This window comes from Tautonia marina, assembly GCF_009177065.1.
In the GTDB taxonomy this organism is placed as follows: Bacteria; Planctomycetota; Planctomycetia; order Isosphaerales; family Isosphaeraceae; genus Tautonia; species Tautonia marina.
On the sequence record NZ_WEZF01000004.1, the window covers coordinates 57,672 to 288,357 of the forward strand.

181 protein-coding genes, 2 tRNA genes and 1 pseudogene (1 of these 184 running past the window's edge) are annotated in these 230,686 nt (G+C 60.3%); 86 read left to right on the plus strand and 98 right to left on the minus strand.

Going from position 1 to position 230,686, the window contains the following annotated elements:
• The 3 genes from GA615_RS06315 to GA615_RS06325 all read right to left on the minus strand — a co-directional run.
• Positions 1 to 591, minus strand: partial view of an RluA family pseudouridine synthase gene (locus GA615_RS06315; RefSeq protein WP_152050436.1) — the 5' portion only. It extends 117 nt beyond the left edge of the window; only the first 591 of its 708 coding nucleotides appear in the window; it begins with the start codon at positions 589 to 591; its stop codon lies beyond the left edge, outside the window.
• A 135-nt stretch (positions 592 to 726) separates the two neighbouring features.
• Complete coding sequence (locus GA615_RS06320; RefSeq protein ID WP_152050437.1) at positions 727 to 1,368, minus strand: hypothetical protein; 642 nt, start codon at positions 1,366 to 1,368, stop codon at positions 727 to 729.
• Between the two features lie 282 nt (positions 1,369 to 1,650).
• Positions 1,651 to 2,277, minus strand: coding sequence for a superoxide dismutase (locus GA615_RS06325; RefSeq protein WP_152050438.1), 627 nt, complete (start codon positions 2,275 to 2,277; stop codon positions 1,651 to 1,653).
• 473 nt (positions 2,278 to 2,750) lie between these two features.
• On the opposite strand from GA615_RS06325, the gene GA615_RS06335 reads away from it, so the two are divergent.
• Complete coding sequence (locus tag GA615_RS06335; protein WP_235905149.1) at positions 2,751 to 4,718, plus strand: efflux RND transporter periplasmic adaptor subunit; 1,968 nt, start codon at positions 2,751 to 2,753, stop codon at positions 4,716 to 4,718.
• On the opposite strand, the gene GA615_RS06340 is transcribed toward GA615_RS06335, so the two are convergent.
• From GA615_RS06340 to GA615_RS06350, 3 genes are all read right to left on the minus strand, one after another.
• A complete protein-coding gene (locus tag GA615_RS06340; RefSeq protein WP_152050440.1) occupies positions 4,704 to 5,978 on the minus strand; it encodes a pyridoxal phosphate-dependent aminotransferase in 1,275 nt (424 codons plus the stop codon). The genes GA615_RS06335 and GA615_RS06340 overlap by 15 nt on opposite strands.
• A gap of 174 nt (positions 5,979 to 6,152) precedes the next feature.
• Positions 6,153 to 6,896 (minus strand): hypothetical protein, encoded by a 744-nt coding sequence (locus GA615_RS06345; RefSeq protein WP_152050441.1) that lies wholly within the window; start codon positions 6,894 to 6,896, stop codon positions 6,153 to 6,155.
• Between the two features lie 393 nt (positions 6,897 to 7,289).
• Entirely contained in the window at positions 7,290 to 10,349 is a 3,060-nt protein-coding gene (locus tag GA615_RS06350) for a hypothetical protein (RefSeq protein ID WP_152050442.1), read from the minus strand.
• Between the two features lie 239 nt (positions 10,350 to 10,588).
• Between GA615_RS06350 and GA615_RS27380 the strand changes: the two genes are divergently transcribed.
• Entirely contained in the window at positions 10,589 to 10,759 is a 171-nt protein-coding gene (locus GA615_RS27380) for a hypothetical protein (protein ID WP_161602201.1), read from the plus strand.
• 27 nt (positions 10,760 to 10,786) lie between these two features.
• Here the strand turns inward: GA615_RS27380 and GA615_RS06355 are convergent, their stop codons facing one another.
• The 3 genes from GA615_RS06355 to GA615_RS06365 all read right to left on the minus strand — a co-directional run bounded on the left by GA615_RS06355 (position 10,787) and on the right by GA615_RS06365 (position 13,051).
• Complete coding sequence (locus GA615_RS06355; protein WP_152050443.1) at positions 10,787 to 11,167, minus strand: hypothetical protein; 381 nt, start codon at positions 11,165 to 11,167, stop codon at positions 10,787 to 10,789.
• Between the two features lie 127 nt (positions 11,168 to 11,294).
• Positions 11,295 to 12,422, minus strand: a complete 1,128-nt coding sequence (locus GA615_RS06360) for a hypothetical protein (RefSeq protein ID WP_152050444.1) — start codon at positions 12,420 to 12,422, stop codon at positions 11,295 to 11,297.
• A complete protein-coding gene (locus tag GA615_RS06365) occupies positions 12,422 to 13,051 on the minus strand; it encodes a CPBP family intramembrane glutamic endopeptidase (protein WP_152050445.1) in 630 nt (209 codons plus the stop codon). The genes GA615_RS06360 and GA615_RS06365 overlap by 1 nt, the downstream gene beginning before the upstream one ends.
• Before the next feature lie 216 nt (positions 13,052 to 13,267).
• Between GA615_RS06365 and GA615_RS06370 the strand changes: the two genes are divergently transcribed.
• Positions 13,268 to 14,740 (plus strand): hypothetical protein, encoded by a 1,473-nt coding sequence (locus GA615_RS06370; protein ID WP_152050446.1) that lies wholly within the window; start codon positions 13,268 to 13,270, stop codon positions 14,738 to 14,740.
• Here GA615_RS06370 and GA615_RS06375 read toward each other — a convergent pair.
• Positions 14,730 to 15,479: an RNA polymerase sigma factor gene (locus GA615_RS06375; protein WP_152050447.1), complete on the minus strand. Its 750-nt coding sequence runs from the start codon at positions 15,477 to 15,479 to the stop codon at positions 14,730 to 14,732. The two genes, GA615_RS06370 and GA615_RS06375, sit on opposite strands and share 11 nt — an antisense overlap.
• Positions 15,480 to 16,028: 549 nt before the next feature.
• On the opposite strand from GA615_RS06375, the gene GA615_RS06380 reads away from it, so the two are divergent.
• The 4 genes from GA615_RS06380 (at position 16,029) to GA615_RS06395 (ending at position 19,545) form a co-directional block, all read left to right on the plus strand.
• Positions 16,029 to 16,535 carry a hypothetical protein gene (locus GA615_RS06380; protein ID WP_152050448.1) on the plus strand — a complete coding sequence of 169 codons (507 nt, stop codon included), beginning with the start codon at positions 16,029 to 16,031 and terminating at the stop codon, positions 16,533 to 16,535.
• A 215-nt stretch (positions 16,536 to 16,750) separates the two neighbouring features.
• Positions 16,751 to 18,091 (plus strand): PhoPQ-activated pathogenicity-related family protein, encoded by a 1,341-nt coding sequence (locus GA615_RS06385; RefSeq protein ID WP_152050449.1) that lies wholly within the window; start codon positions 16,751 to 16,753, stop codon positions 18,089 to 18,091.
• Positions 18,088 to 18,747, plus strand: a complete 660-nt coding sequence (locus tag GA615_RS06390) for an MOSC domain-containing protein (protein WP_152050450.1) — start codon at positions 18,088 to 18,090, stop codon at positions 18,745 to 18,747. Before GA615_RS06385 ends, GA615_RS06390 begins: the two co-directional genes overlap by 4 nt.
• A 102-nt stretch (positions 18,748 to 18,849) precedes the next feature.
• Positions 18,850 to 19,545: a class I SAM-dependent methyltransferase gene (locus tag GA615_RS06395; protein WP_152050451.1), complete on the plus strand. Its 696-nt coding sequence runs from the start codon at positions 18,850 to 18,852 to the stop codon at positions 19,543 to 19,545.
• 16 nt (positions 19,546 to 19,561) lie between these two features.
• On the opposite strand, the gene GA615_RS06400 is transcribed toward GA615_RS06395, so the two are convergent.
• The 4 genes from GA615_RS06400 to GA615_RS06415 are packed head-to-tail and all read right to left on the minus strand — an operon-like array spanning position 19,562 to position 26,833.
• Positions 19,562 to 20,461: an NAD-dependent epimerase/dehydratase family protein gene (locus GA615_RS06400; RefSeq protein WP_152050452.1), complete on the minus strand. Its 900-nt coding sequence runs from the start codon at positions 20,459 to 20,461 to the stop codon at positions 19,562 to 19,564.
• Between the two features lie 48 nt (positions 20,462 to 20,509).
• Complete coding sequence (locus GA615_RS06405; protein ID WP_152050453.1) at positions 20,510 to 21,925, minus strand: hypothetical protein; 1,416 nt, start codon at positions 21,923 to 21,925, stop codon at positions 20,510 to 20,512.
• 22 nt (positions 21,926 to 21,947) lie between these two features.
• Positions 21,948 to 23,405, minus strand: a complete 1,458-nt coding sequence (locus GA615_RS06410; protein ID WP_152050454.1) for a DUF1501 domain-containing protein — start codon at positions 23,403 to 23,405, stop codon at positions 21,948 to 21,950.
• A gap of 53 nt (positions 23,406 to 23,458) precedes the next feature.
• Positions 23,459 to 26,833 (minus strand): PSD1 and planctomycete cytochrome C domain-containing protein, encoded by a 3,375-nt coding sequence (locus GA615_RS06415; RefSeq protein WP_152050455.1) that lies wholly within the window; start codon positions 26,831 to 26,833, stop codon positions 23,459 to 23,461.
• Positions 26,834 to 27,265: 432 nt separating this feature from the next.
• Between GA615_RS06415 and GA615_RS06420 the strand changes: the two genes are divergently transcribed.
• Together GA615_RS06420 and GA615_RS06425 are read left to right on the plus strand one after the other, a co-directional pair.
• On the plus strand, positions 27,266 to 27,943 hold the full coding sequence (locus GA615_RS06420) for a 3-keto-disaccharide hydrolase (protein ID WP_152050456.1): 678 nt from the start codon (positions 27,266 to 27,268) through the stop codon (positions 27,941 to 27,943).
• Between the two features lie 84 nt (positions 27,944 to 28,027).
• On the plus strand, positions 28,028 to 29,506 hold the full coding sequence (locus GA615_RS06425) for a hybrid sensor histidine kinase/response regulator (protein ID WP_152050457.1): 1,479 nt from the start codon (positions 28,028 to 28,030) through the stop codon (positions 29,504 to 29,506).
• A gap of 54 nt (positions 29,507 to 29,560) precedes the next feature.
• On the opposite strand, the gene GA615_RS06430 is transcribed toward GA615_RS06425, so the two are convergent.
• Positions 29,561 to 30,394: a universal stress protein gene (locus tag GA615_RS06430; protein WP_152050458.1), complete on the minus strand. Its 834-nt coding sequence runs from the start codon at positions 30,392 to 30,394 to the stop codon at positions 29,561 to 29,563.
• Between the two features lie 78 nt (positions 30,395 to 30,472).
• A complete protein-coding gene (locus GA615_RS06435) occupies positions 30,473 to 30,742 on the minus strand; it encodes a hypothetical protein (protein ID WP_152050459.1) in 270 nt (89 codons plus the stop codon).
• 849 nt (positions 30,743 to 31,591) lie between these two features.
• Between GA615_RS06435 and GA615_RS06440 the strand changes: the two genes are divergently transcribed.
• The 4 genes from GA615_RS06440 to GA615_RS06455 are packed head-to-tail and all read left to right on the plus strand — an operon-like array spanning position 31,592 to position 35,593.
• Entirely contained in the window at positions 31,592 to 32,779 is a 1,188-nt protein-coding gene (locus GA615_RS06440; RefSeq protein WP_152050460.1) for a protoglobin domain-containing protein, read from the plus strand.
• On the plus strand, positions 32,776 to 33,525 hold the full coding sequence (locus GA615_RS06445) for a response regulator (RefSeq protein ID WP_152050461.1): 750 nt from the start codon (positions 32,776 to 32,778) through the stop codon (positions 33,523 to 33,525). The genes GA615_RS06440 and GA615_RS06445 overlap by 4 nt, the downstream gene beginning before the upstream one ends.
• 8 nt (positions 33,526 to 33,533) lie before the next feature.
• Positions 33,534 to 35,009, plus strand: coding sequence for a hybrid sensor histidine kinase/response regulator (locus tag GA615_RS06450; protein ID WP_152050462.1), 1,476 nt, complete (start codon positions 33,534 to 33,536; stop codon positions 35,007 to 35,009).
• A complete protein-coding gene (locus GA615_RS06455; protein ID WP_152050463.1) occupies positions 35,006 to 35,593 on the plus strand; it encodes an ANTAR domain-containing response regulator in 588 nt (195 codons plus the stop codon). Before GA615_RS06450 ends, GA615_RS06455 begins: the two co-directional genes overlap by 4 nt.
• A gap of 27 nt (positions 35,594 to 35,620) precedes the next feature.
• On the opposite strand, the gene GA615_RS06460 is transcribed toward GA615_RS06455, so the two are convergent.
• The 12 genes from GA615_RS06460 to GA615_RS06515 all read right to left on the minus strand — a co-directional run bounded on the left by GA615_RS06460 (position 35,621) and on the right by GA615_RS06515 (position 52,058).
• The gene (locus GA615_RS06460; RefSeq protein ID WP_152050464.1) at positions 35,621 to 36,676 is read right to left on the minus strand and encodes a protein-glutamate methylesterase/protein-glutamine glutaminase; all 1,056 of its coding nucleotides are present in this window, start codon (positions 36,674 to 36,676) and stop codon (positions 35,621 to 35,623) included.
• Positions 36,677 to 36,705: 29 nt separating this feature from the next.
• On the minus strand, positions 36,706 to 37,077 hold the full coding sequence (locus tag GA615_RS06465; protein WP_152050465.1) for a response regulator: 372 nt from the start codon (positions 37,075 to 37,077) through the stop codon (positions 36,706 to 36,708).
• Between the two features lie 19 nt (positions 37,078 to 37,096).
• A complete protein-coding gene (locus GA615_RS06470) occupies positions 37,097 to 37,633 on the minus strand; it encodes a chemotaxis protein CheD (RefSeq protein WP_235905151.1) in 537 nt (178 codons plus the stop codon).
• Positions 37,630 to 38,271, minus strand: a complete 642-nt coding sequence (locus GA615_RS06475) for a chemotaxis protein CheC (RefSeq protein WP_152050466.1) — start codon at positions 38,269 to 38,271, stop codon at positions 37,630 to 37,632. The genes GA615_RS06470 and GA615_RS06475 overlap by 4 nt, the downstream gene beginning before the upstream one ends.
• Positions 38,268 to 40,709: a chemotaxis protein CheA gene (locus tag GA615_RS06480; RefSeq protein WP_152050467.1), complete on the minus strand. Its 2,442-nt coding sequence runs from the start codon at positions 40,707 to 40,709 to the stop codon at positions 38,268 to 38,270. The genes GA615_RS06475 and GA615_RS06480 overlap by 4 nt, the downstream gene beginning before the upstream one ends.
• Positions 40,710 to 40,714: 5 nt before the next feature.
• The gene (locus GA615_RS06485; RefSeq protein WP_152050468.1) at positions 40,715 to 41,551 is read right to left on the minus strand and encodes a CheR family methyltransferase; all 837 of its coding nucleotides are present in this window, start codon (positions 41,549 to 41,551) and stop codon (positions 40,715 to 40,717) included.
• Positions 41,552 to 41,636: 85 nt separating this feature from the next.
• Positions 41,637 to 43,982: a methyl-accepting chemotaxis protein gene (locus GA615_RS06490; protein ID WP_161602202.1), complete on the minus strand. Its 2,346-nt coding sequence runs from the start codon at positions 43,980 to 43,982 to the stop codon at positions 41,637 to 41,639.
• Between the two features lie 254 nt (positions 43,983 to 44,236).
• Entirely contained in the window at positions 44,237 to 44,746 is a 510-nt protein-coding gene (locus GA615_RS06495) for a chemotaxis protein CheW (protein WP_152050470.1), read from the minus strand.
• 118 nt (positions 44,747 to 44,864) lie between these two features.
• A complete protein-coding gene (locus tag GA615_RS28570) occupies positions 44,865 to 46,067 on the minus strand; it encodes a fused response regulator/phosphatase (RefSeq protein ID WP_152050471.1) in 1,203 nt (400 codons plus the stop codon).
• A gap of 361 nt (positions 46,068 to 46,428) precedes the next feature.
• On the minus strand, positions 46,429 to 47,904 hold the full coding sequence (locus tag GA615_RS06505) for a DUF1501 domain-containing protein (RefSeq protein WP_152050472.1): 1,476 nt from the start codon (positions 47,902 to 47,904) through the stop codon (positions 46,429 to 46,431).
• A gap of 56 nt (positions 47,905 to 47,960) precedes the next feature.
• Positions 47,961 to 50,453 carry a PSD1 and planctomycete cytochrome C domain-containing protein gene (locus GA615_RS06510; RefSeq protein WP_152050473.1) on the minus strand — a complete coding sequence of 831 codons (2,493 nt, stop codon included), beginning with the start codon at positions 50,451 to 50,453 and terminating at the stop codon, positions 47,961 to 47,963.
• Positions 50,454 to 50,579: 126 nt separating this feature from the next.
• Entirely contained in the window at positions 50,580 to 52,058 is a 1,479-nt protein-coding gene (locus GA615_RS06515) for an endo-1,4-beta-xylanase (protein ID WP_235905153.1), read from the minus strand.
• A 623-nt stretch (positions 52,059 to 52,681) separates the two neighbouring features.
• Between GA615_RS06515 and GA615_RS06520 the strand changes: the two genes are divergently transcribed.
• On the plus strand, positions 52,682 to 53,665 hold the full coding sequence (locus tag GA615_RS06520; RefSeq protein WP_152050475.1) for a phosphoglycerate dehydrogenase: 984 nt from the start codon (positions 52,682 to 52,684) through the stop codon (positions 53,663 to 53,665).
• A gap of 110 nt (positions 53,666 to 53,775) precedes the next feature.
• On the opposite strand, the gene GA615_RS06525 is transcribed toward GA615_RS06520, so the two are convergent.
• Together GA615_RS06525 and GA615_RS06530 are read right to left on the minus strand one after the other, a co-directional pair.
• Positions 53,776 to 54,105, minus strand: a complete 330-nt coding sequence (locus tag GA615_RS06525) for a HesB/IscA family protein (RefSeq protein WP_152050476.1) — start codon at positions 54,103 to 54,105, stop codon at positions 53,776 to 53,778.
• A gap of 103 nt (positions 54,106 to 54,208) precedes the next feature.
• The gene (locus GA615_RS06530; RefSeq protein WP_152050646.1) at positions 54,209 to 55,420 is read right to left on the minus strand and encodes a cysteine desulfurase family protein; all 1,212 of its coding nucleotides are present in this window, start codon (positions 55,418 to 55,420) and stop codon (positions 54,209 to 54,211) included.
• Positions 55,421 to 55,572: 152 nt separating this feature from the next.
• Between GA615_RS06530 and GA615_RS06535 the strand changes: the two genes are divergently transcribed.
• Positions 55,573 to 56,286 (plus strand): class I SAM-dependent methyltransferase, encoded by a 714-nt coding sequence (locus tag GA615_RS06535; RefSeq protein WP_152050477.1) that lies wholly within the window; start codon positions 55,573 to 55,575, stop codon positions 56,284 to 56,286.
• 20 nt (positions 56,287 to 56,306) lie between these two features.
• On the opposite strand, the gene GA615_RS06540 is transcribed toward GA615_RS06535, so the two are convergent.
• The 3 genes from GA615_RS06540 to GA615_RS06550 are packed head-to-tail and all read right to left on the minus strand — an operon-like array spanning position 56,307 to position 59,103.
• Entirely contained in the window at positions 56,307 to 57,509 is a 1,203-nt protein-coding gene (locus GA615_RS06540; protein WP_152050478.1) for an aminotransferase class V-fold PLP-dependent enzyme, read from the minus strand.
• Complete coding sequence (locus GA615_RS06545; protein ID WP_152050479.1) at positions 57,506 to 58,132, minus strand: cyclase family protein; 627 nt, start codon at positions 58,130 to 58,132, stop codon at positions 57,506 to 57,508. Before GA615_RS06545 ends, GA615_RS06540 begins: the two co-directional genes overlap by 4 nt.
• The gene (locus tag GA615_RS06550) at positions 58,129 to 59,103 is read right to left on the minus strand and encodes an L-lactate dehydrogenase (RefSeq protein WP_152050480.1); all 975 of its coding nucleotides are present in this window, start codon (positions 59,101 to 59,103) and stop codon (positions 58,129 to 58,131) included. The genes GA615_RS06545 and GA615_RS06550 overlap by 4 nt, the downstream gene beginning before the upstream one ends.
• A 225-nt stretch (positions 59,104 to 59,328) precedes the next feature.
• On the opposite strand from GA615_RS06550, the gene GA615_RS06555 reads away from it, so the two are divergent.
• Together GA615_RS06555 and GA615_RS06560 are read left to right on the plus strand one after the other, a co-directional pair.
• Positions 59,329 to 60,558, plus strand: a complete 1,230-nt coding sequence (locus GA615_RS06555) for an alpha/beta hydrolase (protein ID WP_152050481.1) — start codon at positions 59,329 to 59,331, stop codon at positions 60,556 to 60,558.
• 238 nt (positions 60,559 to 60,796) lie between these two features.
• Entirely contained in the window at positions 60,797 to 61,564 is a 768-nt protein-coding gene (locus tag GA615_RS06560) for a hypothetical protein (RefSeq protein WP_152050482.1), read from the plus strand.
• Between the two features lie 93 nt (positions 61,565 to 61,657).
• Here the strand turns inward: GA615_RS06560 and GA615_RS06565 are convergent, their stop codons facing one another.
• From GA615_RS06565 to GA615_RS06575, 3 genes are all read right to left on the minus strand, one after another.
• Entirely contained in the window at positions 61,658 to 62,761 is a 1,104-nt protein-coding gene (locus GA615_RS06565) for a hypothetical protein (RefSeq protein ID WP_152050483.1), read from the minus strand.
• Positions 62,762 to 63,058: 297 nt separating this feature from the next.
• Entirely contained in the window at positions 63,059 to 63,424 is a 366-nt protein-coding gene (locus GA615_RS06570; RefSeq protein ID WP_152050484.1) for a hypothetical protein, read from the minus strand.
• Positions 63,425 to 63,660: 236 nt separating this feature from the next.
• The gene (locus GA615_RS06575) at positions 63,661 to 64,515 is read right to left on the minus strand and encodes a hypothetical protein (RefSeq protein ID WP_152050485.1); all 855 of its coding nucleotides are present in this window, start codon (positions 64,513 to 64,515) and stop codon (positions 63,661 to 63,663) included.
• 340 nt (positions 64,516 to 64,855) lie between these two features.
• Here GA615_RS06575 and GA615_RS06580 point away from each other — a divergent pair, with 340 nt between their 5' ends.
• From GA615_RS06580 to hisB, 4 genes are all read left to right on the plus strand, one after another.
• Complete coding sequence (locus tag GA615_RS06580; RefSeq protein ID WP_152050486.1) at positions 64,856 to 66,355, plus strand: circularly permuted type 2 ATP-grasp protein; 1,500 nt, start codon at positions 64,856 to 64,858, stop codon at positions 66,353 to 66,355.
• A 4-nt stretch (positions 66,356 to 66,359) separates the two neighbouring features.
• Positions 66,360 to 67,319: an alpha-E domain-containing protein gene (locus GA615_RS06585; protein ID WP_152050487.1), complete on the plus strand. Its 960-nt coding sequence runs from the start codon at positions 66,360 to 66,362 to the stop codon at positions 67,317 to 67,319.
• Between the two features lie 113 nt (positions 67,320 to 67,432).
• A complete protein-coding gene (locus tag GA615_RS06590; protein WP_152050488.1) occupies positions 67,433 to 68,458 on the plus strand; it encodes a transglutaminase family protein in 1,026 nt (341 codons plus the stop codon).
• Between the two features lie 35 nt (positions 68,459 to 68,493).
• Positions 68,494 to 69,084: an imidazoleglycerol-phosphate dehydratase HisB gene (gene hisB / locus GA615_RS06595; protein WP_235905155.1), complete on the plus strand. Its 591-nt coding sequence runs from the start codon at positions 68,494 to 68,496 to the stop codon at positions 69,082 to 69,084.
• 49 nt (positions 69,085 to 69,133) lie between these two features.
• Here the strand turns inward: hisB and GA615_RS06600 are convergent, their stop codons facing one another.
• A complete protein-coding gene (locus GA615_RS06600) occupies positions 69,134 to 71,311 on the minus strand; it encodes an NfeD family protein (RefSeq protein ID WP_161602203.1) in 2,178 nt (725 codons plus the stop codon).
• Between the two features lie 540 nt (positions 71,312 to 71,851).
• Here GA615_RS06600 and GA615_RS06605 point away from each other — a divergent pair.
• The 7 genes from GA615_RS06605 (at position 71,852) to GA615_RS06635 (ending at position 82,712) form a co-directional block, all read left to right on the plus strand.
• Positions 71,852 to 73,324: a hypothetical protein gene (locus GA615_RS06605; RefSeq protein WP_201750120.1), complete on the plus strand. Its 1,473-nt coding sequence runs from the start codon at positions 71,852 to 71,854 to the stop codon at positions 73,322 to 73,324.
• A gap of 19 nt (positions 73,325 to 73,343) precedes the next feature.
• Positions 73,344 to 74,477: a mandelate racemase/muconate lactonizing enzyme family protein gene (locus GA615_RS06610; protein WP_152050491.1), complete on the plus strand. Its 1,134-nt coding sequence runs from the start codon at positions 73,344 to 73,346 to the stop codon at positions 74,475 to 74,477.
• 30 nt (positions 74,478 to 74,507) lie between these two features.
• Positions 74,508 to 75,542 carry a succinylglutamate desuccinylase/aspartoacylase domain-containing protein gene (locus GA615_RS06615; RefSeq protein WP_152050492.1) on the plus strand — a complete coding sequence of 345 codons (1,035 nt, stop codon included), beginning with the start codon at positions 74,508 to 74,510 and terminating at the stop codon, positions 75,540 to 75,542.
• A gap of 19 nt (positions 75,543 to 75,561) precedes the next feature.
• Entirely contained in the window at positions 75,562 to 76,893 is a 1,332-nt protein-coding gene (locus tag GA615_RS06620; RefSeq protein WP_152050493.1) for an MFS transporter, read from the plus strand.
• Between the two features lie 51 nt (positions 76,894 to 76,944).
• Positions 76,945 to 77,772, plus strand: coding sequence for a creatininase family protein (locus tag GA615_RS06625; protein ID WP_161602204.1), 828 nt, complete (start codon positions 76,945 to 76,947; stop codon positions 77,770 to 77,772).
• A 121-nt stretch (positions 77,773 to 77,893) separates the two neighbouring features.
• A complete protein-coding gene (locus tag GA615_RS06630) occupies positions 77,894 to 81,247 on the plus strand; it encodes a PSD1 and planctomycete cytochrome C domain-containing protein (RefSeq protein WP_152050495.1) in 3,354 nt (1,117 codons plus the stop codon).
• A gap of 34 nt (positions 81,248 to 81,281) precedes the next feature.
• Complete coding sequence (locus GA615_RS06635) at positions 81,282 to 82,712, plus strand: DUF1501 domain-containing protein (protein ID WP_235905157.1); 1,431 nt, start codon at positions 81,282 to 81,284, stop codon at positions 82,710 to 82,712.
• Positions 82,713 to 82,928: 216 nt separating this feature from the next.
• Here GA615_RS06635 and GA615_RS06640 read toward each other — a convergent pair.
• Positions 82,929 to 83,017 (minus strand) — tRNA-Ser (locus tag GA615_RS06640).
• Positions 83,018 to 83,404: 387 nt separating this feature from the next.
• Between GA615_RS06640 and GA615_RS06645 the strand changes: the two genes are divergently transcribed.
• The 5 genes from GA615_RS06645 to GA615_RS06665 all read left to right on the plus strand — a co-directional run bounded on the left by GA615_RS06645 (position 83,405) and on the right by GA615_RS06665 (position 91,703).
• Positions 83,405 to 86,839, plus strand: coding sequence for a hybrid sensor histidine kinase/response regulator (locus tag GA615_RS06645; protein ID WP_152050496.1), 3,435 nt, complete (start codon positions 83,405 to 83,407; stop codon positions 86,837 to 86,839).
• A 187-nt stretch (positions 86,840 to 87,026) separates the two neighbouring features.
• Positions 87,027 to 88,178, plus strand: a complete 1,152-nt coding sequence (locus tag GA615_RS06650) for an efflux RND transporter periplasmic adaptor subunit (protein WP_152050497.1) — start codon at positions 87,027 to 87,029, stop codon at positions 88,176 to 88,178.
• Positions 88,175 to 89,386, plus strand: coding sequence for an ABC transporter permease (locus GA615_RS06655; RefSeq protein ID WP_152050498.1), 1,212 nt, complete (start codon positions 88,175 to 88,177; stop codon positions 89,384 to 89,386). Before GA615_RS06650 ends, GA615_RS06655 begins: the two co-directional genes overlap by 4 nt.
• A gap of 2 nt (positions 89,387 to 89,388) precedes the next feature.
• Complete coding sequence (locus GA615_RS06660; RefSeq protein ID WP_152050499.1) at positions 89,389 to 90,096, plus strand: ABC transporter ATP-binding protein; 708 nt, start codon at positions 89,389 to 89,391, stop codon at positions 90,094 to 90,096.
• Between the two features lie 365 nt (positions 90,097 to 90,461).
• Positions 90,462 to 91,703 (plus strand): lactonase family protein, encoded by a 1,242-nt coding sequence (locus GA615_RS06665; RefSeq protein WP_201750121.1) that lies wholly within the window; start codon positions 90,462 to 90,464, stop codon positions 91,701 to 91,703.
• Positions 91,704 to 91,808: 105 nt separating this feature from the next.
• Here the strand turns inward: GA615_RS06665 and GA615_RS06670 are convergent, their stop codons facing one another.
• The 3 genes from GA615_RS06670 to GA615_RS06680 form a co-directional block, all read right to left on the minus strand.
• A complete protein-coding gene (locus tag GA615_RS06670; protein WP_152050501.1) occupies positions 91,809 to 92,807 on the minus strand; it encodes an aldo/keto reductase in 999 nt (332 codons plus the stop codon).
• Positions 92,808 to 92,893: 86 nt separating this feature from the next.
• Positions 92,894 to 93,418 carry an MgtC/SapB family protein gene (locus GA615_RS06675; RefSeq protein WP_152050502.1) on the minus strand — a complete coding sequence of 175 codons (525 nt, stop codon included), beginning with the start codon at positions 93,416 to 93,418 and terminating at the stop codon, positions 92,894 to 92,896.
• 93 nt (positions 93,419 to 93,511) lie between these two features.
• Positions 93,512 to 93,608: transfer RNA gene (locus tag GA615_RS06680), tRNA-Sec, on the minus strand.
• A gap of 311 nt (positions 93,609 to 93,919) precedes the next feature.
• Here GA615_RS06680 and GA615_RS06685 point away from each other — a divergent pair.
• A complete protein-coding gene (locus tag GA615_RS06685) occupies positions 93,920 to 94,840 on the plus strand; it encodes a hypothetical protein (protein WP_152050503.1) in 921 nt (306 codons plus the stop codon).
• Positions 94,841 to 94,906: 66 nt separating this feature from the next.
• Here GA615_RS06685 and GA615_RS06690 read toward each other — a convergent pair whose 3' ends face one another.
• Positions 94,907 to 95,680: a hypothetical protein gene (locus GA615_RS06690; protein ID WP_152050504.1), complete on the minus strand. Its 774-nt coding sequence runs from the start codon at positions 95,678 to 95,680 to the stop codon at positions 94,907 to 94,909.
• A 144-nt stretch (positions 95,681 to 95,824) separates the two neighbouring features.
• Between GA615_RS06690 and GA615_RS06695 the strand changes: the two genes are divergently transcribed.
• The 4 genes from GA615_RS06695 (at position 95,825) to GA615_RS06710 (ending at position 99,816) form a co-directional block, all read left to right on the plus strand.
• Complete coding sequence (locus GA615_RS06695; RefSeq protein ID WP_152050505.1) at positions 95,825 to 96,598, plus strand: 2-phosphosulfolactate phosphatase; 774 nt, start codon at positions 95,825 to 95,827, stop codon at positions 96,596 to 96,598.
• Positions 96,599 to 96,745: 147 nt separating this feature from the next.
• Positions 96,746 to 98,320, plus strand: coding sequence for a glycine--tRNA ligase (locus GA615_RS06700; RefSeq protein WP_152050506.1), 1,575 nt, complete (start codon positions 96,746 to 96,748; stop codon positions 98,318 to 98,320).
• Between the two features lie 110 nt (positions 98,321 to 98,430).
• A complete protein-coding gene (locus GA615_RS06705) occupies positions 98,431 to 99,282 on the plus strand; it encodes a sugar phosphate isomerase/epimerase family protein (RefSeq protein WP_152050507.1) in 852 nt (283 codons plus the stop codon).
• Positions 99,283 to 99,285: 3 nt separating this feature from the next.
• Complete coding sequence (locus GA615_RS06710; protein WP_235905159.1) at positions 99,286 to 99,816, plus strand: hypothetical protein; 531 nt, start codon at positions 99,286 to 99,288, stop codon at positions 99,814 to 99,816.
• A gap of 35 nt (positions 99,817 to 99,851) precedes the next feature.
• On the opposite strand, the gene GA615_RS06715 is transcribed toward GA615_RS06710, so the two are convergent.
• Positions 99,852 to 100,988: a D-TA family PLP-dependent enzyme gene (locus GA615_RS06715; protein ID WP_201750122.1), complete on the minus strand. Its 1,137-nt coding sequence runs from the start codon at positions 100,986 to 100,988 to the stop codon at positions 99,852 to 99,854.
• Between the two features lie 167 nt (positions 100,989 to 101,155).
• Between GA615_RS06715 and ilvD the strand changes: the two genes are divergently transcribed.
• The 4 genes from ilvD to GA615_RS06735 all read left to right on the plus strand — a co-directional run bounded on the left by ilvD (position 101,156) and on the right by GA615_RS06735 (position 104,431).
• Positions 101,156 to 102,859, plus strand: a complete 1,704-nt coding sequence (ilvD, locus tag GA615_RS06720; protein WP_152050508.1) for a dihydroxy-acid dehydratase — start codon at positions 101,156 to 101,158, stop codon at positions 102,857 to 102,859.
• A 407-nt stretch (positions 102,860 to 103,266) separates the two neighbouring features.
• A complete protein-coding gene (locus GA615_RS06725; protein ID WP_152050509.1) occupies positions 103,267 to 103,611 on the plus strand; it encodes a hypothetical protein in 345 nt (114 codons plus the stop codon).
• Between the two features lie 113 nt (positions 103,612 to 103,724).
• On the plus strand, positions 103,725 to 103,958 hold the full coding sequence (locus GA615_RS06730; RefSeq protein WP_235905161.1) for a Sec-independent protein translocase subunit TatA/TatB: 234 nt from the start codon (positions 103,725 to 103,727) through the stop codon (positions 103,956 to 103,958).
• A gap of 104 nt (positions 103,959 to 104,062) precedes the next feature.
• Positions 104,063 to 104,431 (plus strand): Sec-independent protein translocase subunit TatA/TatB, encoded by a 369-nt coding sequence (locus tag GA615_RS06735; RefSeq protein WP_152050510.1) that lies wholly within the window; start codon positions 104,063 to 104,065, stop codon positions 104,429 to 104,431.
• Between the two features lie 73 nt (positions 104,432 to 104,504).
• On the opposite strand, the gene GA615_RS06740 is transcribed toward GA615_RS06735, so the two are convergent.
• Positions 104,505 to 106,514, minus strand: coding sequence for a YjhG/YagF family D-xylonate dehydratase (locus GA615_RS06740; RefSeq protein ID WP_152050511.1), 2,010 nt, complete (start codon positions 106,512 to 106,514; stop codon positions 104,505 to 104,507).
• Between the two features lie 222 nt (positions 106,515 to 106,736).
• Here GA615_RS06740 and GA615_RS06745 point away from each other — a divergent pair, with 222 nt between their 5' ends.
• Together GA615_RS06745 and GA615_RS06750 are read left to right on the plus strand one after the other, a co-directional pair.
• On the plus strand, positions 106,737 to 107,018 hold the full coding sequence (locus GA615_RS06745; protein WP_235905162.1) for a GlsB/YeaQ/YmgE family stress response membrane protein: 282 nt from the start codon (positions 106,737 to 106,739) through the stop codon (positions 107,016 to 107,018).
• 147 nt (positions 107,019 to 107,165) lie between these two features.
• Entirely contained in the window at positions 107,166 to 107,507 is a 342-nt protein-coding gene (locus GA615_RS06750; RefSeq protein WP_161602205.1) for a DUF4112 domain-containing protein, read from the plus strand.
• Positions 107,508 to 107,540: 33 nt separating this feature from the next.
• Here the strand turns inward: GA615_RS06750 and GA615_RS06755 are convergent, their stop codons facing one another.
• Both GA615_RS06755 and GA615_RS06760 read right to left on the minus strand, forming a co-directional pair.
• Complete coding sequence (locus GA615_RS06755) at positions 107,541 to 108,896, minus strand: DUF1501 domain-containing protein (protein ID WP_152050513.1); 1,356 nt, start codon at positions 108,894 to 108,896, stop codon at positions 107,541 to 107,543.
• 64 nt (positions 108,897 to 108,960) lie between these two features.
• Complete coding sequence (locus tag GA615_RS06760; RefSeq protein WP_152050514.1) at positions 108,961 to 111,543, minus strand: DUF1549 and DUF1553 domain-containing protein; 2,583 nt, start codon at positions 111,541 to 111,543, stop codon at positions 108,961 to 108,963.
• Between the two features lie 278 nt (positions 111,544 to 111,821).
• Here GA615_RS06760 and GA615_RS06765 point away from each other — a divergent pair, with 278 nt between their 5' ends.
• Entirely contained in the window at positions 111,822 to 112,415 is a 594-nt protein-coding gene (locus GA615_RS06765; RefSeq protein ID WP_235905165.1) for a GbsR/MarR family transcriptional regulator, read from the plus strand.
• Positions 112,416 to 112,452: 37 nt separating this feature from the next.
• Here the strand turns inward: GA615_RS06765 and GA615_RS06770 are convergent, their stop codons facing one another.
• Both GA615_RS06770 and GA615_RS06775 read right to left on the minus strand, forming a co-directional pair.
• Entirely contained in the window at positions 112,453 to 114,108 is a 1,656-nt protein-coding gene (locus GA615_RS06770) for a hypothetical protein (RefSeq protein ID WP_152050516.1), read from the minus strand.
• Positions 114,105 to 116,531 carry an ABC transporter substrate-binding protein gene (locus tag GA615_RS06775; protein WP_161602206.1) on the minus strand — a complete coding sequence of 809 codons (2,427 nt, stop codon included), beginning with the start codon at positions 116,529 to 116,531 and terminating at the stop codon, positions 114,105 to 114,107. The genes GA615_RS06770 and GA615_RS06775 overlap by 4 nt, the downstream gene beginning before the upstream one ends.
• A gap of 267 nt (positions 116,532 to 116,798) precedes the next feature.
• On the opposite strand from GA615_RS06775, the gene GA615_RS06780 reads away from it, so the two are divergent.
• The 3 genes from GA615_RS06780 to GA615_RS06790 all read left to right on the plus strand — a co-directional run bounded on the left by GA615_RS06780 (position 116,799) and on the right by GA615_RS06790 (position 122,998).
• Positions 116,799 to 120,116 (plus strand): S41 family peptidase, encoded by a 3,318-nt coding sequence (locus GA615_RS06780; RefSeq protein WP_161602207.1) that lies wholly within the window; start codon positions 116,799 to 116,801, stop codon positions 120,114 to 120,116.
• Positions 120,117 to 120,346: 230 nt separating this feature from the next.
• On the plus strand, positions 120,347 to 121,777 hold the full coding sequence (locus GA615_RS06785) for a sulfatase family protein (RefSeq protein ID WP_152050653.1): 1,431 nt from the start codon (positions 120,347 to 120,349) through the stop codon (positions 121,775 to 121,777).
• A 75-nt stretch (positions 121,778 to 121,852) separates the two neighbouring features.
• Complete coding sequence (locus GA615_RS06790) at positions 121,853 to 122,998, plus strand: glucose-6-phosphate dehydrogenase assembly protein OpcA (protein WP_152050519.1); 1,146 nt, start codon at positions 121,853 to 121,855, stop codon at positions 122,996 to 122,998.
• A gap of 39 nt (positions 122,999 to 123,037) precedes the next feature.
• On the opposite strand, the gene GA615_RS06795 is transcribed toward GA615_RS06790, so the two are convergent.
• Positions 123,038 to 123,424 (minus strand): hypothetical protein, encoded by a 387-nt coding sequence (locus GA615_RS06795; protein ID WP_235905166.1) that lies wholly within the window; start codon positions 123,422 to 123,424, stop codon positions 123,038 to 123,040.
• Between the two features lie 304 nt (positions 123,425 to 123,728).
• On the opposite strand from GA615_RS06795, the gene GA615_RS06800 reads away from it, so the two are divergent.
• On the plus strand, positions 123,729 to 124,952 hold the full coding sequence (locus tag GA615_RS06800) for a DUF6807 domain-containing protein (protein WP_152050521.1): 1,224 nt from the start codon (positions 123,729 to 123,731) through the stop codon (positions 124,950 to 124,952).
• A 90-nt stretch (positions 124,953 to 125,042) separates the two neighbouring features.
• On the opposite strand, the gene GA615_RS06805 is transcribed toward GA615_RS06800, so the two are convergent.
• The 3 genes from GA615_RS06805 to GA615_RS06815 all read right to left on the minus strand — a co-directional run bounded on the left by GA615_RS06805 (position 125,043) and on the right by GA615_RS06815 (position 128,000).
• Positions 125,043 to 125,651 (minus strand): 5-formyltetrahydrofolate cyclo-ligase, encoded by a 609-nt coding sequence (locus GA615_RS06805; RefSeq protein WP_152050522.1) that lies wholly within the window; start codon positions 125,649 to 125,651, stop codon positions 125,043 to 125,045.
• A 281-nt stretch (positions 125,652 to 125,932) separates the two neighbouring features.
• Positions 125,933 to 126,715: a UvrB/UvrC motif-containing protein gene (locus GA615_RS06810; RefSeq protein ID WP_152050523.1), complete on the minus strand. Its 783-nt coding sequence runs from the start codon at positions 126,713 to 126,715 to the stop codon at positions 125,933 to 125,935.
• 202 nt (positions 126,716 to 126,917) lie between these two features.
• Complete coding sequence (locus GA615_RS06815; RefSeq protein WP_152050524.1) at positions 126,918 to 128,000, minus strand: DUF4912 domain-containing protein; 1,083 nt, start codon at positions 127,998 to 128,000, stop codon at positions 126,918 to 126,920.
• Between the two features lie 588 nt (positions 128,001 to 128,588).
• On the opposite strand from GA615_RS06815, the gene GA615_RS28650 reads away from it, so the two are divergent.
• The 9 genes from GA615_RS28650 to atpC all read left to right on the plus strand — a co-directional run bounded on the left by GA615_RS28650 (position 128,589) and on the right by atpC (position 136,947).
• The gene (locus GA615_RS28650; RefSeq protein ID WP_390622217.1) at positions 128,589 to 128,888 is read left to right on the plus strand and encodes an AtpZ/AtpI family protein; all 300 of its coding nucleotides are present in this window, start codon (positions 128,589 to 128,591) and stop codon (positions 128,886 to 128,888) included.
• Between the two features lie 55 nt (positions 128,889 to 128,943).
• Positions 128,944 to 129,765, plus strand: coding sequence for a F0F1 ATP synthase subunit A (gene atpB / locus GA615_RS06825; RefSeq protein WP_152050526.1), 822 nt, complete (start codon positions 128,944 to 128,946; stop codon positions 129,763 to 129,765).
• Between the two features lie 101 nt (positions 129,766 to 129,866).
• On the plus strand, positions 129,867 to 130,244 hold the full coding sequence (gene atpE / locus GA615_RS06830; protein WP_152050527.1) for an ATP synthase F0 subunit C: 378 nt from the start codon (positions 129,867 to 129,869) through the stop codon (positions 130,242 to 130,244).
• 140 nt (positions 130,245 to 130,384) lie between these two features.
• Entirely contained in the window at positions 130,385 to 131,074 is a 690-nt protein-coding gene (gene atpF / locus GA615_RS06835; RefSeq protein WP_152050528.1) for a F0F1 ATP synthase subunit B, read from the plus strand.
• On the plus strand, positions 131,074 to 131,709 hold the full coding sequence (gene atpH, locus GA615_RS06840) for an ATP synthase F1 subunit delta (protein WP_152050529.1): 636 nt from the start codon (positions 131,074 to 131,076) through the stop codon (positions 131,707 to 131,709). The genes atpF and atpH overlap by 1 nt, the downstream gene beginning before the upstream one ends.
• 97 nt (positions 131,710 to 131,806) lie before the next feature.
• A complete protein-coding gene (gene atpA / locus GA615_RS06845) occupies positions 131,807 to 133,525 on the plus strand; it encodes a F0F1 ATP synthase subunit alpha (RefSeq protein WP_152050530.1) in 1,719 nt (572 codons plus the stop codon).
• 197 nt (positions 133,526 to 133,722) lie between these two features.
• A complete protein-coding gene (gene atpG / locus GA615_RS06850; protein WP_152050531.1) occupies positions 133,723 to 134,634 on the plus strand; it encodes an ATP synthase F1 subunit gamma in 912 nt (303 codons plus the stop codon).
• A gap of 83 nt (positions 134,635 to 134,717) precedes the next feature.
• On the plus strand, positions 134,718 to 136,160 hold the full coding sequence (atpD, locus tag GA615_RS06855) for a F0F1 ATP synthase subunit beta (protein ID WP_152050532.1): 1,443 nt from the start codon (positions 134,718 to 134,720) through the stop codon (positions 136,158 to 136,160).
• A gap of 304 nt (positions 136,161 to 136,464) precedes the next feature.
• Positions 136,465 to 136,947 carry an ATP synthase F1 subunit epsilon gene (gene atpC / locus GA615_RS06860; RefSeq protein ID WP_152050533.1) on the plus strand — a complete coding sequence of 161 codons (483 nt, stop codon included), beginning with the start codon at positions 136,465 to 136,467 and terminating at the stop codon, positions 136,945 to 136,947.
• Positions 136,948 to 137,040: 93 nt separating this feature from the next.
• Here atpC and GA615_RS06865 read toward each other — a convergent pair whose 3' ends face one another.
• The 6 genes from GA615_RS06865 to GA615_RS06890 all read right to left on the minus strand — a co-directional run bounded on the left by GA615_RS06865 (position 137,041) and on the right by GA615_RS06890 (position 145,572).
• Positions 137,041 to 140,565, minus strand: a complete 3,525-nt coding sequence (locus tag GA615_RS06865; protein WP_152050534.1) for an outer membrane protein assembly factor BamB family protein — start codon at positions 140,563 to 140,565, stop codon at positions 137,041 to 137,043.
• Between the two features lie 79 nt (positions 140,566 to 140,644).
• Entirely contained in the window at positions 140,645 to 141,595 is a 951-nt protein-coding gene (locus GA615_RS06870) for a hypothetical protein (RefSeq protein WP_235905167.1), read from the minus strand.
• A gap of 21 nt (positions 141,596 to 141,616) precedes the next feature.
• Positions 141,617 to 143,038: a hypothetical protein gene (locus tag GA615_RS06875; RefSeq protein WP_152050535.1), complete on the minus strand. Its 1,422-nt coding sequence runs from the start codon at positions 143,036 to 143,038 to the stop codon at positions 141,617 to 141,619.
• 282 nt (positions 143,039 to 143,320) lie between these two features.
• Positions 143,321 to 144,154, minus strand: coding sequence for a 3-keto-disaccharide hydrolase (locus GA615_RS06880; RefSeq protein WP_152050536.1), 834 nt, complete (start codon positions 144,152 to 144,154; stop codon positions 143,321 to 143,323).
• Positions 144,155 to 144,189: 35 nt separating this feature from the next.
• Entirely contained in the window at positions 144,190 to 144,471 is a 282-nt protein-coding gene (locus tag GA615_RS06885) for a hypothetical protein (RefSeq protein WP_235905168.1), read from the minus strand.
• 174 nt (positions 144,472 to 144,645) lie between these two features.
• A complete protein-coding gene (locus tag GA615_RS06890; RefSeq protein WP_152050537.1) occupies positions 144,646 to 145,572 on the minus strand; it encodes a serine/threonine protein kinase in 927 nt (308 codons plus the stop codon).
• A 390-nt stretch (positions 145,573 to 145,962) separates the two neighbouring features.
• On the opposite strand from GA615_RS06890, the gene GA615_RS06895 reads away from it, so the two are divergent.
• From GA615_RS06895 to GA615_RS06920, 6 genes are all read left to right on the plus strand, one after another.
• Positions 145,963 to 146,730 carry an FKBP-type peptidyl-prolyl cis-trans isomerase gene (locus GA615_RS06895; RefSeq protein ID WP_152050538.1) on the plus strand — a complete coding sequence of 256 codons (768 nt, stop codon included), beginning with the start codon at positions 145,963 to 145,965 and terminating at the stop codon, positions 146,728 to 146,730.
• A 188-nt stretch (positions 146,731 to 146,918) separates the two neighbouring features.
• A complete protein-coding gene (locus tag GA615_RS06900) occupies positions 146,919 to 147,212 on the plus strand; it encodes an RNA recognition motif domain-containing protein (RefSeq protein ID WP_152050539.1) in 294 nt (97 codons plus the stop codon).
• Positions 147,213 to 147,384: 172 nt separating this feature from the next.
• Positions 147,385 to 148,200 carry an NYN domain-containing protein gene (locus tag GA615_RS06905; RefSeq protein WP_152050540.1) on the plus strand — a complete coding sequence of 272 codons (816 nt, stop codon included), beginning with the start codon at positions 147,385 to 147,387 and terminating at the stop codon, positions 148,198 to 148,200.
• A 561-nt stretch (positions 148,201 to 148,761) separates the two neighbouring features.
• On the plus strand, positions 148,762 to 149,223 hold the full coding sequence (locus GA615_RS27390; RefSeq protein WP_161602209.1) for a hypothetical protein: 462 nt from the start codon (positions 148,762 to 148,764) through the stop codon (positions 149,221 to 149,223).
• Positions 149,220 to 149,798, plus strand: coding sequence for a CDP-alcohol phosphatidyltransferase family protein (locus GA615_RS06915; RefSeq protein ID WP_152050542.1), 579 nt, complete (start codon positions 149,220 to 149,222; stop codon positions 149,796 to 149,798). Before GA615_RS27390 ends, GA615_RS06915 begins: the two co-directional genes overlap by 4 nt.
• On the plus strand, positions 149,779 to 150,564 hold the full coding sequence (locus tag GA615_RS06920) for an endonuclease/exonuclease/phosphatase family protein (RefSeq protein WP_152050543.1): 786 nt from the start codon (positions 149,779 to 149,781) through the stop codon (positions 150,562 to 150,564). Before GA615_RS06915 ends, GA615_RS06920 begins: the two co-directional genes overlap by 20 nt.
• A 15-nt stretch (positions 150,565 to 150,579) precedes the next feature.
• On the opposite strand, the gene GA615_RS06925 is transcribed toward GA615_RS06920, so the two are convergent.
• On the minus strand, positions 150,580 to 151,653 hold the full coding sequence (locus tag GA615_RS06925) for a glycosyltransferase family 9 protein (protein WP_152050544.1): 1,074 nt from the start codon (positions 151,651 to 151,653) through the stop codon (positions 150,580 to 150,582).
• A 98-nt stretch (positions 151,654 to 151,751) separates the two neighbouring features.
• Here GA615_RS06925 and GA615_RS06930 point away from each other — a divergent pair, with 98 nt between their 5' ends.
• Positions 151,752 to 152,702 carry an alpha/beta hydrolase family protein gene (locus GA615_RS06930; RefSeq protein WP_152050545.1) on the plus strand — a complete coding sequence of 317 codons (951 nt, stop codon included), beginning with the start codon at positions 151,752 to 151,754 and terminating at the stop codon, positions 152,700 to 152,702.
• Between the two features lie 98 nt (positions 152,703 to 152,800).
• Entirely contained in the window at positions 152,801 to 153,217 is a 417-nt protein-coding gene (locus GA615_RS06935; RefSeq protein WP_152050546.1) for a VOC family protein, read from the plus strand.
• 50 nt (positions 153,218 to 153,267) lie between these two features.
• Here GA615_RS06935 and GA615_RS06940 read toward each other — a convergent pair whose 3' ends face one another.
• Positions 153,268 to 153,966, minus strand: a complete 699-nt coding sequence (locus tag GA615_RS06940) for an RsmE family RNA methyltransferase (RefSeq protein ID WP_152050547.1) — start codon at positions 153,964 to 153,966, stop codon at positions 153,268 to 153,270.
• A 386-nt stretch (positions 153,967 to 154,352) separates the two neighbouring features.
• Between GA615_RS06940 and GA615_RS06945 the strand changes: the two genes are divergently transcribed.
• Genes GA615_RS06945 through GA615_RS06955 form a run of 3 tightly spaced genes read left to right on the plus strand, consistent with a single transcriptional unit; the run spans position 154,353 to position 155,781 of the window.
• The gene (locus GA615_RS06945) at positions 154,353 to 154,901 is read left to right on the plus strand and encodes a hypothetical protein (RefSeq protein ID WP_161602210.1); all 549 of its coding nucleotides are present in this window, start codon (positions 154,353 to 154,355) and stop codon (positions 154,899 to 154,901) included.
• A gap of 17 nt (positions 154,902 to 154,918) precedes the next feature.
• Complete coding sequence (locus GA615_RS06950) at positions 154,919 to 155,563, plus strand: DUF6677 family protein (protein WP_152050549.1); 645 nt, start codon at positions 154,919 to 154,921, stop codon at positions 155,561 to 155,563.
• A complete protein-coding gene (locus tag GA615_RS06955) occupies positions 155,563 to 155,781 on the plus strand; it encodes a hypothetical protein (RefSeq protein ID WP_152050550.1) in 219 nt (72 codons plus the stop codon). Before GA615_RS06950 ends, GA615_RS06955 begins: the two co-directional genes overlap by 1 nt.
• Here GA615_RS06955 and lptB read toward each other — a convergent pair whose 3' ends face one another.
• From lptB to GA615_RS06980, 5 genes are all read right to left on the minus strand, one after another.
• Positions 155,782 to 156,813 (minus strand): LPS export ABC transporter ATP-binding protein, encoded by a 1,032-nt coding sequence (gene lptB / locus GA615_RS06960; RefSeq protein WP_152050551.1) that lies wholly within the window; start codon positions 156,811 to 156,813, stop codon positions 155,782 to 155,784.
• Between the two features lie 52 nt (positions 156,814 to 156,865).
• The gene (locus GA615_RS06965) at positions 156,866 to 158,614 is read right to left on the minus strand and encodes a S26 family signal peptidase (RefSeq protein WP_152050552.1); all 1,749 of its coding nucleotides are present in this window, start codon (positions 158,612 to 158,614) and stop codon (positions 156,866 to 156,868) included.
• A 42-nt stretch (positions 158,615 to 158,656) separates the two neighbouring features.
• Entirely contained in the window at positions 158,657 to 159,955 is a 1,299-nt protein-coding gene (lepB, locus tag GA615_RS06970; RefSeq protein WP_161602211.1) for a signal peptidase I, read from the minus strand.
• A gap of 344 nt (positions 159,956 to 160,299) precedes the next feature.
• Positions 160,300 to 162,105: a translation elongation factor 4 gene (gene lepA, locus GA615_RS06975; RefSeq protein ID WP_152050656.1), complete on the minus strand. Its 1,806-nt coding sequence runs from the start codon at positions 162,103 to 162,105 to the stop codon at positions 160,300 to 160,302.
• A gap of 243 nt (positions 162,106 to 162,348) precedes the next feature.
• Positions 162,349 to 163,353, minus strand: coding sequence for an ROK family protein (locus tag GA615_RS06980; protein ID WP_152050554.1), 1,005 nt, complete (start codon positions 163,351 to 163,353; stop codon positions 162,349 to 162,351).
• A gap of 278 nt (positions 163,354 to 163,631) precedes the next feature.
• Between GA615_RS06980 and GA615_RS06985 the strand changes: the two genes are divergently transcribed.
• Both GA615_RS06985 and GA615_RS06990 read left to right on the plus strand, forming a co-directional pair.
• Positions 163,632 to 164,588: an alpha/beta hydrolase gene (locus GA615_RS06985; RefSeq protein WP_152050555.1), complete on the plus strand. Its 957-nt coding sequence runs from the start codon at positions 163,632 to 163,634 to the stop codon at positions 164,586 to 164,588.
• A gap of 3 nt (positions 164,589 to 164,591) precedes the next feature.
• Entirely contained in the window at positions 164,592 to 165,557 is a 966-nt protein-coding gene (locus tag GA615_RS06990) for a DUF1570 domain-containing protein (protein WP_152050556.1), read from the plus strand.
• 37 nt (positions 165,558 to 165,594) lie between these two features.
• On the opposite strand, the gene GA615_RS06995 is transcribed toward GA615_RS06990, so the two are convergent.
• From GA615_RS06995 to GA615_RS07010, 4 genes are all read right to left on the minus strand, one after another.
• Positions 165,595 to 167,559 (minus strand): preprotein translocase subunit SecA, encoded by a 1,965-nt coding sequence (locus GA615_RS06995; protein WP_152050557.1) that lies wholly within the window; start codon positions 167,557 to 167,559, stop codon positions 165,595 to 165,597.
• 167 nt (positions 167,560 to 167,726) lie between these two features.
• Positions 167,727 to 168,755: a cell division protein FtsQ/DivIB gene (locus tag GA615_RS07000; protein ID WP_152050558.1), complete on the minus strand. Its 1,029-nt coding sequence runs from the start codon at positions 168,753 to 168,755 to the stop codon at positions 167,727 to 167,729.
• A 63-nt stretch (positions 168,756 to 168,818) separates the two neighbouring features.
• Complete coding sequence (murB, locus tag GA615_RS07005) at positions 168,819 to 169,700, minus strand: UDP-N-acetylmuramate dehydrogenase (RefSeq protein ID WP_152050559.1); 882 nt, start codon at positions 169,698 to 169,700, stop codon at positions 168,819 to 168,821.
• A 219-nt stretch (positions 169,701 to 169,919) separates the two neighbouring features.
• Positions 169,920 to 172,571: a M14 family metallopeptidase gene (locus GA615_RS07010; RefSeq protein WP_152050560.1), complete on the minus strand. Its 2,652-nt coding sequence runs from the start codon at positions 172,569 to 172,571 to the stop codon at positions 169,920 to 169,922.
• Positions 172,572 to 173,024: 453 nt separating this feature from the next.
• Here GA615_RS07010 and GA615_RS07015 point away from each other — a divergent pair, with 453 nt between their 5' ends.
• From GA615_RS07015 to GA615_RS07050, 8 genes are all read left to right on the plus strand, one after another.
• Positions 173,025 to 174,392: an acetyl ornithine aminotransferase family protein gene (locus GA615_RS07015; protein WP_152050561.1), complete on the plus strand. Its 1,368-nt coding sequence runs from the start codon at positions 173,025 to 173,027 to the stop codon at positions 174,390 to 174,392.
• Between the two features lie 45 nt (positions 174,393 to 174,437).
• Positions 174,438 to 175,856: a hypothetical protein gene (locus GA615_RS07020; RefSeq protein ID WP_152050562.1), complete on the plus strand. Its 1,419-nt coding sequence runs from the start codon at positions 174,438 to 174,440 to the stop codon at positions 175,854 to 175,856.
• Between the two features lie 170 nt (positions 175,857 to 176,026).
• Entirely contained in the window at positions 176,027 to 177,460 is a 1,434-nt protein-coding gene (locus tag GA615_RS07025; protein ID WP_152050563.1) for a HEAT repeat domain-containing protein, read from the plus strand.
• 13 nt (positions 177,461 to 177,473) lie between these two features.
• Positions 177,474 to 178,133: a GltB/FmdC/FwdC-like GXGXG domain-containing protein gene (locus GA615_RS07030; RefSeq protein ID WP_161602212.1), complete on the plus strand. Its 660-nt coding sequence runs from the start codon at positions 177,474 to 177,476 to the stop codon at positions 178,131 to 178,133.
• Between the two features lie 561 nt (positions 178,134 to 178,694).
• Entirely contained in the window at positions 178,695 to 180,461 is a 1,767-nt protein-coding gene (gene recJ / locus GA615_RS07035) for a single-stranded-DNA-specific exonuclease RecJ (protein ID WP_152050565.1), read from the plus strand.
• The gene (locus GA615_RS07040) at positions 180,445 to 181,098 is read left to right on the plus strand and encodes a protein-L-isoaspartate(D-aspartate) O-methyltransferase (RefSeq protein ID WP_152050566.1); all 654 of its coding nucleotides are present in this window, start codon (positions 180,445 to 180,447) and stop codon (positions 181,096 to 181,098) included. The genes recJ and GA615_RS07040 overlap by 17 nt, the downstream gene beginning before the upstream one ends.
• Positions 181,099 to 181,246: 148 nt before the next feature.
• Positions 181,247 to 182,029 (plus strand): MBL fold metallo-hydrolase, encoded by a 783-nt coding sequence (locus tag GA615_RS07045; protein ID WP_152050567.1) that lies wholly within the window; start codon positions 181,247 to 181,249, stop codon positions 182,027 to 182,029.
• 316 nt (positions 182,030 to 182,345) lie between these two features.
• Positions 182,346 to 183,014 (plus strand): Spy/CpxP family protein refolding chaperone, encoded by a 669-nt coding sequence (locus tag GA615_RS07050; RefSeq protein WP_152050568.1) that lies wholly within the window; start codon positions 182,346 to 182,348, stop codon positions 183,012 to 183,014.
• A 99-nt stretch (positions 183,015 to 183,113) separates the two neighbouring features.
• Here the strand turns inward: GA615_RS07050 and GA615_RS28050 are convergent, their stop codons facing one another.
• From GA615_RS28050 to GA615_RS07065, 4 genes and pseudogenes are all read right to left on the minus strand, one after another.
• Positions 183,114 to 184,244 (minus strand): c-type cytochrome, encoded by a 1,131-nt coding sequence (locus GA615_RS28050; RefSeq protein ID WP_235905169.1) that lies wholly within the window; start codon positions 184,242 to 184,244, stop codon positions 183,114 to 183,116.
• Positions 184,245 to 185,093: 849 nt separating this feature from the next.
• Positions 185,094 to 185,873 (minus strand): annotated as a pseudogene (locus GA615_RS28655) (PA14 domain-containing protein); the annotation flags it as partial.
• A gap of 173 nt (positions 185,874 to 186,046) precedes the next feature.
• Positions 186,047 to 186,952 carry a polysaccharide biosynthesis/export family protein gene (locus GA615_RS07060; protein WP_152050570.1) on the minus strand — a complete coding sequence of 302 codons (906 nt, stop codon included), beginning with the start codon at positions 186,950 to 186,952 and terminating at the stop codon, positions 186,047 to 186,049.
• Between the two features lie 2,151 nt (positions 186,953 to 189,103).
• Positions 189,104 to 189,475, minus strand: coding sequence for a hypothetical protein (locus GA615_RS07065; protein WP_152050571.1), 372 nt, complete (start codon positions 189,473 to 189,475; stop codon positions 189,104 to 189,106).
• A 351-nt stretch (positions 189,476 to 189,826) separates the two neighbouring features.
• Between GA615_RS07065 and GA615_RS28660 the strand changes: the two genes are divergently transcribed.
• Positions 189,827 to 192,646, plus strand: coding sequence for an ATP-binding protein (locus GA615_RS28660; RefSeq protein ID WP_390622220.1), 2,820 nt, complete (start codon positions 189,827 to 189,829; stop codon positions 192,644 to 192,646).
• Between the two features lie 265 nt (positions 192,647 to 192,911).
• Here the strand turns inward: GA615_RS28660 and GA615_RS07080 are convergent, their stop codons facing one another.
• The 16 genes from GA615_RS07080 to GA615_RS07155 all read right to left on the minus strand — a co-directional run bounded on the left by GA615_RS07080 (position 192,912) and on the right by GA615_RS07155 (position 210,752).
• On the minus strand, positions 192,912 to 193,331 hold the full coding sequence (locus tag GA615_RS07080) for a cytochrome C oxidase subunit IV family protein (protein WP_152050573.1): 420 nt from the start codon (positions 193,329 to 193,331) through the stop codon (positions 192,912 to 192,914).
• The gene (locus GA615_RS07085; protein WP_235905171.1) at positions 193,328 to 194,002 is read right to left on the minus strand and encodes a cytochrome c oxidase subunit 3; all 675 of its coding nucleotides are present in this window, start codon (positions 194,000 to 194,002) and stop codon (positions 193,328 to 193,330) included. The genes GA615_RS07080 and GA615_RS07085 overlap by 4 nt, the downstream gene beginning before the upstream one ends.
• Positions 193,995 to 195,617 (minus strand): cytochrome c oxidase subunit I, encoded by a 1,623-nt coding sequence (gene ctaD / locus GA615_RS07090; protein WP_201750130.1) that lies wholly within the window; start codon positions 195,615 to 195,617, stop codon positions 193,995 to 193,997. The genes GA615_RS07085 and ctaD overlap by 8 nt, the downstream gene beginning before the upstream one ends.
• Positions 195,618 to 195,673: 56 nt before the next feature.
• The gene (coxB, locus tag GA615_RS07095; protein WP_152050575.1) at positions 195,674 to 196,732 is read right to left on the minus strand and encodes a cytochrome c oxidase subunit II; all 1,059 of its coding nucleotides are present in this window, start codon (positions 196,730 to 196,732) and stop codon (positions 195,674 to 195,676) included.
• A gap of 16 nt (positions 196,733 to 196,748) precedes the next feature.
• Positions 196,749 to 197,663: an SCO family protein gene (locus tag GA615_RS07100; protein WP_152050576.1), complete on the minus strand. Its 915-nt coding sequence runs from the start codon at positions 197,661 to 197,663 to the stop codon at positions 196,749 to 196,751.
• Positions 197,660 to 198,085 carry a hypothetical protein gene (locus GA615_RS07105; RefSeq protein ID WP_152050577.1) on the minus strand — a complete coding sequence of 142 codons (426 nt, stop codon included), beginning with the start codon at positions 198,083 to 198,085 and terminating at the stop codon, positions 197,660 to 197,662. The genes GA615_RS07100 and GA615_RS07105 overlap by 4 nt, the downstream gene beginning before the upstream one ends.
• A gap of 3 nt (positions 198,086 to 198,088) precedes the next feature.
• Positions 198,089 to 199,438, minus strand: a complete 1,350-nt coding sequence (locus tag GA615_RS07110; protein WP_152050578.1) for a hypothetical protein — start codon at positions 199,436 to 199,438, stop codon at positions 198,089 to 198,091.
• Positions 199,435 to 200,061: a c-type cytochrome gene (locus tag GA615_RS07115; protein WP_152050579.1), complete on the minus strand. Its 627-nt coding sequence runs from the start codon at positions 200,059 to 200,061 to the stop codon at positions 199,435 to 199,437. Before GA615_RS07115 ends, GA615_RS07110 begins: the two co-directional genes overlap by 4 nt.
• Entirely contained in the window at positions 200,058 to 200,600 is a 543-nt protein-coding gene (locus tag GA615_RS07120; protein ID WP_235905172.1) for a DUF3341 domain-containing protein, read from the minus strand. The genes GA615_RS07115 and GA615_RS07120 overlap by 4 nt, the downstream gene beginning before the upstream one ends.
• Positions 200,601 to 200,619: 19 nt before the next feature.
• Complete coding sequence (gene nrfD / locus GA615_RS07125; protein ID WP_152050580.1) at positions 200,620 to 202,050, minus strand: NrfD/PsrC family molybdoenzyme membrane anchor subunit; 1,431 nt, start codon at positions 202,048 to 202,050, stop codon at positions 200,620 to 200,622.
• Between the two features lie 10 nt (positions 202,051 to 202,060).
• Positions 202,061 to 205,291 carry a TAT-variant-translocated molybdopterin oxidoreductase gene (locus GA615_RS07130; RefSeq protein ID WP_152050581.1) on the minus strand — a complete coding sequence of 1,077 codons (3,231 nt, stop codon included), beginning with the start codon at positions 205,289 to 205,291 and terminating at the stop codon, positions 202,061 to 202,063.
• On the minus strand, positions 205,288 to 206,037 hold the full coding sequence (locus GA615_RS07135; RefSeq protein ID WP_152050582.1) for a cytochrome c3 family protein: 750 nt from the start codon (positions 206,035 to 206,037) through the stop codon (positions 205,288 to 205,290). Before GA615_RS07135 ends, GA615_RS07130 begins: the two co-directional genes overlap by 4 nt.
• A 543-nt stretch (positions 206,038 to 206,580) precedes the next feature.
• A complete protein-coding gene (locus tag GA615_RS07140) occupies positions 206,581 to 207,159 on the minus strand; it encodes a class I SAM-dependent methyltransferase (RefSeq protein WP_152050583.1) in 579 nt (192 codons plus the stop codon).
• A gap of 112 nt (positions 207,160 to 207,271) precedes the next feature.
• Entirely contained in the window at positions 207,272 to 208,819 is a 1,548-nt protein-coding gene (locus GA615_RS07145; protein WP_152050584.1) for a tripartite tricarboxylate transporter permease, read from the minus strand.
• A gap of 37 nt (positions 208,820 to 208,856) precedes the next feature.
• Positions 208,857 to 210,194 carry a tripartite tricarboxylate transporter substrate-binding protein gene (locus GA615_RS07150; RefSeq protein ID WP_152050585.1) on the minus strand — a complete coding sequence of 446 codons (1,338 nt, stop codon included), beginning with the start codon at positions 210,192 to 210,194 and terminating at the stop codon, positions 208,857 to 208,859.
• A gap of 189 nt (positions 210,195 to 210,383) precedes the next feature.
• Positions 210,384 to 210,752, minus strand: a complete 369-nt coding sequence (locus tag GA615_RS07155) for a DUF5658 family protein (protein WP_152050586.1) — start codon at positions 210,750 to 210,752, stop codon at positions 210,384 to 210,386.
• 234 nt (positions 210,753 to 210,986) lie between these two features.
• On the opposite strand from GA615_RS07155, the gene GA615_RS07160 reads away from it, so the two are divergent.
• The gene (locus GA615_RS07160) at positions 210,987 to 211,316 is read left to right on the plus strand and encodes a tetratricopeptide repeat protein (RefSeq protein ID WP_152050587.1); all 330 of its coding nucleotides are present in this window, start codon (positions 210,987 to 210,989) and stop codon (positions 211,314 to 211,316) included.
• A gap of 34 nt (positions 211,317 to 211,350) precedes the next feature.
• A complete protein-coding gene (locus tag GA615_RS07165; RefSeq protein WP_152050588.1) occupies positions 211,351 to 212,508 on the plus strand; it encodes an iron-containing alcohol dehydrogenase in 1,158 nt (385 codons plus the stop codon).
• A 98-nt stretch (positions 212,509 to 212,606) separates the two neighbouring features.
• On the opposite strand, the gene GA615_RS07170 is transcribed toward GA615_RS07165, so the two are convergent.
• Positions 212,607 to 213,635, minus strand: coding sequence for a DUF1559 domain-containing protein (locus GA615_RS07170; RefSeq protein WP_152050589.1), 1,029 nt, complete (start codon positions 213,633 to 213,635; stop codon positions 212,607 to 212,609).
• 346 nt (positions 213,636 to 213,981) lie between these two features.
• Between GA615_RS07170 and queC the strand changes: the two genes are divergently transcribed.
• Entirely contained in the window at positions 213,982 to 214,680 is a 699-nt protein-coding gene (gene queC, locus GA615_RS07175; RefSeq protein ID WP_152050590.1) for a 7-cyano-7-deazaguanine synthase QueC, read from the plus strand.
• An 89-nt stretch (positions 214,681 to 214,769) separates the two neighbouring features.
• Here queC and GA615_RS07180 read toward each other — a convergent pair whose 3' ends face one another.
• The gene (locus tag GA615_RS07180; RefSeq protein WP_152050591.1) at positions 214,770 to 215,588 is read right to left on the minus strand and encodes a hypothetical protein; all 819 of its coding nucleotides are present in this window, start codon (positions 215,586 to 215,588) and stop codon (positions 214,770 to 214,772) included.
• Positions 215,589 to 216,024: 436 nt separating this feature from the next.
• Complete coding sequence (locus GA615_RS07185; RefSeq protein ID WP_152050592.1) at positions 216,025 to 217,749, minus strand: DEAD/DEAH box helicase; 1,725 nt, start codon at positions 217,747 to 217,749, stop codon at positions 216,025 to 216,027.
• 284 nt (positions 217,750 to 218,033) lie between these two features.
• On the opposite strand from GA615_RS07185, the gene GA615_RS07190 reads away from it, so the two are divergent.
• Entirely contained in the window at positions 218,034 to 219,383 is a 1,350-nt protein-coding gene (locus tag GA615_RS07190) for a Gfo/Idh/MocA family protein (RefSeq protein WP_152050593.1), read from the plus strand.
• A 474-nt stretch (positions 219,384 to 219,857) separates the two neighbouring features.
• Positions 219,858 to 224,429, plus strand: coding sequence for a tetratricopeptide repeat protein (locus GA615_RS07195; RefSeq protein ID WP_152050594.1), 4,572 nt, complete (start codon positions 219,858 to 219,860; stop codon positions 224,427 to 224,429).
• 86 nt (positions 224,430 to 224,515) lie between these two features.
• Here GA615_RS07195 and bioF read toward each other — a convergent pair whose 3' ends face one another.
• The 6 genes from bioF to rpiA all read right to left on the minus strand — a co-directional run bounded on the left by bioF (position 224,516) and on the right by rpiA (position 229,742).
• On the minus strand, positions 224,516 to 225,694 hold the full coding sequence (bioF, locus tag GA615_RS07200; RefSeq protein WP_152050595.1) for an 8-amino-7-oxononanoate synthase: 1,179 nt from the start codon (positions 225,692 to 225,694) through the stop codon (positions 224,516 to 224,518).
• Positions 225,694 to 226,929 (minus strand): beta-ketoacyl-[acyl-carrier-protein] synthase family protein, encoded by a 1,236-nt coding sequence (locus tag GA615_RS07205; RefSeq protein WP_235905174.1) that lies wholly within the window; start codon positions 226,927 to 226,929, stop codon positions 225,694 to 225,696. The genes bioF and GA615_RS07205 overlap by 1 nt, the downstream gene beginning before the upstream one ends.
• Before the next feature lie 73 nt (positions 226,930 to 227,002).
• A complete protein-coding gene (bioB, locus tag GA615_RS07210) occupies positions 227,003 to 227,971 on the minus strand; it encodes a biotin synthase BioB (protein WP_152050597.1) in 969 nt (322 codons plus the stop codon).
• Between the two features lie 99 nt (positions 227,972 to 228,070).
• Positions 228,071 to 228,274, minus strand: coding sequence for a hypothetical protein (locus tag GA615_RS07215; RefSeq protein ID WP_152050598.1), 204 nt, complete (start codon positions 228,272 to 228,274; stop codon positions 228,071 to 228,073).
• Complete coding sequence (locus tag GA615_RS07220; RefSeq protein WP_152050599.1) at positions 228,271 to 228,837, minus strand: HYExAFE family protein; 567 nt, start codon at positions 228,835 to 228,837, stop codon at positions 228,271 to 228,273. Before GA615_RS07220 ends, GA615_RS07215 begins: the two co-directional genes overlap by 4 nt.
• A 230-nt stretch (positions 228,838 to 229,067) precedes the next feature.
• The gene (rpiA, locus tag GA615_RS07225; protein WP_201750124.1) at positions 229,068 to 229,742 is read right to left on the minus strand and encodes a ribose-5-phosphate isomerase RpiA; all 675 of its coding nucleotides are present in this window, start codon (positions 229,740 to 229,742) and stop codon (positions 229,068 to 229,070) included.
• 283 nt (positions 229,743 to 230,025) lie between these two features.
• Between rpiA and GA615_RS07230 the strand changes: the two genes are divergently transcribed.
• Positions 230,026 to 230,664 carry an HAD family hydrolase gene (locus tag GA615_RS07230; RefSeq protein ID WP_152050600.1) on the plus strand — a complete coding sequence of 213 codons (639 nt, stop codon included), beginning with the start codon at positions 230,026 to 230,028 and terminating at the stop codon, positions 230,662 to 230,664.
• The last annotated feature ends 22 nt before the right edge of the window (positions 230,665 to 230,686 follow it).

Here is a 230,686-nt window from a genome sequence, read left to right on the forward strand (position 1 = left end):
AATCCCGATCGGAAACGGTCGGTCTGAGCCGTAGGTGCTATCCCCAAGGATCGTGAGGCCCCGGGCCCTGGCCTGCACACGCAACTGGTGCGTCCGGCCAGTTCGGGGCCAGAGAAGGAGTCGGCAACAGCCCTCGGGGAGACTTCCCGAGCGATCGGCCCGATAGCGGGTCAAGGCGTGTCGGGCCCGAGGGGTTTCGGGATGGCAGACCTGGACGATCGGCCCGAGTCCGGTGTCTTCCTCGCAAAGCCAGTCATCCCAGAGCCCTTCCTCGGGGGTTGGATGGCCAGGAACAATGGCCCAGTAGTGCTTCTCGACGTCTCGACGGGCGAACTGCTCGTGGAGCCGTCGGGCAGCCTTGGGGGTCTTACCCCAGATCATGACCCCAGAAACCGGCCGATCGAGCCGGTGGATTGCGGCCAGGTAGACGCGATCGGGATGACTCGGGTCGAGGTAGCGTCGAAGAAGTCCTTCGAGGCTCGACCCTTCGCGGGGCCTTCCTTGCGTCAAGAGTCCTGACGGCTTGATCACCGCGAGGCAGTGGACATCTTCATAGAGGATCGTCAAACGTGGATCGAGCGGCTCGGTCATGAGAGGAGGATTGCAAAACGCCAGAGGGGTGGCCTCGCCGTCGGGCGGAAGGCATCACCCCCCGGAAGGTGGTTGCAGGCGAATCACGAACCACCCTCAAGAAGATGAGGGGGGCCGAGGAGTTGGTGGCGAAGCTCAAGGCATGTTAGGGAGATCATCCGGAATGGGCGGGGCGCTGTTCAAGCCGTCGAGGCCGGGGAACTGATCCGGGGTGGGGAGTGCCGGCGCCTCGGGAGATTCAATGGGAGGCATGCCGATCGAGGTGGCCGCTCCCGAGTTCATCCCAGGAAACGTAGTGGTCGCTCCTCCCGAAGTGTACGAGTCGGCCACGTAAGAAGGCGGCGACGACGGCGAGGCAAACGTCCCTCCGGCGTAGGCCGGGGCGGTCCCGCCCGGGACCTGCGGAACGCCGTAACCGGCCTGGGGATCGTAGGTCGGCGTTGCCGAGGTGCCATAGGAATTGCCGATCGCTCCCGTCACGCCGGAGGTCTGAGTCGTGGCGGGGTCGAACGATCGAGGAGTGCCGAGACTGGCGCCAGCATAGGGATCCATTGCTGACGGGGCGCTCGACAACGGTGAAGCACCGGAGTACGGAACGGCTTCAGGGATTGCCTGAGCGCCGTCGGTATAGTGGGCCGGGGGAGGAACGTTCAAGTTCCGATCTCGGCAACCAGAGGCGGCCATCATCAGAGCCAGACCGCTTGCGGCGATCAGGCAACGCTTCAACAAGAGCCGATCCATCGGCAGGTCCCTCCCTTCCTGAAAGGTACCGGGCATCAAGGGCCCCTTGCAATGGGCAACAGGGACCGAAGGAGTCCGGTACGACCGGGCCGGGTGGGGTCAATCGAGAGGGTGGGCTCTGGTCGAGCGTCGAGACGGGCCCGGAGGCGTGGCTCAGAAACAGATTCGCCCCGACGGGTCCGATCCGTGGGGCGCCGGGATCATACCGGATTGCGATCCGTGGTCAACCCGACTGGTTCCGGAACGAACTCACCCCTTCTTCGACATGGTCGAGGAAGGGGCGGAGTACGAAACGACGGTGGACCGTTGCTCGGAAGCTCAACCCCGAGCGGCCTTGTAGCGTTTCTCGACCTCGGCCCAGTTCACCGTGTTCCACCAGGCGCCGATGTAGTCGGGCCGACGGTTCTGATACTTCAGATAGTAGGCGTGTTCCCAGACGTCGCAGCCCAGGATGGGGATGCCGGAGCCGTCCATCAAGGGGCTGTCCTGGTTCGGCGTCGAGATCACGGCCAGTCGGCCGTGGTTGGACTTGTCCACGATGAGCCAGGCCCAGCCGGAGCCGAAGCGAGTGGCCCCGGCCTTCGAGAACGTCTCTTTGAAGGCATCGAAGCTGCCGAAGGCGTCGTTGATCGCCTGGGCGAGTTCTCCCGAGGGGGTTCCACCACCACCCGGCCCCATGATCGTCCAGAACAGAGAGTGATTGGCGTGGCCACCCCCATTGTTTCGGACGGCCGTGCGGATCGACTCGGGAAGGGCGTCGAGGTTTGCGATCAGCTCCTCGATCGGCTTGCCCTGGTGCTCAGGATGATCCTTCAAGGCAGTGTTCAGATTGGTGACATAAGCGTTGTGATGCTTGCCGTGATGGATCTCCATCGTTTGAGCATCGATGTGCGGCTCCAGCGCATTGGACGGATAGGGAAGCGGGGGCAAAGAATACTCGGCCATCACTGAATTCTCCTCAAGGTGCGAAGCACGTCGAGTTGCGAACACGCGGGCTGCCTGAATCCGATCCGACTGGAGTCGAGGCCCACGCAACCGACCCGGTGAGTGTTCAGTTTCTGTGCCGGGCCGCCTCGATCGCTCGCTAGAATACCATAGGCAAAGCGCGTGCTCAAACCATCGACATCGGGGCAATCACGATCCCTGCAATCGCAGTCATCCGGTCGATCGCAACCAGGAGAGTCCCTCGCTCGGTCACGCTGGGTGGTTTTGGAGATGGTCACACGCCGATGTTCTCCCGAAGTTCGCTCGGACGCTTGACCTTCGGTGACGTCCCGGGTATGACTCAAAGGGTGATTTTCCGTTTCTGTTCTTCTTCACGCAATCATTCAAGTCGACCTTCAGATCCCGGCATTCGTCGGAATCGTGACGTGTCCTTCCACCGATCGTCCGGTCCCGTTCTTCAGGGAGAGACCCGCATGTCGACGGTCGTTCGGCAGTCGTCCGAGGTACCCGCGCCGAGGAAGCGTTCAGACCTACGGCGTTCCAGAGCGATTCGCCTCGCCTTGGTGGCTTTGCTGCTCTGCTCGCTGGCGGGCTCGGGAGTCCTCGCCTGGTTTGCGATGGACCAGAAGCTCCCGTGGTTCGCGTCCGATGCCGAAGAGATTCAGTTCGAGAGCGTGATCGTTGATCGCGGCCCGATCCGATCTTACCTCATCGAAAGTGGAGAGCTGGAAAGCGCCAACAACACCACCATCTACTGCGAGGTCGAAGCCGTGCTCGGCACGGTTGGCGGACCGTCCGGAGGCTCCGGCTCATTCGGAGGGGGCCGTGGCGGAGGGGGAGGCGGCGGTGGTGGTGGCTCGTCCTCGGCCGGTGGATCGACCAGCCTGGGAGGTGGCGCCGGAGGTCTGGGAGGAGGCGCCGGCGGTGCTCTGGGAGGGACGGGCAGCGGGACAGGAGCGGGAGGAGCAGTCGGGGGAGCCAGCGGCGCCGGCGGCGCGGCGGGAGGAGGCGGAAGGTCTGGCGGGGGAGGCCTCGGAGGCGGGGGCGGCGGTGGCTCCGCGGTCTCGGCGCTGGCCGACCGACCCAACATCCGGAGCTTTTCGTACCGGGTTACTCCTCACATGCCCTTGCGAATGGATTCGGGCTCGTTCGGTCAATCGTCGAACCGCTCCTCGACCATGTCTTCCAACTCGTCGGATCGGGGCAATAATGATTTCGAGGAACGAGCCGGTTCCACTCGCATTATCTGGCTGATTGATGAAGGGACCCGCGTTGAACCCGGTGAACTCGTCTGCGAGCTGGATAGCGCTCCGTTTGTGGACGAGCTGGCAACCCAGCGCATTCGGCACGCTCAGGCCCTCTCCTGGGTCAAGCAAGCCGAAACGATTTTCCAGGTGGCCGAGATCGAATTGCGCGAGTATCGAGACGGAATCTATCTGCAGGATATCCGACTCGTGGATCAGTACCTGGAGAATTGCCGGACCAAGGAACAGGAGGCCCGCTCGACTTACGAGTGGTCGCAAGACCTCTTTCGGCAGGGGCTCCGTTCCGAATCGCAGCTTCTGGGCGATCGTCTGGTGTTCGAACAGTGGCAAATCGAGTACGAAAACGCCCTGGAAATGCGGCGTCGCCTGACCGAGTACACTGGTAAGCGCATTCTCAAGAGCCTGGAGGCGAAGGTGGAAGCCGTTCGCTCCGACCTGCTGAGTCAGCGGGCCGCATTCCAGGTGGAGGACGAGCGACTCAAACGACTGGAACAGGCCATCGCCAATTGTCGGCTCTATGCCCCTTCCGAAGGGGTGGTCGTTTACGCTCGCAGCACCAACACCTGGGGACGCGTCGAGGATCAGATCGCCGAAGGGGTCACCGTTCGAGAGAACCAGGCGGTGATTCAGCTTCCCGATCCCGAAAACATGCAAGTCCAGGTCAAGATCAACGAGTCGAAGTATCGGTACATTCAGGAAGGGATGACCGCGACCATTCGGATCGACGCTTTCCCTGATCGGCCCCTTCTGGGAACGATTCGAGAGATCAAGCCCATTCCGGCGCCGGCGAACTTTGTTTCTGACGTCAAGCTTTATTCGGCCACCGTCCGCATCGGCAGTGGTTTTGAAGGGATTCGCCCCGGACTCAGCGCCGAGGTGGCCTTCCATCTCGGTGATCGGACGGAGGTGACCCGAATCCCGGTCGGAGCGATTCGCTGGTTCGACGAGCAACCCTATGCGGCGGTGACGGGGCGTCGCGGCAACGTTTCCTGGAAGCGGCTTGATCTCGGTTTGCGGAACCCAAGTTATGCCGAGGTGCTCAGCGGCCTCTCAGAAGGGGATCGCATTGTGGCTGATCCGTTGCTCCTGCCTGCCCCGGTTCTCGACACCCAGCAGCCGAACGATCAACTGGCTCGGGTCGAGAATCGGGGCCTGTCTGCATCATCGGGCCGATGATGACTCGGGATACGGTTGACCGAGAACGTGCTCGGGATGAGATTCTCGATACGCACGGGCTCGGTCAACTCGGGTCAGGGCCTCAGGGAGGAACGCGAGCGCCTGATCAATCTTGTCGTCCGGCTCTGCGCAGCTGAACCGGAGGAAGCCGGCTCCGGCCGGACCGAAGCACTCTCCTCCCAGACAGGCCACGCCGAAGGCGTCGTCGGCCCCTTCGAGCAAGAACATTGCCAGACCGTGCGAGGTGAGGCCGAGCCGGTTGCAGACGGCTCGAACATCGGGGAAGACATAGAAGGTGCCCGCGGGCCGCTCGACGCTGATTCCCTCAATCGTCGCCAGCCCGTCAGAGAGGCGCTCAACCTTGCGACGGAAGCGGTCCATGTAATCGTTTCGCGTGTCGAGGTCTTCCTCCAGGGCCGCCAGAGCCCCGAGTTGCACGAAGGGAGGGCTGCAGGAGGCTGACGTGTTGATCAGCTTGCCCATTGCCTGCACGATCTCGGGGTGGGCCACCGCAAAACCAAGCCGCCAGCCGCTCATGCTGTACGACTTGCTCATGGTGTAGGCCGCGACGACATGCTCCATCATGCCGGGTCGGGCAAGCAACGACTCATGCCGCCCTTCCCAGACCATGTGGCAGTACGGCTCATCGGACAGAACCACGAGGTTGGTTCCTCGGATAAGCTCGGCGATCGCGTCGAGGTCTTCTCCCGTTGCCACGCCACCGGTCGGGTTGTGGGGGGAGTTCAAGAAGATGGCGCGGGGACGAGCATCGGACTTGAGGAACTCGGCCACCTGTTCCGGTCTCGGGCGAAACCGGTCTTCCGCGCGGAGCGGCACGAGGACCGGCCGAGCCCCGACGCGCTGAAGGTTGGGAATGTAGGTCGGAAACTGAGGCCCGAAGATCAAAACCCCATCGTCGGGTTCAAGAAGGGCCTCGGCAAAATAGGTTTCGAACGGCTTGGCTCCAGAGGCCACAATCACATGGTCGAGATCGGCCTCGATCCCGAACTCTCGACCCACGAAGCTTGCCGCGGCGCGGCGGAACTCCGGTAGTCCAAGGCTCGGGCAGTAACCGGTCCGGTCCTCCTGGATGGCCTGGATTCCGGCAGCCTTCGCGTGAGGAGTGCTCGGAAAGGGGCTGTCGCCGATCTCCAGCTCGATGACTTCCTTGCCGGCGGCCTTGAGTGATCGGGCGACGGCCAGGACGCTAAACGCGGTCTCGGTCGTCAGGTTTTGAGCCAGAGAGCTGAGGCGAGGCATGTCAGAATCTTCCGGGGGTCGGGGCGGACAGGAGAGATCGATTCGAGGGCGCCTGCCTGCGCAGGGCAGCGGCCTCGCCCGGTCGTCTTGAACCGGAGCGAGGCCGCCTGTGATTTTCGGTCGATCGAGTCAGTGAGGCAAGGCCCCTGCCCGCTCAGCGTGGCTTGCTTGCGATCACTTCGAGGCGATGGCCTGGGCCAATGGCTGAACGATCCGAGGGATCACCCGTTGCTGAACCAGCTCCTCACCGATCTGGCACTGGCGCTGGAACGAGTCAACGAAGCTGCGCTCGGGGCCAGTTCCCCAGTACTGCCGAATGGTAAAGTAAAGACTGATCTGGTCTTCGGGATACTCGCCGGTGCGAATCTGATAGGCGTTGGTCCTCGTCTCCACACTCAACCGGCACTGAAGGCGGCACGATTCCTCCAGGGCGAGAGTGATCGAGGGTTCGTAATGAATCACCCGGCCGCCAGCGATGTCGACGAGCCCCTCCGGCCCCCATCCCATGCCGAGGGCCTCGGCCACGACTTCATCGTGGTTTCCCTCGTAGGTCAGGTCGAAGCCGAACATGACGTCGAGCGCCTCGCAGTCGAGCACGCTGATCGTCAACAGGTGAGGCGCCAGGTCGAGCACCATCTCGTGCTGACGATAGGCATCCTCGGGGGTCGGTGGGTTGACGAAGCCGGAGCAAAGCCGACGCTGCTCGATCGCTACCCAGCGATAGCTCCCCCGATCCTTGTCACCTTCAAGGACCAGGTCGCCGTTGTCTCTCGTATAGAAGTTTTGAAGCTCCGGGAAGCCCTTCTTCATCTGCTCAAAGAAGTGCAGCACCGTGTCCCGAGCGGTCGGGAGCTCCATTTCCGTGTTCAGATTGACGTTGATATAGAAGTCGTCTGCGTTGGATTGCAACCGATTCATGGTCGTCTGGTCCTGCCGCGTAGGGGAGCCCGGTGGACCTCCCCGGCGGGGACGGCCGGGGATCGGGCGTGAAGTCGCCGTCCGTGCTCAAACCGAACCATTATAGCGAGTCACTCTCACCGTGTAACGAAAAGGGAGCATCCCGTTCGCGGCTCAGCCTCCTGATTGCGATCCGATTCGGCCTGGATTTCGACGTTGAGTTTTCGTAACTCAATTCAAGAGATTGGGTTGCGAGATATTCTTCGATGGACGCGTCTTGAAGGAAATTCACGCCACATTGCGCAGCCATGCATGCCTGCCTTGGTCGAATTCCTTGCAACAACGTGTCTCAACCCTCGGGGAGACGTTCCGACCGCACCCATCGATCCGCGAGGGGAGCGGCAGTCGATGGGTTCAGACACGGGTCCGTTCGGCCTCGGGGTGGCGGAGGCGAATTGGGGCAATTTCGTCGGCGGGGGCATTGGGATGAACAAAGAGTCGGAGGCGACAGGAGTTGGCCTGTGAGTCTGGGGCAAATCGAAAGAGGTCACCGCCTCGACTTGAAGGGAACTCCGCAAGGATCACACCATCGTCAGCCGAGAGGGGAACCGTGCGAGGGTGGCCGACCAGAACCAGGGGTGGAATCGGGGAGCCCGGAGGATCGGTCTGAACCGAAAGAGTCCACGATCGGCTGGCCAGGCGGGGACGACGAAGCGAGTAGGAGAGGCTGATTTCCGGCACGGGGCCGGGGACGACGGTCCGGGCGGTTGGTTCCAGACCCGGCGAGACGAGGTGCTGACCATCGACGTCGGAAACGCTGTAGACCGTGATGTGGTAGGGAGCAAGGTCTCCCGAAGGCAAGTCGATCGATGCGTATCCACTCCGGCTGTATTCCAGTTCGGAGACCCAGACGCGCAGGGCATCCGGGTCGTCGGGGCCCACGGGGGCGCTTCCCGGCTTGCAGGCGATCAGGGTCTGATTGCTTGACGGGCTCCAACGCCATCGAAGGTGGACACGTCCCGATCCCCCAATCCGAACGGCTCGCAAATCGCTTGGGTCGGGAAGGTGCGCGTAGGCGATTGGCTGGCCAACGGTGCAGGTTCCTGCCCAGGAGGTCAGCGGAACGTAATAGCAAAGGCCCGATGACGGGGGCTTCAGGTCGATTGCATGGTCAGGTCCGGCGATCGGCAAGCGATGGCCTTCCAGGGTCTCGGCGGTTGAGGTCGTCAGGCGTTGCCCTTCATGCAAGGCAGGAGGACGGTCGGTTCGGAGGATGCGGACCTGGCCACGCTCGGGAGGAACCCAGGAAACGCGAACCCCTTCTCCCTCCGGAAGCGGTTCGAGTCGAAGCGCCTCAACGGCCGCGACGGGAGGATGAGGCATCGCCGCGAGGTGGACCCCTCTGGAAAGCCTTGGCGTGCCCTCGGGAGTTCGGTACACGGCATGGATGGCGTAGTGATAAACCGTGTCATCTTTGAGGTTTCGGTCGCAGGCTCCTTCAGGGAGGGTCTCGATCGGAGTCCCGTCGTTCGGACCGGTCGGAGGGCTACCGATTTTCCGGACGACTCGGACCTCACTGGCACCGGCGGGAAGTCGCCAGGCAAGATCGACCTCACCGCTTCGAACCTCGACACGAACGTCGAGCACATCGGCCAGAATCAGGACAGGGCCAACTCCACTCGGGAGCATCGAGTCGATCCCATCCCGATAAGAGAAGACCGCGTAACCGACAATTTGACCTGGGCTCGCATTGAGGTCCCTGCAATGAGTCGCACGGGTTTCGGTGATGAGGGAGCCGTCGTCGGAGGAGTGGGGAATTCCTCGAGCCTTCCGAACCACGCGGAAGGACACGGGCCCCTGGCCGTCGGGGGGCGGCGGCGACCATCGAAGGATGACTGCGTCCTGTTCAACTTCGGCCCGAAGATCGATCGGCGGGTCAGGGGGACAGCGGAGGAGCGCCTCGGCGGCCTCCTGGAGATCGGCCGACGTTTGCAAGGCTCGTTGGAGGAGCTGTCGGGCTTGATTCGGATCGGTCCCGATCAACGAAACACCTCGAGCCGTGAGTGATCGCGCCTCGCGGAGCCCTCGGTTTACCTCCGCAAACGAGGAGCGGACGTCGGGATCGGTCGGATCGACCAGGCCGGCCCATTTCCGCAGGGCGATCTGAGCGGCAACCAGATGCCGTCGGGCCAGTTCTTGCTCGAAGGCCGACCGTGTCTGCTCGATCTGAGCGAGTCGTTCCTTGACCTTCTCGACCGCCTTCCGGGTGCCGGGATGATCGGGGGCGAATTCCTGAATTCGGTGCAGGTGAGCGAGGGCCGAGGCGTAGTCGCGAGCCTTGTGAGCGCGTTGAGCGGCTTCGAAGTGCTGAAGCATCGGCTCGCGGAGTTCCAGGCGGAAGCCGCAGGAGCATCGCGGTTCGTCGACCCAGTGATCGCGGTGGCAGATGGGGCATTCCCAACGAAGCGAATCGCCGCAGTGACGACACGCCCGGCTGTTCCGGCCGGAGTCGGAAAGCTCGGTGACTCCCCGGCACGATCGGCAACGAAGTAGCCGCATTGGACCGGACGGCGATTGATCCCCCGGCGGAGGTTGATCGGTGACGATCCCGAGCTCTCGACAATTCTTGCGAATCAAGCGGAGGGCTCGATCGGGAACGATTCCCAGACTGGCGGCCTCGTCGAGCAAGGCCGATCGGGTTCCTGGGGCCAATCGAGCTTCCCCGTCGAGGCTGAATCGAATCGCCAGGCGAAAGCGATCCTCCGACTCGCGTTCCAAGGTACGGTCGTAGCGTGCTCTGGCCTCAGGGGTACCGAGGTGCGACTGGGCATACGCGATGACTTCAAGCCAGGCGGTCATCTCGGCCGAAACTCGAGATTTCTGCCGCCAGCGTTGGCGTTCTTCATCGGCCCGATGGAGGATTTCCGACTGGGGAGCGTCGCGCTGCAAGCCGAGCGCGTCGTAGAGGTCGAGGCGTCCGAGGTGGTCCAGGGTCCGGCGGATCTGCCCTCGGGTGGCGGAGTCGATGACATCTCCGGGGGGATCGTCCGGTTCGATCGGCTCAGGAGGGGTTTCGGGTAACGGGGGGATGGGCTCCAGGAGTCGGGACAGGGCATCGCCGGGGACGCCGAGTCGTTGGGACTCGGCCTTCAAGCGGTCACGGTCGGAAACCGTGAGCCCTCCCTTGGCGGATCGAAGCCGGATGAGTCGTTGCAACTCGTCGAGCTTGCGATCAAGCTGTTGCCGCCGTTGGGCGGCAAGCTCGGCATCGTAACCCGCTCGTGTGGTCAGGTCGCCGAGCAAGGCGGCGCGGATGGCAGGAATCTGATCAAGGTAGGATTGAAACGTATGGCGATGTTTCGGATTCCTCGCGCCGGCCGACCATTTCGGCTGACAGCGCGCGAGCGCCTCCTCGATCGCGGAGCGATCGGCGTCGGGACTGATGCCGAGCATCTCATAATAGTCGGGGACCATGGGCGATCCGAAAGACGCACACGTCACGAGACCCGGCGGACGATGACGGGTCGAGGCGACAGGCCGTCAGGACCTCGGAACGGAGCGCAATGCTCCGAAGCAGGGACCGAGTCCGAAGCATTGTTGCGCCCAGGCGATTCTCTGTCCAGTCGATGGAGATTTCTGTCCGATTTCCAAAATCCTGCTCTACTGTACTTACAGAGAGGTCCCACCCACTGGGATCAAAGAGGAGTCGAACGATGGACGCTACACGATCGAGGCGCAAGCGAGACCCGGCGCGACGAGCCTGGTATGCTCGCTATCGCCAGTGGCGATTCGCCCGTCACTACGGGTTTCTCGCCACGATCAGCAAACCCGTGCCGAACGAGATGCTCGATCGGTCACAACTCGGGGGTGGCTCCGTGTCCTGAGGTCTGCCGCGAATCCCCTCGTCTCGGTCAGGTCGTCTCCAGGGCGACCCGGAGGATCTCGACGACGACGATCCCCAGGGCCGCGATGCCGAGTGCCCCCAGAACGACGCCACGAGTTGCCCGCGAACCCGGTCGATGCCGACGCTCACTGAGGCTGAGAAAAAAACCGAGCGCCGAGACGATCGCCGCGGCGAAGACTCCGAGTCCGGAAAGCACGAGCGAGAGCAGCAACTGGATGGCTGTCTCCTGTCGAAACGGCGCTCCCGGAACGCCCGGTGCGGGCTTCAACAGCACATAAAGCGCGATCGTGACAACCCAGAGCGCGAGTCCAAGCAGTGAGAGGCTTGGACCCAGGCGGCTCGACCGCTCAGGGACTCCAGGGCCGGACTGGTCAGAGGGCAGGCTCATGGGCAAGGATCACCTCGGAACGAAACGCCGATCAGGGTGAATCGGGGCAAGGGTTGTCCACAACCGCGTGCGACGGAAACAGAGCGTTGGATCACCCTCGCCATTATTCGCCCGGCTTCCTTCGAAATCATTTCGACTCGGGCGCTTCGCCGGACAGTTTGCGGTAGAACGCGCCGAGTTGCTCGACTTTCGCCCAGTCGCGTTGCAGGCCACTCCAGGCGAAGACCATGACGCCGGTCGAAGGGGATCGGGTACCGTGGTCGAGGACCTCGACAACGTCTTCCGGAGAAACCGACTCTCCCCAGTCGGAGAGCTGGACGATCGGCCAGATCACCAGGCGGGCGTCGGGGTCGCCGGAGATCCCCAGGTACTCACCCAGCCAGGCGGTTTGCCGAGAAATCCAGGCGAGATCGTCGGCGTGGCCGAATCGAGCGTGGTAGGGCATCGGGCTGAGTACGTCGAACAGTGGAGCCTGAGCCTTCAGGTCGATGGCGAGTTTGTTTCGGAGCGCGTTGGTGTAATCCGAGTCGGACCAGGGGCAATGGAAGGTGCCGAGAAGGGCGTCGGGACGGGTTTCGTCTCGGATGGATCGGAATTCCCGGACCCAGTCGGTAAAGACGTCGCATCGCCACTGGACCCAGGGTTCTGACATCGGGCCGAGGAGAATGGCCGAACGCTCGGCGGTCGGTGCTTCGGGAAGTTCGAGGCCCGTGTCACGCTGAAACTGGTCGAGGCAACGGTCGCAGAAGCAGGTGTCGGGCAAGAGTGGCGTGTCGCGCTCCCAGCTCGCGTGAGCGTGGTGGTAATCGAGCCAGATGCCGTCGATCTCGAACTCACGGAGGACCCGGCGGAACTCGACCATGCGATTCGCTCGGTAGTCGGGGTGGGTGGGACAGACCCCTTGCCAGCCCTCGGGAGGCGGGCTCGGTCGCCCATCGGGGCCGATCGGCGCCGCGTCGGGATGATCGTTGACGAACGACGCGACGTGCATGGTGTTGAACTCGGCGAAGACCCGCACCCCTTGCTCGCGCATGGCGACGATGTCCTCGGCCCGAAGACCTCCGGAGCCGACCCAGATGGCGTTGATGCCGTAATCGGCCAGCGTTTCGCCCCGATCCAGGATCTGCCGAGGGACACCGCCATAGATGCCCCGAACCGTGACCGATCGTTCCGAAGGCGGTTTCGGCTCGTCGGCTCCCAGGCACGCGAGGGCTGCGAGGCAGGGCAGAATCACTTGGGCGGTGGCGCGTTTCATCAGGGCAAATCCTCCATCAGTGTCGTTTCGGACGGGCTGATCGTATCGTCTGGCGAGGTCCGGAGGAAGTAAATCAAGGCGATCAGGTCGTAAACTCCGTGAGCAACGATCGGAACCAGCAGATTCCCGGTCATCACGAACAGGAGCCCAAGATAGGCCCCGATCAGGGTGGCGACGATCGCATACGTTGGGGTCAACGCGTGCAGCAGTCCAAAGACGATTGAGGCGATGGCCAGCGCCGGCCAGAATCCAAGCCAATCACGCAAAACCTCCTGCATCACCCCTCGAAAGAGGGTTTCCTCACCCAATCCCGCGGCCCCGGCAATGAGAGCGAGCTCCCACCACGGGCGACCTCGAAGGGGAGGGAGCAGGAACTGTTCGAGCAACCCGCGAATGCGTTTCATCGGCCGGAACGCGTCACGGTCGCAGATCAGGAGGAGCAGGATCATCGGCAGGGTCGCTGCAATCCCGATGAGAACGCCCGAGATATTCCCCTCCAGGGCGTTCCAGGGATCGATTCCGAGGGGCAATCCAATCCCGAACGCCAGGACCGCGAGCCCCAACTCGACGATGATTGCAACTCGAACGAACGGTGTCATGGCTGCCGACTGACCGAAACTTAAATTCATCGGGCGCTCCCCCGGTTTGGAACGCTCATGAAGGCGTATCTGATCGAGCCCGAACTCGGATCTCAAGTCCGGTCCGAGGAGCAATTCCGCCGAGCTCCGGGAAGGCTCCGTGGTCACGCGCCACGACTGCCTCCGAGTCGTTGATTGACCCTCATCGTCGGTGCCGACAGACTGTCACCATGCCCTCCCCTGCCCTTCGACCGAGATGTCAACCGTATGCGATTTGCCCTGAAGGATTCGTGGCTCGGCCTGAGAAACTCAACCACACGTCTGCCGTTTCGATACGGCAAGGCGACCTTGAGTCGATGTCCGCAAGCTGTTTTGGAGGTTTCGATCGAGGTCAACGGCCGGTTGCATCGCGGTTGGTCGGGAGATTGTCTCCCACCGGCCTGGTTCGACAAGACCCCGGGACGATCCTATCGCAGGCAAGTGTCAGACATGATCGGCGTGATCGGCCTGGCTCGATCCGCCTTTGCCCAGGCCGCATCGCGTCCAATCACCTTTTTTCAGAGCTGGCGGGAGGCGGATGCCCTCTGCCGAGCCGAGGCAAGGGAGCGGGGATTCCCCGCGCTGCTCGCCGGATTCGGCGTCAGTCTGGTCGAACGAGCGATCATGGATGCCCTGGCTCGCGCGGCGAACCTGAGTTTCGCGAACGCGATTCGAAGTGACCTGTTCGCGATCGAACCGGGGCGTTTGTTTTCGAGCCTGGAGGGATTCCGACCGGCCGACTGGCTCCCGAAGTCCCCTCGTCATGAGGTCTTCGTAAGACACACAATAGGGATTGGTGATCCCTTAAGCGTTCGGGACATCATGCCGGGAGAGGAGGTCAACGATGGCCTGCCACAGGCCCTCGAAACGTACGTTGAGCGGAGCGGAATCCGCTTCGTGAAGGTCAAGCTGTCCGCGGATTGCGGTGGAGATCTCGACCGCCTTCGAGCGATTGCTGAGGTGCTCGAGCGGCACCGCGGCTCCGATTACCGCCTGACACTCGATGGCAATGAACTGTTCCAGGAGGTCGGCCCCCTTCAAACCTTCGTTGAAGCCCTTCGCTCCGACCCTCGCCTTCGAACCCTGAGCGAGAACGTCCTTGCGCTTGAGCAACCCCTTGATCGAGCAGTCGCGCTGGAGGCCGATCAAGAGGGAGGGATCCAAGCGCTTTCCTCGTGGCGACCCGTCATCATCGACGAATCGGACGCGACGACCGAGGCGTTTCGGCAGGCCCTGGCCCTTGGCTACCGAGGGGTGACCAGCAAGAATTGCAAGGGACCGACCAAGGCGATCCTCAACGCGGGGCTCATCTGGTTGAGGAACGATCTCGGGCGAAGGTCGGAGGTCATGATGACCGGCGAAGATCTTTGCTCGGTCGGCGTGATTCCGGTCCAGGCTGATCTTTGCCTTGCCGCATCGCTAGGGCTGTCGCACGTCGAACGCAATGGGCACCACTATCACCCTGGGCTTTCGTATTTGCCCGAGGCGGATCGTCTGGCGGCCCTCAACGCTCATCCCGACCTCTACGCGAGGCAAGGGGCCATCATCGGCCCGATCGTCCGCGAGGGCCGATTCCTCATCGACTCGCTTCAGTGCGTCGGGTTTGGGTTTGCCGTGGTGCCGGATCGGTCCGCGTTCGAACCGGTGGACTCCTGGCGGTTCGAGTCTCTTGGGCTTGCCGATGAGCCGATCAGCGGATGATTCCACGTCGTTCAAGCGTGGGTCGGCAATATTCGAGCAAGGCAAGGTCGGCCAGTTCTTCGAGAATCGCCTCGCGGGTGGGTTCCTGGAGCGAGGTTCGCACGCCATCGAGGAGGGCCATGACGAAGTGGTCGCGGGCCTTGGAAATCGCCTCACGTACCCAGCCGGCCTGAACCGGTTTCCCCAGGATCGCCGAGAGCATCGAGGCCAGCTCCGGAGATTTCATCTTGGGATGCCGCACTCGATGTTGAAGTACCGTATGCAAGGGCTGTCCGGTTCGCTCCTGATGGCGAGCCAACGCGGCCCACGCCTGAGCCATCAGCTCTCGCTTCCAGCTTTCGGCGAACTGCTGATCGAAGTCTGAAGGGCCACCATCTGGGGCAACCGGCTCGGGAACATTCGATCCGTCAATCGATACGGGCGTCCGTTGCCGCTTCCGGTAATGGTCGATCATGAGATTCCGGAGCGCTCGCTTGAGAAAGTCTCGAAAGCGGCCTCGACTGGGATCGGCCCGGTGAAGATCGCCTCGAAGAAACCGCAGGGCGAACTCCTGGTCCAGCTCCGAGGCCAGCTCCGGATCGCGTAATGCCCCGAGCAAGTAGCGGTGGACCGCCCCGGCGTAGCGCACCATCAGTTTCGTCTGGGCGGCCGAGATCTCCTCGGGAGGCCCGTGATGAGCCTGAAAGACCAGATCCCATTCGGTCGAGATCCGGCTGAGATGGGCCTGCTCGTCTCTCATTGACAGGACCTCCCACTCCCGGGACTCGCTGACAGCCCTGATACGCAATCAATCGGATCAGACACCAGACGAGTCTACGGGAATTTTCAGGAATCGGGAAAGAGCCCAAACTGCCGAAATTCTCAACCTCGACAGGTGGTTTCGCCTTCTCTCGGCTGCCTCACCTCACGATTCAGCACCGTCCCGAAAAATTCCGAGAAAGGTTCTGACACTTTCAGGGGGGCACCGTATAGGAAGGTGACGCAAGTCGGCACCGGAGGTTGGCTCCGGAGGTCGCCGGGCCATCGATCGCCAGGATGGTCCCGTTTAGGACCGGGTCTGCCACGTCTCACGCCCCTGACCGTGTCAGGGCAGCGATGGGGGAACGTCCGTACCTTGGCGAGTCGTCTCGGAACGATGAAGGGATGGAGGACAATGGAGACGGTCTCCTTGATCCTTGGGGACGATCACCCTTTGATCCAACTCGGCTTTCGGGGAACGCTCCGGCTCCCAGGGAAAATTGAGGTTCAGATTCTTGGAAGCTCCAGACATCCCCGGATTCGTCGGCGTTTGCCGGCGCGCAAACGTCGTGCCTTACTCTTGATTGCGAAAGGCTGCGAACCTGCCGAACTGGGCAAGCGCCTGGGGCTTTGTCTGGAGCATGCCGAGGCACTCTCCGAGGAACTGACCCTGAAATTCGGCCTGGATCGGATCGGTCGTCAGGTGCTGTCGGCCGTGCGATCCGGTTCTCTTTGCTTGCGAGGAGGTTCCATCTCCTCGGTGCGTTGCCTGCATCCAGGGTATCAACCGTTTCCACACATTGCGGAACAGGGGAACCGAATCATGGCGGATCAGGAGTTGGTTCGGACGCTCTTTCCGGATGCCTTGGCCCGCTGTCAGGCCAGTGGCGAGTGGATGATCCTTCCCGACCCCGAGGATCAACACCGGCTCGGATACGGCCCTTCGGAATCGGAAGCCTGGAGCTGCGCCGCGATTCGACTTTGTCAGGATGAGTGGTTTCGCCCGATCCTTTCGCAACTGATGGCCATGCAAACCGGGCGTCGGGGTGACGCCTGAACCTCGACCTTTCGCCTGCCAAGGGCAGCCCAACTTCCGACGACCGCGTGGTGAGCGGACTCGAAAAGGTTGCATCATGGTGTGCTCGAACGCATGATGCATGGTGTCCTTTCGAGACAGGATCGAGTTCTCAAGGGCAGATTTCGACGAGATCGGACGGTACTCTTTGATTGCTGGCGATCCGCCCACACCTCACCTCCAGGGAGATTCGCTCCATGCGTCGTTTGTTGCTTGTGCCGGCCATGATTGTGCTGATGACGCCCGCAATTCATGCAGATCTGCCTTCGTACATCGAGGCGCCCGATCCGAGTTACTCCTGGGAACAGACCAAGAACGATACCACGGCCCTGGGGACCGTCCATCATTTGACGCTCACCTCGCAGACCTGGCGAGAGATCCCCTGGACCCACCAGTTTCGCATTTATGAGCCGGCGGTGGTTGAACATGAAGATATGATGGTTCTGTTCATCACAGGTGGAAGTAGCCGGTCGGAGCATCGTCCCACCGATGACCTGCTGGCCTTCACCCTGGCCCGCGCGGCCGGTTGCCGGGTGGCCGTGTTGCCGCAAGTGCCCAATCAGCCGCTGCTGGGAGATCGTTTCGAAGACGATCTGATCGCCGAGACGTTCGTCAACTTCCTTCAGTCGGGCGAGCAGGATTGGCCCCTTTTGCAACCGATGGTCAAGAGCGCCGTTAAGGCAATGGATGCCGCTCAGGAGCATGCCGAGCAGCGCGGGCGGCCCGTCGAACGGTTCGTCGTGACGGGGGCCTCGAAGCGAGGCTGGACGACCTGGCTTACTGGAGCAATGGACGACCGAGTGGTCGGGATCGCTCCGATGGTGATTCCGACCCTGAACATGAAAGAGAATACGAAGAACCAGCTGACCCTCTGGGGGAAGTACAGCGAGCAGATTGACGACTATACCCGTCGTGGCTTGACCAGCTCGTTTGAAACCGAAGACGGCGCGAAGCTCTGGGAGATGGTCGATCCGTATTTCTATCTCGACCGGATCTCCATTCCCGTCGTTCAGATCAATGGCACCAACGACCGCTACTGGACCCACGACTCGATGCGATTTTACTGGGACAAGATTCAAGGTCCCTCGTACGTCGTGAACCTCCCGAACGCCGGCCATGGACTGGATGAACACCGGGACTATGCCGTCAATGCGGTCGGAGCTCTGGTCCGCCACATTGCGACCGACACCGAGGCCCCTGAGTTCCAGTGGAAGGCGGTCGATGAGAACGGCTCGACCCAGTTCATTCTGACCTCAGCGTCGGAGGTTCGTCCCAAGTCGGTCTCAGTCTGGGTTGCTGAATCCGACGACCGCGACCTTCGAGATGATGCCTACACCAAGAAATCGGTTGATTCGAAGCGTGAGGACGGTGTCTCGTCCTGGACCTATTCGCTGGATCGTCCCGAGTCGGGGTCGCTGGCGGCGTTCTTCGACTTGACGTACGAGGTCGATGGCCTGACCTATCACGTCTCCACGCCGATTCACGAATTCCGATCCGATCCGAACGAGGATACCTCCACGGGCGAGTCGGACGAATGAGCCGGGTGTGTTCCGTCAACGTGGGCCGTCCTCGCCTGTTGCAACGGCGGGGACGGACCATCTCGACCGCCATCATCAAACGCCCTGTCGAAGGCAGGGTGGCCGTTCGTCGGGAAAACCTCGACGGGGATCAACAGGCCGATCTCTCCGTTCATGGGGGACCTGACAAGGCGGTCTATGCCTACCCGGTTGAGCATTACGACGCCTGGCAACGTGAACTGCCCGATGTCGAGCTATCGTGGGGAGCGTTCGGAGAAAATCTGACCTGCTCCGGTGGATGGCGAGAGGACGAGGTCCGCATCGGCGACCGCTTTCGCATCGGTGATGCCGAATTCGAGGTTTCGCAGCCAAGGCTTCCTTGCGGGAAGCTCAACCTGCGATTTGATCGCACCGACATGGTCAAGCGGATGCTCGCTAACGGTTGGTTCGGCTTCTACTTCCGGGTCGTCCAGGAAGGAAGCGTCGCTGTGGGGGATGCGGTGGATCGGATCGCCCGATCGCCGTACAACTTCACGGTCGCCGAGGCCGCACGGCTTGAAGCGATCGACAGAGATGACCCGGAGCTGCTCCGACGCGCGATCGAGGTCGAAGCTTTGCCTGCTTCGTGGCTTCTAACGTTCCGGCAACGCTTGCGGAACCTGGAGTCGCAGGACTGATCGCGAGTCGCCTTGCCCTCGCCGTCGGCTTACGGTACCGTCCGAAACCTCAAACAGGATCATCCCCTTCTCCGATTTGCGTCGCCACAAGGGAGCGGAGCGATGCCCTCGACAGTCATGGACGACGAATTCGCCACGATTCCCTGGTTCCACCGCATCGACCTTGGGAACGGTGTCACGACCCCTGGGGTCGACGATACCGTGACAAAACTCGATCAAGTCCACTTCCCTAAGGACCTGACTGGAAAGTCGGTTCTCGACGTCGGGGCCTGGGATGGCTTCTTCTCCTTCGAGGCCGAGCGCCGAGGAGCCAGCCGGGTGGTTGCCCTCGACGGCGGGGTCTGGAATGCTCCTCAGATCGGCCGACGGGGGTTCGATTACGCCCGCCGGGCGCTGAGTTCGAGTGTCGAAGACGTGACCATGGAAGTCCTCGAGATGACCCCCGATCAGCCGGGGATCTTCGATGTTGTGCTGTTCCTCGGGGTGCTCTACCATCTGCCGAATCCGCTCGCGGGCCTCTGTCAGGTTGCCGCGTGCACCCGAGAACAGATCATTCTCGAAACGCATGTCGACCTGCTCGACATCTCACGACCTGCGATTGCGTACTACGGCTCGGATGAATGCGCGAATGACCCGACGAACTGGTGCGGGCCGAATCAGGCCGCGCTCGAAGGAATGCTCCGAACTGCTGGGTTCAGCCGCATTAAGGCGTTTCCCGCCGTCACGGACGTCCATTACTCGGTCAACGGCGCGAAACGAGGAACGTTCGGTCGCATGGTCGTTCACGCCTGGAAGTGACGGAGAGGCAGGCGCATCACCGGAAACTGGCAACCAGAGCCCTGACGTAGTCCTCCAGTTGCGGGCGACCTCCGAAGGTCATTCCGAGCGACCGGAGTTTTCCGGTTTCAATTTGATGCTTGGGCCGGGTGGCTTCACCGATCACTCGGCCTGGGGCCCCCGCTTCCCGGGCAAGGGTGGCCACATCGTGCTCTGAAACGTAAAGGTCATAGCAATTGAAGCTCTGTCCGGTCACCTGATCCGCAGGTGCATCAAGCAGCAACGCGACGGCGCGGGCCACGTCGATCGCATGCACTTCCTTGCCTCCGCGTCGCACTGTGACATCTCGGCCTTCCACCAGTTCCCGAATCAGGCTGTACCATTTGCTTTGCTCGATCGGGCGGGCAAGGCCGTAGATGCCGGTCGGTCGCAAGCTGCAAATCGGCAGACCGCGTTTGCTGAAGCTCTGCACAAAGGCCTCCAACGCGGCTTTGTGAGCCCCGTAGTGGCTTCCCGGCCAGAGCGGGTGCGTTTCATCCAGCGGACGTTCGTCCAGGATTGTCTCGTAGACCGCACAGGTTGAAACGAAAACGAATCGAGCGACGCCGGCCTGCTCCGCGGCCTGGAACAGCCGAAGCGAACCCATCAGATTTGCCTCGGCAAAGCTGAGCAGGTCACCTTCGGCGCCGATGAAGCCTGCTCCAGGACGATCCAGCGCGGTGTGCACCACCGCGTCGCATCCCCGAAGCAACGCCGTCTCACTCTCGGGGTCGCGAAGCGATCCGGGAACCCACTCGATCGATGAGGAAAGGTTATTGAAGCCGCCTCGATCGCTCTGCATCCGATACCAGCAGCGGCAGGTGTGGCCCCGCTCGGCCAGGATCGAGACGATGGAGCGACCCAGAAATCCCGTTGCACCGGTCACGGCAATTTGCATTGTACGCCTCTCCTGGGTGACCGATCGGTTGGAAAAAACCGCGACCGGTCAGGATGCACGATCCAGCAATGCCACCCAGATTCCATCACCTGGAGAATCAAGGGAAACAGAAGGGCCCGCCTTAACCTTTTCCTTTGACGATGGCTGCCACTTCCCCAAGTTGACATCGAGCCAACGGATCTCGAACAAGCCCTCCTCGCCAGAGAGGTCGAGATTGACCGACCCGCCATCGGTGAACAGTACGGCGTACTGCTTCCCGGGAATGTGGGTCAGATAGGCTTCATTCTCAACTCGATGGGAGAGCAACCGACTGTCACGATCGGGGATGGCGCTGGTGACATCGAACGCTTCGGTGAGCATCCGAGCCGCTCGCAGATGCTCGACCGCGCGATCATTCAAGCCCTGGCCGGAATCGGGGCGGTGGAATCGGGTCGAGGCCAGGCCACCGATGAGATTCCGCCAGAACCGTTCGATGCCGTCGCGGTCATTCCCGAATCGCCCAGTATCGGCCCCGTAAACCTTCACGCAATTAATCGGTCTGGGCTGATCCGCGAGGCGTTGCCGAAAGGCTTGCATGTTGTCCCAGTGGGCCTGACCACGCTGATGATTGTTTTGCGAGATATCAACAAACGTGTATCGTTCAGGATGGTCGATCGTGTGACGATGCATTGGGTGAGAGAGGTTCCAGGGGTCCCACATCTCGGTGGTGTGCACCGTCACTCCCTTCTTGCTGGCCGCGTTTCGGATGTAATCGGCCCAGTAAGCACCCCATTCGGGACGCCCGCTCGTTTCGTTATCCATACAATACAAAACGTTTGGATAGTCAAGGCTGATCGAGAGCATTCGATCCACCTGGGCCTGTTGATAACGCAGAACCTGTGCGTTGTCGTCGAGTTTTGGAACGCTGAAGAAAAAGCGATTATCGTTCTGCCCCGGATGATTCGGGTACTGCGTCTGAAGGCCGGATTCCTCGACCGAGTAAGTTCGGTTGTTCGCGGGGTTGTAGGGATTCACCAGCCAGGGTTCGCGGGCAAAATCAAAGCGATCCCAGACCTCGATCTGAACAATGATGTCGCGTTCGAGGGCCAACCGAAGCAAGGTCTCGAAGTGGTTCCAGTACTGTTCGTTCGGGTGATCGAGGTCGTAACGACCGTCATCTCCCTGAGCGAACGGCCAGAGATTTCCCTCGTCTCGACTGGACATGGTGTTGCGGATGTAGTTGCCTCCCGCGTTCACCAAGCGGTCAAGCTGCTCGCGAAGCTCGGCCTCATTCCACTGGAACAGATTGTCGTCATCGCTCCCTCCCAGCAGGACGACGGTTTCCCCTCGAAATTGCCAGAAGGAAGGATGGGAGACACTCGGCCGAATGGACTCGGTGTCGCTGGCCAGGGCATTTCCAAACACCATCAGGATGGCCGCGTACGCACACATCTGCATCCGCCCGTGATGGACCATCGTCCTCATGATCGGCTCCGAGTCGTGAAGGTCAGGCGATGATGTCGTGCACGATCCGACCATGAACATCGGTCAGGCGGAAGTCTCGACCGGCGTAACGGTAAGTGAACTGTTCGTGGTCGAAGCCGAGCAACGCGAGCATTGTCGCATGAAGGTCATGAATATGAACGGGATTTTCAACCGCCTTGAACCCGAACTCATCGGTCGCGCCGTGAACGTACCCCCCCTTGACCCCGCCACCGGCCAGCCACATGGTGAACCCATAGTGATTGTGGTCGCGGCCATTCATCTTGCCGGCGTTGGCTCCGGGGGTGGGCAACTCGACGGTTGGGGTCCGGCCAAACTCTCCTCCCCAGATCACCAGGGTTTCGTCAAGCATCCCCCGTTCCTTGAGGTCTTTGAGCAAGGCGGCGATGGGCCGGTCGCACTGACCAGCGAGACGGCGGTGGCCTTGCTCGATGTCGTCGTGATTGTCCCAGGGCTGTCCGTTGCCGTGGTACACCTGCAGATAACGAACCCCTCGCTCAAGCAACCGCCGCGCGATGAGCAACTGTCTGCCGTGAACCCCTTCACCATAACGCTGTCGGACATGCTCCGGCTCTTGCGAGACATCAAACGCATCGGCTGCCTCCGATTGCATCCGGAAAGCCAGCTCGAACGACTGGATGCGAGCCTCCAGCTCGGAGTCACGCTGTCGGCGTTCGAGATGCTGCTGATTCAGCTTTGACAGCAGGTCAAGTTGAGCCCGCTGCGCAGGAGTCGCGAGCCGATCATTCTTGATATATTCGATCAGTTTATCGAGACTCGTGTGATTCGAATCAATATGCGTTCCTTGATAAATTCCGGGCAGAAACGCCGATTTCCAGTTCGAGGACTCGGCAATCGGATACCCACCCGGACAAAGGACCACAAAACCGGGCAAATTTTGATTCTCGGTCCCCAGACCGTAGAGTACCCAGGAACCGACGCTCGGACGCGGCAAGCGCGCGTCTCCGCAATTCATGAGCATCAAGGATGGCTCATGATTCGGCACGTCCGCCTGCATCGATCGAATGACACAAATATCATCGATACACTCGGCGACATTCGAGAACAGCTCGCTCACCTCGATCCCGCTCTCGCCATGTTTCTTGAACTTGAACGGCGATCCAAGAGCTGCTCCGGTTCGGCGCTCGGTTCGAAGATTTTCGGTCGGCAGTTCTTTCCCGGCATATCGGGAGAGCATCGGCTTGGGGTCAAACGTATCAACCTGAGAAGGACCACCATTCATGAACAGATGAATCACTCGTTTGGCGCGAGGAGCCATCGGCGGAGACTTCGGCGCAAGCGATGATCGAACGGAGTCATCGGCACTTGCCGGGCGTGTAAACACTCCCGAGTCGGTCATCAGGCTGCCAAGGGCCAACGCTCCGAACCCCATGCCGGACCGGCAGAGAAGTTCACGACGAGTCACAGGAAGGTTCGCCAGGTTCGGTCGATCGTGCGGCATCGGTCCGTGCTCCCTTCAGGGCCGTGGGAATACGGCCCGTTCTATCGCTTCAATTAATCGATGTACAAAAACTCGTTTGTCATAAGCAATGCCTGGGCATACTGTTCCTCTGGTGTCGGAGGAGCAATGGCGGGGCCGTGGAAGTCCGACCGAGAATCCCAGGTGGCTTGCGATCCGTCCGAGGTTTCGAGCGTGACCACGGGCGACCATTCAAACGAATCATGATTCGTGGTTTCCAGGCAATCGACGACGAAGTCGACAACCTCACCGGCGTGCACCTCGAACGAAGGGACAACGGTTCGGGATCGGCCGTCATGTGCCACCCATTCCCCGAGTAAACCCGACGACTCGGAGACAATCCGACCCCGCACACCATCCCCGTTGGAGTTGCGATGAACCAGTCGGCCTTCGATTCGGACGATTCCCGTCTCTGGTGCGGTCCAGCGACGAATGGCTGCCTGATCGGGACCATTGCCGACGTGGCCACCTTCGGCCTTCAGGTTCAGGTAGCCACCCTCGGGATGCGGGAACTCTGCTCCGAATTGCCAGGCGTTTCCCGTCCAGTGAGGGAGGTCCTGATACTGAATCACACGCTGAGAATCCTCATCGAAGCGTCCAAAACCGTAGCTCCATTGCGATTGGAGCGGTTCGGCCATCGTGCCTGGGTTGTTCAGGAATCGCTCGCCGAGTTCCAGTTCAGAAGGTTCAGGGAGCCGCCCATACAGCAATTGATACATCCGTCGAATGCGATCGGTAGACTCGTCCGAGGCGGCCTCGTCTCGGCATCGGTCGGCGAGCGCCCGAGCCTGCTTGGCCATGAACGGGCTGTTCATCAGGAACAGAGCCTGCTGCGGCACAATCGTCTGGGGCCGATTGGGGTTCGAAACCTCCGTGCTGGCGAAGTCGAACGTCCGATAAACCCCATCGAGGAAGGTGCGGTCAATCATCGAATAGAGCGTGCGCCGGGTGCCGTCCGGGACGGACGGGGACGGGCTTGGCCGACCACCGAAGCGAGCATCCAGCCTCCCGGAGACGGCGAGCATGGCGTCTCGCATCGGTTCCAGTTCCAGCCGTTTCCGATTCTGCCGCCATAGCAGGCGATTCTCAGGATCGATCGCGGTGGCCTCGGGACGATCGAGACTTACCTGACGGTAGGATCGAGAGTTGAGAATCAACCGGTGCATCTCCTTGATCGACCATCCGCGTTTCACAAACTGAGAGGCCAGGAAGTCGAGTAATTCTGGATGCGTCGGCACGTCGCTCCGAGTTCCGAAATCGCTCGGAGTTCCGACGATCGGCTGGCCAAAGTGGTGCATCCAGATACGGTTCACCATGACCCGAGCCGTCAGGGGGTTGCTCGGATCGGCGATCTTTTGCGCCAGTTCCAGACGACCACTTCCCTGGCTGAACGGCCGGCGATCGTCACCTTCGAGCAACTGGAGGAATTGCCTGGGAACCTCAGGGCCGCGGTTTCCCGGGTTCCCTCGGACGAAAATGACGGGCTCGCGGGGTTTCTCGGTGTCCACCATCACCATGGCCCGGGGAGGGGCTCCGGGATGGTTGACCTGAAGTTCCTCGGCTTTTCGTTCGAGGTTCCGCTGCTCATTCCGCTCATCCCGTTCGAGCAGGCGCTGGGCTTCGTCGATCGAGGCGACGGCCAGTGCACCCGACTCCGGCAGGAACAGGGCATCAAGAGCGGATCGGCCGGGCTGATCCGTCTCTCCTTCGGATCGGTCAGAAAACGCCTGGGCATAACGCTCGATCACCTCGGCAAACGTGGCCGGTGGTGCCGGTTGTACGAGTGCGGCCTTGATGATCGGATTAACTTCAAGCGCTGTGTTTGAGCTCAATGACTCAAGCATTTGCGCGGCGTTATCTGCGAACGATTCGGGTGGCAAGGTGGCCAATGCGTGCCAGGGGGCGAGGATCGGGTCGGTGCTCGGGTCGGACTGTTCTACCATCGTTGTCCACTTGTCGAGAAAGGCACCAAGTCGTCGAGGGGGAAGTTCTCGCGCTCGGGCTTCTCGGTCGATGGCATTGTCGTCTCGTCTCCGCCCCGCCGAGCCGAGCTCACCGGTCGACTGGATCACATGGGTCGCCTCCAAATACGATCGGCTTCGCCGTTGGAAATCCGAGTTGATCTCATCCCGTTTGGAACGAAGAAACGTCTCGATCGCAGCCTCACGCTCACGGAGTTGCCTGAGAAAATCGTCTCGCTCAGGACCCTTCGAATCGACCAATTCCGTGATGAGCGGTAAGGTGTCGGGCTCGGTCGAGCTGTTCAAGACACCATAGAGCGAATAGTAGTCGGCAGTAGGGATCGGATCATACTTGTGATCGTGACATCGTGCGCAGGAGACGGTCAGCCCCATCAATCCCCGGCTAATGACGTCGATGCGATCATCGATCATGTCGTGCGTATTGTTCAGAAAGCGCTGACCGACCGTGAGATATCCCATTGCGGCGAGGGCCGGATCACCGGGAGGGAGATCGAGCTGATCGGCGGCGAGTTGTTCGAGGATGAAACGATCGAAGGGCTTATCCTCGTTGAACGATCGAACCACGTAATCGCGATAGGTGTAGGCATAAGGATATCGCCGTTCTTCCGTGAACACATACCCTTTTGTGTCTGCGTAGCGGGCGACGTCGAGCCAATGTCGTCCCCACCGCTCGCCGTAGTGGGGATTGGCAAGCAGTCGATCAACGACGTCGGCAAACGCTTCATCGTCGGACCTCGGGTCCTGAAGAAATGCTTCGACCTCATCGGGGGTCGGAGGTAGGCCGATCAGGTCGAAGGTGACGCGCCGGAGCAAGGTTCGCCGATCGGCCGAAGGCGAGGGAGTGATCCCCTCGTCATCGAGGCGTTTTCGGAGAAATGCATCGACCGGTGTGGCAATCCACGAAGGGTCGGAGACCTCTGGCGGGGCAGGATCGGTCCTTGCCTGAAACGCCCAGTGGGTCGTCGAGGCGTCGGCGACGACTTCAGGGGTGGGAATGGTGGCGTCGTCGGGCCAGGGCATTCCCATCTGGACCCATCGCTCAAACGCGCCGATCACCTCGTCGGCAAGTTTCTGGTCGGGGGGCATCTTCAGTTCGGAGTCGTGCCGCAGGACGTCCAGTAAGGGACTCACCGCGGGGTCGTCGAGATAAACAGCTGGCCCTTCGATCAACCCACCCTCAAGGATTGCCGATCGCGAATCGAGGCGGAGCCCCGATGTCTGTTTTCGCGCTCCGTGGCAAGACAGACACTGCTCGGCCAACACCGGACGGATCCGTTCCTCAAAGAAGCTCAGGGCTTCCGGCGGCCAATCCGTGGTACGATCCTCCTGGGCACAGGAGACTTGGGGTGAGACGACCGCCAGAACGGCCGAGAGCCAGACCCCTGCGGTCGTCACGATCCAGGTTCGGAATGGTCCGGTCGCCAGCATTGAGGCTAATGCTCCAGAAAACTGAAGAAACGGAAGGAATGGGGCTCTCGGCCCCTTGAGAGATCCAGGATGCTCTCCCAGACCGGCAAGCAACGTCGGCCTCAGGCAGCCAATGATCCCAAAAAACTTAACAAATTATTGAACATGCTCCCCCCTGAGATCAAGGGAATGTCTCCAGACGGTGAATGCCTGCCAATCACTCGGTGGGTCCATGCCGGTTGGTGGGAGCGGCTTGAAGCACCGTTCGGTGTCCGCGATTTCGCCAGCACTTCTTCCGAGAGAGCCTCCCCGACTGGTGATCCTCCGGTGGGCCCTTGTACGTTCACCGATTGTCCGCTAAATCGTTCGATGACGTGAGGCGTTTCTTGCGGTTTCGCACCGGCGAGAGTTCGTCCTACAATCCCTCGATTCTTTTCGAACCACGAGAGACAGATGACCAAATTTTGCTCAACCCTGACTGTCCTGACCACAGCGCTGATCCTCAGTGGCGGAACTCTTGCTTCCGCAGGTGTTTCCGAGGATCAAGAAGGATTTCACGATCTTTTTAATGGAAAAGACCTGACCGGTTGGTTTGGTGCAACCGACGGTTATGCGGTTGAGGACGGTATCCTGTACTGCATTCAGGGAAGCGGCGGAAAGCTCTACACCGAAGAGGAATACGACGATTTTGTGTTCCGATTTGAATTCAAATTGACTCCCGGCTCGAACAATGGCATCGGCTTGCGGGCATCGACGGAAGGCGATCCGGCCTTCTCCGCGATGGAAATTCAAATCCTTGACAATACGGCTGAGAAATATTCCAATCTCGCCCCATACCAGTATCATGGATCAATCTATGGTGTCGTTCCGGCCAAGCGAGGATTTCTCCGCCCGGTCGGCGAATGGAACGAGCAGGAAATTTCCTGTATCGGCAATCGGATTCGTATTGTGCTGAACGGAGAGACCATTGTTGACGCTGATATTGCGGAAGCTTCGAAGGATGGAACGCTTGATAAGCGAGAGCATCCGGGGTTGAAGCGTCGATCAGGTTATCTCGCATTGCTCGGTCATGGTGACCGAGTCGATTTTCGAAATCTCAAAATTAAGCGGGTTGATGTCACAAACCCCTGAGTCGCAGAGTATCCCCAGGGTTCCCGCCTGTATTTGTTGGAATTGCCGGGCGGGTGCGGCTCAGGAACTCCGGAGAACCCGGTTATGGCCCCGCCGCACAACCCCGGAGGACCCGGCAGGGAGCGCCTTGCTCCTGCCGGGTGGATGGTGAGACTCCTGGGGTGGTGTGCCCCGGTGCTGGGAGCCTCGCTCGTTCTGACTCTCGGTTCTCTTTGGATACTGACACCGACCGAGGCGTGGATCCTTTCCAGAACAGAACGGATCGTCGTCATCGGTGGCCTTATGGTCGTGGTCGTCGGGTTGATGATCTGCCTGCAGGTGCGGGTGTACCGGTCAGCTCGTCGGCTCCAGGCGACCGAGCAATCGCTCCGATTCCTTTCCGATGCCCTGCTCCAGGCCCATCGGGAGATGGAACACTATCGCGAGTCGGAGCAGGCCCTTCGAGATGCCGACCGATCCAAGGATGAATTTCTGGCAACGCTCTGCCATGAGTTGCGCAACCCGCTCGCTGCCATTGATCACGCCGGCGAATTATTGATCGATCTGGATGATGACCAGGAACAGCGTGAGTGGGCAGTCCGGATCATCCGAAATCAGACCCGACAACTTGCCCTGCTGATCGATGATTTGCTCGACCTTTCACGGATTGCCAAGGGAACTCTGACCTTAAACCTCCGTCCTGCGTCGCTCGCCCACCTCGTTCGATCGGCGGTCGATGCGGCTCGATCATTTCTGGAAGATGCCCACCAGAGGGTGGTTTTTCAGATCAGTGATGAGCCGATGTGGGTCGAAGTCGATCCGTCTCGAATTCAGCAGGTATTGATTAACTTGCTCTCGAATGCCTGCCGTTATTCCGATCCAGGAAAGTCGATCACGATTTCCGTTCAAGCCAGTAAAACTGAGGTTGTCTTCTCGGTCAAGGATCAAGGCATCGGAATCGACCCCGCGTTGATGCCCCGGATTTTCGGCATGTTCATCCGGGGAGACGCGGCCCGCGATCGCTCCCCCTCGGGGCTCGGGATCGGGCTTCGATTGGTCAAGCTCATCGTCGAGCGCCACGGGGGCACGATTCTCGCTCGGAGTGACGGAATCGGTCACGGCAGCGAATTTGAAATCCGATTGCCGAAGATTGCGTCCCCCCCTCATCTCTCGACCGCCTCGAATCCTGAGCTTTCTGCGACCTTGCCTCGGTTACTCCTCGTCGACGATAACCGGCCCATGGTCGAAGCCCTGCGTTTGCTCTTGCAACGCGAGGGTCATGAGGTTCGAATCGCTCGAACCGGCCGAGACGCGATCGAAGCGGTGGCGATCGAACGTCCGGATGTCATCCTCCTCGACCTCGAATTACCGGATACCGACGGAATTGAACTCGCTCAGGCAATTCGGTCGAACGACCACTCCAGCTGTCCCCCCATCATTGCCCTGACCGGATCAGGACGACCCGTCGATCTCGAAGGCTTGCAGCAGGCAGGAATCCGGGTTTTGATCCAGAAACCTGTGCGGATTGATGAACTCCGCGAAACGCTCGCGCGTATTTCACGCGAAGGGGCCGGAACCCTCTAGCCAACAAGGCTGAAAAGGGCTCCGTAAGACGATTGAGCCGCTCAGAGCCTTCGCTCAGTGCGAGAGAAATACTGCGGCCTTGCTGTCTTTCAGTACAGATCGAGTGGTCGAACCAAGGAAAAATTCCCGGAGTGTCGACTTTCCGTAAGCCCCCATCACCAGCAGATCGGCTTCGGTCTTCCCGAGATGCTCCAGAATGACCTCGGCGGGACCGTGGTCAGACGCCAACGTGATGGGTGTCGCCTTCAACCCATGGAAACTGAGATACTCGATGGCACGATCCGCTTTCCGAGCGGCTTCGACCTTGTCCGGACCGACTGTCAAGACCCGGATCGTCTGGCCTTCCCCAAGTCCTGTGCCCCGGAAGGCTTGCAACGCTCGTGCCGCTTGCACACTGCCGTCGTAAGCGATCAGGACCGACTTGCGCTCCTCGTCGAGGCGTTCGGGGGCGGCCACCACCGGCCTCGGGTTCTCGGTCAGCACCCGCCGAAGGGTATCGTCGGCAGCGTCTTGCCAGCCAAACCGAAAGTGAGTCCGCTGGCCCATGATAATCAGATCATAACGCTGTGCTTCGATCACAATGCGCTCGTGGGGAGTGCCGATGTCTTCCAGAGGCTTGAACGACACGTCTGCCTCGACACAGCGCAAGGCGGCACGCTCCAGGGTCCGCTCGACCTCTCGACGAACGTCCTCGGTGAGTCGTTCGTTGATTTGTCGGAAGTAAACCTCGCCCAGCCAGGTTTCTTCAGCACCGTGAATCCCAGGTTCATCAATCACACCAAGGCCCACGAGCAAAGCATTGAACCGCTTGGCCCATCGAAGTCCGAGTTCCAGCGCGGCGTCACCGTGCTCGCTGCCGTCCAGTCCAACCAGCAAACTCTTAAGCATCGTGCAAACTCCGAAAGAGTTCGGGAACACTGGTCCCCGCATTGCGGTGGAACGTCTGGCTCAGACGAGCCAATACGTTCAGGCAGGAGCATCTTCATTCTGATCGATTTCGCGAAGGAAGGCCCGGAGATCAGCCATCGCTTCCTCAATGGATTGCCGATGACTGGGATCACCCGCGCTGTCCAGATTCTTCTCGAAGAGATTCAGAAGTTGACGAGCCGCCATCGCCGGAGTTTCCCCCGGCGACCAGTTTTCCGGAAAATCGCGATGGTAGATGCAGATGTGAGCGCCCCCGTGTGCTTCACAGGGACCCTCCGAAACGATGACTCGACTCTGAATGCTCATCATGGGAGGAGTCTCCCATTCGATCGCCTTGAAACTTGTGGCCGGAGTGGTCCGCTTGGTTTCACGACGAAGACGCGATGGAGAAGAGAGGGGGTACAACGACGGTCGAGTTCTGGCGTTCGGCACTTACCCTCGGCTGACGGATAAAAAAACCCCGAGCCTGTGCATCACGACCATGACACAGGACGGGGGCTGACTCAGCCGGGAACACACGACCCGCCATGAGTCGAATGCTCCATTTCATTAAATACCTTGCCAGGGTACGAAGTCAAACAAAATCAACCACGATCGTGCTCTCTGGTTTCACCGTCCTCGGAAGGGGGATCTGCCTTCTGGGTTGCACAGACCTGAACCATCGATTGGGATCAGCGGCGCGATGCCGCCGGATGTCACGGCGTAATCGCGTCATTTTCACGGTTTCGCTTGGGAGGGAACGTTGCCGAGCGGTTGTTCAACGTCCTCGAAGACGGCCGGAATTGGTGCCCTCGCAACGTCACCGATTGTCGAGATTCGGTGGTCCTGACGTCGAGATCATCGGGTGGATTGAATCTCCCCAAACGGGATGGACAGAGATATGACCGGACAAGGTTTCCCCCGATTTCAATGATTCGAAAATGCAATTGTCCCTGCAACTGCTCTCTCAATCCCATCCCATGCCGTCGGCCCCGATCGGGGATTTCCTTCCCCAACCGAGTGTGGGGGCTTGCCAGCCGGAGAGAGCAGGCTCTAGCATGGGTTCTCAGGCTAATCGGTCGGATCGGACGTGATTCGGCCTGACCTTTCGAATGTGACGGCGACGCAAGCGTTGGGTTCCGTCTTGATCGACTGAACGACGGGGGCGGAGCGCCTCGAATGGGAGACACGGATCGGATCCTTGCTCGGTACCGCGAAGTGAAGCGGTATCTTGATTGGGACGAGCGACACGATTACGAACGGCTGGTCGGACTCTTCCCGGTCATTACTCCGCATTTCCCCGGGTTGATAGAGGATTTCTACGAAGAAATTCAGCGCCATCCTGGTGCCTCTGCGGTCATCACAGGGGGAGAGGAACAGGTTTCTCGATTGAAGGCCACGCTCCATCAGTGGCTGATCGGTTTGTTCCAAACCCCTCCCGATGAGGATTATGCTCAGCGGTGCTGGCGGATCGGTCGTCGGCATGCCGAGATCGGGTTGGACCCGCTTTATGTCATTGCCGCCATGGCCCGGCTGCGCTCAGCCATGTGTCGGGTCTTGCGATCGTCCTGGACCGGAGAGTTCGAGCAACTGGCCGAATCGCTTCGATCCCTCTATCGACGCCTCGACCTCGACCTCGCCTTGATTCAGGATGCCTACCAGGCCGAGAGTGAAGATCGGCTTCAGCGGGCCGAACGCATGGCCACTCTTGGTCAGGTTGCCGGTGGCCTGGCGCACGAGTTGCGCAACCCGTTGAACGTGGTCAAGACGTCGGTCTACTACCTCAAGAATGCTCGATCGGCCTCGGCCGAAAAGGTCGCCGAGCATCTGCAACGGATTGGCCGGGGTGTTGATCGTGCCGATGCGGTCATCACCGCTCTCTCAAGCTTTGCCCGGCTTCCAACTCCAGAGGCTCGGCCCACCCCTTTGCTTGAGATGGTCCGTGACTCTCTGGAGACCAATCCGCCGGATCCCGCGATCGAGGTTCAGCTTGAGATTGAGCCTTCGCTGACGGTCGCGGTCGATCCAGCACAATTGCAAATCGTCCTCGGCAATTTGCTACGCAACGCGAACGAGGCGATGGATCAAGCGGGGACGCTAACCGTCCGAGCCCGGACCCTGGAGAACGGCCGGATCGAACTCGATGTCGAGGACACCGGAATCGGCATGGCTCCGGAACTGCGCGATCGGGTCACGGAGCCGCTCTTTTCCACGAAGGCCCGAGGGCTCGGGCTGGGCCTGGCCATCTCTCGGGAAATCCTCACCAAGAACGGTGGCACCCTTCGAATCAGTAGCGAACCAGGGGTTGGGAGCATCTTTACCCTGGTGCTTAACCCGTCTTCGGAGACCGGAGATCGAGATCGATGAACGATCCGGCACCTGCCATTTTGCTTGTTGACGACGATATTGACGCATGCCGCAATGTCTCGGACATCTTGAAGGATCTGGGCTATCAGGTCGACATCGCTCACGAAGGCCAGTCTGCCCTCGAATTGGCGAGCCGGCGACCCTACGACGTCGCCGTTCTCGACTTCAAGATGCCGGGCATGGACGGCGTGACCCTCTATCGCCATCTGCGGGCCCGGCACCCCGGCGTCGTTGCTTTGCTGCTTACCGCCTATGCCAGCGAAGACACGGCAACGGCGGCCCGGTCGGCCGGGACGTGGAAAGTCCTGCGCAAGCCGGTTGATATTCCGGCCCTGCTTGGCTTGATCGACGAGGCGGTCGGCCAACCCCTTGTGCTGGTCGTTGACGACGACCTCGACCTTTGTGAAAACCTCTGGGACCTCCTCCGATCACGCGACATTCGCGTCTGCACCGCTCACGATTCGGCTCAGGCTGTCGAGCGACTCCGAGAGGCCCGATACCAGGCCGTGCTGATCGACATGAAATTGCCCGGTTCCGACGGTTGCTCGGTCTTCCGAACCGTTCGAACAGTCGATCCTCGCGCCCGAACGGTGTTGATTACCGGCTTTCGCCCCGAAACCGAGCCCTTGATCGAGGTCGCTCTGGCCGAGGGGGCTGACGCGGTCTGTTACAAGCCGTTCGACTCCCCTGCCCTGATTGACTTGCTCGAACGCCTGGTTGGACCGACTCCCTCTCAATCAAGGTGATTGCCGCGATGGATACGGCCTCCGCCCGGCGTCTCGGATCGAGGCGCGTCCTGGTCATTGAGGACGACGCCGATGCTCTGGCCAACATCTGCGATATCCTCGAACTCGACGATTTCGCGGTCGATGCCGCGTCATCGGCTCATGAGGCGCTCGATCGTCCGGCCCAGCGCTGGGCCTCCTACGAGGCCATCATCCTCGACCGTCGCTTGCCCGATGCCGACTTCGACTCCCTGATGCCCCGGCTCCGTGCCCTTGCCCCCGATGCCGAGCTGATCATCGTCACCGGCATGGCCGATCTTCGGGGCGCCATCGATGCCCTTCGCGGCGGAGCCACCGACTACATCCTCAAGCCGCTCGATCCCGATGCCCTGCGGGCGAGTCTCGCCCGCGCCCTCGATCGCCGCAATCTCCGGCTTGCCAAGCGACGCAGTGAGGACGCCTTCCGCACCCTGGTCGAGTCGGCCGAAGCCGTCATCGTCATCACCCGCCTCGACCGTTCGATCGTCTATTTCAGCTCCTTCGCCGAACGCCTGACCGGCTATCGGGCCGAGGAGTTGATCGGTCAGAACTTCCGCGACCGCCTTGTGCACGAACACGACCGTGCCCTTTCGGACGACGCGGTGCTTCGCCTCGGGGTTGGCGAGTCGATTCGAGGCCTAGAATATCGTCTCCGATCCCGAGACGGGTCCTCCCGCTGTCTTCTCTGGAACGCCCGGCGACTCGATGATTATGAGGGCGAAGCCGCCATTCTGGCCGTCGGTCACGACATCACCGACCTGAAGCAAGCGCAGCAGCGTGCCCTGCAATCCGAGCGGCTCGCGGCGATCGGTCAGATGGTTACAGGACTGGCTCACGAGAGCCGCAATGCTCTGCAGCGTGGGCAGTCGTGCCTCGAAATGCTCGCCTTGAAGGTCGTCGATCGCCCCGAAGCGCTCGACTTGATCCGACGGACCCAGCAGGCGCAGGACCACCTGCATCATCTCTTTGAGGATGTACGGAGTTACGCCGCTCCCATTCGCCTGGAGTCCGGCCGGTTCGATCTGACGACCGTCTGGCGGGAAGCCTGGTCGTATCTCGAACCCTCGGTTCGAGAACACTCGGCGATTCTCGATGAATGGATCGACGCCCCGGAGACCCGTTGCTGGCTCGATCCCTTCCGTCTGGTTCAGGTGTTCCGCAACATCTTCGAGAACGCACTGGCCGCCGGGACCGATCCTGTCGAGGTTCGGATTCAATGTGTTTCAACGCTCCTTGACGGGAGTGATGCGTTGCGCGTCTCAATCCGCGATAATGGACCAGGCTTGACGGCCGAACAGGCAGATCGCATCTTCGAGCCGTTTTACACCACCAAGGCCCGAGGAACGGGCCTGGGCATGGCCATCTGCCGTCGGATCGTCGAAGCCCACGGGGGAAGAATCGCCGTTGGTCCCCCCGGAGTTCCCGGCGCTGAGATCCTTCTGACCCTCCCCCGTGAACCGTCATGACTCGACCCCTACGCATCGCCGTCGCGGATGACGAACCCGATATGCGGGACTACTACCGCACGATTCTCCCCGTCCTTGGGCACGAGGTGGTCGCTGCTTGCGCGGATGGCGAGGAACTCGTTGAGCGCTGCCGGGCCCTGCAACCCGATCTGGTCATCGCCGACATCAAAATGCCCGGAACCGACGGGATCGAAGCCTCGTCTCGGATCGAACGCGAACGACCCGTGCCGATCATCCTCGTCTCCGCCTTTCACGACGCCGAACTCATCGACCGGGCCGAGACCGATCACGTCCTGGCTTACCTCGTCAAACCGATCAAGCAGGCCGACCTGGAGCCGGCCATCGCCATCGCTCTGCGAAGGTTTGAGCAGTTTCAGGCCCTTCGCAAGGAGGCTGCCGATCTCCGTCAGGCGCTCGAAGACCGGAAGATCATCGAACGCGCCAAGGGAATCCTGATGAAGCGATCGAACCTGGACGAAGGAGCTGCGTTCCGTCGCCTCCAAAAATTGGCTAGTGAAAAAAATCTCAAATTGATCGAGCTTTCGAAGATGATTCTCACTGCCGAAGAAGCCCTGGGAGGCTGAAGCCCTTTCGCACCCCGTTCCTGTCCCTCAGAGCGCAAGGACGCGAAGCAATCCGGGAAGCTCGTCCAGGGCGAACTGCGATCGGATCGCACCGGCCTCAAAGGCCGCCTTGTTCATCCCGTAAATTACCGAGGTAGCCTCATCCTGGCCGAGCGTCGCGCCGCCGGCCTCGAGAATCTTTTGACAGCCGTCGACCCCATCGCGCCCCATTCCGGTCATCAGAACCCCGACCGCCTCGGACCCAAACACCTCGGCCGCCGACCGAAACAGCACGTCGATCGACGGCCGGTGCCCACTCACTGCGGGTCCGTCTGACAGTGCGATGCGAACGAACGGAGGCCGGCCCACCAGCGACATTTGCCGTCCTCCGGGTGCCACCAGGATCAGATCCGACTCGACCCGATCTCCCTCCTTCGCTTCCCGAACCGCGATCCGACACCGCCGGTCCAATCGATCGGCAAAGACCTTGGTAAAGGTCGGAGGCATGTGCTGAACGACCAGAATGGGGGGCAGCGGCGGCTCCAGTTCGGAAAAGACCCGAGTCAGGGTTTGCGGCCCCCCCGTAGAAATCCCTAGCACCACGCATCGCGTCGCCGCTCGGCCCCCAGAAGGCGTCCGGGGTTCCCGAGGACCGGTCGTTGCCACCCGCGGCTGCGCAGGACGCGATCGTCGCACTCGGCTCCCCGCGGCGGTCAACAACTTGGCGACCAGCACATCCCGTGCTCCACGAAGTTGTGAGAAATGCTTGCGATCGGGCTTCGGCAAGAAGTCCACCGCGCCGAGTTCCAGCGCGGACAGCGTAATGTCGGCCCCCTCCTGGGTCCAACTACTGACCATGACCACCGGAACCTCTTGTTGCTCAAGCAACCTCGGCAAGACCTCCAGGCCAGAGAGCCCCGGCATCTCAACATCGAGCGTCACGACATCAGGACGCAATTGCGCTGCCAGGGCGAGCGCTTCCTCGCCGTCTCGGGCCGCACCGACGACCTCAAGCTCAGAGCTCGATCGGACCATCTCGGAAAGCATCTTGCGCATGAGTGCCGAGTCATCGACGATCAGGACTCGAACAGGCCGATGAGGCATCGGAATTCATCCTCCCGGTCAATTCCGGGTCAGACGTTAGGGGTGCTGCCAAGCTTTGTCAGCATGCCAAGCATCTGTTCACGTTGAAATGGTTTGACGATGAAGTCCATTGCGCCGGCATTGATGGATGCGGCCAGCGTCTCCTTCTGGTCAAGCGCGGTGACGATAATCACCCGTGCCTGCGGATCTTCGGCTCGAATCTGTTTCAACGCTTCGAGCCCGCCCATGATCGGCATGACCAGGTCCATGGTCACAAGATCGGGTCGGAGCGATCGGTAGCACTCAACAGCCTCCTGGCCGTCACCGGCCTCGGCCACGACCTGCCAGCCAGCGGTCTCGGCGACACCCCGGATCAGCTTCCGCATGATCAAGGCATCATCCACAATCAGGAGTCGCTTCATCGGTGGGTCCCCGGTCGCATCAGACTGGTCGCTCGATTCGGGCCACACCGGCCGAGAGGTCGTAACTGGGTCCACCGGGAATACGAACCCGGACCACCCCCGAGGCCGTGTCGAGCGTCACGTTTCTGCCGGTCGATCCTCCGGCATCCTGCGCCAATATCGGAATCTTCAGGGTACGAAGCAGGCGTTCGGCGGCCTCAAGATTTTGCCGACCGATGTCGGCATTCGGCGCCGATCGAAACATGGCGGCTCCTCCGACCAGCATTGCCGAAAACGTCGATCGGCCGAGAAGCGAATGGCCCTGAAGTCGTGCCAGGTCCCCGAGCAAGGCGGGGACCGCCGTATCGACATATTTTCCGAGCCCGTCCTCACGCCCTCGGGAATCAGGAAGAACAATGTGCGCCATTCCACCAATCCGGGCCGCTCGGTCGTGCAGGATGATTGCCACGCAAGAGCCGAGCAAGGTTCGCAGGCTCGTCGGCGAGCGGGCGACAGCCCATTGGCCAATCATCACACTAACGATCGGAGAAGGTTCGGGAACGGGTGATCGGCTCACGACAGGCTCTCCGGCTGGTCTGACTCGGAGTCGTCGATGCCAAGCGTTTCGAGCCCTCCAGTTGCCGGAACGATGACCATCGCCCAGTCATTGGTAATGCCATCTACCGAAAAGTGAATCTCGACCATCACGATCCGATCATTCCGACTCGCCTGATCCATCAGGGCGAATTCGATCAGGCTCCCGGCGAATTCGAAGCGGAACTCAGGTGGCCCAGGAACCATCAGCCCACCCGGATCAAGCGACTCGGCCATCGCGTTGACGAATGCACAAACAACGATGTTGCTGGTTTCCTGCGCGGCCGACTGCTCCATCTCTCCCCATTCCGTCGCGGAGCCCTCCGGCCGACCAATCAGGGCGTCGATCATGGGCATCGCCGATCGGTCATCGAAGATCATCAAGACCGTTCCCGGGAGCGGGCCGGACAGGGGAATCGCGCAGGCCGGAACCACCGAGTCAGCCGGGCCGAGTGCCTCGGTCGCCTCGGAAATCTCCGCAAAACGGACCCGACTGACCACAAGCGACGCGGGCCGACCGAGCCACTTCGAAAGCGACTGCGAGGCCGCCTCAGCCCCCTTCCGAATCGCCTGCTCGATCCTTGGGGAAATCTGTTCCGATGAATCGTCCCCCGTCATCATGGATCTCGCCTCGATGTCGCGATAAGTTCATGCTCAGCCTTCGAGAAGGTGTGCAAGGGTCGGGTTCCCAGTTCGATCAGGGCATCGACGTCAAGAATGAGCGCGACGCGACCATTTCCCAGGATACTGGCCCCTGAGAGACCTCGCACGGACTTGTAGTTCTTCTCGATGGATTTCAAAACGATTTCCTGAATGCCGATCAGCTCATCAACCATCAGCCCAATCGTCGTCAACGTGCTTTGCACGACCACCACCGGACGACGCGTCGAACGCTCCTGAGGCGCCGATCCGGCGGTTCGACTCGGATGGACCCCTCCTCCCCACTGAAACACATCGTCAAGTGAGAGAAGCGAAATCACTCGGCCTCGAACCTCGATGGCTCTACTCCCCTGAACGTCGAGAATCTGATCCGGGCTGATCTCGACGATTTCCCGAATTTCTCCCAGCGGCAAGGCATACGTTTCTTCGTAAATGCGGACCAGTAAGCTTGGCATGATCGCGAGTGTGAGCGGGAGCCGGATGGTGAAGGTTGTCCCCTGGCCAGGTTCGGTTCGGACAAAAACGGTGCCGTTGAGCTGTTCGATCCGGTGCTTCACCACGTCCATTCCGACGCCTCGACCGGAGATGTCGGAAACCGCATCAGCCGTGCTCAGGCCGGCATGAAAGATATACGGGATCACCTCGGGGGGCGAAAGCCGGGCGGCTTCAGCCTCGGGCAACAGACCGTGGGCGGCGATTTTCCGGCGAAGGCGGACAACATCCAGTCCTTTGCCGTCATCCGCCACAGTAATGACCACGCGATTCCCCCGGTGAGCCGCGGCGAGGGTCACGGTTCCGGTTCTGGGTTTGCCCAACGACGCGCGCACCTCTGGGGCTTCCAGGCCATGATCGACCGCGTTACGGACCATGTGAATCAGCGGATCACTCAACTCATCGATCATCCGCTTGTCCAGCTCGGTCGCTTCCCCCTGGATCTGAAGCAGAACGTCTTTGCCCGAACCCACGCTGACATCGCGCACCACGCGCCGGAAGCGTTCAAACAAGGGACCTATCGGCACCATCCGAGTGTCCAGGACTCCCTTCTGGATTCGGTCGCAAACTCGTCCGAGCTGATCGATCGCTTCGGCCATCTCGGACAGATGGTCCCGACCGATCCGGAGCCGATCCAGGTTCGCTCGCAACTCACGGATGTTTTCGGTGAGTCGCCGAAATTGGGATCGCCATCGTTCCCGGATTCCTTGACTTCGTTCCGACGAGTCAAGCACGGCCTCGAACCCCTCAATCAGACAATCGAGTCGATCCTGACTGTCGGCCGCCAGCAATCGAACATCCGAATCACGAAACAATGCCTCCAGCTCTTGGGTCAAATCGGCGAACCGAGCGCGACTAATCACCAGCTCTCCCGCAAGATTCATGAGATGATCAAGTCGGTCGACGTCGACCCGTAGCGTCTCGGCAATTTTTGCTTTTGTCGGGGTTTTCGGCAGAACCATCTCCGTTGGTCCGGCGGATTCAGATCGCACCGGTCGGAATTCTGTCACCTCGAAATTCGTCTCCGGTGTCAGAACCTCAGGGGCGGACGTATCCGAAACTTCCGAGAGGCTAACCTCGTCCAAGGACTCTTCAGCATCCCCAAACTGGATGGCAGCGACTCCATCGACCTCGGCCAGTGATCGAAGCTCTTCACGATCCGCGTCAGCTTCAACCCATGCGGTGAAGGTGGGTCTCGACTCGACCTCGTCCAGTCGATCGGCGGGTGGATCACTTCCCAGGACCCGAACACGAGAAGAAAGTCGATTGAGAATCAACCGCGCTTTCATGTCTCGCCATTGCAGGTTCGGATCAAACACGACCGTCACCGCAAGACCTTCGGGCTGTCCTTGCTCGACAATCGTTGGGCCGGAAACCGATTCTGGGGTTTCGACCTCCGAAACAACTTCGTGAGATTCGACCTCGACATCCTCCATCGGAAGCTCGATGGCGTCCGGCGCATTGATCGATGGAGAAATATCTTCAGGAATGGATTCGTTGGCGCTCTTGGTTGGCGCTTCGTCCGCCCCCAGATACGACACGACCGCGTCGATCATGTCACTGAGGTCGCTCCCTTTCCCTTCGGATCGAAGATCCCGATGATAATCACGCAGTCGATCAAGGCTTTGGAAGCTGAGTTGAAGCGCATCAAAATCGAGCGATCGTTTGCCGCTTCGGAGCTGATCGAACAGGGTTTCCAGATGATGGGCCAGTCGATTGACCTGATCAAACCCCATCACACTCGCCGAACCCTTCAGACTGTGAACCAGTCGAAAGGTTTCCTGAAGCGCGGCCGCGTCGGTTTGGTCGTTCTCAAGACGGAGCAGGGTGTCGTTGAGCGTGCCGATTTGCTCATCAGTCTCGTCAAGATAGAACGGCAAGAGCTCTGATACGTCGAAACCCGACATGAGTGTCATCCCCCGTCCGGTCTGCGGTAGAGCCAACTCTCGACACGTTCCAGCCGATTGAGCATTCCGTAAATTCCCTCCGTCGGTCCGACCACAAGATACCCGCCCGGTTCGAGGGCATTGACCATGTGTCGGACGACTCGCGCTTTTGACTCGGCATCAAAATAGATCAGCACATTTTTCAAAAAGATGCAATCAAATGGCCCTTCTCGGATCGGGTGCAAGAGGTTGTGCGTGCGAAACGTGGCACGACCTTTCAGTTCCTCACTCAGTTTCCATCGGTTGGTACCAGAATCAAAGGTGAACCACCGTTTCCGCTCCGCCTGGGTCACCGAGCGAAGCGATCGATCCCCATAACTCGCCTCTCGCGCCGATCGGAGTGCGGCCTCGCTGATGTCCGTTCCCAGTGCCCGAAGCTCCCAGGTTGGAGGAGGCTGATGGACCTCGGCCAGACGGATCAGGGCCGAGTAAAGCTCTTCGCCTCCACTGCACGCGGCCGACCAAATCGCCATGCTTTTGGGGTGTTTCTTCACTCGGCTTCGTTCGATCAGTTCCTTTGCAAATCGATCGGCCAGCCATTGGAAGTGGTGCGGATCACGAAAAAAATAGGTTTCTCGGGTGGTGATCGCATCTACGAATCGACCAATTTCCAGGCGATCGCCACCTGCGGCCAAGCGAGCATAGTAGGCTTCGAAGGTTCCGTCGCCAGTCGCCTGGACCCGTCGTTTCAGGCGGTTGGAGAGCATCACACGCTTGGTTTCAGGAATGCGAATCCCCGTGGTCCGGTAAATCATGGCTCGGAACTGATCAAAAAGATCATCGGGGAGCAAATCCTGTTGCATTGTCTCTCGCCTCACACCGACGCCTGCGAACTCCAGAACCCCCGGAATGGATTCACGGAGGTTCCGGTTCGAAGGAGTCGTCGCATCAGACCTTGAAGCCCGAAACCGCCTGACGCAAGGCCTGGGCCTGGGCTCCAAGCTCCTCAGCACTGGCCGATAGCTCCTCGGCACTCGATGCGTTCGTTTCGGTGATGCCCGAGACGTCCTGAATCGCCTTGGTCACCTCCGAAGCGGATTCGGACTGCTCATGCGTGGCTCGGGCGATCTTACCGATTCGTTCGGTCGTTTCTTCGACTCCCTTCACGATCGTTGCGAGGGAAGACCCGGCTTTCTCGGACAGGCGAGCACCATCCGCCACGCGACGTGTCGATTCCTTGATCAAGGACGTAATCTCTTTCGCCGCAGCGCTGGAGCGTTCCGCGAGTTTGCGGACCTCGTCGGCGACCACCGCGAAACCCAAACCATGCTCCCCGGCCCTTGCGGCCTCGATGGCGGCATTGAGCGCGAGCAGGTTTGTCTGACTGGCGATCTCCCCGATGACCTGGGTAATGTCACTGACCTGTTCACTCGACTTGGTAATCAAGCCCATGGCCTCGATGGCCTGCTCGACCGCCTCCCCTCCTTGCCGGGCCAGTCCCCAGGTTTCTTCGGCCTGTGTGCGAGCAGCCTCGGCATTTTGATTGATCTCGGTAATCGCCCGGCCGAGTTGCTCGATCGAGGCCGACATCTCCTCGACCGTCGCGGCCTGACTCTGAGACGATTCACTCAGATAGGTCGCACTCTCGGCGATCACCTGAGAGCCTTCTGCAAACTGGCCGGTCGATTCGGCAATTTGACTAATGATCTCTTTCAGATCCCTGATCATGTTGGCCATCGCGGCGCCAAGACGCCCCAGATCGTCTTCGCCCTGAACCGGAACCTCCACCGTCAGATTCCCTGCCGCCGCGGCCGAAGCCACGTTCATCAGCGAAGTGACCTTTTCTTCCAGATCGCGTTTTTCTGCCTCAGCCCGGAATTGTCGATCGACCCGATCAAGGGCCGAGGAGACCAGCCTGCCGACACTCCGCATCACTTCGAGTCGATTTTCGGATGGATCAATTGTTTCTCTCGTGAGAAAATCCATGGCGCCGAGAAACGAGCCGTTCAGCTGAATCGGGATGGCCAGGGCCGACGAAACCTCGCACCGGCGCGCCACGCCGGCTCGGGGACATCCCGAGAGTTCTGACAATTCGGGGACGAACACAAGGTCGTGCTGCTGCCAGCAACGACCACTCAGGCCCTGTCCTTCGACGTAGCGAGAGGCTTTCGTCGCCCGCTTGAACTCGTCTGGCATTTCTCCTGATTCATACGCGAATACGAGCGATCGCTCCTCAGTGTCCAGTTTCCAGAACGAACCGTAAAGCCATCCGAACGCTTCTCGGACGGTTTCCAGTGCGATCCTGATCACTTCCTCCGGCGTATTTGCCTTGCCTAACCGCATCAACAGGAAGTTCACCGCGTTCGAGTCGGCCAGCATCTCCGTTTCTCGAACCGCTTGGAGATGCTTCCCCGTGACAATTTCCCAGGTCAGCATGGGACCAAGGTACTCACCCGTCTCGTCAACGATCGCAGATGCAACCAGATCGATCAGTTCCGATCCAAGGTGCATCGTGCCGTGATACGGCAGGTTCGCAGGGTCCGAGAGCAAGGTGCGCTGATGCTCAGGATTCTTATGGAACACGTCGAGCGATTGGCCAATCATCTTCTCAACCGGCACGCTAAACGACGCTTGAAGACGGGTCAGGGTTTCGATGGACTTCGGGTTCAAATAGCGAATTCGGAGATCGCTATCCGCAAACATCATGTTCAGCGGTGCGTTGGCAACCATCTGGGCCAAGCGGTTCATCTCGCGCGACTGGTTCAGGTGGCTGATCTTGTTCGAGGCCGTCTGAGCGATGGCCGTGAGTGCATCCATCCGAAGTTCGGTGATCTCGATCGGACGGGTCGAGCCGAACTCGAGCACGGAGATCACCTCGCCGCTGCTTCGGATCGGCAGCGCGATCATTCCCCTGAGTCCAGCCTCTTTCGCGATCCGATCCTTCATCGACGGATGGTCTGCAAGCAAGTCCTCAATCGACACCGACTCGCCGCGCTGCCAGGCAATTCCCGAAACCCCTTCGTTGGCACGAATCACTCGTTCCTGAGCCAATCGGCGCAAGAGAACATTGCCTGTTCCCGAATCGAGTCCGAATACGAGCGTGTTGGTCGAGGGATCCGGTCTCCGAGCGCACGCGATCTCCCAGCCATAGGTCGCCTGGATCGCCGAAAGCACTTCGCGCAGAATGTCGTTGGTCGAGTTCGCTCGGACAAGACCTGCGAAAGCCTCAATCATGGCTCTCGTATCGGCCTTCGATTCTTCGAGCCGATCGAACGCATCTTCTGCCAAGGCCATCGGCTCCAACTCGGAGGTGGGGCGAGCCGTTCGGTTTCGGGTTCGAGAGCTTGATGATCGCTTCGAGGAACGACTCGACGGTGCCTCCTCCGCCGTCGGAGAAGGGACGTCCATCGGTTCGGGATCGCGCTGATCGTGACTCATGAATCGTGCTCAGGAGGGGTCGCTGGGAAGAAGAACCTGGCCTCCTGCCCCGTTCTTTGGATCCGTCACCAATCAAATGCGATCGGAGATTCGGGGGCAGTCCCCGAATCTCAAGTTCCGTCCGATTCGAGATCGAGATGACCGAGCAGGCGGTCAACATCGAGCGCGATGACGAGATGATCGCCATCTCGGAACAGCCCCGAGATGGCGGAAGAGGCCACCGACGCGATCCCTGGCGGGGGGGGCTGAAGCTGGTCCTCACCGACCCGCATGACCTGAGAGACGGAATCGACGATCAATCCAACCGTTCGCGATTGAACATTGACGACCACCACGCGGGTCTGCTCGTCGAACGGCTTCGGGGGCACGCCAAATTTGGTCCGGAGATTGATCACCGGCAGAACGGTCCCACGCAGATTCATCAGCCCTTCGACATCCGCCGGGGTCTGCGGCAGCCGCGTGATCGCCGGCATCAGGATAATTTCTTGCACCCGGCGAATTGCAACCGCGTAGTCGGAACGGTCGAGCCGGAATCCCACAAACTGCAGAAGTGTCCCTTCAGTGCGAGGAGCCGCCGGTGTGGGAGTTGACGCCTGGGGTGGATTCGAAGCAGAGGACATGGTCGCAAATGCCCATCAATCCGAGGAGTCAACCGAATCCGGACAACCCGATCGCCACGAGATGCCGCGACCGAGACTCTCTTCAGTTTACCTTATGAAACTCCCAAAGGACGGCGGATCAGGAGGCATCCCCCCGCGGACCGGGCATGAGGCGGATCTGGACAATCGAGAAATCGTCCTCGAACCCCGGTTTGCCCGACAGAGAACCAAGGTACTCAATCAGCGCGTCCATCGCAGAGCCCTCGGCCCTTGACTGCTGGCCCAGATAGGAAACGAACTCGCTAAACGGCCACATCGTTTGATCCGTTCGCTGGACCTCAAAAACTCCATCACTGTAAACGAACACCGTCGCCGGCCCCTGGAGTGCATACTCCTTCGTCTCAAATTCGAGTCCGTCGAACGCTCCCACCATCGGTCCGGTTGCCTCAAGCATGATCGTTTCTCCCGAAGCGTCCGAAACCAGGAGCGCGGGGGGATGACCGCCTCCGGTGTAGCGGATGACTCCGGTCGGCAGATGGTACACACCGTACCAGGCCGTGAAATACTTGTCCGCCTGGCGAGACATCTCGAACCGCTCGTTCAGGGCAGTCAGAACCTGCCCGGGGTCCTTAAAATCGGTGCCGGGAAGCGACTGCGACCGAATGGCGTTCAACACTGAAACGGAAAGCAGCGCCGCTCCGACCCCATGACCCACCACATCAATCAAATAAACGGCGAAGTGATCGTCATCAAGCTGGTGATATCCGAAGGTGTCTCCCCCTAGTTGTGCCGAGGGAATAAACCGCCAGTCTGCTTGAATGGCCCCCTGATCGATCGGGGCTGGGAGCAAGGACTGGACGTACCGGGCCGCCTCGGCCACGTCATGTGCGAGTGCTTCCTGGCTGGCAACCAGCGCCCGATAGGCTTCATCGCGTTGAAGTTGGTTGATGTAGCCCTTTGAGTGGTGTCGGATCCGAGCAAGCAGTTCGAGCCGATCCGGGAGCTTGACGATATAGTCGTTCGCACCAAAGGCAAAGGCATCCGCCTTGGTCTGCGGTTCTTCCCGGGTTGAAAGCACGATCACTGGAACGTCCCGGGTTGCCTCGCGACTCCGGTAGAGTTTCACGAGATCAAGCCCGTCCACGTCGGGCAAAACGAGGTCCTGAAGGATTACGGTCGGTTGAAATGCCTCGGCCGTCTCCATCGCCTGCGACGGATCCTTGCAATACTGAAACTCAATGTCCTGCTCGTTGGCGAGCATCCGCTTCACGGCTTCACCAATCAAGGGTTGATCATCGATCAGGAGAACCTTGACCTTGTGTTCGCTCAGGCCGGTGGCCATCAAAGGGGCCTCGCTGCAGACGTGACCGATCGGACGAGAAAGACGACGTGAATCTCACACCGAAGAAACGATCCTAGCCTGTTCCGGCGATTGAGAACAGCAGGCACTCAACCAATTGCAGACGATCGGACAGGCCGAGGCTGGGACAGAAACTCACCGGGACACAGCCTCTTGAGGAAGCCATTCTGAGTTCGGAACACGACGACGATCAGGTCGCGAGGACCGAGCCAGGTCTTCTCACGTCAGATTGACGGGTCAGACAACGGGGACCGATCCTCGCCATCAACAGGCCAGGCTCCGGCTTCCGACGACGCGATCGGGCCATAGAGGACTGATTGTCGTCAGACGTGGATTTCAAGAATTAGATGATTTGTCGAATCGGATCGGCCCCTTCCACTCCCACGAGTGTCTGATCAAGTCCGCCATAGAAGAAGTTCAGGCGGTCGGGATCCAGTCCGAGCTGAGTCAAGATTGTCGCATGCAAATGCTTCACATGAAAACGATCGCTCACTGCAGCGGCGCCAAGGTCGTCGGTCTCTCCGACCGAGGTCCCTCCTTTCACTCCGCCGCCGGCCATCCACATGGTAAAGCCGTAGGAATTGTGATCTCGACCGGTGCCCTTCTCGTATTCGGCCGTTGGCTGGCGGCCGAACTCGCCTCCCCAGACGATCAAGGTTTCATCGAGGAGTCCCCGACGCTTGAGGTCGGTGAGCAGGCCGGCGATCGGCTTGTCGGTGCGTCCGCAATGGAAGTTGTGATTGGCCTCGATGTCGGTATGGGCATCCCAGTTATCGTCGTTGTGAGCCCCTCCCGCATAAATTTGAACAAAACGTACACCACGTTCGACCAGCCGACGCGCCAGGAGGCAACGGCGGCCGAAATTCTCGGTCTTTGGGTCGTCGATCCCATAAAGCCGCTGCGTTTCTTCCGTCTCTCCCTGAATCTCAGTCGCCTCGGGAGCGGCCATCTGCATCTTGTACGCCAGCTCAAAACTGGAGATCCGGGCGGCCAGGTCCGACTGATCCGACCGGGCAGCGAGATGATCCGAGTTGTACTCGTTCAAGGTGTCGATCAGGCGCCGCTGAACGGCGTCGGTCATGCCGTCGGGCCGACTGAGATCGACGATCGGATCGCCCTGTGATCGTAGGATCGTTCCTTGATACGTCGAGGGCATGTAGCCGCTCGACCAGTTTTTTGCCCCCGAGATCGGACCTCCCACCGGGTCGAGCATGACTACGAACCCAGGAAGATTCTCGTTCTCGGAGCCGAGACCATACGTCACCCAGCTTCCCAGGCACGGACTGCCGCTCAAGATTTTCCCGGAGTTCATCTGGAGCATCGCCGAGCCATGCAACGGGCTATCGGCCGTCATCGACTTGATGAACGCCAAGTCGTCCACGCATCCGGCGAGGTGCGGAAACAGGTCGCTGACCCACTGGCCCGACTCGCCGTACCGTTGAAAGTTCCACTTCGGCCCGACAATGCGCCCTTCATTCCGAGAACCGGCCCTTCCCTTCGTCTTGACGGCAATCGTCTTGCCATCGAGCCGGAACAGATCAGGCTTGTAATCGAAGGTGTCAATATGACTCGGTCCACCATACATGAACAGGAAAATGACAGACTTGGCCTTCGGAGTGAAGTGCGGGGTCTTGGGCGCCATCGGGTTGACGTACGAGCCGGTCGATCCGGCGTCCGCCTGAGCCGACTTCGAGAAGAATCCGTCCCGAGACAGGAGATCCACCAACCCCAACGAGGTGAAGCCAAGACCCGTTTGCCAGACGAACTCACGGCGAGTTCGTCCGCAGAAGGAACCCCTCGATCGATTCGGGTTGCTCATCACACACGTCTCCATGGACTCGGGGGGCTTACGGGTCGCCTTCGTTCCGAGAATCATCAATCGATATAAAGAAATTCGTTTAAGTTCAGTGCCAGCAGACAGAACAGGTGGAAGGCCTGATCATCCTCGACACCATGCTCGTCCTGGAATTCCTCGACCAGAGCGATCCCTCGGTTGATTTCCTCGGCCGAAGGGGTCCGCGAGGTGACCAGGTGAAGGACTCGGCGGATTCGCCCGGGCAGATCGCCGCCGATCTCCGAACGAACCCGGGCACTGAGCGCACTGGCCTGCTCGTGCAGCAACGGGCCGTTCAAGGTGCTCAATGCCTGGGTCGGCTGGGTCGTCGCAAAGCGAACCGGGCAGGAAAAATCGGTATCGGCCGCGTCGAAGCTGGCGAGAATCGGAGTTACGAGTGACCGTTTCACGTAGATGTAAACACTTCTTCGAGCTTGCTCTGCTTCCGACGACTGCCCCCATCCTGCTCCCGGGCGCGACTGACCCGCCAGATACGCTTTCTGAATTTCCGGGTAAAAACTCGGACCGCCCATCTTTGGGTTCAGAGTGCCCGTCACGGCGAGCATGGCGTCCCGGAATTCTTCCGCCGAAAGGCGTCTCAGGTTGAAGCGCCAGAACAGGTCGTTTTCCGGATCGATCGCCAGCGCCTTGGGGTTCCCCTGCGACGACATCCGGTACGTACTCGACATCACAATCTGTTTGTGCAACGGCTTGAATCGCCAGTCATTCTCCATGAATTCGGCGGCCAGCCAATCGAGCAACGCGGGATGGGTCGGCACACTGCCCTGAAAGCCGAAGTCGTTGGGGGAGCGGACAATTCCTCGGCTGAAGTGGTAATGCCAGACCCGGTTCACCGCGACCCGAGCGGTCAACGGGTTGTTCGGACTCGCGATCCACTCGGCCAGCACCCGTCGACGACCCGACGAGGTCGCCCCGGCCGAAGGCGCTGGCAGGGTCGGATCCGCAGTCCCCAGCACCTCCGGGAACCCTGGTGTCACCGCCTCGCCCGGAGCGTGAGCACTGCCTCGGATCAGGACCGCGGTTTCCGGCGCCTGGGGGCCGTCTTCGCGGGCGCTCAGAGCCATCGGCAACGGCGGCACCGGTGGAATGGCCTTCCACTGGCCGATCAGGGCACGGTACAGGTCCAATTCCTCGGCCGACAGCTCCTGCTCGGCCATGCCGTCGAGGACATGCCGACGCTCCTCAAACGTGCCGTTCCGAAGATTCGACCGTCTCGGTTCCGGAACCGTCGCCAGCAGTTTCGATTCGATCGGAGACAGATTCTCCTGGATCGCGGCTTCGCGTCGTGAGCGCTCGGCGATCGCGTGTTCGTGCGCTTCGCGCTCTTCGTCCGAGGCGATCTCCGTAAGAATGTGATCTTCGCGATACGAATAAGGTTTCAGGTTGTGGAAGAAGGCGAGGAATCGGTAATAGTCGCGCTGAGGGATCGGATCGATCTTGTGATCGTGGCATCGGGCGCAGTTGATCGTCAGCCCGAGCATCGCCTGCGAGGTCGTGCTGAGGATATCGTCCAGCTCGTCAAATCGTGCCTGAGGTGGGTCGGTCGGCTCATCATCCCAGGCACCCAGACGATAAAATCCGGTGGCGATGATCGACTCGGCCGAGACGTCATCGAGTTCGTCTCCGGCCAGTTGTTCAAGAAGGAATCGATTGTACGGCTTGTCGTCATTCAGAGACTTGATCACATAATCGCGATAACGCCATGCATTCGGCTTGTTGTTGTCGCGCTCGAAGCTGTTGGATTCCGCGTACCGCACGACATCGAGCCAGTGTCGCCCCCACCGTTCGCCGTAGTGCGGAGAATCGAGCAGGCGATCCACGAGCGCTTCGTACGCGTCGGGTGACTCGTCGGCCAGAAACGCTTCGACCTCTTCCGGTGTCGGCGGTAAGCCGGTCAGATCGTACGAGAGTCGTCGGATGAGGGTCGCCTTCGAGGCTTCCGGTGCGGGAGAGAGCCCCGCGTCCTCGAGCTTGCGCAGGACAAACGCATCAATCGGATCGCGAACCCACTCAGCGTCCCGAACGTCCGGCACCTCCGGCCGCTGGATGGCTTGAAAGGACCAGAAGCGTCGATCCTCGTCCGAAATCAAACCTTCCGGATCATCCCCGCCTGAAGGGGTGGGCGTGTCGGGATCATCCCCGCTGTATTGAGCTCCTTGATTGACCCATTCGGTGAGGATGGCGATGGAGTCGGGGTCAAGCTTGCCGGTCGGGGGCATTTCCAGGCCGGCGTAAGTGATCGCTTCGATGAGCAGGCTCTCACCGGGCAAATCCAGATCGACCGCCGGACCGAGATCTCCCCCTTTGAGCAATCCGGCACGCGAGGTCAGATCAAGCCCTCCTCGCGTCTTCCCGTCTGCTCCGTGGCATCGCAGGCAGTGCTGCTCAAGAATCGGACGAACCGACGTCTCGAAGACTTGGGAACGGTCACGATCGACAGCCTCGTTCTGGCCTCGACTCAAACCGGGGACCACGAAGAGGCTCAGCAAGACGAGCCGGCCGAGACGCATCATCAGGCAAGGTCCTCGGGAGAAGAAGCCGTGACGTTCAACCGTTGATCAAACCCTTGTTGATCGTACCGAAGACGGACCGATCGGGTCAACCAAACGAAGTTCTGATCGATCGGTCACTCGACCCCCTCACAGGAGATACGACGCTCGAAACTCCTGAAGCCACGCCATCAAGGGTTTGGCCTGCCCTTCCGCATCGAAGAGGCCGGCGTGAGGGAAGACGTGCGGAGCGGCATCGGTGGCGTGGGTCCAGATCACGGATCGAACGTACGGCTTGGCAACCGCCAGGGCGATCCACCGGGCGGCCATGTCGCGCTGAGAGTCCGGAGTGGGGGCGCCCGGCCACTGCCGGCGCTCGACTTTCAGTTCACCGGAGGACTGAGGGTCTTTACCTCGGGTCGAAGGGAGGGCGATGGTGACATGAAGCGGCTGATTGAGCAGGGCGAACAGGTCGAGCATCCGCGAAAACTCGAAAAGATCACGCATGTGACTCCCCGGCGCGCTGAAGCCGGGAGCAACCTCCAGCCCGACGCCCGCCAGACCGATCTCAGCCCTCGACAGTGAATCGGCCACATGTAAGGGGCCGATTCGGAAGGGGCTGGAGCCGAGCCACTCGGCCCAGGGCTGGTCGAAGTCCACGATCAAGGGGGTCACGGGATCGACCTGATGAGCGACCTGAACGCATCGGGCGGCCAGGCGGATTTGCTCCTCCTCGGACATGCCGAGCACGTCTCCCGAGGCGGGACGCGCGACCAGATGCCAGTGACCAAGCTTCCCCTTGTAGCGCGTGACCGCCTGGCGAACGAGATCAATCGCCATCGAGCTGATCGCCTCGACGTCTCCGGCCCAGAGCCATAGCCAGTCGGGGAAGGACGACGGTCGAAACTCCAGAATCGGCCCGGCCATCGGCATCAAATTCTGGGATTGACACCATTCAATTTGAGCATCGAGTGCTTCCCAGCGATACCGGCCTTCGGTCGGGGCCAGCTCCGCCCAGGAACAGCGCAGGCGAGCCGCGTTGATCACGCCGACGAGCGATTCCGCCCAGGGGCTTCCGACCGGATCGGCGTTCAGGCCACACCCGAGCAGCGTCGGCAGTTTCGCGGCATGTTCCAGGCGTTTTCGGATGACCTGAGTCGTGTAGGTCGCGGTCAGCTGCTCGCCGGCCCGGAAGGAGGCAGCCAGGCTTGCCCGAGCAAACGAGGCGGCCCGTGCCGGGTCATCGCAAGTCACTGCTCTGGAGAAGGCTCGGATGGCTTCAGCCAGCGGGGCCGACACTTCGTTCGGCAGGTGCAGCCCCATGTGCCGCCAATCAGCGGCCTGTCCGCGCACGTCGAACAGTTTCCCTCGGGCCAGTTCCACGGTGAGATCAAAGGGTCGGGATCGTTCCGCCAGGGTGGCCGTGCTGACGAACGGCATCCCGAACCCCTCGACCGGGAACGGCACATGAAGACGGCCACTGTCCGGGGCATCTCGCTGAGTCACCAGCAAACCGGGCCGCAGGTCGATCGAGACCGGCTCTGGGGTGCGATCGAGCCCGGTGAAATACCCTCGCCGCAGTTCGGGCAGTCGCTCGGACAGATCAGGAGGCGTTAATCGAAACTTCATGACGCCCATCGTCCACGAGTCCTACCCGAGAAGTCCATCAAAGGGTCACCCAAGGCGAACATGAGTGCGTTGAGGCCTTGGTGTCGTTCCACCAACTTTGTCACAGAATTCGCCGGTCTGCCTTGTGACTGCAAGTGGAGGAACGGAATTCCGATCATCCCCCGCCATCTCGGCGAAGCTCGAACGCCCTGGGGTGGTGTCGAGGATTCTCGGTAGTGTCGGCCTCGATCCGAACGGGGCAGACCGGTTCGCCATCGATCGACCTCAAGCAGTTCGGCTCGCGCGGGGTCGAGCATGAACCAAGACCTCGAATGCGTCGGCAAGTTCCTCGATCAGGAAACGACCAACGTCGGGAGCCGGTCGGCTGATCAAGTCGCGTTCTGGCACGATTGAGTCGCTCCGGTCCTGAGGATCGGGCGTTGGATCGACCGACTCTAAGATGCCTTGCCCTCAGCATGATCCTACCACTCTTGCCTTGTCGATGCCCAGAAACTCAGGGCAAAACTCGGGCCACGAGTCGGGCACCGACCGTCCGAAGCGGTTATCATGCGGATCGGTACGAGGATCTGAACCGAAACGTGGTCGGAATTCTCCGGATCGATTCTCCAACGGACGCTCGAATCATGCCGCTCGCCCTGATTGGTGCCAGCCCCATTCGCCACCAGCCCGGCCCCTTCCGCAACCTGCTCCACAACGGGGGGTTTCAGACCCTGGACCCGGAGGGTGATGATGTCCTGACCGAATCCCAGTTATTTGCCAGCTTGCCGGATTGCGAGGCGATCGTCGCTGGAGGAGAGCGAATCTCGGCGACCCTGATTGAGGCGTCCCCCAAACTCCGCGTGATTGCTCGAACCGGGGTGGGTTACGACGCGGTGGACGTGGCAGCGGCTTCGGCCCGAAAGATCGTCGTGACCATCACGCCGGGAACTAATCATGAGAGCGTTGCCGAGCAGGCGTTTGCCTTGCTCCTCGGCGTTGCTCGACGTGTGGCCATCAACGACCGGATCATCCGATCAGGAGGGTGGGACCGGACGATTGTTCGTCCCTTGCGGAACACGACCCTCGGACTCGTCGGACTCGGAAGGATCGGCCGGGCGATGGTTCCTCGGGCCAGGGCGTTCGGGATGCGGGTGCTGGCGTATGACGAGGTGATCGACTCCGCTTTTGAGGCGGAGCAGGGAGTCGAGCGACGCTCCTTTGAGGCACTCCTGGCCGAGTCGGACGTGGTCAGTCTTCACGTCCCTCTGAACGACGCGACCCGAAATCTGATCGACGAACGTCGAATCGCACTGATGAAGCCGGGGGCGATCCTGATCAACACAAGCCGGGGAGGCCTGGTCGATGAGGAGGCCCTGTATCAGGCCCTCACGTCCGGACACCTGGCGGGGGCCGGTCTGGACGTGTACCGCATCGAGCCGACCTCGGCCGATCATCCACTCATTGCCCTGCCGAACGTCGTCTCCAGCCCTCATATCGCCGGGGTGGACGAACGATCGATGGCAGACATGGCCGAGCTGGCGGCGCGATGTATCGTCGATCTGCACGAGGGCCGATGGCCGGGCCACTGCGTGGTCAACCCCGAAGTCGGCCCCGACTGGACCTGGTAAGCGATCGCCCGCTCGATGGCCCGGAGGAGAGCCTCGCCGGCCCTTCATTCCAAGGGCCGGCGAGCGGCATCGAGCGATCCGCTCTCACCAATTCCCAGGGCCAGCCAAGGTCAGACCTGGAACGAGCTTCCGCAGCCGCAGCTCTTGGTCACGTTCGGGTTGTTGAAGGCAAACCCGCGACGGCCGAGGTCGTCGATGAAATCGATGATGGTCCCGTCGAGATACGGGTCGAACTTCTTTTCGATGGCCAGACGAACGCCGTGGAACTCGGCCACGCGATCGCGCTCGCTGGTCTCGGAGTCAAAGTTCAGGCTGTAGGAGAAGCCGCTGCAACCGCCACCCTGCACCCCCACGCGCAGGACCAGTTCCTGACCGTTGCCTTGTTCTTCAATGATCCGCTTGACCTCGCTGGCGGCCTTTTCGGTGAGCGTGACACTCATCGGGTTCGTGCTCCTGACTCTTGGAAGACGGAGGGAGGAACGGCGAACGTACTTCGCCGGTGGGTGCGATCAACGTTAGACATTCTACGCAGTTGTCGGCCAATCACAAGTCGGCCCGCGCAAGATCCGGGTGATTGACCTGGCTGTTGCAAGTCGATTGACGCAGTCGGGTCACGGTTTCCGCGACGATTGTCGAGGCAAGCTCAACCTCCTCACACGTGGTGAACCGGCCGAGCCCGAAGCGAAGGCTGGCCCGACCAAGCCGCTCGTCTCGACCCATTGCCCGAAGGACGTGGCTCGGTTCGGGTTCGGACGAGGAACAGGCCGCTCCCGAGCTGACGGCGAGGGTTCGAAGGTTCATCATCAGGGCCTCACCTTCCACTCCTTCGAAGCTGAGGTTCAGGTTGTTCGGCAAGCGTTCCGTGGGATGGCCGTTGAGCACGACCCCCTGATTGTGAAGCAAGGTCCGGATGGACTGGTCCAATCGGTCACGAAGCGATCGCATCCGATCGGCATCGGCCGGGCCTTCCTCCCGGGCCAGTTCGGCCGCCCGACCGAGCCCGACGATCAAGGGAACCGGCAAGGTGCCGCTCCTCAATCCGCGCTCGTGCCCACCGCCATCGACCAGAGACGCCAGCCGAGCCCGTCGGCCCTGGCGACGGACAAAGAGGGCGCCGATCCCCTTTGGACCGTGAAACTTATGCGCGGTCAGGCTCAGCAAGTCGATGGCATCGGCCTGCACATCGATCGGGATCTTGCCGACCGTCTGGGCCGCGTCGGTATGAAACACGATGCCACGATCCTGACAGAGACGCCCGATCGCCCCGATCGGGTTGAGGGTGCCGACCTCATTATTCGCGGCCATCACCGAGACGAGGACCGTGCGATCAGTCAGGGCCTGCTCGACGGCCTCAACTGAGATCCGCCCGTGAGGGTCTGAGGGAACGATCGTCAGGTGCCAGCCCGATTCCCGAGCCAGGCGGCGGAGGGGATCGAGGACGGCGCGGTGCTCGACACTCGAACAGACGAGGTGATCCCCCCCCTGCCCTGGCCCTCGGGCGGCGAGGGCGGTTCCTTTGAGGGCGAGGTTATTGGCCTCGGTCGCGCCGGAGGTGAACACGATCTCGGACGGCTCGGCCCCGATCAACGCGGCGACCTGTTCGCGGGCGCGATCCACCGCGTCGCTTGCCTCCCACCCGAATCGGTGAGACACGCTGGAGGCGTTGCCATACTGCTCGGTGAAATACGGGAGCATCGCCTCGACGACGCGGGGGTCGGTGCGGGTGGTGGCGTGGTTGTCGAGGTAGATGGGCATCGCGGTCACGGCGAGAAGCTCCCGATCGAGGGGAGATCGGTCGGAGGTTCGGGGAAAATCCACCTTGTCGAAAAATGGCGTCTCGATCAAGCTACGTCGGCCCCCCCTCGGGAAGGAACCCGCACGAGACGGTCATCGAAGGACGCGACCCAATGGGCTACGACAAGCAGCAAGCCACGGAAGAGTTCGTCCGCTGGAGTGAGTCGTACGACCGCTGCATCCTCCAGTGGTTGCTTTTTGGCCCCTCGCACCGGGCCTTGATTCGAAGAATCTGGGAGCGGTTCGGCGACCGGCCGATCCGGGTCCTCGATGCTGGGTGTGGGACCGGCCAGTTCGGTGAGAAGATTCTCGAGGCCCTGCCGAATGCCCAGGTTTTCGGCATGGACCTCGTCGCCGAGATGCTCCAGGGCGGAGCGAGACGCTGGGCCTCGCACCAGGACGCCTTGATGCCAGTCCAGGGGGACAGCGAGCACCTGCCCTTCGCCAGCGGAAGCTTCGACGTGGTGACCTGCGCCAACAGCTTCCACCACTATCCCGACCAGCAGCGGGCCGTAACCGAGATGCACCGCGTCCTCAAGCCGGGGGGCCGGTTGATGCTGGTTGACGGCTATCGAGATGCCCCCTGGGGCTGGTTCATCTACGACGTCTGCGTGGAGACGGTCGAGGGGAACGTGCATCACTGCTCTCGGGCCCGGATGCGCGACCTCTTTGCCAACGCCGGATTCGTCGAGACAGAACAGACGGTCCATCGAGGCCCCGCCCCGTTCCTGTTGACGGAAGGGCTGGCGCGATCGGCCACAACCCTCGGCCGGCCGCACTTCGCCGTGGCCCCCGCACAGGTTCGCCAGTCGAGCGGAACGCGATGATCGCATGATATGTTGGCCCCTCAGGTCACGGCGCCGGTGGTGGTGGAGAACGGCCGCCAGGCGCCGGAGTCGAGGATCTCGGCAATGGCATCGAGGGCCAGGTCCAGCTCATCATCCCGCGAGTAGAAGTGAGGGGAGAGGCGGATCCCGGCTCCGGGCCGATAGTCGCAGAGGATCTCCCGGGCCTTCAGGGCTCGGGAGACGGCCAGGCCCTCCGGCACGTCGAGGGCCACGGTCCCCGCGCGTCGGCCTGGATCGCGGGGGGTCGTCGATCGGAAGCCGCGGGCGTCGGCCAGCCGGAGCAAGCGGTCGGTCTGGCGGATCGACTTGGAGCGGATCGCCTCGATGCCGGCCTCCTGGATGATCTCCAGGCCCGGCCTTGCGGCGTAGAGGGCGGGGATGCTTGGGGTGCCGTTGAGGAACCGCCAGGCGTCGGCCCGGCGCTCGAGCGTCGGTTCGAACGCAAACGGACGAACGTGCGACATCCAGCCGGTCAGGCGAGGGGTGAGGTCCTCCCGGATCTCGGGACGGACCCAGAGGAACGCAGTCCCCGGACCCCCGCAGAGCCACTTGAGGCAGCCTCCGAGATAGACATCGACCCCGAGCTCTCGGACATCGACCGGGATCGATCCGACCGACTGGTAGCCGTCGATGATCGTGATCGCGCCGACCTGCCTGGCCCGATCGGCGATGCTGGCCACGTCGTGGATGTACGAGCTCTTGAACAGGACGTGTGAGAGGTTGACGAAGGCGGTCCGCTCGTCGATGGCCTCGATGACGCGGGTGGTGTCGATGGTGATGCCGTCGTCGGTCGGGATGTCGATGACCTCGGCCCCGAGGCTCCGCTGCTCCTCGATCAGGTAGCGGATAGAGGGGAAGTGCATGGCGTCGGTGACGATCCGCGGGCGGAAGCCCCGGAAGTCGAAGCAGCTAAAGATGACGGCGTGAGTCAGCGTGACGCTCGGCTGGAAGACTACCTCACCCGGCCCGGCTCCGATCAGGGGGGCGACCAGATCGCCGGTCGAGGCGGCCAGGTCCCACCAGGTTTCCTCCCAGGCTCGGACCCCTCGGGAGGCCCAGGTGGCGTAGTACTCGTGGAGGCACTCATCCACAGCGCTGGGCACGGCGCCGAGGGAGTTGCTGATGAGGTAGGTCGTCGTCCCCAGGATCGGGAAGCGGTCGCGGAAGCTCAGGAGTGAGTCGGTCGGGCTAGCGGGGCTCATGAGGGAAGGGTCCTCAGGATGGCTCGGACGGGGCTGGCGTCGAACCCGACGAGTCGAAGCGGCAGGGCGATCAGCTCATATCGGCCTTCGGGCACGTCGGCAAGGACCAGCCCTTCGAGGATCGTCATGCCAAGGTCGAGGAACCGGTGATGGGCGGGGAGATCCTTCGACGAGAAGGGATCGACGCTCGGGGTATCGAGTCCGACGAGCCGGACGCCTAGATCGTGTAGCCAGGCGACGAGGTCGGGGTCGAGGGCGTTGAAGTCTTCGCGGAACAGCTCGGGGTCGGGGAACGAGTCGGTGGCGATGAGGAGGCGGGGGGCGTCGATCGTGGTCCCTCGAAGGTGATCGACGCGGACCAACGCTCCCGGCTCAACCGCCACGCGGATGACCTGACAGGTGCCGATGAATCGGTCGATCGGCCAGGAATCGACTCCGGCCGAGCCCCGGCCGTAGTGGTTCGGGCCGTCCACGTGGGAGCCGAGGTGAACGGTCGCGTGCAGGGTCGAGAGGGTGAGGTTGTCCCCCCGGTTGAGGTCAAGCAGCACCTCCCGGCGGGGCGGGGTGTCGCCTGGCCAGACCTTGAGACGGTCGGAGATGGGAGGGGAGAGGTCGAAGATCATGCGAAGAAGCCTCCGATCCCTCGGACCTCGTCGAGGCTCTTGCGGAGGGTCTGGACCGAGTGGACGAAGGCGTCTCGCTCGGCAGGGGTCAGCGGGAGGTCGATGACGTGCTCGGCCCCTCCTCGGCCGACGACGCTGGGCAGGCTGCTCGACATCGGGCCGGAAAGCCCTTCGAGGTTGGTCAGAGGGGAGCAGACGGTCAGGACGGTCTTCTGATCGCGGAGGATCGCCTCGACGATGCCGACCAGGGCCAGGCCGATGGCGTAGTAGGTGGCCTGCTTACGCTGGATGATCTCGTAGGCGGCGGTGCGGGTCTGCTCGGCGATCCGATCGCGGTCGGCCAGGTCCTTGGAGCGGCCTTGAGCCCCGACGAAGGTTTCGAGGCCGACGCCGCCGATCGACGCGAGGCTCCAGACGGGAACCTGGGTGTCGCCGTGCTCGCCGATGATGTAGGCGTGGACGCTCCGGGGGTTGACGCGGAAGTGCTCGCCCAGCAGGAAGCGGAAGCGGGCCGTGTCAAGCACGGTGCCGGAGCCGAGCACCCGGCCTTGCGGCAATCCGGCTTTCTCAGCGGCGATCTGGGTCAGAACGTCCACGGGGTTGGTGGCGATCAACTGGATGGCGCTGGGAGAGGCGGCGACGATCTTCGGCACGATGTCCTCAATGACGGCGGCGTTCTTGGCCAGCAGGTCGAGCCGGGTTTCACCGGGGCGCTGGTTGCGGCCGGCGGTGATGACAACGACCTCGGCATCGGCCAGGTCGTCGTAGGTTCCGGCCCGAACGCGCATGGGAGAGACGAAGGGGAGGCCGTGGTTCAGGTCCATTGCCTCCCCCTCGGCCCGGCGGTGGTCGAGGTCGATCATGACCAGCTCGGAGGCTACCCGGCGCTGCATGAGGGCGTAGGCAAAGGAGCTGCCGACCATGCCCGTGCCAACCAGGCCGACCTTGCCGCCGCGTGCTTCACCGATCATTTGTCGGCCTCCTCAACCAGAACGTGTCGTGCGTGGATCAAGGGTCTTCGACTAGCGTATCGGATCGACCAGGCTTCGGCGACCGATCGGGGCGGGGTTGGTTCGGATCGGCTCAAGCTCGGGTGGGCAACCGAGCCGAAGGATGGTAGAGACGGACCCACGGCCGGAGTGCGCCCAGAGCAATCCGGCCTCCCCCCAAATGGATGGAGCGTGGAGATCCGACCGATGGACCGGCGACAGGCGATCAAAGCAGCGGGCCTCTTGATGGCACAGGCGTCGATCGGGGCTTCGGTGGCGAAGGGCCAGGACTTCGGGGCCCTGCTCGAAGACTTCGGCAAGGAGCTGCTCCGTCAGCAATTGAGCCCCGAGAACATCCAGCGGACACTCAAGCCTCACCTGACAGGAGAGACGTTCCCGATCCGGACGGTTGACGGCTGGACGCTGGTTGCTCATCGCTTCCGGCCGAGTACCGGGGTCAGGCCGGGCACGATGCCGGTCATCCTCTGCCACGGCCTGAGCTACAACGCCCAGTTCTGGGACATCAGCCCCGAGGTCAGCTTCCCCCAGTACCTGGCCGAACGAGGATGGGACGTCTGGGTGGTAAACCTGCGAGGGTCGGGCCTCAGCTCGAAGTGGGTGGCGAAGATCGACGCCGCGCCGACGATGGTGGTGGGCGGCCTGATCCGAAGGGCCACCAACAACCGGATGGCCCCGACCGGCTACGCAACGCTCGACCCGAAGTTCGCCCGGTGGAACCTGGACGACCACATCAACTACGACCTCCCGGCCCTGGTGCATCTGGTCCGATCGCACACGAGGGCGCCCGAGGTGGCCTGGGTCGGCCACTCGATGGGAGGGATCATCGGCCTTTGCCATCTGGCCCGGTATCAGAACCCGGGGATCGGCCGCCTGGTCACGGTCGGGAGCCAGGTGACGATGCCGAACGGGCAGCTCGCGACCCAGTTCCTCATGGAGTTGATGACGCTCCGTCAGGGGCAGATCGCCGGGGAGATCCTGCCCGAAGAGTTGATCATCGACTCGAAGACGAGCATCGACAACATGTTCTTCAATAACAGCCATGTGGACCCCAGGGTGTATCGGGCCTTGACGCACGACGGGATCGACGTGCCCTCGATCGGACTCTTGCAGCAATACCTCACGTTGGCGGCCCGGAAAGAACTGCTCGACGCAGGGAAGACCTTCAGCTACGCCGCCATGCTGCCGAACGTCCAGGCGCCGATCCTGGTCGCCTGCGGGGCGGCCGATCAACTGGCCCCTCCAACCGTGCAGCAGACGATTTATGAGCGGGTCGGGTCGACCGATAAGACCTTGATGTACTTCGGTCGCGCCCAGGGCTTCGCCGCCGATTCAGGGCACTCCGACGCCCTTGTCGGGCGGACGAGCCGGCAGCAGGTTTACCCGACCATCGAGCAATGGCTCCTCGGGGCCCGATAGCCACACGCCTTGGGGGTCGCCATGCGGAAGGAGCCCCCCTTTGCTCCGTCCGGGTGTGGTCTGGGTGTTGAGTGCGTGTTCATCCCGATCGTCAATCGGATGGAGACCCGAGTTCGCGCTTGGAGTCCGAGCCTGCCTGGCCGGACTGACGATCGAGGACCCGGGTCCCCATTCCAAACCGATTGGCGGATCGTGTCGCTCCGTCGGCACGTCAAGAGAGGGATGAGGGTCGATCTCAATGAGTCATCGTCTGGTCGTCCGAGGGTTGGTGGGGCTGGTGGTTGTCTGGGGGGGGCTCGCGGTCGGGAACACGGCGAGGGCCGGCCTGATCGTTAATCTCGACTTCAGCAAGGGGGATAACCTTTCGACCATCGCCGCACAGGGGCTGACGTTTCTGGCCTCGCCGAACGTGCAGGAGTCGCAATTCGCTCAGGTCGTCGATGGCAAGCTGATTCTGAACACCATGGGTTTTCCCTCCGATATCTATGCCGGGTATCAGCTTGCTCCCGCCTACGCCGCCGATCGAGACACCACGCTAGAGGTCGTCACCCGGGTGACGAACAGCACGAGCGCTTTCGGGCTCTATCTCGGGTTTGGGGGTGAGGAGGAGTACGCAGTGCTCTTCGCCAATCCTAACTCCTGGCACATGTACCAGATCGCAAGCGGGTCGGTCTCGGGTGAGGTCAAGTACACCCTTTCGACATCGGCCAACTCGAACAGTTATGTCCTGAAGATCGATGATGTTGTTGTCAACACAGGGACCCTTCCGGGTGGGGCCGCGAACAATGCTGCGCTCTATTTCGGGGACGGCACCCCGACCGGCGGGAACATGAGGGCAGAGATCACCTCGATTCGGTACTCCTCGGTCATTCCAGGGGGCGATGCCGTGGCGGTGCCCGAACCCTCGAATCTGGTGATGGCACTGACGGGCACGCTTTGCATGTCGGTCGGCTACCTGCATCGAATCCGAAGCCGTCGCCAGGCGCGCAGGAGCCTTGCGTCCTAAGACGTTTGGACTCAGTCGAGGCGAGACGATTCTCGATCCGTCCCCGAGAGAGGGGGCGGGCGACCCGGCTGGAGGTCGGAGTGTCGGGGACGGTCAAGAACGGCGTCGGGCAGTGGCGGCTTGAGCCCGTCGCGCCCGGCGGTTCGAAGGGGGTAACGGGGTGCGAAGCACCGATCGGAGGGAGCCGGCGGGCGAGGGAGCGCGGCTGGGCATGGGTTCGTTTCGCGCCGGGGAGCTTGAAGCAGTCGGGGCCGTCGAGCAAGCCGAGGCGTTGGGATCCGAGGGATTTGACGTGGGATAGACATCGGGCCGACATCGCGTGACCGAACGGTCGGGTCGAGGGCCGGGAGAGTGAGACTCGACCTCGGGAGTCGGGGCGGTCGTGGAGCGGTTGCCGAGGGACTGGAGTCGGCGCAACTCATTGATTGAACGAGTGATCTGGCGTCGAGCGTCGGCAGCATAGCGTTCGAGGAGGCGGATCGGGGCGGGGTCGGTGGCGTGCAGGCCGGCCTCGGCATCGAGGCGATGACGGGCGTCTCGGGCATCAAGGTAGGCGTCGAGGCGATCTCGGAGGGCGAGGACGGCCTGGGAGACGAGATCGAGGCCGGGAGAGGCGGTCTTGTCTTCGGGATCGAGATCCCAGGGCCCGGTGCCGTCTCGGGCGAAGGGGGAAACGCCAAGCAGGTCGAGGGCGAGGTTCCAGGTGTCTCGGGTCCAGCCCTCGTGGCGGTGGAGGGAGTCGGCCACCTCGTCCCAGCGCTCGAGAAGCCACAGGACACCATGCCTGGATTGAAGCAAGAGGAGCTGGATGCGGTCGGGGTGGCTGGCGAGGCGGTAGCCGAGCGAGGCGGCCTCGGCGGCGCGGTCGTCGTCCCAGGATTCGGAAGCGGTCGTGGCGAGTTCGGCGCGGGCGGCGACGATGCGGGCCTCGCACGCATCGAGGCGGACGGATTCGGCCACGAGGCGATCGAAGTGCCACCGTTGCGCGGGTCCGTCTGGCCGGTAGTCGGGGGACCAGAGTTGCTGACGCTCGGCGATGGTCGCTGCCATGTTTTCGGGCGGGCAGGTGCCGACGCGGGAGAGTCCGTGCGTCTGGGCGTTGCGACGCGAGGCGGCCTTGCCCGCCTCGGTCTTCGGGCCGGTGGAGCGGAGCGCGTTGAGGCGATTGGCGAGGATTTGTGACAGTGTGGCGGCCATGAGGGAGGTCCTGAAGGGTGCTGATTCAAAAGGGTGCCAAGAGAACGCGACTGCGGAGCGGACGCGCGCGTCTTCCCTGGTATGATCGAGAAATTCAGGACCTTTAATTGCGGAAATCCGGGAGAACATGGGGAGTCGGGCGCGGAAGGCCCCTGATACGCCGTGGAAGCATGAACGAGGGAGATCTGAGGCAGGCAGGTTGGAGGGATTCGGGTTCGAGATGGTTGGGAGGCTCGTACGCAGACGGGGCGACTCACGCGTCGGAGTCGCCCCGAGATGTTGCCGAAGATCAGAAGCTCAGAGCGACTGGAACCGCGCACTGGGGACGTAGAGAACTCCAGGCTCCAGCGGAGGAATCACAACCCGCTTCCCCATGACGATTGGGTGCATATCCCAGGCCCGCCAGACATAAACTTTCCGAGGGCCGGGGAGCAGTTCAAACACCGAGACCGAATCATAAGGTCCGATCCGATGGTCTTCGAAGATCGAAGGGTTGAAGTCGTGAGTCACTCTCACCCGGATCTCGAAGGGGAGTTCGTTTTGGATTCGGACGGTTGCCACGGGTTCGCTCGACGCGGCGGTCTGCGACTCGGTCATCGCGAGGAATCCGGCGACGAGGAAACTGAACAACGCGAGCCAGGCGATTGGGTGGTGGCGGAACATGGAACCATCCCCCCATCCCCCCTCTCCATTGAGGGGGAAAACAAGAAAGGCCCCACCCTCGCGCAAGATCGCAAGGAGGGGCCTTCGTGGCAAGAACAGGCTTCCCCGTCAAGAGAAAGCCATCATAGGACCATAATCCCGACCCTCAGTAGGTGTCAAGGAAAAATCGGCACGTCTGGATGTTTTTCGGGGAGAGGATCGCGCTCTGTGCGTCAGTTGCGCAGAGCTGGTCGAAATCATCCCTTCCGAGCGGATTGTCGATCGGGATGAGCGGCGGAATCGCGGAACATGTAGGCCTTGGGGATGCTCGACGCCGGGGGAGGGGCGGATCGATCGGTCAGGAAGCGGCCGAGGATGAAGTGTCGGACGGCGCGGTAGGGACGGCGAACGAGGCTATGGAGGATCAGGAGCGGCCCTTTGCGACGGGCGGAGGAGAGTTCGGCCTCGGTGAAATCCTCGGGGCGCTGGCGGCGGTGGAGCTTGCGGAGGTGGTAGCGATCGACGCGCTGAAGGTACGAGAGGATTGGGCGGCCGAGCCAGCGGGGGAACAGTTCGAGGGCGATTTGCAGGTCGATGATCGCCGGAGAACCGTCGGGGAGAACCAGGACGTTCTCGGGCTTCGAGAGGTCGTTGTGCGAGATGCCGCGCTGGTGGATGGCGTCGAGAATCTGAAAGAGGCGAGGGAAGTAGTCGGCATCGACCCGGCGGCGCTGGCCGCGAAAGTATTCGCGGAGGTTCACGCCGTCGAGGTATTCGCGGACCAGGCCGTTGCGGCCAAAGTCCTCAAGCAAGGTGGGAACCCCGTCAATCCCGGAGAGGCGGCGCAGGTAATGGCGTTCGCGGTGGGCGAGATACCGGCCGAGCAAGGTTAATGGGGGAAGCCACCACGGGTCGGTGTGGTAGATCTTCAGGAGGAGATGGGCCGGGGCCGGGGAGTTCGGATCGACGCGGCGGTAGATTCCGGTCGCGGCGTAGAAATCGAACTTGAGCGTCTTTTCGAGCGCGTAGTCTTCGGAGCCGAGGAGCGTGGCCGTCGCGGGCAGCGCGTGACCGCGGAGAGATCGGTAGCGGACCCAGTCGGCGTCTGGCATGAGTTTGGGCCTCTTCCTGGGCTCGGAAAACGTCCTTTGTATTGGGGAGAATATCGTACGCCTGGCAAAAAAGGTCCAGAGAAACTGCGCCGAGAAATCTTGACGGCAAGGGAGTTGGGGGACCGCGGGACGAGAGGAGCCTGGGGGCTCTTGAGTGACTGGAGTCCAGGGCGGGCAGGCTCGGCCATTCGCGAGCCGTTTCCGACCATCGGGCAGGTTGAGTGGGGCCGATCCAGACGGGGTTCTCCGCGAAGCGGGACGAACGGGTCGGATTGACGCTCGGGAGGTGGGCTGTTAGGGTCTGAGCACCTCTCTCAGCCCCAGGGGGCGACGATCGCCCATGAATCGCAGAGTGTTCGACGCAGGACCGTTTGATCAGTACGAGCGGCACGGCTTCGACGAGATGTTCGCCGAAGACGGGCAGCCTCGACCGCATTACGCTGCGCTCTATAACCGCCTGGCGACGCTCAGTGCCGAGGATATGGAGTCGCGGCACCACATGGCTGACCTGGTCATGAGGCGCCAGGGGATCACCTTCACGGTCTACGGCCGGGGTGAAGGGCTGGAGCAGATCATCCCGTTCGACCCGATTCCTCGGCTGATTTCGAGCGAGGAATGGGAGACGATCGAGCGAGGGCTGGAACAGCGAGTCCGGGCGCTGAATGCCTTTGTGCACGACGTGTATCACGACCGCCTGATCCTGAAAGATCGAGTGGTGCCGGCCGAGCTGGTGGTGGGGGCGTCGGGGTATCAGCGCGAGTGCGTTGGGCTCAGAGTTCCGCGAGACATTTATATTCATATCAGCGGGATCGACCTGATCCGGGATGAGCACGGCCGGTTTCTGGTGCTGGAAGACAATGCGAGGACCCCTTCGGGGGTGAGCTATGTCTTGAACAACCGGCATGTGATGAAACAGGTCTTCCCGTTTTTGTTTCAGCAATACAATGTGCGGCCGATCGACGACTACCCAGCGAACCTGCTGGCGACCCTGCGGGCGATTGACCCGAGTGGCCGAGACGATCCGACCGTCGCCGTGATGACGCCGGGGGTGTACAACTCGGCCTACTTCGAGCACAGCTTCCTGGCCCGGCAGATGGGGGTGGAACTGGTCGAGGGGCGCGACCTGTTCTTTGATGGCGGTTACGTGTACATGCGAACGACCCGAGGGCCGAGGCGGGTGGACGTGCTCTACCGTCGCGTCGATGATCGGTCACTCGACCCCCTGGCGTTTGATCGGACAAGCGTGCTGGGAGTGCCGGGGCTCTATGGTGCCTTGCGGGCGGGGAACCTGGGCCTGGCCAATGCGCTTGGGACCGGGGTGTGCGATGACAAGGCGATTTACCCGTTTGTGCCCGAGTTCGTGCGGTACTACCTGCGGGAAGAACCGATTCTGGCAAACGTTGAGACGTTTCGCCTGACCGAGCCGTCACATCGGCAGCATGTTCTCTCGAATCTGGAAAAGCTGGTGGTCAAGGCGGTGGACGGGTCGGGGGGTTACGGCATGCTGATTGGGCCTGCCTCGACGAAAGCCCAGCGCGAGGAGTTTGCCCGGAAGATCGAGGCTGATCCGAGGCGATTCATCGCGCAGCCGACGATCAGCCTGAGCCAGCATCCGACCTTCGTCGATGGACGGCTGGCAGGGCGGCACATCGACCTGCGGCCCTTTGTGCTGTTCGGCGATCAGGTTCGGGTCTTGCCCGGTGGCCTGACGCGGGTGGCCTTGCCGAAAGGGAGCCTGGTGGTGAACAGTTCGCAAGGGGGAGGGACCAAGGACACGTGGGTCTTGCGGGGGGATCCTCCGGAGAAGATCGAGGGACCTGGCGAGCTTCAAGGGGACTGATGCCATGCTCAGCCGGGTTGCCGAAAATCTGTACTGGATCAGCCGATACCTGGAGCGGGTCGAGAGTGTCGCCCGCCTGCTCGACGACAGCTTCCAACTGGAGCTGGACGCCGCCGGGTTGCATGCGGCGGCCTCGGGAGAGCGGCCGGTCGAGAGCGTGCTGTCGATTCTTGGCTGTAAGGAAGCCTTTCACAAGGCGCACCCGAACGGAGGGCGGAGCGAGGTCCTGAAGTTCCTGACCTTTGAGCGTGATCACGCCGATTCGATGCTGTCGATGATCGGCCGGGCTCGTGAGAATGCGAGGGGGACTCAGGAAACCCTCAGCGCGGAGGTCTGGGGTCAGATCAATCGGCTGTATCTCTATCTCTGCGGTCGGCAGGCTCGCAGACGATACCGGACGAGCCCCTCACGGTTTTTCGAGGGGATCAAGCGGTCGTGCATTCTCTATACGGGGCTGGTGGAATCGACCTTGCCGAGGTCGGAGGTGTATCACTTCCTTCAGTTCGGCCGCTACCTGGAACGGGTGATGCAGTTGAGCCGGATCCTGGGGGTAAAGGTCCAGGCACTTCGGCAGGTGGAACCCCTCGCGGCGGGGTCGTTGCGGGTCGTATACTCAACGAGTCTGTTGCAAAGTTGCTCGGCCTACGACGCTTATATCAGGCAGGCGCATGAGCAGATCGACCCGTTGGGGGCCGTCGGCTATTTGATGCTGGACCCGGATTTTCCGAGGTCGATGCGGTTCGGCGTGGATCGGGCATGCGTTGCGCTCCGGGCGATTTCCGGAGGAGATGAGCACGGCTTCGCGACCGAGGCGGAACGCTTGCTCGGCCGACTGGGAAGCGACTTGCGGTTCCTGGACCTGGACGAGGTGATCCATCGGGGACTGGAGCAGTTTCTGACCGAGGTGTTGTCGACCTGTCATCGGGTGGCTCACGAGGTTCATCAGACCTATTTTCTGGCCTGAGCCGATGGGCTCGGGTGGTCTGGTGAGGCAAGGGCCGGCGCCGTTCGGTTCCAAGGGTCCACGGTTTCGGATGGTTTGAAGTTCGTTGGGTACTCGGCCGGAGGTGGCTGGCGATGTTGCTGCGGATCAATCACGAGACGCGCCTGACCTACTCCGAGCCGGTGTCGGAGACGATTTTCGAGGTGCGGATGGCGCCGCAGTCGGACGAGGATCAGACGGTGCTCGGCTACCGGCTACGGATCAGTCCGAGAGGCCCGGTGACGACCTTCCGGGATGGATTCGGCAACCGGGTGGATCTGTTCAACCTGACGGCGCCGTATCGGGAGCTGGTCCTGCACGCGACCAGCTACGTGAGGACGCACCGGAGGCTGGGCGTTGCCGGGCTGGCGGGGGTGCCCTGGCTGGGGCGAGGTCCGTTGCCTCCCGAGGCGATGGAGTACCTCTTGCCGAGCCGACAGGTGGCCCACACGCCGGAGGTCGATGCCTTCGTGCGAGGCTTGCCTGAACCGCAAGGGACGTTGGCGGACGTGACCCGGATGGTGATGGAAGCCGTCGATCGTCGGATGGCCTATCAGCAAAAGGCGACAACGGCCCTGACGAGCGTGGAGGAAGCTCTACTGCTGGGTCGCGGGGTTTGCCAGGATTTCGCCCACCTTTATATTGCCGCATGTCGGGGGCTGGGTTTGCCTGCGCGTTATGTCAGCGGATATGTGCATCAGACGGGAGAGATGGCGACCCATGCCTGGTGTCAGGTCTGGGCGGGAGAGCCGTCGGGCTGGGTGGATGTGGACCCGACGCACGGCGTCTATCCGGAAGATGATCATGTGGTGACGGCGATCGGCCGTGACTATGCCGATGTGCCACCGAACCGGGGGATCTTCCGAGGACAGGCCGAGGAGTCGATCCATGTGATGGTGACGGTGGAGCCGGTCCAACGGATTCCGCCCCAGTGGCAAGAGTGGGGCACCCCCCTGCCCTTGAACGACGGGGCGAACGTGGCGACTTCGGGGGAAGGTTCGGCTCGATCGGCGCCTCGACGAGGCAAAACGCTCGGGCTCGGACATCGGCCCGATATGCCGCCGGGGCTCCGTCAGCAGCAAGGTCAGCAGCAACAGCAGTCGCAGTCACTCGAAGCGTGATTGAACCGAACGAAGCGAAGTGAGGAGCAGCCATCGTGCCGAGCCGACGTGCCGAGATCACCCGAACGACCAAGGAAACCGACATTCGCCTGGGCCTGGATCTGGATGGAACAGGGCAGGCGACGATCGAGACGGAGATCGGCTTTCTCGACCACATGCTCGACGGGTTTGCCCGGCACGGGGTGTGTGACCTGTCGGTTCAGTGCAAGGGGGATCTTCACGTCGACGATCACCATTCGACCGAGGACGTGGGGATCTGTCTGGGCATGGCCATCGACCAGGCACTCGGCAATCGGGCGGGAATTCGCCGTTATGGTCATGCCATCCTGCCGATGGATGAGGCGCTGGTGCTTTGTGCGATCGACCTGGGAGGCCGGCCGTTTTTCGCCTGGGAGGCGACCATGCCGACTCCGAAGGTCGGGACGTTCGACACGGAGTTGGTGCCGGAGTTCTGGCGATCGGTGGCGACTCTGGGACGGATGAATCTGCACGTGAAGGTGCTCGCGGGATCGAATACCCATCACGTGATTGAGGCGATTTTCAAGGGACTCGCCCGGGCGCTGCGCGATGCGTGGGAACCCGACCCGAGATGCGGGGGAGTCCCCTCGACGAAGGGAAGTCTCTGATTCGCAGGCAGACTTGGCCGGGAGCGTGTTCGGCGCCGCCCGGCCTGGCTCAGGAGAGTTGCTTGACGATGATCCGGGAGCCTTGAACGTCGACGACCTGAATCAGGCTGTCCTGCTCGATGAAGTTGCGCTCGGCGGTGACCTCGGCGATGATCTCGCCGAAGCGGGCGCGTCCGCTGGGGCGAAGGACCGTCGTGGTGCGGCCGGTTTCCCCGAGCAGGTAGGCGAAGGGAGATTCGGGTTCGAAGATGTCCTTCTCGACTTCGGTCGAGGAGAAGCTGAACGGGTCGGACTTGAGGATGAGCTTGTCGAAGAGCGGCAGTGACGGGAAGAAACGTCCCAGCAGCACCGCACCGACCACGACGGCCGCGATGGAGAGCATCAGCAAGATCAAGGTCCGGCTGAGCTGGCGATACTGGTAGTCTTCGGTCGGGATGATGAAGCTGTGGCTGGCCATGACCACGCTGAACAGGATGAGGAAGACGCCACTCATCCCGAAGACGCCGAACCCGGGGAAGACGAACAGTTCGAGGGCCAGGCAGAGAAGCCCGACCATGAACAGGATGATCTCCAGACCGTCGGCGGTTCCTCCGAGGTATCGACTCCAGAAGAAAAGCAAGAACGCGAGAGAGGCGGTGATCGCCGGAAGGCCGATACCGGGGAGCTTCATCTCGACGACGAGCATGAAGAAACCGACAAAGAGCAAGAGGCCGCTCATGAACGGCGTGTTGAGCACGCCGACCAGAGAATCGACCCATGAGGGCCCCCTGAGCCGAACGAGATCTTCTCCCAGGCCATAGAGGGCCGAGAATTCCTCGTCGCTGGCCAGAACCGTGCGGGCGAGTTCAAATTTCTGGGCATTCGCGGCGGTAATGGTCAACAGCTCGTCGCCGAGGACCAGGGTGCCTTGCTCGATGTAACGGTCGGGATCGGCTTGAATCGTCTCGCGATCGACCAGGGTGACGGCGGCGGTCTGGGTGTCGATGGCCTCGATCACCTCAACATCGGGTCGAACCAGCGCGCGGGCGACGGCCGTCGGATAGCCTTTCTGGTCGGCAAGGGCCGCGAGGCGATCGGCCAGGACCTCGCGATCACGGTCATCGAGGGGCTCGACCTTGCCACCGCCGGTCACCGTGGCGTCGATCTTGCCGAGCTTACCGTCGTCGTGAAAAACGATCTCGTCGCAGGCGAGGGCGAGGAGGGACCCGACACCGAGGGCTCGATCGCGCACATAGGCAACGGTTTTGATGGTTTCGAGCCGGAGAATGCGTTGAGCAAGGTCATCGGCGGGTTGGATCTGACCGCCCGGCGTGTCGAGCTGGATAATGAGCAGGTTTGCTCCGGATTTTTCCGCGCGGGCAATCTGTCGGCTGATGAAGGCTTCCTGAACGGAGTCGATGGGCCGGGCCACCTGAATCCAGACGGGTTTGAGCTGATCAGCACCGAGGGCGGTCGAATCGGTCACACGATCGAGGTCGTAAATTCGGGCCACCTGACCTCGATCGGTGGCGAAGCTTCGAACAAGGCCCTCGCTTCGGGCGGCTTCGGCGGCGAGTTGACCGCGAGCGCCCGCTTGCCAGACGGGCTCGGTGGATAGCACGGCGTTTTCGGTTTCGAACTGGGGGAGCCGAGAGCGAAGGACGTAATCGGTGCGGCCGTCGGCCGTGCGCACCCGGAGCAGTTCGTTGGAGGGGTCGAGCATGCCGACAATCAGGTCGGCAGGGCGGCCCTTGGTGTTTGCGAGGGCTTCGGCAAAACCGAACAGGCCCGGGTTGACCTCCTCGCCTGCGGGGGTAATGGGCCCGAGGGAGGCAGACGGGCCAAGGACGATCTCGTCGCAGGCCAGAGCGATGAACAGCGCGTAACCCGAGAGGGGCTCGGGAACGTAGGCCACCGTCTTCTCGGCGCGTGAGAGCTTCAGGGAGATGAAGTCGGCCACCTGAATACAGATGCCGTAATCACTGGTGCCGGGACGAATCTCGAAGACGAGGATCGGTTCCTCGCCGCGAGTGGAGGACGCGCGGACCACGGTCTCGACGGCGCTCTTGAGGCGATCGGCTCGAGCGGTGTCGATCGGTTGTTCGACGAGAAAGAAATGCCCCGGCGTCTCGTCTCCCTCGACCGCCTGGCCCGATGCGGCCGACGCCAAAGCCAGGACACCAGCGACCATTGCGATCGGCAGGGTCATTGCGGAAGACCACGACCGACCAGGCGAGACAACTCTCATTGACGCCGGACTCCCCCGATGCTCAGGCTCCATCGACTCATCCGGGCAAACCGACCCTGCCCGGGGTGAAGGTCAAGAAGTGCAGGGCGGCGATCGAGTCGAGCGAGCGATTCACGGGTCACTCGCCCAGGCAAAGACGATCCATCATGACGACGCCTTTGGGAAATTCCAGGGCGTCGTGATGGAGGTGATTATAGGCCGTCCGTCGAGAGGGAGTCAAACCTGCAAGCGGTTCGCCGGAGATGACGGAAGACCTGGAGTCCTCCGTTCCGGAAGTGCAAGCAAAGGGAATCGTCCGTTCAGGCGAACCAGACGGTGGGATCGGGAAGCGATGCTCAGGCCGTCAACGCTCGGATTCAAGACTCGCTCGGGGGTGAGGGCTTTCGAGGCGAGAACGGGCATCGTATTCTGACCCGCGATCACGACACGAATCGTCAAGAGAAGCAGCGAGGCACCACCGGGATGGGCGTCGCGGGGAACCGTTCGACGATCGGTGGGCCTTTCCGAGACCCTCCACCGTCCTTTTCGGAGGTTTGTGCGATGAATCGACGCCGATGGCTCCAGGTCTCCGCGGTAATGGCTGGTGCGCCGCTGGTCGGTTCGCTCCGTGCGGCTGCGGATCAAGAGGAGCCGCAAGACGGAGTCCTGGAGATTGGTTCGCGTCGAGAGCTGTTCGTGGATCGATTTCTGGTCGATCGGCTGGAGGGAGGGGCGGCCCTTTCACTGGCTCGGCCCCGAGACGAAGGGATCGTCCTGGCCTTCGATCGCCCCTGGGAAGGTGCCTTCTGCGGTTACGCGACCGTTTTGCAGGATCAAGGGCTGTTCCGGCTTTATTATCGGGGGTTGCCCCGCGCGGGCCGAGATGGCAGCGCTGATGAGGTGACCTGCTACGCGGAATCGACCGACGGCCGCCACTGGGACCGTCCGGAGCTGGGATTGTTCGAATTCGACGGAAGCCGAGCGAACAATCTGGTGCTGGCCAATCAGGCCCCCTTCTCGCACAACTTCTGTCCGATGATCGATCCGCGAACCGAGGTGCCGGCCGAGGCGCGCTACAAGGCTCTGGCCGGGACCGGCAGAACCGGCCTGTGGGCCTTCACCTCGGCCGATGGCCTGAGATGGCAGCGAATCGGCGAGGGGCCGGTGATTACCGAGGGGGCATTTGATTCGCAGAATGTTCCGTGCTGGTCGGAGCATGAGGGACGTTATCTGTGCTATTTCCGGGTCTTCAAGGATGGCTTCCGGAGGGTCGCCCGCACCACCTCGGAAGATTTCCTGCACTGGACCGAGCCGGAGTTGATGACCTACGACGACGACCGGCCAATTGAACATCTTTACACAAACCAAACCAGCCCGTACTTCCGAGCCCCGCAGCTGAACGTGGGGATCGCGGCGCGGTTTATGCCGGGTCGCCGGGTCATCTCGGCGGAACAGGCCGAGGAGATCGGAGTCGACCCCGGTTACTTCAACGATTGCTCGGATGCTGTGTTGCTGACGACTCGGGGAGGCTCGGTGTACGACCGAACCTTCATGGAAGGATTCCTGGTGCCGGGCATCGGCCCGGAAAACTGGGTGTCACGGACCAACTATCCGGCCTTGAATGTGGTTCAGACCGGTGCTCATGAGATGTCGTTCTACGCCAATCAGAACTACGGGCAACCGACGGCTCACCTGAGGCGCTATTCGCTGCGGATCGATGGATTTGCAGGCATCCGGGCGGGCTACGATGGCGGCGAGATGATTACGAAACCACTGAGCATTGACGGCCGAACATTGCTCTTGAACTTCGAGACGTCGGCTGCCGGAGGAATTCGGGTCGAGGTTCAGGATGCTGAAGGAACCCCCCTGCCCGGCTTTGCACTTGAGGACGCGGTTGAGACGATCGGGAATGAGATCGAACGCGCCGTGTTCTGGAAAGGCGGCTCCGATGTGTCGTCGCTGGCCGGTCGGCCGATCCGACTGCGATTCGTACTGAAAGATGCCGGTTTGTATGCCATGCGATTCCAGGCATGAGCATGAGGAGGAGACGAACGTGACGATTGTTGAGCTGGAGGTCTGCCCGCTGATCGGGGCGACCGTCGACGGAGGCTGGCCGCAAGGGCATGAGCCTCAAGAAAATTTGCACACGCTGGTGATTCTTCGGACCGAGGACGGTCGAGAAGGACTGGGAAGCTGTTTCACCTCGGGAGCGTTGGTGTCGGGGGCGGTCGAGTTGCTCTGGCCGATGCTGAAAGGCCAGTCGGCCGCGGAGCCGGAACGGGTGTCGGAGACGCTCCGGCAGTCGAGCTTCTGGCAAGGGCGGGGAGGATCGGTCGAACACGCAATCAGTGGCATCGATCTCGCCTTATGGGATTTGATGGGGAAGATTTGCGGTCAGCCGGTGTCTCGATTGCTGGGAGGCGATTACCGCAGGTCGATCAAGCCCTATGGTTCCATCCTTTTTGACGAACCGGAAGCGTTGCGGAAGACCCTGGCCGGGGTGGTGGAACGAGGATTTCGTGCCATCAAGCTGGGCTGGAGACCGTTCGGCCGTCGGGATCGTGCCTTCGACGAACTGCTCGTCAAGACGGCCCGGAAGGAGGTGGGGGACGAGGTCGAGTTGATGGTCGATGCGGGGGGAAGCGAGCAGTTCTGGCCGCATGGGGTGAACTGGGCCCGGAACACGGCGGAAATGCTGGCGGATTACGACATCGTTTGGTTTGAGGAACCGCTGCCGCCGGATGACATCGAAGGGTATGCGGAACTGACTCGGGTTTCGCCGGTGCCGATCGCCGGGGGAGAAGTCCTGACAAGGCGGCAATCGTTCATTCCCTGGATCGAACGGAGAGCGGTCGATATTGTTCAGCCCGACTGCACGAAGAACGGAGGGCTGACCGAGTCGCGTCGGATTGCCTGGCTGGCGAGCGAGCATAACGTGCAGGTCGTGCCGCATGGGTGGAACACTGCGGTCGGTCTGGCTGCGGACCTGCAATTCTCGGCGGCGATTCCGGTGGCGCGGTATGTCGAGTATCTGACGCCGTGTGCGTATCTTGATGCGATCACGGTGGAGCCGTTCCGCATCGATGACCGCGGCCACCTGGAAATTCCGACGGCGCCAGGGTTGGGAATTGAACTGGACCCTGACGCGTTGAAACGGTTCTCACCGAATCGAAAAGTGTTTCGATAAAAAACCCTGGACGCTGGAGAGGGCCTGCGCATGAGTTCCCGAGCGGTGGTATTGCCCGAGGCGCTCGACCTGGAATCGCCGGGTCGGCGCGATTACTGGGTGGCCTTGGAACACGATACGATGTGGGGGGTGCAGTTGATCCCCTTGACCGTGTTCGTCGGCCCGAGCGCTGAACCCGGCCGGGGGCTGGTTGCGTTCGGATCAACGCACGGGAACGAGTACGAGGGCCCCTCGGCGATCAAGGGGTTACTTCAGGAAATCGAAGCTGACCGGGTGCAAGGGAGGATCATCCTGATTCCGGTCTTGAATCCCGAGGCGTTTCGAACCGGAACGCGGGATAGTGTCGGGGCCGATGGGGTGAACCTGAACCGAGCCTTCGTGGAGAAGGCAGGGCTGGGCGCGCCGCTCGGTGGGATCACGCATCGGATTGCTCGGTTTGTTCGAGAGCAGATCTGGCCTCATGTGCATGTGGTGCTTGATTTGCATTCCGGAGGCCAGCAGATTCGCTTCGATCCGTGTGCAAGTTTCCACCCGATTGACGATCCTGAGCAGGCGAAGGCCACGGCCGAGACGGCTCGATGGTTCGGAACCCCCTTGATCATGGTGTATCAGAATCGAACGCCGGGATTGTTGACGAGCGAGGCGGAGCGGCTCGGGAAGATCACGGTGGGTACGGAACTGGGATGGGGAGAGGCGGTGCTGTCGAAAGGGGTCCGCTACGGTCGGCAGGGCGTGCTGGCGGCGGCGGTTCACCACGGGCAGCTTGCGGGAACCATCGAACCGATTGATCATCATGCGTCGGGCACGCAGAAATGCGCGGCAATCGTCGATTTCGAATGTTATGTGCCGGCGCCGTTTGCGGGTCATTATGAGGAAGTGTTGCGCTGTGGAACTCGCGTGAAGCGAGGGGAACTGGTTGGGCGTCTTCATGACTTTGCCCGAATCGACGAGCCTGGCTGGCCGGTGACGGCGCCGGTCGAGGGGATCGTGGTGGGCCAGGCGTGGGGGGCTCGGGTGCGGCAGGGGCAGTTTATTTGCTGCGTGGGCCTTGAGCAGCCCTGGTGACGCGAAGGGGGAACGGTCCATGAGCATTGATGATCGGATGCGTCCCACCAACGTCCGCTGGGGCGTGTTCGCGATGGCGTGCGGGATGTCGTTTCTTCTCTACTTGCATCGGTATACGTGGAATCTGATTGGCCCGGAGTTGCAAGAGTCGTATGGGTTTTCGAACACCCAAGCGGGGTTTCTCTTTTCGCTGTTCTACTACACCTACGCGGCGGGCCAGATTCCCAGCGGTGTGATTGTGGATCGGTTCGGGCCGCATCGGTTCCTGGTGGCGAGTGTGGTCGGCTGGTCGATCTCGCTGGCGGCGCTGGGGCAGACCGGGTGGCTCTGGCTGCTGGGGGGTTGGCGGTTGCTTTTCGGAGCAACGCAGGCGGGATGCTATCCGGCGTTGACGAAGGTGACTCGGAGCTGGTTCCCGGCGGCCCGGCGCACGGTGTTGCAAGGGTGGATCGCCACCACGTTCGGTCGAGGAGGAGGGGCACTCTCCCCGATCTTGCTCGGCACGGTGCTGATGGGCTGGTGGGGCCTCTCCTGGCAATCGGCGCTCCTGGTGCTGGGGATGGTCGGGATCTTATACGCGGTGATTTTCGCGGTCTTCTTCCGCAATTCGCCGGAGGAGCATTCAGGGGTCAACGAGGCCGAACGGGAATTGATCGAGGCGGGACCACGAGGCCGAGGGGCGACGGCTCGGGTGGTGCTGCCGCCGGCTCGGGCATTCAAAAGTCGAAGCATGCGATTCTTTGTGCTTCAGCAATTTCTGGATGCGGGGTCGGACGTGGTCTTCGTGGCCTTGATCGGCACCTACTTTCTCCGCGCGAGAGGGTTTGACATTGCCCAGACGGGATGGCTGGCCAGCTTACCGCTCTGGGGCGGAGCCCTGGGAGGAATCGCGGGCGGTTGGCTCAACGATCGCTTGATTGCTCAGACCGGAAATCGCCGATGGGCACGCAGCGGGGTGGGCTTCTCAGGGAAGCTGATTGGCTGCGTGATGCTGGCGTTGGTGGTTGGCCAATCCAGCGGCGTGGCGGCGGCCTGGGTCTTGATGGTCGCCAAATTTTTTAGTGACTGGAGTCAGCCAACGGTCTGGGGGACCTGTACCGACCTTGGGGGACGTTTCAGCGCCACCGTGTTTAGCATCATCAACACCGCGGGCACGCTGGGAGGGGTGGTGATGCCGATCGTCTTCGGCCTGGTGCTCGACGCCTTTACCACCGAGGTTGCCGGGCCGTCGGGAAGCACCACCACGACCGATTGGGGCCCTTTGTTTGTGGTGCTGGCGGCCATGTACCTCGGCAGCGGTGTTTGCTGGCTGCTGATCGATTGCACCCGGACGCTCGATCCGGATGAATGAGCTTCCATTCGTAATCCCGAAGACCCATCAACCAAGACGGAGATGATGACCATGTCTCGATCGGCGACCGAATATCGATACAACCGACTGACCTGGCCGGAAATCAACGAGGCGATTGCGCAGGAGAAGCTGATCATCCTGCCCACCGGATCGACCGAGCAGCACGGTCACCATTTACCTCTGGACGTGGATGTCTTTCTGTGCGAATCCGTTTGCCTTGAAGTGGCAAGACGGGCCGCGGACCGGGTGCTGGTGTTGCCACCGATCTCTTATGGATTGAACCTGCACCACATTGACTTTCCGGGGACGATCCATATCGAACCGGACGTGTTTATCAATTTTTGCCTCAATATCACCAAGAGTGTTGCCTACCACGGATTCAAGAAAATCCTGATTGTGAATGGGCACGGTTCGAACGCGCCGTTGATTGATTTGATTGCGCGGAAGACGGTGCTGGAGACGGAGTCGCTTTGCTTCTCGACGACGTACTTTTGGTTCCTGATGGAAGCGTTCGAGAAGATCCGGGAATCGAAGGTGGTGGCTCATGCGGATGAATTTGAGACATCGCTTTATTTGCATCTGGCGGGAGATCGGGTGCAAATGGACAAGGCGGTTGAGGACAACGATCGGATGGGCAAGTACGTCAGTAGCGACAGCACGATGAACTATTTCGTACGGTTCAACGACTACTGGGGCCGGTGGACGAAGACCGGAGTGCACGGCGACCCGACCAAGGCAACGGCCGAGAAGGGGAAAATCATTTTCGAGGCGGCGGTAGAGGGTTTGCTCGGGCTGGTGGATGAGTTGCGTGAGTGGCCGATCGAGAAGCGGGCAGACATGCATACACAACCGGTGCAATCACAGATTCGATGGACCTGAGCGTCACTCGATACGATCCAGGTGTGTCGGGGCCAGAAGATTCTGGTAGAATCCATATTGATGGGTTCTGGACGGCGTCGGCGTTTCCTGGCCACCGTGTTGTTGATCGGAAGAACTCACGATGCATTTTCGAAGTTGCATTCCGTACGTCTGCCTGGTCATTCTTGGATGTCAGCAGGCGTACGGCGTTACGGACGATCAGGCAGCGAACGATTTTTTCGAGTCAGAAATCCGCCCGCTCCTGGTTGAGCAGTGCCTTTCGTGTCATGGAGACGAAAAGCCCAAGGGAGGCCTGGCATTTACGAGTCGGCAAGCGATTCTCGAAGGGGGGCACTCGGGACCTGCCGCTGAGCCGGGACAACCCGACGCAAGTTTTCTGATCGAGGTCGTGGGGTATGATTCGGAGCCGAGGATGCCTCCGAAGGGGAAGCTCTCTGACGGCGAGATCGAAGCGCTCACTCGGTGGATCGAATTGGGGATTCCCTGGCCGGACGATTCGGAGCCGGGGCCGTCTCCTGCGGAGTCGGTCGACTCGATTGAAACGGCGGTGGCGGCGCACTGGGCGTTTCAACCGGTTCGATCGGTCACTCCTCCCACGATTCGGAATCCGGAGCGAGCGCGGACGCCAATCGATCAATTCATCCTCGATCGGCTCGATGCGGAAGGGCTGGCACTCGCCCCCGAAGCGGATCGGCGAACGTTGATTCGGCGTCTCTCGGTCCATTTGACGGGCCTTCCACCGACACCGGCTGAGGTCGATGCGTTTGTTCGGGACGATTCACCCGACGCTTATGATCGCCTCGTCGATCGTTTGCTCGACTCGCCGCGATTCGGCGAGCACTGGGCCAGGAAGTGGCTGGATGTTGCCCGGTATTCCGACACCAAAGGGTATGTGTATGCCCGAGAAGAGTCGTCGTGGGTTCATGCCCGCTCGTATCGGGATTGGGTGATTCGAGCGCTGAATGAGGATTTGCCCTACGATCGGTTTCTGTTGCTGCAGGTGGCCGCCGATCAGGTGGCGGACGACCCGAGTGATCTGGCGGCGATGGGATTTTTGACCCTGGGCAGGCGATTTCTCGGTGTCAAACACGACATCATCGACGATCGGATCGACGTGGTCACGCGCGGGATGCTTGGAATGACCGTCGCGTGTGCTCGATGTCATGATCATAAATATGATCCGATTCCGACCGCCGATTACTACGGTCTTTATGGGGTTTTCCGGAACTCGGCAGAGCTATTGGTCCCGGCGTTCGAGGCGACGGAACGCGGGGGTGCGAGCGCATCCTTCGAGCAGGAATTGCAAGCCCGACGAGCCGCGCTTCAAGAGCGGCTGGCCAGCGAGCGGGCAGCAGCGGCCGATCGTGTTCGGGAACGGCTGACGGAATATCTGCTCGCCCAGTTCTCTCCTGGAAAGTATCCGGATGAAGCTTTCAGCCAGATTCTCACACCCAATGATCTGATTCCTGCGTCGGTCCATCGATGGCAGGAAACACTGGATCGGGCAGAGAGAACGGGAGATCCCATCTTTCGAGCCTGGCACGAATTCACCCGGTTGCCCGAAACGGAGTTCAGCGATCGGGCGGAAGAAATCAGCAAGGCCCTCGCCGGGGAGTGGGCCGATGAGGTCAATCCGTTGGTGGCGATCGCCTTTCAGGACCCACCGACGGATCGGGAGGACGTGGCAGCACACTACGGGGCACTGTTCGAGGAGGTGATGACGGCCTGGAAGGAACAACTGGCAGAGGCAGAAGCCCTCGGCTCGGCGCGACCGGAGGGGCTGGAGGACCCGAATGCGGAGGCCATTCGTCGGGTCCTATTTGGTCCGGACTCTCCCTGCGAGGTTCCCGATGAAGCCCTGGTGAATATTGAATTTTTCTTCCCGACGCAAACGACCTCGGAGCTCTGGAAGTTGCAGGGGGAGGTCGATCGGTGGCTGATTCAATCGGCAGAGGCCCCGCCTTACGCCACGATCCTGGTCGATCGGGAAGCCACCATTGAGCCGAGGGTGTTTCGGAGAGGGAACTCGGCAAGCCCGGGAGAGGTGGTGCCGCGACGGTTTTTGCAGGCGATTGCAGGGACCGACGCCGAACCGTTCCAGGACGGGAGCGGACGCCTGGAACTGGCGCAAGCAATTGTCGATCCAACGAACCCTCTGACGGCTCGGGTCGCGGTCAACCGGGTCTGGATGGGCTATTTCGGAGAGGGGCTCGTGCGATCTCCGGGAGACTTTGGCACTCGGGCAGAGCCGCCGAGTCATCCCGAGTTGCTGGACTGGCTCGCGTCGCGGTTCATGGCCGAGGGCTGGAGTGTGAAGGACCTCCATCGGCAGATCGTACGATCGGCAACGTATCGGCAATCGGCTCGAGGACCGAGCGATCCGGCGATCGTGGCTCGGGCCGAGCAGGTTGATCCGGAGAACCGGCTGCTCTGGAGGATGCCGGTACATCGCCTAACCTTCGAGGAGTTGCGCGATGGCTTGCTGAGTGTGTCGGGATCGCTCGAGGAACGGCTCGGAGGCGCCGCGGAACCCATGTTTTCGGCTCCGTTCTCGACCCGAAGAACCGTTTACGGGAAAGTGGATCGAGAAAACCTGCCGAGTATTCTTCGTGTTTTTGATTTTGCAAATCCAGATTTGCTCATTCCACAACGATCGGAGACGACGGTCCCCCAGCAGGCACTGTTCTTCCTGAACCATCCCTTTCTGCTGGAACGTGCCAGGGAACTGGCGAGTCGGCCTGAGGTGCTCGGGGTGGATGAGGGAGCGGAGCGGGTTCGCCGACTTTACCACCGGGTCTATCAGCGTGAGCCGACCACGGCGCAGATTGAAGCGTCGCTGGCGCTGGTGCGAGCGGCGAAGGAGGAGCCGGCCGATCGAGGTTCGCAAACCTCCCGGGACTGGCAGTACGGGTATGGTCGTCTGGACGAGGATTCGGGCCGGGTGGTGGATTTCCAGCCGCTACCGTTTTTCTCCGGAACCGCGTGGCAAGGAGGATCGTCGTGGCCGGACGGGAGCCTGGGATGGCTTCAGTTGACGGCCGAAGGGGGGCATCCGGGAAACGACCGATCGCACGCCGTCGTCCGGCGCTGGGTGGCACCGAAGGAGACCACGATTCGGATTCAATCGACCTTGATTCATGAGGTCGCCCGAGGCGACGGAATTCGAGGGTTCGTGAGTGCAAGCCATGCTGGTCTGATTGCCAAGGCCGAGGTGCATGATGACCAGGCGCACCTCAACGTGGAGGCGCTGCCGGTAAAGGCCGGTGACACGATTGACTTCGTGGTGGATTTGCGGGAGACCCTCAACAGCAATCAGTTTCTCTGGGCTCCCGTGCTGACCGACGTGAATTCTCAGGACGCGTTGACTTGGGACGCGAAGGTTGACTTTTCGGGGAACGGGATCGAACGACTCGGTCCCTGGGAACAACTGGCTCAGGTGTTGTTGATGGCGAATGAATTTACGTTTGTGGATTGAGCAAGTTCAACCGCGAAGACCGGGAGCGAGTCCGATGAATCGTCCGGAGCATGAACGACCCTCGATGGGGCGACGCGAGTTTCTTTCTCGATCGGGGCTGGGACTGGGAGCACTCGGCGCCTTGGGGGTGCTGGCGGATTCCGGCTCCCTGTTCGCGGCTCCGAACGACGCGGAGGCGGGAAGTCTGGCCCCCAGGGTGCCACATTACCCGGGCAAGGCGAAGCGGGTCATCCACTTCTTCCTCAATGGAGGACCTTCGCATGTGGATACCTTTGATCCGAAACCGAGCCTGGCAACGTATGCGGGGAAAACGCTTCCCGAAACCTTGCTGACGGAGCGGAAGACGGGCGCGGCGTTCCCCTCGCCATTTCGGTTTCGCCGATACGGAGAGAGCGGGATCGAGGTGAGCGAGCTGTTCGCCGAGACGGCGAAGCATATCGACGACATTGCCGTAATTCGATCGATGTATGCTCAGGTGCCGAACCATGAGCCGTCGCTGATGTTGATGAATTGCGGCGATTCGGTCCAATCCCGGCCGAGTGTCGGGTCATGGGTGCTTTATGGTCTGGGGACGGAAAACCAAAACCTGCCGGGATTCCTCGCGCTTTGCCCGGGAGGGTACCCGATCAAGGGGGTCGAAAACTGGCAGGCCGGATTCTTACCGGGCGGGTACCAGGGGACCTACATCGACTCGAAGCACCAGACCATTGATCGATTGATTGAAAACATTGAACACCCGCACGTTGCGACTGAGGCCCAGCGCCGGCAACTGGACTTGCTGGGAGTGCTGAACGAAGAACATCAGCAGACGTTCAGTGACAGTCGGCTCGATGCTCGGATCCAGTCGTTCGAGCTGGCGTTCCGCATGCAGATGGAGGCAGCCGAGGCGTTTGACCTTTCCAGCGAGCCGACGAACATTCGGGCCTTGTACGGAGACGGAGTACACGGCCGGCAAACACTGATCGCTCGTCGATTGATTGAGCGAGGTGTGCGCTATGTGCAGCTCTGGCACGGAGCGGGACAACCGTGGGATAACCATGATCAGATTGAGGCCAATCACCGCCGTCTCGCGGCCGAAATCGATCGACCAATCGCAGCGTTGCTGACCGATCTGAAAGCGCGGGGTCTTCTGGACGAGACCCTGGTGCTGTGGGGAGGAGAGTTCGGCCGGACCCCCACCGTGGAACTGACCGCGGATGGGAAATCGATGCAAGGGCGGGACCACAACCACTACGGGTTCAGTGTCTGGATGGCGGGTGGAGGGATCAAAGGAGGAACAACCTTTGGTTCGACCGACGAGTTTGGGTTTCGCGCCGAGCGCGATCCGGTGAGCGTGCATGACCTGCACGCCACGATGCTGCATCTGCTCGGGTTCGATCACGAGCGATTAACGTATCGGTACGCCGGTCGAGATTTCCGTCTGACGGACGTTCACGGCAGAGTACTTCAGGAGATCGTTGCCTGAACGGAGTGGTTCGGGACAGGCGGTGTCAGGCGGTTCGCCTGTCGGGTTGAATTGGAGGCAGTGGATGCGAAGTGAGGAGCATCAGCGCACCGGTCCTCGCCAATCGTGCATCCTGGCACACGTCTCCTGCCAAGTTGGAATCAATCATCTGATGACATGAAAACGCCCCACGAACTCGCCGGATGAGGAGTTCGTGGGGCAGAAGTCGATCAGAAGCGGAGAGGGTGGGATTCGAACCCACGGTACGGTTTGACCCGTACACGGCATTTCCAGTGCCGCACCTTCGGCCACTCGGTCACCTCTCCGTGTTCTAACTGGTTTGGACTAGGTTACTTGTGATGGATGGATTTGTAAAGAGATTCTGCCAGCGATTCGACAAAAATCGAGTGCATTGAGGCGGTTGAACTCCAAGATCGGCTGATTTTACGACACGGAGGCGATCGGGAGCAAGGGGAGAGGAATCAAAGCGATGACGTGCTGGGGTCCGGAGCGTGTTCGATGAGGAACGCTTCCTGGTTTTGAAACCGAAGGTTTTCCGGAATCAACGACGGGGGGGGTGAGTGGGTCGGGGAACCCTGCCTCGCTTTTCGATCAAGTCCGTGTATCCTGAAAGTGACCACGTTCTTGATGACGAGCCGACGTCATGGTCGGTCGTTGTGAGTTGGCTGGTCTGCGGTTGAGAGAGCGTTTCCATGTTCCGTCAGCCACGTTCGCAAGCCTGGGGCTATGGGATCGCCATCGTGGCTGTCCTGGTAGCTTCGATTGTGCGCCTGGCGATGGAATCATTCGCTGGGCCGCATGATGCGTTTGGGACCTTTTTGCTGGCGGTGGCCGTGGTGTCGTGGTTCAGAGGGGTTGGTCCCGCGCTTCTGACCTTCCTTCTGGGAGGGTTGATCGGGCTCGGCGTCTATTTCCAGCCGATTCAGTCACCGGGAATGAGTCGGGCTGCCGACTGGATCGCGTTGGCAAGTTACGCGGTGGTTGGAGGCTTACTGGTCGGCTTCGGCCATCGGAAGCGGAACGCTTCTCGGCATCGTTCGCCCTCGCGGATCGAGCTGGGTGGGGAGCGGGGCGATCGGCAGGGTTTTGATCAGGACGCGCGGCTGAGCGAGCAGCGATTCCGACGACTGGCCGATACGATGCCTCAGATCCTCTGGGCCGCGGGACCTGATGGGGTGGTCGAGTCGTTCAACGGACGTTGGTATGAATACACGGGCATGGCAACCGAAGACGCGTTATCCCGGGAGGGATGGCTCTCGGCGGTTCACCCAGAGGACCAGCCTCGGATTCGGTCGTTGAGAGACCAGGCGTTCGGGAAGGGAGACCTGTTGGAGGCCGAGGTTCGGCTGCGCCGGAACGATGCCACATATCGATGGCACCTGATTCGTTCCGTGCCGGTGCGAGACGACTCGGGTCGTCTGCTGCAACGATTCGGCACGGCCACCGACATCGACGATCGGAAACGAACCGAGGAGCGGTTGCGAGGTAGCGAGGAGCGGCTCCGGCTGGCGCTTCAGGCGGCTCGCATGGGGACCTGGTACTGGGAGATTCAGAATGACCGAATTGATTGGTCTGACAATCTGGTGGAGGTCCTCGGGGTGTCTCGGGGCACCTTCAACGCCTCGGTGGAGGGATTCCGGCAACTCATTCACCCTGAGGACCGGGATCGTGTTGAAAACGCTGTGTCTCGGGCCTTGAGCGAGCGATCAGGGGATGAGATCGAGTTTCGGGTGTGTCGCCCCGATGGTTCGGTCGTCTGGCTCCTTGGCAAGGGTAAGGTCGAATCGGACGCGGACAATCACCCGGTCCGAATGCTCGGGCTCGTGATGGACATCACGGCACGGAAGCAGGCAGACCGAGAGCGTTCGGGCCTCCTCACACGGCTCACAACGCTGGTGGACAACACGCCGCTGGGGGTGATCGAGTGGGACGCTCAGTTCGTCGTGACGCGATGGTCGGGTCAGGCGGAAAAGCTCTTTGGATGGAGTGCGGCAGAAGTTATCGGCAAGCGAATCGACGAATTTCCGTTGTTATTCGAGGACGGAGAGCGGGTTGAGTCGATCCTGGGGCAGTTGCTCGACCCGTCCAACAGGTTTGTCGTTGCTCAGAACCGGAACAGGAGCCGGTCGGGCGAGGAACTCTCGTGTGAGTGGTACAACTCGGTTCTGCATGACGAGTCGGGACGGATGGTGGCCGTGCTTTCGCTCGTGCTCGACGTGACCGAGCGGTGCCGGATCGAGGAGCGTTTGCGATCGGAGCGGGAGCGGGTTCAACTGGTTGCCGACGCAGTTCCTGCCTTGATGTCGTACATCGATGCAAATGCGTGCTATGTCATGAACAACCGCTCGTATGAGACATGGTTTGCACTTCGGCGCGAAACTGTTGTTGGCAAACATATGAGCGAGGTGCTGGGAGAGTCTGCCTGGAAGACGCTGCGGCCGCATGTCGAAATGGCACTGGCGGGGAATGTGGTGAGCTACGAGTCGGAGGTTCCGTATCGGGACGGCGGAACCCGCTGGATCAGCGCGACGTATACCCCTGACCTGGGGGAGGGAGGGTTGGTCCGTGGGTTCGTCGCTCACGTGACGGACATCACCGAACGCCATCTTCGGGAAGAGCAGTTGCGTGAGAGTGAAGCTCGATTTCGGCAACTGGCCGAGGCCATGCCTCAGATTGTCTGGGTGGCCGACCAGGCGGGGCAGATTCGTTACCTGAGCCGCCACTGGTCAGAGTACACGGGGATGCCGACCGAGAAGGGAATGGGTGATCAATGGGTCGAATGCGTTCACCGAGACGATCGGCCGGGAATGTTGAGTCGGTGGGAAGAAGCCATTCGAGAGGGGACGCCCTATCGGACCGAATACCGCTTGCGGGACAAGAATGGTATCGACCGATGGCACCTGGTTCGGGGTGTTCCTGTCAGGGACGACGCGGGACGGGTGGTTCGTTGGTACGGCAGTATCACGGACATTGACGAGCCGAAGCGGTTGGCCGAGGCGCTTCAGGATGCCGACCGTCGTAAAGATGAATTTCTGGCGACCCTGGCTCACGAGCTTCGGAACCCCCTCGCCCCGATCCGCCACGCGGTTGCCTTGCTCAGAAAGCAGGGACCTCCCGATCCGGAGTTGCAAGCATACCGCGATGTCATTGACCGTCAGATCGGAAACATGGCCCGCTTGCTCGATGATCTGCTCGATGTCTCCCGGATTACAAGCAACAAGCTGGAACTGCGTTGCGAGACGATCGATCTGGCCTCGATCGTTCAGATGGCCGTCGAAACGAGCCGACCGTTGATTGAAGCCGGGGGGCACGAGTTGGTTGTGGACCTGCCGTCCGAGTCGATCATGCTCGACGCCGACCCGACTCGGCTGTCGCAGATCTTTTCGAACCTGCTGAACAACGCCGCGAAGTACTCGGATGAGGCGGGACGGATTACGCTCTCCGTCCATCAGCATGAGGGACAGGTCGATGTGTCGGTCCGTGATACAGGGATCGGGATCGATGCGGAGCACCTGAGCCGGATCTTCGAGATTTTCTCCCAGGTTGAGCCGGCCCTGCACCGCTCGCAGGGTGGTCTGGGGATTGGACTGGCTCTGGTGCGGGGCCTGGTGCAATTGCACGGCGGGACGGTCGAGGCTCGGAGCGACGGTCCAGGAGCGGGGAGCGAGTTCATCGTTCATCTTCCCCTTGCCCGCCCCGGTGCCAGGACAACACCCACCGAGCGAACCGAGGAGCCGGCGACCTTCGCCATCACTCGGTTGCTTCTTGTGGATGATCATCTGGATTCAGCACAGACGCTTGGAAAGTTGCTGGCCCTTTCAGGATTGGAGGTGCAGGTCGTCCACGATGGAAGGTCCGCGCTTTCGGTGATCGAGCCGTTCCAACCCGAAGTGGTCGTCCTCGATATCGGATTGCCGGACATGGATGGCTACGAGGTGGCTCGTCAGATTCGGAAGCAGCCGGGTGGAGCCTCTCGGACGTTGATTGCGCTGACGGGTTGGGGCCAGGCGTCGGACCGGTTGCGATCACGCGAAGCAGGATTCGACACGCACCTTGTGAAACCAGTTGATCCGGATGAATTGCTCGATTTCCTTCGCACATTGAATCCGAAACCAATCCCCGCGTGAGGATCGTCAACCGCTCGGATTGCCTGATACGCGCGCAGCCTCATCGACGACGAAGCGTCTTGAGCTGAACACCCTGGGGAACAATCGTTCGGTGGATGAGTCGGGAAGCGCGGGTGGACGTTGGTCAGGGAAATCTCGGTGGCCTGCGCATCCCAAGTCTGCGTGACTAAGGAAGTTGTGGTGGACGATGATCAGACGCAGTATCAAACAGGGAGCGTGGCTCGTCCTGGTTCTGTCAGGACTTGTGACGGTCGTCTACTGGGTGCAGTTTTCGCCGGTTACGGTGATCACGGCTTCGGTTGAGCGCGGCCCGATCGTCGCGGAGGTGATGGGGACCGGCACGCTGGAGTCTCGGGTCCGTGCGACGATTAGTCCAAAAACCTCGGGGCGGATTCAGACGATTCCGGTGGACCAGGGTGATCGCGTTTCGGCGGGTGAAACGCTGGTGACGCTGGATGATGAGGAACTCCGGCAGCAAGTTGCCATTGCCCGTGCAAACCTTGAAGCGGCCGAGGCGAAAGTCGAACGGCTCAGGGCCGACAAGGGGCGAGCAGCAAGTGTGTTGGCGCAGGCCAAACGGCATTTCACCCGGGTCCAGGACCTGTATGCTCGCAGTGTGGCCGCGTCGGAGGAGGTTGAGAAGGCGACCGAGAGCCTTCAGATTGCGGAGGCCGGACTCTCGAGCGCGGAGTCGGCGATCGTCGAGGCCCAGAAGGAACTAATCGCCGCGGAGGAGACCCTCAATTATCAACTGACGCTGCTCGACGATGCCACCGTGAAGGCACCCTTCGACGGCCTGGTGGTCGATCGGCAGCGTGATCCGGGAGACGTTGTCGTGCCGGGGAGTCCGGTACTGTCGCTCATCGACACGAGCGAGCTTTGGATCAGTGCCTGGGTTGATGAAACGGCCATGGCCCGGTTGCGTCCGGGACAGCCGGCTCGGGTGGTGTTCCGATCAGAGCCGGAGAGGTCGGCGCCGGGGCGGGTGGCTCGCCTGGGACGCGAAGCGGACCGGGAGACCCGGGAGTTCGTGGTCGATGTCCATGCGCTCGAATTGCCGGAGAACTGGGCCGTCGGGCAGCGAGCAGAGGTTTACATCGAGACGGATCGGAAGGACTCGTCTCTGCGAATTCCCGCACGTTTCGTCGTCTGGAGCGCGGACACGCCCGGCGTCTTTGTGGAGGAGGACGGCCGAAGCATCTGGCATCCCATCGAGATCGGGTTGCGTGAGCAAGACGTCATCGAAGTGGTCGAAGGTCTTGCCGCGACGCAAACGATCCTGGTTCCGGTGGCCCCCAACACGACCTTGACAGATGGCCGGAGAATCACGGTGCCATGAACCTTGCCTCGAAAGACATCCGGCATAACTTCGGGAGATTTACACTGACGACCCTGGGCATCGGCATGCTTTTGATGGTCGTCATGGGAATGGGAGGCATTTATCGGGGGATCGTTGAGGACGCGGTCTTGCTGGTCGAACGGATCGACACCGATCTCTGGATCGTTCAGCGAGGGACCCGGGGGCCGTTTGCCGAGATCTCTCGGGTGCCCGCCAACCTGATCTACCGAGCCGAGGCGGTGCCGGGTGTCGAGGAGGCCCGTGAGTTCGTTTATCACACAATTCAGCGGGAGCATGAAGGCAAGCCCCTTCGCCTGGCGGTCCTTGGTCTGAGTTGGCCGACCGACCGGGGAGAGTGGGTGCCGCTGATCGCCGGGAGAACACTGGCACAGAATCACTATGAAATGATCGCCGATGTGAGCCTCGGGTTGCGGCTCGGACAGCGCATCACCTTGGGGAAGGAACGCTACACGGTGGTTGGGCTGACCAAGGGAATGCTCAGCTCAAGTGGCGACGGAATCGCGTTCGTCACGGTTGCCGATGCCCAGGCAATTCAGTTCGAAACGACCGGCGAGGCGACCCGTCTGGAGCGTGCGTCTCGTCAGGCCAGAGGAGAGCGAGCAGAGCTCGGGACGCTCCAGCCATCGCTGATCGAACAGGCTTCGAAACCCGCTGCCGAGCTGGCGGCGATTGCCCCCCCTGCCCTCAGCGCGGTGATGATTCGAGTGGCTCCTGGATCGAGGGCCGAGGAGGTGGCTTCGCTCGTTTCCGGATGGGCCGATGTCTCGGTCCATAGCAAACAATCGCAGCGAGAACTGTTGTTGAAGGGATCGGTTGAGAAGGTCCGGAGACAGATCGGCCTGTTCCGCGTCTTGCTGACCTTGATCGCAGGCGTAATCATGGCCTTGATTCTTTACACATTAACGCTTGATAAGTTGCACTCCATCGCGTTGCTGAAGCTCATCGGTGCGCCGAACCGGGTCATCCTGGCGTTGATTCTGCAACAGGCGCTTGCGCTGGGGTTACTCGGGTTTGGACTTGCGTATTTGCTGGGGCGGTGGGTGTTTCCGGCATTCCCCCGGCGCGTCATTTTGACGCAGCAGGATTTGCTTCAGCTCGCTCTGATTGTCGTGGTCATCTCCGTGGTGTCGAGTGTGCTGGGCATCGGGAAGGCATTGCGAGTTTCTCCCAACGAGGCGCTGAGCTGACGATGCACGATTCCCCCGCCATCGAGACGCAGGAGTTGCGGAAAGTCTACGGCAGCGGCAATACGGAGGTCGTCGCCATGAAGGATGTGTCGATGACCGTCCGGCGCGGCGAGGTGGTCGCGCTGCTGGGTCCGAGCGGATCGGGCAAGTCAACGTTTCTGACGGCCGTGGGGTTGATCAATCCACCGACCTCCGGACGGGTCTTGATTGGTGGCCAGCTCGTTCTGGAAGGCCCTCGGGCACAGACGGATCTTCGAGTGTTTCGTCGCACGCACATCGGCTTCGTCTTCCAGAAGTCGAACCTGATTCCGTTTCTGACCGCGCGAGAGAACGTGCAGATTGCCTTGGAACTGAACGATTGGAGTCCCAGGCGGGCACGATCGCGAGCAATGACGCTGCTCGACGAGCTGGGGGTGGGGGATCGTGCAACCAATTTGCCGTCGATGCTCTCTGGCGGGCAGCAACAACGGGTGGCCGTGGCTCGAGCGCTGGCCAACGGGCCAAGCATTCTTCTGGCCGATGAACCAACCGCCGCCCTCGACAGTCACCGAGGCCGACAGGTCATGGAACTGTTCACCCAGGTGGCCCAGGAGCATGGAACCGGAGTCATTGTGGTGACTCACGACCATCGTTCGCTGGATCTTTTTGAGACGACCTACGAAATGGAAGACGGGGTCATCCGGACGGCAACGCAGGCCGGTCATGGGTGATCTACAGGAGGAGCGATCAAGCGTCGGGCGAGGCGGCGGAATTGTGGACGGGCGAGGGTCCGCGGAAGGAGCAGGTTTGTCGAGTGAGGCACAACGGCTCCGAGGAGGCATCGAGGACGACGCGCTGTCTGGACACGCTCCAGACAGGGCGTTACGCTCCGATGAATTGCAGCTGCGGGGAACGCCGGTGTTCCAGCGGTCGAGAGGCTCTCGCCGTGTGATCGGGGGTGCCCTGCAGGCGGCGTGGCGAGCGCCTGAGCCCACGATGGCCAGGCCGCTCATCAAGGGCGTCGCGTCTCTGACTTTTGAGAAAGCATGAACGCACCATGATGTCACACGACAGCTCCCGGCGATCGTTCCTCCGAATGTCTTGCGCAGCGGTGGGAAGCACCACGTTGCTCGCCCGATCGTCGGAGGCGATCGCAAATGATGAGGGAGGAGAACTGCTGGCGTACGTCGGTACGTTCAGTTCGCCGCTCCGAGATGTCTTGCCGACGCAAGTGGACTTGCCTCCTGGCAACGGACGAGGGATTCACCTCTTTCGCGTGAATCGTCAGACGGGAGCGATGGAACCTGCCGGTCTGTTCGAGATGGGAACAAGCCCGAGCCACCTGGCCGTCAATGCCGATGGAACGCGGTTGTACTCCGCGAACGAGACGGATCGGATCGACGAGGAAAACCAGGGGACCGTCAGCGCCTTTGCCATCAATCCGACGAACGGCCAGTTGACCCTGCTCAATACAGTGCCGTCCGGTGGTGCGGGGCCGACCTATGTGAGTCTTCACCCCTCGGGTCGGTTTCTGCTGGTTGCGAACTATTTCGGCGGGTCGGTGGCCGTGCTGCCGATCCTGCCTGATGGTCGGCTCGGGGTGGCCACGGACATCAAGGTGGATGAAGGCGAGATCGGGCCGACGAGGGCCACCCATGCTCCTCCGGGCAGCTTCGCCATCAGTGGTCATGATCGAACCCACGCGCATATGATCGAGTCAGATCCTTCGGGACGATTTGTCCTGCACGTGGATCTGGGCTTGGATCAGATCTTCATCTGGGAGTTCGATGATCAATCGGGCGTCTTGAACCCGAGCGAGTCGAGCGAGGTTTCGCTCCCTCCGGGGGACGGTCCCCGCCATTTCCACTTCCATCCCAATGGGCGTTGGTTTTACTCGATCCAGGAAGAGGGGTCGACGATCGTCCTGTTCGACTACGATTCCGAAACGGGGAGCTTGAGCCCGAGACAGACGATTTCCAGCCTGCCACCGGGGTTTGCGGGAAGTAATTTCTGTTCCGAGATTCTGGTGTCGCAGGATGGCAGGTTTGTGTATGGGGGGAACCGGCTGCATGACAGCATCGGCATTTTCAAAATTGGCCCTGATGGCACGTTGACGATGGTCGGGAACGAATGGACGCGGGGGAACTATCCTCGGAGCTTCACGTTCGATCCGACCGGCTCGTTCCTGTTCTGTTGTAACCAAAGGGCCGACCACGTGACGGTGTTCCGCGTAGATCGGGACGGTGGTGGTCTGGAGTTTACGGGGCATTACACGCCGGTGGGCAACCCCTCGTGCGTCGTCTTCCTCGACCTGGCGACGGTGAAGGCGGAGTCTTGAACGGACGCGGGCACACGCTCCGACACCTCGGAGCGTGTTGCACGAGCCGATCGGTCGAACGGATCGGGGACCGCGGGACGCAGCGGTTCCTGATGCCGTTGGAGGTTATCGTCCGGCCCAGTAGGCGACCTCAGGCGTATAGCGGTTGCCGGCGGCGACGCCGGGCGGGAAAGACGCGTTGAGGCGATCGAGTTCGTCGGGCGTCAGAACCACGTCGACCGCCTGAAGGTTCGCGTCGAGGTGAGTTCGGCGCTTCATGCCGGGGATCGGGATGACCTGATCGCCCTGGGCGAGGACCCAGGCCAGCGCGATCTGGGCGGGCTTGACCCCGTGCGCCTGGCCGATCTCCTCCAGAGGTTGGAGCAAGGCCAGGTTGCGGGCGAGGTTCTCGTCGGTAAAGCGAGGGTTGGCTGCCCGCCAGTCGCCGTCGGTGATGGCGTTGCGACTGGTGAGGGCTCCCGTGAGGAACCCGCGACCGAGGGGGCTGAAGGGAACAAACGCGATACCAAGCTCGCGGCAGGCCGGCATGACGTCGGCTTCGGGTTCTCGGGTCCAGAGGGAGTACTCCGACTGGAGCGCGGCGATGGGGTGGACCGCATGGGCACGACGGAGCGTGGCCTCGGAAACCTCGGAAAGACCGAGCGCGCGGACCTTCCCCTGAGTGATAAGTTCGGCCATCGCTCCGACCGACTCTTCCACGGGAACGTCGGGATCGATCCGGTGGAGGTAGTAGAGGTCGATCACGTCGGTCTTGAGCCGGGCCAGGCTGGCGTCGCAGGCGGTTCGAATGCGATCGGGGCGGCCATCGACACCGACGGTTTCGGTGCCGTCGGGGCCGGGTCGTTTGACCCATCCGGTCTTGGTCGCGAGGACGAACTCGGAGCGTCGAGCGGACAGAACCTGACCAACGAGCGACTCGTTATGACCGTTCTCACCGTACGAGTCGGCCGTGTCGATCAGGGTGATGCCGCGGTCGAGGGCCAGGAGCAAGGTGGCCTCCGATTCGGCCTCGTCTGCCGGACCATACGAGCCCGACATTCCCCAGCATCCCAGACCGAGCGCCGAAACGCTCAGGCCGCTTGTTCCCAGGTGACGATGGTGCATGAATCTTGTTCCCCGATCGAAGTTCGAGACGGTTACGACCTGTCTCGGTTCAGAAATCGAACTCAAACGACCTGCCGAAAGGTCGTTCAAAGCTGGGCCTGATCGCGGAGGCGTCGGCGAACGCGGAGCTTGACTGCGAGTTCAAGTCTTCGTCCCAGGCGTGACAAAATCGCGAAGGTCAGCAAGGCGATGAGCAAGGCTGACGCCGGGCGTCCCAGACCGACGGCCATGCCAAGCGATGCCGTGAGCCAGATTCCGGCCGCAGTGGTCAATCCTCGGGCCTGCGACGGCTCTGTGGTTCGGAAAATGACCCCCGCGCCGAGAAAGCCAACACCGGTCAAAAGCCCCTGAATGACACGGCTCAGGTCCCCCTCCTGAATGCCGATTTGTTCGGAGATGAGGACGAACGCGGCCGAACCGACCGCCACGAGCATGAAGGTTCTCAACCCCGCCGGTCGGGAATGGACGGTGCGTTCCATCCCGATCACGCCACCGAGAACGGCGGCAAGGCAAAGTCGAAAGATCGCTCGAACAAGGCCGGGAACGTCGCCAAACTCAGAGAGGTCGGGGCCGAGGGCCTCGTGAAGCAGTTGCCAGAACCCGTCGTTCATACTCGACCTGGGGAGAGAAATGGCTCACACCCGCCGACACGGAAACGCGCAAGTGGACGGGAGCTTGATCTGAGCGACGGTGAGCAAAGGCAACGGGAGCGTATGGGAATCGAACCCACCGACGACCTGTCTCCAGGCCGCCCATCTGGTTTTGAAGACCAGGGCCGGCACCAGCCGTGCGTCCGCTCCCCGAAGGATGGAGCTTTACCATACCGCATTGCCGAGGAGGCCGCGAGGGGGAGACGACCTGGTTTGTGAGGGACACCGCGGGCGAAGAGCATCGAACCGAGCAACGCGCGGAGGAAGTGCTCGCTGAATGACAAGCGATCCGGGACGAATGACGATTACGACCGTCGTTGCTTGCGAGCGACCGGCGGGGGCTTCACCGAAAGCCTGACCGCCGTTACGATGCTCCCGGCGAATCACGCCGGGGACTCGCCGACGACCTCACCTTGACACCGGAACGGCCCTTTTTTGTTTTCCGATCAGGAGTTGCACGCGATGGCCTCGGACCCGACCGCAAAAGATCAAAGGCAGCCTTCCCAGGCGATTGAATCCGTCAAGATCTTCTCGTATCCGAAGGTCATTTTCCTCTGGCCCACGATGGTGTTTGCGCTGATCTGTGGGACCGGAATGCTCATCGTCGGTGATTTGGATCCGAATCCGGTACCGACGGCGGCTCCCGAAGTGGCAGAGGAGTTGGAGGCGACCAAGGTGGCCGAACCCGTTGAGACAGCCGATGCTGTCGAGGGAGCCGATGCCGTTGAAGGGGCTGAGGCCGTCGAGGTGGCCGATGCCGATGCGGTGGCGGGAGACGTCGAGGTCGCGGAGGCGGAAGTGTCTCCGGGGGCTCGCCGGTTCTCCAGCTGGCAGAACATCTTCGGCGCGGTCTTCCTGATCGTCTTCGCGGTCAACATGATGGTGATGTCGCTCGACTTCCCGAGGTTCACGCTTATTGCGGTGATCCTGTTTGGTCTGACGATGACCTTCTTGTTGCTCTATCTGGCGTCGCAGGGCGTGGACTTCCTGTCTCCCTTGACGGCCCTTTCGAGGCACCTTTACTTCACGGCCAATGCGGGCTTCTTCTTTGCGATCGCGCTGATTCAAGGGGTGATGTACGCGATCATTTGGGCAACGCGGTATCTCGACTACTGGGAGATTCGCCCGAACGAGGTGCTGCACCACCACGGCCCATTGAGCGACCTCGAACGATTCCCGACGATCCAGTTGAAGTTCTCGAAGGAAATCCCGGATATTCTGGAGTTCTTGCTCGGTCTGGGAGCCGGCCGCCTGGTCCTGAACTTTTCGACGAACGACCGGGTGGTGACCCTCGACCACGTGCTGTTTATCAACTCGAAGGAAGATCAACTGAAGCGGCTGATGAGCCAGCTTCAGGTGCGCATTCCCGGCCAGGACATGTGAATTCGAAGGTCGAACCGACCTGGGATGAACACGCCTGATTGCCCCATTCCGATCGGAACGGGGCGATCAGGCCGCCTCGCGTTGCGGAGCCTGATCGGCGAGTAGCTCGTCTCGGACGGGGCCGAGCAAGGCGGCTTCAAGATCGGCAAGACGTCGGGCGATCTCGGCACCGTCCAGAATGCGGTGGTCGTAGATGAGCTTGACAGTGACTCGGCCGCTCGGGTCGATCGGGCCATAGGTCAAGGTCGTGGTCAAGGGGCTGATCGGGTGATACGATTCCGCCCCGAGGCTTCCGTAGCTGGAGAGACCGAAGGTGCCGAGCCGCTTTGCGCGCTTCGGTCCTGAGACGTGGAGCGTCGACCACCAGAGGAAGCGTCGGATCGGGGCGGGATAGCTACTGATTCGGAGCATCTGGCGGAAAAAGCCAACCTTTTCGATCGGCCAGGTTCGGTACTCGTCGAGCGCTTTTTGAAGCTCGGCGATCGGTTGCCGTTCGGGGGCTCGAAAGAGACCGACGACGATGACGGGTTCTCTGTCGTGCTCCCGTTCCATGGCCAGCGAGGCGATTGAAAACGGGTGTTCGTACAACCTGAGATGCGGGACGCTGAGCAAGGCCCGTCGCAAAGGTGGGTGAGCGTCGCAGACGATCCCAAACCCCTTGAGAAAGAGGACCGCCCACGACGGTCGGAGCGGGTGGGCACGCCTGGCGTCGGCCAGGGGGCCGAGATTCATTGTCCGGCCGACCGGCACCGAGGGGACCTTTGACGCGTAGTGCATCATGTCCAGGATGAACCGGCGGGGGCCGGAAAGCGGCAGCGATCGTCCCTTGGGCTCGGGCATCCGTGCACCTGCGCGTCGGGAGAATGGGGAGCGGGGAGCGGCCAAAACCTTACGACGATCGGGAGTCTTCGGGAAGAGGAATCCGATCGCAGCCCCCGGCCGTCAAGTGATGAAACACGACGCCAACGAGAGGGAACGGAAGGGATGGGTTCGAACGCAACAGTCCAGGTGCATCTCCTGCCAAGCTTGATTCTCAAAGGGGCGCTGGCGGGGGGGGTGGCAGTGGTGGTCGACGTCTTGCGAGCGACCTCGGTGATGGTCCGGGCTCTGGCATCGGGATCTGACGCGATCATCCCTTGCCTGGAGATCGAGGAGGCCAGAGAGGTGGCTCGGGCCTTGCCCAGCGGTTCGGCCGTGCTGGCGGGAGAGCGTCAAGGGGTGGCGATCGATGGGTTCGACTTCGGCAACTCGCCGGGAGATTTCACTCCGGAGGTCTGCCGAGGGAAGACGGTTGTGATGACCACAACCAACGGGACGAGGGCGATTCTGGCGAGCCTGGAGGCCGATCGGGTCTTGATCGGAGCGTTTGCCAACCTGAGGGCGATCCGGGAGGAGCTGCGCAATGAGGCTCGAACGGTCCACATCGTCTGTTCGGGGACGGATGGCTTGGTCAGTTTTGAAGATACGCTGCTGGCTGGAGCCATTGCCAGTCATCTGGATCGGGTCGAGGGATTGTCGTTGGGAAACGACTCCGCCAGGATTTCGAGCCGAGCCTGGCTGAGCGTGACCTTTGGCAACGAGAATCTCGACGAGGTGCTTCGCACCGGCCGAGGAGGGCTGCGGGTGTCGGAACTCGGGCTGGGACGGGACATCGTCGAGGCCGGTGCGGTGGATACGATCGGCATCGTTCCGGAATTGCGGCGCGATCCGCTTCGAATTGTGAGGGCGGGGGTCACCAGAGAGGGCGGCATCGGTTAGAATCGTGACTCGATTCACAGAAGACCGAATGCGACGGGAGTTCCCGTCCTCTCGATCAACGAGTCGATCCCGTAAGCCTGAATCCGAATGACCCCCTTTGAGAGCGGGGCGGCCCATGCCAAGGTCTGCCCCAGGAGACGCGACCCGATGGACATGGAGAAGATCGTTTCCCTTTGTAAGCGTCGCGGGTTTATCTTCCCGTCGAGCGAGATTTACGGGGGTATCAACGGCTTCTGGGATTACGGCCCGCTGGGTGTCGAACTGAAGCGGAACATCAAAGACGCCTGGTGGCGCGACTGCGTTTCGGGACGGGATGACATGGTCGGGCTTGACTGCTCGATCATCATGAACCCGAAGGTCTGGGAGGCGTCCGGACACGTCGGCGGGTTCGTGGACCCGATGGTTGATTGCCGACAATCGAAGGAACGCTATCGGGCCGACCAGCTTTACGTCTTCGGTTTGGCCCGCGAGATGCCCGACCCGCACTCGGCCCAACATGCATACGAAGGAGCAACCGGCCGGATGTTCCCGGATTGGGTCGAGGTCTGTGTTTCGGGAGTGGGCGCGTCGCCGCTCGACGCCTGGGACGCGGTGCGGCCGAAGGCGGCGAAGCTCTTGAAGACGAAACCGGCGAATCTGGGAGAGCCGCCCGCCGCGACAACGGTCCTTTATCTTCATCTGGCACCCGAACAGCGCGACCGGGTCCTGGGACCCGCGGCCGACGAGGCGGGCACGCTGACCGCCCCTCGGCAGTTCAACCTGATGTTCAAGACGAGCGTCGGGGCGCTGGAAGATGCGTCGAGCATTGCCTATCTGCGACCGGAGACGGCGCAGGGCATCTTCGCCAACTTCAAAAATGTGGTAGACACCAGCCGGGTGAAGCTGCCGTTCGGGATCGCCCAGATCGGCAAGAGCTTCCGGAACGAAATCACGCCCAGGAACTTCACCTTCCGATCCCGGGAATTCGAGCAGATGGAGATCGAGTTCTTCTGCCGTCCCGAGGAGTCGGAGGAGTGGTATGCTTACTGGAGGAACGAACGCTTCAACTGGTACGTGAAGCACGGCTTGCGGAGCGACCGCCTTCGACTTCGGGATCACGACCTAGACGAACTGGCCTTTTACTCGAAGGCAACCGCCGACATCGAGTACGAGTTCCCGTTTGGCGTCAGCGAGCTGGAAGGGATCGCACATCGAAGCGATTACGACCTGAAGCAGCACCAGCAGTTCAGCGGAAAAGACCTGACCTACTTCGACGAAGAAACCAAGCAACGCTTCCTGCCGCACGTGATCGAGCCGTCGGCCGGTGCGGATCGAGGGACGCTGGCGTTCCTCTGCGAGGCGTATACCGAGGACGAGGTGGGCGGAGAATCACGCACCGTCTTGAAATTCCATCCAAGGTTTGCGCCGATCAAGGCGGCGATTTTCCCACTCGTGAAGAAGGACGGGATGCCGGAGAAGGCCGAAGCGATCTACCGGGATCTGAAGCGTCGGCAAAATGTCTTCTATGATGAGAAGGGGGCCATTGGTCGTCGTTATCGTCGCCAGGACGAGGCGGGAACCCCCTACTGCATTACCGTGGATGGTCAGACCCTGACCGATGGCACCGTGACGATTCGAGACCGCGATTCCCTGGTGCAGAAGCGCGTGGCCTCGGACGGGTTATCTCGATTGGTGGAAGACCTGCTCGACGGCTCGACCGACATCAACGCGATCGGTTCCTGATCTTCCTGGATCGAGCGGCCAAGATCGACGTGGTCGCTCGGTCCCATTGACCGGTTGAACGACGCAATTTAAGGCTCAATTCCATCTTTCGTGACGAGACAGGTATTCGCATGGAGCCGTGCATCAATCAGGCCACGACGCTCGGCACGCCGTTTGAGGCGGATCTCCCGGCGTACAGTCGGGTTGGCTGGCAAGCGATTGAACTTTGGATGACCAAGCTGGAGGAGTTCCTCCGGACGCACTCGATCGCCGAGGCGCGATCGATGCTGGAAGGGGAAGGACTTCGTCCCGTGGCGGCGTCGTTTCAAGGGGGGTTGATGCTCTCTCAAGGGGCCGAGCGCGCCACGCACTGGGATCACTTTCGCCGAAGGCTCGATCTGCTGGCCGACTTGAACGTGCCGATCCTGGTGGTGGTTCCTGACTTCGTCTCGGTCCCCGGTCCGGATGATCTGGCTCGATCGGCGGCCTCGATCCATGAGGCGGCCGAACTGGCCGCGACCAAAGGCGTGAGGCTGGCGCTCGAATTTCAGAAGACCGCCCGGTTCTGTGCGAGCCTCGATACGACGATCGCCCTGATTGCCCAGAGCGGTGCGCCGAATGTCGGGGTCTGCTTCGATGCGTTTCACTACTACACCGGGCCGAGCAAGTTCGAGGACCTCGGGTACTTGACGGCCGAGAACCTGGCCCTGGTGCAACTGAGCGACCTGAGCGGAGTCCCCCGAGAGCTGGCCAGTGATTCGGATCGCATCTTTCCGGGAGATGGTGACCTGCCGCTTGGTCCGATCCTGGACCATTTCGGGAGGATCGGGTATCAGGGGCCGGTGTCCCTCGAAGTGCTGAACCCGATGTTCTGGGAGATGCCGGCCGATCGGGTCGTGGGCATTGCGTTGCAGGCGATGGAGCGGACCCTGGGAGACTGGTTGACGCTTCCCGAATCCGAGGCAACGGAGGAGGAGGGCTGAACCGTGTCGATCGTCATGGTCAACCGATCCCCGGTGGCGATTTACCGGGAGGAACAGTGGTTTCACGGCTGGATTTACGCGGTCCTGCTGGGCGTGGCTGGGCTCGCGCTCGGCGCGGTGCTCTGGTCCTGCGATCCAAACAGCCTGATTGACGCCTTACGGATGCACCGGGCGTTCCCGCTGGCCATTGCGGTCGGGCTCAGCGTGCCGCCGATGCTTGTGGTCGGGTTACTCCGGATGACCACGGAAGTGCATCCGACGGAGCTTCGGATCTGGTTCGGTCTGGTGCCAACGTACCGGCACGTCGTGTCATTGACCGAGATCCGGGGGGTAGAGCCGGTTCAGTATCGCCCCCTGGCCGATTGTGGCGGCTGGGGGTTCCTCCGGAGCCGCAACGGCGATCGGGTCTTCACCGCTCGGGGAGACCAGGGGGTTCGGATCACCTTGCACGACGGTTCGACGCTGCTCATAGGGAGCCAGCGGCCCGAGGAACTGGCGAGGACGCTCGATCAGGCGGTGCGAGACCTGTCCTGATCCGGGACGACCGCCCCCGCCTGTTCAGTTGCCGGTTAGATCGTCAGGGTCCGGTCCCTTGCGATCACCGGCCAACGATCAATCACCTTGCCGTCCTGGATGGCAAACGCTTCCCGATGGAGCGCGCAGGTCGGGCAGATGTGGACGGGAATTGCGAGCACAGGGGTTCCAGGCGGGAAGTCGGCGGCGGCCGGCGTCTCGACCATGAGGTGCTCCTCGTTCTGGCGGCCGAGCTTGGCGTCGGGAATTCCGAGCACAGCGACGCGATCGCCGATCGGATCAGAGGCAACGGCCTTCGTGCCGATGTCGAGGCAGAGGAGCCCCGGTTTCGGTCGGCTTGCCACGCGGCCGAGGAGCAAGGCGGCCGGGGTAAAGGGAAGGTCGGGAAACTTAGCTCCGTAGCCGACATCGTGCAGGACGATGGTGCCGGGAGAGCATTCCAGGTTCGGCAGATCCAGGCCAGCGTAGATCGGAAACGGTGGCGTCCCGCCCATGACGATCCGGGGGACAGGGAGCCCCTGGCTTTCGAGTCGATCGCGCATGGCGGTGACCTCCTTGACGATGCTCATGACGAGCGATCGGCGCTGGTCGAGGTCGGGATCGGAGGAATGGCCGTCGTACGCATGCAGGCCGTCGGGTTCGAGCCCTGGCAGCCGGGCAATCTCGGCGTAAAGAGCATCGGCCTCGGGGCCGGGGATGATCCCTGTCCGGTTCATGCCGACGTTCAGATCGATCAATGTCGGAAGCGATCGTCCGACTCGGGAAACGGCATCGGACAGCGCCTGAGCAGGCCCGGGTTCGTCAACGACGGTGCGGAAGGTGGTGTTGGGATAGGTCGTCAGGAGCCGAATCATGCGCTCGACGTTCGGGCCGACCGGCTGATAAGCCAGCAGAACGTCGGGCGCTCCGGCCTGGCCGAGCATCTCGGCTTCGGCGATCGTCGCGCACTTGTGCTTGGTGATCCCTTCCTCAAGGGCCATGCGAACAATCGCCGGCATCTTGTGTGTCTTGACGTGCGGACGAAGCCGGGCCGGGTCGCCGACCAATTCGAGCATCTTCCGGAGGTTTTCGCGCACGATGTCCACAAAGATGACGAGCGAAGGACTGGGAATCTGAGAGAGGTCGTCGATGTGATAACGCTCGGCGGCCTGTTCGGGAGCAAGCATGGGCATGGTCGGATGGCCTTCAGAGAGTGGAATCGGCCTACCTGGAACGGCGTCGATCTGGCTTGGGCCGCTGGCATTCTGGCCGCGGATTCGAGACAATATCAGCTTTTCCGCGATCGGGCACAACCCACCGCATTCTGCCCACCACAACGCAACGCGAGGCACCGCCCCTCATGGCATTCGACACCCGCCACCGCAGCCGAATTCTTCTCGATGGTCCGAGCCGAGCCGCTGCTCGGTCGTATCTGAAGGCGATTGGCTTTACCGATGACGATCTGCACAAGCCGATCATCGGCATCGCCAACACCTGGACCGAGACGATGAACTGCAACTACCACCTCCGCACCCTGGCGGAGGACGTAAAGCGAGGCATCCGCGAAGCTGGAGCCACGCCGATGGAGTTCAACACCGTTGCCATCAGCGACGGGATCACCATGGGCACCGAGGGGATGAAAACCAGCCTCGTCAGCCGCGAGGTGATTGCCGACTCGATCGAACTGATGGGCCGCGGCCACTACTTCGATGCCGTGATCTGCCTGGCCGCCTGCGACAAGACGATGCCGGGCAGCGCGATGGGATTGCTCCGGCTCGACGTGCCGGGCCTGGTGCTTTATGGGGGCTCAATCGCCCCTGGGCACTACCACGGCAAGGACGTGACGGTGCAGGACGTCTTCGAGGCAATCGGAGCCCACTCCCGGGGACGCATCACCGACGAGGACTTGCACGAACTGGAAGGCGTGGCCTGCCCCGGAGCCGGCGCCTGCGGTGGTCAGTTCACGGCCAACACGATGGCCCTGGCCTTTGAATTCCTTGGGATTTCTCCGATCGGCACCGCCAGCCCTCCGGCGACCGACCCGAGGAAAAAAGAAGTCGCGTACAAGGCCGGGAAGCTGGTTGTTGAGCAGCTGACGAAAGGCCTGAAGCCCAAAGACCTGTTGACCCGCCTGGCCTTCGAGAACGCCATCGCCGGCGTGGCCGCAACGGGAGGATCCACCAACGCCGTGTTGCACCTGTTGGCGATCGCCCGGGAAGTCGGGGTGCCGTTGACCATCGACGACTTCGATACCGTGAGCACTCGGACGCCGACCCTGGCCGACCTGAAGCCCGGCGGCCGGTTCGTCGCCGCTGATCTCGACCGCGCCGGTGGTGTTCCCTTGGTGGCCAAGCGATTGATTGAGGCCGGGAAGCTCGATGGGTCGCAACTGACACCAAGCGGCCGAACGATCGCGGAGGAATCGGCGGTGGCGGTCGAGGAACCGGGGCAAGAGGTGGTCCGATCGCTCGATCACCCCTTGAAGCCGACCGGCGGACTGGTGATCTTGAAGGGAAACCTCGCGCCGGAGGGTTGCGTTATCAAGGTGGCCGGCTCGGAGCGGAATTTTCATCAAGGACCGGCCCGCGTGTTCGACTCGGAAGAGCAGGCGATGGCCGCGGTCCTCGCCGATCAGATCCAGCCGAACGACGTGGTGGTGATCCGCTACGAAGGTCCGGCGGGTGGTCCCGGCATGCGGGAGATGCTCGGCGTGACGGCGGCGATTGTGGGAGCCGGCCTCGGTGAAACCGTTGCCTTGATGACCGACGGCCGCTTCAGTGGCGCGACCCGAGGCCTGATGGCCGGACACGTGGCCCCGGAAGCGGCCCGAGGCGGACCGATTGCCGCGGTTCGGGACGGCGACGTGATCACCCTGGACATCGCCAACCGACGGCTCGACGTTGCGCTCTCGGACGACGAGCTGAAGTCCAGGCTTTCGCAATGGACCGCCCCGAAACCGAAGTACGACACCGGAGTGATGGCCAAGTACGCAGCCCTCGTTTCCTCAGCCTCCGAAGGAGCCGTGACTCGAGTTCCTGGGCCGAACCCGGCCCAGAAGATCTGAGTGCCTTGCCAGGTGACTTCCGTTTCGAGAGCCTCGGGGATCATCCTTGCGAGTGGTTCCCGAGTGCTCCGGAAGAAGGGGACTGCCCCGAAGTTCGGCAAGAATCTGTTTGACACGCCGAACCACCCGGATAGGATAGAAACAGCTCGAACCCGCCTCGCGTCGTCCCTGTCGAGACGCACTGGCCTCGGTCGGCGCCGAACTGTCGGGCCCTCCGCATCGAGGTTCGTTATTCCCGCCCGTGCTCTGGACGACCGTACATCAAACGCATGTGACTGGCGATCGTGCGTCGCGATCCCCTCGGCGGGCCCTAGTCCCGGCGATCGTGGAACGACCGGAAGTGATCGCCGTGTGTGATCGCGTTCCGTCGCTGCGATCTCCCCGGACAATTCCGGCGAGGTGTCGCCGTGTTCTGGAAGCTTGTGTTGACGATCGCCATCGTCTTGCTCGTCGTCGGTCGGACCTCGGTCCTACGCAATCCGATCGTTCGGCTGGTCCTTCCTCGATCGTGGCAGACGGCCCTCTCGCTCTTGCCGTCGTCCGCACCGCCGCCCAGGCGCGAGCCACCTTCGCGTCGGGAGGCGACTCCAACGACCGAAACCCCGACCGGTTCGCAACCGCGTCGATGGCTCGACGGGAAGATCCGGTTGATCCTGTTCGTGCTTTTCCTTCTCGGAATCGCCGCATGGATGGCAACCCGTGCCATGATCATGATGGAAACAGACGCGGGGGCAACCTTGCCTCCGCCGTGATCCCTTGATCGGCTCCGACCGCTTGCCCGGTTCCCCCAAACGACTTCGACCCCCGACACCCCTGACCAGATTCCCTCGGTCCCACGACCCGACCCACTCCGGAGGCTCCCCCGATGTTTCAGGATCTGTTCACCGTCGCCGTGCTTCACATGTTTGGCCCCTGGGAAATGGCGGCGATCGCCATGGTCTCGCTCCTGATCTTCGGCAACCGTCTGCCCGGCGTGATGCGATCGCTCGGCAAGAGTGTGACCGAGTTCAAGAAGGGGATGAACAGTATCGAGGAAGAGATCGAAGAAGGCGCAACCGCTGATGCCAAAAAGCCCGAGGCCGCGGCCAAGGACGTCTGATTGACGGGACCGAGCGACGGGACGATCGCGCGACTCGATTGACGATCGTCCCTCGTGTTCCCAAGGGCAAGCCCGCATTGACTTCGTTGTGTGGAGTGCTTCCGATGCTCTATGCCTTTCTGCCCGGGGTTGGCCCGCAGGAGATGGTCGTCATCGCGATCCTCGGTGTCTTGCTGTTCGGCAAGCGATTGCCGGAAGTGGGAAAGTCGCTGGGCAAAGGAATCGCCGAGTTCCGCCGAGGATTCAGCGGCGTCGAGAACGAACTTCGGTCGATCGGCCGGCAGGCAAGCTCGACCTCGCCGATGCCGTCACGATCGTACAGCAACCCAACCTCAAGCGCTGCTCCGGCCGTGACGAATGACCTGGCCCCCGATCCGACCGTCCCCAAATTTGAGCCCCCGACGGCCGCCCCCTCCCCTGCCCCTCGAGGTCAGACGGCCTCGGCCTACGATCCGCAACCTTACCACGACTGATCCCTGGTCATCGGGGGCCGTGTGGATGAGCGGCCCCGTTGACTCCCGCGTTCCCTTGACCTGGGATGTCAGTTCATCGAGTGGTGACGTTGAGGTGATCGCCGACTCCTCGAGTCCCGATGGCCGCGAGAATGGCCTCGGGATCGTAGACGCATCCCCCCCAGGTTCCTCCGCTCAGAGACTGGAGCGCGGCCCAGAGATGGGTATCGTCGGGCAGATCGGGGTCGGGAGAGAGGTCGGGGTGCGGTGAGCGTTCGACGAGAAGTTCCTCGCCGCGCTCAGGCCCGAATTCCTCGGAGCCGACGCCAACCAGATCGACCCGGCCGACGAGTCGCACGCGGTCGACCTCGATCCGGATGAGATCGCCATCGCGGACTCGTCCAATGGGACCGCCGGCCAGGGCCTCTGGTCCCACGTGGCCGAGACAGGCCCCGGTTGAGACACCGGAGAAGCGGGCATCGGTGATGACGGCCACATGCTTGCCGAAGGGGAGATGTTTCAGGGCGGAGGTGATCTGATAGGTTTCCTCCATGCCGGCTCCCATCGGGCCGCGCCCCATGAGAACGATGATGTCTCCGGGAGCGATGGGAGCCTGCCCCCCCTGCCCCTTGATGGCGGCGACGGCGTCACGTTCTCGGGTGAAGACGCGGGCCGGACCAACCTTGCGGTAAACGCCGTCGGCATCGACGACGCTGGGGTCGATGGCCGTGCTTTTGACCACCGAACCAAGTGGCGCGAGGTTCCCGATCGGGAAGGTGACCGTGCTGGTCAAGCCTCGGGAGCGGGCTCGATCGGGATTCATGATGACATCATCGGGATCGACCCCGTCGAGTTGCTGCAAGGTCTCACGGAGTCGGCTCCGACGGTCGGAGGTTTGCCACCAGTCGAGAACCTGACCGAGTGATCTTCCGGAGACGGTGGGGACCGAGTCGTCGAGCAACCCCAGGTCGCGGAGGTGCAACATCACCTCGGGCACTCCTCCCGCGAGGAAGACGCGGACGGTCGGGTGGTCGTCCGGGCCGTTCGGTAGGACGTTGACGAGCCGAGGCACCCGACGGTTGACGTCCTGCCAGTCGTCGACCGTGGGCCGTCGTAATCCGGCCGCAAAGGCAATGGCCGGAATGTGCAGCAAGAGGTTCGTCGAACCGCCGAAGGCAGCATGGACAACCATTGCGTTGCGGACGGCGGCATCGGTGAGGATGTCGGCCAACGGGATGTTCCGGTTGGCCATCGACGCAACGGCTCGGGCGGATCGGCGGGCCATGTCCTGCCAGATCGGTTGTCCGGAGGGGGCAAGCGCGGCGTGAGGGACGGTCATGCCCAGGGCCTCGGCGACCACCTGAGTCGTGGCGGCCGTGCCGAGGAACTGGCAGCCGCCGCCGGGAGTGGCACAGGCTCGACAACCGAGATCAGCAGCCTCGGCGAGGCTTAGCTCGCCGTGGACATATCGAACGCCGATCGTCTGGATCTTGCCGGCGTCTTCACCCCGGGAAGGCGGGAGGGTTACGCCACCGGGAACGAAGACACAGGGGAGTTGCTTGGACCCGGCCAGGGCCATGAGCATGGCAGGAGCTCCCTTATCGCAGGTCGCCACGCCGATGACCCCTCGACGGCGAGGGAGGGATCGGATGAGGCGCCGCATGACGATGGCGGCATCGTTGCGATAGGGAAGGCTGTCCATCATCCCGGTCGTCCCCTGCGATCGGCCGTCGCAGGGGTCGGTCACGGCTCCGGCGAAGGGCAAGGCGCCGAGGGCTCGCAGCTCCTCGGCGGCGGCTCGAACGAGCAGGCCGATCTCCCAATGTCCCGTGTGGTAGCCAAGGGCGATCGGCCGGCCCTGGTCATCGCGCAGTCCGCCCTGAGTGCTGAGGATAAGGAACGGGTCATCCGCGGCGGTTGACGGTTCCCAGCCCATCCCTGTGTTCTGAGAGAGTCCGAACAAATCACCCGAGGGCCAGGAACGAAGCATCTCGTCCGTCAGGGGAAGCGTGCCGGCAGGCCCCTCGGCATGAGTCTGGACCTCGAGGCACTCGGAGGGTGCGTCAACAATCTCAGAGAAGTCGAATGTTCTGGTCCGATCCATGATCTTCGGAGCCTCGGGCAAGAGACGGCCAGTTAACGGGCACTCGGTGGGCAGTCGGCGATGACGATTTTCCCCTATCATAGCGGTGTCGGTGGCGAACCGCACCCCTTTGGCATGCAATATGCTCTAACTTGCGTTGTATCGCTCGCAAGACACTTTCTTCGAGAGGCAACGCTGCCTCGAAGGTTGTCATCAGCGAAGCATCACGAGATGAGGTGAGTCATGGGAACGATTGGAGCGGTTCTTGGCTGGATACTCTTCGGGCTTGTCGTGGGATTCCTGGCGCGTTTGCTCCATCCGGGCAAAGACGAGATGGGGCTCCCGGCAACGGTCCTCCTGGGCGTTGCCGGCTCGCTGCTGGGCGGAGGGTTCTGGTATCTGTTACGAGGGGGAGGAGAGGCATTCAGTCCGGGGGGGTTCTTCTCGGCCCTGATTTTTGCCATTGTCTTGCTGGCGGTCGGGGTGTTTGCGAATGACTCGCGATCGAGGAACGTCCGGGGATAATCGGCCGATCGAAACCGGCATGTGACCTGCCAGGGGTCGGTTCAGGGGCGTTGTTTGTTCCACCTTGAGGCTGAAATGGTGACCACGAAACCGACCCGAGTTCAGGCGGAACGGATCCCTCCCGAAGGCGCTTCGGATGAGCTCTTTTTGGACCGACTTGCCTGGTTCATGGATGCGAATTTCCGAATTCCTGGAACCAAGATCCGATTTGGTGCTGACCAGCTCGTCGGTTTGATTCCGGGAGTCGGTGACCTGACCGGAGGAGCGGTTCAGGCAGCGTTAATTTTGATGGCGATCTACTACTACAAACTGCCCAAATCCGTGATCGTCCGGATGGTCTTGAACTCGGTGCTGGATACCACCGTGGGAGCCGTCCCCGTGGTCGGCGATCTGTTCGACGTGGCCTTCAAGGCCAACATGCGCAACGTGAAGTTGCTCCGAGAAGCATCAGCGAAAACCCGAGGCGCGGCCGAATCGCGAGTGCGATAAGTCGATCGCGCCTCGGACATGACCTGCATCCGGTCAGAGCAGTTCCTGGATGGCTTGACCGTTGTCAACGAGGCGAATCGGCTGGCCGTCCGGGGTCTGAAACCGGTGTTCCGGATTGATCCCGAGCGCGGTGAACAGGGTCGCGGCCAGGTCGCTTGGGGTGATGGGGCGGTCGATTGGCTGATCGCCGCGAGCATCAGTGGCTCCGAGCACGAGGCCGGCAGGCATTCCGCCTCCCGCAAGCAGGATGCTGTTGGCTCGGCCGTGGTGGTCGCGACCGGCGGCGTCGTTGATCTTCGGGGTGCGGCCGAACTCTCCCATCATCAAGACGAGTGTTTCGTCGAGCAGACCACGATCGTCGAGGTCGGCGATGAGGGCCGAGACGCCGCGATCGATGGGAGGGGCAAGGGTGTCTCGGAGCATCGGGAAATTGTTCAGGTGCGTATCCCAACCCACTGGCCCCGCGCCTTGATCGTTGACGGTGACGAATGAGACACCGGCCTCGACTAGTCGTCGAGCAAGGAGGAGCGACTGGCCGAGCTGGGTCCGGCCATATCGGTCGCGGAGATCGGAAGGTTCCGCGTCGATCTGAAACGCCTCCTGCGCGGCGCCGGAGGTCAGTAGTTCGAACGCCTGATCGGAGAAGGAGTCTCGGCTGGTCGTGAGCGGGGTGTCGATCACGGCCTCGGCAGCGAACTGGTCGAGCGTGGCGACCATCGAGCGACGGCGTCGCAGCCGATCGAGCGTGAGCCGATCGGGAGGCGTGAGGTCTCGAACCCGGAAACCCTCCTGGTTCGGATCTCCTCCGACGGCGAACGGATCGTAGGCGGGGGTGAGATAGCCGCTTGAGGCAAAGAGCGGGGCGGAAGGAATGGCGGTGTGAGGAGGGAGGGTGCTGGTCTCGAAGCCTCGGACCTTGGCGACAACACTGCCCACGCTTGGGTAGATCAGGGCCGGGCTGGGGCGATAGCCGGTCAGGAGATGGTGCGTGGCGCGGTCGTGCTCGGCCTCGGGAGAGGTGATGCTTCGGATGAGGGTCGAGCGGTCGAGGACGCTCGCCAGCTCGGGGAAGATCTCGCTGATCCGGACTCCGGGAACAGCCGTCTCGATCGGCTTGAATTCGCCCCGGAACTCACTCGGAGCCTCAGGTTTGGGGTCGAACGTGTCGATGTGGCTCGGGCCGCCGGAAAGCCAAATCAAGATGCAGGACTTGGCCCGAGGCGTGCCGCCGAGGGTCGGTTGCGTTTCGTAGGAACTCTGGCGAGCGGCAAGGGAGCGGAGGCGAAAAACGTCGTCGAGCGCCAGGCCGAAGGCGCCGAGTACTCCGGCCCGGAGAACTGCTCGGCGGGACGGTCCGGGGCACGAGCGGGACGGCGGGTTCGATCTCATGGCGAGGTCCCTTGGTCTGTGATGCACTGGCCAACCGGGGCGATCGGAGAACGAGTCGCCAGGCTCAGTGATTGAACGCGAATTCTCGAGAGTTGAGCAAGGCCCAAAATAGGTCTTCGGAGGCCTCTCGGAGGGAATCCGACTCGTCCATCAAGGCGGACCAGTGTTCGGATTCCTCGTCCGATGGTTTGCGGCAGAGGGTGCGAAGGTAGAGGTTCTCGACAATCTCGGCGCGACTCGGTTCGAGTTCGAGGAGGCCGGAGAGGTAGCCGTCGAATCGGCTGATGCGGTCGTCGATCGCGTTGCCACCGACGAGCAAGAGGGCCTGTCGAAGGCTGAGGGTCGGCGTCGCCACGGTCGAACACCCGGCCACGCGGGGGCATCGGCCGAAGGTGTCGAGGAGAACGCTGGGGATCGCCGGGTCACTGACCTGAACGGCTTTACTCGATCGAAGCGTTCCCTGACTGCCTCGGCCCAGATTAAAGAGAAGTTCGGTATCGGTGGCTTGAGCCAGGGCGTCGGCCATCTGGTGCGCGGTCAGGGGACGCGGGGTCTGGTGAGAAAACAGCCGGGTGTCCCCCTCGTTCCCCGGGATGGGGCGGGACGACAGGCCGTAGGCTTCTGACGAGGCGATGGTGCGGATGAGGTGACGGAGGTCGAAGCCGTGTGAGATGAAGTCGTCGGCCAGAGCGTCGAGCAGTTCGGGATGAACCGGGGGATTGGAGTCGCTCAGGTCATCACTGGGCTCGGCCAGGCCCCGACCGAAGAATTGCGCCCAGGCCCAGTTGGCGGCGGTCCGCGCGAAGTAAGGGTTGTCCGGCGCGGTGATCCAGTCAGCCAGGACGGTTCGAGGGTCGATGTCGGCGGCAAGTTGGACCACCTCGCCGCCCGGAAGGGTCGGAACGGCCGGTTCTCCGGTGCGAAGGTGGAGGACGACTCCCTCGGGATTCACCCCAACGGTTGCGGGAGCCATCATGCCGTCGGCATTGGGGACCGCGCGGCCGACCTTGGCAAAGAAGGCGGCGAGGCCGTAGTAATCGTCCTGAGTCCAGCGGTCGAACGGGTGGTCGTGGCACTGGGCGCAGCGGAAGCGAAGCCCGAGGAAACGCTGGGCGGTCAGCTCGGCCTGCTCGCGGGCGTCCTCACCTTCGAGGGCGTAATTGACCGGGCCGCCGTCGAGGTCGTTCGGATTGCCGAGGGAGGTGAGCAAGGTCTGGACGATCTCATTCCAGGGAGTGTTGGAGGCGAGTTGTTCCTTCACCCAGTCGTTGTAGCGATAGACGCCATTGCCGAAGCGGGCCTGACTGATCTGGAGCAGGTCGCCGAGCTTCAAATGCCAGAAATCGACGAACAACGGGTCGTTCATCAAGCGATCGACAAGCGCGATCCGACGGTCGGGATCGGGGTCGTCGAGGAATGCTCGGATCTGATCGGGACGGGGTTGCTGGCCAGTCAGATCGAGCGAGACACGACGAAGAAACGAGGCGTCATCGGCCGGAGGACTGGGAGGGACGTTGAGCGATTCAAGCCTTGCGAACAGATGGTCGTCGATCAGGTTTCGGCGGGGGAGCGAAGCGAAATCAAACGTGAGATCCGGATTCATCCGGGTCCCCACTCGGGTGGCAATCACGGACGTTTGATAGCGAACGATCAGGTCCGTCTCAGCGCGTCGGAGCAAGGTGACACGGCCGTTGTCATCGACCGAAGCGGTCGCATCATCCCGGACCTCGAAGCGGGACAGTCGGGTCACGTCACGTTCCAGTCCATCGGCAAATTTTGCAACAACCCGAATCTGATGTGATCCGGGCTCGGCCAGCCGAAGGTCGTTCGGGAACACCTCGACGGAAACCAGAGGACCGTGTTCCTCGCCCCGATGAAGCGGAGCGCCGGCATCGATCCATTCGAGGAGCGTCTGGTTGGCCTCGGATGTTGAAGGAAGCGCTGGTCCTCCTCCGTGCGGAATTCGCCCGAGCCCTTTGAGGAGCACGAGACTCGATTCGGGGTGGGTCAGCGAGAGACGACGGCCGCCCGCGTCACGAGTCAACGCCTGGTAGTCGGCATCCGGATCGTATCCGAACAGCGAGAGGTGAAACCCGTTCTGCCCCCCAGCCTTACCGTGACAACTTCCGGAATTGCAGCCGAATCGGGTGAAGATCGGGACGATGTCGGTGGCAAAATTCCAGGATCGCTCGGGCGATCGCTCGACGACGACCTCAGCCGAGACGGAAGCTCCATCCTGGAATACGGCCGTCACCGTCTCGTTGCCAGATTCTTGGGGAACGAGATACCCGGATTGCTCGAAACGGACTCCGTCTTCGGTTGATGTTTCCCAACCGACTACTTCCTGAGTCACGTCGCAACGCGAGCCATCCGGATTGATCTGTGAAACGATGAATTGCAAACCCGTCGCATCAGGAGGAAGGATGGCCGACGAGGGCTCGATGGCCAAGGTCGGGCCGGGGGAACTGTGGGGTGACGCTTCGGCCGGAACCCGTTCGGCAGGAGGCTCCTGCTGCTTCGAGGCGACCGTCCGATCAGCGTGCGGATCTCGGTCGGCAACAACGGCAGGTTGATCTCCTCCACACCCCGCCGTGAAGACCGCCACGACGAGCATCAACAAGCACTGGCGAAACACGCGATGATGCATTCGTCAGGTCTCCGATCCCGAATCACGATTCGTCCCGGACGCGACACACTTCTGAAAAGAGCGAACGCTCAGAGATTCGTTCTCTCGATCCTAATCTTGTCGTCGATTCGACGAAAGGGAAATCTGACAAGCGTCCGAGGAGGTCAGGAATTCCTGCTACTGGGAAGAGAAAAGGGTGTGAAACAAGGGCGATCGAAGCTGATCACGGTTGACGAGCGTGACCGACAGGGTAAGATCGAACAGATATTTCAGTTCAGACCGAAATGGATGAACCTCTCGTGGAACTGACACCGGCAGCATTGAAGTTTGTGTTGCACTGGGGAGAGATGGGCCAGGCGTGGGGAATCAACCGCACGATGGCTCAGGTGCATGCCTTGTTGTTTATTTCGCCTGAAGCGCTGGACGCAGCCGCGATCAGTACATTGCTTGGGGTGAGTCGATCGAACGTCTCGACGAGCCTGCGGGAACTGATCACCTGGGGAGTGGTGCGCCGGGTTCATGTCATCGGGTGCCGGTGTGATCGGTTCGAAGCATTGAAGGATGTCTTTGAGACATTCCGGGTGATCATGGCGGAGCGCAAGCGTCGGGAGATGGATCCGACGATTGCGCTGCTGGAACACTGTGTGGAGGAAGCAAAGGACGCAGGGCCAGATGAGGCGTACACACGCGAACAGCTTGAAAAAATGCTCGAGTTCACGCGGATGGTGACGATGTTTTACAGTCACATCGACCGCTTGCCGAGCTCTGCCCTGCAAGCCCTGTTCAAAGGGGGGGCAACGCTTTCTCGGCTCTTTGGGCCTGGCCGGCCGGCAGCGGATGCGGGAACGGGTCGGGAGACCGTTTCGGCTGGGTCATCGTCACACGTGAAGTGATCCCGTCGGTCAGCAACATGAAGTGTTGGGCTTGACCTCAGAATGGCACCAGTCCTCCGCCACCGGAAGGAGCCCTGGGCTGAGGTGTAGCAGGCTTTGGTTGCGCTGGATTCGCGGAAGGTTTCGACGCAGGAGTGTTTGATTTCGGGGAGTCCGGCGATCGCACCGGGGAGCCCTCGGTTGATCGGACCAGGGGACTCGGGGAACCGAGGGATGAGGACGTTCCGTCTGGATCTTGAGCACGTTGATAGGCATCAAGATAGGCCTGGTATGCCTCATCATCGAGATAGCGTTCGATGAGGGCCCGGGTTTCGGCCAGTTCGGCCTGGGCCGTTCGGGTCAGGATGGGGACCCCGAGTTCCGCTTGAGCGAGTTGGGCATCCTCGGCGAGGCGGGCGAGACGTTCTTCGAACTCACTTCGAGCAGGGAACTGGTCGTACTCCTCGAGGAGTTGCTTGACCTCGTCCCATGCTTGCCCTGACGCTCGGGCATCGAGCCGAGCCTCAAGCACTCCTCGGCGGGCGATCAGGTCGACAATTTCATCCTGGAGAGCTTTGAGGCGAAATTCGAGGGACACGGCCTCGGGCCGAGGCTCGACGGGCACCTCTCGCTCTTCGGGCGATTCTCCGGGAAGGACAGGAAATTCTCGGAGAGGCTCGATCCCTGCGGCGAGCAGGCGAAGCATCACAAGCTTGTCGGAAAACCTTGGTGGCAGGGTGATGCGTCCTTCTCGGTCGGTCGTGCCGACCTCTGAAGCGACCCGATCGCGCAGGCCTCGGGCGGTTAGCACATAGCCGGCGGCGGGGAGCTGCTGCTCTCCTTCTCCGGATACGAAGCGAAAGCGGGTCGGGACATCAGCAGGATTCAATCCCAGCGCAACAAGTCGGTAGCGTCCGGCCACTTGCTTGGGCAATGGTTGCCGGAGTCCACTGACGATCTCGCATCGAGCGATCGACCCTTCAATTTCGTCCACATGAAGGTAGGTAAAGGGAATGGAGCGGATTTCGCGAATGGTGGATTCCGGACCGAGGAAGATCCAGTACGGGCGGAAAACCAGGCCTGGTTCGACCAGGCGACCCAGACGATCGGGGGTGGGGAGGGCGGCCCCTTGAACTCGAAGCTCGGCTCCTGGGTCGGATCGAACAATCTCGGCGACGGGGGAAAAGACGCGCCGGGAGAGCTCAAACAGGGCGCGAGCGGCATCTTTCGGGTAGGGAGCGGGCTGTCGATAAAGGGGGCCAAGCTGGCGGGCCGTGGCGTCGTATTCCCGACCAAGGAGCGTGAATCCCCCCCCTGTTGGCGCCGACTCGACACGAAGAAACCAGCCTTTCTCCGCCCCTTTGACACCAGGTGCGACCAGTGCGGGTTCAAGCTGCTGGGGTGACCGACCGCGTAACGGGCCTTCGTCTGGCTGGATCTCGATCTGCCAGGGAGCTCCGACGAAGCGATGCGTGAGGGTCAGCCACTGATCGATGAGAGCCTCTGCGGAGGCCTGGCCCATTCGCGCGTTGGAATCGATTGAGAACCAGACTCGGATCGTATACGGGCGAAGCTCGATCGGAGTCGCTGGCGCGTCGTCGACTGGCGGAGCCTCCTCCTGAGCCTGACTGTCACTCGTGACCAGACTCAGGCAAAGGCCAATCCCAATGAGTAGAAGCGGCCACGATCGTCTCTGGGGGAAGCTCCGAATCATGGGAGGTCTCGGGAAAACCAAGGTTCGATCGTCCACGACTCGATTCCTTCATACAACTCGTCGACTTCGTGCGACGGGCCGGTCAGTCGGGTTCGCCAGGCGAACTGCTCTTTCAGTTGCCAGAGAGGTAAAATCGGGAGTTCGTCGCGGGTTTCGCGGTCGATAAGAAGGAGCTGCTCCCGAGCGGAAGGGAGGTCCTGCACCTGTTCCAACCGGAGTAACAGTTGCAACATCCGAGCGCTTGCCAGGGCTCCGAGGCCGTCCGCTTGTGGCGGGGCGGAGTAACCCGGGCAAAGAACCGGGCCGATCTCCAGCATCGGGTTGCTGATCGAGGCAACCCGATATGCCAGGTCGAACCGAGCCCCCTGACGCAACTCGGTTTCCAGATCCGATTGAGGTCGCTCCACTGGGTTGAGAACGACCCCGGCATCTGCAAAGGCATCGACCAGTTTGGACACAACCGCGCGAGCAGACGGGATCGACGGATACGCCAAGGTGAGTTCAATTGCGTCGATCCCCATCTCTTGCTTGGCGGCTCGGACAAGCATCTTGGCGAGGAGTGGGTCGTGGGTGAGAGGAGACACTTCGGGATCATCGGTTGCGGAACCAGCGGGAAATGGCCCGTCACTGGGGATCGAGGTCTCATCCAGAGGCGCTCGAAGGATGCGTTCCTGGAGCAATTCCTCTCGATTGATCGCGAAGCTGAGGCCACGCCGAAGCGACCGGTTGCGGAGCAAGGGGTTGCGGCCGTCGAGGGCGATCCAATGCATTCGGGGAGCACGGTAGCGACCGATCTGAATCTCGGGGTCGTTCTCGAGCTCACGGACCCGATCATGGGGAACCGATTCGAGCAACGTGACCTCACCTCGACGCAGGGCGGCCACAGGGTCCGTCGGCGGCTCGTACCGTCGCTCATTGATTCGAGCCAGGGATGGGGTTCCCTCCTCCAATCGATCGGCACGATCAATGCGTGCGGTCGATCGAGTCAACGGGCCAAGTGTGAATAAGCCACTGCCGATGGGCCTGGGTCCAGAGGGGGTCCAGACGAGGCCGTCTCGTCCCGCATGCGCGGGTCCCGCGGGGAGGAGAAGCCAGGCCGCGGGATCGAGGGGAGTCCGTTTCAGGGTGACTTCCAGCGTTGTGTCGTCGATGGGCCTGACACGGGTGAGCAGATCGGCCCATCGGGCATCGTAGCCGAGCGTGCTGGGGAGCGCGCGATCGGTCAGGGTCCTGGCCACGTCAATGGCGTTGATGGATCGAGAACCGTCGTTCCAGGTGATCCCTTTCTTGATCCGCAGTTCGAGACGACGGCCGATCTCACCGATCGTCAACTCGGCCGCAAGCTGGTCGGGCAGTTCGCCTCGAGTCGCTTGCTCGGACGATTCTGCGAGAATCGGGCGGTAAAGCAGGCTCATGACTCGGGTATCGGCCGGGCATTCGAGGAACGGGCCCGGACGGCGAGGAACGTCGAGGACCGCGACATCAAGAACGGGAAACTGAAGGAACGCTTCCTGATAGCGTGCCGCGATCGCCTCGTCATTGGGCCAGACGCGGAGTGCATCGGCAAGTCGTTCGACACGATCTGGCCCTTCAAGACGATCAGCCTCCTCGGCCAGGCGTTGCGCCAGGGAGATAAATCGCTGCTCCATGCGAGCGACTTCGGGGGCCTCAGGTGTCAGGTTGCGAAGCTCGGTCAGAACACGACGGCCAAGGGCATACGCCCCCTGTTCGATCGCCGATTCGATGCGTCCAGCGTAGCCTTTGGCGAGCAGGGGTTTGAGATTTGGGGTTTCTGGGGCTCGATCATGCAGTTGGCCGAGGAGCCGAAGCCCATCATCCACCTGCCCGCGATCAAGCGCATGCTGGCCTTCGAGGAAGATGATTCGATCTGCCGTCTCTCGAAGCCCCCGCCAGTTTGGATCACGAGATCGAACCGCCAGGACCAGCTCAAAGGCACGGTCGAAGTCGTTTGATTGCGCGCGGCGGAGGGCTTCGGCCAGGAGAATGTCGTCGAAATAATCGGCCGACTGAATCGATGTGATCTTGACGTAGTAATCTCTGGGTTCGTCTTCCTGAGTGCGGATCACAATGGCGTTGTCACTCGGATCCCGATTGAGCTCAGGAGCCTTGCTGACGAGTAGCCCCCCCACTCGTTCAAAACGGGGAGATTCCTTCGACTCCGCCGCGCGGAGTTCTTCCTTGTCGGGGAGCGGTCGCGGACTGACCGGATCCACAAAGAGAATGGTGCCGTCGATCAAGGTCAGCCGGTCGAAGGGAGGGTCGCGGAGGAGGTCGCGATTCGCTGGAATCGAGACGTCAGGAAGTTGCTTTGCCCTTAACTCGGCCCCGAGACCAGCCAGGACAATACCACCGAAGGTGACCAGCAAACACATGGTCTGGGGGGCATGCCGAAAGCATCGCATGAGGGGCCGATCCATCACAGGAAACGCGGGACAACGTCAAGGAGGCCAAAGCCTTCCTGAGATTATCCTATCGCCTGAAGGTGCATGAGGAAACTGTGGGAAGGAAAGTGGCTGAGGGGAGAAAACCGCAGGTTGAACTGCGTGACCCAGATCAAGTCGCGTCGTAGAATCGTCCCAACCTCACCAGGCCGATTCCGCCCGCAAGGGAAACGGATTGGCTTTCCCCTGCCGCCCCTTGGGGTCATCTTCATGCGCGGGAATTGCACCATGATCCGATTCAGGCCCCTCTGTATTGGTCTGCTTGCCCTGATGGTCGTCTCGGCAGGCGACTCGACAGCCACCGCGGAGACGAAGCTTCTTCGCTTCCCCGACCTGCATGACTCGACCGTGGTGTTTACCTATGCCGGAGACCTCTGGACGGCGCCGATCGAGGGGGGAATCGCTCGTCGCTTGACGACGCATCCGGGTCTGGAACTGTTTCCAAAGTTCTCGCCCGACGGATCGCAGATCGCCTTTACCGGTCAATACGACGGCGACGAGCAAGTCTACGTCATTCCCAGTAATGGCGGTGTTCCCAGGCGTCTGACGCATTATCCCGCGAGGGGTCCCCTGCCCCCACGTTGGGGATATGATAACCAGGTTTACGGGTGGACACCGGATGGGACGTCGGTCCTCTTTCGGTCAATGCGGGACGGATGGGATCTCACCGATACAAGGCTCTACACCGTCTCGCCTGAGGGCGGCTTTCCCAGGGCCCTGCCGATGCCGGTTTCCGGAGGTGGTGATCTGTCTCCGGAGGGGGACCAAATCATCTATTCGCCCTTGACCCGAGACTTTCGATCGTGGAAGCGCTACGAAGGGGGATGGGCTCAGAATCTCTACATCTTTGATCTGGAAAGCGCAGACCTGTCCCCCGTTTCACACTCAAACAGGACCGAACGTGACCCAATGTGGATCGGCGACGCGATCTACTTCAGTTCCGATCGATCGGGGACACTCAACCTTTACCAATTTGATCCCGAAACCGAGGAAACCGTTGCTCTGACCAAGGAGACGACCTGGGATGTCCGCTGGCCGAGCAAGGCAGACGACGGACGCATCATCTTTGAGAAGGCCGGCGAACTTTACGTCCTGAACGTCGATTCGGGAGAGGTGGAGAAGGTTTCGATTACCGTGCCGGACGATGCCCTGCCCCGCCGGCCGCAACGGGTGGATGCTTCGGATGTGCTAGAAGACTTCGAACTGAGTCCGAAGGGAGAGCGGGCCCTGTTTGTTGGTCGGGGAGACGTGTTCAACGCCCCGATCGAGCACGGACCAACCCGGAACTTGACCCGATCTCCGGGAGCGCACGACCGCGCGGCTCGATGGTCGCCGGATGGAACATCCGTCCTGTATGTCTCCGACGAGACAGGGGAAGAGGAACTCTACCTCGTGCCTCAGGAGGGAATCGGCGATCCGAAGGCACTCACCAGCGACAGCAAGTCGAGGAAGATCAACCCCCTCTGGTCTCCCGATGGTGAGCGCGTCGCGTTCGCTGACCAGACAGGTTCGATTTTTGTCGTTGAGGTGGAGAGCAAGGAGGTGGTCGAGGTGGCGCACGAGCCGTCGGGCCGATCGCTCGATTATGCGTGGTCACCCGATGGTCAGTGGCTCGCTTTCAGCCTGAGTGAGCCGAGTGATTACCGGGTCCTCCACCTCTGGAAGGTTGGGGACGAGGAGCCCAGGCCGATCACCAATCCGATGTTCAATGCCTACAACCCCGCCTGGGATCCCGCAGGAAACTTTCTCTACTTCCTGAGCGATCGCGATTACGCCCCGCAGATCTCAACGATCGAATGGAATTACGCCCTCGATCGTGAGGTGGGACTCTTTGCAATGGCCTTACGGAAGGATGTCGAGCATCCGTTCCCTCCCAAAATCGATGAGGTGACAATCGACGAGGAGGTCGGCGGAGACCAAACCGACGAGGATGACGATGAGTCGGGAACCGATCGGGAGAAGGACGAGGACGAGGAGGCTTCGCCAACGGAGATCATCGTCGAGATGGACGGTCTCTCGTCGCGCGTCAGCCGTGTGCCGGTTCCGGCCGACAACTACTCACGCTTGACCGCGAACGAGGGGCATTTGCTTTACATTCGTTCTGGACCGTTTTACTACGGACGGGATTCGGCGGTCAAGCCAACACTTGTGGTCTTTTCGATTGAAGACCGAGAGGCGACAAACCTCATTGAGGATGTCAGTGGTTACGTCCTCTCCCATGATGGGAAGAAGGTTCTGGCGCGGAACGGAGGAAGCTTCACGCTGCTCGATGCGGCACCTGAAGGAAAAGAGTCCGGGAAGTCTGTTTCCACCGAAGGAATTCGAGTCGATCGTGTACCGGAGGAGGAATGGCCGCAAATCTTTATTGAGGTCTGGCGCCGATTCCGAGATTATTTTTATGTCGAAAACATGCATGGTTACGACTGGGAGGCGATCCGAGATCAATATCGCCCGCTGCTCGACCATGTTGGGCACCGATCGGATCTGAACTATGTGATCAGTGAGATGATCGCCGAGTTGAATGTCGGGCACGCATACATCACGGGAGGGGATTATGACGTTCCGGAGCGGCCCCGTGTGGGATTGCTCGGCTGTCGATTCGAGCTGGATGATGAGGCGGCACGCTATCGGATCTCTCGCATTTTCGCAGGTCAAAACGAGGAGGAGACATACCGGTCTCCCTTGACCGAGGTCGGGGTCGATGTGAGTGAGGGGGATTTTGTTCTGTCGATCGACGGAGTTGAGCTCACGACCGATCGGAACCCATTCGAACTGCTACGAGATAAAGCCTCAGACCCTGTGACGCTGGAAATCAACGACGAGCCGAATCATGACGGTTCCCGGTTCGTGACCGTGCAGCCGAGGTCAAGTGAGACAGACCTGATCTATCTGGCCTGGGTCGAAGGGAACCGCCGCAAGGTGGCGGAAGCTTCCGAGGATCGTCTGGGATATCTTCATATTCCCAATATGGGAGCGGAAGGCCTTCGAGAGTTTATTAAGACCTTCTATCCACAGATTCGCAAGCAGGGGCTTGTCGTGGATGTTCGCAACAATGGAGGCGGAAACGTGTCGCAGATGCTCATTGAACGGCTCAACCGGAGCTTGCTCGGCACGCGATTCAGCCGCAACAACGATCGGGTTGGGACCTATCCCAATCAGGTGTTTTACGGCCACCTGGCCTGTGTGATCAACGCGAACAGCGCCTCGGATGGTGATATTTTCCCGGCACGATTCAAACAGGCCGGGCTTGGTCCCTTGATCGGCAAACGAACCTGGGGCGGCGTGGTCGGCATCACGGATCACGGGCCGCTGATCGACGGTGGAGGAGTCAATGTACCGGAATTCGGGACGAACGGTGTTGATGGATCGTACATCATCGAAGGCTATGGTGTTGATCCCGACATCGAGGTGGCGAACGATCCCGCTTCGGTGATCCAGGGGAAGGATCCTCAGCTTGAGCGGGCAATCGCCGAGATCTTGAAGGCGATTGACGAAGACCCCCGAACCCTTCCCGATCGACCGGACGACCCGGTGAAGGTTGACTGATCTCAGCGATCAGGACAAATTCAACGATCTCGAACGATTGATCAAAACTGATGTGTCGGGGAGTCGGTGAGCGATTCTCACCACTTCCGGCTGTCCAGTGAGGTTTCGAATCGCCTTTCCTGGTCGAGAAGCTCGCCTGACACTTTTCGTGACAGGCCTCGAATCGCGTTCGGAAGATCGTCCGATGTCCCTTTCTGGCCCGGAGCCGCTCCATGCGAACGCTCATCATCATGCTCGGTTGTGTTCTGGGAGCCTCTGGGCCATTACGAGCGGACGATCGCCCGAATGTGCTCTGGATCATTGCTGAGGACATGTCCCCTCACTTCGGTTGCTACGGTGAATCGACGATCGAAACACCGAATGTCGACCGCCTGGCCGCAGAGGGAGTTCGGTTTGCCAATGCGTTTGTCACGGCACCGGTCTGTTCCGCTTCACGGTCGGCGTTGATCACCGGAATGTATCAAACGACGATCGGTGCCCATCACCATCGCAGTGGTCGGGGATCGGAGCGGATCGAATTACCGAAGGGTGTGGAATTGATTCCCGAACGTTTTCGGCAGGCGGGTTATTTCACCAGCAACGGTACAATCGACGGTCGAACGGGAAAGACAGACTACAACTTTGATTTCGATCCGAATTTGTACGATGGGGCTGATTGGTCTGGAAGGAAGGACGGGCAACCCTTCTTCGCCCAGATCCAACTGAGTGGTGGCAAGCTCCGGGAGGGGGCCAACTGGGCCGAGCGCGTCGAGCCGGAGCTGGGTTCCCTCACCGAACCGGAGTCCGTCTCCCTGCCACCGTATTACCCTCGTGACCCGGTGCTTCTGGAAGACTGGGCCCGATACCTTGATGCGGTCCGCTACACAGACTTGCAGGTGGGTCAGATTGTTGATCGGCTGGAGGAGGAAGGCCTTCTTGCCTCTACCTATGTGTTTTTCATCACTGACCACGGGATCAGCCATGCGCGAGGCAAGCAGTTCCTGTACGAGGAAGGGATCAAGATTCCGTTCATCGTGCGTGGACCAGGACTTCCTCAAGGAACGGTTCGCGATGACCTGATTGTCCACATTGACATGTCGGTCACTTCAATTGATCTGGCTGGAATCGAGGTTCCCTCTGGCATGCAAGGGCGGTCTTTGTTCGCGGAAGATCATGAGCCTCGACGATTGATCATCTCGGCGAGGGATCGTTGCGATGAGACGGTTGATGGAATTCGATGTCTCAGAACCGATCGTTATAAATGGATTCTGAACCGTTATCCAGAGCGGCCCTATCTCCAGCCCAATGCATACAAGGATAATAAAGCAATCTTGCAAACGCTCCGACGATTGCACCAAGAGGGGGCGTTGAACGAAGCTCAGAGCCTCCACTTCGCAACGAAACGTCCCCAGTACGAATTGTACGATCTTTGTTCGGACCCGTGGGAGCTTTCGAATCTTGCGATAACCCCCGAACATCGCGACCACCTTGATCTTCGGAACGAACTGCACGAATGGATGATGATGACCGGCGATCTCGGGGTAGAGCCTGAACCCAGTGCAATGTACGACAGTGACATGGCACAGTACTTGGAAAACGTGAGGCGAAACAACCCTCAGCGTGCAGCCGAAATCGAATCCAACATTTCCCTTATGAAGCGTTGGGAACGTGAGAGAAACTGAACGGCATAATGCTGGATCTCCCACTCTGAGCGGTCTTCTGTCTGCCCAATTCGAGTCGTCATTGAGAGTGCGATCATGTCGTCCAGTACGGTCGAAGCGTTTTATGAAGGACAGGGCATTCCGGTCGAGCTGACCGAGGTTGAGCAAGCGCTCGATCAACTCTGGGGCCCTGCCGCCGAGAAGGCGGGGGGACCGGAACTCGAATCCCCGGCGGTCACCCGAGTGGTGCTGGCGAATGTTGTCATCGTGCACTTCGGATCGAATCGACCCGAGATGGAGGCGACCATCGAGGCGATTACGACCCAGTATCCCTCTCGGATGATTGTTCTGAGGCATGATCCCGGAGCGGGTCGAAAGCTTCTCACGGAGGTTTCTGCACAGTGCCATTTACCGGCGCCCGGACGGCCGCAGGTTTGCAGTGAGCAGATCATTCTCCGGACCAATGTCGAGGGGCGAGACTTGTTGCCCGGCGCAGTTCGGTCGCTGGTGGAGTCCGACCTGCACTCGGTCCTCTGGTGGTGCGATGACCCTCGGGAGGCTCCTGATCTTTTTGAGCAACTCTCCGGAGAAGCGACTCGGATCATCCTCGACCTTCCCGATCCGGAAACCGATCCCGCCAGTCTGGCTGCCGCAATTGAGCCTGGCGGCCGGCAATCGGCCCGGGATCTCGTATGGTTTGGACTGACGGCCTGGCGAAGTCTGATCGCGGATCAATTCGATTCACCCGCAACGGGGAATCTCGCGCGGATCGCCTCCGTCCGGGTCAGGTCGATTGGCAAGGAGACGAATCGACCGCACCGAGCCGCTGCCTGGTTGATCGCCTGGCTGGCCGGGCAACTGGGCTGGAAGCCCGAGGGAAGCCCCAGATTCAAGGGGAAGGGCCGAGTTGAGGCCGCCTTTCGTGGTCCGGAGGACTCAGTCGACGTGATCATCGAGTCAGAGCCTGGCGAAAGCATTTCTCGTGCCCAGATCGCGGAGGTCGAGATCAGACTCCGTCCAGAGGCTCAGACGGCGACCACACTCAGAATTCAATGTGATGGTCAGGGGACGTGTGAGATTTGCGTGATCGACGCAGCCGGCCAGGGATGTGCCTTTCCGAGACTGGTCAAGGTTCCCGTTCCCGAGACGACCCATTCCGTTTCGGCTGCATTGCTCACCGATCGTTCTGATCCGCCCTACCATCGCGCCCTGCCGATCACGCTCTGGTTGTTGGGATGCTGAACGAAGGAGATCGAGCAGCCGCAGGCATTCCTTTTGGGATTACTCTAGTTCAAGCGGAGGAAGGAATCGTCCCAACACGCTCGAGAGTCCGTCCGCCAGGGTGATTGCCTCGGGGAAAAGGTCTTGCGGCGAGGGTCCGATGGCGAAGGCAAAGGCTTCCTGTTCCAGATTGACGCGGAAGAGGCCCATCGGGACGATCCGCGATCGAGCTTGGCTCGGCAACGCGAGGGCCAGGAACTGCTCGTCCTCAGGGCTGATCAGGTCGGTTGTGATGATGACGGTGGTCAAGCCAATCACAAAGCCCGGGCCTCCGGAGGGCCACGGGGGATATCGGCCATGAACGGCTCGGGAAACCCGGAGGATGAGCTCGCGATGAGAGGCCGCGCTGGCCGTCACATCCTTCGGCTGGTGAATGATTGCGACCACTCCGAGACCTCGGCCAACAACAGGAATCCAGTGGAGTCGGACGCTGCGCACCTCGTACCGAAGAACGTCGAGGGGCGGATCCCGAAATTCTTCCCCATCCTCACTCGAACACTCGAGCGGTTGAAGGAGACGGAAACAGTGATCAAAAAACTCCTCGTAAGTCATTCGAGAAGGCCCTGCTCCCCCCTGGCGATCCGAACCTGAGTGGCCGTAGGATAGCCGCTCGGTCCTGTTCAGGCCACGAGCCAGCCCTGAACTCCGAGCCTCTGTCTCGATTCTTCGATGCCACTCCGGGAGGACTGCAATGATTGAACGACTCACGAAGGCCGCCCTCTTGCTTGTTGCGTTCACGGGTCCAACCGCAATGGCTGCGGACATCACGGTAACCTTGACCGGGCAAGGTGTTGAGCTCACGAATTCGCCCGTTTTTTTGACACTCAAGGATGCGGACCTCGAACCGGGTGTCTACACGCTGAAGCCGCTGAAAGGTGATGGAGCTTCCATTGAGGCCCAGGTGGTTCGAGATGGGGAATCGCTGGCACTGGCGATGGTGATTCCCGCGCTCGGAGCCCGAGAGACGGCTCACTACACGCTGGAACCTTCGACAGACGCGACGGAAGGGGTTTCGATCACGAGCGAGGGGCGTGATCTCCGCGTTGAAATCGATGGTGATCTTTTTACCATCTATCGCGCCGAGGACGGTCCCAAGCCGTATTTCTTTCCGGTCATCGGTCCCACGGGGGCTCCCATGACGAGGGCTTACCCGATGGAGGACGTGGAGGGGGAGGATCGTGACCACCCGCACCAGCGATCGTTTTGGTTCACGCACGGAAATGTTGATGGAGTCGACTTCTGGGCTTCCGACCCGCTGAACCGACCCAACCCGAAGTTTGGGAGAATCACGGAATCCGATCGGCTGGGGATCATTGACGGTCCGGTCGTGGGGGTCATTGAGACGGCGAACGCCTGGAATTCCCCGGAAGGTCAGGTGCTTTGCACCGACCATCGGGTTTGGCGCACCTATGATCTCGACGGGGTGCGTGTGATTGATTTCGACGTGACCATCTCCGCCGGAAAGTCTTCTGTGACGTTCGAGGATACGAAGGAAGGAACCTTCGGACTCCGGTTGGCATCATCCATGAACGTCAATAAGAAAACAGGGGGGCGAATTGTCAACGCCGAGGGGATTGTTGATACCGAAGCGTGGGGCAAGGCCTCGCCGTGGGTCGATTATACGGGGCCGATTGGAAACGAAACCCTCGGTGTTGCCATTCTGAATCACCCCAGCAGCTTCCGTTATCCGACAACCTGGCACGTCCGCGATTATGGACTCTTTGCGGCCAATCCGTTCGGCTACAAGGACTTCAACTACGCGGACTCGGGAACTCACACAATCGCTCCGGGAGAATCAATCGAGCTCCGCTATCGGGTGATCCTCCACGAAGGAGACACCGATCAGGCAAAGATCGCTCGTGAATTCGAGGCCTACGCGAATCCTCCTGAGGTGCAGCTCAGCGAAGCGAAGTGATTCGGGCCGCCCCCCCTGAGGAACGGGCGATTCCAGCTTGATCTTCGAAGTTGCGGCATCAGGATCAGGCTGGAGATGTCCCGACTTCGGCTACAGGACCGGTAGCTGAGGTGACAGCCAGGAGCGCTGGCACCCAACCACACCATGGACGGGTTGATCGTGTGGTTCGGTGGGTAACTCGTCGACCCATTGAGGATCAAGCACCAATGCAAGACGAGGCGCGTTCGGATTAAGCAAGGGAAGTAGGCGATCGTAATAACCGGCACCCCGGCCGAGCCGAGAGCCCTGAGCATCGAACGCGATTCCGGGGATCAAGGCCCAGTCGATCTGCTCAGGCCCGATTTCTAAAGCGCCCGGCTTCGGTTCGGGAATCCCGAACGGCCCGGGTACCAAATCTCGATCAAAGTGCTTAACCTGGAACAGACGAAGTCGTCGTTCCTGGCGATCCACTCGAGGACAGACCACGATCTTTCCCCGTTCGAGGGCAAGTTCAATCATGCCTCGGGTCGGGACCTCCTCGGGCAGGTGAGCGACGAAGAGCAGGATGACCGTTGCGCGATCAAAACCGGGAAGCGTCGAGAATCGCTCCAGGAGTACCTGCTCCTGCCGCAGGCGATCGGCAGGGTCCAACGACAGGATGCGGTCGACGACCAGGCGGCGCAGCCGAGTCTTGGCAGCGCGGAGAGGATCGGTCGACACGGCACATCACCTTTCGCGAAAAATCCAAGAGCCCGTGCTTGCTTCCCCAAGGAGAGAGACAAAGAACGGGCTCGATGGAGACCTCCACCCTAATGCCGTCCAGGGCGGTTTTGAGAACCCGCAGTTCAGGTGGGACGCTCAGATCCGCTGGCCAAGCCGAGGGATCGTACGGGCCCCTACGGGTTTTAGCGTTGGTTCTCCAATAAGCGACACCCTTCGCGAACATGGCAGAGGGCCTGGCGAACCAGACATCAAAAATGTAACACGGCCAGGCCTAGTCATCAAGAGGCGGGACTGCGATCCGAGGGGTTCATGGAACTTGCGATTCGAAGTCGACGGATCTGATCTCGGATGCGTGCCGCTTCCTCGTAATCTTCCCGGGCGACGGCGTGATGGAGTTGATCGTCGAGACGTTCGACAGGGTCAGCGCGTCTCTCTCGGTCGATGTCTCGACGGAGCTTGCGGAGGAGGATTAATTCCTGAGAGCTGTTGATCTGTTCCTGCTGATCGTACTCTCGGAAAAACCCTTTAATGGCACCAATCGCCTGATCGAGAACGTCGATCGCGGTGCGATGATCACTTCGATCGAGCGCCTGATGAGCAAGCGCACGGGCCCGCATCATGGTGACGTAGGGACGATACTGATCGAACGCGAGCTTGTCGCGATCTCGAATCGCATGCAACTTGACGAAGTCGAAGAGTCGAAGATTGCGTGCAGTGTCTCGCGAAACGAGGTCGTACCGTCCGAGGTGAAAGAGCGCGACGTACCGGTGATAGAACTGGATGGCCTCCCGCATCAGCGCTTCGCAGTCGGCAGGTTCAAGGACGTAAGTGCCTGAGTGCACCTCGTTGTTCTGAGCCCGGGCCTCGTGGTAGTCCAGCAGGGAATCGGCACCGAAGGGTTTATTCCCATCAGGCCTGCCCTCTAGTTCCATCTGAAGCAAGCCAAGATCAAGTCGCATCTGAAGCTTGTCTCGGCCGTCGAGACCGGCCACGATGCGGACCTGAAAGTCGTCGGGGTCGTGATCCCAGCCGGCAAGAATGGGGCGGATGTCTTTACTCACGTTCGAAACCTCTCGTCGGTCCCTCAGACGATTCGGACTCGATCTGATGAAGCCGAATCAAGCAGCAAACCTTTAAAGAGAAGTCTATGCCAGTCTACGTGTTTCGACCAAGAAAAAGACGCCGCGACTCCTCGAGGAAACAGGCGAGGAGTCGCGGCGTCGAAAACGAATCGTGTCAAAAACGCAATGCGCGAAACGAGTCTCAGAGCTCGTTCCCGTCGTGGATCATCGGTTCGAGTTCCTTCGTATTTCGCTCAACCGCCAGGACGATCGTTCGCTCCTCGACACCGTCTGGGCTGGACGAGACTGCCGGGATGATCTGTCGGCTGTCAGGAAGGCTGAAGCGAACACTGAAGGAGCCGTCGGGCCGAAGTTTGACCGGTTCCCCCTGAAGCGTGACTTTTGCATTCGGCTCAGTCGTGCCGTAAACGATCAGCTCGGCATCAATCTCGAAGTGGAAATTTCGATTACCGTTTGAAGCCTGGAGCGCTCCAGTTCCAAGACTGGAGAAATTCAAGGGGTTCATCGGGCGTCGAAGACGTTCCTCGAAGATCTCGAGGAGGTCTCGTGAGGCAGAACCACCATGAAGCGATTGCTTGAAAATGGTCTGGTACTGGGAATCGACGCTGGCCCAGTGCTCATCGAGCAAATCGTTGCAGCCCACGCGAGGGGTAGTGACCACATTGGAACGGGCCAGGACGAAAAACCTTCCCTGACGAGAGAGGTATCCAATATCAACCCGATAGGATCGAGGAGGCTCGCAAACGTCGATGTACCAATTGTTCACGCCTCCATGAATCGGGATGTCTCGAACGACACGTTCGGCATTCGCGGTGGTATCTTCGCTGGTGACATCCATGAGCCGAAGGATCGGCCGAGCGCGATGCCACTCTTGCCCCATGGCAGCCTGAGCACGACCAAGTGTGGTTCGGCTCAATTCCCAATAGGTGTGTAACCAATACGGATCGCGTACCGAAGTAATAATGCGATCCTTGACGCAACCGTGGTCAAGGGTCCTGGGCGGACTAGCTTGAGCCGAGGCAGGTTCAGGTTCCTGCAATTCGGCCCGAGACCGACGTGAGCGAACGTCACGGGACTTGACGTCGTTCGAATCATTTTTTTTGATGCCGGAGGAGCGACCAGGCAATGACGGGGGAGCGATTGCGGTACTGAGTGCTCGGACGAGCTGGTCTTTTCGCATCGCATGCCAACCGGGAATACCCCGGTCTTTCGCCATCCGGGCCAGCTCCTTCTTGTTGCAGTCCTTGAGCGTCTCGACAGTCATCTCTGGCCACTCCGAGTCCGAGCCGCAGGCGGGGGCCTTCGCGGCCCGTCGTGGTCATCGCGGACATCCTCCGTGAGTGGGCCGATCCGGAGAAATCCATGTCTCCCGGACTGCGAACTGATGGAAGCGGCCGGGGCGTTCACTTCAAAGAATTGTCCGAAGGAATTGCCAGGTACGCACGAGCAGAACCCACTAGAAAACACCGAAGGCGGCCCTCTGATCACCTGTCAGGGTAATCAAATCGCCGCCTTTACGTAAAGTAGTCGGGTCGTGAGTAAGCGTGTGCCCATCGGCAAGCCCTTAAACGGCTTTGAAGGGGACGCGGACAAAGCTTCCAGCTAAAGGTTAGATACCATTGATAACCACTTCTTGTCAATCAAAAAATAATACGCAGGGTGTCCATCATCGGACAGTTGCGACGAGTTGGCACAGTCACCGACGTTCCATCGCAGCGACGAGTGGGGATTTGTGAAAAATTTCTCAAAGTGGGTGCCTGGGGAGTTGACAGCACAGGTCTGGCCAATGTATCAAATGACTCCAACAGGGATCACTGGAAGCATTCGTGACCCGTCTCTTCGATTCGGCGTGATGATCCAGTGGATCCTTGCGAGCGAGTCACTTGCCCCTGCAAGCTGGGGCCGAGGAGAAAGGCGATTGTCTTCCCCATCATCCCCGAGTCCCGTGTCGGCTGGGCTGATCTGGGCCTATCGGATCTCGACGTTGGGTCTGGAGTTCTCCCTGCCCGCCCTGGCAGGTTTTGCACTCGATCGACGTTGGGGGACCGCACCGACGGCGACCCTCGTGGGAGCATGTCTCGGATTCTTTCTCGGCATGCTTCACATGATTCGGCTCGCCTCCACAACCCGATCCAACGAATCGCGTGAGTGACCTCGGTTTCGAACGAGACTCCCCCGGCGAAACTCTCGAACCTCAACGATCATCTATGGCCGACGAACACGCACACGAACATAGTCCGCTTGACCATGTCATCGATCATCCGACGCTCGAAATCCCGTTCTTTGGCGAACTGGATTTACCCGAGGTGTTCGGGATTCAGGTGACACGCTTCATGGTCATGGAAACGATCGCCGCCTTGGTCATGTTGGCGGTCTTCATTCCGCTTGCGCGTCATGCTGCCCGACAGCAAGTGACTCGTGGCCGGTTTTTGAACATCTTCGAGTCAATTCTCGTTTTCATTCGGGACAAGATGGCCAGACCCGCGATTGGTCACCATCATGCTGACCAATTCCTGCCCTATCTCTGGACGGTTTTTTTCTTCGTGCTGATTTGCAACCTGCTGGGAATGATTCCTGGTGGGGCGTCTGCCACGGGGAATATCAACGTCACAGCGACTCTTGCTCTGATGACACTCGGCGCCGTGATCGTGGCCGGAGTCAAGGAGATGGGGCCGGTCGGCTTTCTGAAGAATCTTGTGCCACACATGGACGTCCCTTGGATCATGAAGCCGATCCTCTGGCCCTTGATGTTTGTCATTGAGGTTGCCGGACTCTTCATTCGGCACGTGGTCCTCTCAGTGCGGCTCTTTGCGAATATGCTCGCTGGCCATATTGTGCTGGCGGTCATCCTTGGCTTCACCCTGACGGTGTCGCAGGCGGCCCTCTACATCAAGGGGCCGGTGATTGCCGCCAGTGTTGGCGGCGTGGTGTTGTTGAGCCTGCTCGAACTGTTCGTGGCGTTTTTGCAGGCTTACATTTTCACCTTCTTGTCGGCGTTGTTTATCGGTGCGGCTGTCCACTCGCATTGAGTTCGCGGCGGACGGGCAATCCAGCGGCGGGTGTCCGCTGGGTTTGATTCCCTCGCCCCATCGATCCCTTGCCCCACAACCCCTGAGGAGTGTTCCCCCCCATGTCCTTCGCGAAGATCGCCGCCCCGATTCTGGTCTTCTCCGCCGCCCTCCTGGTTCCGGCCATCGCCTCGTTCGCTCAGGACGAGACCGTTGCCGTCGCTTTTCAGGCGGAATCGGCAGAAGACGCGGCTCGGATTGCGAGTGCTGCCTCGTCCAAAGGAGCGTTCGCGGATTCCCGGGCATTGGGTGCCGGTCTGGTGATTATCGGTGCCGGTTTCGGAATCGGTATGCTGACTCGCTCGGCAGTCGAGAGTATGGCTCGTCAACCCGAAACTGCCGGCAATGTTCAGACTGCGATGATTATCTCGGCTGCACTTATTGAAGGTGTCTCCTTCTTCGCCTTGATCATCATCGGCTTCATTCTGTCAGCGTACTGAGTTGAGCCAAGAGTTGTCCGGGACTCCTGGATCTCACCGGGGGTTCTCGGACAACTCCCCAACGGAATTCCTGTTCGCTTTTTCAATCCTTCGCACTCCCTGATCGCCGCGAACCGACTCGATCGCGAGGCCCCCCTGCGATGCTCCGGCGCAAGCTCTCGGCCTTTGGGCCACTGATGACTTTCCTGCTGACCCTGACCACGATTTGGATCGTCGGCGGAACTTCGGCCTTTGCCGAACCGTTGATCGACGATGCCGTTCAGGCCGTCGCGGGTCAAGAACACGACTCACACGCAACCAGTGAAGGTGAGATTGATATTCTCGCCGCAGAGCCTTCTCTGGCGATTTACACTGTCACTGTCTTTTTCCTGCTTCTGTTGTTGCTCTATCGATTCGCCTGGGGACCAATCTCCAAAGCGCTGGAAGCCCGGGAGCAATCGCTGGAATCTGCCTTCCGTGAGGCAGAAAATGCGAGAGCCGAAGCGGCTGCCTTGCTGGAACAACATCGGAAGCAGATGGAACAGGTCCAGGATCAGGTTAGACAGATCATGGATGAGGCCAACCGTAAGGCCGAAACGGCCTATCAAGAACGGCTTGGTCAGGCTCGCGCAGACGCCGAGGCGACTGTTGAGCGAGCGACTCGAGAAATTTCGGCCGCCAAGGAGCAGGCGGTCGCAGACCTCTACGAACGATCGGCCGATCTTGCAGTGGCAGTCGCCGGCCAGGTCCTGCGTCGGGAAATCGCCGGTGAGGAACACCGCCGATTGATCGAAGTGGCCTCTCAGGAACTTCAAGCGGTTGGTCCGAACGGTCGAGGAGGACTGAGCTGATGAGCAGCACAGAACCTTCCGTCGATGTCAGTGGGACCGTCTTCGATGAAGGTGCTGAAGAGATTTCCCACACCTACGCCACCGCTCTGCTGAACGTGACTGAATCGAGCAACGAGGTTGAGACGATTCTCGACGAGCTCGATGAGTTCGTGACGGACATCTTCGAGCATCAACCCGTTTTCGCCGGCTTGCTTTCCGAAGGAATTTCGGATCAGCATCGCCGTGATCAGCTGCTGGTTTCGACGTTCGAGGGACGAGCCCATCCGACGCTTTTGAGGTTTCTCAGAGTCTTGAACCGTCGAGATCGTCTCGGCCTTGTTCCGCTGATCGCCCGAACCGCTCGGGCAATGTGGCATCGCCAAAACAATCGTATCCCTGTGACGATTCGTTCCGCCGTTCCTCTCGATGTTGACCAGCGTGCCTTGCTTCAGGAGCGCCTGGTGTCTCTCGCCGGAGGAGCGACCCCCATGATCACCGAGGAGGTTCAACCAGAACTTCTCGGTGGCCTTGTAGTTCAGATCGGGGACCAACTCTACGATGCCTCGGTCCGGAACCAATTGCGACGAATGCACGAAGTCTTGCTCCGCAGTCGGGCCGGAGAACTTCGCAGTCGCTTGGATCTCGTGGTCGATTGACCATGCCCCGAACTCTTCTTGAATACTGCCGTCGGTAACGCTGCCAGATGCCGTGACCGGCCGCCTTGAGCGATCCCCCCCCATCGAAGGTCGACCCATGAAATTCCGATCCGACGAGATCACCTCACTTATTCAACGAGAGATTCAGGAGTTCCGGGCCGATGTCGACCGGGTCGAAGTCGGCCGGGTGCTGGAAGTCGGTGACGGCATTGCCCGGATTCACGGCCTCTCCGGCATCATGGCTGGTGAGGTCGTTGCCTTCGAGAATGGTATTCGTGGAATGGCCTTGAACCTTGAGGAATCCTCGGTGGGTGTGATCATCCTCGGGGATTTCAAACAGATTCGAGAAGGCCAGACCGCCACGGCAACGGGTGAATTGCTGAGTGTTCCCGTTGGTGACGGAATGATCGGTCGCGTGGTCAATCCCCTCGGCGAACCCATCGACGATGGCGGACCGATTCTGAGCGACATGCGACGGATGGTATTCTCCTCTGCTCCAGGCATTGCGGATCGTCAGCCTGTCGACGAGCCCTTGCAGACTGGCATCAAGGCGATCGACTCGATGATTCCGATCGGTCGCGGCCAGCGAGAGCTGATCATCGGCGATCGAAAAACCGGCAAGACTGCCGTGGCCATCGACACCATTTTGAACCAGAAGGGCCAAGGCGTCATCTGCGTTTATGTGGCGATTGCTCAGAAAGAATCGACCACTGCTCAACTCGTCGATATCCTCCGGCGTGAAGGGGCGATGGATTACACCATCGTCGTTGCCGCAGGAGCGAGTGATCCGGCCCCCCTGGCCCACATTGCTCCTTATGCCGGTTGCGCCATGGCCGAGTACTTCATGTACGAGAAGGGGATGGCGACCCTCTGCGTCTACGATGACTTGTCGAAGCAAGCGGTTGCCTATCGCGAGCTGTCGCTCCTGTTACGACGGCCGCCGGGTCGCGAGGCCTATCCGGGCGACGTCTTTTACATCCATTCCAGCCTTCTCGAACGCTCGGCCAAGCTGGCCGAGAAGTACGTTATTGTTCCGGAGAGCGCTCCGACCGAGAATTCGGACGATCCCGTGGCCGAGTCCTGGGGCGTGAATGGAAAGGTCTACGTCGGTGTGCCTGGCAAGGAAGAAGCAGCACACGACCTGAAAGCCAACTACGCAACCGGACATAAGATCGCAAAGACTGCGAAGTCCGGGGGATCGCTCACGGCCCTGCCGTTGATCGAAACCCTCGAAGGTGAGGTGTCGGCGTACATTCCCACCAACGTGATTTCGATCACGGATGGTCAAATTTATCTCCAACCCGACCTGTTCTTCGCTGGAGTTCGTCCCGCGGTCGATGTCGGGATCTCGGTGTCTCGGGTGGGCGGCAAGGCGCAGGTGCCGGCCATGAAGAAGGTGGCCGGTGGTCTCCGCCTTGACCTGGCCGCGTTCCGAGAACTGGAGGCGTTTGCTCAGATCGGCACCGAGCTTGACAAGGCAACCCAACAGCAACTCGACCGTGGTTATCGCATGGTTGAGTTGCTCAAGCAGCCGCAGTATCAGCCGATGAACGTTGCTGATCAGGTGATGAGCATCTTTGCGGGGTCGGAAGGCTTCCTGGACACCCTGCCTGTCTCTCAGGTCCAGCAGTTTGAGCAGGAATTCTTGCGGTTCATGGCGACCGAGAAGAAAGACATTCGGGATCGCCTTGTTCAGGAGAAAAAGCTCACCGAAGAGATCGTCACGGGACTCCGGGCGGCCCTGGAGGAATTTCGAACTCGCTACGCGATGGCTCACCCGTCGCACGCACGAAGTGCTGCTGTCGCGTCTGCCTGATTGGCTCCTGCCGAACGGTCCCTTCGATTGGGCAGTCGATTGATTCCGGGGGTTCTGGGTACTCGTGAACAACGGGTCCTCAGACCCTATTGGAATCAAGACGTCTTGGAACCCTCGGTCTCTGTTGAATTGGCCTTCTCCGCCGTTGATCCGATAACTTCGGGTCCGGCCCATCCTTTGAAGAGACGTTTCTGATCATGGCCAAGGCCCGAGCGATCATCAAACGCCGCAAGTCGGTCCAGAACATCAAGAAGATTACGCGGACGATGGAGTTGATCGCCACGGCCCGCTTTCGAAAAGCTCTGGACCGCGCGACCGAGGCCGAATCGTATACTCGCAAGATTGCAGAAATTGTGAGCGATCTGAGCGAGACCTCAACCACTCAGGTCAGTCATCCGTTATTAGAGCAGCGCGATCCGGTTCGTCGGGTCGGCATGCTCGTGCTGACCAGCAATCGGGGACTTGCCGGCAGCTATAATGGGAACGTTCTTCGACTGGCCACTCGAAACTACGAGGAGTTTCAGGAGACCGGTACCACTCCATTACTCGAAGTATCGGGAAAGCGAGGCATCGGCTTTCTCCGGTTTCGCCGCATTGCGGTCGATACGACCTACACACAATTTGAGGACCGCCCTCAGTTCGACGAGGTTGAGGTTCTCGCAAACCGTTATCTGGGAATGTTTCTCCGTGGCGAGATCGACCGATTCGAGGTCGTTTATACAAGGTTTGTCTCGGCGTCTCGTCAGACACCCGTCAGCGAAACCTTGCTTCCGATGACGGTTGATCGTGCAAGAGAAGATGTCAGTCGACATCCCAGGAAAGGGGCGAATGGTGCCCTCGGTCGAGCACGGACTCCTTACGAGTTCCTGCCGGAACCGGAAAGCATTCTTGAAGAGATCGTTCCGGCGTCCTTCAAGGTTCGACTCTTCAAATGCTTCCTCGATGCCGCCGTCAGTGAACAAATCATGCGCATGATCGCCATGCGGGGCGCCACCGAAAATGCTGACGAAATGGTCAAAACACTGACCCGACAGTATAACCGTGCCCGGCAGTCACAGATTACTCGAGAGTTGTCTGAAATCATCGGTGGTGCCGCAGCGCTTGGTTGATCAGGTTGCGACTCTACCCATCGACCACGCCGGATACACGATCGAACATCCCCCCACGCTTTTGAATCCAAGGGTATCTCCCCATGGCCACCGCCACCGCTACCGGACGGATCACCCAGGTCATTGGCTCGACCTTCGATGCCGAGTTTGATGAGGGGCATCTTCCTGAGATTTACTCTGCCCTCAAGGTGGAGACTGAGGTCAAGGGCGTCTCGGTGAACTTGACCGGCGAGGTTCAGCAACACCTCGGCGGCAACCGTGTCCGTTGTGTCGCCCTGGGAAGTACAGACGGGTTGGTCCGGGGCATGGATGTGATCGATACCGGAGCTCCCGTCAGCGTTCCGGTCGGGACTGAAACTCTTGGACGCGTCTTCAATCTGCTCGGTGAACCGATCGATGGACGAGGGCCGGTCCCCGCTCAGGAACATTGGCCGATTCACCGCCCCGCTCCGTCGTTCGATCAACTGTCTCCGAAGACCGAAGTCTTCGAAACCGGCATCAAGGTGATCGACCTGCTCACCCCGTTTGTTCGTGGTGGTAAGATCGGACTCTTCGGTGGTGCGGGACTGGGCAAGACGGTCATTCTCCAGGAACTAATTGCCCGAATTGCGAAGGTCCACAGCGGATACGCCGTCTTCGCTGGAGTGGGTGAGCGAACCCGCGAAGGCAATGACCTTTGGCTCGAAATGCAGGAGACGAAGACCGGTACCGGCGCCGATGCCAAATCGGTCATCGACAGTACGGTCATGTTCTTCGGGCAGATGAACGAGCCTCCTGGTGCTCGTCTTCGTGTCGCGCTGTCAGCCTTGACCAATGCCGAATGGTTCCGAGATGCGACCGGGGCAGAGACTCTTCTGTTCGTCGACAATATCTTCCGATTCAGCCAGGCTGGTTCCGAAGTCTCGGCGTTGCTTGGCCGAATGCCCTCCAATGTGGGATATCAGCCCACTCTCGCCACGGAAATGGGAGCCTTGCAAGAACGGATTACCTCAACTACGAAAGGTGCCATTACCTCGGTTCAGGCGGTTTACGTACCAGCCGACGACCTGACCGACCCGGCACCTGCAACGACCTTCGGCTTCCTGGATGCCTTCATCGTGCTCGCCCGGTCAATCTCTGAAAAGGGGATTTATCCGGCCGTCGATCCGCTTGGCTCGACCAGCCGGATTCTTGACCCACAGTTTATCGGTGTTGAGCACTACGAGGTCTCACGGCGGGTCCAGTCGATTCTCCAGCGGTACCGTGAACTTCGAGATATCATCGCAATTCTTGGTATCGATGAACTATCCGAAGAAGATAAGGTCATTGTTCATCGTGCTCGCCGAATCGAACGATTTCTCTCGCAACCGTTCTTCGTTGCGGAGGTCTTCACCGGCAAGGCCGGCAAGTACACTCCGCTGGCCGACACGATTCGAAGCTTCAAGGAACTGTGTGACGGCAAGTGGGACCACTTGCCCGAAAGTGCCTTCCTTTACGTGGGCGCGATCGAGGAGGCCGAAGAGCAAGCGAATCGAATGGCTCGCTAAGCAGTCTCCTCGTCAGAATCGTCTGTCCGATCGGCAACGTGGGTAAGTTCTGGACGGCCCAACGACATTGGACAGACGATCGTGATGAGCGGCCAACCGCGACTCTCGCCCGAAAGCCTTGCCCCAATCGGATCGGGGAGTGGTACCTTGTCGACTCGGAGCGAGTCCCAGTCTCCTGGTACCCACACTGACCTGAGCCCCGATCGATTCGCCGCTCGGCACACGGACCACCGTTGATTTTGATTCGTTGACCCACGCTCCGAGCCTTATTGCAGCGAGCCTGACCCGGGAGACTTGAGCGGCCATGTCCACGACTGCGGCCCTAATCGAACCCCAGGAACCGTTTGATGTCCCTCCGGGCAATCCAGTGAAAAAGGAACATCACGGTGTTCGCTGTCTGGTGGTGACTCCAGAGGCAACCGTTCTTGAAGATGTTGCCGAATTTGTGGCACTTCCTCTTTTCGACGGAGAACTCGGTGTATTGCCGGGTCGCACTCCGCTGATTGGACGACTCGGTTACGGAGCGCTGCGGCTCCGGACTGGAACCTCAGAACGGCGATACTTCGTGGATGGTGGTTTCGCTCAGGTCCGTGATGATGTCGTAACCATCCTCACCTCTCGGGCCATGCCGGTTGAGAAAATCGACCGGAATCTCGCCCAGCAAGAGCTTGAATCAGCAAAGGCTCGGAAAGTGACCTCCCCTCTGGATCTTACAGACAAGGCCCGTGCCGAAGATCGCGCCAGGGCCCTGCTCCGGCTTGCCGGCAAGTCAGGGGCAGGGAATTAACTTCATCGACCGATGGAATGATCGGTTGTGCATTATCAGAGGTCGTCCTCAACTCTTGAGGACGACTTTTTTTGCGAAGGATGATCTGACAACTCAATCAGCTGCCGGGTCAATCGTTGAAGTTCGCAGCAGTCGGAGGGTTCCCGGAGAGGCTGGGAGGACCATTGTTCCTTCAACCGGGTTGGGCCCGCCTGCGGGTAAGGGGCTCAGCTCGAACCGATCCGACGGAGAGCCGTCGGAGAGAACTCGTCGGTGCAATGTGCCGCCAAGTGTGCAAAGCCAGACATCGTCACCTTCGATCATGGGTGGTCCCGACAGGCTGTCTCCTTCCAGATCGATCGTCCACAGACGCTCTCCACCAAGACCGAACGCTATTACCTTGCCTGAGGCATCCGCGACGAGGACCGTACCGGAATCCAGGTCGGTATATGGCCCCAGCGCAACCGGTGCGTCGAGTTCCCAGGCTCCTGCCGGACTGAGGTCTCGGGAAGCGAGGGCCCGAATCCAACCGTCGGCCGTGGCCAGAATGATCGTATCTCCTGTGGAGCCCGGGGGAGCGATCAGTGGTTGCCCAAGTGCGACCTCCGTATCGATTACCAGGCGGGGGCGGTCTCCCTCATCCTTGTAGACGCGACGCACCCCCCCGTTCCGATCAGCAAGCACGATTGCGTTGCCATTGATCGGCACTGGATCAAGCCAAGCACTTGGTCCATCGCCCGTGAAGGTCGGTAAGAGTGGATCGGCCTTGGGGCCACCGGTCGTGGGATCGATCAGATAAACCCGACCATCCACACCGGGTACAAGCAAGTCATCCTCCCAGGTCAATGGTCGAGCGCTTAACGGAGATGGGAGTGTAATTCGGGTGAGATTCGCTCCATCCTCCTCTCGCACAAACAGGTGGTCCGTGTCGGGCGATGGGATGACCAGAGTGGCCAACCCGGCATCCATGCGTCGAAGCTGACCCACGGGAAGGCGGCGGTCACCGGGCCTGGGAATCGGCTCGACAACGAAGCCCCCAGCCTGAAGGTCGTCAACGGGAAGCACCAATCGACTCCCATCACCGGAAAGCGAGGCAAGTCCTCGACGATCAGGCATCGGCTCGGGAGGAGCCGGCCAGGGAGAACCCAGAATCGTTCTCCAGGAAACCGCGCCATTTCGAGGATCGACGGACCAGAGCGTGGCTCCTCGGCCTCGATCCGGTGCCTGGGTCAGAACCATCCGGTTGTCGAGAATCTGAGGAGGAGCGAGCGCAGCCCCGGCCTGTGAGAGGGTCCAGGCCGTCGACAGGGTTGCAGTCTTCGTGTCGAGCTCGTACCGGGCGGTTCGGGCCGAAGCGACCCAAAGTTCTCGGTCGGTGCGAGCATAGGTGAACGTTGGTCCGAGCCTCGATCCTTCAGGCTCGACCCGAGTAATCAGTCGAAGGGGGTCTTCCTGTTCATAGGGACCGATGGCATAAGCATCGATACTACCTCGATCACTCACGGCCCAGAGAACCTGGCCGGAGGATGCCGGAGTATCCCAGGTCCACCCGATGTGATCGACGCGCTGGCGGAGTCGAAGACGCGTTCCTTCAGACTCGATCTGGAAGAGGGACCAACGGCCGGACTCGGGACGACGATTTTCCGAAACGAGCAGATAGTTTCCGAATCGAGCCGGGGGACACGCGGCCGAACCGGGCTCGTGACCTACATACTCGACGGCAACACACTCGACGGGATCTCGTCGGATCACGAAGGCCACGGCCGCATGTCCAAGAACATAATAATGTCGTCCCAGATCATCCGCGACGGGGGTCTTGGCGAGCTTTCGGCCCAGGTCGATGGATGCTTGCCGGTCACCGCTGACCAGGTTGATCAGGATCAGTCGCCCACCAGCCGTCGGCTGAGCAAGCTGATTTCCAAGGATCAAGGGGGGGGCGATCACCGCTTCACCGATCTCTTGCCTCCAGACGAGCTGACCATTCTTGCCCGACAGACGCATCAGATCGCCAAATCGGGGATCAAACACCAGAACATCACCGTCGGCTCCTGGAATCGAAAGCGGCGGAAACGGACAATCAAGCCCAACAGGGACATGCCAGATGGGAGCACCATTGGCGGCATCGAGCGCGTAGGCGAATCCATCGGCCAGTGCAAAGACAAGCGAGGGGCTTTCCCCTGCCGGCTCCATAGAGGAGCGAAGGACAAGGGAGGTCGGAGGGCCGAGAGGGTCTGGCCGGGGCTCCGTCGAGGCTCGAACCCGGGTGAGATCGACCGAGGTGTTGGAGCGAATCAGCTCGTTGGCGGATCGGAGTCGGGTAATCACTTCGGGATCGTCGGCTTGATCGGCGTACTGCGTCACCAGCGTGTCGCGGGCCGAGTAAGTCGCGTCCGGGTCACCAGCCTCAAGAGCGGCGTCCATCGCGGTCAATGCGGTTTTCCGAGCCTGAGCTTTCTGGACGGAAGCGCGTGCCTCCTCCAGTCTGGTGGGAACTTTGGCACGTTCCCGAGCCAGCATGGCCGCGGAACCTCCAATGCGATCGTGCAATGTGACGGAGTGTTCGGCGAGGTCAAGAGCCTGAGCGTCGGCCAGCCTCTGGGCTCGATCAACCAGCCCGTTGGTCACTTCCAGCACCGCCTCGGCGAGGTCCGCCTTGGAGTCGGGATAGGCGGGTTCCTGGCGGAGATTCTCGTACATCGATTCCGCAGCATCGAGGGCATTGGCCCAGGCGGGATTACTTCCCGTGGTGAACTGACGGACCTCGGACAGAGCGCTCAAGACCCGTGCCTCGGAGACGAGCGAGTGGCGCGGATAATTATCGACGTAGAGGTCGAAACGTTCGATCGCATTGCGATATTCGGCGTTTTCAAGGCTCTCTTTGGCCTTGGCGAAGGCGCGATCCGCAGCCATCTCTCGAATGATTCCGAACAATCCGAATCCGAGCGACACCAAGATTGCCAAGGTCAGGACCAGGATGATGACCACCGGCGAAGAAAGGACGCGCTCCTCTCCCGGTGCTTGATCCTTGCCAAACACAACTGACTGAACCCAGCGAACCGGTATCATCAGTGGGTTGGCCAACCCGCCCTTCGCTCCGTTCTGAGGACCAGCCGATGAAACCTCCTGCTTTGAGGTCTTTGTCGGAGTAGATCGATCAGGTCGAGACGATCTCCGGTTTCGAATCGAGGGGGAAGGTTCGAGGATCTCCTCGACGTCGTCGAGCGCGGAGTCGAGCGAAGGAGGTTCAACCTCTCCCGCCATCGGCCCCATCTGCCCGGCCCAGCCGCCAGCCAAGGGGGCTCCAGGCCGGGCTTGAACTCGGGTCTTTTCGAACTGAGCCGGACCATCGTCCGGAGTGATTAAAAAGATTCGAGCCTTGCCGATTCGGAGTTCACTTCCCTGACGAAAGCTGGAAGAGACGACCTTCTTTCCGTCCACTTCGAGCGTTCTGGCTTCCGGAGTTGCCTCGACCTTGTATCGGTCGGTCTTCCAACGAAGCCGACCGTGAAACGGCATGGCCTCAACGTCTTCGATCACGATATCGCACTTCGGGTCGGAACCGATAAGAACCTGATGATTTGGGGAAATCGTCAGATATTCAACACGACCCTTGCCGTCGTGAATCTCCAGCGTTGCCATGCGAGGCGTCCGAGGGGTTGAAGTCAGGAGAAGGATGAGCGCCCACACTGAATGATCGACCGGAATGATGTGACCGCATTTAGTTCAGAGGTTGCTGATCAATCACTTCGAAGGCGAATCGGTTGCCGGTCGGGATCACCGTGAACTTGGTCGTCCGAATTTCCAGCGGTTGCAGACCTTTATATTGTTGTTCGAGGCGAGAGAGGATCTGCTCGACCTGCGCAGGGAAGAACTGGAAGATCACTCCACGCTGTCCCACATCAATTCCCGCTTTCCCCAACAGTTCAATGTCCGACTGGCGCCGTCCCCCGCCTTGCCAGAGGAAGTACAGGCGATCGTCGTTGCCTCGGTTCGCGATTCGCACATCCGGCCGAGCCTTGGTAAAGTTCGATACGTAATGCATCTGGTTGTCGAGTACGGTTGCCATCTCGACACCGAAAAAGTCAAGCAAGCGGGCGTATTCATCCAGGGTCTGGCCGGGATTATAAATGATACTCCAACGCTGCTCGCGCGGGACGCCACCATCTCCCGCCCCAAGGCCATATGCAGCAGCACCGGAGCCGAGTTTCGAGGCTCGGATTCCAGTCGCGAGTGCGCCTCCCTCTGGCATCTCCTCGGCCAGGTCGGCGAATTCCTGATTGGCCAGTTCATCGACCATTGCGGACGGAACCTGTTCGAGTGAAGGTTCCTCGAAGTCCGCGGGAGAGAGTTCGGCGTTCGAGGCAAAGGCCGCGACATCGGCATCAGGCACATCGATTTGTTCGGTGGAATTTTCTTCGCCGTCGCGCCGTCCACCTCCCCCACCGTAGACCTCAATGATCTCAATCTGGGCCGGAACGCTGCGGGCATAGGAACGATTTGTGAGATAAATCAGTGCAAGCCAGCCGACGATGATCACGGCGCTGATGATGACAGCCATCAGCAGGGAGGTCACGCGGTCATAATCCGTTTCCCCCTGGATCTGAGGCGGGAGGAGTCGGGATGTATCAACCGACTCGGTGGCAGTGGTGGGCGATTGATGCACCGTCATGGTGGCGAGCCCCTCGCGGAGTCAGTTACGACCGGAAGAGATGGCGGGATCGACCTGAATGGCGGGTCGGACCGAATCATACCAACGCTGCCATTCGGCCGCTGCGGCTCGTTTTTGCTCGGCATCGGCCTCGGGAGGAAGTCCGTTACGATCGAGACTTCGACTCAGTAACCGAAGGCCATAGTCGGCGGTCGCGGCAACCTCGTCGTTGCGATCTTCGAGCGCCCCAATGAGATCGGGAACGACGTCGAGGTCACCAGTGCGGGCCAGTGCCCAGGCGGCTGTCAATCGCTGAGAGGGAATCCCCTCGACCAGCAAGACACGAAATCGGTCCTTGTACGGCTTGAGGGCAAGCGGACCACTGGTGAAGTAGCGGTTGATTAACCCGGCAAGGGCTGATTCTCCCTCGTCGGCCCGAGGATCTTCAAGGACCGAGAGCATTTCCTCAATCGCTCCGTTCATCGGTCGAACAACGACCCGACCTTGCGCCACGGTCAAATTCTCAAGGTTTTCGGGAAGGCCCCGGCCCCCGAGCAAGGTCCCGGAACCAAGACGCTCGACCTGGATCCGTTCGAGCGTCTTCTCAGTCGCCCGCGTCAGAAACAGAATCGCCCAGGACGTGTTGGGAACGGTTTCGAACATTGCGTTCCAGCTTCCGTCCCCCGCCTGGTTCGCCGTAATGTACTGAGACCCCACCCGGAACCACTCGACGGACCCGAATTGAGTGAGATTTCCCAATCCTCCAACACGTTCACAGCCATAAAGACCGTAATAGGTTGAGAGTCCAAAAAGATTGGATTGACCGGGACGATAGTTGCGAGCGAGCCAGGCAATTCCCTGACCGATCGCTTGATCGAGCTGTGCTTCAGAAAGACCAACTCGATAATCGGCCTGATCGGTTTCAGGTACGAGCGGGATCAGCAAGGGACTGGTTGTCCGTTCCCTGCGCTTCCGATACGGGGCAAGCTGCATCTTGCAGATCAGTAGGCTGCCCGTTCCTGCGGCTGTCATCGAGACGGTCGGCTGGCTCGGAGCGTCGGGATGGTAATTCCAACCGCCACCACGCTGAACCGACATGTACCATCGGGCCGCGCGTTCCCAAACGCTCGGAGGAATTCGGACCCCGGCGTTCTCTGCTTCCCAGAGCCCAAGGATGGCGTATTGAGAGATCGAGCAATCGCCAGTATCACCCGCCCTTCCATCGTAGTCCCAGGCACCGTTGCTCTTTTGCTTGGAGATCAGATAGGAGGCCGCAGACTGAATCAAGGGGCGGTAGACGGCAGGATCGAGGTTGACCAGCATCATGCAGGCGATGCCGGTTTCGTAGATGTCAGCGCCTCCAGAGCGGGCCGGTCGGTAGCCCTCGGTCGTTGAGGCGCTTAGGGCATTCTGGATGGTCTCGACGAGCGCGGGATCACTCGCTGGAACACCGGCTTTCAACATTGCCAAGGCTGCTAGAGCTGATTCCCCGGGCGTGACCGATGGCCCGCGAGATTTCAGATAGGCAATTCCACGGGAGACGGGAGCGTCTTGAGCCGTCACGGCATGCGAGGGCATCCAGGCCGCAAAAACGACCGTGAGTGACCCCAAAACGCTTCGAACTAAACCAAGCATGATACTCCGGAGCAGAAGATCGAGGGACCATCAAGTTGAATCGCTGACGGATGCGAGAATTCTTCGGGAGTCACCGGCCGAAGAAAAGGCCGGTGACTCGATCCGGTTGCGTCAATCCTTGAGAATCGGGCGAACCTCGAAGCGTCGGCAATGCAACTCAGCCCCTTCGGACTGGAGGAGAATCTTCCCTCGCGTCAAACTCGCCTTGGTGCCGACGTTGACGACATAGCCATTCACGATGTTGGTGATGGTCTCGCCATCGCAAATCACCTCCATCGTGTTCCATTCACCCACCGGACTTTCGACGTCTCGGGGACCTCGAACGTTGATGACATCCTTCCACTCAGGGTCGCGTCCCCACCAATTGTAGCGACCTGAATTCCGGGTTACGGGACTTCCGTTGACGGGGTCGTAGTAGAGTTGGTTGCCCTCACCTTCCCGGACAACGCAGGTGAGACTCGGTCGTTCGGCACCGCCAACCATGATGAAATCGCCGCATCCCCCTTCGATGATCTGGCACTCGATCGACTCCATCCAGCCGGAACCGGCAGCGCCATCCTTGCCAACACAGTGCAGGAGAAGCCCGGAATCACGCGACCTGTCAACCCGAGGCGGGAACGTCTTTGGCCCCCATCGCCACTCGATAACCAGGTGGTAATTTTCGTACTCGTCGTCGGTGATGATGCCCCCGAACTCCTCGCCGGAGATGCGGATCATTCCATCATTCACCGTGAAGACCTTCTTGGGGTCGTCGTACCCGCTGTCCTTCAGATAGGTGTAGAAACCGGAAAGGTCTCGACCGTTAAACTGGAAGATGGGATCCCCCGAGCGAATCTCGGGGCGATCGAGCGCGAACTCGGGAATATCCTCACGGTCTTGAGCCGAGGGAAGGGAGATCAGGGCCGTGGACATCACGGCCAGGCCAAGAAATGTCGAGGAGATCATCGGGATGCTCGATCGGGTTTGAAGGAGGGTGAAGCTCAGGATCGCTGGTGATGAACCTCGGCACCGAGCGATCGGCAGAGCGATTCGATGCGGTCCATGGGCACGGAATCAGGACGCGGAATGGAGAGAATCATCCCCTGACGCCCCTCGATCTGATCGGGAGGAGTCACCGCGAGCCGATCCGAAGGAATGCCTAGACCGACCAGGCGTTGAATCGCCAGGTTTCCCTGGGACGAATTTCGGAAGAAGGCGACAATGCGAGGGGATGGGTCCGCCTCAAGAACTTTGCCAGGTCGGACCTTCGGAGGCTCGATCATCACCACGTCTTCCAACCGGACCAATTTGCCGAGAGATTCGGAGATTGAGATCCTGGCTGGAAGCTCAATCCGTGTCTCGAAAGTCTGCCAGGCTCGACCATGCGACGCAAGTGACTGGCGGTTGCCCAATACCCCGTCAACGATGGCATCGCATGTTCGAATGCTCGAGGTGCGTCATTCTTCGTCTTTCGGGGCAATCTCCAGTGCCCTGAGATCGTTGGCCACTTGTGCCATGCTGGGATAGCGATCCTCCTTTCGTCGAGCCAGGCACCGATCGACCACTGCGCAGAGATCGTCCGGGAGATTGGGAGCCACGTCGGCCAGGCGAAGGGGATCGGCATTCATCCGGGCTCGGATCATGGCCATCTGGTCGCCAGCCATCTCGTAAGGCAGTCGGTTCGTAAAGAGTTCGAATGCCATGACGCCAAACGAAAAAATGTCAATTCGACGGTCGGTCGCCTCGCGTCGAATTAATTCGGGGGCCATATACTGGAGCGTGCCGGTACGATTGCCTGGGCGATGGAAGTGCGGTTCATCGGGCACAGCGAGACCGAAATCGATGATTTTGACCACATTCTCGCGGTTGACCAGGACGTTCTTTGGACCGAAGTCGTGATGGATAAATCCTGCCTGATGAACCGCCTCCAGACCTTCCGCCGTCTGGATCAACAGGCCGACCTTGTTACTCAGGTCCCGAGCGCCGATCTTCCGAATTTCCGAGAGGCTCACACCCTCGACGAATTCCATCGAGAGCCAGTGCTCTTTCTTGGTCGACAAACCATAGTCGAAGGTCAAAACGACATTTTTATGTCGGATTTTCGAACCGATCAGCCCTTCGGGTGGGCGTCCTTCTCGGGAGGCTCGGGACAAGGCTTCGGCAGTCTTTTCACTGTTCTGCACTTTTAAGCAGACGGACCGCTGTTGTTCGTTGTCCATGGCCTTGGAAACATGGGACATGCTCCCCTGACTGGTTTCGGCAAGGATCGTGAATCGGCGAGCCAGGTTCACCCGCTTCATCTTCGGTATCGGGGCGGGCTTGACCTTCCCGGCAAGTTCGGGGGCTTTTTTCGATTCCTTTGATCCGAATAGCTTTCCGAACATCGTGCCGTCGTCTCCCGGAAGCGGGTCGGCCAGTCGCAGAGGCCGATCGGGTTGAGCTTCGCTCGAAGGACCCAAAGGTGATCGTATCGAGGCCCAAGGGACCGGGGAACAGGTTCCCCAGAGAAATACGATCGACGCAAGAGCCTGAATAAGACCTCTCCAAGCCAGATTTATTCTACGAGATTCGGAGGAGTCTGGTGACGCAGGAGGACTCAAAGTGCGATTGAGCAGAACGATCGAAACCCTCGAACCGAGAGGCTCCGGGTGATCTTGGGTTATCGGCGAGGGGTTCCCTCCGTTAGAATGAAGAGACGGCGAAGCTCAGTCATCGCCACACTCTTCGTTCGGTCCCACCCCAACCTCTTCCTTTCGTTTGACTAAGGAGGCCTGATGAGCGACCTGATGGTCATCGCGCTCGGCGCACTGATCGCAGTTGGTTCGACAAACTCCGCCGCGCAAGACCAGCCGGCGCAGCAACCGGCCGCCCAACCCGCCCCTGCCAATGCAGACCTCTCGGATCTGAACTCCAAGGCGAGCTACGGCTTCGGTCTGAATATCGGACGGACATTGAAGATGCAGTCCGAGCAATTCCAGCTCAACGCCAGGCTGGTGGCTCGAGGCATCGCCGATGGCTTGAACGATGCTCAACCCCTGCTGACCGACGAGCAACTGGCTCAGGTCATGGAAGAATTCGAACAGCAGTTACTCGCCCGGCAGGCAGAAGCTGAAAAGGCGATGCTCGAACAGAACAAGGAAAAGGCGGCGGAAAACAAGACCGCCGGCGACGCTTATCGAGCGGAATTCGCCAAGAAGGAAGGGGTCAAGTCAACCAATTCCGGGTTGCTCGTCGAGGAACTCAAGGCGGGAGAGGGTGCTTCCCCGACGCTCTCCGACACGGTCACGATTCATTACAAGGGAAGTCTCCTCGACGGGTCTGTGTTTGACTCGACGGAGGGGAAAGGGCCGATGACGTTCCCGGTCGCGGAGTTCATCGAGGGTTGGAAGCAAGCCCTTCAATTGATGAGCGTGGGTGACAAGTGGCGCGTCGTCATCCCTCCCGAGTTGGCCTACGGTGAATTCGGGACTCCTGGAGGCCCGATTCCTCCCAACTCAACCCTAATCTTCGAGATTGAGCTGCTGGGTATTTCGGGTGAATAACCGCGTTTGAACAGCCAGTGAAGATCGCCGGGTTCACCGTTTATCGACTGAGTAACGATCCAGCAGCGATCACGTTGTTCTGGATTTTCCCCCCAGGTTGATCAGGTAATCCCGGGTCATCGCCCGGGGTTGCTCTTTCCGAAGTCCGTTTCTCTCGAAACCTTGCTGCGAAAGGAAATCCTTCGAAAATGAGGATCTACGTCGGAAATTTGAATTATTCGGTGACTTCCGAAGAACTGCGTACCATGTTCGAACCGTTCGGCACCGTCGAGTGGGCTGAGGTCCAGACGAAGATGCGTACCGGCCGCTCCCGTGGCTTCGGTCTGGTCGATATGCCCGATGATGACCAGGCCCGATCGGCCATCGCTGCCCTGGATGGAAAGGAAATTGACGGTCGGGCCCTCTCGGTTAACGAATCTCGGCCTCGGCGCTCCGTGCGTGATCTCTATGCCGGAGGCTGGTCTGCTTCCGCCCGCCGCTGAGTCGCCTGAACCGTCCCTCCACGGTCCGGCTCAATCTGCCGGACCGCTGGTGGGACCGCGAACGGTGAATTGCCTTGGTACGCTCCAGGTCGTATGCTTGAAATCATCGCACCGGATGGGTCCGGTTTGATCACTACCTATTGGCCGACTTGATACCTGCCCCTTGCGCGTCATGAACGCATCGAATGAAGGCCGTACTCTGGCCGTCTTTATCGACCTGGAAAACCTCGCGTTGGGGTTTGAGAACCAGAAGAAGCCTCGATTCGACATCCACAAGGTGCTCGAACGGCTGGTCGAAAAGGGCAAGATAATTGTCAAAAAGGCCTATTGCGACTGGAGTCGCTACCAGGCGTATACGGCACCGTTTCACGAAGCTGCCATCGAGTTAATTGAGATTCCCCGTCGGAGCCAGACCGGGAAAAACTCGGCCGATATTCGCCTCGTTGTCGACGCGATGGATTTGGCCTGGAGCAAATCTCACATTGACACGTTTGTGATTGTCTCGGGAGATTCGGACTTCTCTCCTTTGGTTTCGAAACTCAAGGAAAATGACAAGCATGTCATCGGGCTCGGAATGAAGGGCTCGACCTCGGAATTGCTCCGGGATAACTGCGACGAGTTCATCTACTACGAAGATCTCGAACGGATCGAGAAGGACGAACGGGAGGCAGTCGAACAACTGGACTCGTCCATTCCCGAGAAGAAACGGGAAGTCTTCGCCCTCCTGATCGAAGCCTGCAATGCTCTGACCCGGGAGAACACTGAGGTTCTTTACGCCTCATTGATCAAGGAAACCATGCGTCGGAAAAAGCCTTCGTTTGACGAGGGATATTACGGCTATCGATCGTTCACGCACCTGCTGGAAGACGCCGACAACGCCGCAATTGTCGATATCGAGCGAAGTCCCAAAAGCGGTACTTACGTGGTGACTCGATACGGCGACCGCAAAGCGATTCTGAATGGGCGTGCGCGTCCTTCGAAACGGTAATCCGTCTGGCGTTCGACTCCTCGGAGTCACGGAGATCGAAGGTCGAAGGCACGACGATTGCTTGGTTGACTGATGGTCTGTGAAATCGTTTCCGCGTTCCGGGTGGGCATCCTCGATCATCGACCGTCCAGTGAAGAATGAGATCGGTGAGAACGAAACCTCGATGGAATCGTTCTCGCGAACTCAACTGACAGAGTGTTCTCGCGGCTTCCGTGCCGAACCCCTTGCAACTCACCAACTCCGGGGCCGATCTGATGTCGCCCTGGGAACCCCGGGTTCTTCCTCTGAAAATCCATGATCATCTCGCCCGAACGTTCGTTGCGAATCCTGGTCATTCCACGAGCGGGCCGTCGACCGATCTTTTATTTTGAACCTTCGATCGAAGACTCGACCTCGCACAACTCGGGAATGAACGGGCGATCAAGCGAACCGACCGGATTTGGGGCCTGGGCCGGTCGATCGGTCGAGCGTGTTCGACACCTGGAACATCATGTCCCGGCGTGGCTTCAATCACCAATCGCCTGGCTCAAATCGAAGCTCCCGGCGGATGAGCGACTCCTGATGTCACTCAGGCATGCCGACGGGATTGTCTTTGTTCACCCCACCAAGCTTTCGTTCAAGGACCTGCAAACCTCCTGGACCGGCTATCTGGAAAGCCGGTTTCAGCGGCGGATGATCTGGTTCGTCCTGTATCTTCTGATCCTCGTTCCTTCGATCATGCTGGCCATGATTCCCGGCCCGAATGTCATCGGTTACTGGGTGAGCTACCGACTCGTGGCTCACGGTATTGTGTTATATAGCCTCATCCGGGCTTCCAAGAATCGAATCCCCCTGGCCTCAGAAGAGTCCGAGATTCTGGATGGACCGATTTTCACCGATCGCGAGGAAGCCGAACGGGTTCAGTCGAAGTTCCATCTCTTCGGACTGAAGAAGACGATTCGCCGAGCCCGAGTCTGGCAACGGCTTCGTCGACGTCGCAAGCCTCGTCAGACTGCATCAATTCCGAGTGAGGAGTTCAGGTGAGCCGACCCTCTGTCACTGCAAGCCTGCTCCTGCCCAACGTGCTGACCTTTTTCCGCTTTGGTCTCGCGGTTGTGTTCCCACTGGTTTCCCCGTCCTGGCGCCCTTTGATCCTGATTCTCGCCGCCTTGAGCGACGCGTTCGATGGGATGTTTAGCCGACTGTTCCACACGGCCAGCACCTTCGGACAAATTCTCGACCCGATTGCTGACAAGGTGTTCGTGGGAGTCGTCTTGATCACGCTCCTTGTGGAGCAAACAGTGTCTCTTCCTGCCTTGCTCCTTGTCGCGGCGCGTGACCTGGCCGTGGCATTCGGAGTAGTCGTGGCGGTCATCCGGATCGGCTCGGACGCGATCCGTCGAATGCCTCCTCACGTTCTGGGGAAAGCGACCACGGCGTTTCAGTTCGCGTTTCTGCTGTGGGTGGTGTACGATCAATCGGTTCCGTTTCCCCTGCTGCTGATCACGGGAGTGATCAGCATTGCCGCGGGAATCGACTATCTCAGGAACCCCCACTGGAAAAGGCCCGAGAGCGCGGCGCACCGCGCCGCTCCTGACGATGAGACTGCTGACCTATAACATCCACAAGGGGATCGGGGGGCGTGACCGCCGCTACGACCTTGACCGGATCGTTGCGGTGATCGCCCAGGAACAACCCGACCTGATTTGCTTGCAAGAGGTCGCAGAAGGCATCCCCAGAGCCGGTGGGGAAGATCAGAAGGCCTTACTCGCGGCTTCGTTCCAAGGATACAGATCGATCTACCAGACGAACCACCGATTCCGGATCGGTTCGTACGGCAATCTCGTGCTCTCCCGATGGCCCATCCGTCGTGCGCACGATGTGTGTTTACGCTACTTGAATCGCAAGAAACGTGGGGCACAGTTGGCCGTGGTGGACTCGCCTCACGGTCCGCTTCATCTGGTGAACTGGCATCTTGGTCTGCACGAGAGTACAAGGCAGTGGCAGGCAAGCTATCTTCTTGAGCACCATTGCTTTCGGGAGTCAGCCCACTTACCAACCATGATCGTGGGAGACTTTAACGACTGGCGGAACACCCTCGCCAACGGCCCTTTCGCCCGACACGGCATGCGGCAAATTACTGAACCGCTTCATCGATTCCGCTCGTTTCCGGCGTATCTGGCGATGAGCGCACTCGACAAGGTGTTTTGCTGCTCACAGGTGGACGTAACTCATGCCGAGGTCGTCCGTTCTCCGCTTGCGAGGAGAGCGTCGGACCATCTTCCATTGGTCATGGATTTCCGGGTCCGGCATCGAACCGATGCAGGAATGGGGACCTTTCGGTTGCATTCGCAGAATCTCCACTCCGATTCGAAGCCAGCCTGATCGAATTGATTTCGGTCAGGCGACATCGCGATATCCCTCTTTGAGCGTTCGCGCCACCAGGTGCCAGACGCGATCGGGGGAAAGTTCGGTCATGCATTCCAGTCGATCGCATCGTCTCACACAACTCGCTGCACACCAGACCCCCGAGCGAACGACCTGAGCCCCGGGCCCGTAAGGCCCCGTCTTGGCCGGATCGGTACAGGTGAAGATTGCGATCACCCGGGCCCCGGAGGCAACCGCCAGATGGAGTGGCCCGGTATCGTTCGATAGGACTAGGTCCGCACTTGCCATTACTGCGGCCAGTTCCATGAGTGAGGTGTGCCCGGTGAGATCGCGGATGGGCAGGCCGATCGGGTCAAGTTCCCTTCGAATTGCCGCGGCGAGTGGTCGGTCTTCGGCGGCACCGACGACCACCACACCCGCTCCGAACCGCGCCACGGCTCTCCGAGCGACCTCAGCGAAGTGCGCGGGGGGCCATCGCTTGGTGATCCAACGAGCACCCGGGTTGAGCACCAACAATGGACGTGGCAAACCGGCCAGCCTCGTCTCCGCCCACTGGCGATCGCCGTCTCTGATTGCCAGCTCGAAGCGCGGCGAAGAGCGGTCAGCCCCAAACGCAATCGCGAGATCGAGGAGCCGATCAACCGCATGGGTGGCGTGGGAAGACACCTGGTGCGTGTAAAAGACCGAGGCACCTTCGCGAGCATCCGCTCGCCCAACTCGGATGGGAGCGGCGGTCGCAAATGTCATCAGACCAGACCGAAAGAGCCCTTGAAGATCAATCGCCAGATCGAAGCCTCGACGGCGGAGATCGACGAAAAACCGCGAGGTGAGCGCCAGCCCCCGAGGGCCAAGCCCGGCACGATTCCGATCGAACGGGATCACCTCATCGAGCGCCGGATGCCCCTCAACAAGTCCTAACAGTCCTCGGTTGATGACCCATGAGAATCGGGCTGATGGCCATCGATCTCGGAGTGTTGCCAGTACCGGAAGCGCATGGATGACATCACCCAGGGCACTCGGTTTGATCAGACAAACGCGACGAGGAGACAGGGTTCTCAGTTCGTCAGTGAACGGGGTGGCTGACATGATCCGACTCTCCCTCCCCCTGGACCTTCGGGGCCGCTATGCTAGCGAGGTGAGCGATCCTCGCCTATGCGAATCGAAGCCGCCCGGAGACTCGTTCCATGATTCCAACACTCACCCTCGCGGTTGCGCTCAGTGCCTTCCAGCATGGCGAGGTGAGGGTCATGCCAGGTCCCGAGGAAGCGTCGGTTCCTGAACGTTTCCGCTTGGTGGAATCGACCTTTGGATTCGTCCTGCAACCTCTTCGGACGACACCACGATATTCGGTGTCAAAGTTGACCTTCCCCTCGCCAATCACAAGCCCTGACCCCCAGAACAACACCGTTCACGCCGAGTACTTCCAGCCGGCTCAACCGGGAAAACGACCTGCGGTCATCGTCTTGCACATTCTGGGAGCGGACTTTGCACTCTCGCGTTATCTCGCCGCGAGGCTCGCCGACGAAGGCGTAGCGGCCCTGTTCGTGAAGCTTCCGTACTACGGGGAACGCCGTCCGGCGAACCTAGATGCCCGCTTTCTTTCATCGGACATCGAGCGGTCGGTAATTGCGATGCGTCAAGGAGTTTGCGACGTGCGGAGAGCGGCCCAGTGGCTTGCCTCTCGATCCGAGGTCGATGGATCACGGATCGGGGTGACGGGCATCAGTCTGGGGGGAATCGTGTCCTCGCTTGCGGCCGGAGTCGATCCTCAGATTGGTCGAGCCGCCATTCTTCTGGGAGGAGGGGGATTGGCCGAAATCCTCTGGGACATGCCCGAGGCCGAGGCTCGAGATTCCCGGAAGGCCTGGATCGCCTCCGGTCGAACCAGGAAAGAGCTGGCTGAGTTGACGCGCCCCTTCGATCCGCTGACCTATGCGAGGGGACTTCAGGGGAAGCGAGTGCTGATGATCGCCGGCCGATCGGATGAGATCATTCCCCCCTCGGCAACAACCAAGCTTTGGGAAGCGGCGGGCCGGCCTCCCATCCAGTGGCTCGATTGCGGGCATTATTCGGCCGCGGGTTATCTGCTTCCCGTGTTCCGGACGGTGATTGCGTTCTTCAACGATGAATTCTGAATCGGATCACCGCCGAGCCGAGATTCCATTGATTCGATTGCAATTGGCGTGTATCGTTCGGCCGATCATCCGATCGATACCGGCTGCGGGGGACGGGCATGGCTGCCAGGGTGACGAGTGTTTTTCTTTATGTGAATGACATGATCCGGTCCCGGGACTTTTACCACGAGGTGGTGGGAGCGACGGTCGTCCAGGAGTTGGCCGAATACGACGGGGGACCTATCGCCCTGGTCGTACTTCGTCTGCACGACTTCACGATCATGCTCCATCCCCAGGACGCCCACGATCAGGAGTTTCGTGATCAGCGCGTCGGGCTGGGCATTCATCTCCAGCTCAGGGTCGATGAGGTTGACGCCTTCTACCAGCATTGCATCGAGCAGGGTGCCATGCTGAGTCTCTCTGGAGAACCAGTGGATCAGGCCTGGGGTTGGCGAGAATTCGCCCTTCGAGATCCGGACGGATATGTTTGGTCCATCTATCAGGATCTGTCGGGAGGCCAGTGGACCACTGCCTGAGCTGGCCCCATCACCGGCATCGTTGCCACGGTCGGACGAGATACCGATCGTTACGAGAGGTTCAGCGCAAGGAGCGCGGCACTCGCTGCCAGACCGGCGGTTTCGATTCTCAAGATGTTCGGTCCCAGGTTAATGGTCTTCCAGCCGAGCTCTTGCCCTTGCTCAACCTCTTCATCAGAGAACCCACCTTCGGGCCCAATGGCAAGGATGACCGTGGCGATCGTTCCACAACGGCCAATGGCTTCGCCTCCGGGATGAGCAATCAATCGAACGCCCTCGGTGTACGTCGCGAGGAGGTCTGGCCAGGAGAGCATTGGCTCGATGTGTAACAGACGGTCCCGACCGCTCTGCTTACAGGCTTCGATCACAAGGCGACGGAGTCGATCGAGCTTTGTCGTCCGAGGATCGACGACGGATCGCTGGGTTCGCAGCGGGATCACTCGGTGAACCCCGAGCTCGGTTGCCTTTTCGATGAGCCAGTCAAACCGATCCCCTTTGGGAACCGCCGTGGCGAGCGCGATTTGGGCAGATGGTTCGGGTCGAGGAGCGATCCGGCACTGGATCAGGATCTCAACCCGATGCCGATCCGACCGATCCACGCGACCACGAACCACGTCACCGAGGCCATTAAACAGTTCGACCCCTTCTCCTGGAGCAACCCGCCGAACGCGAGTCAGGTGGTGAGCCTCCGGGCCAGTCACCTCGACGCGATCGTCGTCGAAGGGCTCGGGATGATAAACGCGTTCCATCGGAGATCGATCCGCCGGAAGAATTCGTGCAAGACAATCGATCATCCTAACCGATTCCAAAGGACTGATCGAGGTGCTTGACACCGTCGCTTGAGGTGTCTGTCCCGGTTCGCAGAGAGAAGGAACGTGTTCCCATGATCTGGTTACGACACTGGGACCTGCGATTTGATCCATTTCGGCCCGGAGCCGTTCCCTTCATCGCACTCCCCGGGCATGAGGAAGCGGTTGCCAGGCTCGTCCATCTGGTTGAGAGCGGCGATCGGCGAGGAGAGGTGCGTGGTGTCCCCGAGCTGGGGAAATCAGTTGTCCTTCACGAAGCCCTTCGGCGACTCCGAGGACCGGGCCGACGTCTCTGTTCGGTCCGGCGTCCGATCGATGAAGGTGCAATGATCCGAGGCCTTGTGATGGGGTTTGGCCGGCGGTTGGCACCTGGAATCCAAGAGGCCGAAGGACTTGGCCATTTGCTGGAGAGTCTTCGTCTCGACCGCGCACAGGGAGTGCGAGTCATCCTGGCGATTGACGGAGACGACCTGATGACCTGGGAGTCCGATGGAAAAGCTCTCGATCGGATTGAGGCAGTGGGGCAGCAGGGCGGCGGGGCGGTGACCGTTTTGATCTCTGGGAGAGCCGATCCGGAGGGTCATTCAGGATGGCCGCTTCGCCTTCGCCTTGACCGGCTGACTCGACGCATGACGGACACCTATTTGATCGAGAAACTGAAAGCCGCCGGTCGTTTCTCCCCTGTGTTCTCGGATCGGGCCATCTTACGACTGCATGCCGTGTCCGAGGGCTTGCCTGGGGTCATCGATCGCCTGGCCGGCTTGGCGCTCAGGGCTGGTGCGCTGGACCATCGTTCCTTGATTCCAGCTGAACTTGTCTCGGGAATCGCCCAGGAATCCGTTGGGATCGTGGAACCGATCACCGCCCCGAACTAGCAAAAGAGCTCCGGTCCATGCTAGATTGGACCTTCTGCGTCGATGGCCCTTTGCCCATTCCAAGCGACCCAACGCTGCTGATGGAACACCCGACGACCGCCCCCGATGTTCCGTTGAAGAATCGCTCCCTTGCAGCGCTACTTGCGTTGACCTGGCCGGGAATGGGCCATGTCTATCAAGGGCGTAAGGCGAAGGGCCTGCTCTATTTTCTCTGTATATTCGGGCTTTATGCGGTCGGTTTTGCCCTGGGCGAAGGGGCAAACGTGTACTGGACGTGGGTCAACCCGCTTCGCAACCCGGAGCATTTCCGACTCTACTATCTTGGCCAGTTTTGGGTCGGATTACCTGCGTGGCCAGCCCTGATCCAGGCAACCTTGATTCACCAGGGATTCCAACCACTGTTCAACGGCTTCATGGCCGCTCCGATGCTGGACCCGACCATGGACAACGGGGTCCGAGAAGTCATGCAGGAAGTCGTGCGTCGTGTCTTCTCCCTTCATCAGAAGTATGGTGGTCTGAAAGAGATCGGCGACATCTACACCACGATTGCCGGCCTGCTCAATGTCCTGGCGATCTACGATGCGTTCGAGGGGCCCGCAGTCCGACAAGAAGCGACCTCGACCGCCGATGTTTCCTCAACTTCCGAGGCGGAGTCGGCCTGATGTGGGTTCCATTGCCTGAGTTTACGTTCCTGCTGGGACTGATAAACGCCTACTGGTTTGCTCCTCCCTTGATCCTGGTCATCAGCCTGGTTTACGCAGCGTCCCGGCATGAAGCATGGCCTTTGATCTTCCGCCATGCCACTCGGCTCTTTCTGATGATCGCCGGAATCCTGGCGCTCGTGACTGTGATTCTGCTGGTGATCAACACTCAGGTCTGATCAGCGGGACGACGATCCGGGATTGTAGAAATCGTCATCCTCCTCGTCCGGCTCGTGACCGAACGAGGGGTCGAGAATGACAGGTCCAAAGGCGTCGAGCAGTGGGTCGAGGTGAACGTGAGGGATGGACGGAGCTTCCACTCGAGGTTTCGGAGCCTCGGGTGGCTGAGGGGCGACTTCCGCGACTCCTCCCGAGGGAGGAAGCACGGGCTTCGGCTTCGGTGGAGTTGAGGGGGACGTGACCGGGGTCTGTGCCACCGGCTTTGTCGAGGCGTGATGCGGCGATCGATCCTCAAGGAGGTGACCGACATCGGCGCGTTCGCCAAGGTAATAGCGACGAACGTCTGGGTTTTCGAGGAACTCGACACGGTTCCCCTCAGCCACCACCCGACCTTGATAAATCAGGTAGTTCCGATCGGTCACTTCGAGCGTCTCCCGGAACTCGTGATCGGTCAGCAAGATGCCGATGTTGAACTGCTCGGCCAGCTCGCGGATGGAGCCTTGAATTTCCTTCACGGTCTTCGGGTCGATTCCCGCGAAGGGTTCGTCGAGCATGATCAAGCTGGGTTCAGTGATCAAGCACCGCGCGATTTCCAGTCGGCGTTTCTCGCCGCCGGAGATGAACTGAGCCTTGGTGGATCGAATGTGATCGAGTCCGAACTGGTCAAGCAGCTGATCACGTCGGCGCTTGCGTTCCTTGCGCCCCAGGTCGGAACGGGTTTCCAGAATCGCCATCAAGTTGTTTTCGACCGATAACTGGCGAAACACACTGGTTTCTTGAGGAAGATAGCCAAGCCCGGCGCGAGCGCGGCGATACATGGGGAGATGGGTGATCTCGTGGCCACCGAAGGTAATCGAACCTCCATCCGTCGAGATCAGGCCAATCGTCATCCGGAAGCTGGTCGTTTTCCCTGCGCCATTGGGGCCGAGAAGGCCCACCACTTGGCCCTGTTCGACTTCGAAGTCAACACCGCAAACGACCTGACGCTTGCCGTACCACTTTTGCAGGTCGCGGACTTCCAGCAAGGCCATGGGGCCGATCCTCCTTGATCGGTGCCGGGAACTGCTGAGAGCGAGCTTCCAGCTACCGAATCCAATGCATTCGTTCAAAATAAGGACGGAACGGAATGCGGAAGTCTCTTGAGACGCGAATGTCGGGGCCGAACGGTCGTCCGTGAGGCCAGTAGACGAAAAACGCCTTCCCCACGATCAATTCTTCGGGCACCTCATGCGAGGCACGGTCGAGTGTGGACCAGGGGCCGATGTCCCAGCGTTGGGCGTTGTCGTCGTAATAGACACCTTCTGCCTCAAGCCGAGACCAGGCGCGACTGTCCTTACTCCGAGGACTGTTATCCCCCATCATCATGTACCGGCCAGGACGGATCGCAAAGGTTCGCGGAGCGTCAAGCCGAGCAAGTTCGGGGAATTGAGCCGGATCGGACATCGCGAGTTGGAGCCATCGAAACTCATTCTGCCCCCGGAGCATGCCAAAGCCTTCAAGGTCCGAGGAATTCGGCTCCAACGTATAGTAGATGTCTCGGTGAAGGACAAGCCCGCTTACCCGAACGTCGGCCGATTCGGCACCGATCCCTGCCGGTGCCAGATCGGCTGGGGTCGGTACGAGAGGTTCGGATCGGTCAACCGCATAGACGACCCCCTCTCCAAACGGCGTTCGGCCGTTGACCCAAAGGGTTAATCGGTCGTCAATGTTGGCAAAAGTCAGTCGGTAGCGACCAGTGGTATCAATCCCGCAAGATTCTGGCGTCCCGAGGACCGTGTCATCACGGGTCAAGGTCGCCAGTCCCTCGGCCAAATCAATGGTGCAGCGATTCGAAACCCCTGCCTCGATCAGTTCGATGATCAATTGCCCACGAAGCGATTCAACCTCCAGCTCAAACTCAAGGGAAAGGTCGCTGACCCAGTGAGTTTCGATCACTGGCGCCCCAACTTCTCTGCGGACCTGATTCGAATTGTAGGAGGAAAAATCTTCGATCAGTGACGGAGTCGGAGGTCGTTCAGGAGTTTGCCCCCGGAGGATCGCTCTCCACTGATCCTGATCGGGGATCAGATGACGATAGCGGAGCCAGGAAACCCGAGAACCACTCGAATTATCCGACACGAAGGTACCAGGCTCCTCGGTCGGTTCGGACCAGGTTCCAGATTCCAGGGGAGCCCAACGCTGCCACTCTGGAAGTGACTCCAGGGCAATCGGCCGGTATCGGTCATCATAGACGGGCAGTTGCATCGCCCGAAGATGCCGCAACGGTTTGCGAAGGATTTGAAACGGCTCATCGCTCTCAAGCGGTCGGGCAAACAGGTTCCCGCCGTGAATCATCAACTCTTCGCCAGGCAGCCCGACGAGCCGTTTAATGTAGTTTTGCTCAGGTGCTTCGGGGTAATGGAAAACGACCACATCCCAGCGGGAAGGTCGTTCCGCCATGGGAAGAAACGAGAGTTTGTAGGGAAACTTCATCACCAGGATCCGGTCGCCGTTAAAGCTCGGGAGATCGTCGACCTGAGTCCTAAGTCGACAGTTCGAGCATGTACCGAATGCAACCGGTCGGCCGGTTCGAGGTTCATCAGCCGCATTGACGGTGAAGGTCACGCCACACTGGGGACAATCGACCTCTTTATGCCGCCCCATCAGCGTGGGAGCCATTGATCCGGTTGGAATGACGAAGGCCTCGGCCGCGAATCCTCGGATCAAGAGAGCGAGCATGAACGCAACAACGATGGACTCGATCGTTTCTCGATGCGATTCCGCCGGACGGGCCGCCTCGGAGCGTGAGGAGGAGTCAGGATTCACCTTGCGGCGGGCGGCGGTCCGGGTCATGGGGCTCCCCTGCGATGGTTCAAGGACTGGAAGCGGATTGGGCTAACGAATGTATCGGATTTCACGAGGGTCCGGAAGCCAGTACGGCTCACGACCGAAGACGCGGATCGGGACTCCCTGGCTGGGCAAATGGACAAGGAACGGCTTTCCAAGCAGCATTGAACCGGGGACCACGGGACTGTCTGACCAGAATCGCGAGTCATTGGAAACCGGGCTGTTGTCACCGAGCACAAAATATTCGTCGGTTCCGAGTCGATACGGCTCCCCAACCCCGAACGGACGGGCAGGACTCTGGGACAGGCCATCGGTGTAATACACGTCTCGATAGATCTTCAGGTGGAGCACCGTCACACCTGTTCCGAGAACCCCAAGAGCGACGGGAGGGTCGTCAATCCGAGACGTAAACGGCCGGGATGGCGAGGGGGCCAGATCAAGGGGTTCAAAAAGGGGCTCGCCGTTGAGTACAACCATCAAGCGATGATCAAAGAACGAGGCTTCCAGCGTATGAGGGCCTCTTTGATCCGCCCAGGCCGAGGCGACCCCGGCCGCCCGGTCCTCGGTCCGGAATTCCTTTCCCAGGAAGGAAACCTGAGGAGGTTGACTCCCATCAAGCGGAATCGTCAGAGTCAGAGGATCAGAACCGGCCTGGAATCGAATGCCCAGGGCTTCGGTTTCGGGAGTCAGATCGAGCCGAGCCTCAAGAGCAAGATCCTGTACCCGCCGACCAGACCCCAGTCGAGCCCCATTGTACGCAATAAAATCACGAACCGGACCATAATTGGATCGATCAGGATCCACATGCCTGTACTCGAGCCAATCGAGACTCCCGGGGCTTCCTGACTGGGATGCCTGGTGTCGGAAACCGGTCCCGTCGGAGGACCAGCCGGAAGGTCCTTCCGATTCGTTCCGGTATTGCCATCGAGGAAACCATTCAGGACCTGGTGGACGGTAACGACTGTCGTGAACCAGAAGCCGAACGGCCTGTTGTTCCCGGAAATCTTTTCTGGCGATCTGATCGTCGACGTAGATGTCTCCGTTGCGAATCTCGATCGCCTCGCCAGGCAAACCAACCACCCGTTTGACATAGGCCTGCTCCGGTTCCGAAGGGTTCAGGAACACGACCACTTCCCAGCGTTTGGGAGGTCTCCAACGAAAAAAGTTTTTCTGGACGAGTAATCGATCGCCGGTTCGTTCGACCGCAGGGGCCTCTTCGAGATCAGCTCCACAGTTCGGACAAAGCGGACGTCCGGCGTGGCCGTCTTCGTCAACCCCCAGCGCAAAGACAAACTCGCACGACGTACAGGACACGTCGCGATGCACACCCAGGAGCGTCGGTGCCATCGAGCCGGTCGGAACGATGTAGGCTTCCGCGGCAAAAGTCCGAACCAGAAGCATCCCAATAAAAAGAATCGGAATCGACTCAATCAGCGGTCGAGACGCTGAAGGAATCGATTCCGGCCCGTCGTCTTCCACTCGGTGAGAGGCTGTTTTGGATTCGGAAGTCGACGCCATCACCCTGAGTTGAGTGACTGGAAGCCGATCGGGTGTCTCGATCTGATTCATTCGACGCCCCGAATCGTGTCAAGGCCCATCCAGAAGGCGTTTGCCTGATCAGGACTCCCCGAATCTGGCTGATTGCCGTGCAGCGGGTGATCCGGGGGAGCGGTTCAGAGCAAAGCGAGTGCTCAGGATTCACCAGCTTCGAGAACGGACAGGAACGCTTCCTGAGAGATCTCGACGTTACCGACCTGCTTCATCCGCTTCTTGCCTTCCTTCTGCTTTTCGAGCAGTTTCCGCTTCCGGGTGATGTCGCCACCATAGCACTTGGCGGTTACGTTTTTCCGAAGGGCGGAAATGGTTTCTCGGGCGATTACCTTCGAGCCGATCGCCGCCTGGATGGCGACCTCGAACTGATGACGATCGATCTCGGACTTAAGCTTCTTCACAAGCTTCCGGCCGCGACGATCCGCGAAGTCCCGGTGGACCACCACCGAGAGGGCGTCCACTCGATCCCCGGCGACCAACACGTCGAGTCGAACCAGATTGTTCGGTCGGTAACCGATCAACTCGTAGTCCATTGTGCCGAAGCCTCGGGTGGCGGACTTGAGTTTATCGTAGAGATCGTAAATCATTTCTGCCAGTGGCAGCTCATAAGTCACGATGACGCGAGTCGGCGTGATGTAGTCGGTCTTGATGTAATTCCCGCGTCGTTCCTCGCAGAGTGCCATGATGGCACCAATGTTGTCGGACGGCACGAGGAAGTTGACTCGGGCGTACGGTTCGCGGAATTCTTCGATGTTGCCCGGCTCGGGAATGCGCGTCGGATTCGAGACGTAAAGGGTCTCCCCCTTCGTGGTCAAGATCTCGTAGGTGACGTTGGGAGCAGTCTGGACGAGTGCCAGGTCACTTTCGCGTTCGAGGCGCTGCTGAACGATCTCCATGTGCAGCATGCCCAGAAATCCACATCGGAACCCAAATCCCAGAGCATCGGAGGTCTCGGGTTCAAACGTGAAACTGGAGTCGTTGAGGGCAAGCTTTTGGAGGGCAGTACGAAGGTCCTCGAACTGATTATGAGTGGCTGGGAAAAGGCCGCAGTAGACGACCTGGCTCGGCTCCTGGTAGCCAGGAAGCGCCTGGCTGGCAGGGCGGTGAGCATCGGTAATCGTGTCACCGATTCGGACATCGGCGAGCTGCTTGATGTTGGCCACGACGAAGCCGACCTGCCCGACTCCCAGCTCCTGACAGGGAACCTCCCGAGGACGGAACTGCCCCAGGCCGATGACTTCGTACTCCCGCTCCATCGCCATGAGCCGGATTTTCTGCCCAACCCGGATGGTTCCGTCGATGACCCGAACGTAAACAACCACTCCCTGGTAATCATCGTACTTTGAGTCAAAGATCAGCGCTCGAAGCGCCCCATCGACCTGACCCGAGGGAGGCGGAATGCGATCAATAAGTGCTCGAAAGAGTTCGGGAACACCGATCCCGGTCTTCCCACTGACGGAAAGAATCTCATCAGGATCGAGGCCGAGGGTATTGAACACCTCTTCCTTAATCTCGTCGGGCCGCGCAGCCTGCATGTCGATCTTGTTCAACGCCGGCACCAGGGCCAGATCGCCTGCAATCGCGAGGTATGCATTGGCGACAGTTTGGGCTTGCACTCCCTGAGTGGCATCGACGAGCAGGATGGCTCCCTCGCACGCGGCGAGGCTCCGTGAGACCTCGTAGTGGAAGTCCACGTGACCAGGAGTGTCAATGAGGTTCAGCTCGTATCGCTGACCATCCTGATCGTAGTGCAGACTGACGGCGCGAGCCTTGATGGTAATCCCTCGTTCACGTTCGAGGTCCATGTCATCAAGCAATTGCTCGCGAAATTCGCGTTGAGAGATCGCGCCCGACTGGAGCAATAGCTGATCAGCCAGCGTGCTCTTGCCGTGGTCGATGTGAGCGACGATTGAGAAATTGCGAATAAACCTGGGATCGAAGGCCATGGGCAGTCCAGGCTGGAGGCCAAGGACCAGCCGATCGGGAGGATCGGGCCGGCGGGGCGAGCGGATCGAGGCGTGAAACGAAGGTTCGTCGGTTCCCGAGTCGGGAGTCATCCACGTCCATCGGGATCAAACGTACTGTCATCATAGCAACGAAAGGCGCTTCGGGCGAGTCGATCCCGATGCTTGCGAGGGGGCGTTCCAGTTTTCTGGGCCCCCGATACTTCGTCTGTCGTGTGAAATCGCTCAGTCGTCAGAGAGCTTCCCTGGACCGAAGGCCATCCGAGCACACCCGGCAGCGCCAATGTACCCTGCCTCCTCACCAAGGGTTGCGTAGTCGATCAAGGTCTTGGAGGCCGGCAAGGGGAACGCCATCCGTTTGACCCCCTCCCGGATCAACTCCATGAACTCGGGTCCTGCATTCGACATGCCACCAGCGAACAGGATCATATCGGGGTTGATCGTGTGCATCATGCAAACCGCACCCACTGCAAGGTAATGGGCGGTTTCCCTCATCAACAAGCCAGCGAGTGAGTCGCCCGCGAGTGAGGCCTCGTTGATTGATCGGGCCGAAAGGCGTCCTTCCGCAAGGTGTTTTCGCAGCGCTGTGGGTTCGTCCGTCAGTTCCAGGGCTTCCAGGGCTCGTTTCACCAGAGCCGTTGCCGAAGCGTACGCTTCCAGATGCCCATAGCCCCCACACCCGCACTGGCGGCCATTCTCCATTTGGATGACAATGTGCCCGCACTCGCCACCGTGGCTGTGGCTGCCCTCGATGATGCGTCCTCGTTCAACGATGCCTCCCCCGACTCCCGTCCCAAGCGTGAACAGGACGAGGCTCGTAACTCCTTTGCCGGCTCCCGCCCAGTACTCACCGTAAGCGGCGGCATTGGCATCGTTCTGAAGGACGGTCGGCTTGCCGAGACGGGCAGCGAGGAGGTCTCGAATTGGTAAATTTTGCCATCCCGGGAGATTCGGCGGGTCGAGGAGCATGCCGGCAGGAATGTCCATGGTTCCCGGGGAACCGAGGCCAACGCCCACAATCTCATCCCAGCTTAACCCGCTCGCCTCGACTGCCTGCCGGCCAGCCTCTGCAAGGGTGGCAATTCCAGCCTCCGGTCCACGATCGGCATGAGTTTTGATACTGATGGAGGAACGAGGTTGGCCGTCGTCATCGACGACTCCGCTCTTTACGTTCGTCCCTCCCAGGTCAATCCCCAGATAGAAGGGCGGGCGGCCTACCGATGCACTCATGCCGTTCCTCGGGCGACGTTGCGAACACTTTCGAAAGGGTTCGGAGGGGAGAATGATGGTGGAACAGTCACTGTAACGGCCCCTCCAGAAACGGTCAATCAACGGTCGTCGTCCCACCCTTGACGGTCTCGGGGACCTGGCCATCCCCAGTTCAGGTGTCTGGTCCAGTTCGAGGGCTCCCCTGAGTGATTGCGAGGCCAAGCGTGCCCCGTTAGCGTAACATCGAGGAGTTGGCGACCGATTCTGTTTGCCTCCTCGCTCCACTTCGAGTTGCATCTATGAGACGCCGAAAAATCGTGAGCTGGGGCCTGTTGGCCCTGGTGTCGTTAACAGTGAGCCTGGCCGCGGCGCAACAGCGGTTTCTCGACCGCCCGTTGCCCGATCGGGTCAATGTTCGCTACGGTTCTCATCATCGGCATCGGCTTGACTTCTGGTCCGCCGGGACCGATCAACCGTCCCCCTTGCTGGTTTACATCCACGGAGGCGGCTTTCAGGGCGGAGACAAACGAGGGATTCCGGTCGATCTCCTCCAGGAGTGCCTGCAATCTGGAATCTCGGTTGCTTCGATCAACTACCGACTTTCACAACACGCATCCTTTCCCGCTCCTATGCTGGATGGCGCACGCGCCGTTCAGTTTCTCCGATTCAAGGCGAAGGATTGGAACATCGACCCGGAACGAATCGCGGCCTCGGGCGGGTCGGCGGGTGCGGGAGTCGCGCTCTGGGTGGGATTTCAGGACGATTTGAAGAATCCTGAAAGTGAGGACCCGGTCGATCACCAGTCGAGTCGACTCAGTTGCGTGGCGGTCTTTGGTGCCCAGACGACCTACGACCCTCGGGTCATCGCAACGATCGTGGGTGGCCGGGCTCACGAACACCCCGCGTTGACACCGTTTTTTGGATTGACGAAGGAACACCTCGAAACCGAAGAAGCATACCGTCGCTATCAGGAGGCTTCGCCGGATACATACGTGACCGCCGATGACCCACCAGTTTATTTGGTTTACAATGAGCCGAAGGGCTCGCTTCCCCCCGATGCTCCTCCGGGCAAAGGGATTCACCATCCGAATTTCGGGACGTATTTGGCGTCAAAGCTTCACGCAAATGGGATCGAGTGCTTGACGGACCATGTCGATGACCTTGCTAGTCGAGGAAAGACACCCCATCACCGGATGGTTGAGTTCTGTTGTCGACACTTCGGGATCGAGGTGACAGGAGAGGATTCGGAGAATTGAATCATGCCATCACTCTGCCTGGGGCCCCAAATCACTCGCCGATGGTGGTTTAGGTCTACTGCGACGATTGCTCTGGTTGGCTCGGTGCGCTCCTGGGCAGGTGAACTTCCCCTGGCCGAACCTGATTCAGCTCGTCTCGAACTCCTCCGTCAACAAGGGGCCGAAGCGGGGCTCCCGGAATTCCGGCAACATGAGGGGAAACGGTATGTTGCGCTTGGTACGGCTCCGAACGATTTCATGCAGGGGGCGTTGACGCTCTGCGAAGGTTTGGCAGACGATTTCCTGGACCATTTCCGTGCCAGGGAATTTCAGGTCGAAGCGCCGCCCGCCCGCATGACCATCGTGGCCCTGTCGCATCATGACGAATTCAGCCGTTTTCTTCGAACCGATCTCCCGGCCGACGTGACCGGGATCTATGAGATCGGATCCAATTATCTGGCACTCTACGATGGTCGGAGCGGGAGCCCAGCCGGAGCCCAGGCAGAACGGGCGAATTCGATCACCTTATTTCATGAAGCCACCCATCAACTCACGTTCAACACGGGTCTGCTCGACCGCAACGCCGACATCCCCCTGGCCTTCCTGGAAGGGTTGGCCATGTACGGCGAGGTTCGACGCCCCCGTGGCAGGGCCAAAATCGGGGCGGTCAATCGGGAGCGACTCGGAGTCCTGGTCAGAGCGCTCCAACAGGGAAAGGCTCTTTTGCCAATCGCCGACCTGATTCGTACTGACGCTCCGTTCACCGAGGCATCGACGGTGCAACTTGCGTACGCACAGTCATGGTTAATGATCTATTCCTTGATGCGTAATCCGCAGGCTGCCGAGCGCTTGCGAACCTATCTGAACGCGTTCGACTCGGCTCAGCCTGTCCGACCTCGCGTGGAGCTGGCTCGAGATTGCCTCGGTGAACTGGATCAACTCGACCAATACTTCCGTGGCGTGCTCGTTCGGCTCAGCCGGGGGCTTTGAACCCAGACCGGAATTCAATGACGTACCGCAGCGTTGATCAACCGAGAACCGGATTCAAGCCCATGTTCTCCCTCATCTCAGCTCGATGCTTCTCATAGTGCATCAAGAGGCGACGATCCTTGCGATGCTGACGTTCCTTTTTAGCCTGTGCGCGGACAAACAGGCGTCGGAAACCGTTACTGGTCAGTTCTCCCCTGTTGGCATAACGGGCTCGTAACCGCTTGGCCGGTTTTTCACCGAAGGCCTCGATCAATTCATCTTCGAGTGACAGGAAGAACTGAACATGCCCGGGATCCCCTTGTCGAGCAGATCGACCCGCAAGCTGACGGTCGATCCGGAACGATTCGTGACGCTCGGTCCCGAGAACATGGAGCCCTCCGAGTTGTGCGACTCCCTCGCCGAGTTTGATGTCGGTCCCTCGTCCGGCCATGTTCGTGGCCACCGTCACCCGACCAGGCTGACCCGCCTGAGCCACAATCTGGGCCTCAATGGCGTGGTTCTTGGCATTCAGAATTTGGTGCTCGATCCTCGCCTCATTGAGCAAAGCGCTTAACTTCTCAGACTTCTCAATGGAACGCGTTCCGACCAGGACCGGAACCTTCTTCTTGTTCAGACGGATGATTTCCTCGGCAACCGCCCGGAACTTCTCGTTTTCGGTGGAGAAGACACGGTCGTTGACCCAGGTGCGGCGACTCGGCTTGTTGGTCGGAACGGGAAAGACGTGAACCTTGTAAGTTCGTCGTAACTCCGAGGCATCACTCCGGGCGGTGCCGGTCATCCCCGAGAGCTTGGAATAACGCTTGAAAAACTCCTGAACCGTCACTCGAGCCGCGGTAATGGTTTCCAGGGTAATTTCAAGTCGTTCCTTGGCCTGTATCGCCTGATGCAAACCATCCTGCCACTGGCGACCCGGCATGAGACGGCCGGTAAACTCGTCGACGATCACAACGTCGGGCTGTCCCTTTTCATTGGGCGCAACAACATAGTCCTTGTCTCGGATGTAGGCGATCTGCGCCCGCAAGGCCCGTTCGACATATTCGTAGAGTTGATCGACCGTCAGCATTGAGAACGCGGAGTGCCCGGCTTTGGCCTGAACCTTCCGTCGTCCCGAGGCGTTTAGCTCGGCCTTGCGTTCCACGGGATCGTATTTAAAATCCTTGATTCGGACCAACGTGGCAGCGATCTCGTCGGCACCGAAATAGGCCGAGGCTTCCTCCTGTGTCGGCTGGTTGTTCGCCCCGATGATGAGGGGCGTTCGAGCTTCATCAATGAGAATGCTGTCGGCCTCGTCAATAATGGCGTAATGATGGGCTCGCTGGACGGGGCGAGAGGCTTCGGCAGTCGTTGCTCCCGTGACAAACGCCTGCATGAACGTCTTGCGGTGATTGTCGCCGTGCTGAAACTTTTTGAGCTGATCGCGGAGAAAATCGAAGCCAAACTCCTTGCCGGTCCCGTAGGTGATGTCACACCCGTATGCGGCTCGACGAATGGAGTCGTCCTGTCCTGTCTGAATGCAACCGACGGTCAATCCGAGCTTGTGAAAGATCGGCGCGTTCCATTCGGCGTCACGATGGGCGAGGTAGTCGTTCACGGTGACGACATGGACCCCTTTCCCACCCAACGCATTGAGATAGGCGGGAAGGGTGCAGACGAGCGTCTTTCCTTCGCCGGTCTCCATCTCCGCGATCGATCGATGATGAATCGCAATTCCACCCATCAATTGCACGTCATAATGACGCATGCCCACCGTGCGCTTGGCTGCCTCTCGAACCAGCGCGAAGGCTTCAACCAGGAGTTTGTTGACCGGGTCTCCCTGGCGGGCCCGCTGCCGGAGCGCAAAACTGCGGGCAACGATCTGCTCGTCCGATTCGTTCTCCAGCTTCGGCTCCAGGGCATTGATCTGTTCGACCAAGACCGCGAACCGACCATACCGGGCCGGATAGGTCGGCCCAGCGATCCCCTTCGCGCGGTTCAGCCAGTTGGGTCCCAGTCGATTCGACATCGCCCCGATCTCCCCAATGCTCCCGGTGTTCTGCGCTCACGCCGATCCGACCATTTCCCATCGATGAGGGCGATGGAACATGACGGACGCTGCCTGTAAGAACAAGACACCGAGTCCGAGGATCTTCCCGCGGCGATCACAGGAACCATTCTCGAACCGTCTCCGAATTAGATCGGGGGAAGCCAGACAGGACCTCTGGTCGTGAAGCCGAGCGCCCCGGGATCGAGTGGGCGATCGATCCCTCCGCTGGTAATCCAGTTGCGCAGCATGTCCCACTTTTCGATCGCGGACGGCTCGCTTGACCCCTCGGAACCGGGAGCGGAGTCCCAGACGACCCAGAGGACCTGACCATCGGGCAATTTGTGATTGATGTAGAGCTTCCGGGGATCCCCCTGGTAGGGGTGGATCCGCCGGAACGGAATCATCTGCCCTGATCTCGTCTCGGGCCAGCCATCCTCGGCGGATCGATCGAGAAGAAACCGGGCCAGCCGGGCGGCCGCCTCGGCGGCTGGGTCGGATCGCAAGACGCTCTCAGACGAGTCAGACCGCGGCCACGGTTGACCGATCGTAACGTCCTGAGGCACCTTTAACCCGCTCAACATGACCAACTCGCTCGCAAAGGAGCGTCCAAGATCGGAGTTGACCGGAAGTCGATCGAGGATGAGTCCAGTGCTGTCAACAACAAGGTAATCACGGCGAGACGGATTGGTCGCTGCGGCTGACGGGTCGAGTGGAGCGATCGCCACAGGTTGTCGGTAATCCAGAGAAACGATGACCCGATTGGGATACGAGCGTTCAATCCCTCGGACACGTTCCACCCAAAAGACATTCTTGAAGGCTCGTTCCACCGCCCCAAGGTCCAGATCCAGAACGGACCCCGGGTCAAATCCTTGAAGCGGTTCGGCCACGGCTGAAAGAACCCCACGCTCTCCCACTCGAAGCCACGAGGGTGGAGCTGGATCGAGCGCGATTTGAGCGACGGACCAATCGTACTCGGGACGATCATGCACCCAGGCACGAACCCGACCCGGCAACCCGCTCACAACCAACAAACTGAGTCCGAGCACCACCACGGCGACCAACGCCGCATGCGTTCCACGGGGGCCAAGCAATCCGACCATCAGCGAGAGCCAGGGCGCTCGGTGCGCTGAGGGAGGGCTTTGTTCGTCGGCATCCGTTGCCAGGCGAAGCATCATCCAATCCTCGGACCAGGAACCGGGCCCGATCCTGATTCGGGCCGCTTCCTTGGCTGGATCGGCTTACCAGATTTGGATCTGGAGGTCGAGTTCATAGCCGAACTGGCGCAGGACCTCCTCACGCGTGAAGTCGATCAACTCCAACACGTCGGAGACGGTTGCGCCTGGTTCCGCGATGATGTAATTGGCATGGCGATCGGAAATCTCGGCCCCGCCGACGCGATGGCCGGAGAGCCCAGCCTGATCAATCAGGGTGCCGGCCGAAATCTCGGGGGTCGGGTTCTTGAAGATGCACGCCGCGGACTGATGTCCGTACGGCTGGTTTTCTTTTTTGACGATCCAGACGCTTCGCATTCGACGGACGACGGCTTCGGGATCGTCAGGCTCAAGCTCAAGTTCGGCGGTAAGGATGACGCAATCATCAAGGTTGGAGCGGCGATAGGAGAAGATCAGGTCGTCTTGCTGCCGAGTCCGGATCTGCCCGTCGGCTTCCAGAACCGTGGCTCGTCGGACAAACTGTCCAATCGCCCCTTGCCTCCCGCCACTGTTGCCCCGAATGGCGCCACCAATCGTTCCGGGAATCCCGGTGAGCGTCTCCAGGCCGGCCAGCCCAGCCCGAGCCGTCTGTGAGATCAGAGCGGTCATGGGAACAGCCGAGCCGGCGATCAGACGATTGCCAAGGATTTGCACATCGGAAAACGAAGGGCTCTCAAGGTGGATGACCAGTCCTCGAACCCCTTCGTCCCGAACGAGGACGTTCGATCCTCCGGCAAGCACCCGCCAGGGGAGATTCGCCCCAGCGCACGCTCGAACCAGGAATGCGACTTCCTCAGCCGAAGTGGGGCGCGCAAAGTAGTCTGCCGGGCCACCCAGGCGGAACCAGGTCAGTGGGGCCAGGGGTTCGTTGGTCCTGACCACTCCAGGAAACTCGTCGAACGGCTGCATCGTCGGTCGACACCTCGGCCGAAAGCGGGCCGACGCTCTCCAAATCGCTGGAAACGACTGTTCCAGCTCGTGGCGAACGCCTTCCCTGGCGATAATTGAGGTATCCTAGCCCCGAACCAACCGAACAGTCAAGATGGAGGGGCGAGGATTTCGCCCCTTCGGAACGGAATCCTCGACTTGCTCTGCGACCTTCGCTCGATCCCAACACCCGTGGAGCGTTCAATTGCTCCCATTGATGGGGGAGCCGGGACCGAGCAACGCGTTGAAGAAGGGGCGAAAGGAACCGTGCGGTTGCCCCCGGTGCTGCGCCGGAAATCCGAAAAGGACGACTCGTCCCTTCCCAACCGGCCAATCGATCAGAGCAGCCTTACCTTCGAGAGACTCGGAACCGAGGAGCCAGCCACTTTCCAGCAGATCGGTCGATGCATATCGACACATGATCGACGAGGACGTCGTCGCTCCATCGAGCAACTCAAACCCCTTTGAATTCGAGAAATAGATGGAGCCTCGAGAAGGCATCCCGGCAGTCAGATACGAACCGACCGCATTCGGGTCGTACTCGACTGCAAGGATCGAACCCGGGCAATAAAATTCGTTCGAGGAAATGTCGGCGAGTGCGTTTTTGATCGGAAGATCAAGGACCTCGATCGCGAACGCGGTGGAATCGTCCAGGCAGACCAGTCGGCCTCCGGATTCGACAAACTGGCGAAGCGACTTGACCCCTTCAGCCTCCAGACCTCCGACATACGCCGGTTCGGTTTGTTCGGGTCGAAACCCTTCCATCAAGATGCGGCGGCCGACAGATGGAATGATCAGCACGTCGAACCGGTCCTCCAACTCGCCGATGGAGAGATCTGCATTGTGAACCGTGAGATATGGAATCCCGAATCGCTCCAGGACAAGCCGAGTCCATCCCTCGTCCATGCTCGGAACCCAGGGCTGGTAGAGTGCAATTCTCGGAAGCGTCAGCCTGAGCCGGGGGATCTCCGACCGGTCATCCGGCTCGTTTGTTCGGGGATCGGCAACGTGCCAAGGATCAGTCACGGCGACGGCAACCGAGGAGCGCTGAGGAAGGACTGTTTCAAGGACTTGCCGAGCTTCGGCGGTCGCAGGGATCCGGAGGGTATGGGCCGGAAATTCCCGATCGCCGATCTCGAACGGCTCGGCAATCCGTTCGAGAGTCTGGCCGTTCGCCAACAGGGCGAACGCGACCGCAAGGTCATCGTTGGCCCGGTTGAGGAGGTAGAACGCATTTGCGGTCTGAGAGTCTCCGTCAATCCGCCCTCCCGTCGTCTTCACCTGAGCAACTGCCTCGGTCGAGGCCTCGAACGGCTCCGCGATCGTGGCGACCTTGACCCCCATCTGCAGTGGGAGGGTCCAGCCCGCAACGTCGTAAGGACGCTCAGGACGTCCGTCGGGACCAACGCGATCGGGATACTCCTGCCGTTCCATCATGTCTTTCAGGTGCGCCCGGTACGGTTGAGAGGCGAAGAAAATCCAGGAGTCGGCGGGATACGGAACTCCTCCAGCCTCGAAGGCCTCGGTCGCTCGATGGACTCGAATGCCGGTGGCATGGAGAATTTCGACCATGGTCGCGGCCGTTCCCGGATCGTGCTGGTCGGCAGGAACCACCCAGGCAAAGGGTGGTCGCTCGGCTCCGGCTCGAATCTGGTCGAGCGCGATGGCCCGGTAGTTCGATTGGAACCAGTCTCCATAGCGAGCGGCCAGGGTCAGGAGAGCGCGGGCAGCGATCAGCTCGTACTCGACGATGTCGGCGATCCGCCACCATCCACCGGGCCAGGGATCGACAAAGGTCACCCTTGGCTCATGGTCCGGGAAGCCTCGGCTGCCCCCTCTCAGATCGGATTTGCTCTGAAAGATTGGTGACGCAAGCTTCACACTGGCCGCCTCGGTGAGGATGCCGACCATGTTATGGCGTTGGGGAACGGTTCGATTTCCTCCGTTCCACCAGTTGTCATACATTGAGTGAGTCGCGACCCCCTTTTTTCCTTCCTTTGCGAGGTCGGCAGCCATGTGAGCGCCAATCAGAAAGATCCCCTGGCTGATTCGGGGGTCGAGATTCGGGTTCACCGGATCGAAAAATGGCGGAACGAACAGCCGAGGCCCGGTCGATCCCATCTGATGAACGTCCCAGGTGATCGTCGGGAACCATTCCTCGTAGAGGAAGCGGGTCAAGACTCGTGTCTCGTCCAGGTTGAGCATGAACCAGTCGCGGTTGGTGTCGTGCCCGGCATACGGGTGATAGAGCCAGGGCATGCCGGAACCTTCCCAGGGGGTTCCTTTGGATCGCTCGTACCAGTCGTGAACGAGATCCACTCCATCCGGGTTCACCGAGGGAATGATCAGGATAATCGTTTCATCGAGAATCGCTCGGGTTGCGGCATCCTCACCAGTGGCCAGCTCATGCAAGAGGGAGCAGGCCATGAGGGTTGACGCGGTTTCCGAGGAGTGAATCGAACAGGTGATCAGGACGGTTGTCTTGCTCTGGGCGACCAATTCGGCAGCCTCCTCGTCCGACAGGTTCGGATCGGGGAGCGCAAGCTCGCGCTGGCTCGCCTTGTACCGATCGAGATCGGCGATCGTTTCCTCCGACGAGACCACGGCAGCCAGAAACGGTCGGCCCAGGGTCGATCGGCCAATCTCGACAACCTCAACTCGATCCGAGGCCGTGTCAACCTGGTGGAAGTAATCCACCACATCCGTCCAGGGGGCGAGTCGAAAATCGGCTCCGGGCTCGAATCCGAGCACCTGAGTCGGCTCCGGGACCGTTCGTTCCTGAGCCTCGATCGACGACCAGGCACCCATCGTCGCGAGTCCGATCACCACCGTCGCCAAACCGTTCCACCTCATGTGGGCTTCCTCTCTCGTTCAATCATGGTCTGAGCACTCAGAAGCGCATCCACATGATCGGGCTTCCTCGGGGGCATTGCAACGGCTCGACCCAGGGGCAGAATTCATAAGAACCAATGGCTTTCGACACGATTGTCTTGGATCGGCTCTCAGGGCGGCACTCGCTAAAATGAAGATGCTCTTTTTTAAACAATTTCTAAATAATTTTAATTTTTGGATTTTGAGTCATTTATTGTGGTTTCCCCGGGAATTTGACCTGCCATACCTCCCGGTCGTATGATTTTCATGTGTGGTGCGATCACATCGAATAGGTTTCTCCTTGAACGAGCCTAACGGCTTCTTGAGTGCCGAATCTCCCTGACTCGGCATGGTGATTGAAGGCTTGGGGTCTGAGTTCGGTCTTACCCGTTCTGACCACATCATTCACGAGATGCACCGCAGGAGCGCCTCACCATGTCTTCCGAGGTCTCTCTCTCACGCAGTGACCCCAGGATTGTCACCGACCAGTTACCTGGACCGCGTGCAGCTGCCTGGATCGCGAGGGATGAGCTGGTGACCTCTCCCTCGTATACCCGGATGTACCCGCTGGTCGTCCGAAGGGCTCGAGGGGTGATGATCGAGGATCTGGACGGAAATCGCTTCCTCGACTTTACCGCAGGCATTGCCGTGACGAATGCGGGCCACTGTCATCCGCGGGTGGTAAAGGCGATCCGCGATCAAGCGCGGCATTTGATCCATATGTCGGGCACCGATTTTTTTTATCGCCCCCAGATTCGACTGGCGGAGACGCTCGCTCGCCTCGTCCCCGGTCCCGGTCCAAAACGTGTCTTTTTTGCTAACAGTGGGGCCGAGGCCATCGAAGCGGCCTTGAAACTGTCCCGATACCACACCGGTCGGCCTCGCGTCATTGCGTTTCGGGGAGCCTTTCACGGGAGAACCTACGGCGCGATGAGTCTCACCGCGTCCAAGTCAATTCAGCGAAGGGGTTTCTCCCCCCTCGTTCCCGAAATTCATCATGCCTGTTACGGCGATCTTGGCAGTCTTCGATCCTTGTTTCGCACCACCTGCCCTCCGGAGGAAACAGCCGCGATTTTTGTCGAGCCGATTCAGGGTGAGGGGGGATACATTGTTCCTCCGGACGACTTTCTCGCCGGGCTGCGGTCACTCTGCGATGAACACGGGATTTTGCTCGTGCTCGATGAGATCCAATCAGGTATGGGACGGACGGGGCGAATGCTCGCGTCCGAACACTGGGGAGTCCGAGGCGATATTGTTTGTCTGGCCAAGGGGCTTGCAAACGGCTTGCCGCTGGGGGCCATCGTGGCTTCGGAGGCAATCATGGATTGGGTCCCTGGAAGTCACGCAAGCACGTTCGGGGGAAATCCAATCGCCTGTTCAGCAGCCCTGGCCACGCTTCAGTTGATCGAACATCGCTATGCTCAGAATGCTCAGAAGCGGGGAGAGGAACTGGCGGCCGGGCTGAGAGAGTTGGCCAAGTTCCACCCCTGTGTTGTCGATGTTCGAGGCAAAGGCTTGATGATTGGCATGGAAATCGGCTCTCCCTTAGGTCCCAATCCTGAGTTCCGCGATCGCATCATTCTGGAAGCCTTCCATCGTGGCTTGTTACTCTTACCGTGCGGACCAAGCACGATTCGATTCTGTCCGCCACTGTGTTTGACCGCCAGGCATGTCGAGATCGGACTCGAATTGCTTCGTTCTGCCATGTCAGCGTTATGCGGTGACTGTCCGTGCTCTCCTCGACGACCCGATGTCGCTCACGTTTCCGTCGGCCAGCATCTGCCCTCTGATGAGGCTTCCTGATCCGTCCGACCTACCCTTGATCCGTCAGATCTCCGAGTCCTTCTCATGTCGACCTCGTCGCAATTGTCCACGTCCCGAACCTTCGACTGGCAACGCTGGCCAGAAACCGAGCAATTTCTTGGTAAGGCCGTGTGCTCGGCACTGGGAGGCAACTCGTTTGCTTCGGAGTTGGATCGGCGGATGGCAGCCGAGACGAGTACTCGAATCACGGACTGGATCGATCATCTGGTGCTGAACGAACAGCCTGGGCTGGTCGAGGAACTCGGGCGATTGGGATACGAGCGTACTCCCGAACCTTACGGAGTGAATGCTCCGACCTTTCGTCACTCGGGAGGCCAGTTTCCCGCGCTTGCAGTCTGCCCATCGCCTGCGGGAGGACCTCAGGTTGCCTCACTGGTGCTGAAGGTCGAGTCAATCGCCTCGTTCAGTCAGGCGAATCAACTGGGGCTGAAAATCATCGGTTATCCCATCGGGCCGTACCGATTCGCCAAGATCGACGTGATGGGAGCCGAGACATCCTTGATCGTGGTGGAGCGTCGGGGGTATCTGGGCTTCGAACCCTTTCCAAGCTCCTGGGCACGCGCCGGACGGATGGCACCTCATTCGACCCGCGATGCTCTGGCAGCCCGAGAACTCTGGCAGTCTCGACAACGACACTTCTCGGATGATGCTGAAGGGTTCGACGTGACCGACGAGGTGCTTGGGCAAGTTCTTGAGCGGGCGGGTTCGGTTGATCTTACGTGTCACCTCGTGTTCGAGGTCGAACGCGATTACTGGGAATCTCGGAACACAGCGGCCAGAGTCCAGAAGCGTCGGCAGGAGCGGCTCGGACTCGGCTGGGCCAATCACGACCACCACACCTTTCGGTGCTCCCGACAATTCTTTCCCAGGGCCATCAGCATTTTCGAACGACTGGGTTTTTCCCTCCGAGAATCGTTCCACGCTGGCAAGGACGCCGGATGGGGAGCACAGGTTCTGGAACATCCCACGTCCGGAATCGTCATTTTCGCGGACCTCGACCTCGCTCCCGAGGAGGCCGACGAGGACTTCGCCCACAAGGCCCTGCCCGCCCTTCCCCGGCCCAACACCGTGGGCCTTTGGGTTGGATTGCACGGTGAGTCGCTGCTGGACGCTGGAATGCATCATCTGGAAGCTCAATTCGATTTCGATGCGCTCCGAACTGCCTTGCAAAACGAAGCCGGCATCGAAACGATGAAACCCTTCAGCGATTTTCCCTTCCTTCGCCAGGCCTTCACGCAGGGGGAGCGTTGGACAGTGCAACCCCATCGTGTCAACCGCTTGCGAGAACTCGGTTGGATCGATGACGAGCAACATGCCCGGTTCCTCTCTGAAGGAGCCATTGGCAGCCACCTTGAAAACCTGCAACGACGCGAAGGGTTCAAGGGGTTTAATCAGCAAGCCGTCAGTGCGATCATTGCGGAGACGGACCCTCGACGGCACTGAGTGTTCCGAGCCTCTTGCCTGACTCCACGGTCGGCTCGTGTTAGAATCCCTCTGGGAACCTCTGCAGGCTCCCGGGCGTCGAAGGCGTGAGGCCTTCCCGGCCACCGATCTCACCGGCCCGTCCTGCCAGGAACGGTCTGAATCCACGTCTCCATCAAGGTTTGTGAATCATGATCGATGCGATCGCACCGGCTTGGGCGCGGAACCTCAGCCAAGGGCTCGCGTTGCTTCTGGTCGTGGGAGGACTCGGGTTGCTCCCGCCGTTGTCGGCCAGGGCGCAGCAAGAGGACGACCAGACCAATGGCGAAGCCAATCAGGAAGCGCCGGCCGACGGCGAGTTGACTCCCGAAAAGCAAGATGAGCAAGAGGTTCTTGCGGATTCGATTTTCGTTGATCCCGTCGCCGCGTCGATCATGCGGGGCCGGTATGATCAGTTGCATTCGAGCGTCCTCGTTCCTCCGAATACCGACCGGACCATCATCCAGATGGCTCAGGGAGCTTCCAGACTCGACGCGGGCTTGATCGATCGCTTCATCAAGTACGCAGCGCGTCAGTTGACCGATCACGACAACATCGACGCGGTCGCGTCTGGCGGTCAACAAAGCCGCATCCAGTCCATCCAGGATGCGGGAAAGTACCTCATGCTTCCCTATAGCGAGATTCCGAAGAATCAGCAGGATCGACGGTTCTATCAGGAGTTCAACGCTCGACTTCTCGGGGTCGCTCCCGACTTGCTCAAGAATCATCTCTATGCCCGCGTTCAGGTCATGCAAGCCCTGAGCCGCATGGGTGATCCGGCGGCGGTGAACCTCTTGATCGCACAACTTCGGGATCCCGAACAGCCCCTGATTGTCAAGCAACTGGCTGCGGAGGGAATCCGTCGCGTGGCCGTGGAAGCTGGTGATTCGCTCTCCACCGCCGACCGGGAAACCGCGGCGAATGCCCTGGTCGAATTTCTTCGTGATAACCCTGATGCCTACTGGTTGTCCCATGCTCGAGCCCTTCAGGCCCTCGGGACCCTTCGTCGGATCTCCGGCGTCGAGAACCGCGACCAGGCAGTCTTCGCGAACGAATTGCTCGCAGTCCTAAGTTCAGAAGACCGACGTCCGGAGAGTCGAGCCTGGGCAGCCTGGGCGCTCGGTATGCTGGAAGTGCCGCCGAACTACCCCCAGCTGAATTTCTCTCTGGCGGCCTATCAGATTGGCTCTCTTGCGGTTGAGATCGGCCAAAGAATCGTTGACTTGAGCGACCCCCGGGAACTCGAGGCTTACAATCCGGAACGCGTGAAGTACCTGACGGCTCTGATCGTCGCACCGGTCTTCTCGTCGCTCGATGGAGCCCCTGAACTTCGCGGATCGGGATTACGCAACACCCGAGGGCTTGGTCCTCATCAACAATACGTCGTTCGAGTCCACCAATTGATCCGCCAGCTTGCGGTCTCCTCCGTGGAACTTACAAACGCCCGAGGAGCGCAGATCATTGCGGCTCGCGATCGCGTAATTGGCAGACTCAACGAACTACGTACGTTCTTGAACGAGAATCGGCCCGAAGATGGGACCTTCATCGCGGGAGGTCAGGAATTCGCACTTCAGGACGCTTCTTGACCGTGAGCGGACGATGAACCAGCCGCCCTCGGCGTTCGAAATTCCCGTGGCGCTGGTCCGAGACTACCAGCAGATTAACCGGGAATTGATCCTGGCCCTCGATTCCGGTCATCGGGTCATCCGCCTGACCGAGGTCGAGGGCCAGCGTTTGCTCGCATCCGGACTTCGAGGCTCCTGGTCCGCTGTGATCGAGGTGCTTGGAAATGCCGGTCCCGAGCTGGCTGCCGAACTTGATGCTCCCGGAGTCACCATCCTCTGCCGTGGGTCTGTCGCCGATGGTGCCGGTCGCGGCCTTCGCTCGGGTCGCCTGGCAATTGCGGAGCGATCGGGTGATGCCCTTGGTGCAGGGATGGCAGGCGGCTCGATCGTTGTCCGGGGCACAACGGGGCATCGCGCCGGTCTGCGGCAGCGTGGAGGCTCGCTTGTCCTCCTGGGCCCTGCGGGTCGCTTGCTGGCCGATCGTCAATCCGGTGGCTTACTCTTCGCCGAGAAAGAACTCATCACCGCGGCCACAGGTCGAGGTCGCTCCCAAGGGCGATTGGTCCCCCTGCCCCATCCTGACTCAGAGTTCGATCAGCTTCCCCGAAAGGATGCGAACGCACTGGCGAGCGTCCTGCAAGGACTTCCCCAGCCATTTGATTCAAGTCTTCAACCCGATCCCTCGGTGGATTGACCGGCGTTGCACTGCGGTCGAGATCGGTTGCTCGGAATGAACTCGAGCGTTTCTGCTTCCAAGACGAGAGCCAGGAGAACTCCTTGAAGCCTGATCGAGCCAAGTCCCGAAGATGGGTATGTGGCTGGTTTCTGGCCATTCCCCTTGTCGCTACCGGATGTGCCGAGGAGTGGGGTCCGGATTGGATTCCTGGGGCCGAGGTCTCGGGACGGATTCATCGCTCGGGTCAACCCTTAACCCAAGGATGGCTGGAATTCCTGCCGGTTGATGGAACGATCGGTCAGTTGCGATCGGTTCCGATCAACCCGGACGGGACGTTTCTGACGAATGGGGTAGCACCCGGCTCTGTCGCGATTCGAGTCGTGGGTGCCGACCTTTCTGGTTCCGAATACTCCCTGTTTAGCCAGATCTACGTGATTCGTCGAGAAGTTCGAGACGCCCAGGCAAATAAGCTCGACATTGATCTGGAGCAGGAGCGACAGCGAGTGGCTTCAGAACTCTCAGGCTGACAGAACCGACCGACGCGGTGCGCACATCATCAGGGGAAGGGAGACGCGTTCGATGTCACACCGTTGGCATCTTCGACCAAGTGACCCGGCTCAGGTGAACTGGTTCGCCAAGGAAACCCGCGTCCCTCCACTGGTCGCCCAAATTCTCCTGAACCGAAAAATCAACGATCCCGAGAAGGCCAGAGACTACCTGGAAGTCCGGCGGAAGAAACTGCACGACCCCGAGTTGCTGCCCGGTGTGGTCGACGCTGCCGAGCGGATCGTCCGGGCCATCGAACAGAATCGAAAGATCGTGATCTACGGAGATTACGATGTTGACGGGGTTTGTGGTACGAGCATTCTCTGGTCCTGCCTCCGTCTGGCTGGTGCCAGAGACGTTGAGTACTACATCCCGAGACGGGTCGAGGAGGGATACGGCCTCAACGGTGAGGCCCTGAACCGAATTGCCTCCGAACTTGCGGGGCAGGTCGTCGTAACCGTCGATTGTGGGATCACCTCGGTCAGGGAAGCGAAGCTCGCTCGCTCTCTGGGAATCGAACTGATCGTCACCGATCACCACACAATCGGTCCCGACCTTCCTGAGGCGGATGTACTGGTTCATCCCCGCTTACCGGGCGGCGGGTATCCCTTCGGAGAACTTTGCGGCGCGGGTGTCGCGTTTAAACTGGCCTGGCAGGTTTGTAAAAGCTTCGGTGACGGCAAGAGGGCCTCTCCCCATCTCCGAGACTTCCTGCTCGGAGCGTTCGGTCTCGTTGCGCTGGCCACCGTGGCAGACATGGTTCCGCTCGAAGACGAAAATCGGATCTTCGTCCGATATGGCCTGGACACGATTCAGGCTGACCCCTCACTTGGGCTGACTGCCTTGATGCGGGTCGCCAACTGTTTTGGAAAGAAAAAATTAACCACCGGGAGTGTCGGCTTTGGCCTGGCCCCTCGAATCAACGCGGCCGGCAGACTTGAATGCGCCATGATGGCCGTGGACATGCTAACGACCTCTGACCCGACCCGAGCCGAGACGCTGGCTCAGGAACTCGACGCTTGCAACCGAAGACGCCAGGAGATCGAACACACGATCGTCTCCGAAGCTCGACAAATGGTCGATGCGCTCGGAGGCCTCGGAGATCGAGGAGCGGTTGTGCTCGGACATCCCAAGTGGCATCCCGGAGTCATCGGCATTGTCGCGGGCCGGCTTGCCGAGTTGTACCACCGCCCGAGTATCGTCATGGCGCTGCGAGACGACCTTTGCCAGGGATCGGGACGATCCATTCCAGGCTTCGATCTCTACGACGCAATCCGATCCTGTTCCGACGGTCTCCTCGGTTTTGGAGGGCACCGCGCTGCCGCCGGTTTGCGGATGAAACCTTCCGATTTCCCATCGTTCGCCGAGCGGTTCGACTTGCATTGTCGAGGCGCCTTGACCGAGGAACAGAAACACCGCCGCCTCGACATCGACGCTGAGGTTCGCCTGGCCGACCTGAGCCTCAAGATTGTGGAGTGGATCGAGGCTCTGGAACCCTACGGTATTGGCAACCCTCGTCCGATCCTCTCCACGACCGGAGTCCGGATCATGGGACAACCGCGAATCGTGGGAGAACGCAAGAACCACGTCCAGCTGCGTCTTTCCCAGAACGGCACGACCGTCAAGGCGATCGCTTGGAATATGGCCGAACGGCTCGGCTCACTGGCAGCCGGTACCGAATGCGCAGTGGCGTTTCTTCCATCGATCAACGAATGGAATGGGCGTCGAGAGGTTCAACTGGAAATCCGCGACGTTCAGGTCGGCACTGGCGGAGAACAGACTCATGCCCGATCAGCCTGATCCGCGAGCACTCGAGTTGGTCAACCATCTCCGGCAACGGGGCATCTCTGATGCGAACGTCCTCGATGCCCTGTTGAGCATCCCTCGTGATCGATTTGTCCCGGAATCGATCCAATCGAATGCCTGGGACGATCGCGCATTGCCGATCGGCTGCGATCAGACCATCAGTCAGCCGTTCATGGTTGCGTTGATGACTCAGGAGCTTGCTCTGACGGGTTCCGAAAAAGTTCTCGAAATTGGGACCGGTAGTGGATATCAAACCGCCGTACTCGCGAAACTCTCACGTGAGGTGTTCACCGTCGAGCGGCACAAGGCCCTTTCCGAAGCGGCTCGCAAGCTGCTCGAAGGTCAGCTTCAGCTCTCGAATCTGCGATTTCGGGTCGGAGACGGTACGATCGGATGGCCGGAGGAAGCTCCGTTCGACCGAATTCTCGTGACAGCGGCAGCCCCCGAGCTCCCCGAGACGCTGTTGAATCAACTGGCCGAAGGGGGACGGATTGTGGTCCCGATCGGATCGGAATCCCAGCAACAGCTTCATGTTGTCGACCGCAGGAACGGTGAACCCGTTCACTTCCATTCCGTCTCCTGCCGGTTCGTCCCCCTCGTCGGTGAGCACGGTTGGAAGGTTCGAGACTGATCGTGGCTCGCCAGCGGCACGAATCACGCACGAGCACGCAACTGCTCGAGCTGTCTATAATACGGTTCCTGGAACTCATCGTGTGGCCCCATCTCAGTGATCGTTGCCCAGTCGAAATGAGTTCTTGAAGTTCAAGGGCGCTTCTCCCATGGTCGAGCGACGTTTTGTCTTTCCCGGTGTGATTGAGCTCAATGTACAGGCTCGCAGGCGACTGGGGGTCAACATTTATCTCATTGACGGTGGTAATGAGTACATCCTGATCGACGTAGGGTTTCTTGATGAACTGGGAGACGTTCTGGAATTGATTCGACAGATGAACTACAGCCTGTCGGCCTGCAAAATGATCGTTGCGACCCATGCGGACGCGGATCACACGCAAGGGCTTGCCCGCGCTCGAGAACTCATGAAGTGTCCGGTTGTCGCTCACCCGAAATCTGTGGCCCCGCTCGAATCGGGCGACGAGGTTACGACCTACGCCCGAATCGATGCGCAAAACATTCATATTCCGATGCCTCCCTGCAAGGTGGATCGAACGATTGACGAGGGAGACATCCTTGAGGTTGGTGACAAACGCCTGGAAGTCTGGAGTACACCGGGTCATACCGCCGGACAACTGGCGTTTCGGATGGGGGAGTTGCTGTTCTCGGGTGACAATATCTTCCGAGACGGCAGTGTCGGTGTGATTGATGCGCACCACGGATCAAACCTCCCGGATTTCGTGAAAAGCCTTCGGAGAATTCGGGAGGCCGATGTGGAGTTCCTCCTCCCATCACACGGTCCGATCTTCCGGAAGGACATCACCCTGATTGACGCGACCATTGCCCGGTTGGAAACGTATATGCACCTGGCAGACTTCGGCACCTGCGCCGTCGATTGGCCATTGCTCGACGAGTGGGAGGAGGAACTCGCCTCGGGCAAGCTCCCTGTCTGATCCGCTCCGCTCGCTCCTCGGGAAGTTGGAATCCCCGACATCCGGCACGGCCCACGATACTTTCGTTGACGCTGGGTGTTTGATAGGAAGGCTGGAACACTGGCGATCGCTCGCCATGTTTCCTGGGATTTCCCCGGGAACGAGCGAATTCACCTCGCCAACACCAGCCCGCCCCGGGGAGAATCGCTCGATGCAACGATCTCAAAAGCTCACACTCGCACTCGGCCTTTTCGTCATCCTGTCTTCCCCGACATTGGCTCAGCGGCCAGGAGGTCCCGGTCAGGGTGGCCCGGGTCGCCCAGGTGGGATGAGAGGCATGCAGGGGGGATTGGTTCAGATTCTCTCGATGCCGCCCGTCATTGACGAACTGGGGCTTTCCGAGGAGCAGACGGAAAAGATTCGAGGTATCGCTGATCAATTGCGTAACGACATGATGAGCCGGATGCGCGAAGCCCGGGCTGAATTCGGCGACCTCGGTCCGGACGCCCGTCGTGAACGCTTCGAAGAGATGACCCGAACACTGGACGAATCCGCCCAGGAAAAGCTCAAGGATGTGCTGAAACCCGATCAGATGACCCGCCTCCATCAGGTCCAGGTCCAGTTGCAAGGCGTCCAGGCGTTTGCCAACCCAAGAGTCAAGGAATCACTGAACCTGGATGAAGAGCAGCAGTCAAAACTTTCCGAGCTGATCGAATCCTACCGCGCGGAGAGTCAAACACTGATGGAGAACGCAAGGGAGGCCGAGCAGCGTGGCGAGATCATGCGACAAATGATGGAACTCCGACGCGAAACGCTCGACAACGCAATGTCGCTTCTCTCTGACGATCAGAAGGCTTCCTGGAAGGAACTGGCCGGCGAGCCCTTCCAGATGGGTCCCAGAGCGGGCGGTCGAGGTGGTTTTGGGCCGGGTGGACGCCAGGGTCCTGGTGGCCGACCTGGCCCCGGGGGTCGCCCTGGTGCAGGCGGTCCTCCAAACGATCGTTGAGGTGACTACGACCTTCAGGACGTGTACGTGGTCACGTTCGGTCAAGCATCATGAATCGTCGGGAGTCCTCGCCTTCACGCGAGTCTCCCGACGATTTCTTTACTCCTTGGACCGCACCACGACCCGAAGCGATCCAACCCAGGTGCCATCACCCTCCTCTTGCGGTTCGACCAGGATCGAATGGGGAAGCATGGGATCGTCACCAACCCTGAGCCCAGTTCCGGAATGCTCGATGCGCACCTCAATCAACCCCTCTCGATCAGTCACGAGGCGATCTTCCTCCAACGACCAGGACTCTCCCGCAACGGCGAGGATGAAGGGGGTCATCTCGTCGGGGACGTTCTCCACTTCAACCCTGCGCCGCCAACCGTCTTGTGTGGGATCGATCACTTCGGTCACTTGCAGACCCGGTCGCTCTGCAAAATGAAGTTCGTATCGCAAACGCACTCCGTTCCCCTCGAAGGTCATTTCCTCAAAGGAACCGAACCGATCGCGCCTCAACTCGGGAAGCAGAACGCGCCCGTCGGCCTGCCGCAACAGGACGGGAGGCAACTCATCCTGAGCCACCCAGAGGCGTCGCCCTTCCGGGTGCCACTCCCAGAGGCGCCCTTCCTTGGTTCGAGAGAGGAATCCTTCATCCCACCACTGAATCCAGCTTAACCGATCAGTGTCGAACAGGACCGATCGATCCCCCTTGAGCCCGATTGCCAGGCCCCGTGGATAATAGGCTCGGGGGGTTTCCTCGGGAACGATCATGTCCCTGACAACCTGGGCTCGATCTCCCTGTCGAACAAGAAACTGTCGGGTTGCTGTTGACGCGGACTCGACGAGTCGCGGGTCGCCAAGCGCTTCCCAAACCGCTCCGAGCTGCTCATGAACGGTCCCCTCCACGCCGGGCGCGGGCAGAAGGAACTGAGGCATCGCCGTCCCCGGAATGATGCGCTGGGGATCACTGAGCCAGCGATCGAAATAGGTTTTCGACATCCTACGGTGGGCCAATGCCAGATCCGGCCCAAGCGTTTCCGCCTCCCCTCCCGGCGGAACCTTTCCATCGAGAACGTGACAGGACAAACACCCGAACCCCTGGCGACCGAGCAAGGAAATTCCCACATCGGTTCCCAGGGTGATCGGGTTTGGCTCAGCAGGCTGATCCAGAACGACTCGATCAAATTCTCTGAGATAGTCACCAATCGCCTCGGCCTCTCCAGGTTCGAAGGCAAAGCGAGGCATACGAACCGAAAGCCACGGCCGAGCCGTCGGAGCATCTCCTCGAATGGCGAGCTCAAGAGATTCCGGTCGCAGCTTCGCACCCACCTGTGAGAGATCGGGCGGGGTCAAGGTCCCTTTCAAGGCGTTGAGTTCTCGGTCTTCGGCAAGGAAACGCGCGAGTTGTTCTCCGATCCCCTCGCCTCCCTTCCCATCGCGGGAATGGCAGCCAAAACACTGATGCCGCCGCAAGGCATCCTGAGCTCGGGTCCAGGAGGACACCGGAGCCGAACCGAGAGAGCTTCCTGCGAGGAAGGTTTTGATTGCGAACCGTTGATCCTCTGCAAAACCGAACCGAGGCACACCGAACGGCGGATCGTTGGAAAGACAACCTTTCTGGAGATTGGCCTGATGATCGAGCGGGACTGCCGATTTCACGGCCATCACTCCAGGAATGTCGTGACAGGACCGGCAACCGACCGTCTCGATGAGAGCCCTGCCCCGTTGCGGATCTCCAACGGGCAGCGGCCTCTCGTCTTCCGCAGGTTGATCGGTCGATCCTGTGGTGAGGTACGCCGCGAGATGCGCGGCGGCATCGGTCGAGAGTCCCAGTTCCGGCCGATGTCGTCCCGGTTGTGACCGGGCGGGACCAGCCAGAAGCATCGCCACGGAATCGAGCGTCCTCTTGGTTCCCAACCCCTCCAGATCGGGAGTGAGTTGAATTCGATCCGGGCGATCTTCCGACCCCCGAGTATGGCATCCGAGGCAACCTGCCGACCGGAACACGAGTTGCCCTCGATCCGCATCCGCCACATTCATTGCCATCCGAGCTTCTCGATCCGGAACGGTGAGGTCCTCTGCCATTGAGCGAAGTGCGGCCACAACGTCCGCAGCCTGTTGCACATCAAGGCCGAACCCAGGCATTGGTGTTCCGCGTCGTCGAGTCTGGGGATGGATCAACCAATCGTTGAGCCAGTTTGACTGGATGGATCGAACTTCCTTCAGCGCAGGCCCCAGGTTCGGATGAGGCGACACTCCTGGGATCGCATGACAGTTCGCGCACCCGATTTGATCCGCCAGTCTCCGACCGATCTCAAACGCATCCTCATCCGGAGTTCGAACCGCCTCGTGGAATAACTGCGAGGGAGGAAGGTGTTCGAAAAACCCAAAGCTTGGCCCTTGCCAGTCGATGATGATCCGGCGATCCGATCCCTGATGCTCGGAGCGTAACCGAATCGGAACCAGTCCAGGACGCAGGGCCAGGGGTTCGGAGAGCAACCGAGTTCCCCCATCGGATTCGATGGTTTGATCCCCAATCTCAAGCCACACAGGGCCATCACTGTCGATGCGAAATCGATAGTCCCCTGACTCTCGAATCAAGAGCCAGCCTGACCAGGACGTGCTGAACCCTTCACTCGGGAGCCGAAGGTCGGGGACCGTCTCTCCCCATCGGTCCACCAGAGTGGATGCTCGACGGGTCAATCGAGGCTGTTCATCCCGGATGGGGAACCATTCCACGACCAACCCGGGAATCAGATCGTCCGGTTCGGGTTCATCGTCATCGGCCTGTGCATTGAAGCCGCTCGTGGACAAACATAGGGAAAACCCGAGGAATCCGAAGAGAGCTCGAACGAAGCGATCAGGCAGGTACATTGGTTTTCCGGGAGCATTGCAAGAAGGGCAGAACGCAAAAGAATCGATTGGATCGAGTCTAGTCCCGCCCCGCTCGGCCCCGCAAGTCAACGACGCAAATGAAGACCGGGCCGCGAGACCTTAATTGCCTCACGACCCGGTCCATGCTGTCCGAGAATGATCAACCCGACAGCTTAGCGAACCCCAAGGGCCGGATTGGCGGGATTCGGGAGAATCCCACTCGTGGTCTGCTGTCCCTGGAGCGGAATGTTCAGGAATCTCAAGCTCTGAGATGCGAAGGAGTAAATCTGGATACCATTGACCACCGTAAAGAACGGTTCGGCAATCCGATTCAGGAACACGCTGGTCCGAACAATCGGGTCACGATAGACGACAATTCGATCGCCCGGCATTAATTGATAATTCGTTGTGGTGTCGCCTGCGTTCACAATCGCCGCGAGGTTCACCGGCAACACCTGGGCACAACACGCTCCCGGAGGAGCTGGTCTCACCAGGCGAATGTTTTGAGTCGCAGCGGTGGGGAGCAATCCCCCCGCGTAGTTGATGGCATCGAGCACGGTTTCGTTGCCGGTCAACACTAAGCGGCCCGGCTGAATCACATCTCCCTGAATATAATAAACTTTGCTATTATACGAGGAGATGTCGACAAAAATACGATTTGACTCTTTTGGAGGGATCCGTTCGTATTCGAGCGTGTCGGGATTCAGCTCAATCAACCCGAGGGCTTCGTCCGTCAGAAATTGCCTGAGGTGAATGATGACCTTTTCTTTGACCTCAGACACGGTCAAGCCGGCCACGTAAATTTCGCCGTAGAAATCGAGCGAAACCTTTCCGTCAGGCCGAACGAGACGTTCACCTGTGATCGGTCGGCCAGGTAATGCTTCGAGCACCTCGATTCGGATCAAATCCGGCGGCTCAACCACATATTCTGGCATCGAGGTTTTTTCAAGTTCCCTTGGAAGATTGCTCTGGGCAATCTTTTCCTCGGGCGTCCTGACCGTCTGACATCCGCAGGCGATCAGGGCGAGCAGCGGCACGACCCAGGGCAGCCGCCATCGAGCCGTCCGTGTGCGATCCATGCGAGACTCCTGCCCGTCGAACCGGGTCCGGCCGTCGGTGGGTCGACTCCGCCCCCCGCCGACTCCTTTGGGGAACGACCACAAGCACATTGCTCGGGGGCGACCACCCTCTCTCCTGATCTCCGGAGCTTTCCCCTTGACACAGGGCCAGGGGCAAACTCCACTCACACTATCCATCGGCAAGAATGCCCCGAGGCTCAACTCTGATCTTCCCGCCGACCCGATTCCCGCATCCGACGGCCGAAAAAATGCCGGTATCGATTCGAGTGCGCCGAAGCGGGCGAAGCCTTTGAGCGCTCGATCACGTTCGATCTCCCGAAATACTGAGACGCAGTCGTTCCCCCCGGCCGAGATTGATGATAGGGGGACTGAGTCTGTTGCATTTCTTGCTCAACCATGCGCTTCTCGCCGCTCTCCTGCTGAGCCATCCGAAGCCGAGCCGCAAGGGCAAACAGGGAAACGCTCCGATTTCCCGCCCTTCCAGCCCAGGTGTGACTCGCATAGTAAGGGTCCGTGAAACGACTGTGAGGAACAGGAGTCCGACTAAACTCCTGAGCGTTTCCCCAATGAACTCCCAGCCCCAACCCCAGAACGGTCAAAAAGATTCTGATTAGCATCCGGCGCACCATGACTTCATTTCCTCCCTGACCTCGAGTCCCGCTCGTTCTGCTTCCATCGATCCGGAACCGCCCCAGTCATCACAATCCTTCAGATCCGAAGGATTTTTTTAGCTTGACCAACCCAGGACCGCACTGCCTCTCGGCCATTCCAGAATGGAGGCCACTCCCCTACCCCATCCATGAAGGACAAAGACGCCGAAGAGCCCTCGAGACGAAAGACTGCCCAGCCCCCCCTGGTTGCCAATAAAACCCGTTTCCCCCCATTTACTGAAGGTTGTTCCAGGAATTGCCCGATCGATGTGGTGAGAGGCTGGGGAGCCGGACTCAGGGAGGTCACGGAGTGTCCCGAAGCCGAGTCATCATTCAGCGAGGCGAAGGCGATGCGATTCAGGAGGAGAACCCGAGGATGGGGCTGGGGAGCCTTGCTCGCAGTTGTCTTGGCTCCCACGGTCGCTCAAGCCCAATTGTTCCCGAACCTACCCACCCAGAAGCGGGCTCGGGTCGATTGTGCTGAGGAGCTTCCTGTTTACGGAATGTATCGAAATAAGTACTACGGATATTACCCGACGTGCTGGCGTCAGTTCCCTCCCGGATGGGGTTGCCCGAGCACAGAGTCGCCAGATTGGCAAGCAGAATTGGCCCGTCAGCCACTTGATATTCCAGAAGATGATTTCCCTGGCCTTGATGGCCTCGGCCCCGATCCATTTGACGCCTCTGGCACGGATGATCTATTGCCGGAACTTCCTCGCCAGCGGTCACCCTTTGAACTCGATCAACCGGGCCAAGGGGAAGCGCCGGATGGGGCTCCTCGTCGGTCCGCGTCTCCTTTTGAGGGGGATCCGTTCGAAGCTCCCAATCGAGATCGCCCCGATGCGGCCTCGCCGCCCAGGTCCCCTTTCGATCTCCCGGGTGCTTCCTCGACCACCCCGGACACGGCTCCAGCATTGATGAATCCTCCCGTCACCACGGAGAATTCCACGGTCTCAGATTCGATCACGTCCCTTCCTCAACTCCCCAACCTTTCCGAACTGGCCGTGTTGCCAGATTCTCGACCCAGACCGATTCGGCTCCCGTCCGAGTCTGCCTCGGCTCCGCTGATCAACGCATCAAATGTGGCCGGGATTCCAGGGGACATGGTCGGACCGAACAGTGGTGCCACGGCTTCCTTAATCTCCCGCCCTGTCGGAACGATCTCGGTCGAACCTCTCACTCCTGCCTATAGCGTTCCTGGTGATACCAGTCTCGACTCCCGAGGAATGCCGATGGGCCAGGGCTTGAGTGGTTCCGATGTCCCGGTCGACATCGAATATGCCGAACCGCGACCGCGTCGGCGTCTCTTTTCCGGCCTCTTCGGGCGTGGTCGCTGATCGGCATTCCAAAACCTGAGCGTCTCTGCTTGGTCGATAATCGAACCACCCTCGTGACAAAGTGTTGCACGAGGGTGGTTTTCTTGGATGAACTCTCTTCTCTCTCCCAGCGATCGCATCGACCACGAACAAGCGCCTCAGGGAGCAACTCCTAAATCGACGATCTAGATTATGATGAATTCAAGAAAATCGTGATTTTCTCCTCGACTCAAGTGATCGCCCAGAGATTCCTGAGTCATGATCATCAGCAGCACGTATCCGAAATTGAAGTCATCGGAGCGATCGCTTGCGTTCGAACTCATGGATATCAAGGTGTGACTGATCCTCGACTCCATCGTCGAAAAATCGAAGCCTTCAGGATGGTCGGCGAAGGAGGCTTGATCGAACTTCCCCGGATCATCAACTTTCGCTTCCAAACTCAGCAAGCAGGAAATTCGCTGTGTTTTGCCCAGTTGGCTGAAACGTCCCAATCTCTCACGTTCACCTGGAGAACGACCGAGGGCGGTTTCATGGACCTGGGAGAGTCCTTCGACCAATCGTGTTCATGCCAATGGAGAACGGAGTGGCGAGGCCTCTCTTGCAAACGCACTCCGAAAGGATTTCTTGAAATCGAGGCTACCATCCCCGTTGTCGGGCCGCTATAGTCATGGGCATCGCATAGATCGACACCTTCGTGAGACGGCTACCCATCCTCAACCACGTGAGTCTCACCTTCGGCAATGCGGCCTTGCATGGCTCCCTGAGTCGCGGGGTGTGCTCCCACAGGGGCCGGAGCACGTTACCACACAGAGGGTGAGCCCACTCCCATAACAGTGCCCTTCCCTTGGAAGGTGACGTTCGGGCGTAGTCGTGATGAGCAGGGAGGGTTCGCGTTGAATGCTGCGGGAGTGATCGCTCGAAACCCGATTCTCGACGCATTAAGCGACGCGATCATCGTGATCGATCAGAACGAGCGGATCGTTCTGGCAAACCGGATCGCTGAGGAAACCTCCGGACGCCCTCAGGGATCGCTGACGGGGATGCTTCTGAGCGATCTTCTCAGCCGCTCGGATGAGCGCCAGGATCACCGATCCCTTCAGTCTTCGGAGAGGAACCAGTCCCCGAGATTCCAGGGAACGCTCTCTCGTCCTGATGGGTCGAGGGTACAAATCGACTGTCTCTTCGGCTCGACGTTTCGAGAGGCCGATGAAGACCTCACCGTTGTAACCCTCCGCCCTTCGGTCAAAGGGTCTCAGGGACAGGGACGCTCTGCCCTTCTTGATTACCTAAGGATGACCACCCGCCTCACCGATCGGCTCGGCTCTCGACCGAGTCTTGAACTCGTCCTCGGAACTGCCATCGAAACCTTGATTCAAGATTTTGGTGCGGCGATCGCACGTGTTTGGCTGGTGGATCCGGTCTCACAGCAATACCGCCTCGCCGCGTCGGGAGTCGCCGGTCAATCCATCACCATTGACGCTGAGTCTGCTAGCGATGAGGGTGAGCTTCCTCCTGAAGTCGTCGAGGTGGCACGCAGCGGGATGCATTTCCTCGTCGAAAACCTCCAGTCCGATCATCGCTTCGATCGCGAATGGATCACTCGCCATCGACTCGGATCACTGATCGCCCTCCCACTGAGTGTTGCGGGAGAACGGCACGGGATTCTATCCGCCGCGATGCGATCGGAACCGAGTGACGAATGCCTCGATGCGTTGCTCGGTTTTGCATCGATTATCTCTGCTTCTCTCAATGATGTTCAACTGCTCTATGGTGAACTTTCTGCACGCGTCGATGCTGAAGCTGAGCATCGGAGGTTTCAATCCATTGTCGATTTGATCCCGATCGGGGTGGTCCTCGTGACCGGCCCCAATCCCCGAGTAACCTTGATCAACCCCGCATGTCGAGAGATGCTCGGCCGAGACCATCTCGCCCCGATGTCCCTGCAGCAGTTTTCCAGGCTCTTCCCAGTTCGGGCACTCGACGGCTCACCCATTGCAGAATTCAATCGCCCCCTCTGGCGATCCTTTTTCCGCGCCGAGGAAGTCAGAGAGACGATCCGTTACGTTCGGCCTGACGGGGTAGAGCGAATTTTTGAGGTCATTGCCCATCCATTTCCCACCGTTGATGGAGGTGCAATCGCAACTTACCACGACATCACCGAACGAAGTGAGTTGCAATCCGATCTTTCAATGCGGGCCGCTCAGCTCAAAGCCCTGCTGGATCACTTACCCGTGGGGGTCGCCTACTTCGATCTCGATTGTCAGTGTCGTGCTTGCAATGGTCCCGCCTGGCGAATTCTTGGCCGTTCACGGTCTCAGATTATTGGCGCAACGGCCGCAGAACTATTCGCGGATTCTCCGGACTTATTGTCGGCAGTGCGACGTTGTGTGGCCGATTTGGAGCCCCATGTTCAAATCAATGCCCCCTGGACGGAAGCGACCGGCGGCGATTCGATTCGTTATCTCGAATGGCGCTTCGAGCCCCTCTTGACCTCGAACCGAGAGCCGATCGGGGCCCTTGCCCTGATCGGGGATGTCACGGCCCGAAAGCGGACTGCCGACGCAATGCAGAAGGCCAAGGACGATGCCGAACGATCTGCCCGGAATAAGTCTCGCTTCCTGTCGGCCATCAGCCACGATCTGAGAACGCCAGTCAATGCGCTCAACTTGCTCGCCGAAACCATCGGTCGGCGTCTCGGGGAACTTCCCCGGGACGATGAGTTGACCCGGCTCTCCAGCTACCTGAAACGGGCCTCTGGGAACCTTGCCGAACTGGTGAGCGACCTGCTCGATTTGACTTGTTTTGATTCCGGAGTTATCAATCAACATCAAGTCGAGTTTCCGATTGAGGACTGGCTTGATTCCACCCTCGGACCTATGCGTCTGGCCGCCCAGGAGAAGAAACTCACGTTCACCTGGGAATTCGAAGGGACACATCACTGGATTCGCGCAGACCGTGTCAAGCTGGGTAGGGTCCTCTCAAACCTTGTCGGAAACGCGATCAAATTTACGGAATCGGGTTTTATCCGGGTGAGAATTACCTTACCGACTGATGGTCGCCTCCAATTCTGCGTCGAGGACTCGGGGCCCGGTATCCCAGCGACTCAACTTGGGCAAATCTTTGACGAGTTCGCCCAGCTCCGTAATCCCGAACGAGATCGCACGAAGGGAACCGGGCTAGGACTGGCAATCTGCCGACGCCTTGTGGAAGCCGTCGGTGGCCGAATGGAGGTCTCAAGTACCTCCGGAACAGGTAGTTGCTTCATCGCGGTTTTTCCGGTCACCCCCTTGCCGTGCCCTCCTGGAACGTACTCCTCCTCCATCCAGCATTCGTCCGAAGGGACGACTCTGGGTGACCGACCTCGCGTCCTTCTTGTTGAAGACGACGAGACAACGCGCCTACCAATGAGCCATCTGCTCGAACTCTCCGGCTTTGATGTCCAAACCGCCTGCGATGGACCAGAGGCCCTTGAATGGCTTGCTCAAGAACGTCCCACCTTGGTCCTTCTCGATCTGATGATGCCACGAATGGACGGCATCGAGGTACTCCGCCGGATTCGAGGTGATAATCAGCTCGCCGATTTGCCTGTTCTTATTCTTTCTGGGGATGTCCTTGATGAACGAATCCAGCAACTAAGATCGCTCGGCGTGAGTGGCACCCTCTCCAAGCCAATCGACTTCGACCGACTCCTTACCGTACTTGAGGAACTCCTGATCCAATCGGCTTGAACCTCCTCTTCAAGCGAATGAAACGCGTAGCTTACGACCCTATCGTCAAACACGAAATGTCGGACCGGGACTGATCTGGAATCGACCTTTCAATCGGCACTTCATCCATACTCAACACGATCGAATGAACGATTCATTCCGCTTCTTCGATGAGAAAACCTCGAGCATGAACGGTCAAATAAAAAACCGACCGAGTCAAACTCGGTCGGTCAGGACTGCTAACGCAGGTAAGCGTTGATTCAACAGACGAAACTTAACGGGCGAATTAGTGTGAAGCTCCCGTGTGATGAGCTCCTGACTCATCGTGTGCAATATTCATCAGCGCGGTATCTGGATCAGGGAGCCCACCGAAATACGCCGAAGCCGCCTCACGAGACTCACCTTGATGGAGAATCGGAGAAATCCAACCCCGACTCAGAAAATCCGAGAGAGAGAAAGCGATGAGAATCAACAGCCAGAACGTTCCCGAACCGGCAAACAGCCAGGTCAAACGACTGCTGAACCTGAGATGCATGAAATAGAGCATGATCAGGACAGCTTTGATCGTCGCGATGGTTAAGGCGATCGGAATTTCGAAAACTCCGAGCTCAAAGACCAGGGCAACCACGACCGTCAGAACCATCAAGGCCATCAGGATCGCGAAGATGACAAAATTGGTTCGGAGTGAGATAACGTGCTGGCTCATCGGTTAATCAAGTAGAGGATTGGATAAAGGAAAACCCAGACGATGTCAACGAAGTGCCAGTAAAGGCCGAGCATCTCGATCTGGGTAGCACCGCCGCCAGTAAACCATCGTCGTTGCACAAGGACCGCCATGATGGCGATGATCACGATCCCAATAACCATGTGTAACGCATGGATACCCGTGAGCGTGAAGTAGAACGACCAGAAGAGAATCTGTCGTCCTGGATAGCGGTCCTGATTGAAATTGATACCCGGAACCAGTTCGAGGTGGTAATCATGGATCCACTCATACGCCTTGACTCCGAGAAAGACCGAGCCAAGAACGATTGTGGCAACCAGAAACAGCACTGTGTTCCGATGTTGCCGGAGCTGAGATGCTCGAACAGCCAATGCCATGGCCAAGCTGGAAACGAGCAATACCGCAGTATTGTACGCCCCAAGGATGGGGTCGAGATGCTCACTCGCGGCCTTCATCGCAGGTCCGTAGAGGGTCTGGACCACCGCAAAGGCGCCCAGGACCCCCCCGAAAAACAGAACCTCAGTCGAGAGAAACGCCCACATACCGAGGCTGGAACTCTCGTGCTGCTGTTGCAGATCCTCGAAGTGGTGGTACAGGTACGTATCGTCCTGACCGTAGGTATTGTCGTGGGCGGTCGCCGATGGGCTAGACAATGCCTTGCTCCTGCACTTCGCGTTGCTGGTCAGCGAATTCCTGCAACTCGTAGTCGTAGGGACCGCTGGTCACGATCTTGGTATCAAGGAAATTGTGGGTAGGGGGAGGACTCGAGGTCTCCCATTCAAGTCCGGATGCCGCCCAGGGATTAGGGCCTGCGATCTTACCGACCTTCAGGGAGATCAGCAAATAGATCAGAGGCATCATGTATCCAACGGCGAGAACGGAGGCACCAGCCGTCGACATAACATTCAAGACCTGATATTCCTCCGGGTACTCGTAATATCGACGAGGCATCCCGATATATCCCAGGAGGAACTGCGGGAAAAATGTTAGGTTGAAGCCAATAAAAACGGTCAAGGCTGAAAGTGCGCCCCAGAATTCCGAGTACATCCGGCCAGTGATCTTGGGCCACCAGAAGTGAAGGCCCCCGAGGTAGGCCATCACCATCCCACCGACCATGATGTAATGGAAGTGAGCGACGACGAAATACGTGTCGTGGACATGAACATCGGTCGCCATCGTCGAAAGGACCAAACCGGTCAGCCCTCCGATCGTGAACAAACCGATGAACCCAAGAGCGTAGAGCATCGGGGTCTTGAACGAAACCGACCCTTTATACAAGGTCGCTGTCCAGTTGAAGACCTTGATGCCCGAAGGCACGGCCACGAGGAAGCTCAAAACCGAGAAGATCATGCCTGCGTACATCGACTGACTGGAGACAAACATATGATGTCCCCAGACCAGAAAGCCGAGAACCGCGATCGCAAGTAAGGCACCCGCCATGAAGGAATAGCCGAAAATCTTCTTGCGAGCGAATGCGGTAACAATCTCACTGATCACGCCGAAGCTCGGCAAGATCATAATGTAAACCGCAGGATGGCTGTAAAACCAGAAGAGGTGCTGGAACAGAAGCGGATCACCACCGTAGGCCGGATCAAAGATTCCAACCTTGAACAGTCGCTCAACGGCGACCAGGATAATCGTGATCGCGAGAACCGGTGTTCCAAGGACAATGATCAGGCTGGTTGCGTAATGCGCCCAGATAAATAACGGCAAACGCAACCAAGTCATCCCGGGAGCCCTCATCGTGTGGACTGTCACGATAAAGTTGAGGGCTGTCAGGATGGAAGAGAACCCAACGATGAAGATCCCGAGCGCAGCGGCAATGACTTGAGTGTTCGAAAACATGGTCGAGTAGGGCGTGTAGAACGTCCAACCGGTATCCACCCCACCTGCAACAAGAGCATAGAGGGTGAAGAGCCCGCCGATCATGTAAATATACCAGCTCATGAGGTTGAGCCGGGGGAACGCCAGGTCTCGGGCACCAATCATCAAGGGAAGCAGAAAATTTCCAAGGACCGCCGGAACACCAGGGATCAAGAAGAAAAACACCATGAACACGCCATGGATCGTGAACGACCGGTTGTAGTCGTCCGGCGAACCGAAGACGTCGCCGCGCGGCGTCATCAATTCAAGTCGCAGGAGCGTAGCGGCCGCTCCACCGAGTAAGAAGAAAACCGTGATCGAAATCATGTAGAGCAAACCGATCCGCTTATGATCGGTCGTCAGGAGCCAACTTTTGACAGTATAGTCAGCTCCCAGATAGCCCATGTTCGAGTCCGACTCTTCGATCACTCTGGGATCATCGGAACGCGGTGCCGTGCTCATCAGTCCGTACCTCCGTTCGCCGCAGCCCCACCCATGAAGTCGGTAATGTTGGACGAGGCTCCTTCACCTTCAGACATCCCACGATCCGTGAGAGTCCGGTTCGGACGACCTCGACCAATCGATTTAATGTAGGAAACCAGTTTCAAAAGGTCTTCCTCTGGAATCTGGCCTGCAAACGAGGGCATCAGGGGTTCATACCCGGAGACTACCTCCTCCATGGGGCGCAGGATCGAGTCGCGAACGTATCGCTCATCCGCGACGATAATCCTCGAGCCACTCTGTGGATCTTTCGGGTCGTTTAGCAGAGGAACAGGCCCTCCAAAAACTCCCTCCAGAGGAGGAGCTTTCACGGTCGAATTGGCCCCGTGGCAACCACTGCAGTGGTACTGGCGGAACAACGCCTCACCTTCCGCGGCCAATCCGTTTGTCTCACTACTCCCTTCAAGCCAGGCCTCGTAATCGGCGGGCTCCATCACCGTGACCCAGCCACCCATGCGAGAATGCTCAGTTCCGCAATATTCCGTGCAAAACAACCGAAAACGTCCGACTTTCGTGGGATGAAACCACATCGACGTGTAACGACCGGGGAGCACGTCCTGCTTAGCTCGGAAATCCGGGATGTAATAGCTGTGAATCACATCCTCAGAGGTCATGATCAGCCGAACCGGCTTTCCAGCCGGCACGTGCAACGCATTGATCTCGCTGCTTCCTTCAGGGTGCTGAGCCTTCCACATCCACTGCTTGCCAGTGACGTAGATTTCGATCGAGTCACCAGGAGGACTGACCAGCTCGAAGTAAATGACGGCCCCCCAAATGAAGAGGCCGATTCCGATCAATGTCGGGACCGTAATGTAAATCGCTTCGGCCAGTGGGCTCGAATCGCGAATGTTGGATCGGTCTGCTTTCGAACCACGCCGATATTTGACGGCGAAGAAAAGGACGAAAAAGCAAAACGCGAAGGTAAACGCCGCGCTAACGATCATGAGCCCAATGTAAAGGGCATCGACCTTCGGCGCGAACGTTGAGGCTGAGTCGGGGAAGAGTGGGAATTCCCACATAGTTCCATGTTCTCGCTTAACGGTCCGAGTGGGCGTTCGATGTTTGGATCGTCGATGCGGAGGAAACCGATGTCCTCCGCCGGTCCCTGACAAACATGGCAATCATGAACGAACCAAGGCTGAGCACAGTCACCATGCCCAGAAGTCGGACAACGTTCATGATCGCAAAACTGTACGACCCGCTCTCCGGGTCGTAAACATAGCAAAGCAGTAATGCTTGCTCAACGACACCGCCAATCGTCCCCTCCGAAGCATCGGTCAAAGCCAGTCTGAGATCTCGAGCAGGATAGCTGATCCCGTAGACGTAACGAGAGATCCGACCCTCCGGGGTCAGAAACACCAGCCCGGCAGCATGAGCGTAAAGCTTGGACTGAGGATTGTAGGTGTACGAGAAACCAGCAGAGTCCGCGAGGGAATCGATCGTCTCCTGATCCTGGGTCGTCAGAAAATGCCAACCACTTCTCGCCTCATCCCCAGAAAAATGATACGCCCTCATCACCGCCGATTCCTTTGCGAGCGCTGACTCGGAAGAATCTGCGGGATTAATGCTCACGCTGATCACGTCGAAGGCCTGACCGACGGTGTAATCGTTCAGAACATTGAGACTGCGAACCAGACCGTCGAGGACCTGATTGCACAGCAAGGGACAATCGAAATAAACAAGGTTCAGAATCACAGGCCGGTCACCCATCAGATCTCCGAGCCGAACGGTTTCGCCCAGCTCATTCTGAAAGACGAGGTCGAGGGGAACCTGAGAACCCGGTTTCTGCTCGAATTTGACTCTGGAAAGAATCCCTGGCTGAGGTGTCAGTTCAGGTTGTTCCGTTCGCGTCGGCGAGGGTTGAGCCAGCGATGATGAAGTCGTGAGCAACCCCATCACCATGATCAACACCGAGAAGCACGATCGTAACGAACGGAGGAAGAAATTCATTCCGACGTTCCTCCTGGATCCGATGACCGCGTGGGCAGACCCTGCTCTGCAATTATGGAGAGGGCGCGATCAATCGGTATATGAGCGACCCCTGAATCGCGATCAACCCATCCATAAGAGTCCAGTCGCTCGTTGACCTCTCGACGCATAATCTCCATGTCTCGGCTCGGTTTCTCCTGAAGCCGAGGTCCTGGGTAGAGGTCGTCATCTTCCAGGGCGAAGAGGGCGGACCGCTTCTGATCAAGACGTTCTTGGGCCTGATTGAAACGCTCCGTCAGAAACGCGATTGCGATAAACACAATCACAACCACCACGGTCAACCCCACCGTGAACATGGCGATCGGGCCAACATGGATTCGGTCTTCCTGATATCCTCGAGCGTGAGGGTTGAGTGACTCATCATGATGAATCTGGTCAGCCATTGGTCAGGCCCCCTCCGAATGCGAAGCATGTGCGGCATCGTGATGTCGAAGCTCGACCAAACCTGGATCATGGTTGGCAAGCAAGGGCCGCGAGTTCAAGAAGTACACGAACGAAGCCAGCCAGAGACCACCGAGCCCAAGAATTGCCGCGAGGTCAAGGAGATGCGGCACCGGGCTCTGGTATCCGAGCGATGGCCCAAGAAGCCAGTACAGATCCACAAGATGAATCACAAAGATGAAGGACGCGATGGCTCGCAAACGCGTCGCCTTCTCTTTGTTTGAGCGGAAGAGCAGCACGAAAAACGGAAGGAAGAAGTGAAAGATCGCCAGGAAGCCAACAACGTACTGCCAGCCGTGCTGTGAACGTTGGAGGTACCACGGGATTTCCTCGCTGAGATCGCCACTCCAGACAATCAGAAACTGGCTGTATGAAGTGTATGCCCAAAGCATCACGAAGGCGAGCATCAGGTTTCCAAGATCCCTGAGTCGTTTCGGCTGGACAATGTCACCGAGAGCTCCTCGATCCGCCAGCAATGTCGTGACGATGTTAAGCAAGGCGAATGTTTGAAGTCCCATCCCGACGATCAACATCGCTCCGTAAATGGTCGAGTACCAATCGGGATCGAGCGACATCCCCCAGTCAAACATGGCAAAGGTGCCCGTCAAGAAGGCTAGGATCAGTCCTGGGGCCCCAAGAAGCGCCATTCTTCGGGTCGGGATGGAGGGATTCGAGACTCGATCCTGTTCGTTTGACCAACGAACCAACAAGAACGCAAGCCCCCCCCAGATCGCAAAGTATCCAGCCGACCTTGCGAAGTAAAAGGGGCGCTGAAACCAGATCTCTTTATGATTGAAGTGCGAAGTATGCCCGTGCTCTTCGTACTCTCCGTGCTCCTCCGAGACTGCCGCATGCTGAGAATCAGAGTGAGCATCTGGGTGCTCACCCTCAGCAGCATGATCATCCGCAGAAGAATGACTCGTCCCGTGCTCTGCTCCCGCCCAGGGATAGATCTGGTTGATTCCGAACGCGAGGGGCAAGAACAAGGGAGTCATCAATAGGAAGGTCGACGCTCCAGCTTCTAGAGGACGCCGAAGGATGAGGCCCCAGGTTCCCCCCGCAAGGTGATTGAGAAGGAGAAGACTAAGACAGGCAAAGGGCAACCCGAACCAAAAAATGTATGCGATCAGATATGATCGAAGGACCTGTTGGACGTCGAAGAAAGCGCCCACAATGCAGAGTAAGAGCCCAACAATTCCTACGATTCCGGCGATACGAAAGATCTGTTCCAAGCGACTGGCCAGGGGATCGCCGTTCCCACTGCCATCGCCACTCTTCCCGAAGAAACTCGTCACTGGGCCGCCTCCTGGGACTGCTCAACCCGCTGCCGGTCGGCCTCGTCAAGGCTGTCAATCGGAGCATTCTGACTGAGTTGAAGGGCCTTAATATACGCAACCACTGCCCAGCGGTCTTGAGGCTTGATGCGGTGTGCGTAGGAATACATCGCCCCGTAACCTCGGCTGATCACGTCGAACAGATGACCAACCGGGATCTCTCGCAGGCGTTGTTCGTGCAGGCTCGGGGGCTTTGGCATTCCTCGTTGAACGATCATTCCCTGTCCGTCACCCACGCCGCCATGACAGGGTGAACAGAAGACAGTGAACTGGTCACGACCTCGTTCGAGAACGCCTTCGTCAACCGGGAACGGAAAGGTCGTGGCGAGTTGACCATCTTCCTGACCGTAATAGAGATGTTCATCCGATCGAGCCCAACCACGAGCAACAGTGCCTGCGACAAGGGGACGGGCTGAGAAACCGTCTGGGAAAAAGGCGCTGGGCTCGTAGGTATCATACCGAGGCTGATCGTACATCTCGGAACGGCAGCCGATGAAACCGAGTGTTCCGAGTACCAGAACCCTCAGGACTGCGCCTTTACGGTGACACGAGAAGCGATTCGACGATCGAGAAGTTGTGTTCATGGTCGCACCTCCGAGAGCGATTCGGGACTGAACCCCTCGAGGAACGACCGCGTCTCCTGCTCATGGAACTGGTCGTCGTCCCACCGAATGAACAGGAAGAATCGATCGTGCGAGGCACGGACGAATTTTTCCACGCTGAAGACCGGGTGGTAAGGCATCGGAAGACCGTTCAGGAACAGCATGCCAAAAACTGCCGCGAAGGCAGCGGCCAGAATCGTGCATTCGAAGGTCACCGGGATGAACGCCGGCCAGCTATTGAGCGGTTTGCCCCCGATATTCAGGGGGTAATCGATTACAGAGGCGAAATACTGCATGGTAAATCCGCCGAGACCACCAAGCAGGCCTGCCGTGAAGACGATGGCAGGGATTCGGTTTTTTCGGAATCCGATCGCCTCGGCAAGACCTTCGACCGGGAACGGCGAATGGGCCTCCATCCGCCGATACCCTGCTTCGCGCGCCTTGGTCGCAGCACTGACCAGTTCGGTCGGTGATTTGAACTCAGCGATGTACCCGTAGAGATCTGGGTGCGTCACGTCCATCGTTCAGTTCCACTCCCGATCAGGCGTGCGACGAGTCGCCCTTGCCGTGTCCGTCGTTGCCAAGACTCTTGCGATGATCCACCTCGTATGCCAGTTCCTGCATCTCGCTGATCGCAATCGCAGGCAGGACCCGGATGAAGAGGAACAGGAGGCAGAAGAAAACGCCGATCGTTCCGAGGTAGAGCGACCAATCCCAGAACGTTGGGGTGTACTGCTGCCAGTTTGCGGGAACGAAATCCTGGCTCAGGCTCGTCACGACGATGATGAAACGCTCGAGCCACATGCCGACGTTCACGACAATCGAGATCAGCCAGAGTACGATCACGTTGCGTCGGGCGAAGCGAAACCAGAGCAGTTGCGGAATCACGATGTTGCAGGCGATCAGGCCCCAGTAAAACAGCCAGTAAGGCCCAAAGGGCCGACCTGGCCCGAGCATCATGAAGAACTCGTATTCGTTCTCGCCGTACCAGGCAATGAAGTCCTCCATCAAATAGCCGTAGGCAACGATCAAGCCTGTCGCCAACATGACCTTGGCCATGTTCTCAAGGTGACGATCGGTGATGAAGTCCTTCAGGTCGTAAACGGCTCGAAGGGGAATCGCCAACGTCAGCACCATGGCGAAACCCGAAAAGATCGCACCCGCAACGAAATAAGGCGGGAAGACCGTTGTGTGCCAGCCAGGGACCACGCTCACGGCGAAGTCGTAGGACACGATCGTATGCACCGAGACGACCAGGGGAGTGGCCAGACCTGCGAGGAGCAAATACGACGTTTGATACCGTGCCCAGTGGCGGGCAGAGCCTCGCCAGCCCATCGACATCGCCCCATAAATCACCTGGGCAAACTTGTTCTTCGCACGATCTCGAAGGTTCGCCAGGTCGGGAAGTAAGCCGACATACCAGAACAGCAGCGAAACCGTGGCGTAGGTCGACACCGCAAAGACGTCGAAGACCAGAGGACTTCGAAACTGCGGCCAAAGGGCCATGGTGTTCGGATAAGGCATCAGCCAGTAGAACACCCACGGCCGGCCAAGGTGGAGGATCGGGAACATGCCGGCGCAGGCCACCGCGAAAAGCGTCATGGCTTCCGCGAAGCGATTGATCGATGTTCTCCACTCTTGCCGCAGCAGAAGCAAGATCGCCGAGATCAATGTGCCGGCGTGACCGATACCGATCCACCAGACGAAGTTGACAATTGCGAAGCCCCACATCACCGGGACATTGAGGCCCCAGATGCCCGTGCCCTTCAAAAAGAGTACGGTTACGGACATCAAAAACAGCATCACGAACGCGAAGGAGATCGCAAGGCCGAGTACCCAGCTCTTGCGAATCCGGTCGAGAAGGACAACTGCGGTGAGTTTGTCCGAGACCGTCGCGTACGTGTGCCCGGGGCCAATGATCGGCAGTTCTTCCACGCCGGACCGCCCCGTCAGATCGTTCTCACTTGCCATCGACTCCGCCTCACGCCGTCGCGATCTCGGGATTCGGGTTGGTCACGCGAGCCAGGTACGTCGTGCGAGGCCGGGTATTGAGATCCTCGGCCAGCATTCCGTAGTTGCGCGGCGACTTCTTGAGCCGGGTCACCTGCGCTGATTCATCATTCAGGTCACCGAAGACCAGAGCCTGAGTCGGACAGGCAGCCTGACAGGCGGTGACAATCTCACCATCCCGCACGCGTCGCCCTTCGATTTCCGACTGTATCTTGCCTTCGTAGATCCGCTGGACACAGTAAGTGCACTTCTCCATGATGCCCCGAGAACGCACCGAGACGTCGGTGTTGTGCAGGAGGACCAGGGGAGAAAAGCCCGAGCCGAGTTCCGACTCCTTGAGTTGGATTTCGGGATAGTTCAAGAAGTTAAACTTTCGAACCTTGTACGGGCAGTTGTTACTGCAATACCGCGTGCCGACGCAGCGGTTGTAGACCATGTTGTTCAGACCTTCGTGGTCATGGACGGTTGCCCCCACAGGACAAACCGGCTCGCACGGGGCCTTTTCACAGTGCATGCAGAATCGTGGCTGGAACGCAATCTTCGGATTCTCGAGGGCTGGCTCCTGACCGGCGGGGGTTTCGACCGCGAAGTAGCGATCCACCTCCATCCAGTGCATGACCCGACCGCGAATCACCTCTCGCTTGCCCACAACGGGAATGTTGTTCTCTGACTGGCAGGCGACCACGCAGGCAGCACAGCCAACGCAACGGTTCAGGTCGACGGTCATTCCCCAGGCGTACCCTGGATGACCATTCCAGCCCTCTCCCCGATCTGCAGAGTAATCGTACTCAGGATAAAGCGATTCCGTCGTCTCACCAAACCGAGCAGAGAAGTGCTGATTTAGGTGAGCGAAATCGGGTTGAGACTGATACTGATCCAGAGTGGCTTCACGGTAGAGGTCTCGACCGTCAATTGAGCCTTGCAATTGAGTCGAGGCCAGTTCGTACGTCTGCTCCGACCGGTTGATCGAAACCCCAGGGATGATCCAGGACGATGCAGTGGAACGGATTGCGTAAGCGTTGAACCCGGTCCCGTTGCCGACCCGACCGGCACGCGTTCGTCCGTATCCGAGGTGCAGGGTCACCGCCCCTTCGGCATGGCCAGGCATCACAAAGATCGGTACGTCGAGCGTCAATGTTCCGACGGTCAGGCCAACCACATCCCCCGACTGCAACCCCGCAAGCGGACTCGTTGACGCCTCATCCACCATCGACGCTGGAACCATCAAGGCGTTGTCCCAGGTCAACTTGGTGATGGGTTTGGGACATTCTTGAAGCCAGGCGTTGTTGGCGTATCGTCCGTCAAAGATCGTCGGATCGGGCGCCAGGACCAGTTCGAGCGAACCTTCCGTCGGTTCGAAGTCCTCGACGGTGGCCAGTGAAGCACCCTCCGCGATTGACACCTCGACGGGCTTGAAGTCCGTGCCTGCGATGAAGCCGTCGTGAAGGCATTGCCTCCAGCGTTGGGAGAAACCGTTCGACTCGGAACCCTCGGTCTCCGAGTCTCCCGCAAGCTCGTTCCGCCAGTACGCTTCGAGCAAGGCACGCCCATCGGGATTCCGATCCCCTCGGAGTGCCGCGACGACCTCCAGACTCGATCGTCCTCCGAAAAGTGGGGCGATCAACGGTTGAACCAGGGTCGCCGTTCCATCGAAGGCACGCCCGTCTCCCCAGGCTTCCAGGAAATGGGCCTGCGGCACATGCCACTGACACAACTCGCCGGTCTCATCAAGCGCGAGCCCGAGATGCACTCGAAGCGTGTTTTCTGCGTCAATCAGGGCATCTCGGAAATTCAGATCCGAGGGAGCATCATATACCGGGTTGACCTCGAGCATGACCAGCAGATCAACCTTGCCGGCATTGAGGTCGTCCACCAGTTCCCGGAGGGCTTCCCCCTGATTGATCGATTCACTGACGGGTTCGATCCACTCGATCGTCTTGCCGAAGTTCCCGAGCGTTTCGTTGATGGCGTGCGCCAAGGCATGAACGACGGGCGGTTGAGCGTCTCCCACCAGCACCAACGATGCCCCAGGATGCTCACCAAGATCGCGAGCCAGCGGGCCAATCCATCGAGTGGCTTCTTCCGGAAGCGACCCCGAAGGCTCAGGAAGTCCTGGAATCCCCAGTTCCCTGGCCAGCATCAAGGCAAAGTCCTTGATCCGACTCGCGGCCAGCGGCAGGCGATGATCGGCATTCGACCCCGTCAGAGTCAGGTTGCATTCAACGGCATAATGACGGCTCATCCCATCGGGATGATCCGGATTCCGACGATCGGCGTAACCGCGAGCATTCACGAGGTGCCCGGGACCATACGCCAGGAAATCCGCGTCGAGGGTCACGAGTCGGTCGGCACGATCGACATGAAAAATCGCATGTCGGTCTGCCCCGAACGCCCGAATCGCCCCGTCTCGAGCGTGATCGCGATTCACCGGCTCGTACTGAATCCACTGAGCGTTCGGGAACTCTTCGAGCAGTCCTTGAATCTGGGCTCGAAGGGTGGGAGAGGTCACCGTTCGGGTCAGAATCCTCAGCCCTTCTCCTGCCCCCTTTACCTTGAGTTGCTCGTACTGCTCCAACATCCCAACCTGGAAGTCTTCCCAGGTTTTCGGTCTGCCATTGCGAAGCACTTCCTGAGAGCGATCCGGATCGTAGAGCGACAGCAATTCCGCCTGACAGAAGAGGTCCGTCGATCCCACCGTAGCATTGATCGGCTGGGCGTCGGGATCGGCCGTCTTAAGAACCTGATCCACAACCTCTTTCGTGAGGGACGAAGGCGACGCCGGGTGAAGCCCGTTGCCCTCGATCTTGATCGGGCGACCTTCCTGGCTCTCAACCAGCAAGCCGATGCAATCTCCGGCAAGGCTCATCGAGGTGGCGAAGTAGAGCGGCTTGCCCGGAACCAACTCCTCGGGAGCCTTCACGTAAGGGACAATCTTTTCCTGCGGCTGAAACGCGCACCCGCTCACCCCCGCAAGGGCAAGCGAGGCAGCCATCAGCTTGAGAAATTGACGACGGCTCTCGGGATCATCCCAGGAATCAGCCTGCTCGGGAAACTCCCGCTGCATGTAGCTGAGGAACTCATCCGTCTCGGTCAGCTCCTCCAGGCCACGCCAGTACCGCGGCCCGGTCGCGCCATCGAGCCGGGAGCGAAGACGAGCCAGATTCAAGGGCGTCCGCTTCGGAGCGTGATGGGACTCTCTCATCGGTGGCAAACCGCGCAATTGGTCAAGGGAGTGTTATGGCCGAGAGTGGGAACCTCGTACATCGCAGCGAGAAGCTGCCCGAGTTCCTCCTGAGAGACGTAGTCGTCTGACGCCAGAAGCTCGAAGGTTTCCGAATCGGCCTCACGCTGAACGAACGCCTTGACAGCCTCTTGGTCTTGATCGACCGACCATTCAAGGTTATAGATTTCTTCTCGCGGACGCAGGTGCTTCTCAGGGTTTCGGTGGCACTCAAGGCACCAACCCATGCTCATTGACTCTTCCTTCCAGGCCAGTGGCATTTGGTCGACACGGCCGTGGCAAGAATAGCAACCGACTCCCTTGTTCACGTGAATCGCGTGATTGAAGTAGGTGTAGTCGGGAACATCGTGGATTCGGTTCCACTCCAGAGGTCGATCCAACGCCAGGCTTTCCCGAACCGGGGCCAGCATCGGACTGTCAGTCCAGATCTGGGAATGGCAACTCATGCACGTGTACGTCGGGGGCAACCCGGCGAATGAGGATTCTTCCACCGAAGTATGGCAGTAACGGCAATCAATCCCCAAACCTCGCACGTGATGTTCGTGAGAGAAGGGAACCGGCTGCGATTTGACCACGTGGACATCGGTCTGATACGGCGACCGGATCACCATGTGGGTAACAAGAAGCACCCCCAAGGCAACAAACGCCCCGCCGAAGATGCTCGCTCGGGCGAGCGTATTGGCGCTCGGGTGAAAAATCTGAGGCATTGCTCTCCTCGACTCGCCGACCAGGGCAAGACCACTCGGGCGACCGTCCGCCGGAGTCCCGCCAGCCAGGACGTCCGTCAATCGTGACCTCAAGGTGTCCGGGGGGGCACACCTGAAAGTCAAACCACCGCTCGTGATTTATTTCACGAAGTTTCCGAAAAAACAAGGATTGCGTCCGAACCAACCGTCATGTGGCTCGCCGACACAAGGGCACCCAACACGACGAACCGGGTTCGAAAACAACCCGCGAGAAACCTGAAGGCGGGCGGCTGAAATCTCGGCATCAGTTCAAGGATGACCGTTGTGTTGAACCAACACCGTTTCCAATAGACTAACCAAGGAGAAGTTCCAGGACAAGACACCGGTCCTCCATTCGAAACGAGAATTGGGGCCGATTGCCACAACTTATTGTGGGAATAGGTTTTAGAAATTTCTCGCTCATCGTTTGACTCTCCATGACGGCGGAGCAATCAAAGAGAAACACAAGAATTCTGAGGCCAAAACTCCTCAAATCGAGGAGGGCCATAAATGCATTTGGGCTTCCTATTCAGGAGACAGTGCGAGTAGCCAGGGAGATGGCTGGTGAGTCCAAGGCAGATCACAGCGCAGCAGTTTCATGGGGGGGGTTCTGGAACTGCTGGCCCAGTCAAGAATCTGTCTCGATTCTTCTCGCCCGAGGGGATGGCCGGGGTACACGACCACGCTCACAAGGCCACCGGGTATCACCTGGGTTACGGCTGCCTCAAGTGCGCAAAGGGTTGATTCTGGTCGCGTTGCGATGGAATGATCGCCTCCGGGGAGATAACCGAGGTTGAACATCATTACCTTCGGTCGAGCCAGGGGATCTCTTGCGGAAAGGAGCGTCTTGAGGTCTTCGTGCCTGGCTTGCGCAAGGATGACCCGATTCGACAAATTCGCCTCGATCAGCCGACGCCTCGTTGTGGTCAGAGCAACCATCTGGAGATCGAGCCCAAGAACTCGTCCTGTCGAGCCGACCTGCTGCGCGAGCCAGAGGGTGTCGTGCCCCTTCCCGACCGTTGCATCGATGGCGAAGTCCCCTTCCGAGAGCGTCCGAGCGACCAGAAGTTGGGCCAGTTCCACAATGCGGGGCAGACCAATCACTCGGACAACTCCACAGCGAATCACTGACCTGAAATCGGCAAAATGACCTGCGGAGTTCACGAGTTGCCGGCTCGCGCCTCGAAAATCATGCGACCAGCGTGGGGTCACTCCTTCATCTGAGGCGGTTCTGCCTGGAATCCCCTGCGAGCCAACGACCGGGACGGATCAATGCCACGATCAGAAGGAGGATCCAAAGTCCGACGAGAACTCTTGCCGGCCAGCGATCGACGAAGGCGATCGCCGACCCATCGGCAGCCGTCAACACCTGGATGAGCCGCTCCTCCAGTGGACCTCCGAGAATGATGCCGAGGACCACCGGACCGAGTGGGATGGCTCTCCGTTCCAGAACGAATCCGAACAGCCCAAAGACAAGCATGACCCCGATGTCGAAGGTGCTCCCGTTGATCGCAAACGATCCGAGCACACAAAACAAGAGGATAACTGGCATCAAAATCCGTTTCGGCACCCGAAGCACCAATCCCCCCGCCTTGATCGCTGCAAGTCCCACCGGCAACAGAATCAGGTTGGCGAGGATGAAGATCAGGTACAGTCCATACACCAGGGTCGCCTGTTTCTCGAAGATCTCCGGACCAGGCGTGAGATCCTTCATCATCAGCACGCCAATGACAATCGCCGTGACCGAGTCTCCGGGAATCCCCAGCACCAGGGCTGGAATCCAGGCTCCTGCCAGGGCTGAGGAGTTGGCCGTCGTCGCGGTTCCGAGCCGATCGAGTGCGCCTTCATCATCGGATTCAGCATGCGGAAGATCCGACTGGCGACCAATCCCGAGAGAAACCCAGCTTGCAATGTCAGCCCCGGCTCCGGGCAACATTCCGATCAGCGCGCCAATCGACCCGGACCGGAGACTCGAAAAGGGCCGCCGGACCAACCGTCGAATCGCTCCCGGCACTTCCTTCAACGGGTGTCCCGGTGAAGGTGTTGCTCCCCCCGGGATCTGATTCGACGCTCGATCGGATTCCGGGATCATCGTCAGCAGATTCTTGAATACCTCCGACACGCCGAACAGGCCGATCATCGCCGGAATAAAGCCGATCCCTTGATAAAGTTCCGGATTCCCGAACGTAAACCGCGACTGGGCATGCACGGCGCTCAGTCCCACGGTTGAGACGAGCAACCCGAGCAGGACCGCGGACGCTCCCTTGATCGGTGCACCTTGGGACACCACCACGGCACAGGTGAGCCCGAGGACATAAAGCCAGAAGTGCTCGGCCGGGCTGAACAAGGTTCCTACCTGGGCCAGTTGGCTTCCCAGCAAAATCAGCACGACCGCACCGAAGAGACCTCCCGCCACACTGAAGATCAGCGCTGTGACCAATGCCGCATCGGCCCGGCCCCGGGAGGCGAGGCCGCTCCCGAGGTCCGCGTATGCCGCCGATGCCGGCGTCCCCGGAATCCGAAGCAAGATCGTCGGAATATCTCCGGCAAAGATCGCACAGGCGACCATGGTGACGATCGCCGCCAGCGCAGGAAGCGGAGGCAACCAGTACGTCAAGGGAACCAGCAAGGCCATGGCCATCGTAGCGGTCAACCCCGGCACCGCTCCGACGAACACGCCGTAAAGAGCCGAGGCAAGAATTGCCGTCCAGACCACGGGGTCGAGCAGGACCTGAGAGGCAGCGTCCACGATCGCGGGATCCATCAATCCGAAGTCCCCTCTCCGGCAACGGTCGCCGGCTTCACCAACCCAGCCACCCCCAGGGAAGCGGAACCCGCAGGACAACCGCGAACACCTGATAGGTCATCGGAGCGCATACCAACGCGACCGCCAAAGCCACGGGCCACTTTACCCGCAGGAAGCACAACATCCCCAGGAGCAGGACCATTGCCGTCAGGACGTAACCGACCCGATCCGCCAGGAGCACGTACCCCAGCACAAACGCCAATGCGACTCCCATCCGAACCAAGCCGTCCCGATCGATCCGAGGCGCCTCGACCGATCGCCTGAGCCCTCCTCGAACTGCGAGGATCAGCAGTACCAGGGCGAGCAAGCCCAACAGAATCCCCGGAAAGATCATCGGTCCGTACCGCGTGGATCGAACAGACTGGAACGCGTCTCCCGTCAGAATCACTCCCATCTGACGGTCGAACTCGTCCATGATGGCGCGAAACGCTTCGGGGGGAGCGGGAGAGACGTTGAATCCGGTGTTCTCCATGAACTCGAGATACGATTCGCTTTGGATCACCTTTGCCACAGCCGATTCGAGCAATTCGGCACGATCCTCTGGCACTCCCAGCGGTAATGCAAGGCCTCGCCACCCACCCATGGTCCAGTCGGAGCCTTCCTCCCGAAAGGTTGGCACGTCGAGGAATCCCTGCACGCGATCGGCCGACATGACACCGAGACACCGAATCCGGCCCGACTCGAGCAACGCCGAGGCCTCTGGAAGGCTGCAACAGACCATCTCGACCCCGCCCGACATCAGTGCATCAAGTGATGGTCCTGCGCCATTGATCGGGATCCAGAGAATATCGCCAGCATCGAGCCCTTCATCGTTCAGCCAGCCGGCCAGGCTCACATGCCAGATCCCCCCCTGCGCCGTGCCCGAGGCCCGCAACGCCCGAGGCTCCGCCGCCACCGCGTCCTTCAATTCCGCCAGTGTCTGCCACGGGGCATCGTCTCGAACAAACAGCGCCGCATCGTCCCGATTGAGCAGCATGAGCGGTCGGAAATCGTCAGGAGTGATGTTCGTCAACCCCCGCCAGTGAAGCATGTTCAACTCGACGGTCACCATTGTCAGGGTGTAACCATCGGCCGGGGCGAGCGCTCCCCGAGTATGGCCCGTCACTCCCGATCCCCCGGTCGCGTTCACCACGTTGACCGGCACGCCGAGCTCTTGCTCAAGCAAGGCAGCAACCGTCCGCGAAACGGTATCGGTGCCTCCCCCCGCCGACCAGGGACAGATGAGCATCATCGGCCGGTCAGGATAGCGTTCCCCTTCGGAACACCCGACAAGGACGAGGAGTCCCAGGAGCAGGAAGGGCAGCCGTGATCGAAGATCCATGAAGCGAATCATCTTTGCTCGCTGGAGAGGTTCGCTGGACCGGCAACCCGGCCACAAAGGGGTGGCGATTCCCGAGGAACACACCTGACGTTGTGAGCCGCGGGGAATTCGACCATCGCATCCATCCGCGTCGAAAGCCTTCTGAAGTGAGGACCGCTCCACTCCCGGATCAATCTCCTCCTCGAACGCCGGAGCTTGTTCTCAGAAGGGATGTCGAAGATTGAGGATCACACTATAAATCACCACGGCCGCCGCCGCGATGATTCCGATACGGAGCACGAGCCTCCCCCGGCCCTCCTTGGCGTATTCGACTCCCTCCGCAATCACAACCACCGCCGCGATGAGGAGAAACTTGTACGCTACCAACCCCTTGATGTTGAACCGATGGAAGACCCAGGCAGCCAGCGGATTCGACTCGATAAATCGAGGCCCCCGAGCAAGTAACGCCCACGTCAAAAACACGTCGAGCACGCTGAGAATGATCAGCCAGGCAATCTCCGACTCCAAAAGAAGATGCCGGGTATGCCAGGAAGTCTGCCTGGTGCGACGGCGACGATCCTGCTCACTCATCGAGTTATCCGAGTCCGTTCCGACGATCAATCAGGATGACACGTCGGGGCAGTCCAAGCACGCCGCTCCCCCAACGGTCGCGAGCCAGAGGATGACGCTTCACCCGGTCCATTGCAAGCGCCTCTCCAAGTTCCTCCTGATTGACAGGACACCTGATCGGTCCTTAGCGTGAATGGGCTTCCCACTCAGAACCCTCGCGACCAATTGTCAGATGCCTTTCCTGGGAAACCTCTCATGTCCGACTCCCCAAAGTCTGCCCGCCGGCTTGCCCTCGAAGAAAGTCTCGCCGCCGATCCCACCGACACCTTTCTCCGTTATGGCCTTGCCATGCAATGTCTCCGAGAGGGAGACCTTGACGAGGGCCGAAGCAGGCTGGAGGCCCTCATCGCCGATCACCCGGATGACCAGGTCGCGTCCTACCAGCAGCTCGGACAATCCTACATGGATGAAGGCGATCCAGAACGGGCCCGCTCGTACTTCGTCTCAGGAATCGCGAAGGCTCAGGCGCTCGGCGACCTGAAAGCCGCGGGGGAAATGCAAGGGTTCCTCGAACTGCTCGGCTGAGCGTCCATATCCTACCGTGCCGGGCGGTGCCGTGATGGTGTCCACATTCACGTTTCCCCTTCGCATCCGCTTTGGTGACGGTGCGATCGCTGAACTCCCCGCCGAGCTTTCCACCCTTCGGGTTCGTCGTCCCCTCGTGGTGACGGATCCGGGAATTGTTGCCTGCGGCCTTCTCGATCGGGTACTGGACGGACTCGCTCGAACGTTTCCCGGTCGTTCGAGCGTCGCCGTGTTCGCGGACGTTCGGCCCAATCCCCTCGAGTCGGATGTCCTGAATGCATTGGAAACGTATCGGGAAAACGACTGCGATGGACTGATCGGCCTCGGCGGCGGCAGCCCGATCGATGCCGCCAAGGCAACTCGACTGCTGGTGGCGTATCCGGGCCCACTGGCCGACTTCGATGACCTGGAAGACAGCTCCGCGCGGATTCCCGGCGATCTGCCGCCCATGATCGCAATTCCCACGACGTCCGGAACCGGGTCGGAGGCGAGCTGTGCAGCGATCCTTCAGCTCACCCAGTCCGGCCGAAAAACCGCCATCCGTAGTCCTTCTCTGTTACCAAGCGTCGCGCTCTGCGACCCTGAACTGCCCCTGAGTCTCCCGCCGATCCTCACCGCGGGGATCGGTATGAACGCCCTGACTCGTTGTGTTGAGAGCTATCTTTCAACCACATACGATCCGATCTGCGACGGGATCGCGCTCGAAGGGCTTCGACAGGTGGCCAGAGGACTGGAGCCGAGTGTCCAGGACGGGGCAAGTCACGATGCGCGGCGAGCCCTGATGATGGGCTCACTACTCGGAGGAATTAGCAGTCGCAAGGGCCTGGGCATGCTTCACTCTCTCTCCCTCGCCCTGAACTCGGAAGGTTGCGCGCACCACGGCACGCTGAGCGCCATTCTCCTCCCGCACGCCCTGCGGTTCAATTTCGAGACGGCTCATGCTCGCCTGACCCACTTGGCCTCTCAGCTCGGACTGGGCCGAAGTGGAGACGGCCCCGGCCACTTGATCACCCTGTCCGAGATCTTGCTGGCTCGACTTCCGCTGCCTCGAAGGCTCGGTCAGGTCGAAGGACTCGATCGAGAGCGGATCGCGGAATACGCTCACCTTGCCCTGCTCGATCAGAGCCACCGAACCAATCCCCGATCGTGCGATGAGTCCTCGCTGATCCACCTTCTCGAGGCCGCATGGTGAATCGAGCCGGTCTCCTCCCGGAACGACGACGGCCCGTCGCCCCCCCCTGCAAAGGGGGGTCAACGGGCCGTCAGCGGGATGAGCGACGACACGATGGGTCAGAACTGATCGGCGCTAATCACCTCTCCCCCTCGAATCGAGTTCAAACCGATCCAGACAAGGTGGTTGATCGACTCCTTGACGAACCGAACCGAACCGTCGCCAAGCACCACATTGATTCCACCGGCATGCCGGCTCCGGGCTGCGGCGAAGGCCTGGCTGTCACCCGCATTCCCGGTGCAAGGCAAGCGATCCTCTGGCACGCAAAAGATGGGCTGGTTCAGAAAATCGCCACCTTGGACCAGATCGAGGTAGTCTCGAAACTGGTTCGGGGCAAAGCGGGTCATGAACGACCCTCCACCGGGCACACTCGACCACATCACCCCTCGTACGTCGAAGCGATCACCCTGGAGGACTTCCGCGATGAACACCGTGTTACTGGTTCCATCCCGGACGTCGGCCAATTTTGTCGTCCGATGACCAAAAGCCGACTGAAGATACTGCTGAGCCCCAATGGCCTCTTGTCGCCAGTTGGTATTGCCCCAGCTCACCGCGTAGTTCCCTTTCGTAAACACGGGGCCGCTGAGCAACCCTCCCTGGTACTGCGGTGTAATCTGAAATTGACGTTCCTCGTCACTCGGGCACTGGAAGATTGAAATCTTCGTCCCGGTCACGGTGCTGTTCGCAAAGAACCCGAGGGCAGGCGCCAGCGGACCGCCCACTCCCCAGGCGGTCGGCACGCCTTCCGCACCGAGTTCGAAATTGAAAGCGTTATAAAGTGCCTGCTGCTCGAACTGAGGCAGCATCAGGATGAACCACGTCGTGTTCGGCGTCCCGGAGAAGATGGTCGGAAATGACGGTCCCGGAGGACCGGCTCGCCAGATCCGCCCGGGTGCCAGCGTGTTATGGATATCATGGTAATTATGCAGCGCCAGACCGAGCTGCTTCAGGTTGTTCGTGCACTGGGCGCGTCGCGCCGCTTCCCGAGCACTCTGCACCGCCGGCAGCAACAGGGCGATCAAGACCCCGATAATGGCAATGACGACAAGCAACTCAATCAGCGTAAAGCCGCCGCGAGATCGTCGCATGGACGCGACCTCCTCATCGAGTACGGTTTGCGAACAACCGAACGAAGAAATGGAGAACCCCTGAGAGACAGGCAAGGCCATCAGGTCAGAACAGACTGATGGCTCCAATCACAATCCTAGTCGACCCTGAACCTGAAAGCGAGCACGATTCCATGAATTCCACAGGCACAGCATGGAACCTTCTGGCCCTCAGGTTCATCCCTCCGGTAGAGAAACTGACCAGTCCGAGAGTGCAGAGTCAAGCACTCTTGGGATGATGAGGTTAAGAATCATCAAGTCTTCTCAAACCAGCAACAAATCGACCACCCCTCGTTCATCTCCAGGCCCTTCTGGCAGGAAGACCCTCATGAGAAATGGTGGCTCCAGGGCAGTTGTTCTCCTCAGCGGTGGCCTCGATTCCTCCACCGTTCTGGCGGAATGTCTCGCCGAGGGCTTTACTCCCTACGCGTTAACGGTGCTTTACGGCCAGCGTCATCACATTGAGCAAGAGGCCGCGCGACGTGTTGCTCAGGCCTTTGGTGTCGCCCGCCACATCGAAGTCACGCTCGACCTGCGTCCCTTCGGTGGCAGTGCGCTGACGGACCAGATTGAGGTCCCCAAAGATCGACCCCATGACGAGATCGCTGAGGGGATTCCGATCACCTACGTACCTGCCAGAAATACTGTTTTCCTGTCCCTTGCCCTCGCCTGGGCCGAGACGATCGAAGCCTTTGACATCTTCATCGGTGTCAACTGCGTCGACTATTCCGGATATCCGGACTGCCGTCCCGAATTCTTAACCGCCTTTGAATCCCTCGCCCAGCTTGCGACCAGGGCGGGGGTCGAACATCGAGGGCGCTTTCGGATCCATGCTCCGCTGATCACCATGTCCAAGACGGAGATTGTCCGACGAGGTCTGGAACTCGGGGTCGACTACAGCATGACTCACAGTTGCTACGATCCCGACGAGCACGGTCGAGCCTGTGGCCGATGCGACTCCTGTCGGCTTCGGCTCGACGCCTTCGAGCAGCTTGGCCTGACCGATCCTGCTCCCTACCAGTCTTGAGCTTTCCCAGAAATGCGTGAAGGCCCTGCACCACGCCTAATGCGGTGAGGGCCTTCAAAAGTTATGGCCGATTGGCCCCGAATCCGAGCTTAATCGTAAACCCAGGTAAATCCTGGAGCGATCAGGCGGAACTGACGTTCCCGGACATCAAACTCATCTCCGGGTGTCGAAAAGTCGATCCGAAGCGTTTTGTACTTCACGTCGGAATTTTCCGCATCCGAATCGTCCCCGTATTGGAGGCCGTCAGAAAGCCCCCGAACGAAGATGGAGAGCGAGTCCGATCGAGCGATGTCGTCATCCAGAATCCAGAAGGCGACCCCGTGCACGGCGTCGTCAACTTCCTCCTTGGTACTCGGAGGAATCATGCCAGTGACCGAAACCGCCCCCAATAACGGTGCCCCGACGATCGGCGGGCGAGTGTGCTCACGAGCCCGAACCACCTCGACCGCCTGAGGCAGCACGACATCGGGATATCGTTTTCCCTCATCCGTCTCCAGGAAGAACTGGGGAACGAACATCCGAGGCTTGCCGGATCGGTTGATCACTCGGTAATACAGATAAAGCGCCGTCCGACGCCCCATGCCTGGAACGTCGATCGTCCGGGTTCGCAGCGGCTTGAACGAGAAGTCGAGAACCCAGATCCCTTCGCGGAGTCCTGTGTCCGCTGTGGCCATTCCAGTCTTCGATCCCGAGAGCATTTCCCCGGCCTGGAATTCGCCACTGACCTGTCCCAGGGTCAGCGTGCCGCGCAATCCCTGATCATCGTCAGCGAGGATTGTTCCCGTCGCCCCACTCTCCTGCCCCGTCACTTCCTCTCCGATGGAGAAATTGGCGTTTTGATCTCGGTACTCGATCTGAGGGGCCTTGTCCCGAGGCAAGGGAGTGGCGTCGATGATCGTTTCGTTCACCCGAGCGACACGAGGAACCTCGACCGTTGGTAGGGTTTGCGACAGGGAAAATTCAGGAATTGTCGGTGGCCCATCGTCCTGAGCGTTTGCCCGAGTACTGCCAAACGGGAACCCAAGGGCGAGTCCGCACGCGAATAACCAGGGAACGTGACTTCGCACAGAAGGGACCTCCCGCATCGAGGGATCGGGTGGAAAGGAATCGGAATTCAGGAAGAGAATCAGAGGTAGGCCAATCGACGTGAGTCTCTTAATTCTAACAACAGAATTACACTTACGTCAAGCTGACCACTGCGACCTCGTCTCGGCTCCTCCTCCACCCTGCCAGCGGTTCCGCCATTCGGGCCTGTAACGACGACTCAGTTCGAACCTGATGACGTGGTTCTGCAAGGCGTCCTGACTGGGGTCAAAGGCAAGGCGAAGGCGAGCGATTTCCCGATCAATCTGCCCGTCGAACCGTCACTCGACGTCCCTTGATGGTGCTCGATCGGAGCGCTGCGACGACCTCTCCGGCGACCTCCTCGGGAACTTCGACAAACGAAAAGCGGTCGGCAATTTCGATCGCGCCGATCATCCGACCACTGATCCCGGCCTCGTTGGCAATCGCTCCCACCAGGTCCCCGGGACGGACCCCGGACTCCCGACCCGCACCAATATAAAGCCGCGCCACTCCCGAGCCGAAACCTGCGGAGGTGGCTTCAGATCGACGCGGCTTTCGAGTGCCGGACGGCCCCTCTTTCGTCTTGCGCCTTGGTTCCCGGGTGGGACGACGATCCCGAGAGGGACGATCGGATCGGGGAGCGACCACCGGGATTTCCTGATCATCTTCCTCGTCGTTCCCCAGCGCGTTATGGGCCAACTTCAGCGCGGCAAGGGTCACGGTCAGGATGTCGAACTCTCCGGTTAACGACTCAAGTACGACTCGGAATCGGTCCAGCTCTCCCTCAATCAGCGTTTCCCGAACGGCAGCTACGGTCAAATCGAGTCGTTTGGAACGCACGTCGGCAACGGTTGGGACCTGTGCCAGTTCGATCTTCCGCTTGGTCGCGCGTTCAAAATTCTGGAGTAGGCGATGCTCTCTCGGCTCGGCAAGGGTGATTGCCACCCCTTCTCGACCGGCTCGACCCACTCGACCAATCCGGTGAACGTACGATTCCGCCTCGGTCGGGGGATCGTAGTTCACCACATGAGAGAGATGCTCGATATCGAGGCCCCGAGCAGCAACATCCGTGGCAATCAGCAGATCGGCGTTTCCAGACCGGAATTTTTTCATCACCCGGTCACGCTGCTCTTGCGACATTCCACCGTGCAGCGGCTCAGCCCGGTATCCTCGGGCGTTGAGCATTTCCGCCAGTTGATCGACCTCATCGCGTCTCCGGCAGAAGACGATCGCCGAGGTCGGATTCTCCAGGTCGAGCACTCGTCCCAGCGCAGCGATCTTGTACGCCCTGGGCACAAGGTACGCCAGTTGTCTGACCTTCGGGATCGCTCCCGCAGGAAGCTTCTCCTTGGCAATGGTGATCTGAACCGGATCCTTCAGATGCCGACGGGCGATCGCGGCAATCCGAGGAGGCATGGTCGCCGAAAAGAGGACGGTCTGACGATCCTCAGGGGTCTCTCCCAGAATCGACTCGATGTCATCGGCGAAGCCCATATCGAGCATTTCGTCCGCTTCATCGAGGATCACCGTCACCACGCCTTGGAGTGGCATCGTCCCCCGCTTGATGTGATCGAGCGCGCGTCCTGGAGTCGCCACGACAACATCGACTCCTCGTTGCAACGCTCGAAGCTGTGGCCCATAAGCCTGACCACCGTAAATCGGCAACACTTCGATTCCGAGCTTTTTGCCATAACGATGCACGGCCTGAGCCACCTGCATCGCCAGTTCTCGGGTCGGAACAAGAATCAGGGCCGATGGCTTCCCACGATTCGCTTCTGCTACGCTCAGGCGTTGCAGCAACGGCAGCGCGAATGCTGCCGTCTTTCCGGTCCCGGTTGCGGCCTGGCCGACCAGATTCCGTCCCTCGATCAGTGGCGGGATGGTTTCCCGCTGGATCGGCGTAGGTTCCTCGTAGCCAAGTTCGGCGAGCGTCTCCGCGAGGCGGGCGTCGAGGCCAAGCGCGTCGAATCCAGGGCCCGCGTCGTTGGAGATCGGAGTGGACATCCCAAACGTTTCCTTTTGAAGTTGCGCGTGTCGAACCTGAGTGAATCGTCAGATGGCGGTTCGACGATCAAAACGGACCAGTCTACCAAAAAACCCAGAATCGGTGTGGGGATGGAGCACAAGAATTTCCGTGGTCCAGGAGGGCCAGGTTCAACCGGCCATCGAGCGACCCGTGCATCGGAAGGACTCTGTCGCAATCCGGGACCTGGGCCGCTAGAGTCAGATCGTCCGCCTTCCAAGCAGCGCTTTGCGATGCGATCCGAATTCAAGCCCGAGGCACGTCAATGAAACGTCGACGGTTCTTCCAGGCAACAGCTGCCGGGCTCGCGCTCTCAACGGCTCCTGGATTCGCGGAAGCCGCCGCCGCCATGCAAGGCAAGCGCGTCGGTCTGATCGGCACAGGCTGGTACGGCAAGGTCGATCTCTTTCGATTGCTCCAGGTGGCTCCGGTCGAGGTGGCGGCACTCTGTGATGTCGATGCAAAGATGCTTGCCGAGGCCGCCGAGATGACGGCCAAGCGGCAGCCATCTGGCAAGGTTCCCCGGACCTACGCCGATTATCGCGAGATGCTCGATGAGAACGACCTCGACATTGTCCTGATCGCCACCCCCGACCACTGGCACGCCCTGCCGATGATCGCCGCGGTCGAGCGCGGGGCCGACGTCTACGTGCAAAAACCGATCAGCGTTGACGTGGCTGAAGGGAAGGCCATGCTCGACGCCGCCCGCAAGCACGGCCGAGTCGTTCAGGTCGGCACGCAGCGACGGAGTACCCCCCACCTGATCGAAGCCCGCGATCGGATCGTCCGCGAGGGCCTGCTCGGGACGATTGGCCACGTCGAGGTCTACTGTTATTACCATATGCGCAATCGAAGCCAGGCGGCCGACACCGCGCCTCCCGAGCATCTTGACTGGGAGATGTGGACCGGTCCTGCCCCCATGCGACCGTTCAACCCGATCGCCCACCCGCGAGGTTGGCGCGCCTTTACCGAGTACGGCAACGGCATCATGGGCGACATGTGCATTCACATGCTCGATGCCGTCCGCTGGATGCTCGACCTGGGCTGGCCGAAGCGCATCGCCTCGACCGGCGGAATCTTCATCGATCCTGCGAGCCGAGCCAACATTCCCGACACCCAGACCGCGACCTTTGAGTTCGACGAGTTCCCGGTCGTCTGGCAGCACCGCTCCTGGGGCCACCCGGTTGATCCTGATTACCCCTGGGGAGCCACCATCTACGGCGACAAAGGGACGCTGAAGCTCAGCGTTCATCGCTACGACTTCACTCCCCTCGGGAACGGGCAGCCGATTCACGGCGATGTCCTCTACGAGCTGGACGAGTACCCCGAGGATCGAACCGAAAAGGATCTCGAGCAGCACGTTGCTCCTGCCGTTCGTCGTCACATGCTCGACTTTCTGTCCGCCATCGAATCGAGGGGCAAGCCCGTGGCCGACATCGAGCAAGGCCACATCTCCTCGGCCTCGTGCATCCTGGCAAATCTGGCAATGGACCTCGGCCGAACCTTGACCTGGGATGCCGAACTCGGCCAGGTGGTCGGTGATGACGAAGCGAATCGCCGTCTCGCCCGTCCCTATCGCGAGCCCTGGACTCATCCCGGGAAGCACCTCCTCTGAGAACGCGACGGGCGGTTTGTCTGAGGTGCCCCCGGCGTTCCCTCGGCAACGCCGGGGGATTCTTTCGTTTTTCTGTCGGCTCCTTGGCGGCCGTTACGATTGTTCGTGGGGATCGAGCAACGCGGCTTGATCGCACCAGGAAAAATTTCGGGATCGCACTGGTACGACGTGCGGGCGATCTGTTATAGAGATGCCGTGCCATGGCCTTTGCCGGACCTTCAGGATGAGCGTCACGACGAGGCAAATTTCCGCTCCCCACCAGGGCACTCACCTCCGAGCGAACCGAGCCATGGACGGCACCCTTGTGACAGACTGATGCGTCACCCTTGAGGATGGAACCCAGCGTGCTCGCCGCGTTGCGAGCCCGACCGCATCTCACCATTGCCAACCCATCTTCTGCCGAGCGGAAGGGTTGTGAACGGATTCGAGCGCGCGATCCCTCGCGACGCTGCATCTTGCACGGAGGAGAAACCGATGTCCGTCCGCTGGAAACCCCTGATCGTTCTCTCAGGGCTCTTCGTGACCGTGGCCCTCGGAGGGCTCGTTGCCTTCGTTCTCGTCTCCGGTCAGTCGAACGTTGAAGACGTTCTCACACAGGCCCGCTCGGCTCGTGAGGCCGGCAAGTTCGAAGAAGCGGAGATCTACTACCTCCAGGCAAATCAGATCGAATCGCGGAATTCCGAGGTCCACGCCGAGATCGCCGATTTCTACGGCGACTGGATCGCCCAGGCCGACGCCTCCAAGCGATTTCATTACCAGGGGTTACGGCTCCGGCATCTGCTTGAAGCCACCAAGTTCGATAAGGCAGCGCTCGAGCCCCGCCAGGCTCTCCTGACCGAAAGCCTGAAGGGAGACAACACCCCCGAACAGATCCACTGGGCCCGCCAGGTCATCCCGCTCGCTCCGAACGATCCCGATGCCCTGTACGTGCTGGCCATCGAAGCGCTTGATGAGGCTCCCGCGAACATCAAGGAAGCCGATCGTCTGCTCAAAGTGCTCCAGCAGGTCGCCCCCAGTCGCGATCGAACATCCTGGATCGAGGCCCGGATTGCCCAGTATTCCAAGAACACCACCGACCTTAAACGCATCCTGAAGACCGCCCTTGAGCGAGAGCCCGATGCGTCCGCCGATGAAATCGATCAGCTGAGCCGCCTCCGACTCCTCGTCGTGAACCTCGAAACCGCGGGCGATCCCGAACAACACGCCACCGCCCTCGACCGGATCCTTTCGCAGAACGAACGCATTCTTTCCCAGGACGGAATCCAGGGAACCCGGATCGTTGAGCTTCAGCGTCTCGCCCGCCGTGTCCGCGATCAGCTTCTCGAACTCGACAGCACCTCCGCAGATCAGCGTTGGGAACCTCTGGCCGAGGTCATTGATCGCGGCTTCCAGACGGCCTTGAAATCGGACGATTTCGTGGGCGTCTGGATCCACCAGGCGTATGCCGAACACCTCAACCTTCGAGGCCATCGCGTTGCCTGTCTTGAGGTCATTCAAAATGCTCTGACCCCCGAAGTGGTCAAAGACGCTTCCCTGCAAGACGAAGTCATGAGGCTTCGTGAAACCGCGATCAAGGCCGCTCTGTCCGACCCCAGCGACGCGGATCGCTTCGACAAGGCACAACCGCACATCGAAGCGTTGATCGCCGGAACCCGTCCCGAGTACCAGGGCCTCGGACACCTGTTCCAGGGGGCCATCGATCTCGAACGCTCCGGATTGACCGGCCCTCGATCGGGCTCGGCCGAAACGGATTCCACCCGACCGCTCGCCGACGCCCGGAACCACCTTCGCGACGCAACGCTCAAGCTTCCCGAGGTCGGTCTGGCCAAGGCCCTCTACGGCATTGCCCTCTTGATGTCCGGCGAGACAGCGCTCGGTCGCCAGCACCTGCTCGAAGCGCAGCGCATGGGACCTCTCGAAGCACGCTATCAGATTTGGGCCGCCTGGAGCCTGCTCGAAGCCGGCTACCCGGAGGAATCCGAACGGATCGTCAATCGGGTCGTCGAACTCGCCGACCGCGACCCGAGCATCAGCTCGCTCTCCGGAACGATCCAGTTGCTCCAGGGAGAGATCGCCCGGAGCCGGAAGTCGCCCAAGGATCTTGAGGTCGCCCGAGCCGCCTACGCGGGGTCAATCGTTGATGGCGATGAAGTTCCCCCTGCCGTCTCTCTCCGCCTTGCCGAACTCACCATCGCCCTCGACGGTCCCGAAGCCGGCCTCGCCCAACTCGACGACATGCGGCGACATGGAGGCAGCACCCCTGCCCTGGAAGCCCTGGCGGTCTCCACTCTGGTCGAGCTTGACCGAATCGATGACGCCATCACAACCCTCAAAGCCGCTCGCGAGGCCGCTCCCGACGACGCTCAGCTTGCCGTCCTTCACGCCGCCATCGCCTTGAAGCAAGATCAGCCCAACGAGGCAGACGCGCTGCTTGCCGACTTCCTGGCCGATCATCCTGACGATCTGACCGTGGCCCAGACCCGTGCTCGGATCCTCTCCGGTGTCCTCGATCGGGCCGACGAGGCTCGAACGGTCCTGACCGAGATCGGAGAACGAACAGGAGTCACCGCCCCCTTCGTTCAGCTTGCGATGATCGACCTGGCCCAGGGAGATCTTGCCGCCGCGTCGAAGACCGTTGAGATCATCCGCAATCGCTGGCCCGAGGCCTCGGCCGGTGACCTGCTCGATGCTCAGATCGCCCTCTTCGAGCGAGACTTCAACGCCGCATCCAAGCACCTTCAGGCCGCCATCGAGAAAGACCCGAGCAACAAGGTCGCCCTCTTCTGGAAAGCTCAGCTCGACAGCCGAGGCGGCGCTCCCTCCCGGGCCGCCGAGGACTTCGAGAAGCTCGTCCGCGACGGGACGATGAAGGAGCTCGGCAACGGACTCTCACTGGCCACCGCCGCCGAATGGTCGTTGGCCGCGATGGCGATGGAGAACAAGGATTTCGACAAGGCCATCGCTCGCCTTGAATCCATCGTCCAGGGTGACAACGCCGGGTCGATGGAACGGGCCGCTCGCTGGCAGATCATCGCCGCCCGATCCGAAAAGGGACAGTGGCAAGATGCCCGGAAGGAGCTGATCGCACTTCTCAATGAACCGGAATCGACCATCGACGAACGTGTCCAGGCTGCCGACTTCTTCCGCCGCAACGGCGAATCGGAAGTGGCCGAAAAGCTTGTCGACCAGGTCCTCGATCGCAAGCCGGGCCATGCCGGAGCCGTGATCATCAAGTCCTACCTGCTCAGTGAGCAGGGCAAGACGCCCGAAGCCATCGATCGCCTCCGCGCCGCCATCGAGCACGAGGAACAACCCCCGGCCGTCTACCTCATGCTCGCCGCCTTCGCAGGCGAAACCCAGACCTCCGACAACGCCTTCGCGACAATTCGTACCTCGCTGGAACAGGGTCTTGAGGCTCACCCTCAATCGATCGATCTCCTCCGATCGGTCTATGAGGTGATCCGCCGCACCGATGGCATCGATTCCGCCCTGCAGTTCGTCGAGAACCGTGTCAGCCTCGACACCGACGACGACCGCATCCAGCGCCTTCTGGTCGATCTCTACACCCGTGAGGGCCGGCTCGACGACGCAGAAACCCTCATCGAAACGATCATCGAGCGCCAGCCGAAGAACCCCCGCCTCGCCGCCGGCCTGGTGACCATTGTCAGCACCAAGGCCAGTCAGGCCGCTCGGCAGAATCGTCCAGCGGAAGAACAGGAGCTCAACACTCGTGTCTTGAAGCTTCTTGAGACCTTCCGGACCCAATTCCCCGATGACCTCCGCTTCCCTCAGGCTGAGTGCGAGCTGGCCATTCGTCAGGCCGACTACACCAAGGCCGAGGCGGTGGCCCGAGAAATCGAGGAACTCAACCCGGAATCACCCATCGGACCCCTGCTCCGGGCTCAGGTCTATCGCGATCAAGGACTCGACGAGCGAGCCATCCAGGCCTATCGCGATGCTCTTGAGAACAACCCCCTTCGCGACGACATTCGCATGGTCCTTGCTCAGCTTTTGCTCGAACTCGGCCGAACCGATGAAACGCTTGCCGAGGCGTCTCGCATTCTCGACCGCTCTCCGGGAAGGGCCGACGCAGTGCTTCTTCAGGCCTCTGCGCTTGCCTCGCAAACCGGCACCGCAGACCAGATCGAGCGGCGGCAAAGCGAGGCCGTTGCGTTGCTCGAACAGGCCATCGAGCAGAATCCGACCTTCACCAAGGCCTATCTGGAGGTCGCCCGCATCAACTACCTTCGCGGTCGAGTCGATGAGTCAATCGCGATCTTGAAGGCTGCCCGGGAAACGCTTCCCAACGACGAGCAACTCCTCTCGGGTCTGATTCGATATCTCGTCGAACCTCCTGCCGACGGCTCCGCGTCGGGCGAGGCAAACCTGGCCGAAGCGCTCCGGATTGCCGACGAGATCGGCCTGGAGAAGGCAACTGGCACTCTCTCGCTCGCGGTGGCCCTCGGTTTCCACCGTGGCGGGCGATCCGACCTGGCCAGGCCCTGGGCCGAACGGGCCGTCTCGCTGATTGACGAACCGCTGGTTCATCTGACCTACGGCGACATCCTCCTCTCGTTCGCCGAGTCTCAGCAGGATGCCGACTCGACCCGAAGCCTCTTCGAAGACGCCGTGGCCATGTACGACAAGGTGCTGTCCCACGATTCGAAGTCAATCGAGGCCGTGAACAATAAGGCGTGGATCTTGCACCGCCATCTTGGCAAGGATCAGGAAGCCCTCGACCTGATCGAAGGGTTGCTCACCCGCGTCGAGCAGCGCACCCTTCCGGGCGAGTTCTTCGATACGCTCGGCTCAATTCAACAGGCCGTCGGTCGCAACAAGGATGCAGAACAGTCTTACACCGAGGGCTTGAAGAAGTCTCCTGATCTGGCGGTCCTGAACTTCCATCTCGGTCGCCTGATCGCGGCCGACCCCGAACGTTCGGCACGAGCCAATCAGTATCTCACCCGAGCCTGGGATGCCCGCGCTCAGCTTTCGAGCGAAGATGTCTCCGAGCTGGAAACCCTGCTCAATCGCGTTGGCCACTGACGCAAACCTCAGCGTACGATCGCTGGAATGTTCCTTGCCCCCGCGTCCTCGCATTCGCTCGAGGCCGCGGGGGCAATTTTTTTCACTCAGTCTGCCGGGAGACAAACAGATTCCATTTCCTCGATCAGCCTGTCCAGTTGCTCTTCGTCGTGACTCGCGGCCAGGCTGATGCGTAACCGGGCTGTTCCTCTGGCGACGGTCGGCGGTCGAATCGCTCCCACGAGAAAGCCCGAGGCCAGCAACCGGGACGCCGCGTTCAAAGTCCGATCCACGTCTCCCAGAATGACCGGAACGATCGGCCCCTCCGACTCTGGCACCTTCAGGCCGACCGATCGCAACCCATCTCTCAATCTCCGGCCCAGTTGATGAACCCGCTCACGTCTCCAGGGTTCCTCCCGAATGATCCGGAGCGCCTCCCGAGCAGCCCCCGCCGCGGCGGGGGGCGTTGCCGTGGAATACAGCAACGTAGGGGCGTGATTGTTCAAATGATCGATCAGCCGCCGACTCCCCGCGACAAACCCACCGACCGATCCCAAGGCTTTCGATAAGGTGCCTACCCGGATCGCAACACGATCAGCCACGCCGAGGGCCGCACTTGCCCCTCGACCCTCCGGGCCGAAGACGCCGGTCCCGTGCGCCTCGTCGACCAGCAACATGGAACCAGACCGCTCGGCGATCTCGACCAGTTCCGAGAGCGGGGCCAGATCCCCGTCCATGCTGAACACCCCGTCCGTCGCAATCAGCGTCCGACGGTATCGTCCCTGATCTCGACCGATCAGATGAGCCAGTCGCTCGTGATCCCCGTGCGGGAAGATCCGCACACTCGCGCCCGAGAGACGAGCCCCCTGGATCAGGCACGAGTGATTGAGCCGATCTCCATAAACGACATCCCCCGATCCGACCAGAGCCGCAATCGTTCCCAGGTTGGCAGCGTAGCCGGTTGGGAACAGTGCCACGGCCTCCGTTCGTTCAAATGCGGCCAGATCCTCGGCCAGTCGTTGATGAGGTTCTCGCCAGCCGCACACCAGCGGAGAGGCCCCCGATCCCCAACCATACCGACGGGCCGACTCCATTCCCGCGGCGATGACACGAGGATCACTCGCCAGGCCGAGATAATCGTTCGAGCTGAGATCGACCAGCCTCTGGCCGTCCCGCTCAAGCCATCCCGGAGTGGCCGTCCCATAAGGCACGATCGACCGATGCAACCCCATTCGATTGCGATGGTCGGCGACCTCGTCAAGCCAGGCCAGCGGGTCGAAGCTCATCAAAGTGTCCTTTGGCTCCACACGGGCTCAGGAGTCATGCGACTCGAACCGTCCGGGCGCCTCAAGACCACCACCGCCAAATGCCCGCCGAACCCGAGCGAGAGTTTGAGCGCAGTCCGGATCTCCCGGAATCGACCACGAGTTGGAGTACCGTCAAGGTCGCATTGCGGGTCGGGATCGGTCAAATTCAAGGTCGGCGGCACAAACTGATCGCGGATCGACAGACAGGTAATCGCCAGCTCGGCGGCCCCTGCCCCTCCCAGCAAATGACCGATTTGCGCCTTGTTGGCGGAGCAGGAAACATGATCGGCGTGACTCCCCAGCGCGCGTCGAATCGCCTGGCATTCGAGCGGATCATTCACTCGGGTTGCTGTCCCGTGGACGTTGATGCAATCGACCTCGCCGGGCTCCACTCCCGACCGCTGAAGCGCCTCGACGATCAGGGCCGCAAGCCGCGTCGGGTCGGGGTCGAGGTTGGTGAGATGAACGGCGTCGGACCCCAGAGCTCCCCCGGCCACCTCCGCATAGGGCAAGACTCCGCGCGCACGAGCATGATCCTCCCGCTCGAGGAGAAGCACTGCCCCCCCCTCCCCGACCAGAAACCCACTGCGAGCGCGATCCCAGGGACGAACCGCAAGCCCCGGGTCGTTCTCGACCCGGGCCATCGCCCCCATCCGATCGAAGGCTCCCAGCACCAGCGGCTCCAGCGATCGATCGACCGCGCCGGCGAGGGCGAGATCACAGGCTCCTTGACGGATCAACTCGGCAGCCCGCAGCACCGCAACCACTCCCGTCGCGCACGCCGCGATTGGCGCAAGCCGAGGCCCTTGCAGCTCAAAGGCTCGCCCAATCGCTCGTGCCCCCGCGTCGGGCCAGGCATCGGTCCAGTCGCCAATCGAACCGACCAGATCTCCCAATCCTGAGCGATGCCAACGAACAAGCCGATTGAGATCCCCTTTGCTCAGACCCACCACCGTGGCGGCTCGGGTCCGATCACCTTGGAAGGTCCCGTCCTGAAGCAGCTCGGCGTCGTCGAGAGCCGCCCGAGCCTCTTGCACTCCGGGCCCTTCGTCATCAGGACTCGCGTCGAGGATTGGATACCCGGCCCAGATCCGACCCGGTCCCGCCTTCAGGGGCAACACCGTCGCTGCCGACAATCCCGACCGAAGTCCTTGCCACGATGACTGGGTGGTGGGACCGAGCCCCGATCGAAGCCCGATCCCCGAAATCACCACGCGGGGCGATCTCCTCCTCGACGACTCTGCCATGAATCGGCCACCGAATCGGCCGGCCCCCGTACTTTGGGGCTCAGCGCGGGTCGGCCTCCATCGCCTTGAGGCCGAGTTGATCAAACAACACGCGATCGGCGTCAACGTCCGGGTTCGGCGTCGTCAGCAACTTCTCTCCCGCAAAGATGGAGTTGGCTCCGGCCAGGAAGCAAAGGGCCTGCTCCGCCGGACTCATCGACAACCGCCCCGCCGACAGTCGGACCCGGGCCGTCGGCATCAGGATGCGAGCCGTTGCGATCGCCCGAACCATCGACCAGACATCGAGCTTCGCCTGATCCGCTAGTGGCGTTCCTTCCACCGGCACCAGCGCGTTGATGGGAACCGATTCGGGAGGCTCCGGTAGGTTTGCCAGCGTATGCAACAGGCTGATCCGATCCTCCTCCGACTCTCCCAGACCCAGAATCCCACCGCAGCAGACCGAGACTCCCGCGTCTCGGACGTGCTGAAGCGTCTGGAGTCGATCGGCATAGGTCCGGGTCGTGACAATCTGGTCGTAATACTCCTCGGAGGTGTCGAGATTATGGTTGTAAGCGTCGAGCCCCGCCTCTTTCAAGCGCTGGGCCTGTTCGGCGTTGAGCATGCCGAGCGTGACACAGACCTCCATGCCACCAAGCCCCTTGATCCGGCGAATCATCTCCAGAACGCGCTCGAACCGAGGTCCGTCCTTCACTTCCCGCCAGGCGGCCCCCATGCAGAATCGGGTTGATCCGTCGGCCTTGGCGGCTTCGGCCGCGGCCACCACCGCGTCCACATCCATCAAGGGCTCAGATTTCACCGGAGCTTCGTAGTGGGCCGACTGAGAGCAATAGCCGCAATCCTCCGGGCAGCCGCCCGTCTTGATCGAGAGCAAGCGGCAGACCTGAACCTCCCCGACGTTTTGGTGACGCCGATGCACGTCCGAAGCGCGAAGGATCAATTCGAGCAACGGCGCGCGGTAGATCGAGGAAACCTCGTCGATCGAGTAGCGAGGGGTCGAGGCAGTCAGCATGATTGAGTTCTTCGGCGGGTCAGGCGGAGGACGAGTCAGCCACCTTTTCAGCGTCTCAGGTGGCTCGAACACTCACGAGTCAGAATGAATAACCGGGGATCAGCGGCGGGCCGACAGACTGACGACAAACATGATGGCCAGACATCCCGCCCCGGCGGCCAGATACCCAAAGAGCGGTTTCCCCTCGCTCTCCTCGCCGGCCACGGGAACGCCAGGGTCCTGGGCGGTCGCAGCGCCAGGAGCAACCAGGCCGAGGACCATCGCCAGCATCAGTCCTCGGGCAACTCGGGTGAACAGGCTCATCGAGACGTTTCCTTCGAGGTCGAGGCCGAGCCCGAGCGTAAACCCACGGGCGTCATCGGCAACCAATCATCGAGCGGTCGGACACGTTTTCGGAAGGCCAGACGAGCCATTGCCACCGCTTTCCAGGCCGGGCCTCGAGAACGCAGGTGCGTCAGGTAATCATCCAGCCCCACCGCCCAGAACCGATAAATCCGTCCCCGAAAGGGGAATCCCCCCTCTCCTGGCGGAAGTCCGAACGCCGGAGGCCGCTCGGCATACACGAACGCCAGCACCGACTGAAACGACGGGCCGAACAGCGCCTGCCAGCGTACCAGGCCATCGAGATCATCGGTCGTGACCCAGTTCTCCCAACGGCGGCGGCCCGAAGCATTTTTACCGCGTTTGCCTTTGACTTCCACCACAAGGTTCGGACCGAGACTCGGATAAAGCAAGAAATCCGGAGATTTCAAGCCCCCCTCCGGAGCCAACGATCGCTTGGCCTCATCAATCGCCACACAGGGAACCCGTCGAGCGCGAATGTACGCCTCGAAGGCCGCCTCGTAGTGATTGGAACGATCGGCCATCGTCGTTTCACATCCTGGTCAAAGTTCCTTCCGGTCGATCGCAGGCCTTGCGGAGCGAACGGTCTTGCAGTAGATCGTGCGGCCCCGGCCCAACATCTTATCCGGCCTCGACGATTCTCGCGAGAGCTCGACGACCTCGATCGACGATTCGTCCAGAGGCCAGGACCTACCCAAGCGGCTCCCAAACCTTCGAGAGCGCCCGTTCAACGATCTCCGGTGAACGCCGATCGTCACGCGTCGCGTTGCCGAAGCTCCACAGAACCATCGTCCCGCCCGATCAGCACTCGCCCGGTCATTCCCAGGAAGAAGCCCGTCTCGACGACCCCCGGAATGGCCCGGATGAGGGTGTTCAACTCCCTCGGCTCCGCATCGAGCGAGGAGAGATCCACGTCGAGCGTGTAATTTCCGTTGTCGGTCGGGATCGGTTGCCCTTCTTGAGAGCGCAGTTCCGCCTGAAATCCCAACCGGGCCAGCTTTCGCTGAACGAGCGGCAATCCAAACGGGACCACTTCTACCGGAAGCTGCCGACAATAGCCCTGCCCCAGACGGTTGGTCAACTTCTCCTGACCGACCAGAATGATCAGGGTCCGGGACGAGGCCGCCACGATCTTCTCGCGAAGCAAGGCCCCCCCCAGTCCCTTGATCAGGTCGAGCTGGGGATCGACCGCGTCTGCCCCATCGAACGTCGCGTCAATCTCCTCCACATCACTCAGCCCGAGCAACGGGACGCCTACCTCTCGGGCAAGGGCTTCGGTCGCCCGGGACGTGGCGATCCCTCGCACGTCGAGGCCCTCGCGGACCTGCTGACCAAGCCTTCGCACAAACTCGGAAGCTGCCTGTCCGGTGCCAAGGCCAATCACCGTCCCATCGACGACCAGTTCAAGCGCCTTCTCCGCAATACTCACAACTGCGTTCCCTTGTCTGTTTCGCGGTCAATCGGCAGAGAACTGCCGAATCACCTCGCACGGATGCCCCGTTCATACGATGACAGATGCCGATCTTTCTGGCAAGCAATCCGACACCTGGCTGTTCGAGATTCCAGAGCCCCCCGTCCGATCCCTCGCCGGGCCATCCCCGATCGTTCATCAATTTCGACAATCTGCGGAACACCCGCCGGAATTGATACAATCGCTCACCCTCAATCCCCAATCCCTTTCAGACCGCGCCCCTGAGCACCAAGACCGCACGATGAACGCTCCCGCCATCATCTTTGACTTCGGCAATGTGGTTGGATATTTCGATTACGGCCGAGCCTGCGAGGCAATCGCCCAGCCTCGGGGACTGTATGGACCGGCCCTCCTTCAGGCCGCTCGTGAGGCCGGACTCAATGAACTCGTGGCCCAGTTCGAGATTGGACAGCTCAGCGCCAAGGCCTTCGCGGAATCCTGTTGCGCCTTGCTCGAACCGAGCGATGTCACCCCCGAGGAATTGATCGCCGCCTGGTCCGACATCTTCTGGCCCAACGATTCCCTCGTCCCCTTGATCCACCGCCTGCACAACGCCGGTCACCGGTTAATCCTTGGCTCCAATACCAACGAGCTACACGCCTCTCGCTTCCGCCGACAGTTCGCCGAAACGCTCTCCCGGTTCGATCACCTGATCCTCTCCTTCGAGGTCGGCCACCTGAAACCATCGTCCGGGTTCTACCGGGCCTGTGTCGAAGCGGCCGCGACCGATCCGGCCGATTGTCTCTTCATTGACGACCTGCCGGAAAATGTCGAGGGAGCCCGACAGGTCGGCCTGCAAGGCCTTTGCTACCGCGATACCCCAACCCTGGTAGCGGACCTCGTGCGCCTCGGGGTCGACTCGGCCGCCCCCTCGACCTGATTGGCGTTGCTCGTAATCCATC

Bases quoted from the DNA above. Each gene is read 5' to 3' on its own strand.
- GA615_RS07130 (WP_152050581.1), bottom strand. From the start codon at position 205,291: ATGAGAGAGTCCCATCACGCTCCGAAGCGGACGCCCTTGAATCTGGCT.
- atpE (WP_152050527.1), top strand. From the start codon at position 129,867: ATGTCCTTCGCGAAGATCGCCGCCCCGATTCTGGTCTTCTCCGCCGCC.
- GA615_RS06345 (WP_152050441.1), bottom strand. From the start codon at position 6,896: ATGAATCGGTTGCAATCCAACGCAGACGACTTCTATATCAACGTCAAT.
- GA615_RS07155 (WP_152050586.1), bottom strand. From the start codon at position 210,752: ATGAGTGAGCAGGATCGTCGCCGTCGCACCAGGCAGACTTCCTGGCAT.
- nrfD (WP_152050580.1), bottom strand. From the start codon at position 202,050: ATGGCAAGTGAGAACGATCTGACGGGGCGGTCCGGCGTGGAAGAACTG.
- GA615_RS06415 (WP_152050455.1), bottom strand. From the start codon at position 26,833: ATGCTGGCGACCGGACCATTCCGAACCTGGATCGTGACGACCGCAGGG.
- coxB (WP_152050575.1), bottom strand. From the start codon at position 196,732: ATGTGGGAATTCCCACTCTTCCCCGACTCAGCCTCAACGTTCGCGCCG.
- GA615_RS06450 (WP_152050462.1), top strand. From the start codon at position 33,534: ATGGATACGGCCTCCGCCCGGCGTCTCGGATCGAGGCGCGTCCTGGTC.
- GA615_RS06560 (WP_152050482.1), top strand. From the start codon at position 60,797: ATGAGTCATCGTCTGGTCGTCCGAGGGTTGGTGGGGCTGGTGGTTGTC.
- GA615_RS07135 (WP_152050582.1), bottom strand. From the start codon at position 206,037: ATGCCTCAGATTTTTCACCCGAGCGCCAATACGCTCGCCCGAGCGAGC.
- GA615_RS07045 (WP_152050567.1), top strand. From the start codon at position 181,247: ATGGTCGAGCGACGTTTTGTCTTTCCCGGTGTGATTGAGCTCAATGTA.
- GA615_RS07170 (WP_152050589.1), bottom strand. From the start codon at position 213,635: ATGCGACGATCTCGCGGCGGCTTTACGCTGATTGAGTTGCTTGTCGTC.
- atpG (WP_152050531.1), top strand. From the start codon at position 133,723: ATGGCCAAGGCCCGAGCGATCATCAAACGCCGCAAGTCGGTCCAGAAC.
- GA615_RS07060 (WP_152050570.1), bottom strand. From the start codon at position 186,952: ATGGATCGCACACGGACGGCTCGATGGCGGCTGCCCTGGGTCGTGCCG.
- GA615_RS06430 (WP_152050458.1), bottom strand. From the start codon at position 30,394: ATGCTTAAGAGTTTGCTGGTTGGACTGGACGGCAGCGAGCACGGTGAC.
- GA615_RS06630 (WP_152050495.1), top strand. From the start codon at position 77,894: ATGCATTTTCGAAGTTGCATTCCGTACGTCTGCCTGGTCATTCTTGGA.
- GA615_RS06985 (WP_152050555.1), top strand. From the start codon at position 163,632: ATGAGACGCCGAAAAATCGTGAGCTGGGGCCTGTTGGCCCTGGTGTCG.
- GA615_RS06575 (WP_152050485.1), bottom strand. From the start codon at position 64,515: ATGCCAGACGCCGACTGGGTCCGCTACCGATCTCTCCGCGGTCACGCG.
- GA615_RS07185 (WP_152050592.1), bottom strand. From the start codon at position 217,749: ATGTCCACTCCGATCTCCAACGACGCGGGCCCTGGATTCGACGCGCTT.
- GA615_RS06570 (WP_152050484.1), bottom strand. From the start codon at position 63,424: ATGTTCCGCCACCACCCAATCGCCTGGCTCGCGTTGTTCAGTTTCCTC.
- GA615_RS06990 (WP_152050556.1), top strand. From the start codon at position 164,592: ATGCCATCACTCTGCCTGGGGCCCCAAATCACTCGCCGATGGTGGTTT.
- GA615_RS06700 (WP_152050506.1), top strand. From the start codon at position 96,746: ATGGACATGGAGAAGATCGTTTCCCTTTGTAAGCGTCGCGGGTTTATC.
- GA615_RS06325 (WP_152050438.1), bottom strand. From the start codon at position 2,277: ATGGCCGAGTATTCTTTGCCCCCGCTTCCCTATCCGTCCAATGCGCTG.
- atpD (WP_152050532.1), top strand. From the start codon at position 134,718: ATGGCCACCGCCACCGCTACCGGACGGATCACCCAGGTCATTGGCTCG.
- GA615_RS06410 (WP_152050454.1), bottom strand. From the start codon at position 23,405: ATGCCGCACGATCGACCGAACCTGGCGAACCTTCCTGTGACTCGTCGT.
- GA615_RS07100 (WP_152050576.1), bottom strand. From the start codon at position 197,663: ATGAATTTCTTCCTCCGTTCGTTACGATCGTGCTTCTCGGTGTTGATC.
- GA615_RS06435 (WP_152050459.1), bottom strand. From the start codon at position 30,742: ATGATGAGCATTCAGAGTCGAGTCATCGTTTCGGAGGGTCCCTGTGAA.
- GA615_RS06655 (WP_152050498.1), top strand. From the start codon at position 88,175: ATGAACCTTGCCTCGAAAGACATCCGGCATAACTTCGGGAGATTTACA.
- GA615_RS06660 (WP_152050499.1), top strand. From the start codon at position 89,389: ATGCACGATTCCCCCGCCATCGAGACGCAGGAGTTGCGGAAAGTCTAC.
- GA615_RS06600 (WP_161602203.1), bottom strand. From the start codon at position 71,311: ATGAGAGTTGTCTCGCCTGGTCGGTCGTGGTCTTCCGCAATGACCCTG.
- bioB (WP_152050597.1), bottom strand. From the start codon at position 227,971: ATGCTGACTGCCTCGACCCCTCGCTACTCGATCGACGAGGTTTCCTCG.
- GA615_RS06355 (WP_152050443.1), bottom strand. From the start codon at position 11,167: ATGAGCCTGCCCTCTGACCAGTCCGGCCCTGGAGTCCCTGAGCGGTCG.
- GA615_RS07020 (WP_152050562.1), top strand. From the start codon at position 174,438: ATGTCGACCTCGTCGCAATTGTCCACGTCCCGAACCTTCGACTGGCAA.
- GA615_RS06390 (WP_152050450.1), top strand. From the start codon at position 18,088: ATGAGCCGGGTGTGTTCCGTCAACGTGGGCCGTCCTCGCCTGTTGCAA.
- GA615_RS06930 (WP_152050545.1), top strand. From the start codon at position 151,752: ATGATTCCAACACTCACCCTCGCGGTTGCGCTCAGTGCCTTCCAGCAT.
- GA615_RS06335 (WP_235905149.1), top strand. From the start codon at position 2,751: ATGTCGACGGTCGTTCGGCAGTCGTCCGAGGTACCCGCGCCGAGGAAG.
- GA615_RS06895 (WP_152050538.1), top strand. From the start codon at position 145,963: ATGAGCGACCTGATGGTCATCGCGCTCGGCGCACTGATCGCAGTTGGT.
- GA615_RS06620 (WP_152050493.1), top strand. From the start codon at position 75,562: ATGAGCATTGATGATCGGATGCGTCCCACCAACGTCCGCTGGGGCGTG.
- GA615_RS06705 (WP_152050507.1), top strand. From the start codon at position 98,431: ATGGAGCCGTGCATCAATCAGGCCACGACGCTCGGCACGCCGTTTGAG.
- GA615_RS06800 (WP_152050521.1), top strand. From the start codon at position 123,729: ATGATTGAACGACTCACGAAGGCCGCCCTCTTGCTTGTTGCGTTCACG.
- GA615_RS06745 (WP_235905162.1), top strand. From the start codon at position 106,737: ATGGGAACGATTGGAGCGGTTCTTGGCTGGATACTCTTCGGGCTTGTC.
- GA615_RS06370 (WP_152050446.1), top strand. From the start codon at position 13,268: ATGCGATTTGCCCTGAAGGATTCGTGGCTCGGCCTGAGAAACTCAACC.
- GA615_RS06940 (WP_152050547.1), bottom strand. From the start codon at position 153,966: ATGGAACGCGTTTATCATCCCGAGCCCTTCGACGACGATCGCGTCGAG.
- GA615_RS06775 (WP_161602206.1), bottom strand. From the start codon at position 116,531: ATGCGATGCTTTCGGCATGCCCCCCAGACCATGTGTTTGCTGGTCACC.
- GA615_RS07105 (WP_152050577.1), bottom strand. From the start codon at position 198,085: ATGGCTGACCAGATTCATCATGATGAGTCACTCAACCCTCACGCTCGA.
- GA615_RS06395 (WP_152050451.1), top strand. From the start codon at position 18,850: ATGCCCTCGACAGTCATGGACGACGAATTCGCCACGATTCCCTGGTTC.
- GA615_RS28050 (WP_235905169.1), bottom strand. From the start codon at position 184,244: ATGCCTCGCTTTGCCTTCGAACCTGGAGAGGCCGAGGCGATTGGTGAC.
- GA615_RS07145 (WP_152050584.1), bottom strand. From the start codon at position 208,819: ATGGATCCCGCGATCGTGGACGCTGCCTCTCAGGTCCTGCTCGACCCC.
- GA615_RS06875 (WP_152050535.1), bottom strand. From the start codon at position 143,038: ATGTTGAAAGCCGGTGTTCCAGCGAGTGATCCCGCGCTCGTCGAGACC.
- ctaD (WP_201750130.1), bottom strand. From the start codon at position 195,617: ATGGGCTATCTGGGAGCTGACTATACTGTCAAAAGTTGGCTCCTGACG.
- GA615_RS06445 (WP_152050461.1), top strand. From the start codon at position 32,776: ATGAACGATCCGGCACCTGCCATTTTGCTTGTTGACGACGATATTGAC.
- GA615_RS28570 (WP_152050471.1), bottom strand. From the start codon at position 46,067: ATGGCCACCGGCCTGAGCGAACACAAGGTCAAGGTTCTCCTGATCGAT.
- GA615_RS06950 (WP_152050549.1), top strand. From the start codon at position 154,919: ATGCTAGATTGGACCTTCTGCGTCGATGGCCCTTTGCCCATTCCAAGC.
- recJ (WP_152050565.1), top strand. From the start codon at position 178,695: ATGTCACACCGTTGGCATCTTCGACCAAGTGACCCGGCTCAGGTGAAC.
- GA615_RS06790 (WP_152050519.1), top strand. From the start codon at position 121,853: ATGTCGTCCAGTACGGTCGAAGCGTTTTATGAAGGACAGGGCATTCCG.
- GA615_RS06605 (WP_201750120.1), top strand. From the start codon at position 71,852: ATGAATCGACGCCGATGGCTCCAGGTCTCCGCGGTAATGGCTGGTGCG.
- GA615_RS06555 (WP_152050481.1), top strand. From the start codon at position 59,329: ATGGACCGGCGACAGGCGATCAAAGCAGCGGGCCTCTTGATGGCACAG.
- GA615_RS06385 (WP_152050449.1), top strand. From the start codon at position 16,751: ATGCGTCGTTTGTTGCTTGTGCCGGCCATGATTGTGCTGATGACGCCC.
- GA615_RS06665 (WP_201750121.1), top strand. From the start codon at position 90,462: ATGTCTTGCGCAGCGGTGGGAAGCACCACGTTGCTCGCCCGATCGTCG.
- GA615_RS06460 (WP_152050464.1), bottom strand. From the start codon at position 36,676: ATGCCTCATCGGCCTGTTCGAGTCCTGATCGTCGATGACTCGGCACTC.
- GA615_RS06635 (WP_235905157.1), top strand. From the start codon at position 81,282: ATGAATCGTCCGGAGCATGAACGACCCTCGATGGGGCGACGCGAGTTT.
- GA615_RS07115 (WP_152050579.1), bottom strand. From the start codon at position 200,061: ATGAACACAACTTCTCGATCGTCGAATCGCTTCTCGTGTCACCGTAAA.
- GA615_RS06475 (WP_152050466.1), bottom strand. From the start codon at position 38,271: ATGATGACGGGGGACGATTCATCGGAACAGATTTCCCCAAGGATCGAG.
- GA615_RS06675 (WP_152050502.1), bottom strand. From the start codon at position 93,418: ATGAACGACGGGTTCTGGCAACTGCTTCACGAGGCCCTCGGCCCCGAC.
- GA615_RS07000 (WP_152050558.1), bottom strand. From the start codon at position 168,755: ATGATGCTTCGCCTGGCAACGGATGCCGACGAACAAAGCCCTCCCTCA.
- GA615_RS07030 (WP_161602212.1), top strand. From the start codon at position 177,474: ATGAACCAGCCGCCCTCGGCGTTCGAAATTCCCGTGGCGCTGGTCCGA.
- GA615_RS06320 (WP_152050437.1), bottom strand. From the start codon at position 1,368: ATGCCCGGTACCTTTCAGGAAGGGAGGGACCTGCCGATGGATCGGCTC.
- GA615_RS06585 (WP_152050487.1), top strand. From the start codon at position 66,360: ATGCTCAGCCGGGTTGCCGAAAATCTGTACTGGATCAGCCGATACCTG.
- atpB (WP_152050526.1), top strand. From the start codon at position 128,944: ATGGCCGACGAACACGCACACGAACATAGTCCGCTTGACCATGTCATC.
- GA615_RS06400 (WP_152050452.1), bottom strand. From the start codon at position 20,461: ATGCAAATTGCCGTGACCGGTGCAACGGGATTTCTGGGTCGCTCCATC.
- GA615_RS06580 (WP_152050486.1), top strand. From the start codon at position 64,856: ATGAATCGCAGAGTGTTCGACGCAGGACCGTTTGATCAGTACGAGCGG.
- GA615_RS06550 (WP_152050480.1), bottom strand. From the start codon at position 59,103: ATGATCGGTGAAGCACGCGGCGGCAAGGTCGGCCTGGTTGGCACGGGC.
- lptB (WP_152050551.1), bottom strand. From the start codon at position 156,813: ATGGCCTTGCTGGAAGTCCGCGACCTGCAAAAGTGGTACGGCAAGCGT.
- GA615_RS06685 (WP_152050503.1), top strand. From the start codon at position 93,920: ATGGCCTCGGACCCGACCGCAAAAGATCAAAGGCAGCCTTCCCAGGCG.
- GA615_RS06755 (WP_152050513.1), bottom strand. From the start codon at position 108,896: ATGAGATCGAACCCGCCGTCCCGCTCGTGCCCCGGACCGTCCCGCCGA.
- atpH (WP_152050529.1), top strand. From the start codon at position 131,074: ATGAGCAGCACAGAACCTTCCGTCGATGTCAGTGGGACCGTCTTCGAT.
- GA615_RS06920 (WP_152050543.1), top strand. From the start codon at position 149,779: ATGAGACTGCTGACCTATAACATCCACAAGGGGATCGGGGGGCGTGAC.
- GA615_RS06925 (WP_152050544.1), bottom strand. From the start codon at position 151,653: ATGTCAGCCACCCCGTTCACTGACGAACTGAGAACCCTGTCTCCTCGT.
- GA615_RS07120 (WP_235905172.1), bottom strand. From the start codon at position 200,600: ATGGACGTGACGCACCCAGATCTCTACGGGTACATCGCTGAGTTCAAA.
- GA615_RS06420 (WP_152050456.1), top strand. From the start codon at position 27,266: ATGACCAAATTTTGCTCAACCCTGACTGTCCTGACCACAGCGCTGATC.
- GA615_RS06865 (WP_152050534.1), bottom strand. From the start codon at position 140,565: ATGGCAACGCTGGAGATTCACGACGGCAAGGGTCGTGTTGAATATCTG.
- GA615_RS07080 (WP_152050573.1), bottom strand. From the start codon at position 193,331: ATGAGCCAGCACGTTATCTCACTCCGAACCAATTTTGTCATCTTCGCG.
- GA615_RS07150 (WP_152050585.1), bottom strand. From the start codon at position 210,194: ATGATTCGCTTCATGGATCTTCGATCACGGCTGCCCTTCCTGCTCCTG.
- GA615_RS06365 (WP_152050445.1), bottom strand. From the start codon at position 13,051: ATGAATTTAAGTTTCGGTCAGTCGGCAGCCATGACACCGTTCGTTCGA.
- GA615_RS06770 (WP_152050516.1), bottom strand. From the start codon at position 114,108: ATGATTCGGAGCTTCCCCCAGAGACGATCGTGGCCGCTTCTACTCATT.
- GA615_RS07190 (WP_152050593.1), top strand. From the start codon at position 218,034: ATGAAACGTCGACGGTTCTTCCAGGCAACAGCTGCCGGGCTCGCGCTC.
- GA615_RS06690 (WP_152050504.1), bottom strand. From the start codon at position 95,680: ATGCCCGAGCCCAAGGGACGATCGCTGCCGCTTTCCGGCCCCCGCCGG.
- lepB (WP_161602211.1), bottom strand. From the start codon at position 159,955: ATGGCACCGACGCTCCTGGGTGTGCATCGCGACGTGTCCTGTACGTCG.
- GA615_RS06995 (WP_152050557.1), bottom strand. From the start codon at position 167,559: ATGTCGAATCGACTGGGACCCAACTGGCTGAACCGCGCGAAGGGGATC.
- GA615_RS07160 (WP_152050587.1), top strand. From the start codon at position 210,987: ATGTCCGACTCCCCAAAGTCTGCCCGCCGGCTTGCCCTCGAAGAAAGT.
- GA615_RS07230 (WP_152050600.1), top strand. From the start codon at position 230,026: ATGAACGCTCCCGCCATCATCTTTGACTTCGGCAATGTGGTTGGATAT.
- GA615_RS07165 (WP_152050588.1), top strand. From the start codon at position 211,351: ATGGTGTCCACATTCACGTTTCCCCTTCGCATCCGCTTTGGTGACGGT.
- lepA (WP_152050656.1), bottom strand. From the start codon at position 162,105: ATGGCCTTCGATCCCAGGTTTATTCGCAATTTCTCAATCGTCGCTCAC.
- GA615_RS06870 (WP_235905167.1), bottom strand. From the start codon at position 141,595: ATGACGGTGCATCAATCGCCCACCACTGCCACCGAGTCGGTTGATACA.
- GA615_RS07015 (WP_152050561.1), top strand. From the start codon at position 173,025: ATGTCTTCCGAGGTCTCTCTCTCACGCAGTGACCCCAGGATTGTCACC.
- GA615_RS27380 (WP_161602201.1), top strand. From the start codon at position 10,589: ATGGACGCTACACGATCGAGGCGCAAGCGAGACCCGGCGCGACGAGCC.
- GA615_RS06760 (WP_152050514.1), bottom strand. From the start codon at position 111,543: ATGCATCATCGCGTGTTTCGCCAGTGCTTGTTGATGCTCGTCGTGGCG.
- GA615_RS06375 (WP_152050447.1), bottom strand. From the start codon at position 15,479: ATGAGAGACGAGCAGGCCCATCTCAGCCGGATCTCGACCGAATGGGAT.
- GA615_RS06495 (WP_152050470.1), bottom strand. From the start codon at position 44,746: ATGTCCTCTGCTTCGAATCCACCCCAGGCGTCAACTCCCACACCGGCG.
- GA615_RS06530 (WP_152050646.1), bottom strand. From the start codon at position 55,420: ATGCCCATCTACCTCGACAACCACGCCACCACCCGCACCGACCCCCGC.
- queC (WP_152050590.1), top strand. From the start codon at position 213,982: ATGAGAAATGGTGGCTCCAGGGCAGTTGTTCTCCTCAGCGGTGGCCTC.
- GA615_RS06340 (WP_152050440.1), bottom strand. From the start codon at position 5,978: ATGCCTCGCCTCAGCTCTCTGGCTCAAAACCTGACGACCGAGACCGCG.
- GA615_RS06525 (WP_152050476.1), bottom strand. From the start codon at position 54,105: ATGAGTGTCACGCTCACCGAAAAGGCCGCCAGCGAGGTCAAGCGGATC.
- GA615_RS06780 (WP_161602207.1), top strand. From the start codon at position 116,799: ATGATCCGATTCAGGCCCCTCTGTATTGGTCTGCTTGCCCTGATGGTC.
- GA615_RS06715 (WP_201750122.1), bottom strand. From the start codon at position 100,988: ATGCCCATGCTTGCTCCCGAACAGGCCGCCGAGCGTTATCACATCGAC.
- GA615_RS06440 (WP_152050460.1), top strand. From the start codon at position 31,592: ATGGGAGACACGGATCGGATCCTTGCTCGGTACCGCGAAGTGAAGCGG.
- GA615_RS06945 (WP_161602210.1), top strand. From the start codon at position 154,353: ATGATCCGAGGCCTTGTGATGGGGTTTGGCCGGCGGTTGGCACCTGGA.
- atpF (WP_152050528.1), top strand. From the start codon at position 130,385: ATGCTCCGGCGCAAGCTCTCGGCCTTTGGGCCACTGATGACTTTCCTG.
- GA615_RS06505 (WP_152050472.1), bottom strand. From the start codon at position 47,904: ATGAGCAACCCGAATCGATCGAGGGGTTCCTTCTGCGGACGAACTCGC.
- GA615_RS06590 (WP_152050488.1), top strand. From the start codon at position 67,433: ATGTTGCTGCGGATCAATCACGAGACGCGCCTGACCTACTCCGAGCCG.
- GA615_RS06625 (WP_161602204.1), top strand. From the start codon at position 76,945: ATGTCTCGATCGGCGACCGAATATCGATACAACCGACTGACCTGGCCG.
- GA615_RS06730 (WP_235905161.1), top strand. From the start codon at position 103,725: ATGTTTCAGGATCTGTTCACCGTCGCCGTGCTTCACATGTTTGGCCCC.
- GA615_RS07220 (WP_152050599.1), bottom strand. From the start codon at position 228,837: ATGGCCGATCGTTCCAATCACTACGAGGCGGCCTTCGAGGCGTACATT.
- GA615_RS06645 (WP_152050496.1), top strand. From the start codon at position 83,405: ATGTTCCGTCAGCCACGTTCGCAAGCCTGGGGCTATGGGATCGCCATC.
- GA615_RS06980 (WP_152050554.1), bottom strand. From the start codon at position 163,353: ATGAGTGCATCGGTAGGCCGCCCGCCCTTCTATCTGGGGATTGACCTG.
- GA615_RS06900 (WP_152050539.1), top strand. From the start codon at position 146,919: ATGAGGATCTACGTCGGAAATTTGAATTATTCGGTGACTTCCGAAGAA.
- GA615_RS06535 (WP_152050477.1), top strand. From the start codon at position 55,573: ATGGGCTACGACAAGCAGCAAGCCACGGAAGAGTTCGTCCGCTGGAGT.
- GA615_RS06815 (WP_152050524.1), bottom strand. From the start codon at position 128,000: ATGACTGTCGAGACGCTCAAGGACTGCAACAAGAAGGAGCTGGCCCGG.
- GA615_RS06360 (WP_152050444.1), bottom strand. From the start codon at position 12,422: ATGAAACGCGCCACCGCCCAAGTGATTCTGCCCTGCCTCGCAGCCCTC.
- GA615_RS06650 (WP_152050497.1), top strand. From the start codon at position 87,027: ATGATCAGACGCAGTATCAAACAGGGAGCGTGGCTCGTCCTGGTTCTG.
- GA615_RS27390 (WP_161602209.1), top strand. From the start codon at position 148,762: ATGTCACTCAGGCATGCCGACGGGATTGTCTTTGTTCACCCCACCAAG.
- GA615_RS07195 (WP_152050594.1), top strand. From the start codon at position 219,858: ATGTCCGTCCGCTGGAAACCCCTGATCGTTCTCTCAGGGCTCTTCGTG.
- GA615_RS07215 (WP_152050598.1), bottom strand. From the start codon at position 228,274: ATGAGCCTGTTCACCCGAGTTGCCCGAGGACTGATGCTGGCGATGGTC.
- GA615_RS07040 (WP_152050566.1), top strand. From the start codon at position 180,445: ATGCCCGATCAGCCTGATCCGCGAGCACTCGAGTTGGTCAACCATCTC.
- GA615_RS06740 (WP_152050511.1), bottom strand. From the start codon at position 106,514: ATGGATCGGACCAGAACATTCGACTTCTCTGAGATTGTTGACGCACCC.
- GA615_RS06425 (WP_152050457.1), top strand. From the start codon at position 28,028: ATGGCCCCGCCGCACAACCCCGGAGGACCCGGCAGGGAGCGCCTTGCT.
- GA615_RS06485 (WP_152050468.1), bottom strand. From the start codon at position 41,551: ATGCAACAGGATTTGCTCCCCGATGATCTTTTTGATCAGTTCCGAGCC.
- GA615_RS06515 (WP_235905153.1), bottom strand. From the start codon at position 52,058: ATGAAGTTTCGATTAACGCCTCCTGATCTGTCCGAGCGACTGCCCGAA.
- ilvD (WP_152050508.1), top strand. From the start codon at position 101,156: ATGGCATTCGACACCCGCCACCGCAGCCGAATTCTTCTCGATGGTCCG.
- GA615_RS06785 (WP_152050653.1), top strand. From the start codon at position 120,347: ATGCTCGGTTGTGTTCTGGGAGCCTCTGGGCCATTACGAGCGGACGAT.
- GA615_RS06520 (WP_152050475.1), top strand. From the start codon at position 52,682: ATGCCGCTCGCCCTGATTGGTGCCAGCCCCATTCGCCACCAGCCCGGC.
- GA615_RS06405 (WP_152050453.1), bottom strand. From the start codon at position 21,925: ATGAGGACGATGGTCCATCACGGGCGGATGCAGATGTGTGCGTACGCG.
- GA615_RS06350 (WP_152050442.1), bottom strand. From the start codon at position 10,349: ATGGTCCCCGACTATTATGAGATGCTCGGCATCAGTCCCGACGCCGAT.
- GA615_RS07010 (WP_152050560.1), bottom strand. From the start codon at position 172,571: ATGAGGTGGAACGGTTTGGCGACGGTGGTGATCGGACTCGCGACGATG.
- murB (WP_152050559.1), bottom strand. From the start codon at position 169,700: ATGCAGCCGTTCGACGAGTTTCCTGGAGTGGTCAGGACCAACGAACCC.
- GA615_RS06565 (WP_152050483.1), bottom strand. From the start codon at position 62,761: ATGGCCGCCACACTGTCACAAATCCTCGCCAATCGCCTCAACGCGCTC.
- GA615_RS06615 (WP_152050492.1), top strand. From the start codon at position 74,508: ATGAGTTCCCGAGCGGTGGTATTGCCCGAGGCGCTCGACCTGGAATCG.
- GA615_RS06965 (WP_152050552.1), bottom strand. From the start codon at position 158,614: ATGACCCGGACCGCCGCCCGCCGCAAGGTGAATCCTGACTCCTCCTCA.
- GA615_RS28650 (WP_390622217.1), top strand. From the start codon at position 128,589: ATGATCCAGTGGATCCTTGCGAGCGAGTCACTTGCCCCTGCAAGCTGG.
- GA615_RS06885 (WP_235905168.1), bottom strand. From the start codon at position 144,471: ATGATCGAGCCTCCGAAGGTCCGACCTGGCAAAGTTCTTGAGGCGGAC.
- GA615_RS06480 (WP_152050467.1), bottom strand. From the start codon at position 40,709: ATGTCGGGTTTCGACGTATCAGAGCTCTTGCCGTTCTATCTTGACGAG.
- GA615_RS06455 (WP_152050463.1), top strand. From the start codon at position 35,006: ATGACTCGACCCCTACGCATCGCCGTCGCGGATGACGAACCCGATATG.
- GA615_RS06465 (WP_152050465.1), bottom strand. From the start codon at position 37,077: ATGAAGCGACTCCTGATTGTGGATGATGCCTTGATCATGCGGAAGCTG.
- GA615_RS06935 (WP_152050546.1), top strand. From the start codon at position 152,801: ATGGCTGCCAGGGTGACGAGTGTTTTTCTTTATGTGAATGACATGATC.
- GA615_RS06510 (WP_152050473.1), bottom strand. From the start codon at position 50,453: ATGATGCGTCTCGGCCGGCTCGTCTTGCTGAGCCTCTTCGTGGTCCCC.
- bioF (WP_152050595.1), bottom strand. From the start codon at position 225,694: ATGAGCTTCGACCCGCTGGCCTGGCTTGACGAGGTCGCCGACCATCGC.
- GA615_RS07050 (WP_152050568.1), top strand. From the start codon at position 182,346: ATGCAGGGGGGATTGGTTCAGATTCTCTCGATGCCGCCCGTCATTGAC.
- GA615_RS06490 (WP_161602202.1), bottom strand. From the start codon at position 43,982: ATGGCCTTGGCAGAAGATGCGTTCGATCGGCTCGAAGAATCGAAGGCC.
- atpC (WP_152050533.1), top strand. From the start codon at position 136,465: ATGTCCACGACTGCGGCCCTAATCGAACCCCAGGAACCGTTTGATGTC.
- GA615_RS06955 (WP_152050550.1), top strand. From the start codon at position 155,563: ATGTGGGTTCCATTGCCTGAGTTTACGTTCCTGCTGGGACTGATAAAC.
- GA615_RS06540 (WP_152050478.1), bottom strand. From the start codon at position 57,509: ATGAGCCCCGCTAGCCCGACCGACTCACTCCTGAGCTTCCGCGACCGC.
- GA615_RS06905 (WP_152050540.1), top strand. From the start codon at position 147,385: ATGAACGCATCGAATGAAGGCCGTACTCTGGCCGTCTTTATCGACCTG.
- GA615_RS07025 (WP_152050563.1), top strand. From the start codon at position 176,027: ATGATCGATGCGATCGCACCGGCTTGGGCGCGGAACCTCAGCCAAGGG.
- GA615_RS06670 (WP_152050501.1), bottom strand. From the start codon at position 92,807: ATGCACCATCGTCACCTGGGAACAAGCGGCCTGAGCGTTTCGGCGCTC.
- GA615_RS06735 (WP_152050510.1), top strand. From the start codon at position 104,063: ATGCTCTATGCCTTTCTGCCCGGGGTTGGCCCGCAGGAGATGGTCGTC.
- GA615_RS06695 (WP_152050505.1), top strand. From the start codon at position 95,825: ATGGGTTCGAACGCAACAGTCCAGGTGCATCTCCTGCCAAGCTTGATT.
- GA615_RS06890 (WP_152050537.1), bottom strand. From the start codon at position 145,572: ATGTTCGGAAAGCTATTCGGATCAAAGGAATCGAAAAAAGCCCCCGAA.
- atpA (WP_152050530.1), top strand. From the start codon at position 131,807: ATGAAATTCCGATCCGACGAGATCACCTCACTTATTCAACGAGAGATT.
- GA615_RS06545 (WP_152050479.1), bottom strand. From the start codon at position 58,132: ATGATCTTCGACCTCTCCCCTCCCATCTCCGACCGTCTCAAGGTCTGG.
- GA615_RS06880 (WP_152050536.1), bottom strand. From the start codon at position 144,154: ATGATCTCCTCGACATTTCTTGGCCTGGCCGTGATGTCCACGGCCCTG.